This window comes from Prevotella sp. LCP21S3_D2 (assembly GCF_052118345.1).
In the GTDB taxonomy this organism is placed as follows: Bacteria; Bacteroidota; Bacteroidia; order Bacteroidales; family Bacteroidaceae; genus Prevotella.
In genome coordinates this window covers 1-230,686 of the sequence record NZ_JBQKHJ010000002.1, presented here as the reverse complement: position 1 = coordinate 230,686, position 230,686 = coordinate 1, and the positions used below count along the sequence as shown (strand labels likewise).

General features: G+C 44.1%; 171 protein-coding genes, 1 tRNA gene, 1 other RNA gene and 2 pseudogenes (1 of these 175 cut by a window edge). 99 read left to right on the top strand and 76 right to left on the bottom strand.

The window, feature by feature from the left end:
- Nucleotides 1-841, top strand: the 3' portion of a protein-coding gene (gene rsgA / locus ACTQ16_RS02860) for a ribosome small subunit-dependent GTPase A (protein ID WP_441935997.1). It extends 92 nt beyond the left edge of the window; 841 of the gene's 933 nt are visible here — the last part of the coding sequence; the start codon falls outside the window, past its left edge; it ends in the stop codon at nt 839-841.
- A 40-nt stretch (nt 842-881) separates the two neighbouring features.
- Nucleotides 882-1,793, top strand: coding sequence for a helix-turn-helix domain-containing protein (locus ACTQ16_RS02855; RefSeq protein ID WP_294970683.1), 912 nt, complete (start codon nt 882-884; stop codon nt 1,791-1,793).
- 96 nt (nt 1,794-1,889) lie between these two features.
- Here ACTQ16_RS02855 and ssrA read toward each other — a convergent pair.
- The 15 genes from ssrA to ACTQ16_RS02780 form a co-directional block, all read right to left on the bottom strand.
- Nucleotides 1,890-2,287, bottom strand: a transfer-messenger RNA (tmRNA) gene (ssrA, locus tag ACTQ16_RS02850).
- 128 nt (nt 2,288-2,415) lie between these two features.
- Nucleotides 2,416-2,883 carry a hypothetical protein gene (locus ACTQ16_RS02845; protein WP_441935995.1) on the bottom strand — a complete coding sequence of 156 codons (468 nt, stop codon included), beginning with the start codon at nt 2,881-2,883 and terminating at the stop codon, nt 2,416-2,418.
- On the bottom strand, nt 2,858-3,151 hold the full coding sequence (locus ACTQ16_RS02840; protein WP_441935993.1) for a hypothetical protein: 294 nt from the start codon (nt 3,149-3,151) through the stop codon (nt 2,858-2,860). Before ACTQ16_RS02840 ends, ACTQ16_RS02845 begins: the two co-directional genes overlap by 26 nt.
- A 70-nt stretch (nt 3,152-3,221) precedes the next feature.
- On the bottom strand, nt 3,222-3,905 hold the full coding sequence (locus ACTQ16_RS02835) for a hypothetical protein (protein ID WP_441935992.1): 684 nt from the start codon (nt 3,903-3,905) through the stop codon (nt 3,222-3,224).
- Between the two features lie 374 nt (nt 3,906-4,279).
- Nucleotides 4,280-4,615 carry an NTF2 fold immunity protein gene (locus ACTQ16_RS02830; protein ID WP_441935990.1) on the bottom strand — a complete coding sequence of 112 codons (336 nt, stop codon included), beginning with the start codon at nt 4,613-4,615 and terminating at the stop codon, nt 4,280-4,282.
- A 700-nt stretch (nt 4,616-5,315) separates the two neighbouring features.
- Nucleotides 5,316-5,795, bottom strand: coding sequence for a DUF4186 domain-containing protein (locus tag ACTQ16_RS02825; protein ID WP_441935988.1), 480 nt, complete (start codon nt 5,793-5,795; stop codon nt 5,316-5,318).
- A gap of 2 nt (nt 5,796-5,797) precedes the next feature.
- Nucleotides 5,798-7,045, bottom strand: coding sequence for an MFS transporter (locus ACTQ16_RS02820; protein WP_217762071.1), 1,248 nt, complete (start codon nt 7,043-7,045; stop codon nt 5,798-5,800).
- A gap of 30 nt (nt 7,046-7,075) precedes the next feature.
- On the bottom strand, nt 7,076-7,609 hold the full coding sequence (locus ACTQ16_RS02815; protein WP_441935985.1) for a methylated-DNA--[protein]-cysteine S-methyltransferase: 534 nt from the start codon (nt 7,607-7,609) through the stop codon (nt 7,076-7,078).
- 319 nt (nt 7,610-7,928) lie between these two features.
- Nucleotides 7,929-9,038, bottom strand: coding sequence for a transposase (locus ACTQ16_RS02810; RefSeq protein ID WP_441935984.1), 1,110 nt, complete (start codon nt 9,036-9,038; stop codon nt 7,929-7,931).
- Between the two features lie 851 nt (nt 9,039-9,889).
- Entirely contained in the window at nt 9,890-10,405 is a 516-nt protein-coding gene (locus tag ACTQ16_RS02805; protein ID WP_153090304.1) for a TlpA family protein disulfide reductase, read from the bottom strand.
- A 355-nt stretch (nt 10,406-10,760) separates the two neighbouring features.
- On the bottom strand, nt 10,761-11,219 hold the full coding sequence (gene queF, locus ACTQ16_RS02800; protein WP_441931586.1) for a preQ(1) synthase: 459 nt from the start codon (nt 11,217-11,219) through the stop codon (nt 10,761-10,763).
- Between the two features lie 54 nt (nt 11,220-11,273).
- Nucleotides 11,274-11,966: a queuosine precursor transporter gene (locus ACTQ16_RS02795; protein WP_153125355.1), complete on the bottom strand. Its 693-nt coding sequence runs from the start codon at nt 11,964-11,966 to the stop codon at nt 11,274-11,276.
- 404 nt (nt 11,967-12,370) lie between these two features.
- The gene (locus ACTQ16_RS02790) at nt 12,371-12,778 is read right to left on the bottom strand and encodes an Hsp20/alpha crystallin family protein (protein WP_295346038.1); all 408 of its coding nucleotides are present in this window, start codon (nt 12,776-12,778) and stop codon (nt 12,371-12,373) included.
- Nucleotides 12,779-13,056: 278 nt separating this feature from the next.
- Nucleotides 13,057-15,300: an anion permease gene (locus ACTQ16_RS02785; RefSeq protein ID WP_441935983.1), complete on the bottom strand. Its 2,244-nt coding sequence runs from the start codon at nt 15,298-15,300 to the stop codon at nt 13,057-13,059.
- Nucleotides 15,301-16,325: 1,025 nt separating this feature from the next.
- Complete coding sequence (locus ACTQ16_RS02780; protein WP_441931588.1) at nt 16,326-16,457, bottom strand: hypothetical protein; 132 nt, start codon at nt 16,455-16,457, stop codon at nt 16,326-16,328.
- A 126-nt stretch (nt 16,458-16,583) separates the two neighbouring features.
- Here ACTQ16_RS02780 and ACTQ16_RS02775 point away from each other — a divergent pair, with 126 nt between their 5' ends.
- Nucleotides 16,584-17,282, top strand: a complete 699-nt coding sequence (locus ACTQ16_RS02775; RefSeq protein WP_441935982.1) for an HAD family hydrolase — start codon at nt 16,584-16,586, stop codon at nt 17,280-17,282.
- Nucleotides 17,283-17,301: 19 nt separating this feature from the next.
- Here the strand turns inward: ACTQ16_RS02775 and ACTQ16_RS02770 are convergent, their stop codons facing one another.
- On the bottom strand, nt 17,302-18,591 hold the full coding sequence (locus ACTQ16_RS02770; protein ID WP_441935980.1) for a hypothetical protein: 1,290 nt from the start codon (nt 18,589-18,591) through the stop codon (nt 17,302-17,304).
- A gap of 351 nt (nt 18,592-18,942) precedes the next feature.
- Between ACTQ16_RS02770 and ACTQ16_RS02765 the strand changes: the two genes are divergently transcribed.
- The 4 genes from ACTQ16_RS02765 to ACTQ16_RS02750 all read left to right on the top strand — a co-directional run bounded on the left by ACTQ16_RS02765 (nt 18,943) and on the right by ACTQ16_RS02750 (nt 26,876).
- Nucleotides 18,943-20,718, top strand: coding sequence for an oxaloacetate decarboxylase (locus ACTQ16_RS02765; protein ID WP_294968650.1), 1,776 nt, complete (start codon nt 18,943-18,945; stop codon nt 20,716-20,718).
- A gap of 66 nt (nt 20,719-20,784) precedes the next feature.
- Nucleotides 20,785-21,327, top strand: coding sequence for an HDIG domain-containing metalloprotein (locus ACTQ16_RS02760; RefSeq protein WP_295346065.1), 543 nt, complete (start codon nt 20,785-20,787; stop codon nt 21,325-21,327).
- 37 nt (nt 21,328-21,364) lie between these two features.
- Nucleotides 21,365-24,217: a putative LPS assembly protein LptD gene (locus ACTQ16_RS02755; RefSeq protein WP_441931591.1), complete on the top strand. Its 2,853-nt coding sequence runs from the start codon at nt 21,365-21,367 to the stop codon at nt 24,215-24,217.
- A gap of 238 nt (nt 24,218-24,455) precedes the next feature.
- Nucleotides 24,456-26,876, top strand: a complete 2,421-nt coding sequence (locus ACTQ16_RS02750) for a glycoside hydrolase family 95 protein (protein WP_441936069.1) — start codon at nt 24,456-24,458, stop codon at nt 26,874-26,876.
- Nucleotides 26,877-26,938: 62 nt separating this feature from the next.
- On the opposite strand, the gene ACTQ16_RS02745 is transcribed toward ACTQ16_RS02750, so the two are convergent.
- Both ACTQ16_RS02745 and ACTQ16_RS02740 read right to left on the bottom strand, forming a co-directional pair.
- Nucleotides 26,939-28,675, bottom strand: a complete 1,737-nt coding sequence (locus ACTQ16_RS02745; protein WP_441935978.1) for an AAA family ATPase — start codon at nt 28,673-28,675, stop codon at nt 26,939-26,941.
- Between the two features lie 9 nt (nt 28,676-28,684).
- Nucleotides 28,685-31,249, bottom strand: coding sequence for a transglycosylase domain-containing protein (locus tag ACTQ16_RS02740; protein ID WP_218416496.1), 2,565 nt, complete (start codon nt 31,247-31,249; stop codon nt 28,685-28,687).
- 275 nt (nt 31,250-31,524) lie between these two features.
- On the opposite strand from ACTQ16_RS02740, the gene ACTQ16_RS02735 reads away from it, so the two are divergent.
- The 13 genes and pseudogenes from ACTQ16_RS02735 to ACTQ16_RS02675 form a co-directional block, all read left to right on the top strand.
- On the top strand, nt 31,525-33,003 hold the full coding sequence (locus ACTQ16_RS02735) for an L-fucose/L-arabinose isomerase family protein (RefSeq protein WP_441935976.1): 1,479 nt from the start codon (nt 31,525-31,527) through the stop codon (nt 33,001-33,003).
- 146 nt (nt 33,004-33,149) lie between these two features.
- A complete protein-coding gene (locus ACTQ16_RS02730; protein ID WP_441935974.1) occupies nt 33,150-33,584 on the top strand; it encodes a GNAT family N-acetyltransferase in 435 nt (144 codons plus the stop codon).
- 282 nt (nt 33,585-33,866) lie between these two features.
- On the top strand, nt 33,867-35,186 hold the full coding sequence (locus tag ACTQ16_RS02725; protein WP_294968631.1) for a TolC family protein: 1,320 nt from the start codon (nt 33,867-33,869) through the stop codon (nt 35,184-35,186).
- A 135-nt stretch (nt 35,187-35,321) separates the two neighbouring features.
- Nucleotides 35,322-36,392, top strand: a complete 1,071-nt coding sequence (locus ACTQ16_RS02720; RefSeq protein ID WP_441200155.1) for an HlyD family secretion protein — start codon at nt 35,322-35,324, stop codon at nt 36,390-36,392.
- Nucleotides 36,393-36,398: 6 nt separating this feature from the next.
- On the top strand, nt 36,399-38,093 hold the full coding sequence (locus ACTQ16_RS02715) for an MFS transporter (RefSeq protein WP_441931596.1): 1,695 nt from the start codon (nt 36,399-36,401) through the stop codon (nt 38,091-38,093).
- Between the two features lie 122 nt (nt 38,094-38,215).
- On the top strand, nt 38,216-39,043 hold the full coding sequence (locus tag ACTQ16_RS02710; RefSeq protein ID WP_441935972.1) for a helix-turn-helix domain-containing protein: 828 nt from the start codon (nt 38,216-38,218) through the stop codon (nt 39,041-39,043).
- Between the two features lie 854 nt (nt 39,044-39,897).
- Complete coding sequence (locus ACTQ16_RS02705; protein WP_295346055.1) at nt 39,898-40,176, top strand: Arc family DNA-binding protein; 279 nt, start codon at nt 39,898-39,900, stop codon at nt 40,174-40,176.
- A gap of 517 nt (nt 40,177-40,693) precedes the next feature.
- Nucleotides 40,694-42,523 carry a site-specific DNA-methyltransferase gene (locus ACTQ16_RS02700; RefSeq protein ID WP_441935970.1) on the top strand — a complete coding sequence of 610 codons (1,830 nt, stop codon included), beginning with the start codon at nt 40,694-40,696 and terminating at the stop codon, nt 42,521-42,523.
- Nucleotides 42,524-42,633: 110 nt separating this feature from the next.
- Nucleotides 42,634-45,768: a type III restriction-modification system endonuclease gene (locus ACTQ16_RS02695; RefSeq protein ID WP_441935968.1), complete on the top strand. Its 3,135-nt coding sequence runs from the start codon at nt 42,634-42,636 to the stop codon at nt 45,766-45,768.
- Nucleotides 45,769-45,812: 44 nt separating this feature from the next.
- Nucleotides 45,813-49,049, top strand: coding sequence for a helicase-related protein (locus ACTQ16_RS02690; RefSeq protein WP_441935966.1), 3,237 nt, complete (start codon nt 45,813-45,815; stop codon nt 49,047-49,049).
- Nucleotides 49,050-49,104: 55 nt separating this feature from the next.
- Nucleotides 49,105-49,767 carry a DUF4391 domain-containing protein gene (locus tag ACTQ16_RS02685; protein WP_441935964.1) on the top strand — a complete coding sequence of 221 codons (663 nt, stop codon included), beginning with the start codon at nt 49,105-49,107 and terminating at the stop codon, nt 49,765-49,767.
- A gap of 166 nt (nt 49,768-49,933) precedes the next feature.
- On the top strand, nt 49,934-50,941 hold the full coding sequence (locus ACTQ16_RS02680) for an Rpn family recombination-promoting nuclease/putative transposase (RefSeq protein ID WP_441935963.1): 1,008 nt from the start codon (nt 49,934-49,936) through the stop codon (nt 50,939-50,941).
- A gap of 58 nt (nt 50,942-50,999) precedes the next feature.
- A pseudogene (locus tag ACTQ16_RS02675) lies at nt 51,000-51,185 on the top strand (hypothetical protein); the annotation flags it as partial.
- On the opposite strand, the gene miaA reads toward ACTQ16_RS02675, so the two are convergent.
- The 12 genes from miaA to ACTQ16_RS02615 all read right to left on the bottom strand — a co-directional run bounded on the left by miaA (nt 51,134) and on the right by ACTQ16_RS02615 (nt 63,069).
- Nucleotides 51,134-52,033, bottom strand: a complete 900-nt coding sequence (miaA, locus tag ACTQ16_RS02670; RefSeq protein ID WP_441935961.1) for a tRNA (adenosine(37)-N6)-dimethylallyltransferase MiaA — start codon at nt 52,031-52,033, stop codon at nt 51,134-51,136. The pseudogene ACTQ16_RS02675 and the gene miaA sit on opposite strands and share 52 nt — an antisense overlap.
- 99 nt (nt 52,034-52,132) lie before the next feature.
- Complete coding sequence (gene lpxA, locus ACTQ16_RS02665; RefSeq protein ID WP_295346113.1) at nt 52,133-52,903, bottom strand: acyl-ACP--UDP-N-acetylglucosamine O-acyltransferase; 771 nt, start codon at nt 52,901-52,903, stop codon at nt 52,133-52,135.
- A gap of 15 nt (nt 52,904-52,918) precedes the next feature.
- Nucleotides 52,919-54,301, bottom strand: a complete 1,383-nt coding sequence (locus ACTQ16_RS02660) for a bifunctional UDP-3-O-[3-hydroxymyristoyl] N-acetylglucosamine deacetylase/3-hydroxyacyl-ACP dehydratase (RefSeq protein ID WP_153097943.1) — start codon at nt 54,299-54,301, stop codon at nt 52,919-52,921.
- A gap of 113 nt (nt 54,302-54,414) precedes the next feature.
- Nucleotides 54,415-55,449 (bottom strand): UDP-3-O-(3-hydroxymyristoyl)glucosamine N-acyltransferase, encoded by a 1,035-nt coding sequence (gene lpxD, locus ACTQ16_RS02655; protein WP_295346114.1) that lies wholly within the window; start codon nt 55,447-55,449, stop codon nt 54,415-54,417.
- Nucleotides 55,450-55,740: 291 nt separating this feature from the next.
- Nucleotides 55,741-56,586 carry an orotidine-5'-phosphate decarboxylase gene (pyrF, locus tag ACTQ16_RS02650; protein WP_153122035.1) on the bottom strand — a complete coding sequence of 282 codons (846 nt, stop codon included), beginning with the start codon at nt 56,584-56,586 and terminating at the stop codon, nt 55,741-55,743.
- Between the two features lie 55 nt (nt 56,587-56,641).
- On the bottom strand, nt 56,642-57,751 hold the full coding sequence (gene prfA, locus ACTQ16_RS02645) for a peptide chain release factor 1 (RefSeq protein ID WP_441935959.1): 1,110 nt from the start codon (nt 57,749-57,751) through the stop codon (nt 56,642-56,644).
- Nucleotides 57,752-57,781: 30 nt separating this feature from the next.
- A complete protein-coding gene (locus tag ACTQ16_RS02640) occupies nt 57,782-58,084 on the bottom strand; it encodes a GxxExxY protein (protein ID WP_441936067.1) in 303 nt (100 codons plus the stop codon).
- 169 nt (nt 58,085-58,253) lie between these two features.
- A complete protein-coding gene (locus ACTQ16_RS02635) occupies nt 58,254-59,402 on the bottom strand; it encodes an AIR synthase-related protein (protein ID WP_295408811.1) in 1,149 nt (382 codons plus the stop codon).
- Between the two features lie 134 nt (nt 59,403-59,536).
- A complete protein-coding gene (locus ACTQ16_RS02630) occupies nt 59,537-60,283 on the bottom strand; it encodes a shikimate dehydrogenase family protein (RefSeq protein WP_441935957.1) in 747 nt (248 codons plus the stop codon).
- A gap of 28 nt (nt 60,284-60,311) precedes the next feature.
- Nucleotides 60,312-61,046: a bifunctional demethylmenaquinone methyltransferase/2-methoxy-6-polyprenyl-1,4-benzoquinol methylase UbiE gene (gene ubiE, locus ACTQ16_RS02625; RefSeq protein ID WP_294968586.1), complete on the bottom strand. Its 735-nt coding sequence runs from the start codon at nt 61,044-61,046 to the stop codon at nt 60,312-60,314.
- A gap of 6 nt (nt 61,047-61,052) precedes the next feature.
- The gene (locus ACTQ16_RS02620) at nt 61,053-62,003 is read right to left on the bottom strand and encodes a phosphoribosylaminoimidazolesuccinocarboxamide synthase (RefSeq protein WP_153122031.1); all 951 of its coding nucleotides are present in this window, start codon (nt 62,001-62,003) and stop codon (nt 61,053-61,055) included.
- Nucleotides 62,004-62,082: 79 nt separating this feature from the next.
- On the bottom strand, nt 62,083-63,069 hold the full coding sequence (locus ACTQ16_RS02615) for a PhoH family protein (protein ID WP_294968583.1): 987 nt from the start codon (nt 63,067-63,069) through the stop codon (nt 62,083-62,085).
- A gap of 866 nt (nt 63,070-63,935) precedes the next feature.
- Between ACTQ16_RS02615 and ACTQ16_RS02610 the strand changes: the two genes are divergently transcribed.
- Entirely contained in the window at nt 63,936-64,874 is a 939-nt protein-coding gene (locus tag ACTQ16_RS02610; protein ID WP_441935956.1) for a DUF5715 family protein, read from the top strand.
- An 82-nt stretch (nt 64,875-64,956) separates the two neighbouring features.
- Here the strand turns inward: ACTQ16_RS02610 and ACTQ16_RS02605 are convergent, their stop codons facing one another.
- The 3 genes from ACTQ16_RS02605 to ACTQ16_RS02595 form a co-directional block, all read right to left on the bottom strand.
- Nucleotides 64,957-67,212, bottom strand: coding sequence for a cation:proton antiporter (locus ACTQ16_RS02605; RefSeq protein WP_295346122.1), 2,256 nt, complete (start codon nt 67,210-67,212; stop codon nt 64,957-64,959).
- A 91-nt stretch (nt 67,213-67,303) separates the two neighbouring features.
- Nucleotides 67,304-68,527 (bottom strand): peptidase T, encoded by a 1,224-nt coding sequence (gene pepT / locus ACTQ16_RS02600; RefSeq protein ID WP_294968575.1) that lies wholly within the window; start codon nt 68,525-68,527, stop codon nt 67,304-67,306.
- Between the two features lie 94 nt (nt 68,528-68,621).
- A tRNA-Arg gene (locus ACTQ16_RS02595) sits at nt 68,622-68,695 on the bottom strand.
- Nucleotides 68,696-68,937: 242 nt separating this feature from the next.
- Between ACTQ16_RS02595 and asnA the strand changes: the two genes are divergently transcribed.
- Nucleotides 68,938-69,975: an aspartate--ammonia ligase gene (gene asnA / locus ACTQ16_RS02590; RefSeq protein WP_295346123.1), complete on the top strand. Its 1,038-nt coding sequence runs from the start codon at nt 68,938-68,940 to the stop codon at nt 69,973-69,975.
- 135 nt (nt 69,976-70,110) lie between these two features.
- On the opposite strand, the gene ACTQ16_RS02585 is transcribed toward asnA, so the two are convergent.
- Nucleotides 70,111-71,940 carry a DNA polymerase III subunit gamma/tau gene (locus tag ACTQ16_RS02585; protein ID WP_441935955.1) on the bottom strand — a complete coding sequence of 610 codons (1,830 nt, stop codon included), beginning with the start codon at nt 71,938-71,940 and terminating at the stop codon, nt 70,111-70,113.
- A gap of 114 nt (nt 71,941-72,054) precedes the next feature.
- Between ACTQ16_RS02585 and ACTQ16_RS02580 the strand changes: the two genes are divergently transcribed.
- The 10 genes from ACTQ16_RS02580 to ACTQ16_RS02535 all read left to right on the top strand — a co-directional run bounded on the left by ACTQ16_RS02580 (nt 72,055) and on the right by ACTQ16_RS02535 (nt 84,319).
- Nucleotides 72,055-72,405: a septum formation initiator family protein gene (locus tag ACTQ16_RS02580; protein WP_294971079.1), complete on the top strand. Its 351-nt coding sequence runs from the start codon at nt 72,055-72,057 to the stop codon at nt 72,403-72,405.
- 95 nt (nt 72,406-72,500) lie between these two features.
- A complete protein-coding gene (locus ACTQ16_RS02575; RefSeq protein ID WP_294971081.1) occupies nt 72,501-72,941 on the top strand; it encodes a hypothetical protein in 441 nt (146 codons plus the stop codon).
- 129 nt (nt 72,942-73,070) lie between these two features.
- Entirely contained in the window at nt 73,071-73,901 is an 831-nt protein-coding gene (locus tag ACTQ16_RS02570; protein WP_295346126.1) for a DUF4369 domain-containing protein, read from the top strand.
- On the top strand, nt 73,901-75,232 hold the full coding sequence (locus tag ACTQ16_RS02565; RefSeq protein WP_441935954.1) for a dihydroorotase: 1,332 nt from the start codon (nt 73,901-73,903) through the stop codon (nt 75,230-75,232). Before ACTQ16_RS02570 ends, ACTQ16_RS02565 begins: the two co-directional genes overlap by 1 nt.
- Nucleotides 75,233-76,141 carry a vitamin B12 dependent-methionine synthase activation domain-containing protein gene (locus tag ACTQ16_RS02560; RefSeq protein WP_294971088.1) on the top strand — a complete coding sequence of 303 codons (909 nt, stop codon included), beginning with the start codon at nt 75,233-75,235 and terminating at the stop codon, nt 76,139-76,141.
- Between the two features lie 106 nt (nt 76,142-76,247).
- Nucleotides 76,248-77,507 carry a metallophosphoesterase gene (locus ACTQ16_RS02555; RefSeq protein ID WP_441935952.1) on the top strand — a complete coding sequence of 420 codons (1,260 nt, stop codon included), beginning with the start codon at nt 76,248-76,250 and terminating at the stop codon, nt 77,505-77,507.
- 79 nt (nt 77,508-77,586) lie between these two features.
- Nucleotides 77,587-78,345: a lysophospholipid acyltransferase family protein gene (locus tag ACTQ16_RS02550; protein ID WP_294971094.1), complete on the top strand. Its 759-nt coding sequence runs from the start codon at nt 77,587-77,589 to the stop codon at nt 78,343-78,345.
- 22 nt (nt 78,346-78,367) lie between these two features.
- Nucleotides 78,368-79,108, top strand: coding sequence for a polyprenol monophosphomannose synthase (locus tag ACTQ16_RS02545; RefSeq protein ID WP_294971096.1), 741 nt, complete (start codon nt 78,368-78,370; stop codon nt 79,106-79,108).
- Nucleotides 79,108-82,512, top strand: a complete 3,405-nt coding sequence (mfd, locus tag ACTQ16_RS02540) for a transcription-repair coupling factor (RefSeq protein WP_441935950.1) — start codon at nt 79,108-79,110, stop codon at nt 82,510-82,512. The genes ACTQ16_RS02545 and mfd overlap by 1 nt, the downstream gene beginning before the upstream one ends.
- A gap of 445 nt (nt 82,513-82,957) precedes the next feature.
- Nucleotides 82,958-84,319 carry a TrpB-like pyridoxal phosphate-dependent enzyme gene (locus tag ACTQ16_RS02535; RefSeq protein WP_441935949.1) on the top strand — a complete coding sequence of 454 codons (1,362 nt, stop codon included), beginning with the start codon at nt 82,958-82,960 and terminating at the stop codon, nt 84,317-84,319.
- 241 nt (nt 84,320-84,560) lie between these two features.
- Here ACTQ16_RS02535 and ACTQ16_RS02530 read toward each other — a convergent pair whose 3' ends face one another.
- Complete coding sequence (locus ACTQ16_RS02530) at nt 84,561-85,115, bottom strand: glutathione peroxidase (protein ID WP_153123368.1); 555 nt, start codon at nt 85,113-85,115, stop codon at nt 84,561-84,563.
- 447 nt (nt 85,116-85,562) lie between these two features.
- Nucleotides 85,563-89,528: a response regulator gene (locus ACTQ16_RS02525; protein WP_441935948.1), complete on the bottom strand. Its 3,966-nt coding sequence runs from the start codon at nt 89,526-89,528 to the stop codon at nt 85,563-85,565.
- Nucleotides 89,529-89,810: 282 nt separating this feature from the next.
- Here ACTQ16_RS02525 and ACTQ16_RS02520 point away from each other — a divergent pair, with 282 nt between their 5' ends.
- The gene (locus tag ACTQ16_RS02520; protein ID WP_441935946.1) at nt 89,811-90,530 is read left to right on the top strand and encodes a hypothetical protein; all 720 of its coding nucleotides are present in this window, start codon (nt 89,811-89,813) and stop codon (nt 90,528-90,530) included.
- A gap of 163 nt (nt 90,531-90,693) precedes the next feature.
- On the opposite strand, the gene ACTQ16_RS02515 is transcribed toward ACTQ16_RS02520, so the two are convergent.
- The 6 genes from ACTQ16_RS02515 to ACTQ16_RS02490 all read right to left on the bottom strand — a co-directional run bounded on the left by ACTQ16_RS02515 (nt 90,694) and on the right by ACTQ16_RS02490 (nt 99,548).
- Nucleotides 90,694-91,920, bottom strand: a complete 1,227-nt coding sequence (locus tag ACTQ16_RS02515; RefSeq protein ID WP_441935945.1) for a hypothetical protein — start codon at nt 91,918-91,920, stop codon at nt 90,694-90,696.
- Between the two features lie 645 nt (nt 91,921-92,565).
- Complete coding sequence (locus ACTQ16_RS02510; RefSeq protein ID WP_441935943.1) at nt 92,566-93,630, bottom strand: DNA/RNA non-specific endonuclease; 1,065 nt, start codon at nt 93,628-93,630, stop codon at nt 92,566-92,568.
- Between the two features lie 196 nt (nt 93,631-93,826).
- Complete coding sequence (locus ACTQ16_RS02505) at nt 93,827-94,078, bottom strand: type B 50S ribosomal protein L31 (RefSeq protein WP_006847266.1); 252 nt, start codon at nt 94,076-94,078, stop codon at nt 93,827-93,829.
- Nucleotides 94,079-94,268: 190 nt separating this feature from the next.
- Complete coding sequence (locus ACTQ16_RS02500) at nt 94,269-95,654, bottom strand: hypothetical protein (RefSeq protein ID WP_441935942.1); 1,386 nt, start codon at nt 95,652-95,654, stop codon at nt 94,269-94,271.
- Between the two features lie 47 nt (nt 95,655-95,701).
- Nucleotides 95,702-96,931: a DUF5689 domain-containing protein gene (locus ACTQ16_RS02495; protein WP_441935940.1), complete on the bottom strand. Its 1,230-nt coding sequence runs from the start codon at nt 96,929-96,931 to the stop codon at nt 95,702-95,704.
- Nucleotides 96,932-96,944: 13 nt separating this feature from the next.
- The gene (locus ACTQ16_RS02490; protein WP_441935938.1) at nt 96,945-99,548 is read right to left on the bottom strand and encodes a TonB-dependent receptor; all 2,604 of its coding nucleotides are present in this window, start codon (nt 99,546-99,548) and stop codon (nt 96,945-96,947) included.
- A gap of 276 nt (nt 99,549-99,824) precedes the next feature.
- Between ACTQ16_RS02490 and ACTQ16_RS02485 the strand changes: the two genes are divergently transcribed.
- Genes ACTQ16_RS02485 through udk form a run of 3 tightly spaced genes read left to right on the top strand, consistent with a single transcriptional unit; the run spans nt 99,825 to nt 102,096 of the window.
- Entirely contained in the window at nt 99,825-100,892 is a 1,068-nt protein-coding gene (locus ACTQ16_RS02485) for an endonuclease/exonuclease/phosphatase family protein (protein ID WP_295346147.1), read from the top strand.
- A gap of 1 nt (nt 100,893) precedes the next feature.
- Nucleotides 100,894-101,463 (top strand): uracil-DNA glycosylase family protein, encoded by a 570-nt coding sequence (locus ACTQ16_RS02480; protein ID WP_294971688.1) that lies wholly within the window; start codon nt 100,894-100,896, stop codon nt 101,461-101,463.
- 3 nt (nt 101,464-101,466) lie between these two features.
- Nucleotides 101,467-102,096: a uridine kinase gene (udk, locus tag ACTQ16_RS02475; protein ID WP_217761432.1), complete on the top strand. Its 630-nt coding sequence runs from the start codon at nt 101,467-101,469 to the stop codon at nt 102,094-102,096.
- Between the two features lie 49 nt (nt 102,097-102,145).
- Here udk and ACTQ16_RS02470 read toward each other — a convergent pair whose 3' ends face one another.
- Nucleotides 102,146-102,808: a DUF308 domain-containing protein gene (locus ACTQ16_RS02470; RefSeq protein ID WP_294971695.1), complete on the bottom strand. Its 663-nt coding sequence runs from the start codon at nt 102,806-102,808 to the stop codon at nt 102,146-102,148.
- A 157-nt stretch (nt 102,809-102,965) separates the two neighbouring features.
- Here ACTQ16_RS02470 and ACTQ16_RS02465 point away from each other — a divergent pair, with 157 nt between their 5' ends.
- Nucleotides 102,966-103,523, top strand: coding sequence for a histidine phosphatase family protein (locus ACTQ16_RS02465; protein ID WP_441935937.1), 558 nt, complete (start codon nt 102,966-102,968; stop codon nt 103,521-103,523).
- A gap of 143 nt (nt 103,524-103,666) precedes the next feature.
- Nucleotides 103,667-104,422, top strand: a complete 756-nt coding sequence (locus tag ACTQ16_RS02460) for an SDR family oxidoreductase (protein ID WP_217761429.1) — start codon at nt 103,667-103,669, stop codon at nt 104,420-104,422.
- A gap of 95 nt (nt 104,423-104,517) precedes the next feature.
- Here the strand turns inward: ACTQ16_RS02460 and ACTQ16_RS02455 are convergent, their stop codons facing one another.
- Nucleotides 104,518-106,155 carry a DUF6377 domain-containing protein gene (locus ACTQ16_RS02455; protein ID WP_441935935.1) on the bottom strand — a complete coding sequence of 546 codons (1,638 nt, stop codon included), beginning with the start codon at nt 106,153-106,155 and terminating at the stop codon, nt 104,518-104,520.
- 565 nt (nt 106,156-106,720) lie between these two features.
- On the opposite strand from ACTQ16_RS02455, the gene rfbD reads away from it, so the two are divergent.
- From rfbD to ACTQ16_RS02415, 8 genes are all read left to right on the top strand, one after another.
- Complete coding sequence (gene rfbD, locus ACTQ16_RS02450; protein ID WP_153123201.1) at nt 106,721-107,593, top strand: dTDP-4-dehydrorhamnose reductase; 873 nt, start codon at nt 106,721-106,723, stop codon at nt 107,591-107,593.
- Between the two features lie 82 nt (nt 107,594-107,675).
- Nucleotides 107,676-108,809, top strand: a complete 1,134-nt coding sequence (locus tag ACTQ16_RS02445; protein WP_441931626.1) for a dTDP-glucose 4,6-dehydratase — start codon at nt 107,676-107,678, stop codon at nt 108,807-108,809.
- Between the two features lie 241 nt (nt 108,810-109,050).
- On the top strand, nt 109,051-110,016 hold the full coding sequence (locus tag ACTQ16_RS02440) for a PCMD domain-containing protein (protein WP_153123199.1): 966 nt from the start codon (nt 109,051-109,053) through the stop codon (nt 110,014-110,016).
- Between the two features lie 125 nt (nt 110,017-110,141).
- Nucleotides 110,142-111,221, top strand: coding sequence for a BamA/TamA family outer membrane protein (locus tag ACTQ16_RS02435; RefSeq protein WP_441936065.1), 1,080 nt, complete (start codon nt 110,142-110,144; stop codon nt 111,219-111,221).
- Nucleotides 111,222-111,233: 12 nt separating this feature from the next.
- Nucleotides 111,234-112,958 (top strand): sulfatase-like hydrolase/transferase, encoded by a 1,725-nt coding sequence (locus ACTQ16_RS02430; RefSeq protein ID WP_441935934.1) that lies wholly within the window; start codon nt 111,234-111,236, stop codon nt 112,956-112,958.
- 144 nt (nt 112,959-113,102) lie between these two features.
- The gene (locus tag ACTQ16_RS02425) at nt 113,103-114,632 is read left to right on the top strand and encodes a bifunctional GNAT family N-acetyltransferase/carbon-nitrogen hydrolase family protein (RefSeq protein ID WP_293629499.1); all 1,530 of its coding nucleotides are present in this window, start codon (nt 113,103-113,105) and stop codon (nt 114,630-114,632) included.
- Nucleotides 114,633-114,696: 64 nt separating this feature from the next.
- Nucleotides 114,697-115,773 (top strand): o-succinylbenzoate synthase, encoded by a 1,077-nt coding sequence (locus ACTQ16_RS02420; protein WP_295023684.1) that lies wholly within the window; start codon nt 114,697-114,699, stop codon nt 115,771-115,773.
- A gap of 19 nt (nt 115,774-115,792) precedes the next feature.
- On the top strand, nt 115,793-116,815 hold the full coding sequence (locus ACTQ16_RS02415) for an AMP-binding protein (protein WP_441935931.1): 1,023 nt from the start codon (nt 115,793-115,795) through the stop codon (nt 116,813-116,815).
- A 39-nt stretch (nt 116,816-116,854) separates the two neighbouring features.
- Here the strand turns inward: ACTQ16_RS02415 and aroB are convergent, their stop codons facing one another.
- Complete coding sequence (gene aroB / locus ACTQ16_RS02410) at nt 116,855-117,901, bottom strand: 3-dehydroquinate synthase (protein WP_441935930.1); 1,047 nt, start codon at nt 117,899-117,901, stop codon at nt 116,855-116,857.
- 293 nt (nt 117,902-118,194) lie between these two features.
- Here aroB and ACTQ16_RS02405 point away from each other — a divergent pair, with 293 nt between their 5' ends.
- Nucleotides 118,195-121,128 (top strand): TonB-dependent receptor, encoded by a 2,934-nt coding sequence (locus tag ACTQ16_RS02405; protein ID WP_441935929.1) that lies wholly within the window; start codon nt 118,195-118,197, stop codon nt 121,126-121,128.
- A 91-nt stretch (nt 121,129-121,219) separates the two neighbouring features.
- Here ACTQ16_RS02405 and ACTQ16_RS02400 read toward each other — a convergent pair whose 3' ends face one another.
- A complete protein-coding gene (locus ACTQ16_RS02400; protein WP_441931632.1) occupies nt 121,220-121,771 on the bottom strand; it encodes a porin family protein in 552 nt (183 codons plus the stop codon).
- Between the two features lie 201 nt (nt 121,772-121,972).
- A complete protein-coding gene (locus ACTQ16_RS02395; protein ID WP_441935927.1) occupies nt 121,973-123,334 on the bottom strand; it encodes an MATE family efflux transporter in 1,362 nt (453 codons plus the stop codon).
- Between the two features lie 201 nt (nt 123,335-123,535).
- Here ACTQ16_RS02395 and ACTQ16_RS02390 point away from each other — a divergent pair, with 201 nt between their 5' ends.
- Nucleotides 123,536-125,740 (top strand): sodium-translocating pyrophosphatase, encoded by a 2,205-nt coding sequence (locus ACTQ16_RS02390; protein ID WP_441935925.1) that lies wholly within the window; start codon nt 123,536-123,538, stop codon nt 125,738-125,740.
- 651 nt (nt 125,741-126,391) lie between these two features.
- Here ACTQ16_RS02390 and ACTQ16_RS02385 read toward each other — a convergent pair.
- Nucleotides 126,392-127,267, bottom strand: a complete 876-nt coding sequence (locus tag ACTQ16_RS02385) for an Rpn family recombination-promoting nuclease/putative transposase (RefSeq protein ID WP_441935923.1) — start codon at nt 127,265-127,267, stop codon at nt 126,392-126,394.
- Between the two features lie 558 nt (nt 127,268-127,825).
- Between ACTQ16_RS02385 and ACTQ16_RS02380 the strand changes: the two genes are divergently transcribed.
- On the top strand, nt 127,826-130,597 hold the full coding sequence (locus tag ACTQ16_RS02380; RefSeq protein WP_441935922.1) for a DUF3427 domain-containing protein: 2,772 nt from the start codon (nt 127,826-127,828) through the stop codon (nt 130,595-130,597).
- 27 nt (nt 130,598-130,624) lie between these two features.
- Entirely contained in the window at nt 130,625-131,017 is a 393-nt protein-coding gene (locus tag ACTQ16_RS02375) for a (deoxy)nucleoside triphosphate pyrophosphohydrolase (protein ID WP_441935920.1), read from the top strand.
- Between the two features lie 4 nt (nt 131,018-131,021).
- Here the strand turns inward: ACTQ16_RS02375 and ACTQ16_RS02370 are convergent, their stop codons facing one another.
- The 5 genes from ACTQ16_RS02370 to ACTQ16_RS02350 form a co-directional block, all read right to left on the bottom strand.
- Entirely contained in the window at nt 131,022-132,761 is a 1,740-nt protein-coding gene (locus tag ACTQ16_RS02370; RefSeq protein WP_441935919.1) for an LlaJI family restriction endonuclease, read from the bottom strand.
- A gap of 7 nt (nt 132,762-132,768) precedes the next feature.
- Nucleotides 132,769-134,688, bottom strand: coding sequence for a DUF4268 domain-containing protein (locus ACTQ16_RS02365; RefSeq protein ID WP_441935917.1), 1,920 nt, complete (start codon nt 134,686-134,688; stop codon nt 132,769-132,771).
- A gap of 60 nt (nt 134,689-134,748) precedes the next feature.
- Complete coding sequence (locus ACTQ16_RS02360; RefSeq protein ID WP_295347465.1) at nt 134,749-135,153, bottom strand: HEPN domain-containing protein; 405 nt, start codon at nt 135,151-135,153, stop codon at nt 134,749-134,751.
- Nucleotides 135,144-135,470, bottom strand: coding sequence for a nucleotidyltransferase domain-containing protein (locus ACTQ16_RS02355; protein ID WP_295347463.1), 327 nt, complete (start codon nt 135,468-135,470; stop codon nt 135,144-135,146). Before ACTQ16_RS02355 ends, ACTQ16_RS02360 begins: the two co-directional genes overlap by 10 nt.
- 285 nt (nt 135,471-135,755) lie before the next feature.
- Nucleotides 135,756-135,956, bottom strand: a complete 201-nt coding sequence (locus tag ACTQ16_RS02350) for a hypothetical protein (RefSeq protein WP_441935915.1) — start codon at nt 135,954-135,956, stop codon at nt 135,756-135,758.
- 879 nt (nt 135,957-136,835) lie between these two features.
- Between ACTQ16_RS02350 and ACTQ16_RS02345 the strand changes: the two genes are divergently transcribed.
- Nucleotides 136,836-137,732 carry an Rpn family recombination-promoting nuclease/putative transposase gene (locus ACTQ16_RS02345; RefSeq protein ID WP_441935913.1) on the top strand — a complete coding sequence of 299 codons (897 nt, stop codon included), beginning with the start codon at nt 136,836-136,838 and terminating at the stop codon, nt 137,730-137,732.
- A 181-nt stretch (nt 137,733-137,913) separates the two neighbouring features.
- On the top strand, nt 137,914-138,420 hold the full coding sequence (locus ACTQ16_RS02340) for a very short patch repair endonuclease (protein ID WP_294970090.1): 507 nt from the start codon (nt 137,914-137,916) through the stop codon (nt 138,418-138,420).
- A gap of 105 nt (nt 138,421-138,525) precedes the next feature.
- On the opposite strand, the gene ACTQ16_RS02335 is transcribed toward ACTQ16_RS02340, so the two are convergent.
- Complete coding sequence (locus ACTQ16_RS02335) at nt 138,526-139,287, bottom strand: NigD-like protein (RefSeq protein WP_441935912.1); 762 nt, start codon at nt 139,285-139,287, stop codon at nt 138,526-138,528.
- A gap of 279 nt (nt 139,288-139,566) precedes the next feature.
- Between ACTQ16_RS02335 and ACTQ16_RS02330 the strand changes: the two genes are divergently transcribed.
- Nucleotides 139,567-141,456 carry a C10 family peptidase gene (locus tag ACTQ16_RS02330; protein ID WP_441935910.1) on the top strand — a complete coding sequence of 630 codons (1,890 nt, stop codon included), beginning with the start codon at nt 139,567-139,569 and terminating at the stop codon, nt 141,454-141,456.
- Between the two features lie 88 nt (nt 141,457-141,544).
- Here the strand turns inward: ACTQ16_RS02330 and ACTQ16_RS02325 are convergent, their stop codons facing one another.
- From ACTQ16_RS02325 to ACTQ16_RS02310, 4 genes are all read right to left on the bottom strand, one after another.
- Nucleotides 141,545-143,323 (bottom strand): hypothetical protein, encoded by a 1,779-nt coding sequence (locus ACTQ16_RS02325; protein WP_441935908.1) that lies wholly within the window; start codon nt 143,321-143,323, stop codon nt 141,545-141,547.
- A 99-nt stretch (nt 143,324-143,422) separates the two neighbouring features.
- Nucleotides 143,423-144,331 (bottom strand): AEC family transporter, encoded by a 909-nt coding sequence (locus tag ACTQ16_RS02320; RefSeq protein ID WP_294970102.1) that lies wholly within the window; start codon nt 144,329-144,331, stop codon nt 143,423-143,425.
- A 39-nt stretch (nt 144,332-144,370) separates the two neighbouring features.
- Entirely contained in the window at nt 144,371-145,246 is an 876-nt protein-coding gene (locus ACTQ16_RS02315; RefSeq protein WP_441931646.1) for a carbon-nitrogen hydrolase, read from the bottom strand.
- 80 nt (nt 145,247-145,326) lie between these two features.
- A complete protein-coding gene (locus ACTQ16_RS02310; protein ID WP_294970105.1) occupies nt 145,327-146,475 on the bottom strand; it encodes an agmatine deiminase family protein in 1,149 nt (382 codons plus the stop codon).
- 306 nt (nt 146,476-146,781) lie between these two features.
- Between ACTQ16_RS02310 and ACTQ16_RS02305 the strand changes: the two genes are divergently transcribed.
- Both ACTQ16_RS02305 and ACTQ16_RS02300 read left to right on the top strand, forming a co-directional pair.
- On the top strand, nt 146,782-147,639 hold the full coding sequence (locus tag ACTQ16_RS02305) for a Nif3-like dinuclear metal center hexameric protein (RefSeq protein ID WP_294970108.1): 858 nt from the start codon (nt 146,782-146,784) through the stop codon (nt 147,637-147,639).
- 31 nt (nt 147,640-147,670) lie between these two features.
- Nucleotides 147,671-148,498, top strand: coding sequence for a zinc ribbon domain-containing protein (locus ACTQ16_RS02300; RefSeq protein ID WP_153123149.1), 828 nt, complete (start codon nt 147,671-147,673; stop codon nt 148,496-148,498).
- Between the two features lie 79 nt (nt 148,499-148,577).
- Here the strand turns inward: ACTQ16_RS02300 and ACTQ16_RS02295 are convergent, their stop codons facing one another.
- The 4 genes from ACTQ16_RS02295 to ACTQ16_RS02280 form a co-directional block, all read right to left on the bottom strand.
- The gene (locus ACTQ16_RS02295) at nt 148,578-149,387 is read right to left on the bottom strand and encodes a TerB family tellurite resistance protein (RefSeq protein WP_153123147.1); all 810 of its coding nucleotides are present in this window, start codon (nt 149,385-149,387) and stop codon (nt 148,578-148,580) included.
- A gap of 136 nt (nt 149,388-149,523) precedes the next feature.
- Complete coding sequence (locus tag ACTQ16_RS02290) at nt 149,524-149,991, bottom strand: MaoC family dehydratase (protein WP_153123145.1); 468 nt, start codon at nt 149,989-149,991, stop codon at nt 149,524-149,526.
- A gap of 96 nt (nt 149,992-150,087) precedes the next feature.
- Entirely contained in the window at nt 150,088-151,344 is a 1,257-nt protein-coding gene (locus tag ACTQ16_RS02285) for a nucleotide sugar dehydrogenase (RefSeq protein ID WP_441935905.1), read from the bottom strand.
- Between the two features lie 214 nt (nt 151,345-151,558).
- Nucleotides 151,559-152,017, bottom strand: coding sequence for a type I restriction enzyme HsdR N-terminal domain-containing protein (locus ACTQ16_RS02280; RefSeq protein WP_153123141.1), 459 nt, complete (start codon nt 152,015-152,017; stop codon nt 151,559-151,561).
- A gap of 184 nt (nt 152,018-152,201) precedes the next feature.
- Between ACTQ16_RS02280 and holA the strand changes: the two genes are divergently transcribed.
- From holA to ilvC, 19 genes are all read left to right on the top strand, one after another.
- Nucleotides 152,202-153,230, top strand: a complete 1,029-nt coding sequence (gene holA / locus ACTQ16_RS02275) for a DNA polymerase III subunit delta (RefSeq protein ID WP_178403757.1) — start codon at nt 152,202-152,204, stop codon at nt 153,228-153,230.
- Between the two features lie 1,008 nt (nt 153,231-154,238).
- Entirely contained in the window at nt 154,239-154,784 is a 546-nt protein-coding gene (locus ACTQ16_RS02270; RefSeq protein ID WP_441935903.1) for a helix-turn-helix domain-containing protein, read from the top strand.
- A gap of 263 nt (nt 154,785-155,047) precedes the next feature.
- On the top strand, nt 155,048-155,824 hold the full coding sequence (locus tag ACTQ16_RS02265; protein ID WP_295346522.1) for a dihydroorotate dehydrogenase electron transfer subunit: 777 nt from the start codon (nt 155,048-155,050) through the stop codon (nt 155,822-155,824).
- Nucleotides 155,825-155,966: 142 nt separating this feature from the next.
- Nucleotides 155,967-156,875: a dihydroorotate dehydrogenase gene (locus tag ACTQ16_RS02260; protein ID WP_153123134.1), complete on the top strand. Its 909-nt coding sequence runs from the start codon at nt 155,967-155,969 to the stop codon at nt 156,873-156,875.
- 30 nt (nt 156,876-156,905) lie between these two features.
- The gene (locus ACTQ16_RS02255) at nt 156,906-157,178 is read left to right on the top strand and encodes a tetratricopeptide repeat protein (protein WP_294970130.1); all 273 of its coding nucleotides are present in this window, start codon (nt 156,906-156,908) and stop codon (nt 157,176-157,178) included.
- Nucleotides 157,179-157,590: 412 nt separating this feature from the next.
- Nucleotides 157,591-158,424: a prephenate dehydratase gene (locus ACTQ16_RS02250; RefSeq protein ID WP_295346520.1), complete on the top strand. Its 834-nt coding sequence runs from the start codon at nt 157,591-157,593 to the stop codon at nt 158,422-158,424.
- Nucleotides 158,425-158,474: 50 nt separating this feature from the next.
- A complete protein-coding gene (locus ACTQ16_RS02245) occupies nt 158,475-159,644 on the top strand; it encodes a pyridoxal phosphate-dependent aminotransferase (RefSeq protein WP_441935901.1) in 1,170 nt (389 codons plus the stop codon).
- 20 nt (nt 159,645-159,664) lie between these two features.
- Nucleotides 159,665-160,732, top strand: coding sequence for a bifunctional 3-deoxy-7-phosphoheptulonate synthase/chorismate mutase type II (locus tag ACTQ16_RS02240; RefSeq protein WP_294970136.1), 1,068 nt, complete (start codon nt 159,665-159,667; stop codon nt 160,730-160,732).
- Nucleotides 160,733-160,871: 139 nt separating this feature from the next.
- Nucleotides 160,872-161,669 (top strand): prephenate dehydrogenase/arogenate dehydrogenase family protein, encoded by a 798-nt coding sequence (locus tag ACTQ16_RS02235; RefSeq protein WP_294970139.1) that lies wholly within the window; start codon nt 160,872-160,874, stop codon nt 161,667-161,669.
- A 127-nt stretch (nt 161,670-161,796) separates the two neighbouring features.
- Complete coding sequence (locus tag ACTQ16_RS02230; RefSeq protein WP_441936064.1) at nt 161,797-163,164, top strand: NAD(P)-dependent oxidoreductase; 1,368 nt, start codon at nt 161,797-161,799, stop codon at nt 163,162-163,164.
- A gap of 719 nt (nt 163,165-163,883) precedes the next feature.
- Entirely contained in the window at nt 163,884-164,567 is a 684-nt protein-coding gene (locus ACTQ16_RS02225; protein WP_441935899.1) for a hypothetical protein, read from the top strand.
- A gap of 72 nt (nt 164,568-164,639) precedes the next feature.
- The gene (gene ffh, locus ACTQ16_RS02220) at nt 164,640-165,992 is read left to right on the top strand and encodes a signal recognition particle protein (RefSeq protein ID WP_294970144.1); all 1,353 of its coding nucleotides are present in this window, start codon (nt 164,640-164,642) and stop codon (nt 165,990-165,992) included.
- A gap of 30 nt (nt 165,993-166,022) precedes the next feature.
- The gene (gene folD / locus ACTQ16_RS02215) at nt 166,023-166,901 is read left to right on the top strand and encodes a bifunctional methylenetetrahydrofolate dehydrogenase/methenyltetrahydrofolate cyclohydrolase FolD (RefSeq protein WP_441935897.1); all 879 of its coding nucleotides are present in this window, start codon (nt 166,023-166,025) and stop codon (nt 166,899-166,901) included.
- A 106-nt stretch (nt 166,902-167,007) separates the two neighbouring features.
- A complete protein-coding gene (locus ACTQ16_RS02210) occupies nt 167,008-169,548 on the top strand; it encodes an alpha-L-arabinofuranosidase C-terminal domain-containing protein (protein WP_441935896.1) in 2,541 nt (846 codons plus the stop codon).
- Between the two features lie 286 nt (nt 169,549-169,834).
- Nucleotides 169,835-171,637, top strand: coding sequence for a dihydroxy-acid dehydratase (ilvD, locus tag ACTQ16_RS02205; protein WP_293631708.1), 1,803 nt, complete (start codon nt 169,835-169,837; stop codon nt 171,635-171,637).
- A 107-nt stretch (nt 171,638-171,744) separates the two neighbouring features.
- Nucleotides 171,745-173,460 carry a biosynthetic-type acetolactate synthase large subunit gene (gene ilvB, locus ACTQ16_RS02200; protein ID WP_294970155.1) on the top strand — a complete coding sequence of 572 codons (1,716 nt, stop codon included), beginning with the start codon at nt 171,745-171,747 and terminating at the stop codon, nt 173,458-173,460.
- Nucleotides 173,461-173,496: 36 nt separating this feature from the next.
- Nucleotides 173,497-174,042: an acetolactate synthase small subunit gene (ilvN, locus tag ACTQ16_RS02195; protein WP_441935894.1), complete on the top strand. Its 546-nt coding sequence runs from the start codon at nt 173,497-173,499 to the stop codon at nt 174,040-174,042.
- Between the two features lie 193 nt (nt 174,043-174,235).
- Nucleotides 174,236-175,048 carry an acyl-ACP thioesterase domain-containing protein gene (locus ACTQ16_RS02190; RefSeq protein ID WP_294970159.1) on the top strand — a complete coding sequence of 271 codons (813 nt, stop codon included), beginning with the start codon at nt 174,236-174,238 and terminating at the stop codon, nt 175,046-175,048.
- 199 nt (nt 175,049-175,247) lie between these two features.
- Complete coding sequence (ilvC, locus tag ACTQ16_RS02185) at nt 175,248-176,291, top strand: ketol-acid reductoisomerase (protein WP_144152272.1); 1,044 nt, start codon at nt 175,248-175,250, stop codon at nt 176,289-176,291.
- Nucleotides 176,292-176,419: 128 nt separating this feature from the next.
- Here ilvC and ACTQ16_RS02180 read toward each other — a convergent pair whose 3' ends face one another.
- From ACTQ16_RS02180 to ACTQ16_RS02165, 4 genes are all read right to left on the bottom strand, one after another.
- Entirely contained in the window at nt 176,420-178,333 is a 1,914-nt protein-coding gene (locus tag ACTQ16_RS02180) for a RecQ family ATP-dependent DNA helicase (RefSeq protein WP_294968771.1), read from the bottom strand.
- 19 nt (nt 178,334-178,352) lie between these two features.
- Complete coding sequence (recJ, locus tag ACTQ16_RS02175) at nt 178,353-180,074, bottom strand: single-stranded-DNA-specific exonuclease RecJ (protein ID WP_295346511.1); 1,722 nt, start codon at nt 180,072-180,074, stop codon at nt 178,353-178,355.
- A 147-nt stretch (nt 180,075-180,221) separates the two neighbouring features.
- Nucleotides 180,222-181,433, bottom strand: a complete 1,212-nt coding sequence (locus ACTQ16_RS02170) for a C1 family peptidase (protein ID WP_295346510.1) — start codon at nt 181,431-181,433, stop codon at nt 180,222-180,224.
- A gap of 94 nt (nt 181,434-181,527) precedes the next feature.
- Complete coding sequence (locus ACTQ16_RS02165) at nt 181,528-182,943, bottom strand: aminopeptidase P family protein (protein ID WP_441935892.1); 1,416 nt, start codon at nt 182,941-182,943, stop codon at nt 181,528-181,530.
- 201 nt (nt 182,944-183,144) lie between these two features.
- Between ACTQ16_RS02165 and ACTQ16_RS02160 the strand changes: the two genes are divergently transcribed.
- Nucleotides 183,145-183,987, top strand: a complete 843-nt coding sequence (locus tag ACTQ16_RS02160; protein WP_294968764.1) for a patatin family protein — start codon at nt 183,145-183,147, stop codon at nt 183,985-183,987.
- Nucleotides 183,988-184,156: 169 nt separating this feature from the next.
- Here ACTQ16_RS02160 and trmD read toward each other — a convergent pair whose 3' ends face one another.
- Nucleotides 184,157-184,834 carry a tRNA (guanosine(37)-N1)-methyltransferase TrmD gene (trmD, locus tag ACTQ16_RS02155; RefSeq protein ID WP_218417119.1) on the bottom strand — a complete coding sequence of 226 codons (678 nt, stop codon included), beginning with the start codon at nt 184,832-184,834 and terminating at the stop codon, nt 184,157-184,159.
- A 326-nt stretch (nt 184,835-185,160) separates the two neighbouring features.
- Here trmD and ACTQ16_RS02150 point away from each other — a divergent pair, with 326 nt between their 5' ends.
- From ACTQ16_RS02150 to ACTQ16_RS02140, 3 genes are all read left to right on the top strand, one after another.
- On the top strand, nt 185,161-187,422 hold the full coding sequence (locus ACTQ16_RS02150; protein ID WP_295346531.1) for an aconitate hydratase: 2,262 nt from the start codon (nt 185,161-185,163) through the stop codon (nt 187,420-187,422).
- A 2-nt stretch (nt 187,423-187,424) separates the two neighbouring features.
- Nucleotides 187,425-188,771, top strand: coding sequence for a citrate/2-methylcitrate synthase (locus ACTQ16_RS02145; RefSeq protein WP_153123086.1), 1,347 nt, complete (start codon nt 187,425-187,427; stop codon nt 188,769-188,771).
- A 420-nt stretch (nt 188,772-189,191) separates the two neighbouring features.
- Nucleotides 189,192-189,581, top strand: coding sequence for a hypothetical protein (locus tag ACTQ16_RS02140; RefSeq protein ID WP_441931657.1), 390 nt, complete (start codon nt 189,192-189,194; stop codon nt 189,579-189,581).
- 45 nt (nt 189,582-189,626) lie between these two features.
- Here ACTQ16_RS02140 and hemW read toward each other — a convergent pair whose 3' ends face one another.
- A complete protein-coding gene (gene hemW, locus ACTQ16_RS02135) occupies nt 189,627-190,790 on the bottom strand; it encodes a radical SAM family heme chaperone HemW (RefSeq protein ID WP_441935890.1) in 1,164 nt (387 codons plus the stop codon).
- Nucleotides 190,791-191,046: 256 nt separating this feature from the next.
- Between hemW and ACTQ16_RS02130 the strand changes: the two genes are divergently transcribed.
- The 3 genes from ACTQ16_RS02130 to rprY all read left to right on the top strand — a co-directional run bounded on the left by ACTQ16_RS02130 (nt 191,047) and on the right by rprY (nt 195,772).
- Nucleotides 191,047-193,209, top strand: a complete 2,163-nt coding sequence (locus tag ACTQ16_RS02130) for an elongation factor G (RefSeq protein WP_441935889.1) — start codon at nt 191,047-191,049, stop codon at nt 193,207-193,209.
- 256 nt (nt 193,210-193,465) lie between these two features.
- Complete coding sequence (locus ACTQ16_RS02125; protein WP_153123077.1) at nt 193,466-195,025, top strand: sensor histidine kinase; 1,560 nt, start codon at nt 193,466-193,468, stop codon at nt 195,023-195,025.
- Between the two features lie 48 nt (nt 195,026-195,073).
- Nucleotides 195,074-195,772 carry a response regulator transcription factor RprY gene (gene rprY, locus ACTQ16_RS02120; RefSeq protein WP_153123075.1) on the top strand — a complete coding sequence of 233 codons (699 nt, stop codon included), beginning with the start codon at nt 195,074-195,076 and terminating at the stop codon, nt 195,770-195,772.
- Between the two features lie 66 nt (nt 195,773-195,838).
- Here the strand turns inward: rprY and ACTQ16_RS02115 are convergent, their stop codons facing one another.
- Nucleotides 195,839-196,030 carry a hypothetical protein gene (locus ACTQ16_RS02115; RefSeq protein ID WP_153123073.1) on the bottom strand — a complete coding sequence of 64 codons (192 nt, stop codon included), beginning with the start codon at nt 196,028-196,030 and terminating at the stop codon, nt 195,839-195,841.
- Nucleotides 196,031-196,269: 239 nt separating this feature from the next.
- On the opposite strand from ACTQ16_RS02115, the gene rpsF reads away from it, so the two are divergent.
- From rpsF to ACTQ16_RS02090, 5 genes are all read left to right on the top strand, one after another.
- Nucleotides 196,270-196,614, top strand: a complete 345-nt coding sequence (gene rpsF, locus ACTQ16_RS02110) for a 30S ribosomal protein S6 (RefSeq protein WP_153123072.1) — start codon at nt 196,270-196,272, stop codon at nt 196,612-196,614.
- Between the two features lie 2 nt (nt 196,615-196,616).
- Nucleotides 196,617-196,886 (top strand): 30S ribosomal protein S18, encoded by a 270-nt coding sequence (gene rpsR, locus ACTQ16_RS02105; RefSeq protein WP_006847399.1) that lies wholly within the window; start codon nt 196,617-196,619, stop codon nt 196,884-196,886.
- Between the two features lie 19 nt (nt 196,887-196,905).
- Nucleotides 196,906-197,430 (top strand): 50S ribosomal protein L9, encoded by a 525-nt coding sequence (rplI, locus tag ACTQ16_RS02100; RefSeq protein ID WP_153123070.1) that lies wholly within the window; start codon nt 196,906-196,908, stop codon nt 197,428-197,430.
- A gap of 208 nt (nt 197,431-197,638) precedes the next feature.
- A complete protein-coding gene (fabD, locus tag ACTQ16_RS02095) occupies nt 197,639-198,526 on the top strand; it encodes an ACP S-malonyltransferase (RefSeq protein ID WP_217759918.1) in 888 nt (295 codons plus the stop codon).
- Between the two features lie 91 nt (nt 198,527-198,617).
- Nucleotides 198,618-200,810, top strand: a complete 2,193-nt coding sequence (locus ACTQ16_RS02090) for an alpha-amylase family glycosyl hydrolase (protein ID WP_441935887.1) — start codon at nt 198,618-198,620, stop codon at nt 200,808-200,810.
- A 121-nt stretch (nt 200,811-200,931) separates the two neighbouring features.
- Here the strand turns inward: ACTQ16_RS02090 and ACTQ16_RS02085 are convergent, their stop codons facing one another.
- Nucleotides 200,932-202,137 (bottom strand): IS256 family transposase, encoded by a 1,206-nt coding sequence (locus ACTQ16_RS02085; RefSeq protein ID WP_153073863.1) that lies wholly within the window; start codon nt 202,135-202,137, stop codon nt 200,932-200,934.
- 689 nt (nt 202,138-202,826) lie between these two features.
- Here ACTQ16_RS02085 and ACTQ16_RS02080 point away from each other — a divergent pair.
- From ACTQ16_RS02080 to ACTQ16_RS02065, 4 genes are all read left to right on the top strand, one after another.
- Nucleotides 202,827-203,138, top strand: a complete 312-nt coding sequence (locus ACTQ16_RS02080) for a helix-turn-helix domain-containing protein (protein WP_441935885.1) — start codon at nt 202,827-202,829, stop codon at nt 203,136-203,138.
- A 6-nt stretch (nt 203,139-203,144) separates the two neighbouring features.
- A complete protein-coding gene (locus tag ACTQ16_RS02075; RefSeq protein WP_441935883.1) occupies nt 203,145-204,635 on the top strand; it encodes a type II toxin-antitoxin system HipA family toxin in 1,491 nt (496 codons plus the stop codon).
- A 381-nt stretch (nt 204,636-205,016) separates the two neighbouring features.
- Nucleotides 205,017-208,577: a leucine-rich repeat domain-containing protein gene (locus ACTQ16_RS02070; RefSeq protein WP_441935881.1), complete on the top strand. Its 3,561-nt coding sequence runs from the start codon at nt 205,017-205,019 to the stop codon at nt 208,575-208,577.
- A gap of 315 nt (nt 208,578-208,892) precedes the next feature.
- The gene (locus tag ACTQ16_RS02065) at nt 208,893-210,455 is read left to right on the top strand and encodes an AAA family ATPase (protein ID WP_441935879.1); all 1,563 of its coding nucleotides are present in this window, start codon (nt 208,893-208,895) and stop codon (nt 210,453-210,455) included.
- Between the two features lie 722 nt (nt 210,456-211,177).
- Here the strand turns inward: ACTQ16_RS02065 and ACTQ16_RS02060 are convergent.
- The 4 genes from ACTQ16_RS02060 to ACTQ16_RS02045 all read right to left on the bottom strand — a co-directional run bounded on the left by ACTQ16_RS02060 (nt 211,178) and on the right by ACTQ16_RS02045 (nt 215,049).
- Entirely contained in the window at nt 211,178-212,212 is a 1,035-nt protein-coding gene (locus ACTQ16_RS02060; RefSeq protein WP_441935877.1) for a threonine aldolase family protein, read from the bottom strand.
- Nucleotides 212,213-212,229: 17 nt separating this feature from the next.
- Nucleotides 212,230-212,547, bottom strand: a complete 318-nt coding sequence (locus ACTQ16_RS02055) for a heavy metal-binding domain-containing protein (RefSeq protein ID WP_006847412.1) — start codon at nt 212,545-212,547, stop codon at nt 212,230-212,232.
- Nucleotides 212,548-212,843: 296 nt separating this feature from the next.
- The gene (locus ACTQ16_RS02050) at nt 212,844-214,415 is read right to left on the bottom strand and encodes an Rne/Rng family ribonuclease (RefSeq protein ID WP_218417514.1); all 1,572 of its coding nucleotides are present in this window, start codon (nt 214,413-214,415) and stop codon (nt 212,844-212,846) included.
- Between the two features lie 346 nt (nt 214,416-214,761).
- Entirely contained in the window at nt 214,762-215,049 is a 288-nt protein-coding gene (locus ACTQ16_RS02045) for an HU family DNA-binding protein (RefSeq protein WP_153123056.1), read from the bottom strand.
- 167 nt (nt 215,050-215,216) lie between these two features.
- Between ACTQ16_RS02045 and ACTQ16_RS02040 the strand changes: the two genes are divergently transcribed.
- The 8 genes from ACTQ16_RS02040 to carB all read left to right on the top strand — a co-directional run bounded on the left by ACTQ16_RS02040 (nt 215,217) and on the right by carB (nt 227,881).
- On the top strand, nt 215,217-216,050 hold the full coding sequence (locus ACTQ16_RS02040; protein WP_441935875.1) for a TPM domain-containing protein: 834 nt from the start codon (nt 215,217-215,219) through the stop codon (nt 216,048-216,050).
- Nucleotides 216,051-216,120: 70 nt separating this feature from the next.
- Nucleotides 216,121-216,702, top strand: a complete 582-nt coding sequence (locus ACTQ16_RS02035; RefSeq protein WP_441935873.1) for a LemA family protein — start codon at nt 216,121-216,123, stop codon at nt 216,700-216,702.
- A gap of 242 nt (nt 216,703-216,944) precedes the next feature.
- The gene (gene pyk, locus ACTQ16_RS02030; protein ID WP_294968708.1) at nt 216,945-218,402 is read left to right on the top strand and encodes a pyruvate kinase; all 1,458 of its coding nucleotides are present in this window, start codon (nt 216,945-216,947) and stop codon (nt 218,400-218,402) included.
- Nucleotides 218,403-218,596: 194 nt separating this feature from the next.
- Nucleotides 218,597-219,397: a polysaccharide biosynthesis/export family protein gene (locus tag ACTQ16_RS02025; protein ID WP_218417510.1), complete on the top strand. Its 801-nt coding sequence runs from the start codon at nt 218,597-218,599 to the stop codon at nt 219,395-219,397.
- Nucleotides 219,398-219,458: 61 nt separating this feature from the next.
- A complete protein-coding gene (gene glmS, locus ACTQ16_RS02020; RefSeq protein WP_295347791.1) occupies nt 219,459-221,363 on the top strand; it encodes a glutamine--fructose-6-phosphate transaminase (isomerizing) in 1,905 nt (634 codons plus the stop codon).
- A 108-nt stretch (nt 221,364-221,471) separates the two neighbouring features.
- Complete coding sequence (locus ACTQ16_RS02015; protein WP_294968702.1) at nt 221,472-223,355, top strand: amidophosphoribosyltransferase; 1,884 nt, start codon at nt 221,472-221,474, stop codon at nt 223,353-223,355.
- A 75-nt stretch (nt 223,356-223,430) separates the two neighbouring features.
- Nucleotides 223,431-224,510 (top strand): glutamine-hydrolyzing carbamoyl-phosphate synthase small subunit, encoded by a 1,080-nt coding sequence (gene carA, locus ACTQ16_RS02010; protein WP_294968774.1) that lies wholly within the window; start codon nt 223,431-223,433, stop codon nt 224,508-224,510.
- Nucleotides 224,511-224,647: 137 nt separating this feature from the next.
- Nucleotides 224,648-227,881: a carbamoyl-phosphate synthase (glutamine-hydrolyzing) large subunit gene (carB, locus tag ACTQ16_RS02005; protein WP_441935872.1), complete on the top strand. Its 3,234-nt coding sequence runs from the start codon at nt 224,648-224,650 to the stop codon at nt 227,879-227,881.
- Between the two features lie 108 nt (nt 227,882-227,989).
- On the opposite strand, the gene ACTQ16_RS02000 is transcribed toward carB, so the two are convergent.
- Nucleotides 227,990-228,424, bottom strand: coding sequence for an aspartyl protease family protein (locus ACTQ16_RS02000; RefSeq protein WP_153139882.1), 435 nt, complete (start codon nt 228,422-228,424; stop codon nt 227,990-227,992).
- A 10-nt stretch (nt 228,425-228,434) separates the two neighbouring features.
- Entirely contained in the window at nt 228,435-228,587 is a 153-nt protein-coding gene (locus tag ACTQ16_RS01995; RefSeq protein ID WP_181985913.1) for a hypothetical protein, read from the bottom strand.
- A 234-nt stretch (nt 228,588-228,821) separates the two neighbouring features.
- On the opposite strand from ACTQ16_RS01995, the pseudogene ACTQ16_RS01990 reads away from it, so the two are divergent.
- Nucleotides 228,822-230,617 (top strand): annotated as a pseudogene (locus ACTQ16_RS01990) (AAA family ATPase).
- The last annotated feature ends 69 nt before the right edge of the window (nt 230,618-230,686 follow it).

Genomic DNA, 230,686 nt, shown 5'->3' with positions numbered 1-230,686 from the left:
CCGACTGAAGGGCATCCGCACTACCAATCCGGTGGCTGTGGGCGACTATGTGCAGCTCATCACCAACCAGGAAGGTACCGCCTTCATCTCTTCCATCGAAGACCGCCGAAACTATATCATCCGTAAATCGCCTAATCTCAGCAAGCAGAGTCATATCCTGGCTGCCAATGTAGACCAGGCACTGCTTGTGGTTACGGTGAATTACCCACAGACATCTACCACTTTCATCGACCGATTCCTGGCAGGTGCCGAGGCATATAGAGTGCCAGTCATCATCATCTTCAACAAGACCGATCTTCTTACCGAAGAAGAGCTCCACTATCAGAAGATGATGCGCACACTCTATGAAACCATCGGCTACCAGTGTATTGAACTTTCGGCAGCCACAGGTGAAGGTGTTGACGAATTACGCTCTTTCATCAAGGAGAAGAAATCGCTGCTCAGCGGCAACAGTGGAGTAGGAAAGTCTACCCTCATCAACCAGCTGATTCCTGATGCCGAACAGCGTACAGCCGAAATCAGCGAGGCTCACAACTGCGGTATGCACACCACAACCTTCAGCGAAATGCTGGAGTTGCCGGAAGGTGGCTATCTCATAGATACTCCTGGTATCAAGGGTTTCGGAACCTTTGATATCGAGAAGGAAGAGCTGACCAGTTACTTTAAGGAGATATTCAAGTTCTCACAGGATTGCAAGTTCTCCGACTGCACCCATACCCACGAACCGGGTTGTGCGGTCATCAAGGCGGTAGAGGAGCATTATATCGCAGCCAGCCGCTATCAGAGCTATCTCTCTATGCTCGAGGATAAAGACGAGAATAAGTACAGGGAAGCTTTCTAGAAAGTGAAGAACGAAGAAAGAAGAATTTAAAAACGTATTAATGAAGGAACAGAAGGACGTAAGGCAGCGCATCGAGGAAGGTGAGTTTGCTCAGAGTGCCGAGATCAGTGCTAGCTATCTCGACGAGGATATCTTGATTATCGACAATCTCAAGGTTTTGCAGAATCCCGACCCCGTGAGGTTGCAGATGAACATGATTGCATCCTGTCTCAGAGGCTCTTTGAAGGCTGATCTGAACGGACGGGAAGTAGTAGTAGAGAAGGGCGATATTTTTATCAGTCCACCTAATTCCATGCTCTATATCATAGAGGTGTCGTCTGACTTTTTGGGCACTGCAATGTGCGTCAGCAATCATGGCATGATGAACATCCTTCAGTCCAATATCTCGGTATGGAACCGTGCCGTATATATCAGCAAGCTGTCGGTATTGAAGATGAACGAGACCGACCAGGTATTCTATACCAAGTTTACCGATCTGGTGCGTCTCTGTCTCGACCCTACTTTCAGCGACCGCAGTTCCTGGAAGCCATATCGTCGTGAAATCGTAGAGACGCTGCTCAAGAGTGCGCTTCTTGCCGTGAGCAATCTGCTTCTCGATGGCTTGCCTAAGGATGCTAGTGTCTCCAGCACGAGTGATCTTTTCGACAAGTTTCTGAAGATGTTGCAGCAGAGCGAAATCAAGCACCAGCCTGTAGAATATTTTGCCCAGCAACTGTGCATTACGCCCAAGTATCTCTCCATTATCAGCAAGCGCCATTCGGGTAAGACGGCGATAGAATGGATTACGGAATATACCCTTGCCGACATCACCTATTATCTCCGTTCTACCACGAAGTCGATTAAGGAAATTTCGGGCATTCTGGGCTTCTCCAACACTTCTTTCTTCGGAAAGTATGTCCGGGAGCATCTCCACATGTCGCCGCTGAAATACCGTGAAAGTTTGAGAAAATAAGAATCCTCAATAGTATATATGCAGTTTGGATATTCAATGGCGCATATATGCAAAAAAAGAAGTCGCTGATTCTTCAGCGACTTCTTTTTGTTTCTAGGGTGGAGCTGGAGGGAATCGAACCCTCGTCCGCACAAGGAAACCATATGCTTTCTACATGCTTATTCCAGACTTCAATTTTCGAGGTATGGCAAGACCTGGACCACCAACCATACCCTTATCCTCTAAAATTTCATCCGGGCAACGAGGCGTACCCGAACTATTTCCGATTTGCCTGCACCGCTTGATCAACAAGATTCGGAACTACATCTGTTGAGCGATGTCCCGTTCCAGCACCTTGTGCCGGAATTAAGTTAACCTACTGTACTTCGATTAAGCAGCGAGAGCGTAGTTATTTTCGCCAATTAATTTTTTGTTCACTATGATTTAGGAGGTAGCCAACGAGCCTCCGCATGCTTACATACCATTTCATCTCGCCGTCAAATCCAGTCAACCCCGAGATTTCTTTGATACTAGGTTGCAAAGATAAAAGGAATATTTGATATCACCAAATATTTTTGCGTTTTTTTTCAGTTTTCTTCAAAAAAATGTAAAATCCAAAATATCTGGTGATTTTGGTGGATTCTTACGTACAACATGTGCCTGATAGCTTCATTTTATTTTTTGGGCAATAAGTCCCCTTACCCTCAATCTGACAAGTCAAGGAGTCATTGAAGGAAAATGGAAACTTGAGATATTCAAAAGAATTACCAAAATCAATGTTCAGCAATGGGGTTTGCAATCGCTTCAGAAGCAAATGCTCCTTATCTTGTGAAAAATCGAGAATGGCATCCTTGTCTATCATCTTGATGCGGTTGCTATCGTTTCCAACACAGAACACCTCTTTCTCTTGTCCAAGATATTTGGAATTGGAGAAATCCCATAGTTGTTCCGAAAAACTAGAACTTTGCGGAACTGTTGCAGTTATAAAGTCATAGTATATGCTGTCACCGCCTTTTGAGAGATTGGCAGTAGCAGTAAGTTCGTGGCTTTGTGCCCCCAAGGAGGCACAATTGCTAACCATGATGCTAATGTAAATGATTATCTTCTTCATTTTTTTTCTTTTGTTGTTTTAGATATTTCACAGCAATAATTATAGTAACTATTGTGGAAAATGCCAAATAATATATATCAAATAACACCTCATTATATAGGTTGTCTACAACTTCAAAACCATTAGGAACATCAACTAATTTTAAAAATATATAGTCAAAATCTCCATAATGATAGTCTAACATCCAATATATCCATCTCATAAAAATGAGGTAGATATGCAAAGCTATTAAAATTAACACTAAAATTTTAAATGATTTTCTTTTCATTTCTTTTGTGTTATTATAAAATTCATGACTATCTTTTCATTAATATGAACTTACTCTTAAATTAAATCAACTAAGAGGCATTCGTTTTGTAAGAATATTCTTCGTAAGAAGACACTCTGCGAGTAGTACTATAAAATATTTTTTCCTTCTTTAATTTTCCATCTTGATATTCAAAGATAATATTAACATCAGTCTTCTTGCCCTTAAACAATGCTTTGGTTAAGAATCCATTATGTATATTTATATACATGCTCTCCAATGGTTCATAACGATATGTTTCTAATTCGGCAAAAAAATGAAATTTCATATTGATTTTTTTATATTTGATGCGATAACTATCCTTATTGAATACAATTGTCTGTCTTTTTTCAACAAAAGCACTATCGTCGGTTATTTCATAATCAATAGTAGCTAAAAAATACAAAATTCGTTCTTGCAATTGCTTATATTTTATCATATGATAAATATAATTATTTTGTAAAGACTCATCAAATTCACAATAATAGTATTTTATATATGGATATAATGGCATTTCTACTATACTATCCCCTTGAAGATGAAAGCACAACACGTCATTGCCATCATATACTAAAGAATCTTTAGGAGTATGCTGTTCATAGCAGACTATACTCTGTAACTTTACTTTTTCATAATTTCGTTTTTCTATCAATTCCCCATTATGAAAAGTAAAGAAACTTTGTGCAAGCATATTACAACTTACAAAAAGACATATTATAAAAACATATTTTTTCATTTTAATTCCCTCCAAAAGATAGTTAAACCATACTGGGCAACAGATTGTAATCTTATTTTGTTATTTATAAACGAAGTTGCATCCTCGCTATTTGATGTGCACTTTTTCCGAAAAGGCTTTGCCGTTCACATGGATGTAAAGTACATACTCTCCCAAAGGCAGCCCTGAGCAATCGAAATCTTGCCGATAATCGTTACCAGCTTGCTGTTGTAGGGAAGCAGACTTGAATACAATGCCTAAAGCAGCACTACAGTGGTACCAATTCGCCGATACTATCATATTATGGCAATGCAACTTTTCACAACAATGTATTATTGTCTATTTGATAGATATTTAATATTGTTATGCAAAAATGAAACAATTGTAATACCAACCTATTTTCCATGATTAATATATTGAACTTGACCATCGTCTTTCTTGATTACAATGATTGCCGTTCCTCCTGTCTCACCTTTGCTTAGGCTACCTTCTATCACCCAAAAACGATTGTTGATAAGAGTTATTTTAAGTGGGTATTCATTTTTTATTTGATTACCACCATATATGTTTGATAATATCGTATTTGCAATCGTATATGCCATATTTGCATTTTCAACAATTCCATTTTTTTTTATTATACACACCATATGGGTCCACCCCATCCCCATACTCAATATCGTTAAAATTACTCCTATAATTTTCTGAGATAAGTGAATCAACGCAATTTCCAATATAAATATATTTATTGGAAATATCAGTACCCTGTCTTGTAAAATGACAGCAAGAATAGCCTATTGCAAAAAAGAAGACTGAAGCCGAAAATAGCACTAAGTTTTTTTTCATTTTTATTAAAAAGTTTGATATAAAAAATTATTAACATCTATTTTTTGTACTATAGTTTTTTCTATAGAAATATAATTGATATTATTTTCATTAAGTCTATCAGGATCATTGCTGTCACTTGGCAGCTTGGATTATCCAGCTGTAAGCTGTCTGGCTTACTCTGAGAATATGCACTTGGCACCACCATAAGCAAAAATGCCAATAAAGAAATACTAAAATACTTACTCATAGGCGAACGGACGATAAAAGGTGATTAATGTCTATTAACTTGTGGCAAAGTTAAGGAAAAATACGCAATGTTGTTTTTCGCACAGATGTAAATTATAAAAAATTAACTGTCACCTTAAGGCTTTAACTACCAGTCATTTTGGATATAGGAATACATGACTTCAAGAGGAGGGTGTGTCTTGGCTACTTTGGGCAGGATGCAGCCCACTGGCGAAGAAGAGTTTTGGACATAAAAATAATAGTTCTTTGCAAGGTTTGCAGCAAACGTTGCAAACTTTGCAGAAACTAAGACTTGGTACGGAGAGGGTACGGAGCAGGTACGGAGCAGGTCCTGCTTTAAGCAGAAAAAGAGAAGCTTTTTCAAAGCTGTTTTTCTATCCAAGCCATCAGTACCGTTACCGCATATTGCTGCTCTTCTTCTGTCAGCTGTCTTCCGGCAGGTATATGATGCCATTTGAAGAAGCATCCACGACAGCAGCAGCCTGTAGCATGCTGGGCTATAAATACAGGATGACCTCTCATCGGCGTCTGCTTGCCGTCATTGGGAATCACGGCAGGAGCAAGGCGTTTGGCTACAAAATCCTCCGCATGTTTACGGATGGTAGCCAAGCCCTTTTCTGCAATATAATCCTTATCCCTCTTCGATAGATGGAATCGACTGCGGAAAGTTGATTTGGAAAGTCTTGCAAACAGCTCTGTCAAGTCGTACTCTTTGCCTGGAGAAGTATGGTTTACCTTGCTTTCAGAAGAGATAGAGTCTTTCTGATGATCCTCTTCCTCGGCAGAAAACAAATCCAGTTCAACATATTTTGGTTGGCTTACTGCTGAATATTTTCTCATAATTATTCTCTTTTTTCATCCGTTTTTTCAACGCTTCTCTTCTGCGTATTCGGCAAGAAGCCTGCGATGATGCCGAGCAATGGCAGGAAGGCACTCACCTGGAAGATGAATTCAATGCTTGTCTTGTCGGCCAGCCAGCCGAAGAAAGCGGAGCCCAAACCTCCCAAACCGAACATCAGTCCGAAGAAGATGCCAGCTATCAATCCCACTTTATCGGGCATCAGGTCGGTGGCATATACCACGATGGAAGAGAATGCCGAAGCGATAATCAGTCCTGACAGGAATGTACAGATGATGGCCCACGTGAAGTTGACGAAAGGCATGGCGATGGCGAAAGGTGCAGCACCCAGAATGGAGAACCAGATGACATACTTTCTGCCAAATTTATCGCCCAGCATGCCACCTGCCACTGTTCCTATGGCAAAGGCGGCAAGGAATACGAAGAGGCACAACTGTGAAGTCTGTACAGATACACCGAACTTATCTATCAGGAAGAAGGTGAAGTAGCTTGTGATGCAAGCTGTATAGAAATACTTGGAGAACACGAGCATGATGAGGATGAACAGTGCCCAATATTTCACCCTTTTAGAAATATGGGTATTGAGAAGCGGTTGTTTCTGCGGATGGTTCACTACGTAAGCTAGTCGTGCCTTGTACCAGACTCCCAATCTTACCATGATGATGGCGGCGAGCAGGGCAGCAAGGGCAAACCAGGAGATGGCATGCTGTCCGAAAGGAAGGATGATGATGGCGGCAAGCAGCGGTCCTACAGCAGAACCGCCATTGCCACCCACCTGGAAGATGGATTGAGCCAGACTCTTCTTGCCTCCCGATGCCATCTGTGCCACTCTCGAAGCTGTGGGATGAAACACAGACGAACCCAGACCTACGACGCTTACCGCCAGGAGAATCAGAAAATAATTCTCGGCGAAGGCCAGCAGGAGCAGGCCCACCAATGTGAAGCACATGCCGATGGAGAGCGCATAGGGACGGGGATGCTTGTCGGCATACAGTCCTGTGAAAGGTTGCAGGATGGAAGATGTCATCTGGAAGAACAGCGTGATGATACCTATCTGTGCAAACGAGAAGTCGAACTTATCCTTCATAATCGGATAGATGGAAGGGATAATCGACTGAATCATATCATTCAGAAAATGGGAAATGCTGCAGATGATGAGCATGGAATATACTGTGCCCTCTATCATCCTGGGATTACCCTTGATTTTGTTACCTATTGACTTAATATTCATCTCTTTTGTTGTTTGTTTTTCTTACTAATCTTATTTGAAAATCAACATTTTATGTTGTTTTTGTTCTGCTTCAAGCTCCAATAAAAATCTCTTTGTGGCCAATCCTCCGGCAAAGCCCGTCAGGGAATGGTTGCTGCCGATAACCCGGTGGCAGGGTATGAGAATGCTGATGCCATTGGATCCGATTGCTCCTGCCACGGCTCTTGTGCTATTGGGGGTACCCATACTTATGGCTATTTCCTTATAGCTTCTGGTTTCACCGTATGGTATATCGAGCAATGCGTTCCATACTTTTTTCTGAAAATCAGTTCCTACAGGATGCAACGGAATATCGAATGTCTTGCGATTGCCGGTAAAATATTCATCCAGTTGCTTTTTGGTCTGTTCCAGGATATAAGATGTTTCTATCTTGAACTCAGCCTTTATATACCTCAAAAGTCGAAGTTTATTGCGCTCAGCACATGGCATTTCATTCCAATCACATAGGCACAATTCATCACCCACCGATGCCAAGATGATTTCTCCACAAGGCGAATTGTAATATTGAATGTTTACTTGCTGCATTGTATTAAATACTATTTCATTACTTCTTGAATTTTCATACTTACGACTGAGTCATATTGTACTTTGCTGCAAAAATAACAAAAAATATTGGATTTGGCAAAAAAGTAGGATGGAATATTCTTTTTAACTCAACAGTTTGAAAACTCTAAGGGACATTATATAAATTAAAGCTGTCATAGGCATGTATCAAAAAAGAAAAAGGCAATTGTTAGCATTCTAGAAGATGCTTACAACTGCCTTTCCTTTTTATAATATATGGAAACTACTGTTTAAATTCTCTCAAATGAGAACAATAGTTCGTTAAAATTTGAGATAAAGGCTAAGCAGTTTTACGCTGCCAGCCAAAGAGTTCTTTGATAGTATGACTAATTAACTTTCGGTTCGGTATTCTCCGACACTTGTCAAAAATTAATTTAGCGATGTATGTGCATGCCATGATCTCCTTGAAAGAAGCCATGGAATACGACATCCCGTTTTCCTTCATCATCACCTTTGCTACATTCTGTGATGCGAATGATGCATTGTAGGAAAAGTCCAACTGGTTCTTGTGTCTTGCCTGGCAATGCGTAAGGCCGGTATACTGCTTTGCATCGCGAAAACAAAATTCTATTTGGAATCTTGAGCGGTATGTGCGCAGCACATCCTCACCCGACATGGATGTCTTTGTTGAGAAGAAAAGCTTGTGCTTTCCGTTGGGCATAATCCAAATGACAAGGCGCACTTTCTTCTTCAAAGCCTTTGAATAGGCAATGAGTGTGTAGGCAGTGCCCTCAAGTCCTTCAATATGCAACTCTGCCATACGAGTGAGGTCAAGTTTCTTGTAGTTGATTTTTCCGTCAAGTGTCTTGGGACGTCCAGGCTTGTGGGAACGAGGCCCCGTATACACATAGTATAGGCTCGCTGTATCCCTGAAGCGGCTGACAAGATGGAAACCGCACTCTTTGATTCCATCCACAAACGGACGGATAGAGAAGAAGGCGTCAGCGACAACAATATCGGTGACCTTCAACAATTCCTTCTTGTAACGCTTGATGACCGCTATGTAATGTTGCACGAGAGTCAGGTTGCGCAGTTTCAACTCTCCTGTAGATGGAGTCTGATGGGCGCGCAGCATCATGCAACTGTTGGCATAGACATCGACAAGAGCCAGTCCCATGATTTCAAGTCCATGCTTCATGGAACTTGCACAACCGGACCAGAAAGTACCGATATGCGGAGTCTTCTTACCAGACTTGCTGATGTAGCTCGGATCAATGGCAATAGCCAATAGACCATCCATATTCAAGTAACGTCTGCAAAGGGCAAGGTTGAACTTCACCCAGTCTATGCATTTAGCACGGCCACGGTTGAAATTCGTTCTGTAGGTCTGCTCGCAATGGGTGCCGTAGCGCTCCATTTGAGTGAAATTTATCTTTCTTTGTATCGTCATGTACAATAAGAGTATTTCCAAGAGAAGGTTTTCGAAAGTTTTGCTTACCTTTGCAGATGAACTTTTGATAGCATCTCTGCAGATTTCCGTATATTGGTTGAGTGGTTCTGATGTCATGTTACTTTAAGCTTTGATCACTATAAAGTTACTGATAATCAGCCACTTAACCAAATTTTATTAGTTATATTACGTTAATTAACTCCTTCATTTTCAAACGATTACGTTAGAATTAACAGAGTATTGATGAGAAGAAACATCGCTTTTAAGCGAAGTCCTTCATGTTTGTTCTTGCACCATACTCAGCGCAAGCTGCAACTACCAATGCAAATACAATTCCTAATACTATCATAATTTTTCCCTTTCTCTCAAAAAACTGTTAACCAAATTTTTACCTTTTAGCTGAAGCTTTATTGAAAGCATCCTGAGATGCTTCTCAAAGCTAGCTTACTTACCGAGGCTAATCTTCTTGTTGACATTTACAACCTCAGCAAAAAGGGCAGCTACAACTGCCAATGTCATTCCTAATACCATCATCATAATTGTTATCCTTTCTTTACTTTATTATTCTTTATTTTATCTTTTCGAGTGCAAAGGTAATGCCTTTTTGTGTACGCACACAATGTTTTTGGAAGAAATCACAAAAAAGGCTTCATTTCTTGATTTCTGTCAATTCTTGTCATAGAAAAAATGGCAAAATGGCATGCTTTCAGGCTATATGACATGATAAAGTCTCATCCCGGCAGGCAGTAGGTATCGCCACAGCCAAACAAACTTATTATCAGTCTATAAAAAAAAGTTTGAGGCACAGTTCTTGTGCGTCAAACTTTTGGGATATCCCGATTCTGATGCCTTTACTTCTCTGGGAAGATTTCTGCCAGCTTCTTTGCCATGCGCTCAGCGAGTACGGTGGTATAAACAACCTTGCCCTCCGGGTTGATGAGGTACATGGTAGGAAGCCAGGAAATCTTGTAATCCTTGGAAATCTGGGTTTCCTTCCACTTCTTGAACTCGCTGTACTGCTCCCATTCCACACCGTTTGCCTGAGTGTAGTTGTCGAGTTTCTGCTTGTCGGTATCCATGGATACGCCGATGAACTTGGCACGGGTGCCGTACTTCTGGAACATCTCCTTGACGGTAGGAATCTCTCTGCGGCAATCAGGGCACCAGGTAGCCCAGAAATCCAATACTGTCCATGTTCCCTTCTTGAGAGCAGGGAAGGCTGGGGCCTCTGTTCCTACAGCCAGGAGATTCTTGGCATAGAGTACGTCCACATCCTGTGGGTTCTGGGCTGTTGTTGCGCTGCCCTGAGCGTTGGCTCCGATGACAGATGCTGCCATGAGGAGCAAAGAGAATATTGCTTTTTTCATTTTTCTTTGTATTTTAAAAACTGCTGCAAAGATACGGATATTTTTTTGAAATCGCTATCGGATGAAAGAAAAAAATGCCGGGCGCATCTTCAAAAAGATGGCCCGTCATGTTTTTGGGGGAGCAGGCTTGCTGGCGTAGGCAACTTTCTAGGCAGTCCTCGTTTTTTTATCTTTGCACCCATCCAAAAGCAGTTTGGCATGAAGCCTGGTGAATTTTTGGAGCAAGGATAATGGGAGGGTAACTGAGATATAGAAGGTAAAACAGAAAAAGTCCATGACGGGGGTAAAACCTGTCATGGACTTTTCTGTTTAGCTGGTGTAAACTACATGAATTTATTATTGGTCTTTATCATATTTATTCATGGGTAGCAAAGCGCTGCTCAGCCAGCTTTTCATATTTGGTTCCCGGCTTGCCGTAGTTGGCGTATGGCCAGATGCTGATGCCGCCGCGTGGGGTAAAAATACCGGTTACTTCGATATACTTAGGATCCATCAGATTAATGAGGTCCTTCATGATGATGTTCACGCAGTCTTCGTGGAAATCGCCATGATTGCGGAAGCTGAAGAGATAAAGTTTCAAACTCTTGCTCTCTACCATCTTTACATCAGGAATATAGCTGATGCGAATCTCTGCAAAGTCAGGCTGACCTGTGATAGGGCAGAGGGAAGTGAACTCAGGGCAGTTGAAACGTACCCAGTAATCGTTGCCAGGGTGCTTGTTGACAAAGGTTTCCAATACCTCTGGTGCATAATCCATTCTGTATTCGGTCTTGGCTCCGAGAGCCTGCAAACCATCTTCTTTTCTGTCTGTCATATTGTTTTCTGTTAAATGCTTCTATGTTCTATTCTACTTAAAAAATGAAAGTGCTTAGCCGAGGCTAAACACTTTGAATACGTTGTAGGAGATGTTTTCGTCGTAGACGTCTTCTCCCTCATGCTTTTTGATGGCTTTTACTACACGGATGGTGATAGGCAATACCACAATCTCGTAAGCCGTCTTCAGGATGACCTGCCAGAGCATCAGCCAAGGCAACTCCGATGTAGGAACCACACCTCCCAAAGCCAATGGGAAGAAGATGAGGCTGTCGCAGCTTTCACCGGCAATGGTACTCAGAATGGCACGTGCCGAGAAATGCTTGCCACCATCGCGAATCTTCATCACACTCATGACGTATGCATTGGCAAACGAACCGATGATGAAGGCAACGAATGATGCTGCTGCAATGCGGGGAGCCAAACCGAAAATGGCATGGAAGCCGGCATCGTTGGTCCAGTAAGGTGCGGCAGGGATGACATCGCAGATGGCTCCGAGTGCTACGAAGAAGAAGTTCATGGCGAAGCCTGTCCATATCAGCAGACGTGCCTTTTGATAACCCCATACTTCGCATACCACATCATTGATGATGTAGCTCACTGGGAATACGATGAGACCACCGGTTAGGGAAACTGGCCCGAAGGCGATTTGCTTTGTTTCGAGTACGTTTGCTGCAATGAGACAAACGCAGAAGAGAATGCTGAAAAGCATAAACAGCACACTCACTTGAGTTTTTTTCTTGTTCATTTTCTTGTTTTTTACGAGGTTTACCAAGCACTCGAGTTAATAATTGCACGTATGGGAACTACCCATTGGTGCGAAAACGGCTGCAAAATTACAACTTTTCTTCCTATCTGCCAAATATTTATGAAAATATCTTCACTAAATGATGATAATATCTGCAAAAAAATCCCAAGTACTATCACTAGCACTTGGGACGAAATTTATTGTTAAACCAAAATTTATCAACCTAAAAACCTAATCTAACAATCTTTTTATCAACTAACAACCTATTTTATCTGAACAAACTAACAATCTGTTTTGTCTTAACTAACTAACAACTTATATAAACTTAATCTAAACCTAAAACAAACTAATGGAGTTTGGCTTAGATGGAAATCTAAGCCTAAACTGAAACCTAGCTGAGAGTGTTAGCCCACAGTAATCTGTCGAGCTACCTTCTGCTCTTCCTTCTGCATCTTAGGCAACTGGATGGTGAGCACACCGTCAGCTACGCTGGCAGAAATCTTCTCCTTGTTGACATCGTCTGGGAGAATCAGGGTCTGCTCAAACTTAGCGTAAGAGAACTCGCGACGCAAATATACGTGCTCCTCCTGCTCTGGCTGGCGCTTGTTCTCCATCTTGATATGGAGATCACCGTTCTCATTGAGATTTACCTCAAAGTCGTCCTTGCGCATTCCTGGGGCTGCAAGTTCTACTGTATATTTTGTCAAAGACTCCTTTACGTTGATGGCTGGGGCTGTAGTATTAGCCTTCTGCATATTACCCTCGTTGAAGAGTCCGTTAAATACCTCTGGTATCCAAGAATTTCTGTACATCATAATCTTAACCTCCGATTATATTTTAATTATTATTATTCGTTATTATTTAATGTTGTGTAGCGAATTATTTATCCGCTTACATTCTCTCTTTTTGCAATCCTTATACCAAAGTGGAAATTTCTGTCATTTCGGCAGAAAAGCTGAAGAAAAGCAAATAAAAACCCTCCAAACAAAATAAAAAGCCCGACATTCTGTCACGAATGCCGGGCTTCTAATTTTTAACAAGAGAGCCGCCGTTCTTCTCGGTTTCACCGAGAGTCCCCCTCGGTTCTTTATTACTCCATGAACTTCTTGGCAGCTCTGAGCTGGTGTCTCATCACGCTCAAGAATTCCTGGCTCTCCTGCAGTACATTCAGGTAGACCAGTGAAATCTGCATCAGAGAATTATCTGAAAGATGCTGGATGCGGTCAATATGCTTCTTGCGAAGTACGCTGAGCTCATCCTTGCAGGCATCTGCTTCGGCGAGAATCTCGCGGTAGTTCTCGTAGCGGTTGGTTTCAATCTGTTCGCAGCTCATACGCATCAGGTCGTTGATCTTCTGGCGTACAGGAGCAAACTCCTTGGTGTATTCTGCTGGGAGTGGGTTGAAGTTGTTGTCCACGTGCTCCTTGATTGGGTCGAGCATACGGCGCAGAGAGTAGATGAACTGCTGGTTGCTGTTGGCTCCCAGATGGAACCAGGTGTTGCGCTCGATGGCAATCTCCATTGGCGATTTCTTCAAACCGAGCATCTCCTGGCGACGGAACTTCTTCAGCATATCCTGCTCCTTCTTCAAGTCCTTGTTGGCATGACGGAGATACTTAGGATTCTCGTTGGCAAGACCATCCATAATCTGGTTGAACTCGTTGAGTGCAAAGTGGCAGACGAAGCTCTGGGTGCGGGATACCTGGCGACGAAGCAGATCCCATACTATTTCTGGATCGTGTGAGCGCATCATCAACTGGAAGGTACTGCCCTTGCTCTCTTCCTTAGCCTTCTTGTTATACTGGATATTGCTGCGGATGAGCAGGAAGATAACCAATGCCATGAAGCAGCTCTGGATACCTACACCTCCGAAGTGCATGATGAGGCAGATAATGGCACAGGCTGCGAAAGCTACACCGGCAGTGATAAACCAACCACCAATTACACTCAATACACCGGTTACACGGAACACGGCACTCTCACGGCTCCAAGCTCTATCTGCCAGTGAAGAACCCATAGCCACCATAAAGGTTACGTATGTAGTAGAGAGTGGCAACTTCAGGTTGGTACCGATGGTGATGAGCATACTTGCCAATACCAGGTTTACGGCTGCACGAACCACGTCGAAGGCTGCGCTCTCTTCCAGCTCTACATCTTTCTTGTCGAAACGGCTGTTGATCCAGTTCATCAGAGCCTTTGGCATAAACTGCTTCAACCATGAATCTGTAGCCTGGCAGTTGCGGACGATGACACGGGCTGCAGAAGAGCTGCCGAACATCTCGTCACCCTCGTCCTGACGGCTCAAATCCACAGAAGTCTTGATTACGTTCTGAGCCTTTTTGGAAGTTGCCATGGCGATGATCATCACGGCACCGGCTGCAAGAAGATATACTGGAGTGGTCTTGGCGCTGTCTATCAGAGAAGTCATCATAAACTGGTCTGGAGCAGCACCGTTGGCATTTGCCATATAGTCCTGATAAGAAGAAAGACCAGCGAGAGGCACACCGATGAAGTTCACCAGGTCGTTACCGGCGAAAGCCATCGCCAGAGCGAATGTACCCATCAACACGGTAAACTTGAAGATGTTGATGCGGCAGAGATGCAGGAACTCCATCACGATGGCAGAACTCACGAAGGTGATGCAGAGCAGCAAGCCAAGGTTCTGGTCGATATAATCGCGCCATTCTGCTGGCAGGTAAGGACTCTTGCCCAATCCCTTCATGAAGATGAAGTAAGAGAGGGCCGTGAAGGCGATACCACCGAAGATGGCGATGCTGTAGCGTGAATGCTTGCGATAGTTGAAGGTGAAGACGATACGTGAAAGCCACATTACAAAGGCACCGAATACGAAGGCGATGATGACAGATGAGAAAATACCCATGATTACCTCCAATGCCTTGTTACTGTTCAGCAAGACACCGTAGTTGAGGCTGTCGTCACCATACATCTTCAGAGTTGCGAGGATGAAGGCACCTCCCAGGAGCTCGAACACCAACGAAACGGTGGTTGAAGTAGGCATTCCCAGCGTGTTGAACACATCCAGGATGATGATATCCGTCACCATGACGGCTAGGAAGAGCGTCATCACTTCCTCGAAGGTGAAGTGGTCTGGACTCATGATGCCGTGTCGGGCAATGTCCATCATTCCCGATGACATGATGGCTCCTAGTACTACACCGCAGGATGCGATGATGAGCACCGTGCGAAACTTAGCCACCTTAGCTCCGATGGCAGATTGCAGGAAGTTGACAGCATCGTTGCTGACTCCCACGAAGAGATCAAACACTGCCAGACAGAGCAGGAAGATCACAATACAAAGATAAATCGTACTCATATATTTTATTAATGTTTATATACCTTATTATATAGGGGCTTGTCTCAACATAGCTAGATACATTTCTCCCCTTGCTTTTCCGGGTGCAAAGGTACGAGTACGATGTTACAGGTGATTTAAACAGGTGTTACAATGTTGTTAAGATGTTCTGAAACGAAAGAAAAAACTCTACTCTTAATTCTACTCTTCACTCTTCACAGATGTGGTGTAAATTATTGAATATGAGGTATTTGTGTCTGTGAAGAGTTGCGCTGACTCTTCACCACTCTTCACCACTTTTCACCCGATTGATTTTTCTGCTGTTTATAAGGGAAATTGGAGGCTCTGAAAATCGGAAAGTGGCTCAAATAAACTTTAACAAAGCCTTACGTAAACTTTATCTGAGGCTTAAACCAAGTTCAAAGGAGGCTTAAACCAAGTTCAAAGGAGGCTTAAACCAAGCTTAAAGGAGGCTTAAGCTAAGCTTAATAGAAGCCTGATGCAAGCCACAATAGAAGCCTGATGATGGTCACAATAGAAGTCTGGAACGGGTCTCTATAGAATCCCAAAAGGTGAAGACTGGTGAAGAGTTGTGAAGAGTCGGCATAACTCTTCACCGCAGTAAGTGGTTTGTATTCAGATGCTTATGCCATATATGTGAAGAGTGAAGAGTGGATTTGAAAGCAGGGCTTACGTACAGAAAAATTCCGTCAGCCTTTATGCTTTTGGCGAAACGTTTTATAGGCATGTAGAAATCTCTATCCCGACGTAGTAATATTTATCTTTAGACGGCAAAAAGTTGCCCGCCTAGGGGCAATGTTGTGCCCTAGTAAGACAATAAGTGAAATGTCCCCATTCGCATTTGAAATCTACAGGATGGCACATGAAACTTACAGACTTTCCATCCGTTCTTTAGTAAGAAAAATTATAATTATCGCTATGGTTGCTTGAAGGGTATGAAGAGAAATGATATGTAAAAAATAAAATGAAACACCGTTTGGAATCTTCATTAAACAAGAAAATTTCAAACGGTGTTTTATTTGTTCTTAAGCTTCTGAAGAAATCTGCAGCTTCCAGCCATCAATTGTACCTGTCTCAGATGAGAAGTTGCAGCCTATCTGGTATGTCTTTCTTTTGTCGGCGGCATACTCACGAGCATATCCTATAGGGTATTTCATATTGTTGCTTTATTTGAATTTTGGGCAAAGTTACGAAAAATATTGGTATATGCAAAAGAAAGCAGAATAAATTGTTTTCCTTTTCGGATAAAAACATTAACTTTGCAACTAAAAGAAATGAAAAGTATGGAAAAACTAAAGAATATCAAGGCGATAGCCTTCGATGCCGATGATACGCTCTGGGCATTACAAAACTATTTCGAGGACGTGGAGCATGAGTATTGCGAGCTGCTTGCGGAATATGGAAAGGAAAAGGATATTTCTGCTGCTCTCTTCGAGATGGAGAGTAAAAATATGGCTGATTTGGGTTATGGCTGCAAGGCTTTCACCATATCCCTGGTAGAGAATGCGGTGAAGGTGAGTCATGGTAAGGTGGAGGCGAATGTCATCGCCCAAATTGTGGACTTGGGTAAGAGCCTCCTGCATCTTGATGCCAAGCCTTTGGAAGGGGTAGAGAAAACCTTGGCTTGTTTCCGTGAGATGAAGAAATATAAGCTGGCAGTCTTCACCAAGGGTGAGTTGATGGATCAGGAGAATAAGTTGTGGCGTTCGGGACTGCAGCGGTATTTTGATGTGGTGACTATCGTGAGCGACAAGACGCCCAAGGCTTATCATCGTCTCTGCAGGGAACTGGATGTAACTCCCGACGAGCTGGTGATGGTGGGAAACAGTTTCAAGAGTGATATTGCTCCTGCATTAAAAATCGGAGCTTCGGCTGTCCATATTCCTTTTCATACCACATGGGCACATGAAAAAATAGAGGAATTTGAACATCCGAAGCTCCGACGTATCTCAAGATTCGAGGAACTCCTCGATATATTATAAAATAATCCGAGGATATATTTTAATCTTCTCCAGACTCATCATTCAATGATTCCAGCATTTCTGTGAAAGGACCGTGGAAGGTGCTGAAGAGATGGAGAATCTCCTTACGCTGTTCCTCTTCCTCTTCCCAAAGGCTGATTTCTCCCTTCTGATGAGCCTTGATGAGCTTGGCGCAACGCTTGATCTTGCGCTTGTTGTTGCGTGCCTGCAGCTGGTCGCCCTGGATTGGCTTCTGGGTGACGAACGAGAATGCTACAAGCTGGTTCATGAACATGTCGAACATCGGGTCGTCATGACTCCAGTCGCTGTCCTTCAACCAGAACCACTGGAAGGCATACTTCTGTTCCATGGCGATGAGCTGCTGTCCGAGGGTATCCATGTCGGTTCCTTTAGCCATCTGCTCCTTGATGAATGCAACGAGACTCTCTGGATTGATTTCCAATTCAACCTCCTGGGCAATGGAACTGCCAGAGATGTTCACGCGCCAACGGTAGTTCTTGTTCTTGATGAGTGCAGAATGAGCATTCATCATCAGCTGGCTCAGCTTACCTTCTGACGGAATCTGGTCTACCACGGAAAGGCGTTCGCGCTGGTCGCGTACCACCAGCTGTGCACTCTCAGGGCGCAATACGCAGATATAAATCAGTTTGTCATTGTCGAGATGCAATGAGAAACGGTCGTTGGTATCGTTGCCTACGAACTCGTAGCGGTAGTTGTCTATCTGGTCGTGTGCCACTTCTATCTCTCCATGTACTTTGTGGTCTTCAGCGTCATACAGAGAGAATCCGATGTATGGAATCTGCAGGGTGAGAGAGAACGGATTGCCGTCTTCTTCAGGGATGAGAGTCAGGCGCAGACCCTCCTCGCCGAAGTCTTCCTTCTTGCATACGAATCCTTTGTCGGTTTTTTCTGCTTTCTCTACTTTTACCTCACCGTGACGCCAGTAGAAGTCGAATGTAATAGTATTGTCATCTTCGCTAACCACATTGATAAAGTCATCAATATCCTGTCCGAGATAGATGATTTTTGCAGGTTCATATTCCTCTGTGTCGTCATCCTCCAAAGGCTTTACCCACAATTCGCCAGGAATAGGGTCGTCTTCCCATTCTGCATCTTTTGCAGCAGCGGTAGACTTAAAGACCAGGAAAATCATTCGCTGTTCCTCTCTGCTGCCGTCTTCACGACATAGGAAGACCTTCGATTCCTTTGGAATGAAGAAAGGAGTGTCAATGAACGGATTCTTACATAATGCTGTATACTCTACCTCTGTCCAGATAGGTAATTGATGATTTTTCGTATTGTTCGCCATATTCTGCTTGAATAGTCTATAAATTTTGTAACTAGATTTTTGTCTTTTTCTCTGTTATTCCAAAAACGGGTGCAAAGGTACTGAGAAAAGCAGACAAAACAAAATTTCGCAACCATTTTTTGTATTTATTCCCCTATATTTCTCATTTTTGTTCTCTCAGTTTGGCAATTAATAATTAATAATTAATAATTTCGGTGCAGAAAATGTAATAAATGAGGGGAAAAGTCTGATTTCTCGAATTTTTTGTCTAATTTTGCACCTTGGTATGGAATGCCTTGGCTTTTGCGAGCTTGAGAGCATCGGATACACATTAATTATATATAATAGAAAAAAAGAAATTTAATAATAAGAATGAAGAAGAAAATTCAGTTCAGTCTCGTATACCGAGACATGTGGCAGAGTTCTGGTAAGTTCCAGCCACGCAAGGATCAGTTGGCTAAGATTGCCCCAGTTATCATTGAAATGGGTTGCTTTAGCCGTGTAGAGACCAATGGTGGTGCTTTCGAGCAGGTTAACCTCCTCGCAGGTGAGAATCCTAATGATGCAGTTCGTGCATTCTGTAAGCCATTCAACGAGGTGGGCATCAAGACTCACATGCTCGACCGTGGATTGAACGCTCTTCGCATGTACCCTGTGCCAGACGATGTACGTGCCTTGATGTACAAGGTAAAGGCTAAGCAGGGTACCAACATCACCCGTATCTTTGATGGTTTGAACGATGTTCGTAACATCATTCCTTCTATCAAGTGGGCTAAGGAGGGTGGTATGACTCCACAGTGTGCACTCTGTATTACCAATTCTCCTGTTCATACTCTCGAATATTATATGAACATCGCCGACCAGCTCATCGCTGCAGGTGCAGAGGAAATCTGCTTGAAGGATATGGCCGGTATCGGTCAGCCTGCATTCCTCGGTAAGCTTACCAAGATGATCAAGGACAAGTATCCTGAGATCATCATCCAGTACCACGGTCACTCTGGTCCTGGTCTCTCTATGGCTTCTATCCTCGAGGTCTGCAACAATGGTGCCGACATCATCGATACAGCCATCGAGCCATTGTCATGGGGTAAGGTTCATCCAGACGTAATCTCTGTCATCAGCATGCTGAAGAACGAGGGCTTTGAGGTTCCTGAGATCAATATGAGCGCTTACATGAAGGCTCGTGCCATGACTCAGGAGTTCATCGACGAGTGGTTGGGCTACTTCATCAACCCAGGTAACAAGATTATGTCTTCATTGTTGCTCGGTTGCGGTCTCCCTGGCGGTATGATGGGTTCAATGATGGCAGACCTCGGCGGTATGCGTCAGACTATCAACAATATCCGCAAGAAGAAGGGTGAAGAAGAGTTGTCTATGGACGACCTCCTGATCAAGCTCTTCGACGAGGTAGAGTATGTATGGCCACGCGTAGGTTATCCTCCATTGGTAACACCATTCAGCCAGTATGTAAAGAACATCTCATTGATGAACCTCCTCACCATGGAGCAGGGCAAGGGCCGCTTCGTGATGATGGATGATTCTATGTGGGGTATGATTCTCGGTAAGAGTGGTAAGATTCCTGGGGAGATTGATCCAGAACTCGTAGAGCTTGCCAAGAAGCAGGGTCGTGAGTTTACAGATGTTGATGCCCACACATTGCTTACTAATGCACTCGACGACTTCAAGAAGGAGATGGACGAGAACGGTTGGGAGTATGGTCAGGACGATGAGGAACTCTTCGAGCTCGCCATGCACCCAGAGCAGTATCGCAATTACAAGAGCGGTCAGGCTAAGAAGAACTTCCTGGCTGACCTCCAGAAGGCAAAGGATGCCAAGCTCGGCAGCACCTTGACACCAGCTCAGCTCGCTGAATTCAAGCACGCCAAGGCAGATGCTATCGTAGCACCAGTTGCAGGTCAGATTTTCTGGGAGTTCCAGGGCGAAGGCGAGTGCCAGCCAGCTGTAGAGCCATTCATCGGTAAGGAGTATAAGGAAGGTGATGCCTTCTGCTACATCCTCGCTCCATGGGGTGAGTTTGAGACAGTTCCTGCTGCATTGGGTGGCAAGCTCGTAGAAATCAATGCTAAGCAGGGCAGCAAGATCCGCAAGGGTGATGTCATCGCTTACATTGAGCGCGAGAATAATTAAGAATTGATAATTAAGAATTAACAATTAGGCTGCGCCGTTGTGGACGGCTACGAATAATTATTAATTATGAATTATAAATTATTAATTGATAAGTATTATCCTGAGGATAATGAGCTTCGTCATATCCTCATTACACATAGTCAATCTGTAGCGCAAAAAGCGCTACAGATTGTTTCGTCTCATCCTGAATTGCGTTTGGATGCCCAGTTTATCGAGGAAGCAGCGATGCTTCACGATATAGGAATCTTCATGACCGATGCTCCCGGCATCATGTGTTTTGGTTCGCAGCCATATATCTGTCATGGTAGATTGGGTGCCGAACTCTTGCGCAAGGAAGGTTATGAGCGCCATGCTCGGGTATGTGAGCGCCATACAGGTGCCGGCATCACAAAAGAGCAGATCGAGAAGCAGCAACTGCCTCTGCCTCACCAGGATTTTCTGCCCGAAACAATGGAGGAAAAGGTAATCTGCTATGCTGACAAATTCTTCAGCAAGACTCATCTCGACAAGGAAAAGAGTATTGAAAAGGCAGAGAAAAGTCTCGCTAAGTTTGGCGAGGAAGGAGTAAAGCGCTTCCAGGAATGGGAGCGGATGTTTGAAATAGGATAGAAGTTCTGTTGGGTGACTTCTTAACAATAATTTCTGAATGAGAAAACAATCAACTATAGCTGCACTGATGTTTGCTGCCATCTCATGCATGATGGTGGCAAACCCGGGTATGCCTTCTAAAAAGAAAGACAAGAAGGCTCAGGTGGATTCTACTGCCGTGGCTGTGGGCGACTCCGTCTTTGTCGATTCTCTCGGCAATGAAATCATCAGTACGGAGGCCGATACCACCCAGATGGACTCGCTGCAGAAGGCTATATGGAAACATAATAAGGTAGTGGATGACAGTATCCATCAGGATAGTATCAACCGTAAGAAGTCGGGTGGTATTGATGCGCCGGTCAGTTATCAGGCAGACGACTCGCTGGTCTATGATGCTCATAACAAGGTAGCGCATCTCTTTGGTAATTCGAATGTGAAGTACCAGAACATGGATCTTTCTTCTGATCGTATATCCATGGATCTCGACAAGAGCAATGTGAAGGCAATGGGTACTCCCGATTCTTCTACTAAGGAAGGTGTCAAGGGAAAGCCAATCTTCAAGATAGGAGGTGATACCTACGATACCGACACGATTAAGTTTAATTTCAAGAGCAAGAAGGCTCTTATTAATAATGTATATACAGCGCAGGAAGATGGTTTCTTGCGAGGTATGAAATCGAAGCGAGATTCTTCTGGTACGGTTTATCTGAAACATGCCACCTATACCACCTGTGATGATCCGCATCCGGATTTCTATATCTCACTCTCACGTGCCAAGATGCGACCGAATAAGGATGTGGTCTTCGGACCTGCTCATCTCGTGGTGTGCGATGTGCCGGTTCCTATAGCCATACCATACGGTTTCTTCCCGTTCTCCAAGAGCTACAGCAGCGGTTTCATCATGCCGACATACGGTGATGAGAGTGCGCGCGGATTCTATCTCAGGGATGGTGGTTATTATTTTGCCATGAGTGACAAGTGGGACTTGAAACTCCTCGGAGAAATCTATACCAAGGGATCTTGGGGACTTTCGGCGGCAAGCAACTATCGCAAGCGATATAAGTATTCCGGTTCCTTCTTCTTCAGTTACCAGGATACGAAGAATGGAGACAAGGGTATGCCTGATTTCACAGAGCAGGAGAGCTTCAAGTTGCAGTGGAGTCATAGACAAGACTCAAAGGCTAATCCGTTCAGTTCGTTGTCGGCAAGTGTCAACTTTGCCACATCCAGCTATGAGCGGAATAATCTGAGTTCACTCTATAATCCGCAGACGATGACGCAGAGTACTCGAACCTCTTCAGTCAACTGGAGTACAACGTTCTCCAGCATCGGTATGTCGCTCAGTTCTACAGCCAATCTTTCGCAGAACATGCGTGACTCTTCGATAGCGATGACCTTGCCAGACCTCAACATCTCTATCTCCCGATTCTATCCGTTCAGAAGAAAGAAGATGGTGGGTGATGAGAAATGGTACGAGAAAATCGCCATGAGTTATACAGGACATATCTCTAACAGTATCAATACCAAGGAGGATAAGCTGATGCACAGTTCGCTTATCAAGGACTGGCGCAACGGATGGCAGCATCAGATACCAGTGAGTGCATCGTTCACTCTCTTCAAATATCTCAATGTGAGTCCTTCGTTCAACTTCACCGACCGTATGTATACCAATAAGGTGGAGAAATCATGGGATAGCGAAAAGCAGGTTGAGAAGAGTGATACCATATATGGTTTCAACAATGTTTATAACTGGAACATGAGTGTAGGTCTCTCAACCAAGCTGTATGGATTCTGGATTCCTAACCGTAAGCTCTTCGGCAATAGGATTGACAGGATTCGCCACGTTTTCACTCCGACGGTCAACTTCAGTTATGCGCCAGACTTCGGTGCTAGCCGATATGGATTCTGGGATACTTATCAGAAGACTGATGCTGACGGTAACGTATCGCTCGTCAGTTATTCACCATACCAGAATGCACTTTACGGTGTGCCGGGTAAGGGCAAGAGTGGTAACATTTCATTCACTTTGGGTAATAACCTGGAGATGAAATGGAGAGATAAGAACGACAGTCTCAAGAAGGTGAGTCTCATTGATGCGTTCGACATCAATATGAGTTACAACACCGCAGCCAAGGTTCGCCCTTGGAGCGATATGAATATCAACCTCCGTCTCAAGTGGTGGAAAAACTACACATTCAATATGAATGCTGTCTTTGCTACATACGCATATGAACTGGATGATCAGGGTAATGTGTTTGTTGGCAACCACACAGAGTGGGGCAAGGGTCGATTTGGACGATTCCAGGGAATGTCTCAGAACTTCTCATTCACGCTGAATCCGGAAAAGTTGAAGAAACTCTTCGGTGGTGGCGATGATGATGATGATAAGGACAAGAACAGGAAGAGCGATGATGACGATGAAGGTATGGATACCGACATAGAAAGCAACGTGGATGATAATATCGAGAAGGGTAAGACGGCAGCCAAGAAGAGTGGCGGTGGTAAAGCAAAGACCGACACCGACGGTTATATGGCATTCAAGATGCCTTGGTCTTTGACCTTTGGATATGGTGTTACGATGCGTGAGGATACTCGACGAGAGAAATTCAACGAGAAGTCCATGCGCTATCCATACAAGTTTACACAGACGCTTAACATGAGTGGTAATGTTCGCTTGAGTGATGGATGGAACATCAGTTTCTCTTCCGGTTACGACTTCGAGAATTCCAAGATTAGTATGACTACAGCCAGTCTGGCTCGAGATCTCCACTGCTTCAATATGAGTTGTTCAGTAGTACTTGCGCCATATACCAGTTATAACTTCACCTTCCGATGCAATGCAGCTACATTGACGGATGCGCTGAAGTATGATAAGCGTAGTGGTTATTCTAACGCCGTCAAGTGGTATTGATTTGGCTAGGGAATCAAATAGAAATCAAACGAGGATAACGGGTATTTGAAAAAAACACCGGTTATTCTCGTTTTTTTATGATATATCTTTGTTATTTCAGATATTAATCGTAAATTTGTACCGGATATGGAAAATCATATTTTGGATAATTCCCAAAATAGCAATTGAAAATAATAATTGAAAATTTAAATTTATACGCATCATGAACAAGAAAACCGTAACAATCTTTACCTTGGCTATGCTGGGAGCACTTCAGGCTTCTGCACAGCAGAAGACTCCATTGTCTTACTGGTTTGACACGCCTGTCACCTTGAAGGGACAGCAAATCTGGTATGGTGGTCATCCCGAGAAATGGACAAACAAGAAACCTATCTCTGCTGGTGATACCGCCCGCAATCCCGATCCTGATTGGGAGTCAAAGTCATTGCCTATCGGTAATGGTAGTATCGGAGCCAATATCCTGGGTTCCGTGGAGGCTGAGCGCATCACGCTGAATGAGAAGACGCTCTGGCGTGGCGGTCCGAACACCAAGAAGGGCGCTGCCTATTATTGGAATGTGAACAAGAATTCTGCCCATGTGATGCAGGAAATCAGAGATGCCTTCGCTACCAACGATTGGGAAAAGGCATCCCAGCTCACCCGCAAGAACTTCAACAGTCCTGTGCCATACGAGTCTTATGCAGAAGATCCATTCCGTTTCGGTAGCTTTACCACGATGGGTGAGGCGTATATCGAGACAGGATTGAGCACTGTGGGTATGTCCAAATATCGCCGTGCCTTGTCGCTCGATTCGGCATTGGCTACCGTTTCTTTCGTCAAGGATGGTGTAAACTATGAGCGTGAGTATTTCATTTCTTATCCAGCCAATGTGATGGCTATCCGCTATAAGGCTTCCCGTCCAAGCAAGCAGAATCTCGTATTCTCTTATGCGCCTAACCCTGTATCTACAGGCAAGATGGTGGCTGATGGCAAGAACGGGCTGCTTTGGGATGCACGTCTCGATAACAACGATATGCAGTATGCTGTCCGCATCCGTGCCATCAACAAGGGTGGTAACCTGTCGAACGAAGGTGGAAAGCTGACCGTGAAGGGTGCTGACGAGGTGGTATTCCTCATTTCTGCCGATACCGATTACAAGGCAAACGATAATCCGGATTACAATGATCCTAAAACCTATGTGGGCGAGGATCCGCTGGCTACTACTCTGGACTGGGTGAGCAAGGCCGAGGGCAAGGGTTACGCACAGTTGCTGGAGGAGCATTACAAGGATTATAGCCGTCTCTTCAATCGTGTAAGCCTGAATCTGAATGATGTGGATAACGCCAACGATATGCCAATCGATGAGCGATTGGCTAACTACCGCAAGGGGGCAAAGGATTTCTATCTGGAGCAGCTCTACTATCAGTTTGGCCGCTATCTGCTCATCGCCTCTTCGCGTCCAGGCAACATGCCTGCCAACCTGCAGGGTGTATGGCACAACAACGTGGATGGTCCTTGGCGTGTAGACTATCATAACAACATCAATCTGCAGATGAACTACTGGCCAGCCTGCACCACCAACCTGAGCGAGTGTGAGCTTCCGCTCTTCGACTTCATCCAGACACAGGTGAAGCCAGGTGAGAAGACTGCCAAGTCATATTACGGTACCCGTGGCTGGACTACATCTGTATCCAGCAACATCTTCGGTTTCACCTCTCCGCTGTCAAGCGAGGATATGTCGTGGAACTTCTCTCCATTCGCCGGTCCATGGTTGGCTACCCATCTCTGGGATTATTATGACTATACCCGCGATAAGAAGTTCCTGAGCGAGACAGCATACGATATCATCAAGGGAAGTGCCAACTTCGCAACAGATTATCTGTGGCATCGCAAGGATGGTGTTTATACAGCAGCTCCTTCCACATCTCCAGAGCACGGACCGATAGACGAAGGTGCAACCTTTGCTCATGCCGTGATTCGTGAGATTCTGCTTGATGCTGTAGAGGCCAGTAAGATTCTGGGCAAGGATGCCAAGGATCGCAAATTGTGGGAAGATGCCCTGAAGCATATTGCTCCTTATCAGATTGGTCGCTATGGACAGTTGATGGAATGGTCGAAGGATATTGATGATCCTAAGGATGAGCATCGCCATGTGAACCATCTCTTCGGTCTGCATCCTGGCCGTACCATTTCGCCTATTACTACTCCTACATTAGCAAAGGCTTCCAAGGTGGTATTGGAACATCGTGGTGATGGTGCTACCGGATGGTCTATGGGTTGGAAGTTGAACCAGTGGGCTCGTCTGCACGATGGCAACCATGCTTACAAGCTTTATGGCAACCTGTTGAAGAATGGTACATTGGACAACCTCTGGGATACGCATGCTCCATTCCAGATAGACGGTAACTTTGGCGGTACTGCGGGTATCACCGAAATGTTGATGCAGAGCCATATGGGCTTTATCCATCTCCTGCCAGCCCTGCCTGATGCATGGCAGAAGGGTTCCATCAAAGGACTCCGTGCCAAGGGTAATTTCACGGTGGATATCTATTGGGACAACGGCCGCCTTACCAAGGCAGTTATTCTCTCCGGTTCCGGTGAACCTTGCCAGGTAAGATATGGAGATAAGGTGAAGAAGATGAAGACCCAGAAGGGCAAGACCTATGAGGTTAAGTTTTAATCAATAAAAAAGTGGTTGAAAAAACGGATGTACTTTCCGTTTTTTCAACCACTTTTTTATGATTATTCCTTGAGATGCTTCAATCTTCTCTTAGCCTCTGGATGTCCTGGATAGAGGGTTAGAGCCTTCTGGTAATTGGTGATGGCCGCTTCTTTCATTCCGGCTCTCTCGCATTCCTTACCCATGATGACATATTCCGTGGCAAGGCGCTTGAGGAATTTCTCCTGTTTCTTTTTCTCTTCATCCTTCTGCCTGATTACTTCCTTTAGACGCTCGTTCTCCGCTTGCAGTTCATTCATCTTGTTGAGTTTCTTACGGATGAAACGTTTGGCAAGAGGGTGCTCGATGTCGTAACGGCTATGGATGGCTAGGAAGAAGTTATCAAGAGCTGTTTGCATGTCTCCCTTGTCGTATGCCTTGACTGCATCATGATATTGTTTGTCTGCCTTACTCTGTGTAAGAGCCGTATGGATGGTGCTCTGGTCGTTGTAATGACGGGCAAACTGCTTGACTTCGTTGCGGACGAATATCTCGCTTTGGCGAATAGGTTCCTGCAGGCTGATTCCTTCCAGACTGGTGCAACGTGATAAGGCTACGTAGGTCTGACCGCCAGCGAAAACACCGCCGGTAAAATCTATCTTTACCTGATTGAAGGTCAGTCCCTGACTCTTATGAACAGTAATCGCCCAGGCAAGTCGGATAGGGTATTGCTCATATCTTCCAATCTCCTCTTCCTCAATCTTCTTTTCCACCTCATTGAAATGGTATCGCATGTTGCTCCAGGCAGCAGGTTCAACCATCACATCTTTTCCCTCTTCTGTGCGTACATAAATTTTGGCATTCTCGTCTTCGTCAAAGCCGATGATGGTGCCCAGCGTACCGTTTACCCATTGGTGCTCGATGTCGTTCTTGATAAAGATAATCTGAGCACCCGTTTTCAGGTAAAGCTCGATAGGGGTTGGCAGACTGCTTTCTGGGAATTCTCCTTGTATACGTCCCCGGAAGAGGCAAGGTTCGCCAGGCAAAAGCTTGAGCTGACTGTCATTGATGTAATCTACTGTATCGCGACGGGTGGACAGGGTGATGGCAAGCTTGGAGTCGCCTTCATCCAATTGGGCGCCAACACGCTGGTTTAGCAACTTCAGGTCCTGCATTCTTGCCTGACTGGTCCGGATGTTGTCGAGGATACCGATAAAGACAGGGTCGCTTTGGCGGTATACTTTCTTGAGTTCGATGCTGACCAGTTGGAACTGTTGGAAAATCTTGGCATCGAAGAAGAAACTGCTGCGGTAGAAAGGATTGAGCAGTTTGCGGTCGTCTTCTCTGACAACGGGTTCCAGCTGATAGATGTCGCCCACCAGCAGAAGCTGTTTTCCACCGAACGGTTCTCTCATGTTCCGGCAATATACTCGCAATACCTTGTCGATGAAATCGATGATGTCGGCACGTACCATACTGATCTCATCTATGATGATGAGCTCTACTTCACGGATAATCTTGATTTTCTCAGAATTATACTTCAGTGTGTTTCGGATATTGCGCACCGAATACATACTGTCGTTGGGCAGCAATGGGTGGAAAGGTAACTTGAAGAAACTGTGCAAGGTGCTTCCACCGGCATTGATGGCTGCGATGCCTGTAGGTGCCAGGACGATATGTTTTTTCTTGGTATTGGCAGCGATATAACGTAGAAAAGTAGATTTACCCGTCCCCGCCTTTCCGGTAAGAAAAAGCGAACGACGGGTAAACTGTATGATTTGGAGTGCATTCTGCAACTCCGCATTGTCGAGATCAATCATATTATTCTATTAGAGGTCATCGAAGTTGATAGGCTGTTCTGTTGGCTTAGCCTTCTTCTTCTCTTTCTTTTCTTCTGTAGCAGCAGGAGTGGTAGTTGGGGTGGTTGTTGTAGCCTCTCCATCCGTCTTCACTGTCGGAATTTCCTTCTTAATAGGGTTTCCGTTTTCATCAAGGAGAATTTCTTCTGTGAAGGCAGTACTGTCCACCTGTGTTGTATCAACCTTTGGCTTTGGTGCATAGCTGGCACAGATATACATGTCTCTTGTGATGTCATCGTCCTTTGGCTTATCGAACTTGGCATGATATTCCTTGAATGCAGGATCAGCGAAGAGCGTCTGCAGGAAGTAACCGCAGATAGGCAATGCTGTTCTGGCACCCTGTCCCAAGGCTCCTGTTCGGAAGTGGAGGCATCGGTATTCTCCTCCTACCCAGGCACCAACTACCAGTTTAGGACTTACACACATGAACCATGCGTCAGAGTGATTATTGGTTGTACCGGTCTTACCGCCAAATTCTGTGTCACGGTAATTACCTACATAGCCCCAGAGACTCTGTGAGGTACCACCCGGTTCTCTCATACCACCCTGCAGGAGCTGTTGCATCAGGAAGGCACTCTTGTACGGAATAACCTGTTCCTCTGTACTTGGTCCTTCATAAACCACCTTGCCGTCATGGTCAACAATCTTGGTCACCAATACAGGATCGTGATGCTTACCGTTGTTAGAGATGGTGCTGTATGCGCAAGCCATCTCCAGCAGGTTGACATCGCTGGAACCCAAGGCGAGTGATGGAGTATCATCGAGCGGACTGTCGATACCCATTTTCTTGGCGGTTTCGATGATGCGCTTGATGCCCATTTCCTGACCCAGTCTTACGGCAATGGAGTTGATACTCTTGGCAAATGCATTCTTCAGTGGGATGCTATCGCCAGAGAATGAACCGTTGGCATTGCCAGGAGTCCAGGTTGTCATCTCGTGCTTCTTCTTATCGTATACCTGCATAGAGATATATTCATCGCGGCGCTTGTCGCAAGGAGTCAATCCCTGGTTCATGGCTTCTGTATAAACGAAGAGCTTGAAGGTAGAACCCGGCTGGCGCTCGGCTGTTACCTTGTCATACTTCCAGTGGTCGAAGTCGATGTCGCCCACCCATGCCTTCACGGCTCCTGTCTGTGGCTCCATGGCTACGAAAGCACTGTGCATGAAGGTAGTCATATACTTGATACTATCTTCAGAAGTCATGTTGATAGTGATGCTTCCCTTGTCGTAATCGAACACTTTGACAGGGTGAACCCACTCCTTATAATAATAGGTGACAGAATCTGGATTGTTTGGGAATTTGGCCAGCAGATTCTTATAGAAAGGCTGCTTTTCAGCAATGCCTTGGATAAAGTTTGGTATCACCTTGTGGTTCTCGTCCTGCCAAGGTTCTTCGCCCAGCCATTTTCCTTTACCAGCCTGAGTACGTCGGATGCTCCAGTGATTGTTGAAGTTCTGCTGTACCTGCTTCATCTGTTTGCGGGCAGCATCCTCGGCATACTTCTGCATGCGAGTATCGATGGTTGTATAAATCTTCAGACCGCTTGAGTAGAGGTCATAACCTTCCTCCTGGCACCAGTCTTTCAGATAATCGGCTACGGCTACGCGGAAGTATTTAGCCTGTCCGTCATAGTTCTCCTCTACCTTGAAGTCGAGTTTGATAGGAAGCTCTTTCAGCTCTTCATACTCGGTACGAGACAGATCGCCATGAGTCAACATGTTATATAATACGGTGTTTCTGCGCACCCGACTGTTCTCTGGATTGGTGCGCGGATTATAATAGGTAGTTGCCTTGAGCATACCTACCAGAATAGCAGCCTGATCTGCAGTCAGGTCTTTTGGATTCGTATTGAAGTAGGTCTTGGCTGCAGTCTTGATACCGTATGAATTATTTCCGAAATCTACCGTGTTGGCATACATGGTGATGATTTCCTTCTTGGAGAAAGCGGTCTCCAGCTTTACGGCAATAATCCACTCCTTGCTCTTGATGATGAGCAGTCGGAGCAAAGGCACCTTGCCCAGCAAACCGGTAGAATACTGCGAGCGTACGCGGAACATGTTCTTAGCCAACTGCTGTGTGATAGTAGACGCACCACGGGCATCATGATGCAGGAGGGCGTCTTTGGCAGCACCGAATACACCGATAGGGTCGATACCGATGTGCTTGTAGAAGCGCTCATCTTCCGTATCAATCAAAGCCTTGAAGAAGGCTGGATTCACCTCTTCATATTTTACAGGTGTACGGTTCTCGTTGAAGTATTTGCCAATCAGCTTGCCATCGGCACTATATATCTCTGATGCCTCTGAAGTCTGCGGATTCAGAATACCGGAGAAATAGCCTGGTGACTTACCGAAAAGCCACAGGAAGTTGATGTCTACTGCGCCCAGATAAATAATGAAGGCGATGATACAACTGACGAATGCGACAATGGTCTTGGTATACCAAGCCCTACCTTGATACAAACTCTTGTACCAAGCCCAGAAAGCACATAGCTTATGCCATATTCCGGCAAAGACTGTTTTGATTTTATTCATATTCACTTATCTGTTTTTATCGGTGCAAAGATACAACTTTTATTCGAAATATCATCATTCATTCAGTTTTTTATTTGTTTTGGATATCCATTAGGTGGTATAAAATGTTTCAGGAAGTTTATCAAATGTTACATTTGGGTACAAATAAACGTTTTTTTACATTTTGAACGGAAAAAAAACTCAGAATTTGCTTGCAGAAATCAAAAATATTTGTACCTTTGCCCTCATCAAAAAACAAGCATATATACAAAAACTTAAATAAAAACATAATAATTATGGTAAGCAACAACATTCCACAAGTAAAGCTCGGTATTATTGCCGTTAGCCGTGACTGTTTTCCAATCGCGCTTTCTACTCAGCGCCGTGAGAACATCGTAAAAGAGTACAAGGGTGAAATTTTCAACTGTCAGACTACAGTTGAGAACGAGAAAGATATGCTCAAGGCTGTGGCCGAAGTAAAGGAGCAGGGCTGCAACGCCTTGGTTGTATTCCTTGGTAACTTCGGTCCTGAGACCCCTGAAACTTTGATTGCAAAGAACTTCGACGGTCCTGTTATGTTCGTAGCAGCTGCTGAAGGTGACGGAGATATGATCAATGGTCGTGGTGATGCATACTGCGGTATGCTCAACTGCTCTTACAACCTCGGTATGCGTCATTTGAAGGGTTACATCCCTGAGTACCCTGTTGGTACAGCAGAGGAAGTAGCTAAGATGATTGCAGACTTCGTACCAGTAGCTCGCGTCATCCTCGGTTTGAAGGGCTTGAAGATTATCGCATTCGGTCCACGTCCTCAGGATTTCTTCGCTTGCAACGCTCCAATCAAGGGCTTGTACGAACTGGGTGTAGAGATTGAGGAGAACTCAGAGCTCGATCTCCTCGTAGCTTATAAGGAGCACGCGAACGATCCACGTATCGACGAGGTTTGCGCTGATATGGCCAAGGAGATGGGCGAAGGCTGCTACTATCCTGATCTCAGCCGTAGAATGGCACAGTTTGAGTTGACATTGCTCGATTGGGCTGAGGCTCACAAGGGTTCTCGCCAGTATGTAGCATTCGCTGACAAGTGCTGGCCTGCATTCCCAAGCCAGTTCGGTTTCGAGCCTTGCTATGTAAACAGCCGTCTCGTTAGCCGCGGTATTCCTGTAGCTTGCGAGGTTGATGTCTATGGTGCATTGTCTGAGTACATCGGTATGTGTGCTTCTGACGATACCGTTACATTGCTCGATATCAACAACTCTGTTCCTCGGTATATCTATGATGAGGACATCAAGGGCAAGTACGATTATAAGTTGACTGATACCTTCATGGGCTTCCACTGCGGTAACACTCCACAGTGCAAGATGTGCTCAAGCCGTAAGATTAAGTATCAGCTCATCCAGAACCGTTTGTTGGAGAATGGTTGTACACCAGACTTCACCCGTGGTACTTTGGAGGGTGATATCGCAGCTTCTGACATCACATTCTACCGTCTGCAGTGCGATTCAGAGGGCAACCTCCGCAGCTATATCGCAGAGGGTGAGGTTCTCGATGTTCCTACCCGTTCATTCGGTGGTATCGGTATCTTCGCCATCAACGAGATGGGCCGCTTCTATCGTCACGTATTGATTCAGAAGGGTTATCCACACCACGGAGCCGTAGCATTCTCTCATGTAGGCAAGACCTTGTTCGAGGTATTCAAGTATCTTGGCATCAAGGATATCGCTTACAACCAGCCAGCTAGCTTGCCTTACCCAACCGAGAATCCTTGGAAGTAAGATAAGATTCGTATGAAATAAAAAAGGCGATTGCTTTTCCTGCAATAGGAATGGCAATCGCCTTTTCTATTGATGTGATTATTAAAAAAGATAAAATAATAGATGCTCTTCTTGGCAATCTCCGAAATATGTGCTAAGTTTGCACCATGAATGAACCAAGATTTATAGAAATAGAAGATTTGAAGCCTGATTATCTGGAAGCGATTAACAGACTGATTGCGCAGCTGAGTACCAGTTCGCATACCTTTACTGAGGCAGAATTGAACAGTCTTATCGCCTCACCTCAAAGCCATCTCTATGCTTTGGAATATGATGAGAAAATCATCGGAATGGTAACCCTCTGTATCTATCAATGTCCTACAGGAAGGAAGGCATGGATAGAAGATGTAGTGGTTGACCAGAACCATCGCGGCAAGGGATATGGAAAACTGATGCTTAGAAAGGCGATGGAAGAATGTCAGAACAGGGGGAATGTAACCCTGATGCTTACTTCGCGCCCTTCTCGCATTGTTGCCAACCAGCTCTATCAGAGCCTGGGCTTTGAAAAACGGGAAACCAATGTCTATAAAATGAAATTCTGAAATACCATATAGCGAGGAGAGTATAAATAAGGCAAGGATTACACGGATTTATGGCGCTAATGCAATTGAAGCGATTTTTCTTCTTATAAAGAATCCGTGTAATCCGTGCCAAAAACTGCAAAGAGCCACTCTTTTTGTTTCTAAGAACTCCGCCACTAAAAGAAACGGCATTTTTGAACATATTGTGATATTTTGTGAATAGTGATTATTTGCAGAAAATTAGTACCTTTGCACCAGAATTCAATAGTATTGTATACCAGAAGAAATATATTAAAAATGAACATGAGAAAAATCATATGTTTTTGTTTGACTCTTGGGGCATTTTCTACGATGATGGCTCAGGAGACTTTATCGCTGAGCCAGTGCTTGCAGATGGCAGTAGACAATAACCTGTCGCTGCAGAAAAGTCGAAATGAGATAGCAAAGGGAAAGTATTCCATCAGCGAGAACCAGGCGAAGCTGCTGCCGCAGATCAACGCCGTGGCACAGTTGAACGATAACTTTACGCCTCCCGTTTCCGTGACTGACGGTTCTGCCTACGGCAAGCCTTACAATGTTACCAAAACCCTGCAGTATAATGCTTCAGCAGGCTTGCAACTCCAGATGCCGCTTTACAACCAGATGGTGAATACTGCCATCGACATTGCCAAGATAGCAGACCATCTCAACCAGCTCTCTTACGAGAAGGCGCGCGAAGACCTCATCGTGCAGACTGCCAAGATGTATTACATGGCGCAGAATACGGCTGAGCAGATCCGACTGGTGAATGACAACATCAAGCGCCTGGAAGAACTCTATGGCATCACCCAGGCTTTCTACGACAATCAGATGACCCTGGAAGTGGATGTGAAGCGAGTGAAACTCAACATCGAGAATCTCACCGTGCAGCGCGATAACGCCATCGCCATGCTCGACCAGCAATATACCATGCTCAAATATGTGATAGATTATCCTGCAGAAAAGCAAATCAAGGTAACGGAGGTGAATCCGGGAGAGATAGAGACGGTGAATGCCAACGGATTGAACACCAATCTCTACGAACTCCAGCTCCTGGAGAAGAGAAAGGAACTTGCCCAGAAGCAGACCAAGTTAGCCAAGGATGGCTATCTGCCTTCGGTGAGCCTTACCGGTAGCCTGATGTATTCTGCCTTCACCGATAAGATAGAACATTGGATTCATTCGGGCGAATCAAACCACTGGTATGGTTCCAACGGCATCGGCATCCAGCTGAGAGTGCCTGTCTTCGATGGCTTCGAGAAGCGTTCCAAGATAAGACGTGCCAAAGTGGAGGAGGAGAATGCCCGCATCGGATATGAGGATGCACTCAAGGGAATGCAGGCAGACTATATGAACGCCGTGAGCGAGGTGAACAACAGCCAGCGCAACTACAAGAAGCAGTTTGACAACTATACCCTGGCGCAGGATGTATATAATGTGACTGCCGACCAATACAAGGAGGGGGTAGGTTCCATGACCGCCGTTCTCCAGGATGAGATGCGCATGAGCGAGGCAATGAACAATTATCTTACCGCCTATTATAAATATAAGGTGGCAAACCTCTCGCTCCTGAAACTCACAGGACAATTGGAACAGGTAAAATAACAAAGGAATCATAAAGAAACAAATAATCAGAATAAAACAATGGAACAGAACGAAAATAACAAGATGGAAACAGCTCGTGAGGAAAATGCAGAAGCTACTCAGATGTCTTACGAGGATAATGCAGCAACCACTCAGATGTCTCACGAAGAAATGCAGAAGAAATTGAAGAAGCAGCGCATCCGCCAGATCATCGCCAGTCTCATCGGCGTAGCCATCCTCGTCTTCGGACTCTGGAAGATTGTCTGTCTCTTCCTGGATTATAATGCCAACGAAACCAGCAACGATGCCCAGGTAGAGCAGTATATCTCTCCTGTCAACCTCCGCGCATCGGGCTATATTGCCAAGGTTTGTTTCAAGGAGCACGAGGAGGTTCATAAGGGTGATACCCTTCTTATCCTTGACGACCGTGAGTATCGCATCCGCCTGATGGAGGCTGAGGCGGCTCTGAAGGATGCCAAGGCTGGAGCCAACGTCATTGATGCTACCCAGCAGACCACCCAGACTTCGGCTACCGTCTATTCTGCATCCATCGATGAAATTGAGGTGCGCCTTGCCAAACTTGCCAAAGACTGCGAGCGCTATCGTAACCTGGTAGAGAAGAAGGCTGCTACACCAATCCAGTTGGAGCAGCTCGAAGTGGAATATGCGGCTACCAAGAAGAAACTGGAGTCGGTAAAGCGACAGCAGGCTGCTGCCTATAAGGGCGTGAACGAGGTGGTTACCCGCAAGCAGAATGTGACAGCTGCCATCGAACGTGCTGAGGCTGCGGTGGAGATGGCGAAGCTGAACCTCTCTTATTGTGTGGTTGTAGCGCCATGCGATGGTAAGTTGGGTCGCCGCTCTATCGAAGAGGGACAGATGGTGAACGCTGGAACCACCATCACCTATATCCTGCCTAATGCCCAGAAGTGGGTTATCGCCAACTATAAGGAAACTCAGGTAGAGAATCTCTATGTGGGTCAAAAGGTACGCATGACGGTAGATGCCATCAGCAACAAGGAGTTTGAGGGCACCGTTACCGCTATCTCCGGAGCAACCGGTTCCAAGTATTCTCTTGTTCCTACCGATAATTCGGCTGGTAACTTCGTGAAGATTCAGCAGCGTGTGCCTGTAAGAATCGACTTCACTAACCTCAGCAAGGAAGACAATGCCCGCCTGGCAGCAGGTATGATGGTGATTGTGAAGGCGGAGAGAAAATCAAAGTAATGGAATATGGAAGAAGAATATAAGAATTATCCGTTCTATAGCTGGGTGCCGAAACCGCTGGGCATTATCTTCATGATCATCCTCTTCGTGCCGATGATTACGATGAGTGGTGTCTATTCCGCCAATAGCGGTGAGATGATGAGCGGACTGGGCATCCAGTCGGAATACATCGCCTTTGCGGGCTTCTGTACGTCGATAGGAATGGCTGCTTTCTCGCCATTCTTCTACGAACTGGTGTGCATCCGAAGAGAGAAGATGATGTGTATCGTGGGATTCTCCATTCTCTTTCTGCTCAGTTTTGTCTGCGCCCAGACCGATTCGCTGTTCATCCTAGGCTTGTGTAGCTTGCTGATGGGCTTTGTCCGACAGACGCTTCTGATGGCGCATCTCTTTGTACTCATCCGATATGGTTTCGGTATTGAGGCAACGAAGAATCTCACGCCGGGTTGCGAGCCTACCACCGAGGAGGCTTGGGATGCGATGGATTCAGAAAAAATGGTTTCCCAGCCGGTTATCTATCTTTTCTTCATGATTATCGGACAGTTGGGCACCTGGCTCACGGCTTGGCTTGCCTATGCCTACGAGTGGCAGTATGTATATCATTTCATGATGGCATTCATGTTGGCGGGCATCATCATCGTGTTCTTCACCATGCCTTATCATAAGTATCCGATGCCGAAGTTCCCGATTACGATGTCGAAGTTTGGCAATGTCACGGTGTTCAGCATCATGCTCTGTTCGTTTGCCTATGTGATGGTGTTCGGCAAGACGCTGGACTGGTTTGATGATCCTACCATCCGTATCTCTACAGTGGTCTGTCTCATCTTCACCGCCCTGTTTATCTATCTGGAGAAGACCCGCCGTTCACCTTATTTTATCATGGAGGTGTTCCAGCTCAGGGTTGTCAATTACGGCATCATGCTGTTCTTCCTTCTGATGGTCTGCAACTCCAGCGCCATGTTTGTGAACGTATTCACCAATGTGGGAATGAAGATAGACAACTGGCAGAATGCCACTCTGGGCAACTGGGTGATGGTGGGATATACCGTGGGTTTGATTTTTGCGATCATCGCCAGAGCCAAGAATATTCATCTGAAGTGGATGTACTGTCTGGGCTTCCTCTTTATCGGAGGCTACGCCCTCTTTATGTATTTCGAGGTGCAGAACGACGGTATGTATGAACGCATGAAATGGCCTATCATCATCCGTTCTACGGGAATGATGCTGCTCTATTCGCTCATCTCCACGATAGCCAATCAGCGCATGCCTTACCGCTTCATGTCCACCTGGGTCTGCATCATGCTCACCGTCCGTATGGTCATCGCCCCATGCATCGGTTCGGCGCTCTACACCAATGTGTTTCAGCATCGCCAGCAGTATTACGTTACCCGCTTTGCACAGGATTATGACCGTACCAGCTTGGAGACGGCAAAGACCTATGACCAGACGGTGATGGGCATGCAGTATCAGGGTAAGAGTGTAACTGAGGCGCAGAATATGGCTGCCATGAGTGCGAAGGGCAAGGTGCAGGTGCAAGCCACGCTGGTATCCATCAAGGAGATGGCAGGCTGGACCTTCTATGGCTGTCTGGTATGTGCCGGCTTGATGCTCGTAATACCTTGGCGCAAGCGCAACATCAAGGAATTGACCCGCGAGTATCTGTTGAAGAATGTAGATGTGAAATCCCTGGGAAGAAGGTAGGAAAGAGGATGCAGATTCTGCCGGAAGCGGCTGGATTCTGCTAAAATATCATAAATAATCAAGGTTATCATTCGAGGGGATTGATATTTTTGTTATCTTCGCATTTCAAGCAATTAGAAAAAATGGAGATAACAGATAATATCATCATATATGAGGCTCAGGAAATTCCTCATTTTCTGATGCAGCCTTTCTATTCTGATTATGTCGGAATAGTCATTTGTCATCAAGGGATGTTCCGTTTCTGTGTAGACGGAACATCCTTTGTTGCGTCTATGGGGGAGTCGGTTTTTCTCTCTCCCGGCACTCTGTTGCAGGTTCAGGAAACCTCTCCAGATTTCCGGTTTACCTTGCTTTTCTACCGTGTAGAGCAGATTCGCCACATGCTGGGCAATACCGTTGTGAGCATGCGCCTTTATTCTACGCTCTATCCTTCGGCTTGTACCGTGGCGCATACGGGTTATGAGGAGATGCTGTCGTCTTATGCCCAGATGCTTCTCAAGTTGGAGCAGAAGGAGGAGCCGGATACCTACAGCCAGCATGAGCAGAAGCTGCTTCTCATGGCGGTAACCTATCGCCTTTGCAGCATCATCTCTTCTACGTTCAAGGCGGCGGGTAAGGAGATGGAGCGCAAGGTAGAGGTCTTTGAGTCGCTGGTCAAATTGATAGAGGAACATTTCATGCGTGAGCGCAGTGTGGCTTTCTATGCCGATCAGCTCTGCATCACTCCCAAATATCTTTCCGTTATCGTGAAGTCAGTATGTGGCAAGACGGTCCAGCAATTACTTTTCAAGGCGATTATCCGTCGCAGCATTTATCTGATGAAGAATACGAACAAGACGATTCAGCAGATAGCCAGTGATCTCAGCTTCCCGAATGCCTCAGCCTTCGGCACCTTCTTCAAGAAGCATACCGGGTTGTCGCCTAAGAATTACCGGATGGGGGCAGAGTAGCGCCAAGAGAAAAACTCTACTCTCAATTCCACTCTTCACTCTTCACGTATATAGTGTAAAGCGTTGAGTATAAGATATTTATGGCTGTGAAGAGTTACGCCGACTCTTCACCACTCTTCACCACTCTTCACACGATTGATTTTTCTGCTGTTTATAAGGGAAATTAGAGGTCCAAGAAATCGGAATAAGGCTCAAGTAAACTTTAACAAAGCCTTACGTAAATTTTATCTGAGGCTTAAACCAAATTTAAAGGAGGCTTAAACCAAACTTAAAGGAGGCTTAAACCAAGCTTAATAGAAGCCTGATGCTGGTCACAATAGAGGCTTGATGCTGGTCACAATAGAGGCTTGATGCTGGTCACAATAGAAGCCTGATGCTGGTCACAATAGAAGCCCAAATGGTGAAGAGTGGTGAAGAGTTGTGAAGAGTCGGCGTAACTCTTCACCGTAGTAAGTAATTTGTATTCAGTTATTTATGCCACATGTGTGAAGAGTGAAGAGTGGATTTGAAAGTAGGGGTTACACGCAGAAGAATTCCGTCTGCCATTATGCTTTTGGTGAAGCGTTTAATAGGTATATAGAAATCTCTATCCCGACGTAGTATTTTTTATCTTTCGACGGCACAATATTGCCCGCCTAGGGGCAATATTGTGTCCTAGTAAGGCAATAAGTGAAATGTCCCCATTCGCATTTGAAATCTACAGGATTGCACATGAAACTTACAGACTTTCCATCCGTTTCTTAGTAAGAGAAATAATTATTATCGCTATTATCTGTGTTAAAAACCCAAGAATTACTTCGTTTCTCATTATTTTTTATTATCTTTGCCCCAAATAACAATTAAAAACAAAGGATATGAGCACATCACCATTACGTGTACCTACTTCATTTAGGTTACCAGCAGAGCTTCTTGAGGAGCTCAAGGAGTGTGCTAAGGCTACCAATCGTAGCCTTAACAATTATGTAGAATCCATTCTTATGGATTTTATGAGTAAGAACAAGACCATGAAGGAAAATGTGATTACTCCCGATTTGCAAGCGAAGCTTGACAAGGCGAGAGAAGAACATAAAAACGGAGAAACTCTGTGCTTTGACACAGCACAAGATGCAATCGCATGGATGGAAGCTTTATAGTGTTGCGAATTGACTCATTATGGATGAAATTCCGCTATCCATTAAAACTTGTTGGCCATCATAATGACCAACAAGGAAATTTTAATGTATAACAATTTAAAAAGGAAGAAATATAAGAAACAGAAAAGAAAGATATAACATAATAAGATTATAAACTTGCGTTTACTAATTTGTTCGGAAACACTTAAATTTTGCCAGAATTAAAGTATAGCATAAACGAATGAATAAGTTCTGTAAACGCCTGCGCTATAGCGTGGGCGGAACTTATCGTTTATGCGGGCCCGGCAAAAGCCTAAGTGTTGATAAGGGAAGCTCACGCTTCTTCTTTGTCTTCACTTCATCACGGCTTTCATTGAATGGCTTTCCAGCCAATCCTTCTGTCCGCTGCCCGTTTTACTCCGATAATGATTTAGTTCCTAACGCACCCATCAGCTATAGCAAAAGACGTTGGAGTTCGCTTCAATGTTTGTTGCTATACCTTATTATATATAGTAACTAACAATGAAAAGAGCTACGAATGGACAAATTAAGAATGCAGAGTAGTAATGGTGTCGAGGACAACATTACGAAAATTGCGCAGCTGTTTCCCGACTGCGTTACGGAGACCGTGGATGAAAGAAGCGGTCAGCCAAAGCACCTCATAGATTTCGAGAAACTCAAGCAGAATCTTTCTGATAGCGTAATATCAGAAAGAGCAGAACGCTACCAGTTTACCTGGCCCGACAAGAGCAAGGCGATTCTCCTTGCCAACTCTCCTATCAATGCCACACTTCGCCCTTGCCGTGAAGACAGCGTTGATTTCGACAACACCCAGAACCTTTATATCGAGGGAGACAACCTCGATGTTCTCAAATGTCTGAAGGAGACTTACCTCCATAAGGTGAAAATGATCTACATAGACCCACCTTACAACACCGGAAACGATTTTGTTTATGAAGATGATTTCGCTCAGTCTTCAGAAGAATACCTCGCCAACTCAGGACAGTTTGACGAGCAGGGCAACCGTATGTTTACCAATGCCGAAAGCAATGGTAGATTCCATACCGATTGGCTCAACTTATTGTATTCACGGTTGAAAATAGCAAGAGACTTACTGACTAGCGATGGATATATTTTTATATCGATAGATGAAAATGAAATTGCTAATCTTCAAAAGATTTCTAATGAAATATTTGGAGAATCAAATCATTATGCAACTTTTATCATTATACGGTCAGAAGGAGGAGGATTAGCAAAAAATGCAGTTATCGGACATGATTATCTTCTAATTTACACGAAAAATAAAGATAAAGCAATTCCTCTAGGAAGACCTAAAGATATTAGAGGGAAAGTTGTGGCTATAGATGGAGAAGACTATTGGATAGAAACAGATTGGTTTAGAGAAGTTTTTGGTAAATACGGGACATGTCATTATGAAGATATTTTAAAATTTTACGATCAGTCCAAAAAAAACGAAATTGATCAACAGCTCAAAAAGGGAACATATATATTGATAGAAAAAAATGGTAAACATATCATTGGCAGATATAGAAAAGTAGCAGATGATACTTCTAAATTTTATACCATTTTGAAGCATTTAAACAAAAAAGGAGTTGAAGATTTAAAACAAATTGGCCTGAATAAGTTTTTTGATTATCCAAAACCAGTTTCCTTACTAAAGGACTTGATTTTAGGAACAACAATAAAATCTAAAAGGGACAATAATATCATCCTCGACTTCTTCAGTGGCTCCGCCACAACTGCCCATGCTGTCATGCAGCTCAACTCCGAGGATGGCGGCAACCGCAAGTTTATCATGGTGCAGCTCCCAGAAAAGACCGAAGAGAAGAGCGAAGCTTTCAAGGCAGGCTATAAGAACATCTGTGAAATAGGCAAGGAACGAATCCGTCGTGCCGGCAAGAAAATCAAGGAGGAATCTCCTTTAACCACCCAGGACCTCGATACTGGCTTCCGTGTGTTGAAACTCGATTCCACCAATATGCAGGACATTTACTATTCTCCAAAGGATATTTCGCAAGCCGATCTCTTCTCGCAGGTGGATAATGTGAAACCGGATAGAACCGGCGAAGACCTGCTCTTCCAGGTAATGCTTGAACTCGGTGCAACCCTGGATTCGAAGATAGAAACGATAACGGTAGCTGGAAAGACCATCTATAACGTTGCCGAAGGATACCTCGTGGCTTGCTTCGACCCGGATGTTACCGACGAAGTAGTAAAAGCCATCGCCCAGATGCTGCCAGCCTACGCCGTGCTCCGTGACACCAGCATGAAGGACGATTCCACCGCCACCAACTTCGAGCAGATTTTTAAAACATATTCTCCTGACACGGTCACCAAAATCCTTTAGAAAGGGATTTTGAAAGGTAAAAAAGTAAAAAGGTAAAAAAGTAAAAAGAGCATTTTTGCTGTGTTTACTTGAAACTTGTAAAAGTAAAAAGAGCTTTACTGATTACGATTATGAAACTGAAGTTTAAGATACAACAATATCAGACCGATGCCGTGGAGAGCGTCATCAACGTCTTCAAGGGGCAGCCCAACCAAGCCAACCTGGAATACAGGATGGATAAGGGAAAACTGTATGTGGTGGACAGCAAGAAACATGACATCAAAATCGTTCAAACAGATGTCTTTGCCGATAACGATGATGCCGGCAATAACCTGGGTTATAAGAACAACCGCCTTGCTATAGATAAAGTGGCTCTCTTCGACAACATCCGACAGATTCAGACCGATAACAATATCCATCAGGATGAAGAACTCTGTCAGAAACTCGGAGCCTGCCAGCTCGACGTGGAGATGGAAACCGGTACGGGAAAGACTTACGTCTATATCAAGACCATGTTCGAACTGAACAAGCAGTATGGCTGGACCAAGTTTATCGTGGTGGTTCCAAGCATTGCTATCCGAGAGGGAGTGAAGAAAAGCTTCGACATCACGGTAGATCACTTCATGGAGCAATACGGCAAGAAGGCTCGCTACTTCATCTACGACAGCAGCAGCCTCAACGACATCGACACCTTCTCGCAGAGCAACGACATCAGCGTGATGATCATCAACACCCAAGCCTTCAACACCATGAAGGAGGGAGCCAAGAACAAAGCGGCACGCATCATCAACTCAGAACGAGATGAGTTCGGTTCCCGAAAGCCTATCGCCGTTCTTGCTGCCAACAACCCTATCATCATTCTGGATGAACCGCAGAAGATGGGAGGTGCCGCTACACAGACGGCACTCAAAGCCTTCAATCCGCTCTTCACCCTGAACTACTCAGCTACCCACAAGGAGCACCACAACACGGTGTATGTGCTCGATGCTCTAGATGCCTACAACCACAAACTGGTGAAGAAGATTGAGGTAGTAGGCTTCGAACTGAAGAACCTGAAAGGTACCGACAGCTATATCTATTTTGCAGAGCTGCTGCTCTCGAAAGACAAGGCTCCACAGGTAAGACTGGAGATAGAACAGCAGAGCACTACGGGAGCCATCAAACGAATCTACAAGAAGTTGGGCGAAGGCGATGACCTCTATAGTGCCTCCGGAAACATGCTGCAATACAAAGGGTTCATGATTACCGATATCGTGGTGGATGCCCGTCAGCCAAGCCGAAGCCAAGTAAAGTTCAGCAACGGCGAAAGTCTGATGCTGAAGGAGGTAATCGGCAACGTAACTGCCGATCACAAGGCTCGCATCCAGATAAGGGAAACCATCAAGGCGCACTTCCGCAAAGAGAGTGCGCTCTTCCATCGCGGCATCAAGTGCCTCTCGCTTTTCTTCATCGACGAGGTTGCCAAGTATCGCCAGTATGATGAAGACGGCAATGCGCTGCTGGGACGCTATGGTGAGATCTTCGAACAGGAGTACAGGGCAGAGCTGAACGAAAATCAGAATATGTATGCCCCGGAGTATATGCAGTATCTCAGCTGCATCCCTGTCAACAAGACCCATGAGGGTTATTTCTCCATCGACCCCAAGACCAAGCGCATCAAGGACAGCGATGAGAAGAAGGGAGTCGGAAGCGACGACGTATCGGCTTACGACCTGATTATGAAAGATAAAGAACGACTACTGAGTCTCGACCCAACTTACTCGCCAGTTCGCTTCATCTTCTCCCACTCTGCCTTGAGAGAAGGTTGGGACAATCCGAACATCTTCCAGATCTGTTCGCTCCGACAGGCAAACAGCATCTCGCAGAAGCGTCAGGAAGTGGGACGAGGATTGCGACTCTGCGTTGACAACAAGGGAGTACGACAGGATGCCGATACCCTGCAGGGGCAGGTGCAGCAGATTAACCGCCTTACCGTGATTGCCTCTGAGGGCTATGCTGATTTCGTAAACGACTTGCAGAAGAATATTTCGGAAGATCTCTACGACCGTCCGAAAGTTGCCGACATCGACTACTTCGACGGAAAAACCTTCACGATTGAGGATGGCAGCAAGCATAGTATCACGACGTCAGAAGCCAAGAAGATTTATTTCTATCTGGTGAAGAACAGTTATGTGGATGACGAAAGTCATGTAACCGATGCTTACCGCTCTGCCGCAACATCAGGAACACTCGCCCCATTGCCAGACGAAGTAAAGCCATACGGCAAATGGATTCACAAACTGATAGAAGGCGTTTGGAATCCTTCTGCCCTTGACAGTATGATAGAAAACGGAAGTACGCCGCAGACTCCGGAGAACAGACTGAATGAGAACTTTACGAAGAAGGAGTTCCAGGAACTCTGGAATCGCATCAACCACAAATACGCCTATACGGTGAACTTCGAAAGCAAGGAACTGATAGAGAAAGCCATTGCTTCCATCAACAAGGAACTGGTGGTTTCGAGACTGAGCTACGTGGTAACCCGAGGAGTGCAGAAGACGGAACTGAAGCACGACGATATGAAGGCGGGCAGCATGATGGTGCAGGAAGAAATGCAGCATGATGACCTGAGAACGGATGTAGTAAGCACCGTGAAGTACGACCTGCTAGGCAAGATAGCCGCCAACACCCGATTGACCCGCAAGACCATCGCCGGGATTCTATCCCAAATCATGCCAAGCAAGTTTGATATGTACAAGGTGAATCCTGAAGAGTTTATCCGTAGGGTAAGTCGTCTGATACTGGAGCAGAAAGCCACCATCATCGTAGATCATATCAGTTACAACGAGATAGAGGGAAGCTACGATTCCGCCATCTTTACGGAGGAGAAGCATACCTCGCTCGACAAGGCTTACCAGGGAAGGAAGAGCATTGTGGATTATGTGTTTACCGATGGAACGGCAAAGCAGAGTGTGGAGCGCAAGTTCGTGGAAGACCTCGATACGAGCACCGATGTTGCCGTATATGCCAAGTTGCCAAAGGGTTTCCACATTCCTACCCCTGTGGGCAATTATTCTCCCGACTGGGCGATAGCCTTCAAGGATGGTGCCGTGAAGCATGTCTATTTCGTAGCCGAAACCAAGGGCAGCATGTCAACCCTCGACTTGCGAGGCATAGAAGATGGCAAGATAGCCTGTGCCGACAGGCTATTCGAACAACTCTCAGGTTCGGGCATCTACTATCATAAGGTAACCAACTACGACGACTTGATGGAATGGGTGAAATAATTCTTAATGTTAAGTGTTGAATGTTGAATGTTAAGCAATAGGACATGGAACAGCCGAAACAGATAAACAATACCAGCGAACGATTGGTGGACGACCTGAAATCGAGGTTGTCCACCCAAAGTCGCATATCCATCGCTGCTGCCTCTTTCTCCATCTACGCCTTCGAAGCCATGAAGGCGGAACTGGAGAAGGTGGAGGAAGTGCGCTTTATCTTCACCTCGCCAACCTTTGTGGCAGACAAGACGAAGAAAGAGAAACGGGAGTTCTACATACCGAAGTTGAACCGTGAACGCAACCTCTATGGTACGGAGTTTGAAATCAAGCTCCGCAACCAGCTGTCGCAGAAAGCCATCGCCAAGGAGTGTGCAGCATGGATCCGGAAGAAAGTGAAATTCAAGTCCAATTCTTCACAGGAAGGAATGGGCGGATTCCTTCATCTCTGTGATGGTGAACCTTCTGCCTTACCTGTCTTTGATATGAATGCGCCCAGCAAGCAGCATGTTTATCTTCCTTTTGATGATTTCAGCACCACCCAACTGGGATGCGAAAAGGGCAACAATGTCTATACGATGGTCAATGTGCTGCCTTCTCCTTCTGCCGAGGCTTATCTGCAGATCTTCAACCAGCAATGGGAGAACGATGAGAAATTCAAGGACGTAACTGCCAGGGTTTTGGAATACATCGAGACGGTTTATCAGGAGAATGCGCCCGAATACATCTACTTCATCGCTCTCTACAACATCTTCCATGAATTTCTGGAAGATATTTCTGAAGATGTTCTTCCCAATGAGCGTACCGGTTTTAAGAACAGCCTCATCTGGAACAAGCTATACAACTTCCAGAAGGATGCGGCACTCGCCATCATCAACAAGCTGGAGAAATACAACGGTTGTATTCTTGCCGACAGTGTGGGATTGGGAAAGACCTTTACGGCGCTTGCCGTCATCAAGTATTACGAAAACCGCAACAAGAGTGTACTGGTGCTTTGTCCGAAAAAGCTGAATGAGAACTGGATTACCTTCCGTTCCAATTACAAGAACAATCCGATAGCTGGCGACCGTCTGCGCTACGACATCCTCTTCCATACCGACCTTTCACGAGAACATGGAAGTTCCAACGGCTTGGATCTGGACCACATCAACTGGGGCAACTACGACCTCGTGGTCATCGACGAAAGTCATAACTTCCGCAATGGAGGAAACGTGGATGAAGAGGAAGATGATGATGAGCAGCATGAGGAAAGAAAGGAAAACAGATATCAGAAACTGATGAACCGGGTGATTCGTACCGGTGTGAAAACGAAGGTACTGATGCTGAGTGCTACCCCTGTGAACAATAGATTTGGCGATTTGAAGAACCAGTTGCAGCTGGCTTACGAAGGCAGAAGCAGCTCGTTTGACGAAGCATTGGGACTAGGCAAGAACGTAGATGACATCTTTACGAATGCCCAGAAGGTATATAACCACTGGGCAAAACTGAAGGCGGAAGAACGCACAACGGAAAGGCTGCTCAACGACCTGAGCTACGATTTCTTCCAGTTGCTGGATGCCGTGACCATCGCCCGTTCGCGCAGCCACATCATGAAGTATTATGATACAAGTGCCATCGGTGAATTTCCACATCGTCTGCCTCCTATCTCCCGTCGTCCGAAACTCACCGACATCAGCAATGCCATCAACTTCAGGGACATTGCCACAGAACTGGACAATCTGAACCTGTCTATCTACACCCCATCGCTCTATCTGCACGATAGCGCCAGAAACAGCTATACCATCGACTATGAGGGAAGCGGCTTGTCTATTGACGGACGAGAGAAGGGATTGCGAAATCTGATGGCAACCAATCTACTGAAACGACTGGAAAGTTCGGTCAACTCCTTCCGCCTCACCTTGGAGCGCATCACGGCTTACATCAATGAAACCATCTCACTCATCGACCAGGAAGCTGAAGAGATAAGAGGTTTCAGACTCAGGGATATGGATTATATCAGTTGGCGAAGAGATCTGGCAGCAGATCTGGAAGTACTCAGGATGCTGCTCCTGATGCTGGAAGATATTACGCCAGCTCATGACAGCAAGTTGCAAATGCTGATAGAAGACTTGAAGGAGAAGTTTGCCCATCCTATCAACAAGGATAACCGGAAGGTGCTCATCTTCACAGCCTTTGCCGATACGGCAGACTATCTCTATCAGGAACTTGCCGAAAGAATCAAGGCAGATTGCGGACTGAACGCTGCCCTCATCACGGGTAGTACTGAGGGCAAATGCACCATTCCAAAGTTTGAGTGTACATTTAATAATGTTCTCACCTTCTTCTCGCCCATCTCCAAAGACAAAGGTGACATCTTTGATGAAAAGGACGCAGCCAAGAAACCGTGGATTCATGAAAACATCGATGTGCTCATCGCTACAGACTGTATATCGGAAGGTCAGAACCTGCAAGACTGCGACTATCTGATTAACTACGATATCCATTGGAATCCCGTACGCATCATCCAGCGTTTTGGACGTATTGACCGTATTGGCAGCCGGAACAAGGAAATACAGTTGGTAAACTACTGGCCTGATATGGAACTGGACGAATATATCCAGTTGAAAGGCAGAGTGGAGAGCCGTATGAAAGCCACCATTCTGACTTCTACTGGAGATGACAACCTACTGAGCGACAACGAAAAAGGTGACCTGGAATATCGCAGAAAGCAGTTGAAGAATCTTCAGGAAGAAGTGATTGACATCGAAGATATGGACACCGGCATCAACATCATGGATCTGGGACTGAACGAGTTTCGTCTCGACCTCCTATCATATATCAAGGAACATCCCGACATAGAGCATGCTCCTTTCGGAATGAATGCCGTGGCAGGTGCAAAGGGCGACATTAAGCCTGGCGTTATCTATGTGTTGAAGAATCGCAACAATGCCGTGAACATCGACAAGAAAAACTTGCTTCATCCTTTCTATATGGTGTATCTGTCGGATGACGGCGAGGTAATCTGTGACCATCTTCATCCCAAGAAGCTGCTGGATACCCTGCGATTGCTCTGCAAGGACAAGAAGGAATACGACAGAAACCTTTGTGCCCTGCTAAGTAAGGAAACCAGCGACGGCAGACACATGGAACATTATAGCGACCTGTTGCAGAAGGCCATCGACAGTATGGTACGCATCAAGGAAGAGAGCGACATAGACAGTCTTTTCTCGCTGGGTGAAACCACGGCTTTGACCAATGAGATCAAGGGATTGGATGATTTCGAACTCATCACCTTCCTGGTTATCAGATAAGCAATCTCTTTAATCATAAAGTTCCAAGTTCAATGTGCAAAGTAAAAAAGAACTTATGAATATATTAAATTTCCCCGACTTTACGTTGGTAAACCGAGTAGTACCCAAGGTGGCTTTTTACAGCCATCTTGAGGTAACGGCTCGCATGAAATCTGCATTTATTGAGAATGTAGAGCAGGTAGTTTGGCTCTATAAGTTGGCACCCAGCAATATGCATGTGGCAGATGGAAAGAATGTTCACGAACTCACCATCTTTCTTATTAAGCTTAAGAAAGGAATTTCAGACTGTTCAGACATCTTCCGCTATATTGATAGCAAGTTACCCCGACATACGATTTTCATCATTCAACAGGATAACCGATATCAGCTATTGGTAAACTACAAGCAATGGAAGGATGCTTCTGCTGGCACATTCGAGATCATCAAGTCATTTTCTACAGACTGGTTATCAGAAGAAATGCTATCTCTCCGTCTGGATAGTTCTTCTAATATGGATACACTCTATGAATCCTTGGTTCGGCAGATTGCATCAACCCAGATTACTTCTTCTCAGCAGAATCTGCATCAAGCTGTTTTCCAGACCATTCAAATAGAAGCAATAAAAAAGGAAATGGCTGCTATCAGAAAGAAAGAACTGAAAGAGCAGCAACCGCAAAAGAAATTTGCCTTGCATCAAAAATACATGCAGCTAAAAAAGAAGCTGGAGGAACATATTTAGTGATATGCAAAATGTAGCTATGATGGTCGCGAAGGGTTCCTAAGTCTACAACTGCATATTACTTATTTTTCCAGTTATTTATGCAAAAATCGATTAAATATTTGGAGTTTACAAAAAAACAACGTATCTTTGTCATCAGATTTAAAAATAATTAAAATCTAACAAGATGGCAAAGTACATCAACCCCTTTACCGATTGGGGCTTCAAACGTCTTTTCGGTCAAGAATTCAGCAAGGATTTGCTGATAAGCTTTCTCAACGATCTGTTGGAGGGCGAGCTCCACGTCAAGGATGTAGTGTTCAAAGACAAAGAGCAATTGCCACAGACCAAAGATCAACGAGGCATTATCTACGATGTTTTCTGCGAAACCGACACAGGCGAGCGATTCATCCTGGAAATGCAGAACAAGTGGCAACCCAATTTTCTGGATCGCTCCATCTGCTATGCCTGCAGAAGTATTCTGGAACAGGTAGATAAGGGCAAAGCAGAGAATCAGGATGCCTATAAGTTTCTGCCGATATACACAGTTTGTTTCATGAACTATATGCCAAAGGCAGGCGAAGTAAACAAGTTCAGAACAGACATCATATTGGCAGATAAGGAGAGCAAGGAGCAAGCTTCCAACAAGCTTCGCTTCATCTACTTGGCCCTGCCTCTTTTCAAAAAAGAGCCAGCGGAATGTGAGAGTGATTTTGATAAATGGATTTATGTATTGACTCATATGGAAGCATTAACAAGAATGCCTTGGACGGCACAAAAGAAGATTTTCGAGAAGCTTGAGGAATATGCCGACAGTCATAGACTCTCGAAGAAAGAATGGGAAGCCTACGAGAACAGTCTTTGGATTGCTCGCGATAATTTGGCATGTATGGCGGCCGCAGAATCAGAAGCCAGAGCTGAAGGCATGGCAAAAGGCATGGCAAAAGGTATGGCAAAAGGTATGGCTGAAGGAAGAGCTGAAGGAAGAGCTGAAGGAAGAGCTGAAGGAAGAGCTGAAGGAAGAGCTGAAGGAAGAGCTGAAGGAAGAGCTGAAGGAAGAGCTGAAGGAAGAGCTGAAGGCTCTAATGAGGCAAATATAAATGCTGCACAGCGTATGCTTGCTGATGGTATGTCGAAAGAGCTTGTCATGAAATATACAGGTCTTTCACTCGAGCAAATCAGCAATATCAAATAAATACAAGTGAATAAAAAAGGTGTATCAGAAAAACTTTATGATTTCTGATACACCCTTTTTTCTTGCCGATGAGCCTACTGGAAATCTGGATTCCAAAAATGGCAAGGAGGTGATGGAACTGCTTTCTGAGCTGCACAAGGAGGGCACCACCATCGTAATGGCACCCCACTCGTTGCATGATGCCAATTATGTCTATATCTCTTCATCAATGAATCGGATGATTTCATCCTGCTGGTCAGGATGATACCAGTGGATTTTGGTATCTCGCTTAAACCAGGTGAGCTGCTTGCGCATGTATTCACGGCTATGCGACTGTATCTGGCGGATGGCTTCATCCTTATCTATCTCGCCATCGAAATAGGCAAACATCTCTTTGTACCCCACGGTTCTCAAGGCAGTGAGACCCTTGTGCGGATATACGCTGCGGGCTTCTGCCTCCAGGCCTTCCTCCATCATCAGCAACACACGCTGGTTGATTCGGTCGTACAATTCGGCACGGTCGCGGTTCAGACCTATCTTGATGATGCGGAAAGGACGCTGCTTCTTCTCGGCTACACGGAAAGAAGTATAGGTCTTGCCAGTTTGGTGGCAGATTTCCAAGGCATGCACCACGCGGCGTGGATTCTTCTTATCTACTATCGCCCAATGCTCCGGATCCATCTTATGGAGTTCTTCTACCAGCGCTTCCAAGCCTTCTTCTTCCAGGCGCTGTTTCATCCAGGTACGGATGTCGTCCCGCACGGTAGGAATATCGTCGATACCCTTGCATACGGCATCGATATACATCATGCTGCCGCCTGTAAGCAGCGCCACATCATGATTCTTGAAGATTTCTTCTTTCAGGAGATTCATCACATCGGTCTCGTATTGGGCTGCGCTGTAATAATCTTTGATGTGATGGTTGCCTACGAAATAATGCTTCACCCGCTGCTGCTGTTCGGCAGTAGGCGCTGCGGTTCCGATAGGGAGTTCTGCGAAGATCTGGCGGGAGTCGGCATTGATAATAGGTATAGAGAGATGTTCTGCCAGCGAAAGGCAAAGCTCCGTTTTACCTACACCGGTAGGACCTAAAACCACAATCAATGTTTTCATATATCATTCTTTATATTCAAGAAAAAAGCATCCTTGCTCGTTTCATAAACCTATGCAAGAATGCTCTTTTTACCTTTTTACTTTTTTACCCTTTTACTTTTATCGGATAATGCCGCGCTGAGAACTCTCTACGAAGTCGATGATGTACTGGATTTCCTTAGTCACCTCAAGATTCTTCTTGATTTCCTCGATACCTTCCTTCAGGATACCCTTGCTGTAGAGCAGGCGATAAGCCTCGTGGATGTTCTGGATGGTCTCGTTGCTGAAACCACGGCGACGCAAACCGATGAGGTTGATGCTGCAATAGCGGGTTGGCTCCTTGCCGGCAATGATATAAGGAGGAATATCCTGAGAGAAACGGCAACCGCCCTGGATCATCACGTAGCCTGCGATGTGGCAGAACTGATGAACGAGAACGTTGGCGCTTACGATGGCGTTGTCATCTACAACCACCTCGCCGGCAAACTTGGTAGAGTTACCGATAATCAAGCCGCTGCCCAGTTCACAGTCGTGAGCCACGTGAACAGTCTCCATCAGGAGGTTGTTGCTGCCTACCACGGTCTTGCCCTTAGAGGCTGTACCACGAGAGATAGTAACGTTCTCACGGATGCTGTTGTTGTCGCCCACCTCGCAGGTTGTCTGCTCACCCTTGAACTTCAAGTCCTGAGGCTTGGTAGAGATGCTGGCGCCTGGGAAGAATTCATTATTATTGCCGATACGAGCGCCCAAGTGGATGGTAACGCTGTTCTGCAATACGTTGTTATCGCCCAAAACGGTGTCCTTGTCGATATAGCAGAAAGGACCGATAATGTTGTTGTCACCGAGTTTTGCCTCTGGATGAACAAACGCTAATGGACTAATCTGATTCATATTTCTATCTTATTATTACTTGTTCTTAACAATCTGTGCTGTGAAAGTAGCCTCAGCCACCACCTGGTCGCCTACGAACATATAGCCCTTCATAGAGCTGATGCCATGACGTACGGGTGCGAGCAACTCCACACGGAAGAGGAGGGTATCGCCTGGAACCACCTTCTTGCGGAACTTCACGTCGTCGAGCTTCATGAAGTAAGTGCTCCAGCGCTCAGGCTCTTCCAGCTGGTTCAATACGAGCAGACCGCCACACTGTGCCATCGCCTCTACCTGGAGAACGCCTGGCATTACTGGCTCCTCTGGGAAGTGACCGGTGAAGAATGGCTCGTTGCTGGTTACGTTCTTAACGCCCACGATGCTGGTAGGACCCATGGCGATGACCTTATCTACCAACTGCATTGGATAGCGATGAGGCAGGAGCTGGCGGATGCGGATGTTATCCATGATTGGCTCCTCGTTTGGATCGTAGATAGGAGCCTGAATTTCGTGCTTGCGAATCTCCTTGCGCATGAGACGGGCGAACTTGTTGTTCACGGTGTGGCCTGGTCGGGTAGCGATGATGCGACCCTTGATAGGCTTACCGATGAGCGCCATATCGCCGATGATGTCGAGCAGCTTATGGCGAGTACACTCGTTCTCCCACTGCAAAGGACGGTGCTGGATGTAACCCAACTTGCTGGCATCCATGTGAGGCACCTTGAGATGGTCGGCGAGCTGATCGAGCTGCGCCTGCTCTACCTGGCGCTCGTAGATAACGATGGCATTGTCCAAGTCGCCACCCTTGATGAGGTTAGCCTGGAGCAATGGCATGATATCGCGAACGAAAACGAAGGTACGTGCCGAAGCAATCTCGTCAACGTAGGTCTCCATCTTGTCGAGGGTAGCAAACTGGCTGTTGATGAACTTGCTCTCGAAAGAACACATCGCCGTGATGCTGAACTCCTCATCTGGAAGAATGGTGATGACAGAACCGTTATCGTCCTTCACCTCAATCTTATGACGGATGATATAATAGTCCTTCTCTGCATTCTGCTCCTGGATGCCCACGCTCTGAATCTTCTCTACATACATGGATGCAGAGCCGTCGAGGATAGGGAATTCAGGACCGTTAACCTGGATGAAACAGTTGTCGATGCCGAGGGCATAGAGTGCTGACATACCGTGCTCGATGGTAGAGATGCGGATATCGCCCTTACCGAGTACGGTGCCACGCTGGGTTTCAACGACGTTCTCAGCTACAGCCTGGATGATAGGCTCGCCTTCGAGGTCGATGCGCTGTATCTTATAACCGGTGTTCTCTGGTGCAGGATTGAAAGTCACGGTGAGGCTCAAGCCTGTGTGCAATCCTTTTCCACAAAGAGAGAAACTACCTTTCAGTGTTTTCTGTTTTGACATAATTATATTCATTTTTTAGGCACGGATTACACGGATTTTTTCTCTGCGTTTTCTTCGGAATCCTTAGTGGCATTAGCCTCCGCGTCATCCGCGTCATCCGTACCTTATTATTTTTAATTGTTTTTCTTTAATTCTTCAATCTGCTTCTTCAGGTCGTTGAGCTCCTTGTACATGTCAGGCAGGCGACGGAAGATGGCCTGTGACTTGAAGTAAGCACGCTGCTCCATAGGAGGAGTACCGATGAGCTGCTGGCCGCTCTTGAGGCTGCCTGGCACACCGCTCTGTGCTCCGAGGAACACCTTGTCGCCGATGGTGATGTGACCTGCGAGACCCACCTGTCCGCCAAACATACACCATTCGCCAACCTTGGTACTGCCGGCTACACCCACCTGAGAAGACATCACGGTGTTGGCACCGATGTCGGTGTTGTGGGCAATCTGAACCAGGTTGTCGAGCTTCACGCCCTTGCGAACGTAGGTAGAGCCCATGGTAGAGCGGTCAACGCAAGTGTTGGCACCAATCTCCACATCATCCTCGATAGTTACGATACCAATCTGAGGAATCTTGTCGTATCCATCAGGTCCTGGAGCGAAGCCGAAGCCATCTGCACCGATGACACAACCTGCATGGAGAGTCACGTTATCGCCGAGCTTACAGCCGTGATAAACGGTTACGTTAGGGTAGATGAGGGCATTCTTGCCAATCTTCACACCCTCGCCGATGTAGGCGTGAGGATAAATCTGGCTACCTTCGCCCACCTCGGCACCATCGCTGATATAAGCGAAAGCGCCAATATAGACGTTCTCTGCCACCTTAGCCTTTGGAGAAACAAAAGCCAATGGGTCGATGCCTGTCTTCTTTGGTTTCATAGACTCGTACATCTGAAGCAGTTTAGCCACACATTCGTAGGCGTTCTTCACACGGATGAGGGTAGCGCTGACTGGGTGTTCAAGTTCTACGGTCTCATCAATGAGCACGATGCTAGACTTCGTGTCGTACACGAAGTGAGTGTATTTAGGGTTAGAAAGGAACGAGATTGCACCTTTCTTGCCTTCTTCGATTTTTGCGAAGGTGTTGACTGTTGCATTCTCATCACCTTCCACACGGCCCTGAACGAACTGGGCTATTTGTTGAGCGGTAAATTCCATAATTTATCTGTCTTCTAGTTTGTTTTAATTGGTCACCCAAGGTATAAATACCTTTAGGTAAACACATTTTGTTTGCAAAAATAACAAAATAAATTTAGATTCTCGTCATTCTTTCGTAATATTTTGCTTTTTTCGCCAACAAATAGGTATTTTTAAGGCGCAAAGCGTCTTTTTCAAGATACTTTGCGCCTAAAATCTTATTTTTGGTGGGGATTGCAAATCCCCCGGTTTAATAGGTCGAACCTTTTTTTACGGCGGATTTCAAATCCGCCGGGACGCCTAGCGGGAGGCTTAGCCCAGCTTGGCAAGCTCTGCTGCCATTTCTTCCTGCAATTCCTTTGCCTTCTGGCCTGCTACCTCTGCGAAGTCCTCACCGTTGCTAGCATAGATGATGCCGCGAGATGAGTTGACGAGCAGACCGCAATCCTTGATGATACCATACTTGCAAACCTCCTGGAGGCTACCGCCCTGAGCACCAACACCTGGTACGAGGAGGAAGTGGTTAGGAGCCACCTTGCGGATGTCCTCGAACATCTGCCCCTGGGTAGCACCTACAACGTACATCATGTTCTCGTCGTTGCCCCATTCCTGGCTCTTCTTCAGAACCTTCTCGAAGAGGCGCTCGCCTTCCTTGTCCTCTGTGAGCTGGAAGTCATGGCTACCCTTGTTGCTGGTCAAAGCCAGAAGGATGACCCACTTGCCCTCATACTCGAGGAAAGGCTTGACAGAATCCTCGCCCATGTAAGGAGCTACGGTTACTGAATCGAGGTTGTACTCCTCAAAGAAAGTCTGGGCGTACATCTTTGAGGTGTTGCCGATGTCGCCACGCTTTGCGTCAGCGATGATGAAGTGGTTTGGATAGTGGCTCTTGAGATACTTGATGGTGTTCTCGAAGGCAATCATTCCGTCGATGCCACGGCTCTCGTAGAAAGCCAGGTTTGGCTTGTAAGCCACGCAGTAAGGAGCGGTAGCGTCGATGATAGCCTGGTTGAACTTAAACATCATCTCGGCTTCAGCGCCCTGGATTTCTTCATCCTCTGTGATGCACTTTGGCAACTTATTGATATCTGTGTCAAGACCTACGCACAAGAAGCTCTTCTTGGCGAAAATCTGCTCTACAAGTTCTTTTCTGTTCATAATATGGTATTTATGATGATTCATCGCTCCGGTTCTCGGAACGATGATAAGGGTTCTACAATTCTGTTTCTTTCAGTTTCTCTGCATTCTCAGCCACGGTCAGGGCATCAATCATATCCTGGATGTTACCAGCCAGGAAACCATTGAGGTCGTGGGTGGTGTAACCGATACGGTGGTCGGTAACACGGCCCTGTGGGAAGTTGTAGGTACGAATCTTCGCACTGCGGTCACCGGTAGAGACGAGGCTCTTGCGGCGGCTGGCGATATCGTCAACATACTTCTGATGCTCACGGTCGTGGATGAAGGTATAGAGGCGGCTCAAGGCACGCTCCTTGTTCTTTGGCTGGTCACGGGTCTCGGTACACTCGATAAGGATTTCCTCTACCTCGCCTGTGTTAGGGTTCTTCCAAGGATAGCGGAGGCGAACTCCAGACTCTACCTTGTTCACGTTCTGACCACCGGCACCAGAGCTTCGGAAGGTATCCCACTTGATGTCACCTTCGTTGATGTTCACCTCAAACTTATCTGCTTCTGGCAATACAGCCACGGTAGCAGCTGAGGTGTGCATACGGCCCTGAGTCTCAGTGGCAGGTACACGCTGAACACGGTGAACACCAGACTCATACTTCAATGTACCGTAAACATCTGTTCCGCTTACGGCGAAGTCGATTTCCTTGTATCCACCCACAGCGCCCTCAGAGACAGAAGTCACGCTGACTGTCCATCCCTTAGACTCACAATATTTCTTATACATAGAGAAGAGGTCACCGGCGAATAGGGCAGCCTCGTCGCCACCGGCACCGCCACGAATCTCCATCTGTACATTCTTGGCATCCTCTGGATCCTTAGGAACCAGGGCGATCTTGATTTCCTCTTCGAGCTTAGGCTGCAGCGCCTCATTCTCGTTGAGTTCCTCGCGCGCCATCTCCTTCATTTCAGGGTCGTTTTCGTTGGCGAGAATATCCTTAGCTTCCTTGATGCTGTCCAGACAGTTGATGTATCGCTTGCGTGCGTCCATGATGTCGCCAAGGTCTTTCCACTCCTTGGTCAGCTTCACGTAGCGTGGCTGGTCGGCGATGACATCTGGGTCGGTAATGAGGGTGCTTACTTCCTCGTATCGGCTCTCTAAGCCTTCAAGCTTCTGTAATATGTTATTATTATCCATCGAATTATTTTTTGGCACGGATTACACGGATTACACGGATTTTTCCCTGTGCTGTGTTCCCTTGCGCTCGTTTGTAAATATCTTTCTTTTTACTTGTAAGGATAGACCGAAATTGATGAGCAATCCTACTTCTGCCTGGCAGGCTGAGAGATAGTTTACTAACTGCCATTCATGTTCGGGATGCAAATCTTTAACGGCTTTCAATTCAATGATCACCTTATCTTCTACGACCATGTCGGGAATGTAGTGACCAACGCATTCACCTTTGTAAAAAACATCTAAGTGTTTTTGGCACTCACACTTCAAACCACGTGATTTCAATTCTTTATACAGAGCATTTCCCTATACAGCCTCTAGAAAACCAACTCCTAAGACTTTGTGTACTTCTTGAGCTGCACCAATTATCTGTTTAGTTAAATCTTCTTCTAGCATAACAATACTATAAATTAAGAAATAAAAGAATAAAAATCCGTGTAATCCGTGTAATCCGTGCCTAAAACATTTAGTATTCGAATGTTCCGAATTCGCTCTTGATGGTCAGGCTGCGCTTGCCTTCCTCGATGTGACCCACAATCTGGGCATCGATGTTGAAGCTCTTGCTGATGGCGATAACCTTCTCGGCAATCTCAGGACGTACGTAGATCTCCATGCGGTGACCCATGTTGAATACCTGGTACATCTCCTTCCAGTCTGTCTCTGAGCAGTCGTGGATTGCCTTGAAGAGAGGAGGTACTGGGAACATGTTGTCCTTCACTACCTTGCAGTTCTCGCCTACGAAGTGCAGAACCTTGGTCTGGGCACCACCTGTACAGTGAACCATACCGTGAACCTCTGGGCGAAGCTCATCCAGGATCTTCTTGATAACCGGAGCATAGGTACGGGTAGGAGAGAGTACCAGCTCACCGGCGTTGATAGGAGAACCCTCAACCTCATCGGTCAACTTATACTTGCCGCTGTAAACCAACTCATCTGGCACGGCGTGGTCGTAGCTCTCAGGATAGTTCTCAGCGAGATACTTGGCGAATACATCGTGGCGGGCAGAAGTCAAACCGTTGCTACCCATGCCGCCGTTGTACTTCTTCTCGTATGTAGCCTGACCTGTAGAAGAGAGACCTACGATAACATCGCCTGGACGGATGTTGGCATTGTCGATGACGTCGCTGCGCTTCATGCGGCAGGTTACGGTAGAGTCAACGATGATGGTACGAACCAGGTCGCCTACGTCGGCAGTCTCACCGCCGGTAGGATAGATTCCGATACCCATCTCGCGCATCTCGTGGAGCAGGTCGTCGGTACCGTTGATGATAGCCGAGATGACCTCGCCAGGGATGAGCATCTTGTTGCGGCCGATGGTAGAGCTAACGAGGATGTTGTCTACGGCGCCCACGCAGAGCAGGTCGTCGGTATTCATCACGATAGCATCCTGAGCGATACCCTTCCATACAGAGAGGTCGCCAGTCTCCTTCCAGTACATGTAAGCCAAGCTAGACTTGGTACCTGCACCGTCGGCGTGCATAATGTTGCAATACTCTGGGTCACCGCCCAGGATATCAGGTATAATCTTGCAGAAAGCCTGTGGGAAGATACCCTTGTCGATGTTCTTGATAGCGTTGTGAACATCTTCCTTTGCTGCGCTTACACCGCGCATCATATATCTATTGTTACTCATATCTAAATTGATCTCCAATTATGATTCTTATAATTTCCTTATCGTTCTTATAAATGTAGATGTTCAAGTTTACTATGCTGAATCTGTACTTGTAAACATCTACGTTTATGAAGTATTTATTTTTCTTCATGCCAGAAATCCCAGCTGGCGAATGCCTGGAGGAGCAGCATCTCCAAACCATTCTTTACTGTGGCTCCATGTTCTTTTCCCTTCTTCATGAAAAGGGTTTCGTCAGGATTGTAGATGAGATCGTAGAGCAGCGTGTGGGTGTCCATCGCCTCGTAAGGCAGCGGAGGGCACTCATCTACATGAGGATACATGCCCACTGGAGTACAGTTGACGATGACATTGTATTCCTTGATTACCTCTGGAGTAATCTTATCGTATTGAATAGTACCTGGACGTTCGTAGCGACTCACAAACAAGTTTTCCAGACCTAATGATTTCAAACCGTAGTTGATGGCTTTAGACGCACCTCCGGTACCCAGGATAAGTGCTTTCTTATGACACTTCTCCAGGAATGGCTCGATGCTCTTTGTAAAGCCAATGACGTCGCTATTATAGCCGGTGAGCACAGTTTCATTGCCCTTGTGGTCAACCTTCACCACATTGACGGCTCCGATGGCGTTGGCCTCAGGGCTTACGCTGTCGAGATAGCTGATTACTTTCTCCTTGTAAGGAATGGTTACGTTGAAACCCTTCAGTTCGGGATTGGTGTCGAGTACCTCAGCTAAACCTTCGATGCTAGGCAGCTCGAAGTTGATGTACTTGGCATTGATTCCTTCGTTCTCAAACTTCTCGTTGAAATAGCTTTTTGAGAAGGAGTGGCCCAAAGGGAAACCTATGAGTCCATACTTGTCCATACTGATATTCTTATTTAAAATTCATAATTTATTTGGTTGCAAAATAGAGTGTGCAGATGCCGAAGGTGAGTCGGGTGAACTCTGCTTTCTCGAAACCTGCCTTCTTGAATACCTCCATCATCGTCTCTCCCTGAGGGAATGCCTCGATAGTCTTGGTGAGGTAGCTGTAGGCACTCTGGTCTTTCGAAATCAGTTTGCCGTAGATAGGCAATACTGTATGCGAATAGATGTGGAACAGCTGCTTCATCGGGAAACTGACCGGAGTGGTGAGCTCTACGATGCAGAGATGTCCTCCCTTCTTCAGTACTCGGCACATTTCGCGCAGGCCCTGGTCCAGGTTCTGGAAGTTGCGGATGCCGAAGGCGGCAGTTACTGCATCAAATGTATTGTCTTCGTATGAGAGGTGGAGACAATCTTCCTTGTCGAAGCGGATCACTCCGTCAAGTCCCAGCTGCTTTACCTTCTGTCTTCCTATCTCCATCATTCCCTGCGAGATGTCTGCCCCGATGAGTTTGTCGGGATGCAGCATCCGGGCGGCAAGGATGGCGAAGTCGCCGGTGCCGGTGGCGATGTCGAGTATTTTCTTTGGAGAGAAGGGCGCAAGTCGCTTGATAGCCTTCTTGCGCCATCCCTTGTCGATATCCCACGAGAGTCGGTGGTTCAGGGTGTCGTAGGTAGGGGCGATGTTGTCAAACATCTCCTCTACCAGCTTGCCCTTATCTCCTGTGCCCTCGTAGGGCTTAATCTGTTCTTGCTTATACATTATTAATTATTTACGTGTAGCAAGCCATTCACTTACGTTCTTCTCGATACGTGCAGCGATGTCACCTTCCTCAGCAGCCTTGTCGAACTTCTCGCCTGTGATGTGCTCGTAAAGCTCGATATAGCGGTCTGATACGCTCTCTGCATACTCGTCGGTAATCTCTGGCATGGTCTGACCTGGCTCGTTCATGAAGTTGTGCTCGATGAGCCACTGGCGAACGAACTCCTTGGAAAGCTGGCGCTGAGGCTCACCCTTCTCAAACTTCTCCTCGTAGCCGTCAGCATAGAAGTAGCGGCTAGAGTCTGGAGTGTGGATCTCGTCGATGAGGTAAACCTTACCGTCGCGCTTGCCAAACTCATACTTGGTATCAACGAGAATCAAGCCCTGCTTAGCAGCGATTTCCTGACCACGAGCGAAGATCTTGCGTGTATAGTCTTCCATTACAGCGTAATCCTCTGCACTAACAATACCCTGGGCAATGATCTCTTCCTTAGAGATGTTCATGTCGTGACCCTCGTCAGCCTTGGTAGTAGGAGTAATGATTGGCTCTGGGAAACGCTCGTTCTCGCGCATTCCGTCAGGCAACTTCACACCGCAGATCTCACGGCATCCCTTCTGATAGTCGCGCCATGCGCTACCGGTGAGGATTGAGCGGATGATCATTTCTACGCGGAAACCCTCGCACTTCAAACCAATAGTTACCATAGGGTCTGGAGTAGCCAACTTCCAGTTTGGACAGATGTCTGTAGTTGTGTCCAAGAACTTAGCTGCAATCTGGTTGAGCACCTGTCCCTTGAATGGGATACCCTTAGGCAGAACAACGTCGAACGCTGAGATTCTGTCGGTAGCGACCATCACGAGGATGTCGTCGTTAATGTCATACACATCACGTACTTTACCGTGGTAAACACTCTTCTGTCCATCGAAATGGAAATCTGTCTTTGTTAATGCTTTCATTTTACTTTGAACTTTGAATTTTGAACTTTGAACTTGATGATATGCTTTGAATAATCATTCTGTTCATTCTTAATTCTGATTATTTTGAATTATCTTTTTCTGCTTTCAGCGCTTCTCGTGCTTCCGCTCTCTCCTTGTCATACTTGTCATATGCATTGACGATGCGGGTTACGAGCTTGTGTCGCACAATATCCTTCTGCCCCAGCTTCACCACTCCGATGCCTTCCACCCCGTCAAGAATCTTGAGTGCTTCCTTCAGTCCGCTTCGCTGCTCTCTAGGCAGGTCTATCTGGGTCAGGTCGCCGGTGATAATCATCTTGGTGTTCATGCCCATACGGGTAAGGAACATTCTGATCTGCTGGGAGGTTGTGTTCTGCGCCTCGTCGAGGATGACGACGGCGTCGCTGAGTGTGCGTCCACGCATAAAGGCAAGTGGCGCAATCTGGATAATGTGCTTTTCCATCATGTCTTGCAGCTTGACGGCAGGAATCATGTCTTCCAGTGCATCATACAGTGGCTGCAGGTAAGGGTCAATTTTATCTTTCATGTCGCCTGGCAGGAAACCGAGCTTTTCGCCCGCTTCTACGGCAGGTCGTGAGAGGATGATCTTTTTAATGGCTTTCTCCTTGAGTGCTTTTACGGCAAGGGCGATGCTGAGGTAGGTCTTACCGGTTCCGGCAGGCCCCACGGCAAATACCATGTCGTTCTTTTCGTAAGCTTCAATGAGTTGCTGCTGATTCTCGCTGCGGCTCTTGATAGGTCTTCCGCTGATGCTGTAAACCAGCACGCCTTTTACGGAGTCAGCTTTGGTCTGTTTGCCTTTCACAATATCAAGGATATCTTCTTCATTGAGCATGTTATATTTAGCTAAGTGCTTGCGCATCAGCTCAATGTCTTCTTCTGCTTTCGCCATTTCTTCCTCGTCGCCAAGCACACGAAGCACGTTGTCACGTGCCACGATACGCAACTTAGGATACAGTGATTTTATCATCTGTAGATGAGCATTATTCACTCCGTAGAACATCACTGGATCTACATCTTCGAGTACTATATGTTTCTCTATCAAAATTTCTAATCTTAAATCGTTTAAACCTTTATATGTTATATAACGCTGCAAAATTACAACTTTTCCTCGAAATAAGCAAATTTCTTATGCTTTTTTTGAGATTATCGGGCAAACTGTTCTGGTAAACCGTCTGTGAGACAGAGGGAACTTGTTTATATTGCTGTTAAAAAAATAACACGGACAAATTGAATTTGTCCGGCTCTTTCGTCTGGTCGCTTGTAACATCTTGATAGATAGTTCTTTATAAGCCTTCTGGTAATTTGCCCGGACAAATTCAATTTGTCCGTGTTTTTTTTAGTTTAAAACATGCCTGTTTCTGCTGTTTGTCGATGATAAAGGCTGTGATTCAAGAAGAAGTCTATTTGTTTCTTCATAGAAAACTATGAGTTAGCACCCACAAAACTATGAGTTAGGATTTTTAACAAAGGGACAAGAAGTTAACAGGTTAACAGTTAACAGCCGTTTTTTGCATCCTCCCCCTTTCCTTAATTAAATATAAATATATATATATATACTTATTTCTTGTATATGAGTGGGGGAAGTATGCATTTTTGGGCTGTTAACTGTTAACCTGTTAACCCTCATCTGAAAAATTCTCCTTGTCGAGTCCTCCTCTTATGTAAGCTAAGTGCCTTATATGATGGCTGGTAAGAGTCATCAATGATGACCGGCACGAGGCTTAAATGATGCCTGGCGATGGTGATGGATTGATAGTGTTTGGATGGTAAGAACAAAGCTTCGGAAGTTGGGAATATCGTTTTTTTCTAGTAGAACTTATTAAAAAGACATTAAAAAGTTTTGTATTATGAAATTAATGATGTACTTTTGCCATACTTTTTATAGAAAATTGATTATAACTCTTGATAATGAAATTAAAACATATTATCCTACATATAGTAAATGTTGTTCAGGCAATGTCTGGCAAGAACCGTTTCTTGCTGGGTTTTGTCGTTGTTGTGTGTGTCCTGGCTTTGGTGAGATTGATCAGTCCGGGCGTTGCTGAACCAAGGACTTCGGTTGCTGATTTGAGTGTGGCGGATAGCCTGGCTACGGATTCCGTTGATCAGCTAGCGATGGCAGAAGAAGACAAGGAAGAGGAGAATAAGGCTGCAAATGAGATAGCTGAGACATCTGATGATTTGACCCAGGAAGCTGCCGGAACAGGTTCGGAGACGGATGCTGCGGCAGATTCTTCCAATACGCCTTCTATTTTCTTCGATAAGAATGGCAAGGAGGTGAAGCATCGTATCTTCTCGGTGCCTCATTTCGGCAATACTTTCCCTGATCAGCAGGATGTGCAGATTCTGGCTGCCAACAAGCATGGCGTGAATCCGGTACAGAACCGTGAGGAGGCTGAGCATAGTAAGGGTAAGCTGGTGTATGTGGGCAGCAATCCTTTCTTTTATGTGGATAAACTGAATAGCAGTATACCTTATCTGGTACCTAGGGCTTCGGTGCTGCTGCAGGATATCGGTCGGGCTTATTTCGATTCTTTGCAAATCAAGGGCATTCCTTTGCATAAGATTATCGTTACGAGTATTCTCCGTACCAAGGATGATGTGGCGAAGCTTCGTACCCGCAATGGCAATGCTACCGAGAATTCATGCCATCTTTACGGTACTACCTTTGATGTTTGCTACAACAGATATAAGCAGATTCAGACTCGTCAGCAGCCTCGCCGACAGGTGCAGAATGACACCCTGAAATGGGTGCTCAGCGAAGTGCTGAGAGATATGAGAGACCGCAACCGGTGCCTTGTAAAATATGAGGTAAAACAGGGCTGCTTCCATATCACCGTGAAGTAGATTGCTTGTGGTGATTTCAATTGATATTATATAAAATTTGGGCGTGTCGTTCTTGACAGAATGGCACGCCCTAATCTTTTATTTAGTTTTTGATTCTTTTCAAATCGTCAGGTTCGCCTACCAGCCAGATGATATCTCCCTTTTCGAATTTTCGGGATGGTGAAATGCGGGTGAGGTTTTCCTGACCTTCTTCCAATCCTACGACCATACAGTTGTAATGGTCGCGGATGCCACTCTCGATGAGCGTCTTGCCCAGAAATTCGCTGGAAGATGAGATGATGAGCTGGCTCAGCTTCATCTCGCGCTTCTCTATCTCGGAATCTTCCGGCATCAGATCGCTCTGAAGAGCTGTGTTGAACTTCTGAAGCTGGTCGTCATTACCAATCACCTGCAACTTGTCTCCAGGAAAAATAACCATATCTCCATTTGGGATATTGAGGCGATGGGAACCACGGCGAACGCTACTCATGTCTACACCAAAACGTTCACGAAGATGCAGCTCCCTGAGTGACTTGCCCGTCCACGTACTGTCTTCCGGTACTTCGAACTCACTGATATGAATATCTCTATCCAGCAGTCTGCCCTCGTAGAGTGGGCGTTTTTCGCCATTCACCTGAGCCGCAATATCTCGTGAGCGGAGATTGTGGACGAAGACGCGCTCCATCACAATGCTGCGCTTCTTGATGCGGCGGGAGGTGATCATCAGCATCACCACAATGACTCCGATGCAGATCATCAGCGCATTGGTGAAGCGGGAGAGGAAGTTGATGATGTAGAAGATGAAAGCCAGGGCTATGACGAAGCGGACAAATACCGTAAACAGCAGAGGCACACGGTTGATGCTGCTCTCTACCCATAGGCGTTTCCACTCTGCACTGTGGTTTTTCTTCATTACGATGGCACGCAGGAATGGAGCTATCAGCAGCACCGTAAGCAAGCCGGTGATGGCGTTGGCGTACCAATGAAGATGCCAGCCTGGCAACAGATTGCGCATCAGAGGCAATACGAAGGTGAACATCAGGGCAATGGTAGCTGCTGCGAGTATCGAATAGGCTACGGTGTTGATGGTCATCTGCTTAATCAGCGATTTCCACTTGCTCTGCTGCTGGGTCTGCGGATGGCTCATCGCAAAATGGTTCAACACATGAATGAGCTTGTCGGGCAGATGCTTCTCCATCACCTGATAGGTAGGCAGCGCCAGACGGATCATGTAAGGCGTCAGGAAGGTGGTGATGACACTCACCGCTACGACTACCGGATAGAGGAAGTTGCTGATAACGCCAAGCGACAAGCCCAGCGAGGCGATGATGAATGAGAACTCGCCAATCTGAGCCATCGAGAAACCGCAGCGCATGGCCGATTTCAAAGATTCGCCTCCGAGCATGAAGCCGAAGGTGCCCAGCGTGGCCTGACCTATCAGTATCGTACCCACCAGGGCAAGGATAGGCAGGGCGTATTCTATCAGAATCTTAGGGTCTACCAGCATACCTACTGATACGAAGAAGATGGCTCCGAAAAGGTTCTTGACCGGTTCTACCAGCTTGATAATCTTCTCAGCTTCAATGGTTTCTGCCAGGATGCTACCCATGACGAAGGCTCCGAAAGCACTGCTGAAACCTACTTTGCTGCTCAGTACGGCCATGCCGCAGCATAAACCCAGCGATACGATAAGCAGGGTTTCGCCATTGATGAGCTTTCTTACCGAGCGGAGGAACCAGGGGATGGCGAAGATGCCTACGATGAACCAGACGCCAAGGAAGAAGCCTATCTTGACGATGGAGGCAAACATCTGACCGCCATCGGGATTGCTGCCGCTCGCTATCGCTGACAGCATCACCATCATGACGATGGCCAGGATGTCTTCCAGAATCAGTACGCTCATCACCATCGAGGCAAACTTCTGGGTGCGCAGCCGCATGTCGTCGAACGCCTTATATATAATAGTGGTGGAACTCATGGCAAGCATACCGCCCAGGAAGATACAGTCCATCCTTCCCCAGTCGAAACTGTGGCCCACGCTGATGCCCAGCATCATCATTGAGAAGACGATGACCACGGTAGCAATGATAGGCGATGCTCCCATCTTCACGATTTTCTTGAAAGAAAAGTCAAGACCCAGTGAGAAGAGCGTAAAGATGACACCGATGTCTGCCCAGGTCTTGATGTCCGTCTCGTCCATTACCGACATAGTGTAGGGCATGTGGGGCGAAACGAGGAAGCCTGCCACAATGTATCCCAGCACCAGCGGTTGCTTGAGCCGCTTGAAGATGAGGGTAACGATGCCGGCTACCATCAGGATGAGGGCGAGGTCTTTTACTAAAAAGGGAATTTCTGCCATAATTTTCAGTTTATGATAATCTCTCTGTAAATATTCGTATTCATTTATGAAAATGGGGAATTTAGATGTGCCTAAATTCCCCATTTTTGTATTAGTCGTTGTATTCTTCTGTGATTTCTGCAATCTTCACGATAGTATCCACCACCTTCTGCATAACCTGGATGCTCACAAACTCGTGAGGACCATGGAAGTTGACACCACCGGCAAAGATGTTAGGGCAAGGAAGACCCTTGAAACTGAGCTGTGCTCCATCGGTACCGCCACGGATAGGCTCTACGCGAGGAGGAACGCCGCTCTCCTGCATCGCCTTGAGTACGATGTCGATTACATGCATGTTGGGGTCAATCTTCTCCTTCATGTTGTAATACTGGTCGAAGATTTCGGCAGTAACCGTTCCTTCGCCATACTTCTCGTTCATCTTCTCCACACACTTCTCGATGAAGTCCTTGCGGTCTTCAAACTTTTCGCGGTCGTGGTCGCGGATGATATAGCTGAGCTTGGCTTCCTCGCAACGGCTCTCAATGCCGAGCAGGTGATAGAATCCCTCGTAACCCTCTGTCTGCTCAGGAGTCTCGGTCTCTGGTATCATATTCTGGAACTCTACAGCCAGGCGGCTTGCATTCACCATCTTGCCCTTGGCGTAACCAGTATGTACGCTTACTCCCTTGATATGAATCTTGGCAGCAGCGGCATTGAAGTTCTCGTATTCCAGGTCGCCCAGGTCGCCACCGTCAACGGTGTAAGCCCAGTCGCAACCAAACTTCTCTACATCGAAGTGATGGGCACCCATACCGATTTCCTCATCAGGATTGAAGCCCACACGGATGTCGCCATGCTTGATTTCCTTATGGTCGCGGAGGTAGCACATGGCCTGTACGATTTCAGCGATACCTGCCTTGTCATCTGCACCGAGCAGGGTAGTACCGTCTGTCACGATGATGTCCTCACCCTTGTGAGCCTTCAGCTCAGGGAATTTCTCAACGCTGCTGATGATTCCAGGGCTCAGTTCGATATCCTTGCCGTCATAGTTCTTGATGATGCGGGCCTTGATGTCCTTTCCGCTGGCGTCAGGACTGGTATCCATGTGTGAAATAAATCCGATGGTAGGGGTCTTTTTCTTGGTATTTCCCTTGAGGGTGGCGTAGACATAGCCCATGTCGTCCATTTCGACATCGGTCAAACCTTCGTCCTCAAGTTCTTTCTTGAGATACTTGGCAAATTCCAATTGTTTTGCAGTACTAGGCACACTTTGAGAATCTTCGCTCGACTGTGTGTCGAATTTTGTGTAGTTTATGAAACGTTCTACTAAATCCATGTTCTTAATTATTAATTAAAAGTAGTCAATTCTCCAAGGGGGTGCTCTTTAGAAGTAGGGGCGTTCCATGGAGCCTTGAAAATAGTATTGAAAGTGATCCCGATGGGATTCAAACCCATGACCTTCAGAACCGGAATCTGACGCTCTATTCAACTAAGCTACGGGACCGATGCTGCAAAATTACGGATTTTATTTGGAATAACCAAATATTTGCTTGATTTTTTACAATATATTATAATGTATATAGGGAAAAAGGAATAAAATGTTCGGCAAAATGTCACTAAAAGTATAAAAATAGTTATCACTTTGCAAAATAATAGAGAAAAATGCTTGCAGATTAATAATTTATTTGTACCTTTGCAACCAACAATAGAGAATAAACGATAATACAAAATAAAAACCATACGAAAATGAGCAAATTGATAAAACCTGAAGGGTACAAGGCGCTGTTGGATATGCGCCAGACCGAAATGGGTATCAAACTGATAAAGGAATTCTTTCAGCAGAATCTGAGTACAGAGCTTCGCCTTCGCCGCGTTACTGCTCCGCTCTTTGTACTGAAGGGACTTGGAATCAATGACGATTTGAACGGCGTGGAGCGCCCTGTAAGTTTTCCTATCAAGGACTTGGGGGAAGCTCAGGCTGAGGTGGTGCACTCTCTTGCCAAGTGGAAGAGACTTACCCTTGCCGAATATAATATAGAGCCTGGTTATGGCGTGTATACTGATATGAATGCAATTCGTGCCGATGAAGAACTCGACAATTTGCATTCGCTTTATGTTGACCAGTGGGACTGGGAAGCAGTGATAACCCGCAAAGACCGTACTATCGCCTTTCTGGAAGACATAGTGCGCCGCATCTATGCAGCTATTCTCCGCACGGAATATCTCACTTGCGAGCATTATCCTGAAATCAAGCCATTCCTGCCAAGAGAGATTCATTTCATTCATGCACAGGATTTGCTGGATATGTATCCTGATATGACTCCAAAGGAGCGCGAGGATGCTATCTGTGAGAAATACGGCGCTGTATTTGTTGAGGGTATTGGCGGCGAGTTGAGCAATGGCGAGAAGCATGATGGAAGAGCTCCTGACTATGATGACTGGAGTACTGTTGCTGAAAATGGGAAGGCAGGATTGAATGGTGATATTCTGATCTGGTATCCTGTTTTGGGTCGCAGCTTCGAGCTCAGTTCCATGGGTATCCGTGTAGATAAGGAGAGTCTGCTTCGTCAGCTGAAGATTGAGGGTAAGGAAGATAGAGAGAAGCTTTATTTCCACCAGCAGCTGTTAAGTGATAAGTTGCCTCTCAGCATCGGTGGCGGTATCGGTCAGAGCCGTCTCTGCATGGTGATGCTTCATAAGGCTCATATCGGAGAGATTCAGGCTAGTATCTGGCCAGATGAAATGCGTAAGGAATGTGATGAGGCAGGAATGCCACTGATTTAATGTCCCCTTTGCGTGTCTCGTTTTTCGATTATTATTTAAGATTAAATATTGAAAATCAATAGTTTATAGCTTCATAAAATGAAAGAGGTTATGTCGGTGATGGCATAACCTCTTTTTCTTATATTTGTTTTCTTGTTATGTGAGTGCCAGATTTAAGATTCTGACCATTCTCTTGAAGGCAGGATTGCTATCCATGATGTTGTCGAAGACTTCACGCTTTGAAAGAATCTTTTTGATTTCATCGGACTGGGCTAGACGATAATCTATCTGGATCTGGTCGTTGTGTAAACCCTGTACAAATGTAGGGCGAATCCTGTTCTTGATATCGAGAATGTCATTCAGCAAGAGCTGGTTGTCTACCACTACTTCTATATTCGGAAATTCGGTAATTGTCGGCGTAACTGCCTTCATGCGGTTGGCAAGACCGATAAGTTCCTTGATATTCTGCATTCTCATACACATGTTGATCCATAAACCTTCTACCTGCTCCTGGTTGAAAGAATGGTTCATCTCCTGGACTTCGTTGGCTGCCGGTTGTTCATCCTTCAGCTTGTCTATCGGATTGAATGTGCTATGCGCTCTCTCTTCGTTCTTTTTAAGATTGGAGAAAGTCATGCCTATACCTTTGAAATTCACATTCTTGACACTTGTAGCCGCTGCTTTGACAGGCTGTTCCTGCGACTGTTGGCTCTGAGAAGTCTGAGAGTTTGGGGTAGGCGATACCTTAGCGGCAGCAATAGGAGTATTGCTGCTGCCATCTTGCCCCGCACCTGCACCCTGAGCAACAGGTTTAAGCTGGGCAACAATTTTCTGAAACAGGGATTTTAATCTGTGGGGCGTGCGCCCCGCACTAGGCACATCCTGATCTTCGGGCTGGGTAATCTGGCCTACCTGGATAAGGGTAAGCTCTACCAGCAATCGCTTGTTTGAACTCTGGCGATATTGTACATCGCAGTTGTTCATGATCTTGAGAGCCTTATATAAAAAAGGAGTAGGGGCTTTCTGTGCCTGTGTCTGATATTTGGCTTTCTGCTCTTCACTGGTTTCCAGCAGTGGCAATGTCTGAGGATCCTTTGCCATCATCACATTGCGTACGTGCTGCGCCAAGCCTTGAATCATGTTTCCACCATCAAAGCCTTTGCCCAATATTCCGTCAAGAACCAGCATCATCTCGCTCACCTTGTTTTCCAAGGCAAGATCTATGATTCGGAAATAGTTGTCACTATCCAGAACGTTGAGGTCTTCTATCACCTTCTTGTAGGTGATGTCGCCCTGGCAGAAGCTGGCAGCCTGGTCGAAGATGGAGAGAGCGTCTCGCATACCTCCGTCAGCCTTTTCTGCAATGACGGCAAGTGCCTGCTCCTCATACTTGATGCCTTCCTTTTCTGCTACCATTTTCAGATGGTTGATGGTGTTAGGCACGGTCATACGCTCGAAGTCGTAAATCTGACATCGGCTGAGAATGGTAGGCAGAATCTTGTGCTTTTCGGTAGTGGCAAGGATAAAGATTACATGCGAAGGTGGCTCTTCCAGCGTTTTGAGGAAGGCGTTGAAAGCTGCGGCACTCAGCATGTGGACCTCGTCGATGATAAACACTTTGTATTTTCCTACCTGTGGCGGAATGCGGGTTTGCTCCATCAAGGTCTTGATTTGGTCAACACCGTTGTTGCTGGCAGCATCCAACTCAAAGATATTGAAGGAACGCTGTTCGTTGAACGCGCGACAGCTCTCGCATTCGTTGCATGCCTCACCGTCTTCGTTAGGGTGCTCGCAGTTGATTGCCTTGGCAAAAATTCGGGCACAAGTAGTCTTTCCCACACCTCTCGGACCGCAGAAAAGATAGGCATGAGCCAACTTGCCGCTCTTTACTGCATTTTTCAAAGTGGTGGTCAAAGCAGCCTGTCCAACTACCGAGTCAAAGGTCATTGGACGGTACTTTCTAGCAGAAACTATATATTCTTCCATTATTTTTTCTTAATTGATGATGCAAAGATAACAAAAAAATATTATCTTTGCAAACAAATTCGCAATTATGTGGATTTTCATGAGAATAAATTTGAATAATATAGTAAGAAATAAATGAGTAAACGTCTAGGAATTATATGGAATTATCTGGCTCACTACAAATATTTGATAGTGATTGTGGTGGGCGTTTTGGTGGTTGGCGTTATCGACGACAATAGCATCCGTCAGCATATCCGTTATCAGATACAGATTGCGGGTTTGCGTTCTGAAATCGAAAAATATAATGCTCAGCTGGAGAGAGATAACCGTATGTTGAAGGAAATGCGCAAGGGACCGAAAGTCTTTGGCAAGATAGCCCGTGAGCGGTATTTCATGAAGACTGACGACGAGGATATCTTCGTGCTCAGTTCTGATATTCCTGATGAACCTGCAGATGAAGAGGAAGATTTCGGAAATGCCAAGTAATGTGATTTTCACATTAATATATATAAGGGAACTTTCTTCTAGGATTTTCCTGTAGTAGAGAACATTCAAAATAAGAAACAGAAGAAAAAAGATAAATGAAACAATTAAGTAAATTTCAGAGTGCTTTATTTTTGCTGGGTGGCGTGCTGATGGTTATAGGGGCTGCTAGCTTTGCATTTGGTTTTATCAATAAGCAAATCCTACTCTATACCTGCTGGCTGTTCCTGGTGGGTAATGTGCTTTTCAGTGTAGTGCAGGCAATGCAGATATACGAAGGACCTTCGCTCGTCATCCATCGTCTGAAGCGAATGCAGTATATCGCAGACATCTTCTTTGTACTCTCGGGAATCTCGATGGTTGATACAGTGTATGCTTTCGCTCGCCACTGGTTTACCAACTACGAGACCTATATCACTTATTTCTATAACAAATGGGTGGTATTCCTGCTTATCGCGGCTTTGTTGGAACTCTACACCACTCATCGTATCTCTTACGAGTTGAAGAAGGAAGATGCTGGTAGAGGTGCTTCGGAATAAGGGGAAAGAATGGGTAAATATGCAAATAAAACATAAATACTGATAATATTCAATTAAATAGCATAAATTTATTTCCTCAGTTCGATTTAAGATTGTACTTTTGTTCACCAAAAGTGATAAACAGAGCTTATGAATAAGATATATTTAGCAATCATTGCCTTGTTGGCGCTTACATCATGTGCCAATACTTACGAAATCAAGGGTACTTCCAATGTAAGCACTCTTGATGGACGTATGTTGTACCTGAAAATCTTGAAAGACAACAATTTCAAAAGCATCGATTCATGTGATGTATTGCATGGACAATTCCATTTCCAAGGTAATCTGGACTCGGTAAAGATGGGTAATATCTTTATGGACGATGAGCCAGTATTGCCACTCGTTTTAGAAAGTGGAGACATCACTGTGAAGCTGGACGACGCGCAGCAGATTGTAAGCGGTACACCACTCAATGATAAGCTATTTGGATTTTTCAAAAAATACCAGCAGTTGCAGAATCAGCAAAGAGAACTGGTTCACAAGCACGACCAAGCCATCATGAATGGTAGCGATATGAATGTGGTAACCCAAAAGCTCAATGCCGAAGCGATACAGCTCTCGGAGCAGGAAGATAAGCTGATTACAAATTTTGTGACGGAAAACTTTGACAACGTTCTTGGAGCTGGCGTCTTCTTCCTTGTTACCATGGGAAATCAATATCCGATGCTTTCGCCTTGGATTGAAGACATCATGAGCAAGGCTACCGAACGGTTCAAGAACGATCCTTATGTAAGGGATTACTATCAGAAGGCTCAGGAGAATCAGGCTATCATGAACGGTACTCACGAGATGTCGCCTTCACAGGCTATCTCTGAGATGAATCAGCAGCTGGAGGCTCCGCAGGTTAATCCCGACGCAGCTCCGGCTCCAACTCCTAATGAGTTGGCAACACCAACAATTCCAGAAAAAACAGAAAAGTAATGAAGATATTAATAGAAAACGGTACCATAGTCAATGAGGGACGCTCTTTTCAGGGCGGTCTCATTGTTGATGGTGACGTTATTGCAGAGATATTTGAAGGAAAGGCACCCCGTGGCACCTACGAACATGTAGTGGATGCTTCGGGGTGTTTTGTTTTGCCAGGAGTCATAGATGACCATGTCCATTTCCGTGAGCCTGGACTGACACGTAAGGCTGACATCGAGAGCGAATCGAAGGCTGCTGCATACGGTGGCGTGACTTCTTATCTGGAGATGCCGAATACCGTTCCGCAGACTACGGACCTGCAGGTATGGGCTGATAAACGTCAGCTGGGAGCAGAAAAAAGCCACGTTAACTATAGCTTCTTCTATGGAGCTACCAATGACAATGTGGAGAGTTTCTGTGGGCTGGACCGGCATCATGTGCCTGGTATCAAACTCTTTATGGGTTCCAGTACCGGAAATATGCTCGTAGATAAATACGAGTCGCTGGTAAGTGTATTCAAGAAGGCAAAGGAATTGGGGTTGCCGGTGATGACCCATTGCGAGGGTACGGATATCATCAATCGCAATATGGCTGAGGCCAAGGCCAAATACGGTGATGATCCGGCTGTAGAACATCATCCGGAGATACGCAGTGAGGAGGCTTGCTACCAGAGTACGGCTTTGGCTGTAAAACTGGCAAAAGAGAGTGGAGCACATCTCCATGTGGCTCATCTTACAACGGCTAAGGAACTGGAACTGCTTCAGCCTGAGGAGCATATAACAGGAGAGGCATGTGTGGCTCATCTCTACTTCTGTGATGCTGATTATGTCAGTAAGGGAACACTCATCAAGTGCAATCCGGCTATCAAGACCGCACAGGACCGTGCTGCATTACGACAGGCATTGAATGATGGAAAGATTGCTACTATTGGTACCGATCATGCTCCTCATGAATGGAAGGATAAGCAGGGTGGCTGTGCCAAGGCGGCTTCGGGAATGCCGATGGTTCAGTTCTCGCTGGTTACCATGCTGGAACTGGTAGACGAAGGTGTGCTCAGTATTGAGCGCCTGGTAGAACTGATGGCACATCAGCCTGCCCAGCTCTTCGAAATCGAGGGGCGTGGCTTCTTGCGCAAGGGATATAAGGCTGATATCGCCATCGTACGTCCCCATAGTCCATGGACTGTAACCAAGGATGAAATTCAGAGCAAGTGTAAATGGAATCCGATGGAAGGCCATGAATACCAGTGGCGGGTAGAACAGACAATCTGTAACGGACATCTTATATATAATAAAGGTGTATTTGATGAAAATAGTCGTGGCGAAGAGCTTACATTCAGATTGTAGATGAAAAAGATTAGCTATGATATTTCAGAGGTAGTGCCGTATATTAACTGGCTGTATTTCTATCATGCCTGGGGATTGAGCGGAAAGAAGGAAGAGGTAAAACAGAAAATGCGTCAGGAGGCTGAGGAAATGCTCAGCTCGTGGGAGGGTAAATATCATACCCACGCACTTTTGAAAGTCCTGGATGCCTATAGCGAGGGTGACGACATCATCGTTGAGACAGGGAATTCTGATGAGTTGAATGGATGTGCTGATGCAGAAAAGAAGCAGGTCCGATTGCCGTTGCTCCGGCAGCAGCATCCATCTGCTCCAGGAGCTCCTAATCTCTGCCTGGCTGATTTCATCCGCCCTCGTAGTCTGCAGGTTTCGGGCGCTGAAACGAAGACGGAAAAGATGCTGCAGCAAGACATCGCAAGAAGATTAGGGGTGTTCTGCTGTACGGTAGATGCTTCTATCTTGGATGCTTATCGCAATCATGAATATCTGGGAATGATGGCACAGTTGCTTTGCGACCGGTTGGCTGAGGCTACGGCAGAACTGCTGCATGAGCAGACACGCAAGACTTATTGGGGATATGCACCTGATGAACATCTGACTCCCCAACAACTGCATCGTGAAGAATATCAGGGCATCCGTCCTGCTATCGGCTATCCGTCGCTACCTGATACGAGCTTCAATTTCATCATCGACCAACTGCTAGATATGAAGCAAGTAGGTATACGACTGACGGAAACGGGTATGATGACACCCCATTCCAGTGTGTCGGGCTTGATGTTTGCACATCCCAAGGCTCAATACTTCGAATTGGGTAAGATAGGAGAGGACCAGTTATGCGACTATGCACATCGTAGAGGTGTACCTGTAGAGTTGATGAGAAGATTTCTGCAGTCGAGTTTACTGAAGCGATAGTTTTATGGGCATATGATTCATAGGATATTTGTCTTTAAACTATCTTCAGGCTTCTCCTGCATAATAGATAAAAAGATGTCTCACAAAATATAGTAAGAAAACAAAAATGGTAGCTAGAATATTAGTGCCCGTTATCATCCTGACCATTCTGCCATATTGGTGGATAGGGAAGCAATACCTCTTCTTGAATAGGAGGAAGGGCTGTCTAGGCAAGTCTTTTTGCCATTTATCCAGACGGTGGTTACGTCTTTTGTGGTGGTCGCCGGCAATGGGAGTCATCGGGTATAGCGGTTTTCTCGCTTTGGAGCGTAATTTCCTTCCCGACAACCCTGTACTGATTGATATCTGGTTTGGAGTGATGGCGATATTTGCTGTGCCCCAATTTGTCTTTGCCTTCTGCAGCTTTATCGGCTGGCTGTGCATGTGTATCGCTAAAAGTGGTAAGTTGGGCAGATTTGGATTCCGTCCCGGCAATCAAGGCAGAAACTGGGGGAAACTCGTAGGATTGGTACTGGCGGTGTGTGCGTTTTTCACGTTCATCTACGGCTTTACCTTGGGCTTTCCAAAGATGAAAGTAAAGCAGCTTACGGTGTATGTACCAGATTTGCCAAAGAATTTTGATGGGTATCGTATCGTGCATTTCAGTGATATTCATCTTGGTTCGTACTACGGCTGGCGTCGGGGGTTGCCTCAGCGGGATGTAGACAGCATCAATGCTCAACATGCCGACCTGATATGCTTTACTGGCGATTTGCAGAATGTGCAACCTTCAGAACTGAAGCCTTATATCAAACTGATGCAGCGTCTGAAGGCTAAAGATGGTGTTCTGAGCGTATTGGGCAATCATGATTATACCTGGTATCTCAACATCGATGAGGATGACAAGGCTGAAATGGAAAAAATAGAGGCTGAAGTAAGACAGGCAGAAAAGAATATGGGCTGGCGACTGCTTAATAATGAGCATATCGTGATACACAGAGGCAACGACTCTATCTATGTGGCTGGTACCGAGAACTATGAAAAGCCTTACCGCTCTGATATTGGAAAGGCACTCTATGGTATCAAGCCTGGATCGTTTGTCATGATGTTGCAGCATATGCCGAAGCAGTGGAGCAAGACTTTGCCATCTGCCATTGCTGGAAACGATTCGGTGAAGGTGGCTCCGCAACTTACGCTCAGCGGTCATACTCATGCTGGACAGGTTTCGGTTTTGGGATTACGCCCTTCAATGTTTACCCCATTTGATTATGGGCTGTATGAGCGTGAGGGTTGCCAACTCTATACCACATCGGGCTTAGGCGGTACTGTTCCAATACGAGTGGGAGCTACAGCTGAAATTGCAGTCATCACGCTGCGCTGTAAATAAATGATTTCTTACCGTAGAATAAATAGCAGCATCTGCTAATCATAAAGTTCAAAATTCAAAGTTCAAAATTCAAAGTAAAATGAAGTACATATATCGATTATATCAATTGCTCATCTGTCTGCCGATACTTGTGGTAGCCAGCATTATAACCAGTTTGACAACCGTGATAGGCTGTATGTTGGGCAACGGACACTTCTGGGGCTATTATCCAGGAAAAATCTGGTCGCAGCTCTGGATACGTCTTCTCCTTCTGCCGGTAAAGGTAGAGGGTAAAGAGCATCTCAAGAAGAATCAGAGTTATGTGTTTGTAGCTAATCATCAGGGTGCATTCGACATATTCCTGATATATGGTTTCTTGGGGCGTAATTTCAAATGGATGATGAAGAAAGGCATCCGTAAGATTCCTTTGGTAGGTGTAGCTTGTGAATATGCTCACCATATCTTTGTTGATAAGAGCGGTCCATCCAAGATTCGTGCTTCTTACAATCGTGCCCGTGAGGTGCTCAAGGAAGGTATGTCGCTGGTGGTATTTCCTGAGGGTGCCCGTACCTTTACCGGTCACATGGGTGTATTCCGTCGTGGTGCCTTCATGCTTGCTGATGAGTTGCAGTTGCCTGTTTGCCCACTTACTATTAATGGTAGTTTTGATGTGAAGCCTCGAATGAAGGATATGTCGTGGGTATTCTGGCATCCTCTCCGTCTTACCATTCATGAGCCTATCGCTCCTATCGGTAAGGGCCCGGAGAATATCAAGAACCAGATGACCAAGAGCTATGATGTCATCATGGCGGGACTGGAAAAGGAATATCAGGGATTTGTGGAGAATCCCGACCAATAAGATAACTAACAATGAACATGATATGAAAAGTGATAGTATTGTAATTATTCCTACCTATAATGAGAAGGAAAATATAGAGAAAATCATCCGTGCCGTATTCGGCTTGGAGAAGAAGTTTGATATCCTGGTGATAGATGACGGAAGTCCTGATGGTACTGCTGCTATCGTTAAATCATTGATTGAAAATGAGTTTGGGGATAGATTACATATCCTGGAAAGATCAGGTAAGCTGGGATTGGGCACAGCCTATATCATGGGCTTCAAATGGTCGTTGCAGCAGGGCTATGACTTTATTTTCGAAATGGATGCTGATTTCAGTCACGACCCTAACGACTTGCCTCGCCTTTATGCTGCTGCCCACGATGAGGGATATGATGTGGCTGTGGGTTCACGCTATGTATCGGGTGTGAATGTAGTAAACTGGCCTATCGGGCGTGTTCTAATGAGCTATTTTGCTTCTAAGTATGTGCGTATTGTTACAGGATTCAAAGTACATGATACTACAGCCGGATTCGTTTGCTATCGTCGTAAGGTGTTGGAAACGATAGATTTAGATAAAATCCGTTTTAAGGGCTATGCTTTCCAGATAGAGATGAAGTTTACTTCTCATAAGATTGGCTTCAAAATTAAGGAAGTGCCAGTAATCTTCGTCAATCGCCGTGAGGGCGTTAGCAAGATGAATGGCGGTATCTTTGGTGAGGCTTTCTTCGGAGTGATGCGACTCAGACTGGATGGCTGGTTCAAGAAATATCCAAAGAAGTAATGACTATTCAGGAAATAGAACAATTATATGGGCGTTCGCCACAGGCGAATACCTTTTTGAGTTTATTGGAAGAAAAGCCGGTTCGTTCGGTTTTTCTCCAGGGCTTATTGGGTTCGTCGGTCCCTATGTTTTTTGCTCCTTTGCAGGAAAAGATGGATCGAACCGTACTGTTTGTGCTCAATGATGCAGATGAAGCCGGATATTTTTATCACGATCTTACGCAGATGATGGGGCAGGAAAATGCGTTCTTCTTTCCATCCAGCTATCGCCGTGCCATCAAGTATGGACAGCGGGATGCAGCTAGTGAAATCCTGCGAACAGAAGTACTTGCCAGATTGTCATCGGAATCATCTTCTGCTTCTGGCGGTATTTATATCGTTTCTTATCCTGCAGCACTTGCGGAAATGGTAGTTGGTAAGCAGCAGCTTGATGATCGTATCCTTAGATTGCAGGTAGGGCAGCAGGTCTCGCTTACAGACGTGGTTCATACCTTGCGTGATTTCGAACTCGTAGAGACCGATTATGTCTATGAACCGGGTCAGTTTGCCGTTCGTGGTAGTATCCTCGATGTCTATTCGTACAGTTGCGAATATCCATTCCGTGTAGACTTCTTCGGAGATGAAATAGACACCATCCGTACGTTCGATGTTGAAAATCAGTTGTCTAAAGACAAGCGGGAGCGTATTGAGATTGTGCCGGAGTTGGCGAGTGTTCAGTCTGTGAAACAGTCTTTCCTCAGTTTCCTTCCTTCTGATGCTCTTGTGGTGATGAAGGATTATACTTTTGTGCATGACAGTATCGAAAAGATCTATGAGGATGGCTTCTCTGCCCAAATCATGCAGGAACGGCTAGAGGGAGCCAACGAGATGGAAGCTGAGAAAATCATGCATGAGATGAAGAAGGAATTCAATCTCGTAACTTCTCTGGAATTCCAGAAAGGAGTGGCTGAGCACCAAAGAGTAGTGTTATCCGGTAGTGCAGATTCTTCTATCAGCTTTCAGATTGCACCACAGCCGCTCTTTCATAAGAATTTTGAACTTTTGACCAAGACTTTGGAGGATTATCAGCTTCAGGGGTACACCTTATTTATATTAGCTGATAGCCAGAAACAGCAACAGCGACTCAAGGATATCTTCAGCAGTGAGGAACTGAAGCGTTACAACATCAGTTTTACATCTGTGGACAAGACTATCCACGAGGGGTTTATCGATCATGACAAGAAATGCTGTTTCTTTACCGATCATCAGATTTTCGACCGATTCCATAAGTATAACCTCCGTTCGGATAAGGCAAGGGCAGGAAAGATGGCACTTACCATGAAGGAACTGCAGGAAATGGAACCGGGGGATTTTATCGTGCATGTGGACTTTGGTATCGGTAAGTTTGGCGGACTGGTACGTGTTCCTACTGGCAATAGTTATCAGGAAGTAATCCGCATTATCTATAAGAATAATGATAAGGTGGATGTCTCAATCCATTCGCTTTATAAGATAAGCAAGTATCGTAGAAGTGATACGGGTGAACCGCCTCGTCTGTCTACGCTGGGTACTGGTGCCTGGGACAGACTGAAGGAAAAGGCAAAGAAGAAGATTAAGGATATAGCCCGAGATCTGATAAAGCTCTATGCGCAGCGCAGGAGAGAAAAGGGCTTTGCCTATAGTGCCGACAGTTATCTACAGCATGAATTGGAAGCGTCTTTCCTTTATGAGGATACCCCCGATCAGGGAAAGGCTACAGCTGAGGTGAAGAAAGACATGGAGAGTGGCAGACCTATGGATCGTCTGGTTTGTGGCGATGTTGGCTTCGGAAAGACGGAGGTTGCCATACGAGCAGCTTTTAAGGCGGCTTGCGACAGTAAGCAGGTGGCTGTACTGGTGCCTACCACCGTGTTGGCTTATCAGCATTACCAAACCTTTAAAAGTCGATTGGAAGGTCTTCCGGTACGTGTAGATTACCTCTCTCGTGCCCGTTCTGCCAAGGATACCAGACTGATTATCGAAGATTTGAAGGCTGGCAAGATAGATATTCTTGTAGGAACCCATAAATTGATATCCAAAACGGTAAAATGGCACGACTTGGGGCTGCTGATCATTGACGAAGAGCAGAAGTTTGGTGTTTCAACCAAAGAAAAGCTGCGCCAGCTCAAGGTGAATGTTGATACGTTGACCATGAGTGCTACTCCAATACCTCGTACCTTGCAGTTCTCGCTGATGGGAGCGCGTGATATGAGTATCATGCGTACACCGCCACCTAACCGTTATCCTATCCATACCGAGTTGATTACTTTTAACCGTGAGGCGATTATTGATGCAGTCAACTTTGAAATGAGCCGTAATGGACAGGTATATTTCGTTTGCAATCGTATATTCAAGTTGGAGGAACTGAAACTCTTCCTGGAGAAACATATTCCAGATTGTCGTGTGGTCATCGGCCATGGTCAGATGGCACCAGAGCAATTGGAGAAAGTTATAATGGGATTCATCAATTATGATTATGACGTATTGCTTTCTACTACTATTGTAGAAAACGGAATAGATGTGGGTAATGCCAATACTATCATCATAGAAGATGCTCATAAGTTCGGACTGAGTGATTTGCATCAGATGCGTGGACGTGTAGGACGTAGCAATAAAAAGGCATTTTGCTATCTTATTGCTCCTCCAAAGAGTGCGCTTACTCCAGAGGCACGTCGCAGACTGGAGGCGCTGGAAACTTTCAGTGAGCTGGGAAGTGGTTTTAATCTGGCTATGCAGGATCTGGATATTCGTGGTGCAGGTAATCTGTTGGGTTCGGAACAGAGTGGATTTATGGAAGATCTGGGTTATGAAACCTATCAGAAGATTCTTTCGCAGGCTGTAACAGAATTGAAGAACGAAGAGTTCTCTGACCTCTATCAGCAGGAAATGGAGGCTGGTGAGCAATTTACAGGAGATGATTTTGTAGACGACTGTGCGATAGAAAGTGATTTGGAGACCTATTTCCCTGATACCTATGTACCGGGCAGCAGTGAACGTATGCTTCTGTATCGTGAGTTAGATCATCTGCAGAGTGATGATGAGTTGAAGGCTTACCGACAGCGTTTGATAGACCGCTTTGGTCCGGTTCCGAAAGAAGGCGAAGAATTGATGCATGTTGTAACTCTTCGTCGTCTTGGAAAGCGTTTGGGAGCAGAGAAGATAATGCTCAAGACAGGAAGTATGCAGATGCAATTTGTGAGCAATGTTAACAGTCCTTTTTATAAGAGCCAAATGTTCTCTCGTGTGATTAATTATGTTACAACCCATGTTCGGGAGTGCGCATTGAAGGAGAAAAATAACAAGCGTTATCTGCGCATTAAGGATGTAACAAGCGTAGAACAAGCTGTAGAGCTATTGCGGAAAATATCATCCTTGGAATTGAAATAAGGAAAAAACTCATATACCTCGTTACCTTGGATGGTATATAAAATGAAAAAACAATGAAAGATTAGATACCCCTATCTGCTTTCATTGTTTTTTCTTTATGTATAAGTAAAAGATGATGAATGGCGTTTCACAACGCCTGTTTGTTTTAACTGTTGCAAAGATAGTAATTTATCTTAATACATAGGGGTAATATTTGATTTTATAGGAGTAAAAAATGTTTTATTGTTATATTTTGAATAGAATTTATTGCTTTTCTTGATATATTGCCGTCATTTTAAGATAAAAATAGGAAATAGAAGAGAAAAAGATGAGTAATTTTTTTCTTAATTGAAATATTATTTGTACTTTTGTCGTGGAATAATAGATAATGTTTCATTTGGAAAGCAAAATCTTTTCTGGAAAAACAAAATGAAAGCGAATTTTCTAATAATTTAAACATAATATTATGAGACAGAAAAAGTATTTACTGCAAGAGCAGGATATTCCTACTCAGTGGTACAACATTCAGGCAGACATGCCTAACAAGCCATTGCCACCATTGAATCCACAGACTCACAAGCCGCTCAATGCTGACGACTTGTCTCACATCTTTAATAAGGAGTGTTCTAAGCAGGAGCTCGATGTAGAGCATGCTTGGATTGATATTCCAGAAGACGTAAGAGAGAAGTATACTTATTATCGCTCAACTCCTTTGGTGAGAGCTTATGCTCTAGAAGAGGCCTTGGGTACTCCGGCTCACATCTACTTCAAGAACGAGAGTACTAACCCATTGGGCTCTCACAAAATCAATTCTGCCATTCCACAGTGCTATTATTGCAAGCAAGAGGGTGATTCTAATGTTACCACAGAGACCGGTGCTGGTCAGTGGGGCGCTGCTCTTTCATATGCTGCTAAATTATACGGACTGGAGGCTGCTGTATATCAGGTTAAGATTACTATGCAGCAGAAGCCTTATCGCTCCAGCATCATGCGTACCTTCGGAGCCACTGTAGAGGGTTCTCCTTCCATGAGTACTCGTGCGGGTAAGAACATTATTACTCGCGATCCTCATCATCCTGGTTCTCTCGGTACTGCTATCAGTGAGGCAGTAGAGTTGGCTACAACAACTCCGGGATGTAAGTATACTTTGGGTTCTGTACTCAATCATGTGGCTCTTCATCAGACTGTAATTGGTCTTGAAGCAGAGAAGCAGATGCAGATGGCTGGTGAGTATCCTGATACCATTATTGCTTGTTTCGGTGGTGGTAGCAACTTTGGTGGTCTTGCCTTCCCATTCATGCGCCATAATTTGAGCGGTGAGAAGAATACTGAGTTTATCGCTGCAGAGCCAGATAGCTGTCCTAAGTTGACCCGCGGTAAGTTTGAGTACGACTTTGGTGATGAGGCAGGTTATACTCCATTGTTGCCAATGTACACTTTGGGACATGACTTCAAGCCTGCCAATATCCATGCTGGTGGTCTTCGTTATCATGGTGCAGGTATGATAATCTCACAGCTTATCAAGGATGGTTATATGCACGGTGTAGATATCCCTCAGTTGGAGTCGTTCAAGGCTGGTATGCTCTTTGCACGTACCGAGGGTATTATCCCTGCTCCTGAAAGTTGTCATGCTATTGCAGCTACTGTACGTGAGGCCATGAAGGCAAAGGAAGAAGGTAAGGAGAAGGTTATTCTCTTCTGTCTCTCTGGTCATGGTCTTATTGATATGCCTTCATACGAGAGCTATCTCAATGGTGATTTGCAGGATTATAGGGTAAGTGATGAGGAAATCAATAAGTTCCTTTCTACAGTGCCAAAGGTGGATTAATGAATGGATTGTTATTTTGGAATTAATGGATTCCATCATATAAATACAACAAAGAGGGTGCAACATAATTTTATGATGCACCCTCTTGTTTTGGGTATATTATTGATATGTTTTTGGAAACGACAGTATACATCCTTGAGATATTTAGTATCTCTAGCCGCACAACAGCTGTTGTGCGCTTGCATATCAGCTGCTATGCGCTCGCACAACAGGTGATGTGCATGCGGTGCTCAACTGTTGTTTAAGCTTTGAGCCATTCCTCAATAGCTTTGGCAATTACATCAAAACTTGTTGTAGGTTCAAAACGTGCTACTACCTGTCCCTTCTTGTTGATAAGGAACTTGGTAAAGTTCCACTTGATGTCGGCACTCTCCTTGTAGTTAGGATCAGCTTCACTTAACATTTTGTCGAGTACAGGATAAAGAGGATGTGATTCATCCCAGCCAGCAAAACCCTTTACTTCCTTGAGGAATTTGAAGAGAGGAGCAGCATCATCACCATTCACTTTTATCTTCTTATATCTTTGAAATTCTGTACCGTATGTAAGTTTACAGAATTGATGGATGCTTTCATCGGTTCCCGGTGCTTGCTGACCAAACTGGTTGCAAGGGAAATCGAGAATTTCGAAACCTTGTGAGTGATATGTTTCATAGAGCTTTTCTAATTCCTCATACTGAGGTGTAAACCCACACTTGGTGGCTGTGTTGACGATGAGTAATACCTCGTTAGCGTACTCTTTGAGGGAAACATCTTTTCCCTTTCTGTCCTTGACAGAGAATTCGTAAACAGTTCTCATTTTTTTTTATATTTTATGTATCAAATTTGCTTGTAATACGATTTGTATTTACGTTACGAGTGCAAAGATACTATTTTTCTTTTAGACAGAATAATAAGTTTACATAATTTATCTAAAATGTTGGGGAATATGCTGGAAGATTGTTGAATAGAGAGAGATTCTCTTGGAAAAAGAGAAAAAAAAGTCCGGGAATTTCACAATCCCCGGAATACTTCCAACTTTCTTCCACTCTAAAATTTGTAGTCGAAGAAAGTTTTGATTAATCTATCATTTAACTTTTCTAAGAACTTGCTGCAAAGGTAATACTTTTTCTTGAAATTATATCATCTTTTTCTCACTTTTTTCTTTTAATAAGTTTAAAAAATGCAAAATATCGAAGAAAAGTATGTTTTTGTTGTCTTTTTACACCCTACGCAGTACTTCTTTATTGTCTTTTCACACGTATCCTCATACTTTTCTTGTTCGTTCCCGATATTCAGTTGGAACCACGCCCATTTCTTTCTTGAATACTTTCGAGAAGTATTTTGGATCGCTGAAGCCCAGATTGAATGCTATGGCTGTGAGTGTATCATCTGTATCTCGTAATAATTCTGATGCTTTCATAATGCGGATATGGCGCACAAAGTCTACAGGAGTCATGCCTACAGACGTTTTGATGCGGTTATAGAGAACGCTGCGACTCATGCCCATGGCATCTGCGATGTCGTCAATCTTCATTTCTGGTGAACTGATATTATCTAATACATAGTTTAGAATATTCTCAATCAGTGCATCATTGATTTGTACCGACATGAATGCCTTGTCTCTTTCCTTTACTTCTTCCGCATTGACTGGAGCTGTAGCCTGTTCCTTGTTTGCCGATGTAGGAAGAATGCGTAGGGCAGCAATAGCGTCTTGGTCGCCTGCGGCTTTCAGTCTCTGCAAAATGTCGGTTTGGATGGCACGACGCTTGTTGAGAACCGCCTCAATGCGGCCTAGCAGATAATTGACAGAGAATGGTTTGGTGAGATAACCATCAATACCTTCCTCAAATCCCTTCAGCTGGTCTTCTGCACTGGCTTTTGCTGATAGCACCACAATAGGTATGTTTTTGAGTGCTAAGTCTTGCTTCAGATGATGTATCATCGTGATACCGTCCATTACTGGCATGGTTACGTCGGTCAGGATGAAGTCTGGAGTATTCTTTCGTGCAACTACCAAACCTGCCTTGCCATTTTCGGCAAGTAATACATTATAAGAATCGTTCAATATTGTATAAAGGTACTTGCGAAGGTCATTGTTGTCTTCTACCACCAGGATGGTTATTTCCTTCTGCATGTCTCCTTTTTCTATCTGATGCTCTTCTATACGATTTTCTTCTATCTGCTGTTCTTTCTGTTTTTCTTCAAGATAGCGCAGTACGTTCTGGTCATCAATCTGACCTTCTAACAATTCGTTTTCCTGCTCATCGTTAGGATTTACCTCATCGAATCCGCCATTGACGTAGAAATTGCTGTTGTTGTCAAATTTCAGCATCTTGTTGATCATTTCCAGCATTTCCTTTGCATTGCGTTCTACTATCTGCAGCAGCTCGCGGCTCTGCTTGGTAAGACCGGGCTCATTGGCAAGTACTTGAGATACTGGGCCTCCGATGAGCGTAAGAGGGGTGCGGAGACGGTGAGAGGCATCGCTGAAAAATTCATTTTTCATCACACTGATGTCATGGCTCAAATTCTCACGTTGACGCTGGTTGTATGTATAGAAAATAGCACCGACAATAGCCATGAGAATAAGCATAAGTGCAATTCTTCCCCAGATACTTTCCCAGAAAGTAGGACGTACCTCAATAGGTAGTTCTGCAATGTATTTACTCCAGATACCATGCGAGTTGGTCGCCTTTACCTTGAGGATGTATTTGCCGTGTCTGATATGGTTGAAACCGATGATGTTGCTGCTTCCATTGCTAATCCATTCGCCTTCTGGGGTGAATCCATCCAGGCGATATAGATATTTGGTCTGGTATTTGCGGGTATAGTCTAATGAAGCAAAACTGATAGTCAGGTTTCGCTTGTTGGCTGGGATTACTACCTTTTCGCTGTGCAGGATTGGGTACTGTTCTGGTTCTCCATTATAGTGGAGTGTCGTAAAGATGATACGTGGCTGATAGGTGCTCTTCTTCAATATTCCTGGATTGAAGGTAAGTGCACCCATTGGAGTTCCTACTGTGATGTTGTTGGTTGCAGGGTCATGATAAGGGCGTGCCTCGGTAAACGACATATTGTAGTCGAAGTCGTTGGGACCGAATGCAGCTATCTGCCCGGTTTTTGCATCAAACTTATCAATACTGGATTCTCTTATTACCCAAATATAGCCTTGGTTATCTTCTATCATACTTTGAACCAGTCCCTCGTTGAGGGAATAATTCTTCATATAAGATACCTTGAGGTTGTCTTGCAGCAGATTAGTGCTTTTTATCTGTTCGAAAACACCACCAAGCTCACAGATGAATATCTTTCCGCTAGAGTGCTCTAACATGAAGTTTACGTCATTGGCCTCAAGGCTGGTTGAATCGTTTTCTATAAAAGTCGTCTTATAGTATTTTATCTTTCTTGGGTCCTTGAAGTTGTCGCTGAAGGTAACAAGACCATCTGTAGTTCCTACTAATATGACACCATCATTGGTACAGGTGATACGGCGTGTCTTATGGAAGAGATGCTTATCCCAAGCGAGACCGTTCTTGAAGCTTGTAAAGTGGATACTGTTGTCTTCCTGAATGTTTGCAAGAGCGATTCCACCACCGTATGTCGCTATCCAAATGCGGCCCTGACGGTCTGACTTCACATCGTAGATATTATTGCTTGGAAGTGAAGCCGGATTGTTCGGATCGCTGAGGAAATGGTAATATTTGCCTCCTGTGAGCAGGTAGAGTCCATCGCCATGAGTACCAATCCAAAGACGGTTGTTGTTATCTGTGAACAGGCAATAGATACCCGCAGGCGAGAAGGGAACCTGCTCGCTAGTAATGTTGCCGCTTGGGGTAAAATATCCTAATTTGTTATGATGTACATCGGCCACCATGATGCAGCCGTTCTTGTGACCATATAGCTGGTTACCGTTGGCTAAGGCTGTAATGGCACGAACCTCCGACTCTCCTTTGTTTAGTTTGTTGAGGGTATATTGATGGTTCTTGAAGTCAATCAATGTGAGGTCATGAATTCCTGTTATCCAAAGTACTGCCTGGTCTGTGATACTGAATTTCTCAATCATAGGGATTCGGTAATTGCCTGATGAGTTACTGCGCAGCAGGTATGGCACAAGTTGTCCTGTCTTGCGGTCGTAATAACTGAAGGTACCTTGGTTAGGTACCACCCATACAGTATGATTCTCATCCTGAGTGATGAAGAGTTTCGAGCTGGATGTGCGGTCTACAGGATCCGGTTGGTCTGCGAAAAGCCATCGCTTCTCGGATGTTTTAGGATTAACAATAGTTACACCCATGCCGTTAGTGAACGTCCAAACCGTTCCATAATCATCTACATATAGTTTCTTCACTTCTGCTAGAGGCTGTGAAGGACTTTGTATATTGATGATTTCTGATTTGAAAGTTCTCGGATTATAGATGACTACGCCAAGATTGGTGGCAAGAAGAAGCTGATAACCCGTATTCTTTAATTCGTTGATGTGGGTTATACCTTCAGGAAGGGGAACATTGGTAGCTCGATTTTTTTCATCTACAACGATAACCTTTCCGTTCTCTGTAGCCAGGAAGACATATTCTCCTACTTCTCTAATCCACTTATAAGGTACGTTAGTACTGAATTTCTTGCCATAGATGGTTGTACCCTTATCTGTAAGGATCCACTCTCTGTGTTTCTTGTCGCCATAGATAAAGTAAACTTTACCGCTTTTCAATCCTTTTTGACCTACATGTATCAATTCAAAATCGAGTACATCTGTATCATTGGTGCGTAGCAGATAATCGGCATTGGCGGATGTGACCCAGGTGTTCCCTCCATTAATATCATAGATATTGTCTGCCCTGAAATCAACCTTGAATTTCTCATTAATCTGATTGCTGGTTTTTAAAAACTGGCAGAGATGGGTGTCATAGAGATAAAGTTTGTGGTCTTGGGTTATACACCATACGTTGTTTGCTGCAGTTGGCTGTATGTTCAATATGCGGTTGGTTGACAGAACGCTTACACCGTCTGGTTCATCGCGGAAAGTATGGAAGCTATATCCGTCATAATAAGACAAGCCGTTCCATGTGGCAAACCACATCAGCTTGTCTTTTCCTTGTTTTATGTCAGAAATAGTATTTGCTGCAAGTCCGTCAGCTATGGAAAACTTTCGGATGTCACAATAGGGGGTAGCTATGGCTGTGATAGCCGAAAGCAGTCCCAGGAGTGTTATATATAGATGTTTTTTTATCATAATTATTTGTCTTGTTGGCATGTATTTTTATTAATTAATTCGACACAAAGATAACAAAAATAATTGTAAATTGGAAGAAAAATGGTGGATTTTTTGTTGAGATAGGGAAATTTTCCTTTATCATAGGGAAATTCCCCTAAAAACTTCCCTTTTTCCTTTTGAATGGTGTAAAAAATGCTTTATCTTTGCACCAAGTTCTACAGAAGGTGTCTTTTTGATAGATTGATACTTAGTAGCAAAATAGTTTGTTGAATTTTTTAAAAGAAGAAAGGATATAAGACGATGAAAAAGATGAAGAAACTTTTGATGTTGATGGCAGTAGCTGTCACTTCATTCACTTTTACTGCTTGTGACGATGATCCATGGGATGATTCTTGGCATGATGATTATTACTGGTATGATGACTATAATCATGGTGGCTGGGGATGGGACCAGGGGGACTGGAACCAAGGTTCGCAGGGTTCGCAAACCCAATGGTTGCTTGATGAAGCTCAGACTTTGGTAGGTGATTGGTATGGAAATGTCCAGCTTTCGGAGTTGGCATCCGATGGTAATTCTCGAAATAACTACCAGTTTGAAGCTAATATGATATTCTATCAGGACAAGAATAACCGCAACTCGCTTAGTGGAAGCGGCATAGAGATAGATTATGCTACAGACGGAAGTAATGACCAACAGACCTTGAAGTTCTCTTGGTATATTGATAATAATGGAGATATTTACATCAAGTATGCTTCTGGTGCTACTTATGTCATGGATGCCAACGCCAGCCAATACGGTTTCCATTTGGGAGCAGAGCAAGGTAAGAGATATGATACATTCTTTGGTTATATGATAGGTACCGGTATGGCGAAGGGCGATATCATATATATTGATTTGGAACGTAACTCTTCGAATGGTGCTAGGGTTTCCAGAAGCAGTACTTCTACAGGTTCTTCATTTGGTAAGGGAACCGGTCGTACTCCAATTAAGGGAACTGTCAAGGGGTTGCCGAAGAGATAGAAAATGAAACTTGTTTTTAGTGCTATATATACAACTTTCTCTTGAAAGTTCATTCGTTATTAAAAAGAAACCGCTCCCTCAGTATTCTCGCTGAAGGAGCGGTTTTATTAGTTTATGGATGTAAGGAAAAGCCCCATCTGGTATCTTTTCCTTTAATACTTCTTTACTTCTTAATCATCTTCTTGCCGTTCTTGATTACAATACCCTTGTAAGCTGCGTTAACCTTCTGACCTGCAAGGTTGTAAGCCGGAGCATTGTCCGCTGTTGTTACTGTGATGTTAGAAATGCCGGTAGATGTTGGTACAACAGCTTGAGTAGGGATAATCTCTGGAGTGCCCTTGAAGATAGCACCATAGAGACCTACTACGTTATATTTCTCACCTTCAGTGAGTTCTGCAACACCACCAACTTTGTTGAACTTGTCGTAAATCATAATCTTCTGCTCGCCATCATTAGCGTAGTAGTTGAATCTGCCTTCCTGATACTCTTCCTTGCTGAATGTGAAGCCTTTGATTGTTACAAGGTCGTTCAAATACTTGTTAGCGATGATGTCTGCTACTGTAGCCTCGATAGGTTGTGCTGCTTCAGTGCTTTCTGTAACGGTGATAGACTCATCGTTTGTACCAGCGTTAGCAACTAGATAAGGAACGCCATAGTAGAAGGTGAGATCTACCTTTACCTTACCAGTCAAAATGCTGTTTACTGGCATGTTGAAGCCGAGTGTACGAAGCTCGATAGCTGCATCGCCCTCACGAACGTAAGTATTGATTGTACCGTTGTACTCGTTTACATAAGTAACCTTAGCGTTGGTAAGAGTAAGGTTAAGGTTTTTGGTATCTTCTGTATAGTTAGCCAAGAGATCCTTTACGCTTGCTACGTCTGTGTAGGTTATCTCTACTGGTGGCTGTGGAGTGCCGCCTTCGCCGAGAGTAACGGTCATGGTCTTAATCTGAGTATTACCAGCGATGCTGTAAACTACCTTATTAGCAGAGCCTGTCCAATTGCCCTTGTTGTCGAGGGTACCGTTATCTACTTTAGTATTAGCATTCCATTTCTTCTGAGCAATCTCAATCTTAGAAATCTGCTTTCCTTCAGGAGCTTGGATAGTAAGAGTTCCTGAGTACATTCTCAAACGCGCGGAACTGGTCCAAATTCTGTTGGCGTGAGGATTTCCTTCTTCCTTTGCAGAAACTGTAACTGCAATGCCATCTACAGTACAAGTGGTAGCCTCGTTGAAATCTCCTTCGTTAGATTCCTCAGATGAAACACCTGGCAGACCTGGGAACAATGTCTTGTAGTCTTTGTCGAAATCAAATGTGGTTTGTGCGAAACTCACGCTCGCTACGAAAGCAAAGATTACTGATAATGAATAGCGTAGTAACTTTTTCATAAGCTAAAAATAATTTAAGTTGTTAATAATAAGTTTTTTCATGTTACCATGATTATGTTGCAAAGATACAAAAAATAATTAGATGTCTTGTTAAGATAGTGTTAAATTGTTGAGTTTGTGGCTATTTTAGTAGATTTTAACGAGAAAAAGATGGAAAAATCAGGCGGCGGTGGATAGAAAGCTACTTTCAAAAACACTCTTCACTCTTCACAAATACACTGTAAACGGCTATTGTACAGTTGTTTAGGTGTGTGAAGAGTGGTAGCCTGCTCTTCACCACTCTTCACCACTTTTCACCCCTCATCTACAGTATCTTATGCTGGTGGAAATTTTGAGTACGTGTGAAGAGTTGTGAAGAGTTGTGAAGAGTGGACTACCACTCTTCACCTCTCGCAACCCCTGTGTTTATCGGGGTTTCAGGCTAATCTGTGAAGAGTGAAGAGTAAAAACGAAAGTAAGGTTTTTCACGAGCTAAACCACGCTTCCTGCAGCCGGAAAGCATATTCCGAATGGCGATGGTAGACCTCCCGAAATTTTTCTCCCGACGCATCACTTTGCGCCCGGCAATGGCAAAAAGTTGCCCCAGTAGAGGGCAATATTGTGCCATAGTCAGGCAAAAAGTGGAATAAGCCTCTTTTCTTGCCCTTACTTAAATCCCCAGATATTCTTTATAGCTTGTACGTCTATTTCTTCAACCTGCTTCTCTATGTCATCAGGCAAATTGCAGAAGAAATCGATGCCTGTTCGCTCCTCCAGGGTCTTGATGTTGACTACATAATTGCCTAACTTGTCGTTCTTGGAATCGAAACTCTTGTTTTCATGTTTAAACCAATAACCGAAAGCGCTATAGCCGTAACTCTGAGTTTTTGTATTGAATTCTTTTTTCAGTACTGCAACGAAGAAATATTTTGGCACAGGGATGTAGCCTGGTAACTTTACGTCGCTGGATGCACCGTTCTTCTTCCATCCCAGGAGGTTGCTTTCGCTTCCTACGGCATCAATAGTGCCACCCTTTACGATAAAAAGAGTATCGCTGTCAATCTTTGGAGCCAACTTGCGGAGCTCTTCCTCCATCTTATACCAGGTACCCTTCTGATTGAAGTTGCTATACTGTGGCTGCATGTTGGTCATGAAGAAAGTCTGCTTCTGTTGGGTAAGGTTCAGCTTGCGGTCGGCAGAAGGGCAGATATGTCCATGGTCGAATCCCTGCTTGGTTGGGGTAGGGTCTTCGGTGAAATCGGTGATGCCCCACTGCTCCTGCAGGTCGGTATCCCATGGATACTGACGCTCACCCTGAGCAGGTTTCCATCTATCTACGTTAGATGCCGTGTTTGAGGTGTTGAAAGTATAGCAGCTCCAACGCTGGCTTTTCATGTCGTCATCCCATTCGGTAGAGAAGTTCACCATGCCCGTGGTATTATCCATGTGCACGATGGCGTAGCTAGTTCCGTTGCTCTTGAGCTTTGGGAACTCCAGGCCGTTGATGGCGTTCTTTACCACGGTTGGCATCTTATCTGTTGCCACATTCTTGTTGGTGTTATTCTTATCGGTAGATTCTCCAGTGCTGCCGCCAGTATTTCCACCACCATTGTTTCCTCCGCCGTTATTTTCTTTGTCAGGAAAGTTAAACTGAAGAGTATCATCAGTACCGCAGGCTGAGAAGGTCATCACCGCGAAGAGTGAGAGGATAAGTAACTTAGTATGTTTCATTTCTCGTAATTGTTTTAAGTTATAGATTACTTTCTTTATAATAATAGGAGATTACTTTTCAGAGAATAAGAAGTTAAAAAGTGATTTCCTGTATGTATAAGAAGAGAAAAAGTGCATTCCTACGTATATGCAACTACGTTGGAACGCACTTTGTATCTTTCGATAATAATATATCCTTATGAAAAAGGTATATATATTACTTCTTCAACTTACCGTAACGGTTCATGAAGCGGTCTACGCGACCAGCTGTATCAACGAGCTTGCTCTTACCTGTATAGAATGGGTGAGAAGTGCTAGAGATTTCAATCTTTACAACTGGATAAGTTTCGCCCTCGAATTCTACTGTGTCGTTTGTCTTGCATGTAGACTGTGAGAGGAACATATCGCCATTAGACATATCCTTAAATACTACAGGACGATAGTTCTCTGGATGAATACCTTTTTTCATTTTTTCTTTTTTATTTTTATTTGGTTATTAAAAATAGACGTCATGGGGATGCTTTCGCATCATTTCGTGTCCCTCATCGGGGCATGCCCATTATAGCCTGTTGACAATTTCAGGGTGCAAAGTTACACTTTTTTCTTGAATCTACCAAATAATTCTCCTTCTTTTTAAGAAATATTTGAGAATTAGCGCTTTACTCCGCATAAATAATCTTAATGGTCTTCACGCGAAGTTGAACACCACCACCAGTGGACTCTGTATAGAGATTGGTATAGGTAGCAGTCTTGTCAGAGAACTCGATGGTGGCTGTGGCATTGCCCACGTAGTTGATGCCGTTGTAGCTGTCGCAGGTCATTACAATCTGCTTAATCTTCTTGATGCCCTTGAAGATGAGCTTGTTGTTGGCATATACGCGAACGCCCTTGGTGTTGGTGTAGAACTTAGGACCGTTCTCTTGACCATTGGCATCGAAGGTTACAGTGGAACCATCTGAGAACTTCACGGTTTCTACGGCTGCCTGGTTGGCCAAACCTAATGTATTGAGATTCAGCTCTACGCTGGTACCTGTGGTTGTAGCTGCCGCATTGCTCAGTGTAACGGTGGTGCCATCGATGGTCAAGCCTTCGCCTGTGGCTGGAGTATCTGGCTTGGATGGGGTATCTGGAGTGCCGCCGCCCTCACCGCTGGTCTTGCCGTTCACGGAGATGAGCTTACCGCCCTGGTTGGTCTCAGGGGTGTTGCCCATGTAGTTGATGAGCTTAGCGCAAACCACAATCTCATCGCCTTCCTTCAGCGTCATATCGCCCTCTTTCCACTTTTCGCCACCGAAGTAGTAGATGCGGAAGATATAGAACTGGGTGCTGTTGGCATCATCGGCAATATAGAATGAGCCGTTGCCGAAGTCTGCAGAGAACTGATTCTTGATGCTCTGAACCTTACCCTTGATGTAGAATTCCTTGTCTGAAACGACGCCAGCTTCCAAAGCTGCTGTATATTTCTGAGCAGCAACGCTATTGAATGGATTGGCTGCGGTACCATCACCCTTAGCCACGCCGTTAATATCGCCACTGCTTTCTCCGCCTGCTGTCTTGCCATTCAAAGATACGAGATAAGTCTTGTTGGCTACAGTCTCCGGTGTATTGCCCATATAGTTCATTACTTTGGCGCATACAACAACCTCGTCGCCTTCTTTAAGCTCAGGATCGTTGGTTGTCCACTTCTTGTTGCCTAGATAGAGTGAGCGGAAAATGTAGAACTTTTCGCTGGTCTCATCATCGGCAATATAGAAGGAACCATTACCGAAGTTAGTAGAGAACTGCTCCTTGATACTCACTACCTTACCCTTGATATAGACCTCCTTGTCAGACTCTACGCCTGCCTCCAGGGTCTTGCAATAATTGATTACAGCCACACTGTTGTATGGATCTGCTGCGGTACCGGTACCCTTAGCCACACCTTCTGTGGTGCCACCAGTCTCCGGTTTGGTTGGCATGGTGTAAGGTTCTGGTACATCCTCACAACTGCTGAATGTGAAGGCAGCCATCGCCGCCATCAAAACTGAAAATATATACTTTTTCATATTGTTGTCTTTTTTATTGATGTTACTATATATAATTAAGGTGTAATTTACTTGATGCTGATGAGCTGGTTGCCCGAGTTAATCTCTGCTACGCCGTTGTAGAGTGTCAGGGCTCCCAAAATCACTACCTTCTTGCCTACGGCGAGAGTACCCTTGGTTTCTTCGGTCCACTTCTCACCACCGATATTGTAGCCACGGAACACCTTTAGTGTCTTGCCTTCTGCTACCTTGCCATCCACAGAGATGGAGTAGGTGGCGTTGCCGTAGGTGCCAGTGTCGATGTCGTTTACCTCGCAGATGATACCAGTGGTATAAACTTTATCTGTTGTAAAGGTACCGGCATTGATGATTTCAAGAGCCTTGGTTACCGTATAAGGATCTTCCAACGTTCCGCTCTTGTCGAGTACAACAGGGGTAAGATCATCTGTGTTGCGGATGATGATCTGCCATACATTATTATATCTGGTGAAGATACCGGTGATGTCGAAAGCACCATCAGGCAGGATGGCATTGGCGAATCTGGCATAACCGGATGTTCTTACTACTACTGTGTTTGAACTGATCCACTGACCTGACTCTGCATCCTTCAGGTTTTGGTTGGTTGTTTCGTCATTAGCTGCCCAAACAGTCTTTCCGTTTGCACTGCTGAACTTCACGCCTTTGATGGTCATCAGCTTGCCTGCATTCTCTTCAAGGTAAGTAGCATCAGTAGCCTTGGTGAGATCAAAAATCTCGGCCTTCACATTGCTGGCATCAGCTTCATCAAGAAGCTTGAAATGCTTCTGCCAGGTAGGGCGATCCATCTTACCTACGGATGTAGCCCCCGTCTTCAGGTTGGTATAGATACCGCCAATTTTTGCCTGCTTGCCATAGCCACCGATGTAAAGACCGTTGAGGTCGATGAGAATCTCCTGTCCTACAGGAAGATAACCATGCAGTCCGCCTGCGTTGATATCAACGAGGATAGCCCCCGTTTCGTCTTGAAGAGCAACTTCTTGATAGAGGTTGCCGCTGATGTCATTGCCTGTGATGTAACCTTTGATCATCATCGGCTTATCAATAAGCTTGTAGCCACCACCATTGATGGTAGTCTTATAATCGCTCTTGAGCTGTGCAATGGAAACTACGTTTTTCTCCCTAAGCAGGTTGTTACCGTATGGCGCAGCAGGGATAGTCTCGACCATATCTGGGTCAGCGTAGCTGTCACCCATACATGATGCCAGCATCATTCCCGTCATTGCCATTAGGGCCATTGCTATGAATTTTATCTTTTTCATTGTCATATTGTTTTTAGAATCGGTATCCTATCTGGAACATACCATTGGTACCAAATGCGTAATACTTCTTAGGATTCTTTGAGAACTGATAAATACGAACATTGTTGACCTCTCCGTCTGTGGTGAGCGTATAGCCTGAACGTGAATTCTGTTCGTAGCCACCAGTAACCATCTTCTGGTTGTTGAAGAGGTTGGTAATCATGAGGTTGAAGTTGAGTGAGCCCTTCTTCAATCTTACGCTCTTGCCGATGCTCATATCTACCATCCAACCGCCATGCCCCTTAGCCTGTGCTACAGCTTCTGGCAACCAGCTGTTTCCATCTTCTGTAACTACTGCCGGGAATATCTCTGGATACTTCTGGTGAGCCGACTGACGGTTCTTGAGCACTTTCTCGTAGCGGTAGCTAGGAGAATAAGAGAGGTAGATACGGTCATAGTAGTTGGCATTCACATCGATGAACCATCCGTTCAGATGTGTGCTCAGACCGATGCTTCCCACTGTGAGTGGAGTTCCGCTCTCTCGCATGTCAAGAACGTAAGCCTTGTCGGTATAAACCTCAGCACTCTTAGAGAGCATATAGTTGGCTGTTACATTGTTGATGTTCTTTGCCTCGCTGATAGCTCCCAAGGTCTTGAGGTCGAGCCATGAAGTGAGTTTGAACTTCAAGCCAGCTTCCAAGCCATAGTATTCCTTCTTCAGACCGGTCATACTTACGTATGTAAATGAGTTCTCATCATCGTTGTAGAAGTTCTGCCACTCTGTAACATGTTCCAGACGGCTATAGTAACCGCTTAAGTTGGCATGCAGCCATGCATTGCGATACTGGTAGCTGAATTCTGAGCTGAAGATGCGTTCGTTCTTGAGATTGGTTACGAAATCATTGTTGATTTCTGGTGCAATAAATGCAGTATTAGCCATAGGGGCACGCCATTCGTAGCCAGCGCCAATGCTGAAAGCATGACCTCTGCCTAAGTCTACATTCAGGCTTCCCTTCATACCTCCATCCAGGAAGTTGGCTGTCTCGCTGTTGCCGTAACTGTTGTTGGCTGCCATACCATTGCGCATATATCCATGACGCTTCATGCCTGTATAACCGATACGGCCACTCAACATTGCCTTCATGCGGTAGAATTCGCTGGTATAGGTGCTCCAGAGGTTCGCCTTGTTTACATCGATACGATAGTCGTAACCGAATTTGTCACCCTCATAGACAAGTTTACCAGTGTTGTTTGGACCAGCTGTGTTAAGGTCATACTGTACACGTGGGTCTGTGATAGGATAATCACCGATAGCATAAGAGTTTACGTTGTGGAATATAGTTCCGCCGAGCATATCCTCCATGGTCTGATAATGGCGATTGCTATTGGTGCCAAGCATGAGACCTGTAGCCAGGCTAGACTTCTTGGTCAACTTGGTGTTCAGGGTTGATGACAAACTTACATTGAGGTTGTCATTATGCTTTGCCTGCAGATAGTACATGGTTTCCTGACCATTCTTTGCAGCCTGCTGGTTAGAATAGTAGAGACGGTCCCAATCAATCTGTCTGTTCGCCTTGCTTGCTGTCCAGTAGTTTACAGCGTTGTTCCAGCTGTCCCAGTTATAAGCATTGTTACCGTTCTTGAAGTCGCCCCATACGTAGAAGTTAGCCGATGGCATGTTCTTCCAATAGTCTGGCTGAGGGTTCTCGGCGTTGTTGTAGTTGAGTTTGGTGCTCTTGTACATCGAGTATTTGCCAAACAGTGAGGTAGTGAGCTTCATCTTGTCATTGATGTCCCAATCCCATGTAGCGATAGCAGAAGGTGCAAAGTCGTTCACTACGCGTGAGTTTCTCTTGTGCCCGTTCTGATACCCCCAGTATGGGTTGTAATAGTAGTCGTTGGCAAGCCAGTAAGCCTCATCTGTAGATGCTCCCTGAGTACTTCTTTCGGTAGGGTTACCCCAGGTAGAGAAGCTCAGTGAGTGACCGTTCATCCATTTCTTCTGTACTCCGAAGAAATAGGAGAGAGCATTGTAGAAGGTTCCCTCTACATATCCACGGTTTGCCCAGCGATAGGTCAATCCGGCAGTGATAGCCCAACCTTTCTCATTGAAACCGCTGGCATAGGTGTATAATCCACGAAGTGTGTAGTTGCGGTTGGCAGCAGCCACGCTGGCATACTGACCTTCCTGCATGCTTCCTGCACGGAAATCGTAGTTGTTTGAACCCGCCATACCTGTCATTGAGTAATTGTTGGCTTCAAAAGGTAAAGAAAAGTCTACATTTCTGGAGAAACGGTTCAAACCACCGATGTTGGAAAATCTGAACTGTCCCGTCTCCATATCGTTCATGGCTGTTCCATTAATATAGACATCATTGTACTTCTGGTTGAAGGCACGATAGCGGAAACGGACGGGCGAGAACAGGTAACCTGCCTTGCTGGCGAAAACGTTGCTGGTTGAATTGAGGATGGTGACATTTGAAGACATGTCATCGTCCTCACCCAACTGTGCCTCGGAGAAGGTAAAAGCATTCTCGTCAAGACCCTGTGCTATGTTTTGCTCTGTTTTTTCATTTTGAGCCATAGCAAGCGTACAGGAAAAGAGTGCTAACGTTGCTAAGTTTACTTTCTTTTGCATAGTTTATCGTTATTAAGAATTAATAATTACTTATAGACGGTACCTTTATAAGGTTCTTGCCTCAAGATAATTATAAATTTGTTTTTAATGCTGCAAAGTAACAAATAATTTTTTGAAAAAGAAAGTCTTTTTAGTTAAAAATGAATGAATTCTGAAAAAATATTCATTTTTATGGGGAAATCTGCGGTTTTTGTACTATCTTTGCCCAACAAAATCGCACAGTTATGTGCTGTGTGCATACTAAAAAGTATATAACTTTAATATTAAATAGGTGGTATGAGAAAACAAATGCTTTTTTTGGCAGCCTTGCTTTTTATAAGTTTGGGTGCTATTGCCCAGAAGAAATCAAAGGCTTCTAGTGGTAAACAGTTTCAGGTATATGCTGTTGGATTCTACAATCAGGAGAATCTCTTTGATACCTGTCATGATGCGGGTAAGAATGATTATGAATATTTGCCTGCCAAGGGATGGAATGGTATGAAGTATACCAACAAATTGAAGAATATGTCCAGAGCCCTTGCTGATATGGGTACTGATGTGCTGCCTAACGTGGGATGTGCATTTATTGGTCTTGCCGAGGTGGAGAATGCCAACGTCTTGAAAGATCTTACAGCTCAGCCTCCTTTGAAGGCTCGCAATATGCAATTCTGTCATGTTGAGGGTCCTGATAAGCGTGGTATTGACTGTGCTTTAATTTATAATCCAGCACTTTTCACTGTCAAGAATGTAAAGTTGGTTCCTTACGTCCAGGAATTGGAAAAGGATTCGGCTTTCATGACTCGCGGATTCCTTACCGTACGTGGTGAAATGGGAGGTGATGATGTGGCTGTCATTGTATGTCACTGGCCTAGCCGTTTCTCTGGACCGTTCTATCGCGAGAGTGGTGCTCGTCAAACGAAAGTTGTGAAAGATTCTCTGCTCCGCCTAAATCCTGGGATGAAGGTCTTTGTGATGGGTGATATGAATGATGATCCTACCAATGAGAGTATGCACAAGGTATTGAAAGCAAAGGCAGAAATCTCTGAGGTTGGTCCTGATGATATGTATAATCCATGGTATAATATCCTGGCTAAGGAGGGTAAGGGTACTTTGTTCTATAATGGCTCCTGGAACCTTTTCGATCAGATTGTGCTTTCGCCTAGTCTTTTGAATAAGGATTCTAAGAACAAGGATTACAGCAGCTTGAAGTATTGGAAGCACCACGTATTCCGCAGAGATTATCTGATTCAGCAGGAAGGACAGTACAAGGGAGCTCCTTTGCGTACCAAAGCGGGTGGCAGATGGCTCAACGGTTACAGTGATCACTTGCCTGTAGTTTTATATTTGGTGAAGGAGAAAAAATAAAATGGTTGAAGAACATCCTTTTGAACCATGGTTACCGGGCAATGCCAAGTTGCTGATGCTCGGTACCTTTCCACCCGCAGAGAAGCGATGGTGCATGCCCTGGTATTATCCTAACTTCCAGAACGACATGTGGAGAATATTCGGACTGATTTACTTCGGAGATAAATTCCATTTCGTAGATGTGGAACATAAGACTTATAGGCTGGATGCCATCAAGGATTTTCTGAAAGAAAAAGGAGTTGCTATCTATGATACCGCCCAACAGGTGGTTCGAACCAAGAATACGGCTTCTGATAAAGACTTGCAAATAGTGCAGCCTTCTGATCTGGATGGTATGCTTGCCAGATTACCCGAATGTAAGGCGGTTCTTACGGCAGGACAGCTTGCCACCAAGGTCTTTTCTGACCATTTTGGCATTCGTTCGCTTCCCAAGATGGGAGAATTTGTAGAGTTTACTGTCGGAACTCGTCAGCTTAGGCTTTACCGCATGCCGTCCAGTTCCAGGGCTTATCCGATGGCGGTGGAGAAAAAGGCTGAGTATTATCGCAAAATGTTTGAAGAAATCTTATAGAAAATGGAAAAGATAGATAAGGTAACGGTGATAGGTATTGCTGGAGGTACAGGTTCTGGCAAGACAACAGTAGTAAAGAAACTCGTAGAAGTGCTGCCGCCGCATTATGTAGCAGTGGTGCCGCTCGACTCTTATTATAATGACACCTCGCATATGACGGAAGAGGAACGCCATCAAATTAATTTCGACCATCCGTCGGCTTTCGACTGGAAACTCTTGCATCAGCAGCTGGCTGATTTGCGTGCAGGCAAGGCAATAGAGCAGCCTACTTACAGTTATCTCAAATGCAATCGTGAACCGGAGACGATTCATGTAGAGCCAAAGCCGGTAGTGATTATTGAGGGTATCATGACCTTGGTGGATAAGAAATTGCGCAGCTTGATGGACCTGAAGGTATTTGTAGATACCGATGCTGATGAACGCTTGATTCGTAATATTCAGCGTGATACGATAGACAGAGGTAGAACGGTATCAATGGTCGTAGACCGTTATCTCAAGGTTCTTAAGCCTATGCACGAGCAGTTTATCGAGCCAACCAAGCGTTATGCAGATATCATCATTCCGCAGGGAGGTGAGAATGAAAAGGGTATTAGTATCCTTTGTCGCTATGTAGAGGGACTCGTAGAAAAATAATAAAAATAGCCTCGCAAGTTTGAAGATACTTGTGAGGCTATTTTGTTTTCTATTCAATAAAAGTAACTTCTTCGTTTTGGGTACTGGTAGAATCTGAGTCTACTACGATGTTGTTCTTTTGGTTGTTCTTTCTCTGCCAGTTACGTCGGTTGTTGGAAATCTTGAAGGCATTGGCACATTCTACTACACCGTATACCAACATGGCCCAACCGATGATAAGCAATGGGGCTGAGGCTAAGGCAGAAGGCTTGATGACTGCCAGTATACCCAAGAGCAGAAGGGCTGAAGGCATAAGCCAGTAGATGATGCCCACACGCCCCATCTTGGCAGCTGTTACCAGATTTGCCATTTGAGTGATGGCACCCAAGATCAGGATTGCCGAAAGGATAAACATCAGCCATGCGATGAATACATTTGGCATCAATGCCAGAATCATGCCGAGAATCAGACTGCCCAAACCAACGATAGGGAAGTTGGGCTTGATTCCGATAATCTGTTTGCCGTTGGCGTCAGAAAGCATCTGGCCTTGCATCTTCTCTGCAGTTCTCTTAGCGCTGAAGTAGGAGATGAGGGAGATGGCTCCTGAAAGGAAAAACAACACACCGATAGCGATGGTAATCCATGTGACTGTCTGTTCGCGGTATTGGATGAGTAAAACACCAATGATGATGGCGCAGACGGCACGAAACAAAGAACTATGTACTACTTTCATACTTATCTTTTTTAAAACGATTTTGCAATGTTATATTAATCTTTATGCAAAAATACGAAAGAAAATTGAGAAAGCATGATTTTTATGATTTATTTAACGCAAATTATTCCTTATTTTCGCCAATTATGAGTAATTTTGTAAGCAAAAACTATAAGCTATGACAAAGTTATATCTTGTGCGCCATGGTGAGACCGTGGATAATGCTGCTCAGATCATGCAGGGGCAGACACCGGGCAAGCTGAATGCGAAAGGTCTTGAGCAAGCTGGGGAGGTTGCCAGGAAGATGGTAAACGAACCTATTGATGCCTTCGTTTCCAGTGATCTGTATCGCAGTATTCAGACTTGTAAGATTATTGCCCGTCCTCATATAGAAGCTCTCTCTCTGACTGGTAATCTGACAGATGAGGAGCTTGATGCTCATATCGTTACCACTCCATTGCTGAGAGAGCGGGATTGGGGTGACTTTACGGGTAAGTTCATTCCTTCCTTGCCTAAGGATCCAAAGGATTGGCCTGATAATATAGAAACTTTGGAAAGGATGAAGTCCAGAGCTCAGAATTTTCTTACCTGGCTCAAGGTTGCTTATCCCGATAAGACTATTCTGGCAGTGGGACATGGCATCATCAATAAGGCGATTCAGAGTGTCTATTTCAAACGCCCGATGAATCAGATAGAGAAAATGACAAATGCAGAAGTGAGGGTTCTGATACTTTAAGTGAAGAATGAAGAACGAAGAGTGAAGAAACAACGTTCGGCGGCCGAAGGGAAAGCCAAATCATATGCTTTACTAATCATAAAGCTCAAAGTTCAAAGCTCAAAGTTCAAAGTAACAAGTTAAAAAATCAAAGTTCAAAGCAAATGAATAAAATAGCTCTTATCACAGGTGCAACAAGCGGAATAGGCGAAGGTTGCGCTCGCCGCTTTGCAAGAGGTGGTTACAATCTTATTATCACTGGTAGAAATACTGGCAAGTTGGAAATCCTGAAAAAGGAATTAGAGGCAGAAGGCACTGAAGTCTTGGCTTTAGCTTTCGATGTCCGTAATCGTGAGGCAGCAAAGAAGGCTGTAGATTATATTCCTGATGCATGGCGCAATATTGATGTGCTGATCAATAATGCCGGATTGGCTCGTGGTCTGGAACCGGAGTATGAAGGTGATTTTGAGGATTGGGATCAGATGATTGATACCAATATCAAGGGACTTCTTACCATGACTCGCCTGATTGTGCCTGGCATGATTAAACGTAATCATGGTCATATTATCAATATTGGTAGTGTGGCAGGAGATGCTGCTTACGCCGGAGGCAATGTTTATTGTGCCACCAAGGCTGCCGTTAAAGCTATCTCTGATGGGTTGCGTATTGATGTGGCACATACCAAGGTGCGTGTAACCAATGTGAAACCTGGATTGGTAGAAACCAATTTCTCTAATGTCCGTTTCCATGGTGATAATGCGCGAGCTGACCAGGTTTATCGTGGTATCACTCCTTTGAATGGTGATGATGTGGCTGACGTGGCTTACTATGCAGCTTCTGCTCCTGAACATGTGCAGATAGCAGAGGTGCTGGTTCTTGCTACGCATCAGGCAAACGGAACGGTTATCCATCGCGATTAGTCGCATATTATAGGAGTTAAAGGAGTTAAGACGTATGTCTTGCTGCTTAAAATCTACGCCAAAAAGACTGTTGTCTAAACTCCTTTAACTTCTTATTATATAATATGGCAGAGACGGTTGATGTCGCTCTCAAAAGTCTCGCGATTCTTTGCCTTTGCTCTCATGCCCGATTTATAGTTGTAGATGGTCTGGGTGGAATAATGCAGCAGGGTGGCTATCTCCTGACTGTCGGTTATGCCTAGTCGCATCAATGTATAGATACGGATTTCCGTGGTCAGGGTGTGGGCAGTAGGAAGTTCCAGCTGGCATTCTGGCAGCAGGAGCTTGTTCAACTCTGTCACGAAACCGGGATACAGTTCCATGAACGCCTTGTCGAAGCGGTTGTAGAACATCTGTGACTCCTCCTCTTCCATCTTGTGGGTGTTGAGGGTTTTCAGCAGGTCGGCAGTCTGGTTAGCCTTGATCTTTCGGTTCACCAGTTTGCGGTAATCTGACAATTTTCTGATATATGCCGCACTGATGTCCATGAAGAGTCGCATGTAGGTCTCTCGCTTGATGTTTGTTTCTATCAGCTGCTGGTTCAGCTTGGTGAGCTGTGCGTTCATTTCTTTCTGTTTCTCGTTCTGCTCTTCTATTTCCTGCTTGTTTTTCTTCAGCTTGTTCTTCTGTCGGTTGTTGACGAAGGAGAGAATGAGGATGATGATGAGTGCTACGCTAACACCGATGAAGCCGAAGAGGAAACGGGTACGTGATTTCTCGGCAGCCTGCTGGTTGGCAGAAGCGATGACAGGGAGGATATTGGAAATTTCCATCATGCGCAGTCGGTTGTTGAAGAACTGGGCGTCTTCCATCGTGTGCTGGATGTATTTGGCTGCTCTCTTACTGTTGCTTGCATCCTTTTTAAAAAGAAAGTAGGCAAGTTTCTGCAGGGCTACTGTCTCCTTGAGTTGGCATAGACCGTCGGTGACAGATGCTTCTACGAGATATTCCTCGTAGAGATCGAAGTTACCTGTAAGTTTGTAATATCTGGCGGCACCGTATGCCGACATGGCATGGATGCGTGATTTGGCTGGAGACATCTTCACTGCCTTCATGAAATGGTAGAGCGACTGCTTGCTGGTAGGCTCATCCAAATAGATGTTTTCGCCCATGAGATAATGATAGTAGCTGGTATGCTTGCTGTCTTCGTTGAAATTCTGGAGCAATAGACCCATGAAATGCTTTTTCTGGTCACGGAATTCTTTTGCGTAATCAGAGTTTTGGGCGTATGATTCCCAGTAATTATAGATCCAGGCGAAGGTAAAGTAATAGTATAACTTCTGTTTGTAGGGCATTGTTTCTGGGTTGAGTGTCTGGAGCAGAGCTTCGGCTTTGCCATAGAATCCCCTTACCGAGAGTACTGACGCCCGGTTAATTTGGTTGAGAGTTATATAATAGGTATCGTTGACCTTCTTTGCCAACTCCAGTCCACGCTGCATGTAAGCGTATGCCGAGTCGTAGCGGTAGGCGCTGTAGGCACGGTATATGCTGTCAAGGAAAAGGAGACGGGTCTTGTCATCTTCTGCATCAAAGGCTAGCTGTTTCAGATGTTTGAGCTCGTTTTCCTTGATATCTTGATAATGCTTGTCGTTATCAATCATGTAGTCGATACGCTCCAGGAGCTTTTTCTCGTCGGTTTTGCTTTGAGCGAGCAGTGGCATCATAAGCATAAGAAGTATTAGTAATAGTCTCATCTTCTGTTTATGTTTTGTAAATGACATAATTGTAGTCTGAAAAGGATAAAATTAGTCTATTTGTCGTTTTTGTGTTGCAAAGATACAAATAAAAAATGGTATTATAGTATTTACTTTGATAAAAATGGTTAATTTTGTAAGTTTTTGATTTAAAACAAGTTAGAAAGGTGGAATTTTACTTTCCATTTACTTTTCTGCTACTTAGGGATACAACTGTAGATTTTTTGTAGTATCTTTGCAATCGAAAAAAGAAAAAAGTAGTTATTATACTACCACTTCAAGTCTTCTAAGGTACATATTCCTTTTGTTGATTTAGTATGTTGATTTAAATAAAAAACAGGTTTTAGTTTATCTAAGGGAAAAGAAAATTAGTGTATTAGGTTAAACCCGTCAGGCTCTTGTGAAAGATTCTGGCGGTTTTTTTGTCTTCTTCATTTTCCATTTTTAGGGTTTACACCTTATTTATATATTATTAATACAAATTCCTCTGCTATTTTTTGGGAATCTCAGAAATAATCTGTACTTTTGCCACATAGTTTTATTAAAAGGTAATATTTAACGACCAATGAATATTTTAGTAACAGGCGCTAATGGCCAGTTGGGTCATGAAATGCAGATTTGCGCCAAAAGAAGCAATCACAAGTTTGTCTTCACCGATGTGGCTGAAGGCTATGAGAAATTGGATATCACTAATCTTGACGCTATCCGTGCCAGCGTAAAGGAGAATGATATTCAGGTTATCGTTAATTGTGCAGCTTATACCAACGTGGATAAGGCTGAGAGTGATTTTGATTTAGCCAATTTACTTAATAATACTGCGGCTGGCAATTTGGCTCAGGCAATGAAGGAAGTAGATGGTACCCTCATTCATGTTAGTACCGACTATGTGTTCCAAGGCGATAAGAATATTCCTTGTAAGGAAGATTGGGAAACCAATCCGCTTGGTGTATATGGTAAGACCAAATTGGCGGGTGAAAAGAGTATCGAGGCTACGGGCTGCAAGCATATCATTATTCGCACTGCTTGGCTCTACTCTCAGTGGGGAAAGAATTTCGTGAAGACCATGCAGAGTCTCACGGCTAGCCACGACACCCTGAAGGTGGTATTCGATCAGGTGGGTACTCCTACTTATGCCGGTGACCTTGCTGCTGTCATCTCTCACATCATCGAGACCAACCAACTTGACAAGACCGGCATCTATCACTTCTCTAACGAGGGTGTATGCTCCTGGTTTGACTTTGCCAAGATTATCTGCGAACTCAGCGGCAACACCTGCGATATTCAACCATGCTACAGCGAGGAGTTCCCAAGCCCAGTGAAGCGTCCTCACTTCTCTGTGCTCGACAAGAGCAAGCTGAAGCAGACCTTCGGTTTTAAGGTGCCATACTGGACTGACAGTTTGAAGAAGTGTATCGCCGAATTGGCGGAAGCAAAATAATAAAGAGTTAGAAGCTTTTGTAGCTTCTGCTCAAAAAAACGAATCATAAAGTTCAAAGTTCAATTTTCAAAGTTCAAAGTAAATGAAGAATATCATTATCACGGGCGGTGCTGGTTTCATCGGCTCACACGTTGTAAGACTTTTCGTGAACAAATATCCTGAGTATCACATCATCAACCTCGACAAGTTGACTTACGCAGGTAACCTGGCTAACCTCAAAGACATTGAGGACAAGCCTAACTATACTTTCGTTAAGGGCGATATCTGCGATTTCGACCAGATGTTGAAGCTGATGCAGGACTACAAGGTGGATGGCATCATTCATCTCGCTGCCGAGAGTCATGTAGATAGAAGTATCAAGGATCCTTTCACCTTCGCTCAGACCAACGTGATGGGTACCCTGTCTCTGCTCCAGGCGGCAAAGATTTACTGGGAGAGCCTTCCAGAGGGTTACGAGGGCAAGCGTTTCTACCACATCTCTACCGATGAGGTGTATGGTGCCTTGCAGATGACTCATCCTGAGGGCGTTCCTGCTCCTTTCACTACCAAGGCATCCAGCGGTAAGAACCACGAGGCTTACGGCGAGGAGTTCTTCCTGGAGACTACCAAGTACAATCCTCACTCTCCATACTCAGCATCCAAGGCAAGCTCAGACCACTTCGTCCGTGCTTTCCACGATACATACGGTATGCCAACCATCGTGACCAACTGCTCTAACAACTACGGTCCATACCAGTTCCCAGAGAAGTTGATTCCGCTGTTCATCAACAACATCCGTCATCGCAAGCCATTGCCAGTATATGGTAAGGGTGAGAACGTGCGCGACTGGTTGTATGTAGTGGATCATGCCCGTGCCATCGATATGATTTTCCATAAGGGCAAGATTGCCGAGACTTACAACATCGGCGGTTTCAACGAGTGGAAGAACATCGATATCATCAAGGTGGTTATCAAGACCGTTGATAGATTGCTCGGTAGAAAGGAAGGCGAGGATATGGATCTTATCACCTACGTAACAGACAGAAAGGGTCACGATATGCGTTATGCCATCGACTCTAGAAAGTTGCAGAAGGAATTGGGTTGGGAGCCATCTCTCCAGTTTGAGGAGGGTATCGAGGAAACTGTAAAATGGTATCTTGATAACCAGGAATGGATGGACAACGTAACCTCTGGTGATTACCAAAAGTACTACGACAACATGTATTCCAATCGATAATTGATACATATTATTATACATAAAGTCCTGCATTTGCCACTCAGTCAAATGCAGGATTTTTTGTTTTATACGATAAAAAACGACTAAATCTATTATTATTTCTTAATTTTCAATCATTATTTTCCGGAAAACTGAAAAGTACAGAATATTTTTCTATCTTTGCAAATCCTATCATTGAAGTCTTGTGAATTTCTCTTAGATTGAATAGGAATAAAACAGAAATGAAATAAAAGAAACTGGTATGGAAAAAAAAATAGTATTTAGCTTGGCAATAGCTTTGGCATCCTTATCTAGCCTTCCTGTACAAGGACAGAAAAAGGTAGTTCCATTAAAATATGGAAACATGGATCACTGGGTGATTAGAAACATCAAGGAGTCGGCTATCATTGGTGGAAATCAGAAAACCATCTATGCCGTAGGACCTAATATGACCCTCAATGGTAATACTCCTTATACCAACAAGGGTGGTTCCCCCTGGGGATCATCCAATGTTCTGGCACATGTTTCGGGTATCTACAAAACCAATAACTCGGTTTATCGTGACAAGCGTGGCAATGGATATTGCGCTAAATTGGAAACCCATATAGAGAAAGTGAAGGTGCTTGGACTTATCAATATCAAGGTTCTGGCAGCAGGTTCCCTTTTCCTGGGTGATGTACGTGAACCGATTACGAGTACCAAAGATGGTCCGAAAGCCATCAATTGGGGTATTCCGTTCACTGCACGTCCTAAGGCAGTACAATTTGACTATAAAACATATATGCCTCAATCAGCTAACCGTATCAAGCAGAATGGATTCAGTGGAGCATCCACTGTAGCAGGTCGCGACTATGCCATTGCCGTACTCTATTTGCAGAAGCGCCATGAAGATGCTCAGGGAAACATCACAGCCAAACGAGTGGGCACGATGGTAGTAAAGTATGGAAAAAGTACCAACGGATGGGTGAATGATGCTACTTATACCATTCATTATGGCGATATCCGTCACATGGCTGGTTATGATGCTGCTACGATGGGACTTCGCTCTACCGACTATGCCCGCAACAGCAAGGGAAAAAGTGTGCCGGTAAGGGAAACCGGATGGGCGGGCAATCATGAGACGCCTACGCATCTTATCCTGCAGTTCTCTTCATCCCATGGTGGAGCCTATATCGGTACACCGGGTAATACATTGTGGATAGATAATGTGGCATTGGTTTACGAGTAAAAATCACATGTAGAATCAAGATTATAGACATTATGAAGCATATTCTGACAATACTAGTCATGATGATGGCATTGGGCTGTTATGCCTTTGAGCCATTTTCACAAGATACAATCCCCTCACAGCAGATGGCGGATACAATCCGGCATGCCAGAAAATCATGGATGACACGATTTCTTGACTATTTTAATGATGCCAACAAAAACAAGGAGCATAAGCGGTTTGACTTCAGTATCATCGGAGGTCCTCACTATGCTTCTGATACGAAGTTTGGCTTAGGAATGGTAGCGGCAGGTCTTTATCGTTCAGACGCCAATGATACCCTACTTCCTCCTTCCAATGTTTCGCTTTTCGGTGATGTGAGCACGGTAGGTTTCTATATGTTGGGTGTTCGTGGAAATCATATAGCACCTCGTGGTCGTTATCGCATAGATTATCGTCTTTATTTCTATTCTTTCCCTTCTGATTTCTGGGGAATAGGTTATGAGATGGGTGATAACGATGACAATAAGAGCGACATGAAACGATGGCAGGCACAGGCTGAGGCTGCTTTCCTGTTCCGGGTGGCAGACAATTTCTATGTTGGTCCGATGGCTAGTTATGATTATGTAATTGGTAAGCACATTGAGCGTCCGGAGTTACTGAATGGAATGGATCACCATACATGGAATGTGGGAGCCGGTGTATCGCTGGTATATGATAATCGTGATAATCTTACCAATCCACATCGGGGCATCTATCTCAATCTGAAGCAGATGTTCCGCCCTCGATTTATGGGAAATGATTATGCCTTCAGTACCACAAAATTCCGCTTTGACAGCTATCAGCAGTTGGGAGAGGGTACGGTTCTTGCCGAAGATTTAGGAGCAAATTTCAATTTCGGCAATCCTTCATGGGGTATGATGGCCAATTTAGGTGGTACCAGCTCTATGCGTGGTTATTACGAGGGTCGTTACCGTGACAAGCATTCCTTGGAGGCTACGGTGGAGTTGCGCCAACATGTTTGGAAACGGAATGGCATCGTGGTTTGGGCTGGAGCTGGAACCGTTTTTCCTAAATTCTCTGAATTGCGCAGTAATCGGATTTTGCCTAATGTTGGTGTGGGTTACCGATGGGAGTTTAAGAAGAATGTCAATGTGCGTTTGGATTATGGATTTGGTAAGTCGGGACAGTCTGGCTTTCTGTTTAATATCAATGAGGCATTTTAATACAAGAGAAGAATGAATCGTTTATCCTATATATATAATAAGGTGTCATCGGGGCAATTTCTGTATACTTATGCCGTGGTGGCATTGTTGTTGCCTAATATTGCCTTGTGTTATACCGAGTGTTTGACTCCGTGGGCATGTGGTGTCAATGTGTTGCTGCCTTTGTCGCTGTATATGTTGTTCTTTTCTGCGGCTAAGCGTCCTGGTAAGATGATATGGTGGGCATTTATCTTTGTCTTTTTCGCTGCGTTCCAGCTGGTATTGCTTTATCTTTTCGGAACGGGAGTGATAGCGGTAGATATGTTTTTGAATCTCGTAACTACCAATCCCGGTGAGGCGATGGAGCTGCTCGATAATCTGGCTCCTGCCGTGGTTGGTGTCTTCGTGGTTTATTTGCCCTTGCTTATCCTGGGGGGTGTCATTATCAGAAGAGATAGCCGGTTGTCGGTTTCTTTCCAGCAGAGAGTCCGCCATTGGGCAATGCAGATTGGGGCTATAGGACTGTTCTGTCTGCTGGCAAGCTATCTGATGGTGGATGATTACCGTATGCGCAATCAGCTTTATCCCGTCAATATCTGTTACAACCTTTATCTGGCTTTTGAGCGCAATGCTGCTTCAGAGAATTATAAGGAGGCAAGCCGTAATTTTAAGTTTGAGGCTAAAAGTGAGCGCTCGCTCTATGCACCTGAGGTGTATGTAATGGTGGTAGGAGAGACGGCTCGTGCCCATAACTTCAGTCTTTATGGGTATCCTCGTGATACCAATCCACTGCTCTCCAAAACGCAGGGTATCAAAGCTTTCCCGAATGTGACAACTCAGAGCAATACTACTCATAAGAGTGTTCCGATGCTTCTGTCTGCTGCATCGGCAGAGGATTTTGAGCGCCTTTTTCATGAGAAAGGCATCCTGGCGGCCTTTAAGGAAGCCGGATTCCATACTGTGTTTATCAGCAACCAGTTGCCAAATCATTCGTTTATCGATTTTTTGGGAGAACAGGCTGATGAACATTATTTTCTGAAGAAAGAGGATGCTTTGCAAGGTAATCATTATGATGAGGATTTGTTGCAGAAACTGGATGAGATATTGCCCAAGGCTGATGCTTCCTCGTCTGCCCATTACCGTTATCGCAAGCTCTTCGTGGTTCTTCATACCTATGGTTCTCACTTCAATTATCAGGAGCGTTATCCCCGTAGTTTCGCTTATTTCAAGCCCGATAGCAGAAGTGAGGCAAAGTCGGAGAATCGGCGTGACCTCTTGAATGCCTATGATAATACCATCCGATATACCGATTATATCCTGCATGGTATCATTGAACGTCTGCAGAAATGGGAGGGGATACAGACTAAGACGGATGGGGTATATGGTCAGCCTATATCAGCGATGCTCTATACCAGCGATCATGGAGAGAATATCTTCGATGATGATCGCCACCTCTTCCTTCATGCTGCCCCGAAGGCTTCGGATTACGAACTGCATGTGCCTTTCATCATCTGGACTTCTGAAGGATTCAGTAAACAATATCCGGATATATTGAAGGCATTGGGAGAAAATCGGTCAAAACAGGTACAGAGCAGTCTTTCGGCTTTTCATACCATGTTGGGCATCGGTGGCATTCAGACCCATTATCGTCAGGATGAATACTCGGTGGCAAGTGATAAATATCATCCGGTAAAGTTGCTCTATCTCGATGATCATGACGAGGCAATACCGCAGGAAGATGCCAAGTTTTTGCGTTAAATTCTAAGCCAAAAGGCTTTCTTACAGCAAAATATATGAAAAGAGTTTTCGTAAATATCAATTATTTACGAAAACTCTTTGTCGTATCTATAAATTGCTGTAACTTTGCACCCGGATTTAGATAATAATAAAAATACAGTTGTTATGGAACCAACTCGAAAAATCGAAAAGGTGAGCATGCGCAATCTCCGCATGGAGGATTATGACCAGCTTGCCAAGTCATTTAAGCGTATTTACGCAGACTCAGATGTATTCTGGACAAAAGAACAAATTAAGAAACTCATTACAATCTTCCCTGAGGGACAGGTGGTTATTATCGTTGACGATAAGATTGTGGGCTGTGCGCTCTCCATCATTGTCAACTATAATATGGTGAAAGGCGACCATACCTATGCTCAGGTGACAGGCAATGAAACCTTCAATACCCACCAGCCAAACGGCAATATCCTTTATGGTATTGAGGTATTTATCCACCCAGATTATCGTGGCTTGCGATTGGCTCGTCGTATGTATGAGTATCGCAAGGAACTCTGCGAGAAGCTCAACTTGAAGGCTATCATGTTTGGTGGTCGTATTCCAAACTATCATAAGTATGCCGACAAGATGCGCCCTAAGGAGTATATCGAACACGTAAGAAACCGTGAGATTTACGACCCGGTTCTTACTTTCCAACTCTCCAACGATTTCCACGTACGCCGTGTGATTCGCAACTATCTTCCTAGTGATGAGGAGAGCGAACACTGTGCAACCCTCTTGCAGTGGGATAATATCTACTATCAGCCACCTACGGATTCCTACGTAGACCGCAAGCCAACCGTAAGAATCGGATTGGTACAGTGGCAGATGCGCCCATACGCTTCGGTAGATGACCTCTTTGAACAGGTTGAGTTCTTTGTGGATTCCGTAAGCGACTACAAGAGCGATTTCATTCTCTTCCCTGAGTATTTCAATGCGCCGTTGATGGCACGTTTCAATGATTTGGGTGAGGCACAGAGCATCCGCAAGATGGCTCAATATACAGAAGAAATCCGTGACCGTTTCCGTGAACTGGCCATCAGCTACAACATCAATATCATTACCGGTAGTATGCCTTATCTCAAGGACGATTCCCTCTATAACGTCGGTTTCCTTTGCCGTAGAGATGGTAGCGTGGATATGTATGAGAAGATTCACGTAACTCCAGATGAGCAGAAGTGCTGGGGATTGAGTGGCGGTAGCCATATCCAGACTTTCGATACCGATTGTGGTAAGATTGGTATCGTCATCTGCTATGATGTGGAGTTCCCTGAACTTTCCCGTCTGATGGCAGAGGATGGTATGCAGATTCTCTTCGTTCCATTCATGACCGATACGCAGAATGCTTATTCTAGAGTAAGAGTCTGTGCACAGGCTCGTGCCATCGAGAATGAGTGCTATGTAGCCATTGCAGGTAGTGTGGGCAACTTGCCTCGTGTTCACAACATGGATATCCAGTATGCCCAGAGTGCTGTATTCACCCCTTGCGACTTCGCCTTCCCTAACGATGGCAAGCGTTCGGAGGCAACACCTAATACTGAGATGATTCTCGTATCAGATGTAGATTTGAACCTCTTGAACGAGCTTCATACCTACGGTGCCGTTCGAAATCTTCGTGATCGCCGCAAGGATCTGTATGACTTGAAGCAGAAGAAGTAAGTTAAGTGAAGAGTGAAGAACGAAGAGTGAAGAATTCAATTGTATTGATATATAGATATAAAGAATGTATAAGATAGAAATCTCGGAGCGCACGCTCCACTTTAAGCAGCCAGCAGGCACGTCTCGTGGAGTTTATACCACGAGACACAGTTATTATCTGACTCTTACTTCGGATGAAATGCCGGGGATAGAAGGAGTGGGAGAGTGTGCTACGCTCCCTGATTTGAGTTGCGATGCCAAACCGGAATATGCTGTTACCCTTCGACAGGTGTGCCAGATGGTGGAACAGATGGGACGCATCCCTTACGATATGATTCGTGCCTATCCTAGCATCACCTTCGGACTGGAAACAGCCTTTGCTTCGTTCTTCGATGCAGCGAAGAAGCAGGGAGTAAGTGTCTCTGTTCCAGCTGGAATGGAGAACCTGGCCAATCTCTTCGACTCTCCTTTCGGACGAGGAGAAGAGGGCATTACCATCAACGGACTGGTATGGATGGGCACCTATGAGGAGATGCTGGCTCGGTTGGAGGAGAAGCTCCAGGCAGGTTTCCATTGTGTGAAACTGAAGATTGGTGCCATCGATTTCTTTAAGGAACTCGATCTTATCAAGCGTATTCGTGATGTCTATACCCGTGATCAGGTAGAACTCAGAGTAGATGCCAATGGTGGATTCCTGCCGGAGAATGCGATGAGTCAGCTGGAGGCTTTGGCTAAGTATGATATCCATTCCATTGAGCAGCCTATCAAGCAGCATCAGTGGTCTAAAATGGCTCAGCTCTGTCGCGAAACACCGCTTCCTATCGCCCTGGACGAGGAACTGATTGGTGTGAATGTCCGTAGTATGAAGCAGGCTTTGCTCGATACCGTCCGCCCTCAGTATATCATCCTGAAGCCTTCGCTTCATGGTGGAATCTATGGATGTAACGAGTGGATTGAGTTGGCTAACCAGCGTGGCATCGGCAGTTGGATTACCTCGGCTTTGGAGAGCAATATCGGTCTCCATGCTATTGCCCATTATGCTGCCAAGGTATATGGTCCGAATGTCCAGATGCCGCAAGGTCTGGGCACCGGTCAGCTCTTTACCGATAACATCCCAATGCCTTTGGAGATTCGGGGTGATCAATTATTTGTCGTAAAATAACTTAGGAAGAATTCTGAAAATGACATTAGAAGATTTCCTTTCCGAATGGAATAACGATAGCGACCGGGTGCTTGTACATACCAGTGGTTCCACAGGAAAACCCAAACCGATGATGGTAGAGAAGAAGCGAATGCTCAACTCAGCCCGCATCACTTGTGATTTCCTTGGATTGAAGCCAGGTGATAGCGCTCTGCTCTGTATGTCGCTTGATTATATTGCCGGTAAGATGGTGGTGGTACGAAGCATTGAGCGCCATCTCCATCTTATTTCTGTCTCTCCAAGTGGGCAACCTTTGAAAGATGTAAATGAAGAGATTACTTTCGCAGCCATGGTTCCGATGCAGGTATATAATACCCTGCAGGTTCCTGAGGAGCGGGAACGGCTCTGCCATATCCGTCATCTGATTATCGGTGGTGGTGCCATTGATGCAGCTTTAGAGAAGGAACTGAAGTCATTTCCCGGCAATATCGCCATCTGGAGCACTTACGGCATGACCGAAACCTTGTCTCATATTGCTCTGAGGCGAATCAATGGTGATGAGGCAAGCGAATGGTATCAGCCTTTCGATAGCGTTCATATCAGTCAGACCGAAGAAGGCTGTCTTGTCATTGATGCCCCTCAGGTTTGTGCTGAAACCTTGGTAACGAATGATATCGTGGAGATAGAACCCTATATATATAATAAGGTGGAAAAACTCCGTTTCCGCATCAAGGGCAGAAAAGACAATGTCATCTGTAGTGGTGGCATCAAGATACAGATAGAAGAAGTGGAGGCTTTTCTGAAACCTCATTTGGAAAAACCTTTCATGATAGCCAAGAAGAAAGACGGGAAGTTTGGAGAAATCGCAGTCCTCCTGACAGAGGATGAGGATATAAAAAAAGTAGAGGCGACTGTCCGCCGCCTCTTATCAGGTAAATCAGATGATTCAAATAAATCATCTGAATCTAAAAGTCATAAATATTGGATTCCAAGGGAATTCCGATATGTAGAGCATGTTCCGCTTACCGAAACCGGAAAGCCAAAGCGATGCTGTTTGGCATAAGGATACAATAATGGCGGGTTGATAGCCCGCCATATTATATTATCCTTCTCTAAAGAAGTCGAGTGCTTCTTTGATTTCTTCTGTAGTAGCTGTCTGGTTGATACGGATATCCCCTATACCGCCAAGCATGGTGAAGTTGATGATGCCATTCTGATTCTTCTTGTCGTGCTGCATCAGCTCGATGAGCTCATCATAGTCATCACAGGTAATATCCAGTGTTCCGTAGTTTTCCTTGATGAAAGTAACGGTCTGGCGCATCTTGTCTGTAGGGAATCCTGTCTTAGCCACGCTGAGATAAAGCTCAGGGATGAGACCGAATGCTACGGCATAGCCATGCAGGATAGGCTTGCGCTTCAAAGCCCAGCTCTCGAAGGCATGACCGAAGGTATGACCCAGGTTCAAAGCCTTGCGGATGCCCTTCTCATGAGGATCCAGCTCTACGATGCGCTCCTTTACCTTCACGCTGTCGCCCACCATGCGCTGCAACAGCTTCAGGTCTGGGTTGGCAAGGTCGAAGCTTACCAGTTCTTCCCACATCGCCTCGGTAGAAATCAAGCCGTGCTTCAGCATTTCTGCATAGCCCGAACAGATGTTCTCGGCATCCAGAGTCTTCAGAAATTCTGTGTCGAGAATCACGTATTTAGAGTCGTTGAATACGCCCACTTCGTTCTTCAAACCACCGAAGTTGATACCGGTCTTTCCGCCTACCGATGCATCTACCATGGCAAGCAGGGTAGTAGGGATATTGATGAAGTTGATGCCACGCTTAAAGGTGCTGGCCGCAAAACCACCCAGGTCGGTTACCATACCGCCTCCCAGGTTAATCATGCATGAATGGCGTGAAGCGCCACCCTCCTGCAGTCCCTTCCATACCATCATCAGACTTTCGATGTCCTTATGGCTGTCGCTTGCAGGAATAGTGATTACCTGTATGTGCTTCAGGCTATAGAAGTTCTTGATGACTGGCAGACACAGCTCTTGGGTCGTGGTATCGGTAAGCACAAACAGCTTGTCGTGCTCGCACTCAGCGAGAGCGGTTACCAGTTCGCTCTCCAGATGGGTTGATATGATTACTCTTTGACTCATAACTTACTAACGTTTTTAAAAAAGACGAATTTATATAGGGCCGTTGGGAAGTCCCGAAAGGACAACGCCACGGCTATTTTGGCTGCAAAGGTACGTTAAAATGAAGACAAAACAAAATAAATAAGTACTTTTTTATCAATAAAAGTTTAAACCTTGATACTTTTCGTTCGTCAAATGAAGCAAAATGCCCCAAAAAGTGCATCTGTTTTTTACAATTGCGCTCTAATCGGGTCTAATCATATAAAAGCAAGTCTATATACAATTTAGAAATAATAAATAACATTCAACAAATAATGAAAAGATCAATTCTATCGATGCTGTTGATGCTCGTTGCAATAGCATCCTTAGCTCAAGAGCGTTTGATTAGCGGTAAGATAACAGACCGCGATACCAAGGACCCTGTTGAGCAAGTAACGATTCAACTACTCAAAACCGACAGTACATACGTGTCGGGTGCCATTTCTAATGAGCGGGGACTCTTCCATGTCAATGCCCCGGCTAATGGCAAGTATCTCCTCAAGATTACCAGTGTAGGTTACAAGCCTACCGTTAAGCGAATCCAGATTTCTGAAGACAAGAATCTGGCAATGGGGAATGTGGTCATTGGTGCTGATGCTATCATGCTGAAAGGTGCCGTGGTAACCGCCATGGCTCAGAAGGTGAGTCTGAAGGAGGATACCTTCGTCTATAATTCGGCAGCCTACCGCACACCGGAAGGTTCGGTGGTTGAGGAACTCGTGAAGCGTCTGCCGGGTGCAGAGGTCAGCGATGACGGTACCATCAAGATCAACGGTAAGGAAGTGAAGAAAATCCTGGTAGACGGCAAGGAGTTTATGACGGGCGATACCAAGACTGCTCTGAAGAACTTGCCTACCAGCATCATTGATAAGATCAAGGCATACGACGAGAAGAGCGATCTCTCCAAGGTGACTGGTATTGATGACGGTGAGGAACAGACCGTGCTCGACTTCGGTGTGAAGAAGGGGATGAATAAGGGTGTGATTTCCAATATCGACCTGGGTGTGGGTAACAAGAACCGCTATAATATGCGTGGTATGGGTGGCTATTTCGCCAACAACAACCGATTTATGCTCTTTGCCAATGCCAATAATACCAGTGACCGTGGATTCGGCGGTGGTCCTGGCAGAGGATTCTGGGGCGGTGCCAACGGTTTGAATGCCAGCAAGATGATAGGCGCCAACTACAACTATGAGTTGAAAGACAAGTTCAAGTTCAATACCTCTCTCCGCTGGAACCACAGCGATGGCGATGTATGGAGCAGCCGTTCCAGCGAGAACTTTATGGGTACCAGCAGTTCCTTCAGTAACAGCTTGAGTCAGAGCTATTCCCGCAGCAACAGCTGGAATGGTAACATCCGTCTGGAGTGGATGCCTGATTCCATGACCAATATCCTCTTCCGTCCTTCCATCTCCTGGAGTTCCAGCGATGGCTTGAGTGGTAGCCAGTCGGCTTCCTATAACAAGGATCCTTATACCATCACCACCAAAGATCCTCTTTCTGAAGAAGGTATCGAAGAGATGGAGAAGGCTGAGGCTATGGTAAACAGCCAGTTGACCAACGGCATCACCTACTCTGATAATAACAATATCAATGGTATGCTGCAGGTAAACCGCAAGTTGGGCAACAAGGGACGTAACATCACCTTCCGTGTGGATGCCAAATATACTGATAATGACAGCAAAAGCATCTCGCTCAACAATGCAAAACTCTATCTCGTGCAGACAGCGGAGGGTAAGGATTCTACTTATCAGACCAACCGCTATAACCTGACTCCTTCGAAGAATTACAGTTATGCGGGACAGTTGACCTATAGTGAGCCGCTCTGGAAGGCTACCTTCCTGCAGTTCAGCTATAAGTTTACTTACAGCTACTCCAAGAGCGACCGCAGCACCTACGATTTCAGTAAGTATGCGATGAGTGGTGATCATGAATATCGCGGTTGGGACAGCTACTTGAATCCGTTTGCCGGTCATCTCAATGACTATAGGGATGATAATTTGAGTCGCTTCTCAGAGTATCGCAACTATAACCATGATATCCAGGTGATGATGCGATTCATCCGTCAGAAGTATAACCTGAACTTCGGTGTGATGGTTCAGCCACAGCAGTCTAAGTATATCCAGGATTATCAGGGCGTGCATGTAGATACCGTTCGCAATGTGGTGAATGTGAGTCCAACCCTCGATTTCCGTTATCGCTTCTCAAAGATGAGTAACCTGCGAATCAACTATCGTGGTACAACCTCTCAGCCAAGCATCTCTCAGTTGCTCGACATCACGGATAACAGCGATCCGTTGAACATTTCGATGGGTAACCCAGGCTTGAAGCCATCGTTCACTCAGAACTTCCGATTGTTCTACAACAATTTCGTGCAGAACCATAATAAGGGTATCATGACTTTCGTCAACTTCTCTACCACCAACAATAGCATCAGCAATAAGGTGACATACGATGAGACGACTGGTGGAAGAATCACCCGACCAGAGAATATCAATGGAAACTGGAATGCGATGGGAGCCTTCATGTTCAACTGCTCTATCGATAGTGCAGGTGTATGGAACATCAATACTGGAGCCCATGCCAATTACAATAACTATGTAAGTTATCTGAGTCTTGACAAGAAATCAGACTCTCAGAAGAATACTACCCGCAGTATCACCTGGCGTCAGAATCTTTCTTTCAGCTATCGTAATGACTGGGCTGAGTTCTCGCTCGATGGTACGCTTACTTACAATAAGGCAAAGAACAAGCTTCAGCCTACCAGCAACCTCGAGACCTGGCAGTTCTCTTATGGTCCAAGCATGACGCTTACAGCTCCTTGGGGAACCAGCCTGAACTCAAGTCTCTCTATCAACAGTCGCCGTGGCTATAACGACAGTAGTATGAACACCGATGAGTTTGTATGGAATGCGCAGCTCTCTCAGGGCTTCCTGAAGGGCAAGCCTCTTACCATCATGCTTCAGTTCTACGATCTTCTTCGTCAGCAGAGCACCTTCTCTCGTGCTATCTCGGCTACATCCCGTATGGATACCGAGTATAATGCCATCAACAGCTATGCGATGCTCCATGTGGTTTATCGCTTGAATCTCTTTGGAGGCAAGGAGGCACGCAAGGGTGGATTTGATGGCCCTGGAGGTCCTGGCGGTCGTCCTAACTTCCATGGTCGCCCATTCGGTGGTGGCCATCCAGGAGGAAGAATGTTCTAAGTGAAGTTTAAATAGATATGCCAAAAAAAATCCCCGCTCTTCATGATGAGGAGCGGGGATTTTTTTTGTCTTATTTTAAAGTCGCTGCTTTTTAGAGAGCGAACTTGTAACCGATAGTAATCTGGATTACGTTGTTGTAGTGATCGACGTCTTCAAAAACCTTAGTTACACCGATGTTGTAACGAGCATCGAAAACAAGGTTCTGGTATTCGTAAGAGAGGCCTACAGGGATAGAGAGATCTACTGTCTTAACGTCTTCAGCATCGTCCTTGTTTACCAGGAAACCTGGCTGCAAACCTGCCTTGAGAGCAAGACCAGCTACAGGATAGTAGTTCAAAGTGATAGGCACATTGATATAGCCAGGGTTCCACTTTCCACCTTCAAAAGTCATACCTGCAATTTTTACGTCCTCTGCCTTGAAGCCCTGTACAGAATAGAGAGCACCTACAGCAATACCGAAGTTGCTTGTAGACTGATACTGCAACTCAGCACCAGCAGCGAAACCTGCCTTCCAGTCGTTATCACCTATTGTAGCAACGTTCAAACCAATCTTAGGCTGAATAGTTGTTGTACCAGCAGCCTGCTGTGCGAAAGCACCTACTGAAGACAGCACCATGGCTGCCATAACCAATAATTTCTTCATAATCTCTAATTTTCTAATTGTTAATACTGTTGTTTGTTGATAAGCCTTCATCTCTGTTGATTCAGAGTATTAGGTATTTTTTCATATCTAACTGGGAGCAAAGATATATGAAAAAAATATATAAAGCAAGCTTTTTACAATAAAAAATGTACTTTTGAACCGAAAAATCTCATTTTCGTGGTAAAATCGTATATTCTTATCCTATCTTTGCTCTATTTTCTTCAGTTCTTTCTCAAATCGGCAACGATACATTTCGCCTGCTATCGTCAAGCCGAACGGGAAGGCAATCCAGATGCCCAGTATGCCCATGCCGCAAGGAAAACCGAGGGTATAGCCCAATGGAAGTGAGATGACGAAGTAGGCGATGAAGGCATAGAGCACCATAGGTTTTACACAGGCGATACCTCGAAGGGCATTGGCAAAGGTATATTGCAAACCATCGCCAAACTGATATACCATCATCAGGATTATCAATACCGACACATACGCCTGTACCTCGGCATTGTCATTAAACCAACCGCCTATCTGGTGGCGAAGCAGAAATACCGGAATTCCCATGCAGAGAGAGAACAGCAGGTTCAGACGGAAGCCATCGTAGGCGTTGCGGCGTACGGCAGCATAGTCTTTCTGACCCATAAAGTGACTCACGCGGATTGCCAGCGCTGCTGCCATACCCGAAAGTACGAGATAGAAGAGCTGGGAGAGGGTAATCATTACCTGATGAGCTGCCAACGGGATAGTACCCAGCCAGCCTACCATCACGCAACTCAGCGTAAAGGCTGCCGATTCCATTCCCAACTGTAAGGCTACCGGCCAGCCCAGACGGTTCATCTCCTTGAAGTCTGCCTTATTAAGTGAACTATGGATGAGGTCGTGTCTGTATTCTCTGAATCCCTTGCCGGCAATCACAATGCTCACCATTGCCAGAGCCATGAGGATGCGGCTTGCCAAGGTTGAGATTCCGGCTCCGAGCAAACCCAGTTCCGGAAAACCAGCCACACCGTAAATCAATACCCAGTTGCCGAGGATATTGACCACATTTCCGCCTATCATCGCCCACATCGCCACCTTGGTTTTTCCGATACCATCCAGGAATTGCTTCATCGTAAAGAAGATACCCATGAAGAGAACCGAGGCAAGGTTCACCAGGAAGTAGGGACGGATGAGCGATAGCAGTTCTTCCGGCTGTCCGATATGTGCCAGATTGAGATAGAGCAGGATGAGAGCAGCCGTAAAAATGGCTCCCGTCAGCATATTGGCAATGAAGGAGTTGCGAACCTTCTGTCCGATGCTGTCGGTGCGTTCCTCGCCGTAAAGCTTGCCGATGATAGGAGTGAGTCCGTAGGTGAATCCCATATAGGATACAAAGACGAGACCGAAGATATTGTTCACCAATCCTGCTGCTGCCAGTTCAGGTGTACTGTGATGACCAATCATCAGCGTATCTGCAAATCCCAGAATGATGGTTCCTAGTTGTCCGATAATAATAGGAAATCCTATCGAAAGCAGTTCCCGGTAATGATGTTTCTTATTCGTTGCAATGGATGTTGTATGATTATTCATATTGCTTTTAATTACTAATCTATTTCTTGTATTTTGTCATTGAGGAATGCAAAGTTACGGCTTTATTCAGTAACTACCAAATTTTTCTTTCAGAAAAAGATTTTTTCCTCTGTTTTATTTGGAGTTATCGGATTAAAAAACTATATTTGCAGAATCAAAACAACTGACAATCAGATTTACAAACCAAATAAACATACCATTATGAACAACATTCCATTAGTATTTTGGCTCATCCCGATAGCCAGCGTTGTTGCATTGGGAATGGCATGGTTCTTCTTCCGTTCGATGATGAAAGAGGACGAGGGAACCGAGAGAATGAAAGAGATTGCAGCACATGTTAGAAAAGGTGCAATGGCCTACCTCAAGCAGCAGTACAAGGTGGTGATCATTGTCTTCGTAGTGCTTGCCATTGTTTTCGCTTTTATGGCTTATGTGTTGAAAGTGCAGAATCCGTGGGTTCCGTTCGCTTTCCTTACCGGTGGACTCTTCTCCGGACTGGCGGGATTCTTTGGTATGAAGACGGCTACCTATGCTTCGGCACGTACAGCCCATGGAGCTCGTACCGGTCTCGATAAGGGACTGAAGATTGCTTTCCGCAGCGGTGCCGTGATGGGACTCGTTGTGGTTGGGCTCGGATTGCTCGATATTGCCATCTGGTTTATTGTTCTTAATGCGGTGTATGCCGGTGAGTCTACTGCCCTCATCACCATCACTACCACCATGCTTACCTTTGGTATGGGTGCTTCTACCCAGGCTCTCTTTGCCCGTGTAGGTGGAGGTATCTATACCAAGGCTGCCGATGTGGGAGCTGACCTGGTGGGCAAGGTAGAGGCTAATATTCCAGAGGATGATCCCCGGAATCCTGCAACCATTGCCGATAATGTGGGTGATAATGTAGGCGACGTAGCCGGAATGGGTGCCGACCTCTATGAGAGCTATTGCGGTTCTATTCTCTCTACCGCTGCTCTGGGTGCCACCGCCTTTGCCATGAATAGCGACATGCAGCTCCGTGCCGTTATCGCACCTATGATCATTGCAGCCATCGGCATCTTCCTCTCGCTTATCGGCATCTATCTGGTCCGTACCAAGGAAGGCGCATCCATGAAGAATCTGCTCCATTCCCTGGGCTTGGGAACCAATGTAAGTGCCGGTCTTATCGCCGTTGCCACCTTTATTATATTATATCTCCTGGGCATCGAGAACTGGCTCGGACTCTCATTCTCTGTTATCAGCGGTCTGGTGGCTGGTGTCATCATCGGTCAGGCTACGGAGTATTATACTTCCCAGAGCTACAAGCCAACACAGAAGATAGCTGAGGCTTCGCAGACAGGTCCTGCCACGGTGATTATCAAGGGTATCGGAACGGGAATGATTTCCACCATGGTTCCTGTGGTAACCATCTCTGTTGCCATCATGTTGAGTTTCCTCTGTGCCAATGGTTTTGACATATCGATGTCTGCTAAGTCTATCAGTACCGGTCTTTATGGCATCGGTATCGCAGCCGTAGGTATGTTGTCAACGCTCGGCATCACCCTTGCTACCGATGCCTATGGTCCTATTGCCGACAATGCCGGAGGTAATGCAGAGATGAGCGGACTGGGTAAGGAGGTGCGTGAACGTACCGATGCCCTCGATGCACTTGGCAATACCACAGCAGCTACCGGTAAGGGCTTTGCCATCGGTTCAGCAGCCCTTACAGCTTTGGCGCTTCTTGCATCTTACATTGAGGAGATCAAGATAGCCATGATTCGTGCCGTAGAGAATGGCAAGCAGTATGTGGATGCTGCCGGCAATCTCTTCGACCCATCGAATGCAAGCACCATCGATTTCATCAATTTCTTCCAGGTTAACCTGATTAATCCTAAGGTTCTGGTAGGCGCTTTTCTCGGTGCGATGGCTGCCTTCCTGTTCTGCGGACTGACGATGGGTGCTGTGGGACGTGCTGCTGAGTCAATGGTTCAGGAAGTTCGTCGCCAGTTCCGTGAGATTCAGGGAATCCTTGAAGGAAAGGCAACTCCGGATTACGGTCGTTGTGTAGAAATCAGTACCCGCAGTGCTCAGCGTGAGATGATAATCCCGTCTCTTCTTGCCATCATCATTCCTATCGTAGTAGGTCTGGTTTTGGGAGTTGCCGGTGTGCTCGGTCTTCTTACCGGTGGTCTTGCAGCCGGCTTCACGCTTGCCGTCTTCATGTCTAATTCAGGTGGTGCATGGGACAATGCCAAGAAGATGATAGAGGAGGGCAACTTCGGAGGCAAGGGTAGTGAGAATCATAAGGCAACGATTGTAGGCGATACCGTAGGCGACCCATTCAAGGATACCTCTGGTCCATCGCTCAATATCCTCATCAAGTTGATGTCGATGGTAAGTATCGTGATGGCTGGTTTGACCATTGCGTTCTTGTAAAAATCTGATAGCACCCTTAGAAAAATAGCCCCCGATGCAAGAAACGCATCAGGGGCTATTTTTTTCTATATATTAATGCCATATTTGCCACGCTGCGCGTTAACTATTTGATTTACAGGAAATAAAGCGTGGCAATAAGCGTGTTTTTTATTGCCACTTATTGCCACCTAATGCCACGTGTGCGAACACAAAAGCTTTTCTAGTATACATGAGAAGCAATTTTCCTGCAAAAAAAGGCATTTTTATCGAATACTGCAAGTTTTGCGGAGATTATTTGGCTTATTCTCCGCAAATTTGCGGAGAATAGACACAGAAAGATAGGAAAGAAAGGAACGGAATGAATTATGTGGCATAAATTAGGAACCCACAAAAAGAAGTGACTACCTTTTTAGTATATCAAGTAAAGAAGTGACTACTAAATCAGGAAAAGTCACGCTGTACATACCTGGAAAATAATCTGCGTATGAGAAATTTGCCCTGAAGCCTTGCCCAACTTTGCCCGAAGCCTTGGGCAAAGTTGCCCGACGGCCTCGGTCACATTTGTTCATCGTTTCGGTCATGCTTACTCATGTACATGGGTATGGATGCTCATGTACATGAGTAAGCATGCTCATGAACGTGGGCAGATTTTTATAAGAATGATAGCATTCACTACGACTGAAGTTGCTTCAGCTGTTCTTCTGTTAATCCAGTTAACTGCACGATTTGAGACCAAGGCATACCCATTGCCATCATGTTACGGGCTACTTCCGCTTTACCTTCCGCTTTACCTTTAGCTATTCCTTTTTCTTCGCCTTCAACATAAGAGCCATAAAGACCGGAGTAGTAATCGTCAACAGCCTTAATACTTTCATCGTATTTTTCCTGTTCCTCACTACTCAAGCAACGAACATCTGCCAATTTAGCAAGATGATCGAATATCTTCTTCTGTGCCGTAAACGGCAATCTTTCCAATACTTCCATATACTTCAATACATAAATCCATTTTTCAAAACCTGTCTCGCATTCTTCCTCACTCTTATCAAAGAAGGGAAGAGAAAGATAGATGAAACGAAGCTTATCAGAAAACATAGAGTTGCTGGACTTTTCTCTTAAAGCCACGTCTGTCCTAAACTTTGTCACCTCGTGCCCCCTTGGCATAAAATTCATGATGCAAACCACATAAACCGGCACAAACTGGTATAAAACAGGAGTGCGCTCACCTGCTTCATCAAACCTCTTGCGCTGGGCGACAAAAGCCTTACTAGCATAATAGATGGAACGATTCACAAAGAAAGGTACCCATCTGTTCTGCATCTCAACGATGAAATGCTTGCCATCGTCGGTTACACAATAGATATCAAAGATGCAGCCACGGAGATCATTCGTTTCTCCAAGCTGTTCCTTATCCTTGAATGTTACGTCCTTGATTTGAAACTCGCCTTCAAACAAGTCGTTCAAAAAATTAATCAGCAAGTCCTTGCTGAACTCTTGACCGAAGAGACGCTTGAAGCCCCAATCGGTAAAAGGGTTGATGTATCTACCCATAATTAATTATTTTAGATTCTATAAATCTGCTGCGAAGATACGCATTTTTATTGAATCTGCCAAGAAATTCCAGAATTTTCTTTCTAAAAGAGGGTAAGGAAAAGGTTAGGGGAAAAAAAGTGAAGAACTGAGTCCACTAGAAAAAGTCCCCAATTATATTTTTTGTCTTTGTAACTTATTGACAATCAACAAACGTTTTAGATAGAATTGCTTCTCTAGTATGTTAGAAAAGCTTTTGTGTTCGTGCACGTGGCATTAGGTGGCAATAAGTGGCAATAAAAAATGCTCTTATTGCCACGCTTTATTTTCTGTAAATCAGATAGTTAATGTGCAGTGTGGCAAATGTGGCATTAATATGGAAAAAACTTTTTCATGTATATTGCGAAACTTATATTGTCTTTTAATATTATGGTAAGAAGTCGGATTCTTGCATTGTAAGAAAGAAGATGTTGATTGAAATTCTAGAAAAATGAACATAATATGTGAGAAAACATAAGAAAAAGGAACGTGCATGAATTCTTTTTTGTACTTTTGCATTTGAAATAAAATACAAGGCTTATGAAATCGAGATTCTTAACAAATTATACAGAGACAACCTTCCTGTCAACCATTCAGATGAACTTGCGTCGCTGCAAGGCATTTGATTTCTCGGTCAGCTTTATCAAGAAAGCCGGCTTGGTACTCCTGTCTAAAGATATCAAAGCAGCTGTAGAGCGTGGAGCCAAAGGAAGAATCATCACTTCTACCTATCAGAACTTCACGGATGTAGAATCCTTGAATTTTTTTATGAGCCTAACTCGATATCCCAATTTTGAATGCCATCTGGATGATGAATGCTTCCACGATGAGAAAAACTATTCTACCAATGGATTCCACTCCAAGGGCTATCTCTTCGAGATGGAAGATGGAATCGAGATGGTTGTTGGGTCATCTAATATCACTCGCTATGCTTTGTTGAAAAACATAGAGTGGGATTTGGTTGTAAACTGCGACCGTGATACCGAGGCTTATCTTGATGCAATGAATGAGTTTGAAAATCTTTGGAACCAGACTTATGAATTATCACAGGATAGAATCAAGGATTACTCTACAAAACTCTGTTTTGCTATAGAGCGTTGGGATATGGATTACGATATGGCGAATTCCGATATCAAGCCTAATTATATGCAGCGCAAAGCGCTTCGAGAATTGAATCGTTACCGTGCCATCGGACAGGAGAGGGCTTTGGTGATTTCTGCTACAGGTTCCGGAAAGACATATCTGGCAGCATTTGATGCGCTCAATTTCAACCCAGACAGATTACTCTATATTGTGCACGAGGGTTCTATCTTGAAGAAATCCTTAGAGACATTCCAAAAGGTATTTGGTGGCTCTAAAACTTGCGGCTTGTATAATGCGGAAGCAAAGGAAACAGAAGAAGATTTTCTGTTTTCTACCAATGTATCTATGTGCCGCTCACTCGAACTCTTTGATAAGAAGGAATTCGATTATATCATCATCGATGAGTGTCATCATGCTGTTGCGGACAGTTATCGGAAAATCATCGACTATTTTGAGCCAGAGTTCCTGTTGGGCTTGACAGCTACCGAGAACCGAATGGATAATCAGGATGTAGTAGAGATTTTCGGCAATAATATCCCATACGAGTTGCGGCTTCGTGATGCCATCATCAATGATCTGATTGTGCCATTCCATTATTTCGGCATTCGTGACGAACTGGTTGATTATGGCTTGACTGCTTCAGGAGAACGCCGTATGATATCACAGATTTCTACACCAGAGAACTGTGAGTTTATCCATCAACAGATAGAGAAACATCGTATGAAAGGACAGAAACTGAAAGCTCTGGCTTTCTGTAGAAACATCCAGCATGCTAGAATGATGGCTGATAATCTGGGTGATTATTATCATACAGCTTTCTTGAGTGGTAAGAGCAAGACCGGTGAACGTATTCGTGCCTACAATGATTTGCAAGATGAAAACCGGGATTTGGAAATCCTGTTTGCTGTAGATATTCTGAACGAGGGTGTGGATATTCCTGGTGTCAACATGGTGCTTTTCCTGCGCCCAACGGAATCGAGTACCATCTTCTTACAGCAATTGGGTCGAGGACTTCGTAAGTATGCCAACAAGCCTTATGTTACGATACTCGATTTCATCGGCAACAGCTATAAGCGTAGCGTTCATATAGCCTTGGCACTTGGTAGTCTTTCCCGAAATTCCATCTTGGAAAAGAAACTTTTGAAGTTTATGGTAAGGAATGATTTCAAAAGTTTAGGTCTGGACAATTATGGTGTTGAGATACATATCGACGATCTTTCTAAAGAAGAAATCATTGACAAGATAGAGAGCGAGAATTTCAATCGCGTCAACTATCTGAAGATGGATTATCAGAATTTCAAGGCATATTTGAAGACTCCGTCTTATCCATCGCACATGGATTATATGAATAGTGATTATGCTCCTAATCTCTTGAAATTCATGAAGATAAAGATTGGTTCCAAGAAAACCAATTCTTATTATGGCTTCTTGAAGGGCATAGAGGAAGAGGATTTGCCTGTATTCTCAGAAGAGCAGATTGCTTGCATCAACTATCTTTCAAGTCTTTTGCCTTTGGTAAGAGAACACGAGTATCTAGTAATCAGAAATTTACTGGAGGGAGAGACTTCTTTATCTCGCATAGAAGCCAATATCCAGGAGGAGATTCCTGGCTTCAGGCATGAGCAACTGGAGCACGCTTTGCGATTCCTGGAAGAGGGATTTGCTGTGAAGATAGAAGCGGATGAAGTGCATTTATGTGGCGAAAGAGAAGATGAATATGATGCGTATCTGCAAGATTTGCTCAACTATGGCTTGACGCAATATGAGGCAAGATATGCTGAAACGAAAGAAGATTTCCTGTTGTGGCAGGATTATCGTCAGGACCAGGTGCTCTTGAAAATACTGGAAAATCCGAAGCACAATCAGTATGGCACTTATTATAAAAATGGCAATATGTATATCTTTGCGGGTTTAAAGAAGGATGCCTCGCTGTATGAACATTTGAAGTATAATGACAAGTTCTTGTCGCCAGATGTTTTCCAGTGGGAAAGTATTGCCCGTATTTCTGCCAAGGATGAGGCTTTGCAGCGGGCAGCCAAAAGGGTATTGGTATTTGTGAGAAAGGTGAGTGCCGAGAATGGCATTACTCTGCCATATACTTATATTGGAACAGGGTATTTGGAGAATCCAAGAAAGGGTGCCACGACGAATGGTTCCATATTGTATGATATTCACATGGATAATCCGTTGCCGCAGGAATTGCAGGAGGATTTCCAATGGATGGAGTAAATGAAATTTTAAATAGGAGATAAGACAATGAAACATTATAATGTGGTTGCAGCCGTGGTTTGCTATGAAGGCAAGTTTCTCTGCATGCAGAAAGGCAAGACGAAGTTTGAATATACCAGCTATAAATGGGAGTTCCCTGGGGGCAAGATAGAACCAGGTGAAACTCCTCAACAGGCGTTGGCTCGTGAGTTGCTGGAGGAGATGGAATATCCAGTAGAAGTAGGAGAGAAGTTGGTGACCGTGAATCACGAATATCCCGATTTCTCGATAACTATGACAGCCTATCTATGTACTCCAAAAGCTGAGGTTGATGGGTTCAGGAGAAGGGAGCATGCTGATAGCAAGTGGTGCAGCAAAGAAGAACTGAAGGGGCTCGACTGGGCTGCAGCGGATGTTGGGGTAGTGGAAAGTATCTTATAATACGCTAGTCAATCTTGCCGTTAGTTGATAAGGCAAATTCCTCTAGATGAAATTTCTCCTTGGTAGCCTCTATTATCTCTTCTTTTTGCTTCTCATCAGAATTGTTTTTTTCGAGTGCAAGTATCAGATAATCATTGCCTTTTGATGGAGAGAAGATTTTGCCGATAAGCATTCTGAAATGCCTGTTGACGAATTCTTCTACTTGAGTACCTTCTTTCGGTGTAAGGCGATAGAACTCATATCTTTCATCCAGCATTTTCTGGATTTCATCCCGGAACATCTTGCGGACTCTGTTCTTCCAGGAAAATTTCTGGTGCTCATTATGACGGGCATACAGAGATACGACATAGAGGAAGTTTACATCGTAATGGAAGACTAGGAGGGTGTCTCGATCGAACAGGCGGTTATTGAAATGCTGGGTATTGAAGCACTTATGTTCCCTGTCGGTTGACGATACCTGGTCTGAGAAAGATAGATTCTCTGCCATCTTTGCGCTAATGAAGAAGTTCGGAATGATGTTGTATCCTTCCGTCAAATCATCACGGAGCTTTGGTACGTTGCCAAAGTTACGCTTGTCGTATTGGAGCTCTTCATCGTCCTTGTCGTCATTCATAAAGAGGTTCAGGTTCCACTGGATGATATTTCTGGCGTACGTAAACTGCTTATATACAGATTCTTTTCCGATGGCATGACCAAGCTTATAATATTTGCTATCACCGATGTAATAAACAGGCTCTGGATCTTTGCTTGTAATCAGGTTCTGGTAGGTGTACAAATGGTCTATGCGTTTGCCATCAGCCTGTTCTTTCAGACCAGCTGGGATGTTCTTTTCTCCCAGAAGTTCATCAATAATGGCTTCGAAAACGATATTGAAACTCTTAACCAGAAGATACTCTTTGCGTTCCTTCTGGGTGTTCATGCGCTTGGCGTTGTCAAAGAAGTCATAGCATAACTTCCAGAGATATAATGCTTTATCAGAAAAGTACTTGTATTTAATCTGGAGGAGTCTGGTCTTTCCTAGTCCATCTAGATAAGTCTTGAAACGATAACCTGTGATTAACTGGAAATTGCAGTTGATATGATTGGTGAAACCATATCTTTCGCTGATATAGTTCAGGATGGAAAAGAAAATAATCAGTAATTCTTCATCGAAGTTTATCTGTTTCTTCCTGTTAACAGGATTGGTATAAACAGGACTGTTTTTGCAGACAATGGCTCTTGTGGTGGATATGGTCTTAGACCAATGAATGCGGTTGTAACCGGAATGGATGTTCTTCAGGATGAAGAAGATGAAATCCTGGTTATGCTTGTTGAAGTCGATGAGAGCCAGCAGAATATCGAGGAATGTGTTGTTGATTTGTCTGTTACTTTTACCGAGGCACGCTATTTTCTGGTGATAGACAATGCCGTTTCTGGTGGTATTGTTGTAAACCTCGATAGTGCGGTAAATCCAGACAGAGAACTCATAGATGAAGTCTTTCTCCTGTTGAGAGAGTGGGTTGTTCTGGTTCAGGTTGACGATGGTTTCCGGGGCGTATTTGCTGAATACTTTTTCGCCCTCTGAGGTGTCTTCGAGCAGTACTTTCGGCAAAATAAAGACGCAATCGTTGAGCTGGATATTGTAGTAATACCCAACGTAGTTGATGCTGACGTTGCCATCAATGTCCTGCATGGCGTCGATGCCGTGCAGAACATCCATAATCTGTTCAGCCTGATACTGATGTTCTTCTATGAGGATTCTCATAATGTCTTTATTTTATTGTTTCTACAGTCCAGCCTTGTTCTTTTGCGAATTTGATAATCGAATCAATGTTTGTTATATTCCACCAATTGCTTACATAGAACTCGACTCCATCAGACGAATAGAATTTTCTATCTTTTTTATAAAAGCCATAGGCTTTTTTCTTGTAACTTTCTACAGAGTTTTCTATTTCTTGACGAGTGACGATTAATCCAATGAGTTTCAAGTCCTTTCCAAGCATAGTATCTGGGAAGGTTTCTTTGATTTCTGAATATTTCATCTCGTGATGTTCATTCAGATATTGTTTAATGATGGAAATACCTAATTCACCTTTGCCAAGCGGGTTAGAGCCATTTAATTTGTACTTTGTATTATCGTTGCCTTTAGTTTCGTTGTTGCTTGGGGCAGCATCAATATTTTCCTCTTCTTCTCCTTTTTCAGGGATGAATTCATCTACTCCCAAATTCTCCAAGAACTGCTCAACGATAGCTATATCAACGTAGGTTGTGCCGTTCTTATCCTCATAGAATCTATCGAAAGACAGAATCTTGCCTTCTTCATCCTGAAAGTCCTTATCATCGAAACCATAGTCCTTGAATACATCATTCCAGAGATAGAAGATAACCTTGCTTACGAATAAATCGGCATCGATTTCGCCATCCTTTGCCTTGCAGAAGAAATAGCCGAGTTTCTTGTCTTCTGAATTGGTAAGTGAACCAATCAGGTTGTTAACCTTGCTGATAAATGACCACCATTTGTACTGCTTATCTCCCGTGTTGATGTACCAGTTGAGAGGAGCGTTGGTTTCTTTGTCACGACCTTCGCGAATAGGCACATACTTCCAATCCCAGCGGCGCTTAAAGGCAGAGTCGATAGGGAAGAGGCTCTGGTCGCTGGTGTTCATTGTTGCCCAAATATAAAGATTGGAAGGCAGAACAAGTCGTTCTCCCCTCATGATGAGGCTTACCATATTGGCTTCGCCATAGAGCTGATTGATTTTGTCTTTATTCGTAATCTCCCATCCTTCAAATTCCTTTTCAAGATATTTCTGCATATCCTTGTCTGCTACGATAGGATAATCAGAAAAGCCATATTCGTTGCGATCAAGCAATTGGAATAGGTCACCAAAGATCTGGGCGCAATTACCTCTGTTTATTTCTTCGATAATAAGATATTGCTTTTTTGATGCCTTATTCTTAGTGAAAATATCTGGAGTATCGAGAAGTGCTGGGTGGATCCTATTATAGCTTTTGTCGCTCTTTTCACTCTTTTTGCTACCAAGTTTCTTCCACGCTTCAACATAGGCTTCGAGAAAAGCCTGAGGAATGAACTTATAGGCAATTCTGTCTTCCTTTACAACCTTTCCGGTTTCCTCATCAATAACCTTTTTGCCATTACAATCTCGGAGTACAACTTCTTCTGTAATAGGTTTATAAGTACCTACAAAAGAGGCGTAATCTGAGTCTGGATGGAATGTAGTTCGAATAACGTCTTCACTAAAGGTCAAATCCTTGATTGCCTTTGATTTACCTGTGCCTGGAGCACCATAGTAGATCTGTTGAAGTCCTGCCGCTTTAAGTAAAGAACTTTCTGTAGAAAAAGAATCTGTAGAGATACCCTTTCTTATAAGCTCGTTCTTTGGGTCAAGAACCATCTTTGCCATAGCTGTCAACGTTGCGCTGTAGCCATATTCAAATTTATCAATATTAGATAATTCTTTGAGTTCTACTCTGGCATCCTCAGCCTTTTTGTTGGGATTCTTTTTATAGTAGTCTATAAATTCTCTCAGTAATTGCTTGGATATGGTACGCATGCTAAAAGCACCTTTGCTTTCTAATTTTACTTGATAGCAAAGTCTGTCTTTGTCTGCAATTATAATGCGCCCGTCAGTAGATTGGTCGCCAACCATAAGTTTATCGTAATCTTCCATGTTGTTCTTTAATGATGTTTCGGCAAAAGTACGACTCTCGGGTGAAAGTTGTATTGCACATTATTGTTTTTCGTTGATAAGTTTGATGATGCTATTTAAAAAGTCATGAGCTGGTTGCTGCATATTCTCGACATCTGAATTACTTACATCATATTCGCAGTTATAATCAGCTTTCATTCTTAATTGCTCCATTCTGGAGAAAAATGCACCAAGTTCTTTGTCAATTTTACCTGTCTTAACGAAATTCATGCCAAATACGCCTAAAGTACCAGCATGAGTATGTGCCGAAAGCCCATAATGTATTAATAGTGCCTGAGCAGCATGGAAACAAGAATAGTAAAACCTATTAGCTGCCAAATCCCATAATCCCATAGAAAGCATTTGCTCTGCTTCTGCTATAAATCTTTTTGCTTTTTCCAGACGAAGTTCTACTAAAGAACTTCTTTCATCGTTTGTTAGCCCCATAATCTTACTCCTTCCTTTTCTACGTTTTTATAAAATGGTGTAATTTTATATTTCTGCCACTCCTTAGCGGAATACATTACAGGATTTATTTCTTTGCCTAAATCCCAACCTAGCTCGGTAAGAGGATAGGTAACATTGTCATAATCAGAAGGAAGAAGCTGTTCCTTGTCTAAGATAACAAGAATGTCCCAGTCGCTATCATCCCTTGCGGTACCTCTAGCTTGTGAGCCAAAAAGTATCGCTTTTCCGTATGGTGGCATATTCTTAGCCAGGCATTCACGGATAGCAGTCAATGTATGTTCTTGTTCCTTCTTCATATTGCAAAGATAAGATAAAAAGTTGAATTAGACAAGCAAAAGTCTTCTTTTTTATGAATTATTACATGATTTACAAGGTATATGGTAGAATGATTCCTGAACATTGTGGAATATTCTTCAGATTTTCATGTATTTGTTCTCTTCTAGTTTAAATGTTCAGATGAATCACTTCAATCCCCTCTCTTTCAACTTCCTTGAGAAGGAAGGGATTGAGGTGGTGATGCTTTCTGATAATATCAACAGGGCAGCCCAGAAGGGCTTCAAGGTATGCTTTCAGACGGACTATCAGAAAAAACTTAGGGGCATTTCTACATAGATATCTACATCGCTGCCTCCTGTGTTCTCACTGCCACCAGTAGCAGAACCGCCACCGCTGGTTCCGTCATCGCCTTCCTCCGGAGTGGTTGGAGCATTGAGGTCAATGATGGTCTTACCTTCCTTCTTTGCCTGGTTGATAGCCAGGAGATTTGCGTTCACGCTACGCATTATGATGCTGTAATTAATTATAGTCGTTTGTGTTAAAAGGTTCATTTTTCTCATCTCCCCGGAAGCCCCGTTTCCTTTCCTTTTCGGGGGCATCATTGATGAGTGGCGCCTGTCATCATTTATCCCCCGCCCCGGTCATCATAGATAACCGTTTTCAGGCATATAAGGCGTTTTCTTAGATTGCTGGTGCAAAGATACGAAGAATTTCGGTATCTGCCAAATTTTGGCATGTGATAAGAATCGATTTTCTGCAGCTTACGATTTGAAACTAAGTTAAAAAGACTAACTCTATGTTTTATGGGGCACATCTCTATGTTTTGCGGTATAGAAAACTATGTTTTGCGGTATAAATCATAATATTACAAAGTAATACCCGATTACGGGAAACGTGTTCAGTATTCAGTATTCAGTTTTTTTCGCTGTTGTTTTCACCCTCTCTATAGATAGTATATTATATATTATTATATATAATAATATATAATATAAAATAATTACTTACAGATTATAACCATAGGAAGGCTAACTATCGCGAAAAAAACTGAATACTGAATACTGAATACCCTCTTAGGCACCACATGCCCTGGGTTAGGAGCTTCTGGTCCTTCAGGGTGTGTGGGGCAAGGTATCTAAAGTACTGCTGCGCAGACCTTGCGAAACCAGTCGAGTTTCTTACTGCTCATTTCTGCTATGGATAAGTTCTCCTTGTTTACATCTTCTGGCTCAAATTCATAATTAATGGGCATTTATGCCGCAGACATTATCAAGCTGCTAGTATCTTTTTTAGTCAAGAATTAGAATTAGAGAACTTTTTTAGTTAATTTCTTGGAAGTTACGAAAGAAAAGTGTATCTTTGCAGCGAGAACATAAAATCGCAAAGATATGGCAAGATACATCAATCCATTCTCAGACTGGTCGTTCAAACGAATCTTCGGCCAGGAGTACAGCAAAGACTTGCTGATTGAGTTCTTGAACCAGTTGCTCCTGGGAGAGCAGCATATCACGGATGTGAAGTTTAAGGACAAGGAGATGTTGCCAGAAACAAAAGACCAGAGAGGTATCATCTACGACGTCTTTTGCGAAACTGACACAGGTGAGCACATTATCGTTGAAATGCAAAACAGGAGCCAGACCTATTTCATCGACCGGTCTCTCTACTATGCATCGAAGACGATAGTAGACCAAGGCATAAGAGGACAATGGGATTATCATCTCACACCCGTTTATGTTATCTGTTTCATGAACTTTGATGTAGATGAAAATACACCCAAGAATTTCAGAACAGACGTTGTGCTGGCAGACAAGGATAGCGGAGAGGTTTACTCTAACAAGATCCGCTTAATCTATTTGGTAATGCCTCTTTTCAAGAAGAAAGAGGAAGAGTGTACTACGTTCTTAGATTGTTGGATTTATAATTTGAAGCATATGGAGACTTTGGAACAAATGCCTTTTGAGGCTCAGCATAAGATATTCAAGAGACTGGCAGAAATAGCCGACTCCAAGACTCTGACCAAAGAGGAACAGGAGAAATACGATAACAGCATGATGGTCATGTGGGACAATTATGCGGTATATAAGCATGCTGAGGAGAAAGGAATGAAAAAAGGTATAGAAAAAGGTATAGAGAAAGGTATAGAAAAAGGTATAGAAAAAGGAGAAAAAAAGAGAAATAAAGAGATTGCTTTGAACCTATTGACATACAATACTCCAATAGACGTCATTGCAAAATCCACCGGCTTATCTATCGAAGAGATTAAGAATTTGGAACAACATAATTAACAAAGCTTTCGCAAGTGGTTCAAGAGTTAGGAACCAATAATTTGAAATCTTCAACAGCCTGCTGACGATTTTGGGTTTTACAATGAATCTGAGAAAAGTTCCGCAAACTGCGGAATTTTTTCATATAGAGGAGCATATAGCTTGAAAAAACAGAAGTAAGAAGTCTTTGTAAATAAAGCGTATGCCAGATAGAATGACCATAGAACAGCGCCACAATAATATGGCGGCAATCAAGGGCAAGGATACCAAACCGGAGATTCTTGTCAGGAAGTTCCTGTGGGCTAGGGGATTCAGGTATCGGCTCAATCATCCACGGTTGCCGGGAAAGCCGGATATCGTGCTCAGGAAGTATCGTACCTGCATTCTAGTGAATGGGTGCTTCTGGCATGGACATGAAGGGTGCAAATATTATGTGGTGCCGAAATCGAACACAGAGTTCTGGATGGAGAAGATCAGGAGGAACCGGGAGAGGGACCATGAAGTGCTGCATCGGCTGGCTGAAATGGGATGGCATACCATCGTGATATGGGAATGCGAACTGAAGCCGGCTGTCAGGGAGAAGACCCTGGAATCCCTGGCCTTTACGCTAAACCATATCTTCCTGGAAGATCATCATATCAGGAGGTATGAATTGCCGGAAGAAAAGCCGGCAATGGTAGCGGAACCGGATCCAAGGCATCGTGATTAATAATGAAACATATCCAAGTGGTTGTCCGGACAAATTCAATTTGTCCGTGTTAAAAAAATCCCCTGATGAAGTCCGGAATTGGAATCATCAGGGGATTTTTCTCTTTTATCTGATTTCTCTGTTGATTTCGCCTGCTTCGCTATAGCCTTCCAGCATCTTGGCGCTGGTGATAGGTTTGCGGGAACAGTAGTCGAAATCTACCTTCTTATAGCCTTGGCTTGAGCGCCAGCGGATGGTGAGCTTCACCGTCTTGCCGTTGGTATCTGGCAGGGCATCGTTGAGATTGAAGGCTACCAGGGCATCACGCCAGTAATTCTGTGGGTCACCATTTACGTTGTGACGAAGCTCTACCTCGTATGGATTCTCTGGGTTTACACCGGTAAGGAGATTGATGTAATGTGTACTCATGCCACCCCAAAGAGCACGGAAGCGGAGGGTGAGATAGCCATCCTCGGCTACGGTTACCCAATCGCGGACGATATCTACGATGTTGTTGCCGTATTTCTCGCTGTTTTCTGCATCAGAAGCGAGTGATGGTACCGGTTTCTTGGTCAGGATGCTGTCTATCCAGTTGACATGCACTACCTGATTGTACTGGTCGCTCTTCTCATTGGTTGAAGAGTAGTTGACGAGTGCACGTACCTCCTTGCCGCCGAAAACGGTAGACTTGAGGTTCTGGGCGAGCAGGGTGGTGTTGTCATCGAGCTGCAGGTAGCAGGCGTCGCCATTCTGCTTGACTGTGACCAGGGCATTTGGTAATACCTGGCTCCAATCGGTATCGTCATCGTCATTGCATGACTGGAAGGTGAAGGCTGACAGCAGCATGGCTACAGCCAATCCGATTTTCTTGAAATTAATTTTTCTCATACTTATTGTTCCTTTCTTGTTTTATTTATCTTTTCTGATGATAAAATGAGAAGTGAACGGAAATCTTGCTTCTGATTTAGAAAAAGATTGTTAAAAGTAATAGGTGCAGCCGATTGTTGCAGTATAGTAGACAGTGGCTCTTTACGGAAAAAGTTTCTTTTGCGTTAAAAAACTTGCATTATTTCTTGCTTTGTATTACTTTTTTTTTATATATTTGCAATCGAAAGTAATTCTAAGACCAAATAGAAGAAAAGTAATAACCTTTTAATATTTAAGCGTATGAAGCGACTGATACAATTTCAATTCATGCTTGTTTTGTTGCTCGTGTGTGGACAGGCAACTATTCAAGCTAAGCGAATCAGCCAATGGCAGGCTCAACAGCAAGCCTACAGTTTCTGGGGAAAGCAGATGCCTATGAAGGCAAAGGCTAAGAGCAGAGTGGTCTCTACAGCATCTCTCTCTACTCTGGGAAATGATTCCTACTATGTTTTTAATAATGATGCCGGTGGATTTGTCATCATTGCCGGCGATGATGCGGTGGCACCTGTTTTGGGTTATACCTCAACGGGGGCGTTTGATGCTAACAACTTGCCTGAGGGTTTGAAAGATTTGCTGAAGAGCTATGAGCAGCAGATTGCTGCATTGGGTAAAAACTATAAGGCAAATACTACTTCGACAAGAGCCGAATTTACTGGAGAAAAACTGCTGAATACGGCGAAATGGAACCAGGGGGCTCCATTCAACAAGTATACTCCGAATAATTATGTAACGGGATGTGTGGCTACAGCGGGTGCTATTGTGATGAAACATCATGGCTATCCTGCAAAGGGCGTTGGGTCTCATTCCTATACCTGGAATGGTCAGAACCTTACCGCAAGTTTTGAGCATGATTATGACTGGGCTAATATGCCTGTCAGGTATACTGGTGATAATGATGCGGCATTTGATGGTGTTGCCAGACTGATGTCTGACCTGGGTATTGCTGTGAATATGCAATATGCCAATGGAGGAAGTGCATCTGCTTTGGAAGACCTGGTAACTGCTCTGAAAAAGTATTTCGGTTACAGTAAGTATGCTAGACATCTGAAAATAGAGGATTTGGGTGCTGAAGCCTGGAACGGCAGATTGCGTGCTGAGATTGATGCCAACCGTCCGGTTCTGTATGCAGCCTCTGATGCCAATGTAGGAGGTCACTCCTTTGTGATTGATGGCTATAAGGATGAAAGTTTCAGAGTAAATTGGGGTTGGGGTGGATATTGTGATGGATTCTATCGCGTCGGTGCCCTCAATCCTGAAGTTGACGGAACGCCACAGGGAGACCAGTACAATTCATCTCAAGCTGCTGTATTTGCGCTTCAGCCTTCTGACGGTAAGGAAGTCCTTTCTAATCTGAGATTTATCAAGGTTGATGGTTATCTGGAAACGATGAATATGAACGTTACTGATGTAAAGGCTGGTAAGAACCTGACTCTGTATCTTTTACCGGTTCAGTGTCAGGGGGAGAATTCGTATACCGGAAAAATAGCAATAGCTTTGAAGAATGCCAAGGGAGAAATCCGTGAAGTCTTTGGGGCAAAACCAATTAAGGCCTTAAAACCTGGATATTATTACCCCGAATTTCCATTAGGTGAAGCTTGTCCGGTGGATGCACAGGATGGTGACTACCTGGCTATTGTATCTAAGGAAGAGGGAACTGACGAATATGTAGAAATCTTCGGACCTGATATGACGGAAGTACATTTGCCTGCTACGGGATTCCAGCCTCGTACATTCGAAGTGAAGGCGGAATTAGGCAAAGGGGCTGAGTTTATTGAGGCACCTTCAACTTATAATTGGGTTAGCAGATTCTACAATGGCAAGCCATTGCAGGGCTGTCCTTATTATTTCGACGTAAAGATGGATGAGAGTGTTACAGAGAGCAGTCTTGAACTGGATGGTGGAGAGGTTCTTGCTTATCAATTCAGTGATGGTGCTAAATTCTATGGTATATCTGTTGGTATAAAACCTGTTTATAATCTTGTTGTTAAAACCACTACCGGCATCCGTTCGGTAACAGTAGATAATAAGACAAGGAAGTCTGCATTGTATGACCTCAACGGTCGCAGAATACCAAATGTTCCATCTAAGGGCATTTATATCCAGAATGGAAAGAAGATGATTAGAAAATAATCATTTGCTGACGATAAATCAATTAAACAATAGAAAAGTCCCCTGGTGCTGCAAAGCATCAGGGGACTTTTTTTATCACTACTCACTTTTAAAAGTAATAGGTGCAGCCGATTGTAGCGGCACGGTTGCCAAAGTGCTGACTGGCAATATCATGGAATCTGCCTTCCAGGGTAAGGTGCTTGCCGATATTCTTGTAGACTCCTACTTCCGCATAGAGATTGGCAGGGGTATAGGCAGGAGTAGCAGTATGACGGTAAGTACACCAGATGAGATTAGAGGTGAGACGCCAGCCATCTGCCAGGGTAAGCTGAGGAGCCAACTTGAAGACGGCAAAATTGTGATAGCTGGTATCTCTTAATGATGTCTCTTCCACTGGTGTTTCTGCCCGCTCCCAGAAGTAGTTGAAGCCAGCGGTAAGGCGAAGGATGCCGGTATGCCAGAAGGCGGTGGTTCCGATGCCTAATGTGTTGTCGTGGTTGTTGTCTATCAGATGCTGGTGAATGTTCTTCACCGAGGTGCTGACCACGAGATTCGGCTTGCTGTAGGTATACTTCAATTCCATAACATTGGCAAGACTATTCCTGATATCGGTGGTATAGGTTGGCTTCCATGCGCCCTCCATATCTCCCGCAGTCACAAAGTCGCCAAATTCCGGATTGAAGATGCGGCGGCAAAAGGTGCCTTGCAGGGTATGACCCGGAGTGAAGGTATAGTATGTACTGAATGAGTAGATGTGGTTGTGGGTGGTATGCTTCCAGTTGCTGACAGAACTGATCTGTTTAGGGCGGAAATTGATGATGCGGTATCGCTCACCAGCCATGAATCCCCACTTGCCGATATTGTAATCCAGCTGGACATAGAAATCCTCGTAGTTGGAATGGTTGATGTAATCAGCAATGCAATTCTTCTCGATGGACAAACCGCCCTCAAAACCTGCCGTAATCCAAAGGTCTTTGGTGAAGACCGGAGTGGCATATTCTACCACCGCAAACGGATAGGTGGAGTGGTTCTGATAAGGGAAGGTTTGGCTTTCTTCCTGGGTTCTGCCATTGTCGCTGATATGTTCTGCACCCAAGGTGAAGAGGATGCTGGAACTATTCTCGCCTAGTGTCCGCGTATAGTCTGCCTGCAGATGATAGGCACGTACATATTCGGCTGGTGAATGGGTGAAATGATTGCGGGTATAGGTCTGCATCGCATCCACTTCGAGTATGTCTTTGCTGGTTGGAGTCCAGAGAACATTGAGCTTGGCTCCCTCATGCGAGTAATGGTTGATGGTATTGGAACTCTGATTCTGATAAGCATCCTTATCGCTATTGGAGGTGCGTTGGAAGTTGCCTTCTACGTGGCTGAGGATGCGCAGGTCATCCTGCTGGCTCAGAACGCTGACGATACCCTTGCCACCGCCGTAGGTATCACCAAAGAGTCCCGCTCTTCCGCTCACACCGTTTTCGCCCTTGCGGAGAGTGATGTCGATTACTTTCTTCAGACTGCTGCAGCCCTTCATCACTTCTGCATTCTGGCAAACTTTGATGCTTTCAATCTCACAAGCCTTGAAATGGTGGAGCAGGGTAGCATAGTCGAGTCCGTATTCCTGATTGTCGATACGGATGACGAACTTTCCATATTGATTGGCAAAGGGATCACCGCCGATGATGTTGTTGCCATCGAGGCTGATTACCTCAGGACACATCATCAGAACATCGAGGAGAGATTCTTCACCGGTAAGTTCCATTTCTGAAACATGCATGATGTATCTGTCGCCAATATGTTCTATCGGGGCCGCGGTCATCTGGGGCAATGTAATGCCGAGAAAACCAGCCAGACACATCAGACGGGTATTTTTAAGAAGACTGTTTAATATCATATATAATAACCATTTAAGTTTTTTCGACTTGCAAAGATAGAGCAAAAATAGGAAATAGTGAAATTTTTCCCTAACTTTATGGTTCTTATCATGAAAAAATCAAGAAAACAGCAGTGTAATCAGAGGAATGGTGATGATGCTGCCCAGGGTGGTGATGAAAGTCATCTCAGTGATGAGCGATGGATTGCGACCGTATTTCAGGCAGAACATGGTGCCGAAGCTGGCTACAGGCATCGCTATGACTACCGTATTGATATTGTTTACCAAATCGTTGACGCCACACGCCTTGAACAGGAAGTAGATGCTCAGTGGAACCACTGCTAGGCGGAGAACAGAAGAAATGTATACCTTCGGACTTCCGATAATCTCTCTGACTGGAAGCTTTGCCATGGAAGAACCGATAATCATAAGGGCTGCTGGAACCGTAACGTTTCCTACCATCGTCACAGGGCGGGCAATGATGTCGGGGGTATGGATGCCGAAAGCAACCAGAAGGGCGGCAAGGAAAGCTGCCAGCAAGGCTGGACTCACCAATACCTTAGGATTGAACTGCTTGATGCTGTATTCACCCTTGATGAGCATCACACCTGCCGTAAAGATAAAGAAGGTGTTGGGCATATTGAGCAAGGCTGCATAAAAGATGGCCTTCGGACCGAAGATGCTCGATACGATAGGGTATCCGATAAAGCCCACGTTGGCAAACATCAAGGCGAAGCCTATCATGCCCTGGTCGTCATGGTTCTTGGTGATGAGGCGTGGAACCCAGAAGCCAAATACCAATAATAATATATAGGTAAGGAAACCGACTCCTAAAAGTGGGAGGATGAGCGTGCGGTCGGGCAACTCATCCCCCATTACCGATGACAGCACCAGCAGTGGACAGGTTATGTCCACTACGATGCTGGATAGTTTCTTGTCAAATTTGTCGCCCATATAGCCTAACTTGCAGGCGACATAGCCTAAAATTACGATGATGAACAATACCACCATCACTTCTAAATTCTGCATTATCCTGAAAATCTATACCTTAATTTATCTATAATCTCTTTAATCTATGAATCTCTTGGTGATGTCTCCATAGTTTTCTATACGGCGGTCGCGGAGGAATGGCCACCAACGGCGTACATCCTCACTGTGCTTGAGGTCGATGTCAACAACCAGGCTTTCTTCTTCCTGATCGCTTGCACGGTAATGGAGTTCGCCCTGAGAACCTGCAACAAAGCTGCTGCCCCAGAACTGGATGCCTCCAGTCTGTTCGCTAGGATCAGGTTCAAAGCCTACTCGGTTTACGGCGACAACAGGCAGACCATTGGCTACCGCATGACCACGCATCACGGTGGTCCAGGCTTCGCGCTGTCGTTGCTGCTCTTCCGGTGTATCATAGGTTGCATAACCAATGGCTGTAGGATAGATGAGCATTTCTGCTCCCTGCAATGCCATGAGTCGGGCTGCTTCCGGATACCACTGGTCCCAGCAAACCAAAACACCCAGTTTGCCTACTGAAGTCTGGATAGGACGGAAACCGAGGTCGCCAGGGGTGAAGTAGAACTTTTCGTAATAGGCAGGATCGTCTGGGATATGCATCTTGCGATATTTGCCTGCGATACTGCCATCTTTTTCTATGACGACAGCTGTGTTGTGATAAAGTCCTGGGGCTCTGCGTTCAAAGAGTGAGGTTACGATAACCACACCGAGATCTTTCGCCAGTTTGCCATAGAATTCTGTTGACGGACCAGGGATTGGCTCTGCGAGATTGAAGAGCTCAACATCTTCTACCTGACAAAAGTAGAGGGAATTGTGAAGCTCTTGAAGAACGATGAGCTCCGCACCGCGGTGGGCAAGGTCGATAATGCCCTCAGCGAGGCGGGTTTTGTTGTTGGCTATATCTGCCGTATTATGTTGTTGTAAAATACCGAGTTTCATTTACTTTTTTTGCTTTATTTACTTTGAACTTCTTTACTTTGGACTTTAGATTTCGAACATCTAACTTTATGCCCAACCCTTTATGTCTGCCACTGGGCAGCCTCCGGATAATCATTTCTATCTCCTTTCAGGGCTCCTTCTGGCAATTGCATGGTGAGGCAGTGGATGCTGCCATGCTGGCGAATGATGGTTCGGGAATCTACACCGATGATGTCTCTGTCTGGGAAGGCAAGTTGGATCTGCTTGCGTGCCTCCTCGTCCTTCGCTGGCTGATTATAGGTTGGATATATCACAGCCTTGTTCAGAATCAGGAAGTTGGCATAAGTGGCAGGCAGGCGGTCGCCCTTGCTGTCTTTGTCTGTAGTCAGGCGGTCACCCTCATCAAAGATTGGGTCTGGCATCGGGAGCTTGAGCAGTCGATACGGGTATCCTTCCCAGGTGAAAAGCGACTGAAGCTGCTTTTCAAGTGCCTGGAAGTCTTCATATTGCTCATCTTCCGGGTCATCACACCCTACATATAATAAGGTGTCGTGAGGAGCCACTCTGACGATGGTATCAATGTGACCATCTGTATCATCACCGATGAGATTGCCATGATCCAGCCATACCACTCTCTTGAGATGGAAGAAAGTCTTGAGCAGATGATCGATGCTGTCATGGTCGAGCGGCTGGTTGCGATGAGGAGCCAGCAGACACTGTGAGGTGGTAAAGAGAGTGCCTTTACCGTCACTTTCTATGCTGCCACCTTCCAGTACAAACCCCTGATGGTTTTCCATGTCGGCATTGAAGGCTGCCATATAGTATAGCTTCAGATTGATGGCATTGTCTTTTTCCCATCTGAACTTCTCTCCCCAACCGTTGAATTTGAAGTCGAGCATACGGATTGGCACCATCCATGTGTTTTGCTTTTTCCGCAAAACCATCGTGATAGGGCCGTGGTCACGTGCCCAGGTATCATTACTCTCTACCTCGTAGAGATGTATACGGTTCATTTGCTCCTGATTCAGATGGTTTTCCAGCAGGAGCTGGATACCAGTCACGTCGGGTGTAGCTACAAGCAGATGCTCATAGCGGGTAATAATGTCTGCCAATTCCAGATAAGTCTGGCTTATCTCTGGCAGGTAGGGCTTCCAATCGGTGCCCGCATGTGGCCATGTCAGCATGATGGCACTTTGTGGCTCCCATTCTGCTGGGAGTGCGAAATCGCAAGGCAATGTGGATTGATACATAAGCTGTATTTTTTAGTCAAATTCCAAGCTCGGCTTTTTGGGCTCGGCTTTTTATCTGTTTTTTTTGTTATTTCTAATATGTTTGCAAAATTAATAAAAAATCTACAACTTCCGAGTATTTTTGTGGAATATTTTATGCAAAAGCAAAAGTTTTTATTAAAAAAGATTAAAGGGAGAGCGGAATAAGGATAAAATCAAGGAAAAATGCTTAACTTTGCAATCTAAAAAGATAAAAACAGGCGAAATCTATGTCCGCAGGAATGATGAGCGGGCAGGATGAGTCTTTTAAAACATAATAATAGGAGCGTGAAAATAAAACAGGTAGTTGATGCCCTTGAACATTACGCGCCTCTGCCCTTGCAGGAAGGATATGATAATGCCGGCTTGCAAGTTGGATTGACAGAGGCGGTAGAAATGTCAGGGGCATTGTTGTGTCTTGACGTCACTGAAGAGGTGGTGGAGGAGGCTGTTCAAAAGGGATGTAATCTCATCGTTAGCCATCATCCGCTGATATTTCGCAAGTTGGCGAGAATATCAGATGAAAACTACGTTCAACGTACTGTGCGCAAGGCGATTAAGAACGATATTTCTATCGTGTCGATGCATACCAATATGGATGCTGCGACGGGGGGCGTGAACTTCAAGATTGCTGAGAAACTGGGACTGGAAAATGTCAGGTTCTTCGGTGGTGAAAAGGAAGTGGACGGAGTGAAAGGCGGAAATGGAGTTATCGGAGAAATCTCGGATGAGGATATTCGGCAAGCTGCTGAGGCTGGCAAACTTTCTGAAGAGGTGAAGAATCACTTTGCTGAAGGAATTGCTGCTGATGACCTGGTGCTGCTGCTTCGTGAAAGATTCGGTGTAGAGTGCGTGCAGTGTAATCAGCTTCTGCGCCGACCAATCCGCAAGGTGGCGCTTTGTGGCGGTTCGGGCTCCTTCCTGCTGGAAGAGGCTATCCAGGCTGGAGCTGATGCCTTTATCACGGGCGAGATGAGCTATCATGAGTATTTCGGTCATGAACAGGAAATACAGATTTGTGTCATCGGACATTATCAGAGCGAGCAGTTCACCAGCGAAATCTTCCGTAGCATTATCCAGGAACAGTTCCCGGAAGCAAAATGCTATATCTCGGAAATTAATACGAATCCAATTATATATTTATAAAATAAGGTTTAAAAATTAGATATACAGAATTATGGCAAAGAAAGATCCTACAGATTTGACAGTGGAAGAGAAGTTGAAGACTCTCTATCAGCTTCAGGTTACCTTATCTGGCATTGATCAGAATCGTGAGTTAAGAGGTGAGTTGCCTCTCGAAGTTGAGGATTTGGAAGACGAGATTGCTGGTTTGACAACTCGTATTGAGAATATTCAGCGCGAGATGGAGCAGTTTGACCGTGCAGTATCTCAGAAGCAGCAGGAAATTGCTGATGCGCAGGCTAGCGTAGAGCGCTATCATGCTCAGCTCGAGACTGTAAGCAACAATCGTGAGTATGATACTTTGAGTAAGGAAATCGAGTTCCAGGAGTTGGAAATCGAGCTTTGCAATAAGAAGATTCGCGAGGGATTGCAGCAGATTCGTGAGCGTGAGTTCGACTTGCACAAGGCTGAGGAGCAGAAGGCTGACCGCGAGAAGGGCTTGGTAGAGAAGCGTTCTGAACTGGAAGACATCATGGCTGAAACCCGTGAGGAAGAGGAGCGTTTGAAGGAGAAGGCTCTGGAGCTTGAAAAGAAGATTGAGCCACGTTTGCTCGCTAGCTTCAAGCGTATCCGTAAGGGTGCTCGCAATGGTCTCGGTATCGTATACGTACAGCGTGATGCTTGTGGTGGTTGCTTCAACAAGATTCCACCTCAGCGCCAGTTGGATATCAAGATGCACAAGAAGATTATCCCTTGTGAGTACTGTGGACGTATTCTCATCGACCCGGAATTGGCTGGTATCAAGGTAGCTTCTCCTGCTACTGAAGAGAAGCCAAAGCGCAAGCGCGCTATCCGTAAGAAGAAGGCTGAAGACGGAGAATAAAAAATAGTAAAATAAAAATCGCCCTGAAAGAGTAAAAGCAGCATTTTTCTGGCTTTTACTTTTTCAGGGCGTTTTTTGGTTAGATTCCTCTTGCTTTAAAGATGCGTTCCTTGGCATCGTTTATTTCCTGGAATTTCTTTTCTGCTGCACGGCGTACGTCTTCGCCCAATGCTGCCACCTTGTCGGGATGATGCTTGAGCGCCATCTTGCGATAGGCTGCTTTTACTTCATCATTGGAGGCTTCCGGACTGATGCCGAGAATACGGTAAGCGTCAGCAAGACTGTCTGATGATGAGCCGCTCGCAAGATTGAGCATCTGATCAACGTCTTCTGCTGATAATCCCATGTGGATGGCTACTTCCTTGAGAGCCTGTATCTCAGCTTGGGACACAACACCATCGGCTTGGGCTATCATAACCAGGAAGTTGAGCAACTGAAGACGTTGTTCGTACATCATATTGGAACGTATCTGATGACAGCTGTCTTGAATGACGCTGCGATACTGTTGCATGCCAATACGTTTCTGCTGTTCAAAGAGTTTGAGGAGGATTTCTTCTCCCTGCTGTTTGGCTGCTTCGCCAAAATTCTGTCGGAGGAAGTTGCGTACCAGCTCCATCTCTGAATGCATAATCTTGCCATCAGCATTGATGATGTATGAGGAGAGTACGAGGAGCGAGAACATGAATGAGTTTCGCTCGCCTTCATAGTTTCGGCGCTGCCCGCTGTAGGCTTCATAGGCATTGCTATATTCCCGGTTGTTGTATCCCTCCTTGTTTACCTCGTCCAGTCCGTGGTCGAAAAGAGAGCCTAGGGCAAAGCCAGCCAGGGCTCCAAGAGGGCCGGCGGTGATGAAACCGAGAAATCCGCCTATCCATTTTCCTGCTGCCATAAAAATATCGGTATTTATGAAAGGAATTCTCTTTCTGAATAGAGAAACCGTTCTGTTAATTGAAAAGAAAATGTCCTTCTCTCGTGTCGTCTTGAGCAGAAGGACAATTTTCTGTATCTTTTATGAATATTCCTCTTTAGTTGTTGAAATAATAGAGGAATGATGCGATTCCTGAGAGGGCAGGCTTGCGCTGACCTTCAATCTCAATGCTGAACTTGATGCTGGTCTTACAGATGCCACGAAGGTTCTGGATGTCGTGGAGGGTAGCAACAAGGCGAACACGTGAACCAGTGATGACTGGCTGGCCGAAACGCATCTGGTCCATACCGTAGTTAACGAGCATCTTAAGGTTGTTTACCTCCAGAATCTGCTGCCAGAGATAAGGCAATACTGAGAGGGTAAGATAACCATGAGCGATTGTGCTGTGGTAAGGGCTCTCTACCTTGGCACGCTCTACGTCTACATGGATCCACTGTGGATCGAGAGTTGCATCTGCAAACTTGTTGATACGTTCCTGGTCAATCTGCAACCAGTCTGATTCTCCTAACTTCTCACCGAGGTGAGATGCAAATTCCTCATAGGAATTGATTACTAATTTTGCCATTTTTATCTATTTTGATGTTTATTATTTAATATCTAACATTTAAATAGGCTTGCGCTTTATAAGCTTTGAAGTCTTCACTCTTCATTCTTCACTCTCTTAGTCTCTTCTGAAAATATCGCGAGTATAAACTTTCTCTTCTACATCATCCAGACATTTATCGTATCTGTTGGCGATGATAGCCTGACTCTGCAGCTTGAATGCATCGAGATCATTCACCACCCGGCTGCCGAAGAAGGTGCTTCCGTCTTTCAAGGTTGGCTCATAGATGATGACTTGTGCGCCTTTAGCCTTGATGCGTTTCATCACGCCCTGTATGCTGCTTTGACGGAAGTTGTCGCTGTTACTCTTCATGGTGAGTCGGTATACACCGATGACGCATGATTTCTCTTCTTCCTCGTTATAATTGTTCTGGTTGGCATAGTCATAATAGCCTGCCTTATTGAGCACACGGTCTGCAATGAAATCCTTTCGGGTGCGATTGCTCTCTACAATGGCCTGGATCAGGTTCTCTGGTACGTCTGCGTAGTTTGCCAGCAACTGTTTGGTATCTTTTGGAAGGCAGTAGCCGCCATATCCGAACGAAGGGTTGTTGTAGAATGTGCCGATGCGGGGATCCAACCCTACACCGTCTATGATGGCTTTGGTATCAAGTCCCTTCATCTCGGCATAGGTATCCAACTCGTTGAAGTAGCTTACGCGGAGAGCCAGATAGGTATTGGCGAAGAGTTTTACGGCTTCTGCCTCGGTTAGTCCCATATATAGGGTTTCGATATTTTCCTTGATGGCACCTTCTTGCAAAAGAGCAGCAAAGGTATGGGCAGCCTTGTCTAGTCGTTCATTGTCTTTTGGACGACCAATGATTATGCGGCTAGGGTAGAGGTTGTCGTAAAGTGCCTTGCTCTCCCGTAGAAATTCTGGGGCAAAGAGGATGTTGTTGCAATCCATTTTTTTGCAAATGTTTTCTGTATATCCTACGGGGATGGTACTTTTAATTACCATGATGGCTTCTGGGTTAACCTCTTTTACCAACTGAATGACTTCTTCTACATGGGATGTATCAAAGTAGTTTTTGACAGGGTCATAGTTGGTTGGGGTAGCTATTACAACGAAGTCTGCATCTTTGTAAGCTGCAGCCCCATTGGTTGTTGCTTTGAGATTCAGCTCTTTCTCGGATAAGTACTTTTCTATGTACTCGTCCTGAATTGGAGAGTGGCGGTTATTGATGAGATCCACTTTTTCTTGAATCACGTCTACTGCCACGACTTCGTGGTGCTGACTCAGGAGTGTTGCTATACTCAGACCAACATAGCCAGTACCTGCCACAGCTATCTTTTTTATATTGTCGTTTGCCATTTTGCTTTATAACCTATATATTTAGGTACCTTCAATAATGATGAGTACCCATACATTATTAACTATATTTTTTGCAAAGATAGTATAAAAGAGGGAGACTACAAAAAGAAATGGGATTTTTTATCATAAAATAACCCTCTCAAAATTTGCGAATTTTAGAACGGCTGATTAATTGGCCGTAAATTCGCAAATTTTGAAAGGAGATAATATGTGGCTAAAGTGTCAATAAATCCGAATAGTTAGGGATATCTTCAAGAAATAAATATTTTTTACCGTCATAATCCATCTTACAAATATAGTGCTCCAGACCGTTGCTGACGACCAGAAAGTCAACATGAAGTAGGAGATTGTAGGTCGAGACTTGGTCGAAAACTTTTTGAGTGATGGGAATGTGCGGAGCCTTGTATTCTATAATCATTCTGGGTTGAAGTTCCCGGGAGTAGAGAACACTGTCAGCACGCAAAACTTTATCGCCACATTGCAGCTGGATCTCATTGGCGAGTAGGGCAGCAGGGTATCCTTTATGCTCGATAAGAAAGTGGATGAAGTGCTGTCGCACCCATTCTTCTGGAGTGAGTGCGATATATTTTCTTCGTAGAATATCGAGGATTTTTGGTTGCTGCTTAGTACCAGAAATCTTCATTTCGAAAGGTGGTAAATTTAAGCGAATCATTTTTTCTATACCTTATTATATATTATATACTTTTATTTTCTCTACCTTATTATATATGTAGTTCGAATAATTTTTGTATCTTTGCATGCAGAAATGCAGGCTGTAATAACTGGCAAAAAGCGAGAATGGAATGCCTGCATGATTGCAGCAAGATTGCTTGTGCAAAAGTACAAAAAATAATTCAATGGCAGAAAAGAAAAGTGGAATAAGTTACGAGCAAATCATAAAAGATTTGAAAGCTCGGAAGTTTGCGCCTGTCTATGTTTTGATGGGTGATGAATCTTTTTATATAGATAAGATCTGTGATTTTATCAGTGAAAATGTGCTTAAACCGGAAGAGCAGGATTTCAATCAAACCGTAGTTTTTGGCGCTGATGTCAATGCAATGCAGGTGGTTGATATGTGCAAAGGCTATCCGATGATGGCTGAATATAGGGTGGTGGTAGTGAAGGAAGCTCAGAATTTGCGGAATTTGGAACCGCTGGAAAAGTATCTCCTGAATCCGGTAAAAACAACAATTCTTGTTTTGTGTCATAAAAACGGAAGTATTGACCGACGGAAGAAGTTTATTCCGCAAGCTGAAAAGGTGGGAGTGGTCTTTGAAAGCAAGAAGCTTTATGACCGTCAGCTACCTGGTTTTATTGAAACGTACCTCAAGAGTAGGAAATCTACAATAGAACCCAAGGCTACTCAGATGATAGCGGATCATATTGGTGCTGATTTGCATCGTCTTACTTCGGAGCTTGATAAGTTGCTCATTTCTCTTCCTGAGAAAGATCGACGTGTCACTCCTGAGTTGGTGGAGAAGGAAATAGGGGTAAGTAAGGATTTCAATGCGTTCGAACTTCGGAGTGCTATTATAAACCGAGATGTTTATAAGGCAAATCTGATAATAAAATATTTTGACGGAAATCCAAAGAGTGGTTCGCTCTATGCGTTACTCCCAATACTCTTCAGTTATTTCCAAAACTTGATGATAGCTTATTATGCACCTAATAAACAGAATGAAAATGAACTCGCAAAATTCTTGGATTTGCGTGGAACTTGGGCAGTGCGTGATTATATCACAGGAATGAGAAACTATTCTGGCATGAAGGTGATGGGAATTATTGATAAGTTTAAGGAGGTAGATGCGAAGAGCAAAGGTCTCGATAATCCATTTACTTCGGCAGGCGAATTAATGAAAGAACTTATATTTTTTATTCTTCACTAGTTGTGGGGTAGAGTAGGCGAGCTTCTGCTGGGAGTTTTCTCTCGACAGAAGCTCGCTTGCGTTTTCTCTCTATTGAACCAGGGTAAGCTGAGTAGCTTCCAACTAGCGTTTAGCTTTGTAAATTCTTGCTGAAAGGGGTGTTTTGAGCAGTAAAAATGAGATTTTTCAGGGTTCTGAAAACGTGTTTTTGGGCTCAAAAATGATAAAAAAGGTGATTTCCTAAGCTAGATGGCTATTTTTGGGATTTAGCTCAAATAGTACATAATATATGTGATTATCAGATATTTATGTAAAATAACCCCTTCCATTACTCGCATATTTTCGTTCATCCCCTCCTATGGGCTAGAATACGACGAAAATGGAAAAATTTACCATTTTCAGTTGCCTGATAATTGACGTTTGTATTTTTTAAGGTTTATGTTTTGAGAGTTTATTAATGTGAATTTATAAAATACAATCCTGTATTTTGGTTTATAAATATAAATACTAGAAAACTAAATTCTTTATAGAGGAATTCATGTTTATAAATATAAATATGAATTTTCGGTTTTATATTGATAAATGTATAAATATTCGTGATAAATGTATATCTTGCATCTTATTGTAACTCAGTTGTTTATGAGATTGTATTACTCTATAAACCTAGTTTAATATGTTAGGTAATAGGAAAATAACGTATAAAACGTTATATTAATAATGGTTTGTGTTAGTTATTGATTCATAAATCAGTGAGTTAGGCGAAAATATTAAAGAAATGAATTGTTAAATGTTTTGTTTTTGAAGTTGATATTTATAAATATAAACCTAAAAACCGAAGTAAGGTTGAATAGAATTTTAGATTCTCAAATATAAAGATAAAGTTTAAAAAACTAAAATCTATTGCAAATGTTTGGATATTTCGATTTTTTGTTTTACCTTTGTAAAATCAAACGAAAATGGCGTTAAAAAACGCCTGTTCGGAAATTAAACATAGAAATTAGACATAAGTAAACGATAAAATTTTAGAGTATGAAAGATAGAATCAAACAGCTGATGGATGACCAGCATCTTACTCAGCAAAGCTTTGCTCAGTTGATAGGTAGCACACCTGCAACATTGAGTAATATTTTCAATGGAAAAACCAATCCGTCACTCAGTATTGTGGATGGGATTCATAAGAGTTTTCCTCAAGTAAATGTGTATTGGATACTCTATGGTACTCCTCCTATGTATAATAGTCAGGAGGCTCAGGAGGATGGAAATGAAAGGCTGGCTAATGGTTTAGATCCTATGAATGAAAGCTTAGCGGCGAAAGCAGGAAGCATGACGGGTAGTTCCACCAGACCTGTAGGTTCTTCTGTAGAAGCTACTCTTGATTTTGGTACGGCTAGTAGTACAGGCTCCCCTACTTCCCCATCGTTTTTTGAGCAGCCTCAAATGCAAGGTGTAAACCGTACACCTAAAAATATTGCTCAAACGGCGGTAAAGTATGTGGACAAACAACAGAGAAAGATTACTGAGATTCGTATTTTCTATGATGATCAGACTTGGGAGACCTTTGTTCCTAAAAAGTAAAAGTCAGAACTTTCGAATGTGGTTCAAGTACGGCTTGATGATTTAAAAACTTCTTGCTCATGGTTGTGCCCAAGTTATAATTGAAGTCGTCAAGGCGTCCTGGGTGGTTAGAAAATCTGAAAAAAAACTTAGTTTCTTTTCGTTAAGTCAGATTTTTGGTGTACCTTTGCATTTAGAAGTCACGTGTGCATGGTTTGTTTGAAAGAATGCAATAGCGTGCATATACATATTATATATAATAAGCATATAAAATTAGCATTAAGATGAAAAAATATGTTCTCGACCTAAAGGTAGTTTCTGTTGAAGCGCTCAGCGATAAGCACGTTTTGATAAAGCTTACCGATGAAAAGCCTTTGCCGGAAATTTTGCCTGGCCAATTTGTAGAAGTAAAGGTAGAGCATTCGTCTACCACAATGCTTCGTCGTCCTATCTCCATTAATTATGTGGATCGTGAAAATAATCAGCTTTGGTTGCTTGTGGCAATGGTTGGAGATGGCACTCGTCAGCTCGGACAGTTGAAGGCCGGTGATTCTCTCAACTGTATGTTGCCTCTTGGTAATGGCTTTACAATGCCTTCTGAAAAGAGTCAGAAATTTCTGCTTGTTGGTGGTGGCGTAGGTGTAGCTCCACTTCTATATTTTGGTAAACTTATCAAGGATTTTGGAGCTGAGGTTGTGTTCCTGTTGGGAGCACGTTCTGCAAAAGATTTGCTTGAACTGAATGAATTTGCTAAGATAGGTAAGGTTTGTATTACTACCGAAGATGGTTCTGCGGGCGAAATAGGCTTTGTGACCAATCACTCCGTTTTAGAGAATGAGAAGTTTGATATGATTTCTACTTGTGGTCCTAAGCCGATGATGGTAAGCGTGGCTCGCTTTGCAAAGAAGGCAGATGTAGAATGTGAGGTCTCTCTGGAGAATAAGATGGCTTGCGGTGTTGGTGCTTGCCTCTGTTGTGTAGAGAAAACTACTGAAGGAAATCAGTGTGTTTGTAAGGATGGTCCTGTCATCAATATCAAAAAACTCACTTGGGATATTTAGTGAAGCAGGAAAATAAAGAATGAAGTTGCCTCTTGCTCTAACGGTGGGTGGGAAAAGTGAAGAAACTTTTTACATTAGAGTGGGAAACGGTATCGGAAAATCTTTGTTTTGTAAAAACATTTTTAATGATTATTAAAAGATTATGGCTGATTTAAGTGTAAATATAAAGGATTTGAAATTGAAGAATCCTGTGATGACTGCATCGGGTACTTTCGGCTACGGCTTGGAGTTTGCTGATTTTGTTCCATTAGAGGAAATCGGTGGTATTATCGTTAAAGGTACAACTCTGGAACCTCGTGAGGGAAATGACTATCCACGTATGGCTGAAACACCTCAGGGAATGCTTAATTGCGTGGGACTTCAGAATAAGGGCGTAGATTATTTCTGCGAACATATCTATCCTCAGATAAAAGATATTGATACCAATATGATTGTGAATGTGAGTGGGCATTCGCCTGAAAGCTATGCAGAGTGTGCTGCGCGCATCAATGAACTGGAGAAGATTCCTGCTATCGAGCTGAATATCTCTTGTCCAAACGTGAAAGATGGCGGTATGGCATTCGGTGTTACTTGTGAAGGTGCCGCAAGCGTTGTGAAAGCTGTTAGAAAGGCATATCATAAGACGCTTATCGTGAAGCTTTCTCCTAACGTAACCAATATTGCTGATATTGCCCGTGCTGTAGAGGCAGAGGGCGCAGACTCTGTTTCACTTATCAATACTTTGATGGGTATGGCTGTTGATATTGAGAAGCGTCAGCCTTTGTTGAGTATTCGTACAGGCGGCTTGAGCGGTCCTTGCGTGAAACCTGTGGCTTTGCGTATGGTTTGGGATGTTGCGCATGCTGTGAAGATTCCTGTAGTTGGTTTGGGTGGTATACAGAATGCCAAGGATGCTATCGAATTCCTGATGTGTGGAGCAACGGCTATTGAGATTGGTACTGCCAATTTTGTTGATCCTGCGGTTACGAAGAAGGTAAAGGATGGCATTAATGAATGGCTTGATGCACACGGATGTGCTTCTGTTACCGAAATCATTGGTGCCATCTCGTAGTTTTTCACATTAATTATATAGAAGGATAATATGGATTTAAATGAGATGAATCCTGTGCTCTTGATTGCTACCCTGACTCAACAGATTGTGGAGCAGGAGAAGATAGCTGAGGCTGAAGTCGGAAATGCAGAAAACAAGACTGCCCTGAGTGAAAATCTTCTGAAGCGTGGGCGGCTGTTGATGCAGATGGGTGACAAGGAAGGAGCACAGAAGGATATGCAGCGATATCTGCAACTGAATCCTGAAAAGATAGAAGAGTTGACAGGTGAGTTTAAGGCAGAAGGTAGAGAACACTGTCATTAGACTCAGTTTCCGTCAGAAATGAGTAGCAGGAATCTATTTTCTTCTGATAAAAATCTGCAAGCAATCAGTTTTTTCTGATAAAAATCTGCTAAAAAAATGCTTTAGAACAGAAAATATAAGCAAAATTCAGAAAAAAGTGACAAATTGTTTGGTGGTGTCAGATAAAAGTGTTACTTTTGCAGTCGTAATATTAACAATTAAAATAATAAGACAATGAAGAAGTTGAACGCATACTTTTTTAGCTATTACTTTTACTTTGCAAGCGATTGTAAAGCGGGAAGTTGCGTGTAAATTTCAACTTAGGATATTAGATTCTTTGAAATCATCGAAACGGTCCCGCTCTATACAGAGTTGGACCGTTTTTCGTAAACGTTCTTAAGTAAACATTGGGTTAGAGATAAGAAACAAGGCAATGAAGAGAATAGCAATACAAGGAGAGTTGGGATCTTTCCACGACATCGCTGCCCATCAGTATTTCGAGGGTGAGCAGATAGAGCTGATATGTTGCGCCACTTTCGAAGGGGTGTTTGAGAATATCAAGCGCGATCCAACCGTGGTTGGTATCTGTGCCATAGAGAATACGATTGCGGGAAGTTTGCTTCACAACTATGAGTTGTTGCGGGAGAGCGGCACGACTGTTGTGGGAGAACATAAACTTCATATAGAGCATAGCATCTGCTGCTTGCCTGATGATGACTGGAGTTCCCTCCAGGAAGTTCATTCTCATCCTGTGGCTTTGATGCAGTGCGGTAAGTTTCTTGCCAATCATCCGGACTTAAAGGCTGTGGAAGCAGAAGATACAGCCGGTTCTGCAGCTTATATAGCTCAGCATAAGGTGCATGGATGGGCTGCTATCTGTTCTGCCTATGCTGCTCACATGTATGGTATGAAGGTATTACAGGAGGAAATCCACGATAATCCGCACAACTATACCCGGTTCCTCGTGGTCTGCAATCCGCAGAAGGCGGCCCTGCTTCGTCCTGTCGAGAAAGCAAACAAGGCTAGTATCGTCTTCAGCTTACCTCATACTGAAGGATCGCTCTCCAAGGTACTCACCATTCTTAGTTTCTATGACATCAATCTGACGAAGATTCAGTCGTTGCCGAACATCGGACATGAATGGGAATATCTCTTCTATGTGGATCTTACCTATGATAATTTGACACGTTATCGCCAAAGTATTGATGCCATCACACCACTGGTAAAGGAAATCAAGGTCCTTGGTGAATACGAGGAGAAGGAATAGATTGAAATGAATAGTTAATAGTTGACAGTTAAGAATTAAAAATAAGAATTATGATACAACCAGCCAATAGAGTAACGGAAATACAGGAATACTACTTCAGTCGCAAGCTGAAGGAAGTGGCTAAGTTAAATGCCGAGGGCATGGACATTATCAGCCTTGCCATTGGAAGTCCAGACATGCCGCCTTCTAAGCAGACTATCGATAAGCTCTGCGAGGTAGCCAATAATCCTAACGCACATGGTTATCAGCCTACAGTGGGCATACCGGAATTGCGTAAGGCTATGGCTGGATTTTATAAGCGTTGGTATGATGTAGACCTTGACTGGGCTACGGAAATCCAGCCGCTTATCGGTAGCAAAGAGGGTATTCTGCACGTAACGCTTGCATTCTGCAATCCTGGTGATGAGGTACTCATTCCTAATCCAGGTTATCCAACCTATACAGCCATCAACAAGATTCTTGGAACCAAGATTACCTATTACGACCTGAGAGAGGACAACGGATGGCAGCCTGATTTCGATGCCCTGGAGAAGATGGACCTGAGCCACGTAAAGCTGATGTGGACCAACTATCCTAACATGCCGACAGGCGGTGTGGCGAAGCGCGAAACCTACGAAAAGCTGGTGGCATTCGCCCAGAAGCACAACATAGTGGTGGTGAACGACAACCCATATTCGCTCATCCTCAACGAGCACCCAATGAGCATCATGCAGGTGCCGGGAGCCAAGGACTGCTGCATCGAGTTCAATTCCCTGAGCAAGAGCCACAACATGCCAGGCTGGCGTGTGGCGATGATTTCGAGCAATAAGACATTTATTTCTTGGATTCTGAAAGTGAAGAGCAATATCGATAACGGATCCTTCCGTGGTATCCAACTTGCTGCAGCTGAAGCTATGCTCAATAATACTGATGAGTGGCATCGTGCGAATAATATTGCTAATTATCGCCGTCGCCGTGATATTGCAGAAGAAATCATGAAGGTGCTCGATTGCAAGTTTGATCCTAATCAGGTGGGAATGTTCCTCTGGGGTAAGATACCCGAGAAGTATACAGAGGTCGAAGATCTCACTGAGAAGATTCTCCATGAGGCTCGTGTGTTTATCACACCAGGATTTATCTTCGGAAGTAATGGCAAGCGATATATCCGTATCAGCCTCTGTGCCAAGGATGAAAAAATGAAGGAGGCATTGGAAAGAATTAAAAAAGTATTTGAATCATAAGAACATAAAAATATACGACTATGGAATTAGAATTAGAACCATTGAATTTTCCTAGTGACCAGGAACGCCCTTGTATCATTGCAGGTCCATGCTCTGCAGAGACAGAAGAGCAAGTGATGACTACCGCAAAACAGTTGGCAGCTAAGGGTTGCCACATGTTCCGCGCAGGTGTTTGGAAGCCACGTACCAAACCAGGAGGTTTCGAGGGAAATGGCGAGGTTGCTTTACCTTGGATGAAGCAGGTAAAGGAGGAGACTGGTATGTTCACAGCTACTGAGGTGGCTACTCCTGAGCATGTAGAGCTCGCCTTGAAATATGGAATCGACATTCTCTGGGTAGGTGCACGTACATCTGCCAACCCATTTGCCATGCAGGCTCTTGCTGATAGCTTGAAGGGCGTGGATGTACCGGTATTGGTAAAGAATCCTGTTAATCCAGACCTCGAACTTTGGATTGGTGCTCTCCAGCGTATTAATCAGGCTGGCATCAAGAAGCTTGGTGCTATCCACCGTGGTTTCTCAAGTTTCGATAAGAAAATTTATCGTAATCTTCCAATGTGGCAGATTCCAATAGAATTGCACCGTCGCCTGCCTCAGTTGCCTATCATTTGTGATCCTAGCCATATCGGTGGTCGTCGCGATTTGATAGCTCCTCTTTGCCAGCAGGCAATGGACTTAGGTTTTGATGGTCTTATCGTTGAAAGCCATTGCAATCCTGACGATGCATGGAGTGATGCTAAGCAGCAGGTTACTCCAGAAATCCTGGATTACATTTTGAGTCTGCTCGTTGTTCGTGATGAGCATTACTCTACTGAGGGCTTACATCAGTTGCGTGGCCAGATTGATGAGTGTGACAACCAGTTGATGGATCTCTTGGCTAAGCGTATGCGTATATGCCGTGAGATTGGTACTTACAAGAAGGAGCATAATATGACTATCGTTCAGACTAATCGTTATAATGAGATTCTGGATAAGAGAGGTGCTCAGGCTTCTCTCTGTGGTATGAGTCCTGAGTTTGCTGCTCAGATTTTTGAGCACATTCACGAAGAGAGTGTTCGTCAGCAGTTGGAAATTTTGAATCAGAAGTAAATTAAGTGAAGAGTGAAGAACGAAGAGTGGAGAATCCAAATGCTTTGAGGGCTTGGGTTCTTTGCTGTAGTTTTTTCGTTTAAACAAATGATGCTGTAGAATTCTTTGTTCATCACTCTTCACTCTTCACTTGAAAAATATGAGAATATTAATCATGGGAGCAGGAAAGATGGGAAGTTTCTTCATCGACCTGCTCAGCTTTGATCACGAGGTGGCAGTTTTCGAGAAGGATGCCAAGCGTCTGCGTTTCACATATAACTGCTACCGCTTTACTAAAATGGAGGAGATAGAGATGTTCCGTCCTGAGCTTGTCATCAATGCTGTGACGGTAAGATACACTCTTTCTGCCTTTGAAGAGGTGTTGCCACATCTCTCTCACGACTGTATAATTTCGGATATTGCATCTGTAAAGACTGGTTTGCAGGAATTCTATGAAAAGAGTGGTTTCCGATTTGTGAGTACGCACCCGATGTTTGGTCCTACTTTCGCCAATTTGAATCAGCTTTCTGAAGAGAATGCCGTTATTATCAAAGAGGGTGACTATATGGGTAAAATCTTCTTTAAGGATCTGTATCAGAAGTTGGGATTGAGTCTTCATGAATATACTTTTGATGAGCATGACCAGACGGTGGCTTATTCGTTGAGTATTCCTTTTGTAAGTACTTTCGTATTTGCTGCGGTTATGAAACATCAGGATGCACCTGGTACAACCTTCAAGCGTCACATGCAGATTGCCAAGGGGGTATTGAACGAGGATGATTATCTGTTGCAGGAAATTCTCTTTAACCCATATACTAGTGGTCAGGTAGCACAGATTCGCGAGGAGCTCGCTGAATTGATTGATATCATCGATCATAAGGATGCCAAACGCATGAAGGTATTCCTCACAAAGATTAGAAATCATGTGAAGGAAGATATTGAAATCAAGAAATCATAATAGTTAATTATAATTATAGGGAGTCTTGTATGGGAATATTGGACTCTCTTTTTTTTTAAAAAAAAAGATTGTAAAACATTAAAGAAGAGTAGTAATGGACGAACAGACAAGTCAGAAAGGAATAGATATGAATGAGCAGCAAACTCAGGTTGATACCTCTGCCGCTTTTCAGGTTGTAAACGAGGGCTTCTCTACCCGTGAGGCGATAGAGGAAGCCAAACGTTGCCTTCACTGCAAGATTCCGCAGTGTAAGAAGGGATGTCCTATTGAAAACGACATTCCTGACTTTGTGCATGAACTCTCTATGGGTAACATGGGTGCTGCAATGAGTATCCTCAATGCAAAAACAAATCTGCCTGCTATCTGCGGACGTGTATGCCCTCATGAGAAGCAGTGCCAAGGTCATTGTGTGCTGGGAAAGAAGGGTAAGCCTGTACAGATAGGAAAACTGGAACAGTTTGTTGCTGATTTTGATACGAAGATGAAACTTTCCCGTGAACGCTTGCCACAGAAGCCCCGTGGTCGTATAGCTGTCATTGGTTCTGGTCCTGCAGGTTTGACTGTTGCGGGCGATTTGGCTCGTCAGGGTTTTAATGTTACTATTTTTGAGGGACAGGCAGAGCCGGGAGGAGTCTTGATGTATGGTATTCCTGAGTATCGTTTGCCTAAGAGCGTTGTACGTGATGAGATCAGTAAGATTGAGGCATTGGGTGTTCAGTTTATTACCAACTGTATGGTAGGTGAGAACAATGTTACGATAGACAGTCTTTTCCGTGCAGGCTATGATGCCATCTTTATGGGAACAGGTACCAGTGTACCTCAAAATATGGATTCCACTCCAGGTTCAAACCTTCACGGTGTCAGCCAGAGTACATATTTCCTGCACAATGTAAATGCCTATAACGAAGGAGCTTTGACTCGTGATATGGTGCCTTTGCGTGATGGAGAAAGGGTTGGTGTGATTGGTGGTGGTAATGTGGCTATGGATGCTGCTCGTACTGCCATTCGTCTCGGTGCTGATGTAACCGTGCTTTATCGTAAGACGCAGGAAGAGATGCCTGCCATCAAAAGTGAGTATGAGGAAGCGCTCAAGGAAGGGGTGAAATTTGAGTGGAAGACCACCGTTGAAGCTTTCCTCAAAGGTAAAAATGGCCGTCTTGGAAGTTGTGTATTGAATACTCCTGAGGGCGAAAGAGTTGAAAAGTTCGATCGTATTTATCTGGCCATTGGTTCGAGACCTGCCAACCGTATTGTGTCTACTACCGAGGGTATAGAGGTAGATGAGAAGGGATACGTAAAGGTGGTGGAGCGTCCTTTCGGTATGACAACCCGTCGCGGTGTTTTTGCCGGAGGTGATGTGGTCCACCGTCCTCAGACTGTTGTCTTGGCAATGAAAGCAGCCAAGGAAGTGGCACAGGGTATCGCTCAGTATGTGGATGCCATCAAGTTGCTTGAAGAGGCTAAGCGTATTGAGAAGCAGGGTATTGCAGAATAAATCCCTTATTTGCAGACTGGCGACTCTGGTATATTTTATAGGGGCACCTTTGTTTCTTTGATAGAGACTGAGATGTCCCTATATTTTTTATAGTTCTCATCAATTTGCTAGCATTACTTCCCTCCCCGTTGGGATAGGAATATCATTCTCTTTGAATGACGCTGCAAAGATACGAAATCTGAAAACGCTACTTCATACTTCCTCATACTTTCTCACACTTAGATTATGGTTCACCGAGAAAAAAGAGCAGGACGCTTCCTGTTTGGTATTACTTCTTATCTCCATGCTGCTTTTGAAGTATAAGTATCATACTTATGAGGTGAAAGTGACATACTTATGGGATGAAAGTATCATACTTAGTCCTCGACAGTAACCGCAGGGCGTTTTTTGCAAATCTGAACTCTGAATGCTGAATACTGAAAAAAAACTGCGTTAAATATGTGTTAAATATATAGTGTAACTATTTATATATCATTTCTTTATATTCTTTCTTGCTCGCGCTGTATATCAAAGATGTAAAACCGATAAGTTCAGCTTCAGATGTTCAGAAATCTGTTACGAAAATAAAAAAAAGAGGATTTACTCTTTAAATGAACTTAAACTTCTTAAGGAAATCTAAGGAGTATCAGATTTTATCATTACTTTTGTATTTAAAAGAACAAAATAAAGCAAAGATATTTGCTACGAACAATGAAAAGATAAAAACTGAGGAAATAAACATGAAACGAATGATATTGATTTTTGTAGTATTGCTTGCTATGATAGGGCAGGTTGCCTATGCGCAGAAGACATGTGTCATCGCATCGGCAGAAGATCATGTGCCTATCCGTGAAGCACTTATCCATACCAACAACAATCATTGGGCGAGAACCGATTATCGGGGCTATTGGACGATGCGCTACCAGTTTGACTCTGCAACAGTATCTAAACCTGGTTATGTGAAGGCAACTATTCGATACAAGGAATTGCCTGATACAGTGTTTCTCTTACCGGAAGCCAAGCAGTTGGGTGAGGTAACCGTTTGGGGCAAGAACCAGGAAAACGTCGGCAAGGTGAAGAGCCAGGCCTGCCAGGAAGCTGTGGAGGCAGGCAGAAATGCCGCACTGGGACATACCCGTCTGGTAGGCTTCGACCTGGGCAACATGATGGACAGTCAGGGGCGTCGCGACCAGAAACATCTGAAGGAGGCCAGGAAGGTGTTCTCGAAGATGGAAAACAAGGATCCGCTCATCAATGCCTACGAAAAAGCTACGGGAAAGAAGTATGAACTGAATAATCCTATCAATCTGAGCGCTAACAAGAAAGAAACTTTGGAAAAGCAGGGTGAGACCAAGCAGGAATCATCAGAGAAAATGCTTCCAAATGTTCAAAATGATGCAAAAGAGCAAGAAAATGAAAAATAATTGAGATTGAGTTGGCTTTCTCGGAAAAAGTTCGTAACTTTGTGCCCGAAATAAAAAAGTACAATTAAGAACATGTTTGAAAATTTAAGTGATAGATTAGAACGTTCCTTCAAAATCTTGAAGGGTGAAGGTAAGATTACCGAAATCAATGTAGCTGAGACTATGAAGGATGTGCGCCGCGCACTCCTCGATGCCGATGTCAACTATAAAGTGGCAAAGGAATTTACCAACAAGGTGAAGGAAAAGGCGCTCGGTATGAATGTGTTGACAGCAGTGAAGCCTGGTCAGTTGATGGTGAAGCTGGTTCATGATGAACTTGCAGAACTCATGGGTGGAGAAGAGGCTCCATTGAAGCTCGAAGGTCATCCTGCCATCATCCTCATGAGCGGTCTTCAGGGTTCTGGTAAAACTACATTCAGCGGCAAGCTTGCCAATATGCTTAAGACAAAGAAAGGTAAGAAGCCATTGCTCGTTGCCTGCGACGTTTACCGTCCTGCTGCTATCCAGCAGCTCCATGTTGTGGGTGAACAGGTTGGTGTTCCTGTATATAGTGAGTCTGATAATAAGGATGTATGTATTATTGCCGACCATGCTATCCAGCAGGCAAAGACCAATGGCAATGACGTGGTTATCGTCGATACTGCCGGTCGTCTTGCCATCGATGAGCAGATGATGAATGAGATCAGTAATCTCAAGAATCATCTTCATCCTGATGAAACTCTCTTTGTCGTTGACTCAATGACTGGTCAGGATGCTGTCAATACAGCCAAGGAGTTTAATGACCGTCTTGATTTCAATGGTGTTGTATTGACCAAGCTTGATGGTGATACCCGTGGTGGTGCTGCCCTCAGTATCCGTACAGTAGTTACCAAGCCTATCAAGTTTATCGGTACCGGTGAGAAGATGGAGGCTATTGATGTGTTCCATCCTGCCCGTATGGCAGACCGTATTCTCGGAATGGGTGACGTTGTATCTCTCGTAGAGCGTGCGCAGGAGCAGTTCGACTTGGAAGAGGCAAAGAAGTTGGAGAAGAAGATTCGCAAGAATCAGTTTGATTTCAACGACTTCTACAATCAGATTCAGCAGATCAAGAAGATGGGTAACATCAAGGACTTGGCAGCCATGATTCCTGGTGTGGGCAAGGCTATCCGCGATGTTGATATTCCTGAAGATGCTTTTAAGGGCATCGAGGCTATCATTCTGAGTATGACTCCTAAGGAGCGTACCAATCCAGCTATCCTCAATACCTCTCGTCGTCAGCGTATTGCAAAGGGTTCGGGTACTAATATCCAGGAAGTGAACAAGCTTATCAAGCAGTTCGATCAGACTCGCAAGATGATGCAGATGATGACAGGCAACAAGATGGCTCAGATGATGAGCCGTATGAAGGGTATGCCAGGTATGCCTAAGATGCCAGGAATGTAAGAGTAAGTACAATCATAATCATAATTTCAAATGCAGCTAATAGACGGAAAGGCGACAGCAGCCGCCATTAAAGAACAGATAGCCCAGGAGGTAGCCCAGATTGTGGCTAACGGAGGAAAGCAGCCACATCTGGCTGCAATTCTTGTGGGCCATGACGGAGGTAGCGAGACCTATGTGAAGAACAAGGTCTTGGCGTGTGAAAAATGTGGATTTAAGTCGACCCTTATCCGCTATGAAAAAGATGTAACTGAGGAGGAGTTGCTGGCTTGTGTAGACAACCTGAATCATGATGACGACGTTGATGGTTTCATCGTGCAGTTGCCTCTGCCTAAGCACATTGATGAGCAGAAGGTTACGATGGCAATAGATTACCGCAAGGATGTGGATGGTTTCCATCCGGTCAATGTGGGAAGAATGGCTATTGGTTTGCCTTGCTTTATCTCTGCTACGCCACTTGGCATTCTCACTTTGCTGCAGCATTATCAGATAGAAACAAGTGGCAAGAAGTGTGTCATCCTAGGCAGAAGCAACATCGTGGGCAAACCAATGGCTCAGTTGATGATGCAGAAGCAATATGGTGATTCTACAGTTACTGTATGTCACTCTCATTCAGCTCATTTGAAAGAGGAGTGCCTTGAGGCTGATATCATTATTGCTGCTATTGGCAGACCGGATTTTGTTACGGCAGATATGGTCAAGCCAGGAGCTGTTGTGATAGATGTGGGTACAACTCGTGTGCCTGATGCTACACGTAAGAGCGGTTTCCGCTTGAATGGTGATGTGAAATTTGATGAGGTGGCAGAGAAATGTTCGTTCATTACTCCTGTACCAGGTGGCGTAGGACCGATGACGATTTGTTCTTTGATGAAGAATACGCTCGCTGCCGGCAAGAAGGAATATTACCAATAATCAATTATTGATAAGATATTGGATTAGTAAATATCTCGATTTTATGAGGCAGGGCGCAGGAATGTATCCTGCCTTTTTTGCATGCAAAAATAATTAATAACAAAAAATGAAGAAAACAAAGTATTTGCTTTTTTCTGCGGTTTTGCTTGCCTCGATGCAATCTGTTGCGCAGAATCCAATCAATGATAATCCTGCTTATTCTATAGTAGGCAAGGACTCAACATGTCAAGTTTTCATATATTCACCTGCTGAGAATCAGGGACTGCATCTTGCTTATTTCACAGATGATGAGCGCTGGGTAGATGTAGGACAGTTATGCGCCAGTGATTTTGGCCCATGGGGGAGCGAGAAGAAAATGTATCGTCCTTTTGTGATGAAGGCAAATGATGGAACCTGGCGTGCACTTTGGAGCGTCAATAGCCGTTCGCCTCAATTTGCTGTAGCATATTCGGAAGATCTGGTTACTTGGCGTCCACAGGATTATCCTATCATGAAAGAGAAGGGTATCACGGATGTAGCTGCTTATCAGATGGATGATGGTACTTTTGATATCTATCTGAAGACTGCTAAGGGGAAACGATATGTTCATGCCGATAGGAATTTCCGTACTTTTGAGGAGGATTCGCTCGAAGCTGCTGCAGATGATATTCTCTGGCAGCGGGATACTGCAACCATCAATGGAAAACGATATGAAGGCAACGACTTTGAGATTCCGGCTGTTCATCTTGATTATATCCGTTCCTGGCATAAGGCTCTCGCTGAAGAGAATCGGGAGAACAGCCGGAAGTTGCCCCACAATGAGGCTGAGCTTCAGGCATATCTGAAGGAAAAGGGTACTGAGTTGGGAAGTGGTAGTGAAGTGACCGCTCAGCTTCATGTCAAGCCTCAGAAGTCGTATCGTATCTCTGATAAACTGATAGGTATCTTCTTTGAAGACATCAGTAGGGCTGCCGATGGTGGTCTATGTGCTGAGCTGCTGCAGAATGGTGATTTCGAATATAATGGTGAGAAAAAAGGGTGGAATGCCACTACTGCCTGGATGGGTGTTGAACTTTCGCCTTCTACCGGTGATAAGAATGCTCCTGCCCGAATTTTTACGGAAAATGGCGTGAGCAAGAATAATTCTCATTTTGTCATGGTGGGTTCTACTCCTATATATAATATAGGTTGGGAAGGTATTCCTATCAAGCGTGGTGCTGCTTACAATGTGGGGCTGTATGCCCGATGTGTCGATGGAAAGAAAAAGCAGCTTACCGTGGCGCTTGTCGATAAGGAAGGACTTCCTATGGCTCAGGCTAAGATGAAGATACAAGGTACTGAATGGGGAGAATATAAAGCCCAACTCATCGTCACAGACAAATATAAAGGTGATTTAGGTGATGGCAAGGATATCCGGTTTGCCATTATCCCGAAGGGTGAGGAAAAGGTGGCCGTTGACCTTGTGAGTCTGATGCCGCAAGATACCTATAAAGGGCATGGATTGAGAAAAGACTTAGCTGAGACCATCGCAGAATTGAATCCACGCTTTGTCCGTTTTCCAGGCGGATGTATGCTTCACGGACAGGGCTTGGAGAATATTTATCATTGGAAGGAAAGCGTAGGTCCGCAGAAAGACCGTAAGCCTGCACGCAATATATGGAATTATCATCAGACTCGTAAGCTGGGATTTTTCGAGTATTTTCAGTGGTGTGAAGATATGGGCGCAGAGCCTCTGCCTGTATTAGCTGCAGGCGTACCTTGTCAGAATTCTCAGCCTAATACTGATGGAATCTGTGGTCAGCAGGGAGGAATCCCAATGTCGGAGATGCCGCAGTATGTTCAGGATGTGCTCGACTTGGTGGAGTGGGCGAATGGCGACCCTGCTACATCAAAGTGGGCTAAGATGAGAGCCGATGCAGGTCATCCTGCTTCTTTCAATCTGAAGATGGTGGGAATCGGTAATGAGGATTTGATTTCAACAGATTTCGAGAAGCGCTATTTGATGATATGTAAAGCTTTGAAGGAGAAGCATCCTGAGATAGAAGTTATAGGTACGGTAGGTCCATTCCATTACCCATCTTCTGATTATATTGAGGGGTGGAAGATTGCTAAGGAGAATAAGCAATGGATTGATGCGGTGGATGAACATTACTACGAGAAGCCGGGATGGTTCATCAATCATCAGGACTACTACGATAACTACGACCGCAAGGCACCGAAGGTTTATTTGGGCGAATATGCTGCCAATGGTAATAATGAGTTAGACCGGGCTTTGGCAGAGGGCATCCATCTCTGCAATGTAGAGCGCAATGCCGATGTGGTAGAGATGACCTCTTATGCACCATTGCTTTGCAAGAACGGTTACAGCAATTGGAATCCGGACATGATTTACTTCGACAACTCTGAGAAGATTCGTTTTACCGAAAGCTATAAGATGCAGAAAATGTTTGGCCAGCATGCAGGTGATACCTATGTTGTTTCTGAACTGAATTTGTCTGCAGCCTTGAATCGTTATGTAGGTACCAGCGTGGTAAAGGATTCTAAAACCGGTAAGACCTGGCTCAAGGTGGTGAATGCATTGCCACGTACACTCAAGCTTCAGATCAGTGGTCTTGGTGACAAGGTAGTAGAAGTTAAGGGACGTTCTGCCCAGGTTTTTGAATTATAGTTTTTTATCAGATAACAAAAAGTATCCGCGGAATGCATGAATATTGCAGGATTTCATGTATTCCGTGGATTTTTGATTGCACAATTCTATATAAATGTGCTATTCTATAATAAATCGTAAGCAATTTATTGTATTTTCTAACAAAAAATAGCGTTATTTTGAAAGTTTATGCGAAATTAGTTGGTTATTACATAAATTCTCTGTATCTTTGCACTCAATTATAGAATCTGGAGCATTTTGAAGGCTCTTTTTTATGATATTGAATAGAAATTTAGATAAGAAAGATATGAAACATCCATTAAGAAGTAGCGTCTGTACTGAAGGCAGAAGAATGGCGGGTGCCCGAGCTCTTTGGGTAGCTGCAGGTATGAAACACGAGCAGTTTGGTAAACCAATTATTGCTATCGTGAACAGCTTTACACAGTTTGTTCCTGGTCATACTCATCTTCATGAAATTGGTCAGATTGTCAAGAAGGAAATTGAGGCAATGGGTTGCTATGCAGCCGAATTCAATACCATCGCTGTAGACGACGGTATCGCTATGGGTCACGACGGAATGCTCTATTCCCTCCCAAGTCGCGATATCATTGCTGATTCTGTGGAATATATGGTGAATGCTCACAAGGCTGATGCTATGATTTGCATCTCTAACTGTGATAAGGTAACTCCAGGTATGTTGATGGCTTCTATGCGTCTGAACATCCCTACCGTATTCTGTTCTGGAGGTCCGATGGAAGCCGGTCGCTGGAAGGGGGAGAATGCCGACTTGATTACAGCTATGATTAAGGGTGCTGATACCAGCGTGAGTGATGAGGAGATGAAGCAGATTGAGCAGTGCGCTTGCCCTGGTTGCGGTAGTTGTTCTGGTATGTTTACTGCCAATTCCATGAACTCTCTTACTGAGGCTATCGGCTTGAGTCTTCCTGGCAATGGTACTATTCTCGCTACTCACAAGAACCGCATAGAACTCTTCAAGGCTGCGGCCCGTCAGGTTGTGAAGAATGCCTATGCTTATTATGAGGATGGTGATGAGAGTGTATTGCCACGTAATATTGCTACCCGTGATGCATTCCTCAATGCCATGACTCTTGATATTGCTATGGGTGGTAGTACCAATACCGTGCTCCATCTTCTGGCTGTAGCTCAGGAAGCTGGTGCTGACTTCAAGATGGAAGATATCGACCAATTGAGCCGTAAGGTGCCTTGCCTCTGTAAGTTGTCGCCTAATACTCAGAAGTATAGTGTGCAGGAATGCAACCGTGCCGGTGGTATCTTGGGTATCCTGAACGAACTTAACAAGGGCGGTTTGATTAATGGTGCTGTAAAGCGCGTGGATGGTAAGACACTCGATGAACAGATGAAGAAGTATGATATTACTGGTGCTGAGATTGATCCAGAGGCAGACCGCATCTATCATTCTGCTCCTGGCAGAAAATTCTCTACTCAGATGGGAAGTCAGGATGCACAGTGGGAAAGTCTTGATACAGATAGAGAGAATGGTTGTATCCGTGATCTCGAACATGCTTATACCAAGGATGGTGGTCTTGCTGTTCTCTTTGGTAATATCGCACAGAATGGTTGTGTTGTGAAGACTGCTGGTGTAGATCCTGTGCTTTGGCATTTCGAGGGTCCAGCAGTATGCTTCGATTCTCAGGAAGATGCCTGCGAGGGTATCCTTGGTGGTAAGGTGAACTCTGGTGATTGTGTGGTCATCACACACGAAGGTCCTAAGGGTGGACCAGGTATGCAGGAGATGCTTTACCCTACCTCTTATATCAAGAGCCGTCATCTCGGAAAGGAATGTGCCCTTATTACTGATGGTCGTTTCTCTGGTGGTACATCTGGTTTAAGTATTGGTCACATCAGTCCAGAGGCAGCTGCCGGTGGAAACATCGGTAAGATTAAGGATGGTGATATCATCGTCATTGATATTCCTAGCCGTTCTATTAATGTGAAGCTCTCTGAAGAGGAATTGGCAGCTCGCCCTCAGCAGCCTCTGAAGCGTAATCGCGTGGTAAGCAAGGCTTTGCGTGCATACGCACAGAGCGTAAGTTCGGCTGATAAGGGTGGTGTAAGAATCATCGATTAATTTTTTAAGCTGAAAAATAAAAAAGATAGTTTGAATTATTCTGAGAGAATTTTGGGATTTCTTTCACGGAAATTCCTGTTCTCTTATCATTTTTATATATTAGATAAATGGCAAAAGAAGTAATAACAGGAGCTGAAGCCTTGATGCGCTCACTGCATAACGAAGGGGTTAAGACCATCTTCGGTTATCCTGGTGGCAGCATCATGCCAGTGTTTGATGCACTGTATGGTTACACGAGAGGAGAGAAGAAGATGTTTGATCACATCTTGGTACGTCATGAGCAGGCTGCTGCTCACGCTGCACAGGGCTATGCCCGAGTCAGTGGCGAAGTGGGCGTGACTCTCGTGACCAGTGGTCCTGGAGCAACTAATACTCTTACCGGTATTGCTGATGCCATGATGGATTCTACACCAATCGTGGTTATTGCCGGACAGGTAGGTGTAGGGGCTTTGGGTACCGATGCCTTCCAGGAGGTAGACTTAGTGGGTGTTACCCAGCCAATCTCTAAATGGGCTTATCAGATTCGTCGTCCAGAGGATGTTGCCTGGGCTATAAGTCGTGCGTTTTATATCGCTCGCAGTGGTCGTCCTGGTCCTGTAGTGCTCGATTTTACTAAGAATGCTCAGGTTGCAACCTGTGAGTGGGAGCCAGTAAAATGTGAAAAGGTTACATCTTATAATCCATATCCAAAGATTGATGAGAAGTCTGTAGCTGAGGCTGCAGAACTTATCAATCAGGCAAAGAAGCCTTTTGCTCTTGTAGGACATGGTGTTGAATTGGGTGGTGCACATAATGAATTGGTTGAGTTTTTGGAGAAAGCTGATATTCCGGCAGGCCGCACCTTGCTCGGTCTCTCTGCTCTTCCTAGCAATCACCCCCTCAATATGGGTATGCTTGGTATGCATGGTTCTTATGCTACCAACATGAAGACCCAGGAATGCGATGTGCTCATTGCTATCGGTATGCGTTTTAGTGATCGTATTACCGGTGTTCCTTCCAAGTATGCCAAGCAGGCTAAAATCATCCATCTGGATATTGATAAGGCTGAAATCGACAAGGTAATCAAAACCGATGTTGCTGTTGTTGGTGACTGTAAGCAGACCTTGCCAGCTATCACTCGTCTTTTGAATAAGAATGTTCATCGTGAATGGAGAGATTCTTTTGAGGAATATCGTCAGCAGGAACAGGAAAAGGTGATAGAGAAGGATATTCATCCTACAGAGGGACCTCTCTTGATGGGTGAGGTTACCAATGTGGTGACAGAAGCTACTCATAATGAGGCTGTTCTCGTAAATGATGTAGGTCAGAACCAGATGATTTCCAGCCGTTACTTCAAGTTTACAAAGAAGTTGAGTATTGTAACCAGTGGCGGTTTCGGAACCATGGGCTTCGGCCTTCCTGCTGCTATCGGTGCTACTTTCGGTGCTCCAGATAGAACAATCTGCTGTTTCTTTGGTGATGGTGGATTCCAGATGAATATTCAGGAGTTGGGTACTATCATGGAACAGCAGGCTCCTGTAAAGATGATTCTCTTGAACAACAATTACTTGGGTAATGTCCGACAGTGGCAAGACTTGATGTTTGAGGGGCGCCATTCTTTCACCCGTATGCTGAATCCTCATTATGAGGAGATAGCCAAGGCTTATGGTATCCCTTATGATGTAGTTATCGACCGTAAGGATCTCAAGGCAAAGGTAGAGAAGATGATAGCCACCAAGGGACCATACCTTTTGGAGTGTGCCATCAAGGAGAATGAGGACATCGTACCGATGACCCTACCTGGTAAGAGTGTAGAAGAAATGCAGCTTGAACTTAACTATTAAGATGTAGCTTAGCTTCACTATTAAAAGAAAAGGACAATGGAGAATAATAACGAAAAGAAATTATATACACTGCTCGTTTACTCAGAAAATATTGCGGGTATTCTGAATCAGATTACCGCAGTATTTACTCGTAGACAGGTTAATATTGAGAGCTTGAATGTTTCAGCCAGTAGCATTAAGAACATTCATAAGTATACTATTACCGTATGGAGTGATCCTGAGCAGATAGAGAAGATCAACAAGGCCATTGAGAAGAAAATCGATGTTGTGAAGAGTAATTACTATATCGATGATCAGATTTTCATTCATGAGGTGGCTCTCTTCAAGATCTCTACTCCTATTTTGTTAGAGAACCCAGAGGTTTCGCGTACCATTCGTAAGCATGATGCGCGTATGATGGAGGTTAATCCTACTTACAGTACTGTGCTCTTGGCGGGATTGACAGAGGATATTACCGATCTTTTCCATCAGCTTAATAGTTATGATTGCCTGTTGCAGTATACTCGTAGCGGACGAATTGCTGTAACAAGAAGTTTTGATGAGCCAATTTCTGACTATTTGAAGCAGAATGCAGAAGATTAAATGATAAGAATTGGGTCCTTTGTTTTCCTGCAAGTAAAATGTAGGGAAACAAGGGACTTTTCTTATTATAAGTATAGTTTTTAGCAAGCTGTTTTCTTCTTAATATATAATATAAGGTGTACTTTATATATAATAAGGTGTAAAATAGCTTGAAATTTTTAGTACGGGAAAATTAATTTAAAGATCTAGTAAAATGAAACCAGAATTATTAAGTAAAGTAGGACGATACGAGTTTTTGGCAGAACCATTCCATTGTGATTTTTCCAGCCATCTTTTTATGGGACATTTGGGCAATCATCTGCTCAATGCAGCCGATTTTCATAGTAATGACCGTGGGTATGGAATGAATTATCTGATGTCTCGTCACAAAACATGGGTGCTTAGCCGTCTGGCTGTAGAAATGACAGAGATGCCAAAGTCTTATGATAAGTTTTTCGTAGAGACTTGGGTTGAGAATGCTATGAAGTATTTCACTGCCCGTGATTTCAAAATCTGTGGAAAGGTAGATGCTTCTTCTGCGGATATAGAAGAAAAAATCTATGGTTATGGTAAGAGTGTCTGGGCAATGATAGATACTGATACCCGACAGCCTGTTGATATTTTCAGCATCAATGATGGACTCATCAAAGAATATATTGATGAAGAAACGCTATGTCCAATAGATGCCAGCTCAAGAGTTAAGATGAGTAAGGATGCGAAATTGGTGCGCACAATCAATACTTATTACAATGATGTAGACGTGAATGGACACATCAATTCGGTGAAATATATAGAACATATCCTCGATCTCTTTGATTTGGATTATTACAGAACTCACTTTTTGCAACGATTCGAGGTTGCTTATGTGGCAGAAAGTCATCAAGGTGACCAACTTAATTTCTATTTGGAAAAAACAAATGAGGAGGAAAAATGCGAAGAATATTGCATAAAAATAACAAAAATAAGTAAAAATAGCTCAGAAGAGGTGGAAATCGTAAGAAGTAAAGTAAAATTTGCAAAAAAATGAAAGAAAAATTTGGTGATTTCATGAGAATTTCTTACCTTTGCAGTCGAAAATAAAAAATAACCCCAGAGCCGCTACCTTGGATAGGTGGTGGACGGATCAAACAGGCTCTCTTTGGATAAGAATACAGCTCGCATCCGTATGGACAAGTATAACCCGCGGCTCCACAAATGGCAAGCCGCACAAAAAGTAAATTACAATTATGGCAGAAATGAATTTCGGTGGCGTAATGGAAACAGTTGTCACCAGTCATGAATTTTCATTGGAGAAAGCACGTGAAGTATTGAAGAACGAAACTATCGCAGTTATCGGTTATGGTATCCAGGGTCCTGGTCAGGCATGTAACCTTCGCGATAATGGTTTCAACGTCATCGTCGGACAGCGTCAGGGTAAGACCTACGAGAAGTGTTTGAAGGACGGTTGGGTACCTGGCAAGACTTTGTTCTCTATCGAGGAGGCAGCAGAGAAGGGTACTATTATCTGTATGTTGCTTTCTGATGCCGGTCAGATTGCTTGCTGGCCAAAGATTAAGCCATACCTCACACCAGGTAAGACTTTGTATTATTCACATGGTTTCGCTATCAACTGGAGCGATCGCACAGGCGTTGTTCCACCTAAGGATATTGATGTAATCATGGTTGCTCCTAAGGGTTCTGGTACTTCTCTCCGCACTATGTTCTGCGAAGGTCGTGGTTTGAACTGCTCTTACGCTGTATACCAGGATGCATCTGGCAAGGCAGAGGATAAGACTATTGCATTCGGTATCGGTATCGGTGCTGGTTATTTGTTTAAGACTACATTCCAGCGTGAGGCTACTTCTGACCTTACTGGTGAGCGTGGCTCTTTGATGGGTGCTATCGAGGGTCTCTTGGAGGCTCAGTATGATGTTCTCCGTGAGAATGGTCACTCTCCATCTGAGGCATTCAACGAGACAGTTGAGGAGTTGACTCAGAGCCTTGGCCCTCTCTTCGGTGCTAAGGGTATGGATTGGATGTATGCTAACTGTTCTACAACAGCTCAGCGTGGTGCTCTTGATTGGGCTCCTCGTTTCCGTGAGGCCATCAAGCCTGTTATGGAGTGGTTGTATTACTCTGTTAAGACTGGTAATGAGGCTCAGATTTCTATTGACAAGAACTCTCAGGCTGATTACCGTGAGAAGTTGAACGCAGAACTTGAGGCTATGCGCAACAAGGAAATGTGGCAGGCTGGTGTTACTGTACGTAAACTTCGCCCTGAGAACAACTAATTTTTTTCTCGTACATAATGTTTAAAAGGGAACGGTCCGTGATGGGTCGTTCCCTTTTTTATTGTTTTTAAATGTTTTCTCAATCTTTCAAATTTGCTCTTGTTGTTTTTTCTGATTTAGAATCTCAATTAATTCTTTCCTAACCAAAAGTCGAATTTGTCTGTTATGACGATATTTTCTGCTATTAATGATCTCACAGCCTTGTTGATCATCTGAGTTGGAGCTTTGATTAGTCTTAACTCTTGTATATCATGTATTTGTTTATCTGAAAGCATATTCAGTATCTGTTCTGATATGTTGTTTAATTCGTCATCTATATTGCGGGATTTACTGTTTTCCTGGCAAACATCACAATGTCCACAGTCTTTTCGGGTTTCTTCACCGAAGTAGCGTAGAAGTTGTCTGGAGCGGCAAACAATATCATTATTGGCATAAGTGATAACGCTTTTAATGCGTTTGGTATATTGTTCTTTTCTATCTTCCCATACAGATTTCGGTATGATGATGCGGTTGCCATCTTCTCTTTGTCTAGTATAGGTGATATACGGTGTCTTGCGTTGTGGTATGAAATCTACGATATGGCGTGAAGAAAGATTCTTTAGAGTCATGTAAACCTGCTGTACGCTGATATTGCACATTTGTGCTATCAGGTTTTCGCTGATATATACGTAGTCGGTAAATAGTCCGCCATAGGTGCGTAGCAATGCCGTGATAATCATTTCTTGGTTGCTTGGCAAGTTCTCTAAGAGATATAATTCATTGCGGTTCAAGGTAAACTTGAGCCGGGCTTTCCCATCAGGGTTATCTTCGTAATGAATGTAACCCGAATTCTCCAGAATGCGTAGGGCAGAGTCTACCTGGGTTGGGAAGAATTTATATGTGAAGCAAAACGTTTCTATATCAAAGATAAATGTCTTACCGCATCCGCTTCCTACACCGATTTGGAAGAAATAGGCAAGATGTTCGTATACATCTTTGATGAAGTCCTTTTCTGGGAAGGTATCGTTGATTCGTTTTTTAAGTTTAACTTCATCGTGTCCATTGTATAGTAAGACAGCGTAGGCACGTTGACCGTCTCGGCCGGCTCTTCCTGCTTCCTGAAAATAGGCTTCTAGCGAATCTGGACAGTCTATATGTATTACTAAGCGTACGTCAGGTTTGTCTATACCCATACCAAAGGCATTGGTTGCCACCATGATGCGTGCTTCATCAGATTGCCATGCTTTTTGGCGTTCGTCCTTTTCACTGCTGTCAAGTCCGGCATGATAGAAAAGAGCAGTTTCACCTTTATTATTGAGTATTTCTGCTATTTCCTTGGTACGTTTTCTACTTCTAGCATAGACGATGGCAGATCCGTCTACACAATGTAAGATGTGGAGCATTTCGCCAATTTTATCCCCACAAGGCTGTACAATATATGATAAGTTTTTGCGTTCAAAGCTCATCTTGAAAAGATTGGGCTTCTTAAACTTCAGTTTATCCATGATGTCGTTTATGACATCAGGAGTAGCTGTTGCGGTAAGAGCCAGTATGGGGGCCTCGGGTTTCATCTTTCTGATATCTGCGATGCTGAGATAAGATGGACGGAAATCATAGCCCCATTGGCTTATGCAATGGGCTTCGTCGATGGTGATAAAGCTAACGTGGATGTGGCGTAGCTTTACTTGGAATATTTCTGAAGCTAGTCGTTCTGGTGAAACATAGAGAAATTTTGTCTCGCCAAAGATGCAGTTTTCCAGTATTTGTATAATTTCACTTCGGGAAAGTCCGGTATATATAGCTTCAGCCAGGATGCCACGTTCACGAAGGTGCTGTACTTGGTCCTTCATCAAGGCAATGAGTGGAGTTACTACGATACACACACCCTTCATGGCAAGGGCAGGAACCTGGAAGGTGATAGACTTTCCGCCTCCTGTAGGCATAAGACCGAGGGTATCCTCTCCGTTGGCGATACTTTCAATAATTTCTTTCTGTATGCCACGAAAATCAGGGTACCCCCAGTATTTATGTAATATCTCTAGATATTGATCTGTCACTTTCATTAAGTTGATTTTATTATTATTATCCTTCGTTTGGTCGGATATCTTCTATTTGTAATTGAACTTGCGTCTTCTTGAAAATATTATCCTCTATGGTGTAGGCGATGTCAAAGCTACGCTTACTCTTGATATATCGTGAAGCAGCGCTCTGACCAAAGGCTATTCCGTTCATTACATTGCTTGATTTTGAGTCTACCAGCTCAAGTTTGATATGTTCCTGCTCTCTGCCCACTACCTTGCTCGTTCCGTAGTCATATACCTGACGAGTGCAGAAGATTGGCTTTGGGTTAGACGGACCAAAAGGAGAGAATTTCTTGAGATCAGCGTGCAGATGCTTGGTGATGTCGCGGAAGTCTATCTGTGCATCAATGTTGAGTATCGCTTCTGTCTGTTCTGGTGAAATATGCTCTTCTACATACTTTTGGAATCGGTCTCTGAACTCCTTCACATTTTCCCATTTCATCGTTAAGCCTGCGGCATAGGTATGGCCGCCAAAGTTGATGAGAAGGTCTTCGCAGCTTTTGATAGCTGAATAAACATCAAAGCCCGTTACGCTGCGTGCAGACCCTGTAGCCAATTCTCCTTCTCGGGTAAGAACTACGGTAGGGCGGAAATAAATTTCCGTGAGTCGTGATGCTACGATACCGATTACGCCTTTCTTCCAGTCTTCGTCATAGAGTACGATACTGGAGTTGTGTTTCATCGATTCCAGTCTGTATACGATTCCGTTGGCTTCCTCGGTCATCTGCTTGTCTATATCCTTGCGTTGTTCGTTGTATTCATTGATGTGGCGAGCCATGCGCAAAGCTACTCCAAGATCTCTTTCTACCAACAGGTCAACACTAAGCTTGCCGTTTTCCATTCTTCCTGAGGCATTGATGCGTGGACCTATCTTGAATACGATATCGCTCATGGAGATTTCCCGTCCGTTGAGTCCGCAGATATCAATGATTGATTTCAAACCGATGTTGGGGTTGGTATTCAATTGTTTCAGACCATGAAAAGCGAGAATTCGATTTTCATCTATCACAGGTACGATATCTGCTGCAATACTTACTGCGCAGAAGTCGAGTAATGGGATGAGTCTTGAGAAAGGGATGTTGTTGTTTTTAGCGAAAGCTTGCATGAATTTGAAGCCTACGCCACATCCGCAAAGATGCTTGAAAGGGAAGGAATCATCTGGTCGCTTAGGATTCAGTATGGCCACAGCTGGTGGCATCACGTCGTCTGGGACATGATGATCACAAATGATAAAATCTATGCCAAGGCTCTTGGCATATTCTATCTCCTTGATTGCTTTGATGCCGCAATCAAGGATAATAATAAGTTTTACACCTGTTTCGTGGGCAAAGTCTATTCCTTTCAGACTAACACCATATCCTTCATCGTAGCGATCTGGTATGTAGTAGTCGATGTTAGAATAGAATTGCTGCAGAAACTTGTACACCAATGCGACAGCTGTGCATCCGTCTACATCGTAATCTCCGTATATGAGAATACGCTCCTTGCGTCCCATTGCATCGTTAAGGCGGTCTACGGCTATATCCATGTCTTTCATCAAGAATGGGTTGATGAGGTCGGAAAGCTGTGGCCGGAAAAAGCGTTTGGCTGCCGACTCTGTCGTAATGCCCCGATGGATGAGAAGCTGTGCCAGAATAGGACTCATGCTCAGCTTATCTGCCAGTTCTTTAGCTGATTTCTGCTGTTCTGGTGTAGGTTCTTCGTAATTCCATTTAAAATGCATTTTAATTATTTTTTATTTCTGCCCCAAAGTTACAAAAATAAAATGACAAACGAGAAAAATTGCCATGGAATTTAACATAATTACAAAGAAATAATCCAAAAAAGGCAGCAAATCCAAGTTTGCTGCCTTTAAATATAATTGTTTTTATTAGATGCCGAGCTTCTTGCGGATATCCTTAGGGATGGCATTCTTGTTAACCATGAAGTCCATAGTCTTGTAAGCTACGAAAGCCTTGGTCATGTACCATGTTCCCTTGTAGTCACCATACTCACCCCAAGAGTTCTTTACCATGTAGTACTCCTTGCCGTTCTGGTCCTTAGCGATACCGTAGATGTGCATACCGTGGTCATCGGTAGTCTCCCAGTTATCGAAAGCTTCCTGGCGCATAGCCTGTGTAGGAACTACCTCAGGAGCGTTTACGCCGAGAGAATCAAACTTCTCCTTCTTTTCGTTCTTTGAGAGCTTGAACCAGTGGTCAGCGTCTGTACCTGCCATCGAACGTACCTTCTTCACGTCGTAAGCGATACCGAGACCCTTGCGTGTGAAACCGTCTTCTGTTACGTCACCGCCCCAAGCTACAGTATAACCGTTGTTTACTGCGTTGTCGATGATCTTGCAGAGATCATCCATAGGAACGTTGTAGCTCAAAGGCCAACGCCAGTTGTCCTGTACCTCTACAGCAAACTTGCTCCACATTGGATGATGGGTGTAGCTAGTGATAGTTACGTAATCATCGAGATTCAAACCGAGACTCTTGCAGAATGTCTCTGGAGTATATTGCTTGCCCTGATAAGTGAATTTCTCAGGAATTTTACCGATGTAAGAGTCGATGATGCCCTGAAGACCGTTCTTCCAAGCTGGAGAAAGCTTCTTGGCTGTACTCTTTGCTACTGCCTCTACGTATGGAGTCATTACGTCAAAGAACTCACCGAAGTTAGCCAATGAGTCGCCTGTCAGTGTACCTGGAGCTGGCATTGCATCCTCTGGTACGATGCCATAGTGCTGCAAAGCATAAAGTACATCGTATGCGCTACCACCCTGAGAGAAGCTTACGTCGCCGTGCATTCTCACAGCCATTGTGGCGCGATCCATGTAAGTCTTGTTGGCAACGAACATTTCGCTGAGATTGAATGTCTTGCCTGTGTTCTTCAAAATCTCGCTTTCGAAGAAACTGAGAGTAGAGTAAGCCCAGCATGTACCGCTACGGTTCTGGTCCTTGATACTTGTGATTGGATTCTCCTTAACTACAGTAAATACTGGCTTGTTTTTTGCAATTGCAGCAGAATCAGCAGCTGTCTTTGCATTTGCACCTGTAGCAGCCAAAGCAAGCATGGCTGCAAAGATCATTGATTTCTTCATGAAATTTTTTCTCTTTTATTAATAATGTTTTTACTCTTATATTCTCTCTCTTGGAGAATCCTCAAGTTCTTCTCCTTGAGGATTCTTTGTTTGCCTAAAGAATTTCTTCTCTATGTGCTGCCATATATTCCTCTACGTCTTTTGGATGATAAGGAATGCGGTCTTTGCCAATGAATCTGCAACCATCTTTGGTGATGAGTACATCGTCTTCGATGCGGATTCCACCAAAGTCCTTGTAGGTCTCAATCTTATCAAAATTGAGGAATTCTGCACAGTGACCTGATGCCTTCCAGTCATCGATAAGAGCAGGGATGAAATATATACCTGGCTCATCAGTTACAACGAATCCTTCCTGTAGGCGACGGCCCATACGCAGGCAATTTGTTCCAAATTGCTCCAGGTTAGGACGAACTTCCTCGTCGAATCCTACGTTTATCTGGTCGAGGTTCTCCATGTCGTGTACATCCATACCCATCATGTGACCTAATCCGTGAGGCAGGAACATGGCATGAGCACCAGCCTTGACAGCCTCTTCTGTATCACCCTTGGCAAGTCCTAACTCCTTGAGCTTGTCAAACATCAGACGGCATACTGCAAAGTGAACATCTGCGTATTTCACACCAGGCTTGGCAACTTCGAGTGCATAGTCGTGGCAAGCCTCTACGATTGAGTAGATTTCCAACTGGCGCTGGGTAAACTTACCGCTTACTGGCATGGTACGTGTATTGTCAGAGCAATAGTTGTTGATGGTCTCGGCACCGGCATCGCAAAGAGCCAGTCTGCCAGCTTCCAGAATGCTCATGGAAGGATTGCCGTGCATAATCTCACCATGCTGACTGAAGATAGTAGGGAAACTGACCATTGCTCCATAAGAGTTGGCAATTCCGTCAACTTGTCCGCCTACAAATTTCTCTGTTACTCCTGGACGAGTCAACTTCATGGCAGTGGTATGCATCTTGTAACCAATAACTGCAGCACGTTCCAGTTCCTCGATTTCTTCAGGAGTCTTGGTAGAGCGCATGTTTACCACAGCCTTGATGAGATCCATAGAGGCCTCTTCCTTTTGCTGGTTAGGATGGATGCCGAGGAGATCGAATATCTGGAGCTTGATGTCAAAGCGGTAAGGAGGCAGGAAATGAATCTTGCGCTTCTTAGACATGGCATCATTGCAGATAGTCTTCAGAGATTTCATAGGTGCAGAGTTGTGGACACCAACCTGTTCTGCCAAGTCGTGTACGCTTTCCACGCTGCCATACCATACGATATCTTCTATATCTATATCGTCACCGATCAATGTCTCGATGTCGTTGTCAATGTCGATTACACCAACCAGTCCGTCACGCTGCTGTCCGAAATAGTACAGGAAAGTAGAGTCCTGACGGAATGGATAATATCCGTTGTTTGGGAAATTACAAGGTGAATTGTTGTTTCCGAAGAGTATAACTATACCGCTGTTTACGAGTTTCTTGAGCTCCTGGCGGCGACTGATATATGTATCTTTACTAAACATATTTTTAGATTTTTACTATATTTTGCTGCAAAGTTAGTAATTATTTCCCAAAAAAGTGTTATCTTTGCAAGCAAAATTTAATAAATCTCTAGGATTTATAAATAATTAATATAAAAATGCACTTTTCGGGGTAAAATGTGTCAGGAATTTGTTCCGGATTAGAGCAAAATGATAACTTAAGGAAAGTTTGTTGTAGTTGTTATGAAAATGAATAAGAATACAGGATTGGTGCTGGAAGGTGGTGGAATGCGAGGTGTTTTCACCAGCGGAGTACTGGATGCTTTTATGAAGTACGATTTGTACTTCCCTTATGTGGTAGCTGTTTCGGCAGGTGCTTGTAATGGCATGTCGTATATGAGTCGGCAGCCTCGTCGTGCTCGTATCTCTAATATTGATTACTTGGCGCGTTATCAATATATAGGTATCCATCATCTTGTTACTCAAGGCTGTATCTTTGACCGGGAGTTGCTTTACGACAAGTTTCCAAACCAGTTGCTTCCTTTCGATTTTGATACTTATTTTAAATATGCCGATAGGTTTGAGATGGTTACCACCAATTGTCTGACGGGGCAGCCGATGTATCTTTCAGAGACTAATCATGAACGTCAGCGTGCGCTTGATATCGTAAGAGCTTCCAGCAGTTTGCCGTTTGTGAGCAAAATCGTCAATGTGGATGGTATTCCGATGCTGGATGGAGGAATTGTTGATAGTATTCCTGTGCAACATGCATTCGATAAGGGATTTGAACATAATGTGGTGGTTCTTACAAGAAATAAAGGCTGGCGGGATACAAGCAAGGATCGTAAGCTACCTTATTTATATAAGAACTATCCTCGTCTTCGTGTGGCTTTGAGCCATCGCCATAAAGTTTACAATGAACAGATTCAGCTGGTGGATGATTTGGAGGCTGCGGGCAAGATAACCTGCATTCGTCCTATCCGCCCACTGGAAGTGGGGCGCATTGAGAAGGATACTGCTAAGTTGGAACGACTCTATGAAGAGGGATTTATGTTGGGAGAAAAGTTTTGTGAGAAATTCCTTTGATGAAGTTTACGTCATGGGTTCCAGGTGTGAATTTCCCATTATAAAACAGCCTGTTCTCAAAACAGAAAATCATGTTTTGAGAACAGGCTATTCTTTATATAAATATTCAACTTATATATATATGTTACCTTAATATATATATAAGTCTTGCTGATTTCTTTCCTGTCGATTATCCTTTAAGCAAATCGGGTCTTAATCGTTGGGTCCTCTCCATGGCTTGGTCAAATTCCCACTGACGGATTTTGGCTTCATTACCGCTCAGTAATATTTCTGGTACTTTCCATCCCTTGTAATCGGCAGGGCGGGTATAGATAGGAGCAGCAAGAATGTCATCTTGGAAGCAGTCGGAAAGGGCACTCTGTTCATCGCTGATGACGCCTGGTACCAGCCTGATTACCGCATCTGAGATGATGGCAGCAGCCAATTCACCACCAGTTAACACATAGTCGCCTACGCTGATTTCTCTTGTGATGAGATGGTCGCGTACACGTTGGTCTATTCCCTTGTAGTGACCACACAGAATAATGAGGTTGCCCAGCATGGACATCTCGTTGGCAATCTTCTGGTTGAAAGTTTCGCCGTCGGGTGAAACGTATATGACATCGTCATAGTCGCGTTCGGCTTTTAGTGCAGCAATGCATCGGTCGATAGGTTCGCATTGCATTACCATGCCAGCACTTCCGCCGTAAGGATAGTCATCTACTCGTTTCCATTTATCTAATGTATAGTCGCGCAGGTTATGAAGATGAATCTCTGCAAGACCCTTCTTCTGCGCACGTGCCAGGATTGATTCGCCGAAGAATCCTTCCAGCATCTCTGGTAATACTGTTATAATGTCTATTCTCATATTACGTGCAAAAGTAATAAATAAAGTGGAATACTCCAAATATTTTTTGCTTTTTCTTTTTCTTTTCTTACTATTTTTTGTTTTTCCTTATTTTTCTCTTAGAATTTGTTGTTTTGAAGTGGATTGTTGATGAAAATGGCATAAATATGCAACAAATATATCAAAAAACAAGAAATGCGGAATCAAAATGCTAAATTTTTAATAAAAAGTGCTACTAATTGCAGAAAAAATTGTAATTTTGCAAACAAATAATTCGATGTAATGCATATTCTTGTAGAAAAGATTGCATTCATGAATGTGGTAATAAATAATAATTAGTGAATAAGATGATACTGGACATTGAAATGCTGAGAAGCTTTTATGCTTCGTATTCGGAGAGTGTAGCCCAAGCAAAGGCTACAGTGAAACGACCTCTTACTTATGCCGAGAAGGTGCTTTTTGCGCATCTTTTCGACCCGACTCAGTTGCGACCATATAAAAGAGGTGTAGAATATGTTGACTTCCGACCTAATCGCGTGGCGATGCAGGATGCTACGGCGCAGATGGCACTCTTGCAGTTCATGAATGCGGGTAAGGATAAGGTAGCTGTGCCTGCTTCCGTACATTGTGATCATTTGATTCGCGCTGATGTGGGTGCTAACATCGATCTTCCTGAGGCTTGCAAGACAAATAAAGAGGTCTACGATTTCTTGAAGTCCGTATCTCAGAAATATCATATCGGTTTTTGGGGACCTGGTGCTGGTATCATTCATCAGGTAGTACTCGAAAACTACGCCTTCCCAGGAGGTATGATGGTGGGTACCGATTCCCATACTCCTAATGCCGGTGGCTTAGGAATGGTAGCTGTTGGTGTAGGTGGTGCTGATGCTGTGGATGTGTTGACCGGTCAGCCTTGGGAACTCAAGATGCCTCGTCTTATCGGTGTTCATCTGACCGGTAAGCTTTCAGGATGGGCAACTCCTAAGGATGTGATTCTTGAAATTCTTGGTATTCTTACCGTAAAGGGAGGTACCAATGCTATTCTCGAATACTTTGGTGAGGGATTGGATAGTATCTCTACTACAGGTAAGGCAACTATCTGTAACATGGGTGCTGAGTTGGGTGCTACTTGCTCTATCTTCCCATTCGACCAGAATGCCGGTGAATATCTGCGTAAGACGGGTCGTGAGGAAATTGCATCTCTCGCACAGCAGAATGCGGAAGAACTCCGTGCAGATGATGAAGTTTTGGCTAATCCTTCTGCTTTCTATGACCAGATTGTAGAAATAGACCTTTCTAAGGTGGAGCCTCATTTGAATGGTCCGTTCACTCCAGATGCAGCAACTCCAATATCTCACATGAAGGCTAAAGGTCCTGCCAATGATTATCCTATGGTGGTAGAAGTAGGTTTGGTAGGTAGTTGTACCAACTCTTCTTATCAGGATCTTGCCCGTGCGGCTAGCGTGGCTCGTCAGGCTTATGAGAAGGGGATTGAAGTGAAAGGTCAGCTAATCATTAATCCTGGTTCTGAGCAGATTCGCTATACTGCCGAGCGTGATGGCATCCTTGATGACTTTAAGAAGATTGGAGCTCTTATCATGACCAATGCCTGCGGTCCTTGCATCGGACAGTGGAAGCGTCATACAGAAGACAATACTCGCAAGAATGCTATTGTTACCTCTTTTAATAGAAACTTCCGCCGTCGTGCTGATGGTAACCCTAATACGTTTGCCTTCATTGGAAGTCCTGAACTTACGGTGGCTCTGACCATTGCTGGCAGATTGGATTTCAATCCTGCTACCGATACTTTGCTGGACAAGGATGGCAATAGCGTGAAGCTCGATGCTCCTACAGGCTTTACTTTCCCTCCAAAGGGATTTGCCGTAGAAGACAAGGGATTCATTGCTCCAAGTGAAGAAAATGCAAATGTAGAGGTAGTTATTGCTCCAGACAGCAATCGTCTTCAGAAACTGGCTCCTTTTGCTCCTTGGGATGGTAAGGATTTGGTAGACATGCCTTTACTTATCAAGACGGAAGGAAAGTGTACCACAGACCATATTTCTATGGCTGGACCTTGGTTGAAGTTCCGTGGACATCTGCAGAATATTTCAGACAACCTTCTGATGGGAGCCGTGAATGCCTTCAACGGTGAAAGTAATAAGGTGAAGAACCAGTTGGATGGCAATTATGTTGAGGTTTCTACAGCAGCTAAGGCTTACAAGGCACAGGGAATCAGCAGCATCGTAGTGGCAGAGGATAATTACGGCGAGGGATCTTCTCGTGAACATGCCGCTATGGAGCCTCGTTTCCTGAACGTAAAGGTGATTTTGGCTAAGAGTTTTGCTAGAATTCATGAGACAAACTTGAAGAAGCAGGGTATGCTTGCTCTAACATTCTGCAACAAGGACGATTATAACAAGGTACAGGAAGACGACCGTATCTCGTTGACTGGTTTGAAGGAGTTTGCTCCTGGCTCTAAACTCACCGTTACTTTAAAGCATAAAGATGGTTCTGAGGATAGTTTTGAGGTAGAACATACCTATAATGATACACAGATAGCATGGTTCAAGGCTGGTTCTGCATTGAATTTTGCTGCAAAAAACAAGTAGTCATGAACAAAGAATATTTAATATATAAGCTGAGTGATGAGGTTAAAAACTCATGCAAGATTGATAAAGAGGCATTCAAGAAGTTTAATGTAAAGCGTGGACTTCGTAATGAGGATGGTTCTGGCGTATTGGTTGGATTGACCAATATAGGTAATGTCGTGGGTTATGAGCGCGATGCAGATGGCAAGTTGACCCCTACAGAGGGTAAACTTTACTATCGTGGCTATGAGCTGGATGATCTGGTAAGCCCACTTCTGAAGGAAAAGCGCTTCGGTTTTGAGGAGGTTGCCTTCCTCCTGCTCTCAGGTCAGTTGCCTGATAAGGAGGAACTGGAGGCATTTAAGGAACTTCTGAACGACAATATGCCGCTCGATCACCGTACAATTACCCACATTATTGAGTTGGAGGGTAGCAATATTATGAATATTTTGGCTCGTTGTGTGCTCGAAATGTACACTTTTGATCCAAATCCTGATGATATCAGTCGTGATAACTTGATGCGCCAAAGCATTGAGCTGATAGCAAAGTTCCCTACGATTATTGCCTATGCATACAATATTTACCGTCATTCAGTGCAGGGTAGAAGTCTTCATATTCGTCATCCTCGTGAGAATCTCTCTATTGCAGAGAACTTTCTTTACATGATGAAGCATGAGAACTATTCTGAGCTGGATGCGCGTATGCTCGATCTTCTCTTGATTATTCAGGCAGAGCATGGTGGAGGTAATAACTCAACCTTTACAGTGCGTGTTACATCTTCTACTCGTACAGATACCTACAGCTCTATCGCAGCAGGTATCGGAAGTTTGAAAGGTCCTTTGCATGGTGGTGCCAATATCAAGGTTATCAATATGTTCCACCACTTAAAAGAGGCAATCAAGGATTGGACCAATGTAAACGAATTGGATATTTATCTCAAGCGTATGCTCAATAAGGAGGCTTATGATAAGACGGGACTTATCTATGGTATCGGTCATGCCGTTTACACATTGAGCGATCCTCGTGCTGTAGAATTGAAGCGCTTGGCTGGTGAACTTGCCAAGGAAAAAGGTAGAGAAGATGAGTACAATTTCTTGAAATTGATAGAGCAGGAGGGAATCAAATGTTTGCAGGAGCATCGTGGAGGAAGTAAGCCTGCGTGTGCAAACCTCGATTTTTATAGTGGCTTTATCTATGAAATGATAGGTCTGCCACAAGAGATTTATACTCCAATCTTCGCAATGGCTCGTATTGTGGGCTGGACAGCACATCGTATCGAGGAACTCAACTTTGAGGGTCGTCGTATCATTCGTCCAGCTTATAAGAACATTCTTGGTGAGCTTGATTATCAGCCGCTTGATGAAAGATAAAACGGTGATTCCTTTTATTGAAATATATAAAAGCTGGCAATACTCGTAGTGGGTATTGCCAGCTTTTTTCTGATAAAAAGCCAATAAAGGATGGTAATGGCGTTTCTGCTATCTTTTTGGGGACTGTTGTAGTCAAGGTGCTTGTATTTTGTTGCTTTTTGAATGTGTTTATTGAGAGTCTACACTTTTGGTGCATAAAAAACGTTAATAATTCATGAAAATAGGGGCGTTTATTTGCTGTTCTCAAAATAATGTGATAATTTTGCATATTGAAATTACGTTTTCAGGTAAAAGATGAAAGTTGAGGTCTAGCTATAGTAAATGTTTTAAACTTAGATCTCACCGTAAGTTTAAATTAGTATTAATCAAAATGGATTGCGTTATGAGTTCCGTTTTTTATCAATTGAATTTCTTTTGGTGATGAGCGGAACAGTAAATGAAAAAATTATGGAAAAAGAGTTTGAAGATTATTGGCTAAAGCATCAAAAAAGGTTAATTTTGAAATCGCCAAAGAACTTGAGAGAAGAGTATCTTGAGTCTACGCGCTTAGATACCCCGATGGATTGGGTATGCTTTGTATTGCCGATAGCTGTTGGCATCATACTTCAGCCTAGATTGAATTTTGAAAGTGAAATTCTGTCATGGGGCGTGGTTTTGCTTGTTGTGGTTGTGCTTTTTGCGCTACTTCAGATGTTCAAGCCTTATCTGCAAAAGAAAAAGACTACGATTCAGGCATTGGATGCTATTAAGAATTTCTATTATGAACGTTATAAGAAATATGGTCTAGACAAAATTGAGTCTTGGTCATAATATAAGTTGCGACATATTCTGGATTAGAATATGTCGCAACTTTTTTTACACTATCATGAAGTCGCTCATGATATCATCAGAAACATAGAGTCCTTTAGGAGTGAGCGAGAGGTGGTCGTTCTCTATCTTCATCAGGCCGCGGGCAATATGTTTTTGAGCTTCCGAAGTTAGTTGACGGGTTAGCTCTTCTCCAAATTCTTCTGCTACATGTTTTATACTGATGCCATCGGAAGTACGTAGGGCAGTAGCGATGAGGTCGTTGTATCGGGTATTGATGTCAAGTTCTTCTTTTTCTGATGGCAATGTGCCTTGTTCTATCTTTTCGATATATTGTGCCAGTTGAGCTATGTTCCAGCTTCTTGTGGCAAAAAGTTGCCCTCCTTTATGGATGCGTTTATATGAATGGGCTGCGGCTCCGATACCTATGTATGGAGTTTCGTGCCAATAGCTGCTGTTGTGGCGTGAACGATAGCCTGGGCGGGCAAAGTTGCTGATTTCGTAATGTTCGTAGCCGGTCTTGGTAAGAAGTTGTATCAGTGTATCGTACATGTTCCGGCTCATCTCTTCATCAATTTCTTCAATTTTCCCCTGTTCTAATAAACGATAGAGTGAGGTCCCCTCTTCGTACATCAAGCTATATGCTGAGATATGTTCCACATTCAGACTGATGACCTCTTGGATGTCGCTTGTCCATTGCTCGATATTTTCGCCGGGAAAGTCGAACATGAGGTCGATACTGATATTGTTGATGCCAATGTTGCGCAGACGTTCTACGGCTATTCTGACTTCTTGAGCGTTGTGGCGACGGTGTAAAAAGCGCAAACGCTCATTGCTGAAAGTTTGGGCACCCATGCTGATGCGGTTGACCGGGAGCTGTTTGAGGGTTTGGCAAAACTCTTCTGTAATATCATCAGGATTGCATTCCATCGTGATTTCCATATCGCGAGTGAAATGTCCTAGATATTTATTGATTCCATCGAATAATTTGATGAGTTGTTCGCCCGTAAGTTGACTGGGCGTACCACCTCCTAAATATACAGTTTCTATCTTTTCTCCTTCTTCCAATTCTTGATGAATAGGGCGTAGAGACATTTCTTTGATGAGTGCGTCTACGTATGCATCCCTTAGTTTGAGGGATGTAGTGCTGTAAAAACCGCAATAAATGCAGCGGCTTTCACAAAATGGGATATGTATGTATAATCCAGCCATATTTTTTTACTTCCAGTTATTCCTTCTAGCTTACCCTTATCTTCTTATATATAATAAGGTGTAAGGAGGATTTCTATATTTAACAAAATGCAAAATTACTAATATGTTTTAAAAATAGGCAACTTTTTCGATAAAACTTTTGGAAGTATCAGAAAAAAAACGTAATTTAGTACCATGAAACGGAAAAACCGCATGGTTGGACTGTTGAAAACAACTAGCAAATTTAATGTATAACCCTTAAAAATCTATAAGCGTCATGAGAGTATATCAGACAAATGAGATTAAGAACATTGCATTGCTGGGCAGTGCGGGTAGCGGCAAGACTACACTTGCCGAAAGTATGTTATTTGAAGCAGGCGTTATCAAGCGTAGAGGCTCTGTAGAAGCGAAGAATACGGTGAGCGACTACTTCCCAGTTGAGCTGGAGTATGGTTACTCTGTGTTCCCTACCGTTTTTCACGTGGAGTGGAACAACAAGAAGTTGAATATCATCGACTGCCCTGGTAGCGACGATTTCGTTGGTGGTGCAATTACATCCCTCAACGTAACCGATCAGGCAGTTATCCTTATCAATGGTCAATATGGTCCAGAGGTAGGCACCCAGAACAATTTCCGTTATACCGAGAAGTTGAGCAAGCCTGTCATCTTCCTCGTCAACCAGCTTGACTCTGACAAATGTGATTTCGATAACCTCATTGCAACTATGAAGGATATATATGGTCCTAAGTGTGTGCAGATACAATATCCTATCGAGACCGGTCCTGGCTTCAATGCTCTCATTGACGTCTTATTGATGAAAAAATATTCCTGGAAACCAGAAGGCGGTGCTCCTATCATCGAGGATATTCCTGAGGAGGAAATGGACAAGGCAATGGAACTTCATGCAGCACTCGTTGAGGCTGCTGCCGAAAACGATGAGGGCTTGATGGAGAAATTCTTCGAGAGCGAAAGCTTGACAGAGGATGAACTCCGCGAGGGAATCCGTAAGGGATTGGTTACCCGTAGTATCTTCCCAGTATTCTGTGTTTGTGCAGGTAAGTCTATGGGTGTTCATCGTTTGATGGAGTTCTTGGGCAACGTGGTGCCTTTCGTAAGCGAGATGCCTAAGTTGCACAATACCCGTGGTGAGGAAATTGCTCCTGATACCAATGGCCCTGAGAGTGTTTACTTCTTCAAGACAGGTTTGGAGCCACACATCGGTGAGGTTAGCTACTTTAAGGTGATGAGTGGCTCTATTAAGAGTGGTGATGACCTGACCAATGCCGACCGTGGTTCTAAGGAACGTATCGGACAGATTTATGCCTGCGCTGGTGCCAACCGTGTACCTGTGGATCAGTTGAACGCTGGTGATATCGGTTGTACCGTGAAGATGAAGGACGTGAAGACTGGCAATACCTTGAATGGAAAGGGTGCTGAGTGGCGTTTCGATTTCATCAAGTATCCTAATCCTAAGTATTCTCGTGCTATCAAGGCTGCTAATGCCCAAGATACAGAGAAGCTGATGGCTGCCCTTATCAAAATGCGTCAGGAAGACCCTACATGGATTGTTGATCAGAGCAAGGAGTTGCGTCAGATTATCGTTCGTGGTCAGGGTGAGTTCCACCTCCGTACATTGAAGTGGCGTTTGGAAAACAACGAGAAACTCAACGTTACATTCGAGGAGCCTCGTATTCCATATCGTGAGACTATTACCAAGAAGGCTCGTGCAGACTATCGTCATAAGAAGCAGAGTGGTGGTGCTGGTCAGTTTGGTGAGGTGCACCTCATTGTTGAGCCTTATGCAGAAGGTATGCCAGATCCAACATCATTCACTTTCAACGGCCAGGAGTTCAAGATGAATATCAAGAGCCGTGAAGAGGTTTCTTTGGAGTGGGGTGGCAAGTTGGTATTCCTCAATTCTGTTGTAGGTGGTGCCATTGATGCCCGATTCATGCCTGCCATTCTTAAGGGTATTATGGACTGTATGGAACATGGTCCTTTGACTGGTTCTTATGCTCGTGACGTTCGTGTAATCGTATATGACGGAAAGATGCACCCTGTAGACAGCAACGAGTTGTCGTTCATGTTGGCTGCACGTCATGCCTTCAGCGATGCGTTCAAGCAGGCTGGTCCTAAGATTCTTGAACCTATCTATGATTTGGAAGTTTATGTTCCTGCCGACTATATGGGTGATGTAATGAGTGATCTTCAGGGACGTCGTGCTCTTATCATGGGTATGGATTCTGAGGCAGGTTATCAGAAGCTCTGTGCTAAGATACCTCTCAAGGAACTTGCAAATTACTCTATTTCTCTCAGTTCGATTACTGGTGGTCGTGCTTCGTTTACAACCAAGTTTGCCAGCTACGAGTTGGTTCCTACCGACATTCAGGGCAAGTTGATTGCTGAGCACGAGGCTGAGTTGGCAAAGGAAGATGAATAATTGAATTATTCATTTGAAATATATAAGAATACATTAGTTTGAGAATTATCTCTCTTATATAAATTAAAATTTTATGTTGATATGACCAATGAGGGGGCGTGCATGTGATATGTACGCTCCTTTTTCGTCTTTTTATGTCTGTGTTAGTTTTGTATATGAAACTAAATGATTTATTTTTAGTTAATTTGCTTAAAAACCGATTAAATAATTAACTGTTTTGTGTTAACCAATTAAGAAAATTCCTATCTTTGCCCCCATGAAGAAGAAAACGATTTGGACCATAGCCATTATTATGGGCTTTTCGTTCCTTGCTCTGCTCTTTTTGCAGTTGAGTTACATCCAGGAGATGGTTAACATGAAGAAGGAACAGTTTGATGAATCTGTCAACAGAGCCCTATATCAAGCTTCAAGAAATCTGGAGCTGAATGAAACCTTGCGCTATCTTGAAAAAGATGTCAATGAGACAGAGCGGAAGGCGGCCAAGAAGGATTCTGCGGGTACTCGTAGCGGGATGCCTGATGGTACAGTGCAGCAATCGCATCAGTACTCGGTAGTAGGAAAGGATGGTACGGTTTATTCATCCTTTGAACTGAAAACCATCGCCATTAGTCCAGGCAATATGCCTAAGGCAATGATTTTGAGAAGCGATAAGAATTCGATCAACGAAACTCAGAAGTCGTTGCAGGAAATCGTCAAGAATCGCTATGTATATCAGAAAGCGTTGTTGGACGAGGTGGTTTATTCCATTCTCTATTCTGCATCTGATAAGCCTTTGAAGGAGCGTATCAACTTCAAGCAGCTGGATCAGGACTTGAAGGCAGAGATGATGAACAATGGTATTAACATACCATATCATTTCACCGTAACTACACAGGATGGACGTGAGGTGTATCGCTGTCCAGACTATAGCGATGAGGGCGAGGAATACAGCTATTCGCAGGTACTTTTCCGTAACGACCCGCAGTCGAAGATGGGAGTTGTGAAGATTCATTTCCCTGATATGAATAGTTACATCTTCTCCAGTGTGCGCTTCATGATACCAAGTATCATCTTTACTCTGGTATTGCTGATTACCTTCATCTTTACCATTGTGGTTATCTTCCGACAGAAGAGATATACGGAAATCAAGAACGATTTCATCAACAATATGACCCATGAGCTGAAGACGCCTATTGCCAGTATCAGTCTGGCAGCACAGATGCTAAATGATTCCTCTGTTTCCAAGAGTGAACAGATGCAGAAACATTTGGGTGGGGTGATAAACGATGAGTCTAAACGACTTCGCTTCCTTGTAGAGAAAGTGCTGCAGATGAGTATGTTCGACCGTAAGAAGGCGGTATTCAAGAAGAAAGAACTCGATCTCAATGAGATGGTGGAAAACATTGCTCATTCATTTGCACTCCGTGTTGAGCATACGGGGGGTAAGGTATATACCGATATTGAAGCGATTGATTCGGGGCTCTATGTAGATGAGGTACATTTCCAGAATGTAATCTTCAATCTGATGGATAATGCGGTGAAATATCGCAAACCGGATGAGCCACTCAACATTACGATGAAAACCTGGAATGATGAAGAACATCTTTATCTCTCTATAACTGATACCGGATTGGGTATGAAGAAGGAGAATCTGAAGAAAATCTTCGATAAGTTCTATCGTGTTCATACTGGTAATGTGCATGATGTGAAGGGATTCGGTCTCGGATTGGCCTATGTGAAGAAAATCGTGGATTTGCATGATGGCGAAATCAAGGTAGAAAGTGAATTCGGCAAGGGTACTACTTTCACCATAAAACTGCCGGTAATACATAGTTAAAAAGGAAATAAATAATAGGAATATTAACAAATTAAAATGGATTAAGATATGGAAGAGACAATTAAAATCTTGCTTTGTGAGGATGATGAGAACCTGGGTATGTTGCTTCGCGAATATTTGCAGGCAAAGGGTTATTCTACAGTGTTGTGTCCTGACGGTGAGCAGGGATTCAAGGAATTTACAAAGAATAAGTATGATATAGCTGTTCTTGACGTGATGATGCCGAAGAAAGACGGTTTCACCCTGGCACAGGATATTCGACAGGCTAATGCGGATCTGCCTATCATCTTCTTGACAGCCAAGACATTGAAGGAGGATATCCTCGAAGGTTTCAAGATTGGTGCTGATGATTATATCACCAAGCCATTCTCTATGGAGGAGCTGGTATTCCGTGTAGAGGCTATCTTGCGCCGTGTACGTGGCAAGAAGACCAAGGAGAGCACTCTGTATCACATCGGCAAGTTCGTATTTGATACACAGAAGCAGCTCCTTACTATTGGTGATCAACAGACTAAGTTGACAACCAAGGAGAATGAGTTGTTGGCTCTTCTCTGTTCACATGCCAATGAAATCCTGCAGCGTGATTTTGCCCTCAAGACAATCTGGATTGATGACAACTACTTCAATGCTCGCTCTATGGATGTGTATATCACCAAACTTCGTAAGCACCTGAAGGATGATGATCAGATTGAAATCATCAATATCCATGGCAAGGGTTACAAGTTGATTGTGCCAAACCAGGATTAATAAGCCGGAAAGACAAGCAAAGTATTCTGCTGATTAAAAAGATAAGGATGAGTCGAAGCAGTCGGCTCATCCTTTTTTGATAGTATAAATATATCCCGCTACCCCAGCAAGGATAAAAAACAAACCAGCGTAGAGCATGCTGTTGTTCTTGATGTTCATCGCAAAGCTGGCAGCAAGTAGCAATACGCCCAACACAATGAAAGCCATGCCCATGGTAGGGAGAGCACGGAATGATTTCTTTAATTTCTGATTCTTCATAATCTTTACTTCTTATTTTATTTTATATATTTAATAAGGTGTAACCCTTCAAAAAGTCTTCGAAAAACTTCATAAAAGCTAAAAAGAACAAATGTTTTCTGCAAAAGTACAAAAAATATTTGGTTAATTCAAGAAAAAGTCGTACTTTTGCACCGCAATTCGTGAAAAGGATGTTTTATGGCATCTTTTACGAAGCGCAAAATATTTATTAATAACAAATTTTAATTATCAAAAGTAGTATGAATCAATACGAAACCGTTTTCATTTTGACTCCCGTTTTGTCTGATGAACAGATGAAGGAAACGGTCGCTAAGTTCGAGAAGGTACTCACCGATAATGGTGCTGAGATTCTGAACAAAGAGGCTTGGGGTTTGAAGAAGTTGGCTTACAACATCGAGAAGAAGACATCAGGCTTCTACAGCCTGGTTGAGTTCAAGGCTGAGCCAACTGTTATCGCTAAGCTCGAAACAGCTTATCGCCGCGACGAGAAAGTAATTCGTTACATGACTGTTAAACTTGACAAGTATGCTGTCGCTTACGCAGAGAAGCGTCGTGCAAAGCTTGGTAAAAAAGAGGAGGCTTAATCATGGCAGATCAGAAATCAGAAATCCGTTATTTGACCGCTCCTTCTATCGACACAAAGAAGAAGAAGTATTGCCGTTTCAAGAAGAGCGGTATTAAGTACATCGACTACAAGGATCCAGAGTTCTTGAAGAAGTTCTTGAACGAGCAGGGTAAAATCCTTCCACGTCGTATCACAGGTACATCTTTGAAGTATCAGCGCCGTGTAGCACAGGCTGTAAAGCGTGCTCGCCAGATCGCTTTGCTTCCTTACGTAACCGATTTGATGAAGTAATTTAAGGAGGAGAAGAAGAATGGAAATTATTTTGAAGCAAGATATTATCGGTCTTGGATACAAGAACGATATCGTTAATGTAAAGAGTGGTTATGGTCGTAACTTCCTTATCCCTACAGGTAAGGCTGTTATCGCTTCTCCATCTGCTAAGAAGCAGTTGGCTGAGGATTTGAAGCAGCAGGCTCACAAGCTTGAGGCTATCAAGGCTGAGGCTGTTAAGAAGGGCGAGGCTCTCAATGGCGTTGTTCTTACTATTACTGCTAAGGTTAGTGCTACTGGTCAGCTCTACGGTTCAGTTAACGCTGCAACTGTTGCTGAGGAGCTCGCTAAGAAGGGCATCGAGGTTGATCGCAAGATCGTTACTATGAAGGATGCTAAGAAGGTTGGTGAGTACGAGGCTACAGTACACTATCACAAGGAGGTTGAGGTTAAGGTTCCTGTTATCGTTGTTGCTGAGAATGCTCCTGTAGCTGCTCCAGCTGAGGCTCCTGTAGAGGCTCCTGCTGCTGAGGTTGCTGAGGAAGAGGCTCCTGCAGCTGAGTAATCCTTAATCAATCAATTTGTCATTAGTACGATAATTTTCGCACTGTAAAGCAAATTAATATAAAGAATCCCTTTTGCCGGAAGGCATTAGGGATTTTTTTTGTTTTTCTCTCCCGATTCTCAGAAAAAAATTGTATCTTTGCACCCGAATTGGAAGTATTTATAGTAAAATAGTATATTAATAATAAACTTTTAAAATAAGGATAAAAATGAAAGCATTTGTTTTCCCTGGTCAGGGTTCTCAGTTCGTAGGTATGGGTAAGGACCTCTACGACAACAACGCATTGGCAAAAGAACTTTTCGATAAGGCCGACGAGATTCTCGGCTTCAAGATTACTGATATTATGTTTGCTGGTACTGATGAGCAGTTGAAGGAAACCAAGGTTACGCAGCCTGCTGTGTTCCTCCACTCTGTTATCTCTGCTCTCTGCTTGGGTGAGGAGTTCCAGCCTGCAATGGTTGCTGGTCACTCTCTCGGTGAGTTCTCTGCATTGGTAGCTGCTGGTGCAATGGCTTTCGAGGATGGTTTGAAGCTTGTTGCTGCACGTGCTAATGCTATGCAGAAGGCTTGCGAGGCTAATCCTGGTACTATGGCTGCTATCATCGGTTTGCCTGATGAGAAGGTTGAGGAAATCTGCGCTCAGGTAAGCACAGAGGGCAACGTAGTTGTTGCTGCTAACTATAACTGCCCTGGTCAGCTCGTTATTTCTGGTAATGTTGATGCTATCAATGCTGCTTGTGAGCAGTTGAAGGCTGCTGGTGCTAAGCGTGCTTTGCCTTTGAAGGTGGGCGGTGCTTTCCACTCTCCATTGATGCAGCCTGCTAAGGATGAGCTTCAGGCAGCTATCGAGAAGACTACTTTCTCTGCTCCTAAGTGCCCTGTTTATCAGAATGTAGACGGTAAGCCTCATACTGATCCTGCTGAGATTCAGCAGAACCTCATCGCTCAGCTCACAAGTTCTGTACGTTGGACTTCATCTGTTCAGGCTATGATTGCTGATGGTGCTGATGATTTCACAGAGTGTGGTCCAGGCAAGGCTTTGCAGGGTATGATTGGCCGCATCGACAAGAATGTAGCTGCTCACGGCATTGCTTAATTGAGATTTAATTATAGTCAGCGCTTTATTTTCTCAGCAAAGGCGTTGTTGGGAAGATAAAGCGTTTCATTCTTTACGTATAGACCGCTAAATGAAGGAAAAAATTATTATTTACCAGGTTCTCCCTCGACTCTTTGGCAATCAGAATACCAATTGCAAGGAGAATGGTACAATAGAAGAAAACGGTTGCGGAAAGCTTAATAACTTTACTGATGAGGTTCTGGCCCGTATTCATGACATGGGCTTTACACATATTTGGTATACAGGTGTGATTCGTCATGCCACACAGACAAACTACTCATCTTATGGAATTCCTACCCAACATGCTGAGGTGGTAAAGGGCAAGGCAGGTTCGCCATACGCCATCACCGATTATTATGACATCGATCCGGATTTGGCGGAGAATGTCAGTTTAAGAATGAAGGAGTGGGAAATGCTTATTGAGCGCACGCATAAGGCTGGTATGAAAGTTGTGATGGACTTTGTGCCAAATCATGTGGCTCGTGAGTATCATTCCATTTGCAAACCGGCAGGTGTACGAGATTTGGGAGAAGATGATGATCCTAACATGCATTTTTCTACCAAGAATAATTTCTATTATGCTTGGGGCGATTTAGATTTGAACGATGTTCGCCACTCTAAGCCGGAGTTCAAGGCTTTTCATGCCAAGGATGCCAAGATATATGAACAATATAAGGAGAGTCCTGCTAAGGCAACGGGTAACGACCGCTTTGACAACCGTCCTGGCTGCAACGACTGGTATGAGACCGTGAAACTCAACTATGGTGTAGATTATTGTGATGCGGGAGGCAGAAGCTATCATTATGAGCCTGTGCCAAATACATGGGGCAAGATGACGGATATCCTGCTTTATTGGGCAAGCAAGGGTGTAGATGGTTTCCGCTGCGATATGGCAGAGATGGTGCCTACTGCATTCTGGTCTTATGCCACACAGATATTGAAATCGAAGTATCCTCACATTGTTGTAATAGGTGAGGTATATGATCCTAACCAGTACCGCAACTATGTGAAGGCAGGTTTCGATTATCTTTATGATAAGGTGGGAATGTATGATTGCCTGCGTGGTGTGGTTCGGGGTGAGCGCCCTGCTGCCAGTATCACTCATGAATGGCAGGTGGTGGATGATATCCGCCAGCACATGCTCTATTTCCTGGAAAACCATGATGAGCAGCGCATCGCCAGCGATTTCTTCTGCGGCAATGCCATGAAGGCAATTCCTGCAGCAGCCATGAGCCTCTTCTTCCAGAAGAATCCTTTCATGCTTTATAGCGGACAGGAGTTTGGCGAGAAGGGTATGGACAAGGAGGGATTCAGCGGAAGAGATGGTCGTACCACAATATTCGACTACTGGAGTCCTTCAACTTTGGCACATGCTTATCAGGATTCTGCCGATGAGACTTTGACAGCTGAGCAGAAGTATCTGGCAGCTACCTATCGCCAGCTTCTTCGTCTTGCCAATGAAGAGAAGGCGCTTCGAGAAGGTGATACTTTCGACCTGATGTATGTGAATCCTGGTTCAGAGGGCTTTGATCCACGTACCAATTTTGCCTTCCTTCGCAAGAAGGATAATGAGGTGATGCTCATCGTGCTCAACTTTGCCCAGGAGGCTCGCCAGCTTCAGGTATGTATCCCTGGTCATGCTTTCGATTTCTTCCAGATCACTGAAGAGGAGGTTCTCGTTACCGAACTGTTCTCGGGAGGCAAGAAGAAGGTTGAACTGAAAAAGGATGGCGTATTCCCGATATCCATGGATGCTAACGGAGTAAGAATCTATAAATTCAATGTCAAGATGGAGGAAAGTGATATTATATTGAACGAGCATCATAAGGAGGAGTTCCCTCCTGCTCATACGGCTGAGCATCTGCTCAACCAGTTGATGGTTCGTATGTTTGGTTGCGAGCGTAGCAAGAATGCCCATGTCGAGCGCAAGAAGAGTAAGATGACCTTCGTAGTCGATCACAAGCCTACCCGCCAGGAGGAAAAGGAGATTGAGACGGAGATGAATCGCCTGATAGAGCTTGATATGCCAGTAACTTACGAGTTCGTAGATCGTGATCACATTCCAGCAGAGGTGAAACTCGATCGTTTGCCTGATGATGCTAGTGATACCTTGCGTCTGGTTCGTATCGGTGATTATGATGTTTGTCCATGTATTGGCAAGCATGTCCGTTCAACAGCTCAGATTGGCAAGTTCGTATTGCTTGGTACCAATTGGGATGAGCATGCGCATTCATTGCGTATTCGCTTCAAGATCGTGCAGTAGTGATAAAATATAGTAACGATAGGGGGTGTAATTTAAACTGTGTCAAGGCTTGTTCTTAACTTTCATTCCCACTCCCTGCTGGGGGCATGCCCCCAGCAGGGAAGCCTTTTCGGCTGCAAAGTTACATAATTTTAAATCTATCTCCAAATTTTATTGCCAATTGTTGAGAAATTTGTCCCCAATTTGCCAGTGGCATAGTCCATTTCTTACGGATGTTGCGGTAAGCTAAGTACACAAGCTTCTCCAAAGAATTATCCGTAGGAAAGACCCCTTTAGTCTTTGTGACCTTTCTTACCTGTCTGTGATACCCCTCAACCGTATTGGTCGTATAAATGAGTTTACGGATGGCTGGGGTATATTGGAAATACTCTGTCAGACGTTCCCAATTGTCACGCCATGACTTGATGACAATTGGGTACATCTCTCCCCACTTAGACTCTAACAGGTCTAAATTAGCAGCAGCGGAGTCTTTGTTTACTGCACCATATACTGTTCTTAAATCCTTGATAAACTCCTTTTGATGCTTACTGCCAACATACTTGATAGAATTGCGTATCTGATGGACAATACAGAGCTGCACAGAACTCTCAGGAAATACGCTTTGGATGGCATCTGGGAAGCCTTTGAGACCATCAATACAACAAATCAAGAGGTCTCGAACACCACGGTTCTGAAGATCCGTAAGAACTTCTAGCCAGAAGTTAGCTCCTTCACTCTTAGACACATACATACCTAACAGTTCTTTTTGGCCTTCCTTGTTGATACCAAGAATGTTGTAAATGGCTCGTGTGACAGCTCTGCCATTCTCATCCTTTACCTTATAATGGATAGCATCAAGCCAGCAAATGGCATATACAGGATCGAGCATGCGAGACTTCCAGGCGGTGATTTCGGGTAATACACGGTCTGTTATAGAGCTGATAGTATCGGCTGATAGAGTTGTGTTGAACTCACGCTCAAAGTAGCTGCTGATGTCACGTGTGCTGGTGCCCATGGCATACATCTCAATAATCTGGTCAGCCATGCCATTGGCAAGAATAGTCTCACGCTTCTTTACGGTCTCAGGTTGGAAAGTTCCGTCTCGGTCACGAGGAGTCTCTATAGTGACCTCACCATATTTTGTTTGAACCTTCTTACTCATCTTACCATTACGACGGTTGCCGGAAGAGCGTTCCTCTTCACTTAAATGAGCGTCCATCTCACCTTCGAGAGCTGAGTTGAGAATACGTTCTAACAATGGAGCTAATGCTCCGTCCTTGCCAAATAAGGCTTCACCACTACGCAACTGCTGAGCTGCTTTCTTGTAATCAATTTCTAAGTTGTCCATAATATAAAAACTGTGTTAAACTACTTTTATTGTAGCTTGACACAGTTTAGTTTACACTCTCTAACGATATAAAAAAAGCAGCAATGGCTATACTTTTCAGTAGTAGCTATTGCTGTTTTTTTTTCTTATATAGCAAGATGTGATTTTTTCTCCTGATATAAATTGTTTATGCACCAGGGAGAATTCTTCGTTCAGCGTCTTTGAATGTCGGTTCAGCGTCTTTGAATGTCGGTTCAACGTCTTTGAATGACGGTTCAACGTCTTTGAATAGAAATTTATCCTATAAGAGAGAAACATTTATTGAGGTATAGATGCTTTTCTATGCCTTTTGACATCTTTGTTAGTGTCAGTCTTATCCTATAAATACGTTTCTTTGTCTGTGCTCGTCTGATGGGCACATACGGACCAACTGATGGGCATCGATGGATCAACAGACGAGCACTCACTGCTCATCACGTGAGCATTGAGTGCCCATAGTATAGAGTGATTTTTGGGCACTTTGTGCAAAAAGAGCATCAAAAGTACGTCATTTATCAGAAAAAATAGAAAGGAAAAAAATAATCTCTTGAAAGCTTGCCAGTCTCATTCCTTTTTATTATTTTTGCAACCATAAATATCAGTATATTGAAGATAAAGGCTGATATAAAGGGTAAATATCATTATAATGATAGATAAATAGATGAAAGATTATGGCAGATTTATATGAATATTCTACTCCAGAGTTGGTACGCTTGCTGGGAGTGAGATTCAAGGAATATAGAATGAGATGCAATCTCACCCAGAAAGAGGTTGCCGAGCTTACTGGGCTTGGCTTGACCACCATCCACAAGTTTGAGAATGGAACAGCGGGCAATCTTTCGCTTGCCACTTTTCTTCTCTTGCTGAAGGTGGTGGGGCAGATTGATGCCATCAATGATGTGCTTCCCGAACTTCCTCCATCACCTTATCTGATGAGAAAGGATGAGAAGAAGGCACAGAGAATTCGTCATACTAAATTATAACTGGCTATGGTAAATACGTTGAGAGTAATGCTTTGGGGCGAAGAGATTGGTCGCTTGGCATGGGATGATCGCCGCAGGTTATCGTACTTCACATACAATCCTGAGTTCTTGAAGAAGGGAATTGATATTTCTCCTCTTCAAGCTCCTGTGCGTGGTATTCGTGCAATGACACCCGTGTGGGGAGAGGATGCCAGAATGTACCAGAAACTTCCTGCATTTCTGGCAGATTCGTTGCCGGATGCCTGGGGTAATCAGCTTTTCGAGCTTTGGCGAATTCAAAATCATATTCCTAATGCTGATATAACTCCGTTGGATAAACTTTCCTTTATCGGTAAGCGAGGCATGGGGGCATTGGAATTCTTACCAGAGGTGGCAAAGGCGGATAAGGCAGAAATGATAGATGTCAAGTCGTTGGCAGACTTGGCTGAGCGCATTTTCATCGAACGTGAAAATGCCCACATCATGCCAGAGGAATCTATCACGATGCAGTCCTTGCTTACGGTGGGAACATCGGCTGGTGGACGCCAGCCTAAGGCAATTATTGCCATCAATAAAGCTACGGGGGAAATACGAAGCGGTCAAGTGGCTGGGCTTCAGGATTATGATTACTACATATTGAAATTTGGTGATACGAAATACAGTTCTGCAGAGATAGAGATGACATACTATGAGATGGCAGTCAAGGCAGGAATAGATATGATGCCATCCAGACTATATGAGATAGAGGGAAACCGGAATTTCATAACGAAGCGTTTCGACCGTGATGGTGAGCGGAAATTGCATACACAGACCCTTGCAGCGATTTCTCCGGAAACCGATAGCTATGAGGGACTTATTGCTGTCTGCAGAAAATTACATTTGCCGGAGACTGATTGTCAGGAAGTATTTCGCAGACTTGTGTTCAATGTCCTTTCCAACAATACGGATGACCATACAAAGAATTTCTCTTTTGTGATGGATGAGGCGGGTCTTTGGCGTTTGTCGCCAGCCTATGACCTCACTTATATTATAGATACAGGAGGCTATTTACCCAATACGGGTCATTGTATGTATGTAAGGTCTAAGCTGCATCATATTTCTTACGATGATGCCATTCAGTTTGCCAAGGACAGTGGCATTCGTCGTGCTGATGCAATTATCAGGGAAGTGGCTGATTCACTGCGGCAATTCCGTGAAATTGCCAAGCGGTATGAGGTTCAAGACAGATGGATCTGTTCCATTGAGTCAGCGATAAATGCTCATCTCGTATCATGGGGGTTGGAGGATAAAGACAACAGTTCTGCTTCTTTTGAGATAGATGGCAAAAGTTGTACTGATGTTCGCATAGAGCAGGCTTACAAAGGCAACTTCCATTTGTATGCAAGTATAGATGGGAGAGAGTATAAGTTTGTTATCGGAAAGAACAAGCCAGAATATGCTTTGATTCAAGAGTTGGGAGTATCCAATCTTCCGGAGTCGATGCTTAGAGATTTGGTCGCGAAATATCTGGTGAGATAGAAGAGTAGTGATTAAAAAAACAGGAAAATGTAAAGAATATCAAAGAAAGAGAGGCTTTTATGCAAGTTTTTCCCAAAAAACATGGCTATGTCGAGAAAGTTTTGTAATTTTGGGGCGGATTTGGTGTATACCATCTCCAAGACATATTAGAATATAAAGAGGCGTTATGCTTATCTTGTAAATTGAAAACGTAGGAAACTTTCAAATGCATACAAGGAGGGCATAGTGGTTCTCACGCTATAGCGTGGGCTGCTATTTCCATATCTGTATGCATGGGCTTTTCCTACGGCCTTCAATTTGCGGTGTGGCATAGTCAGCGCCACGCTTCTTTCATAAATAGAATGTCCTTTGGAGGCGACGGAAGGCAAACAAGAGAAGAGTATGAAGGTAAAAAGTTTACTTCTTGCATTAGGTCTTTCCCTCGTTGTAGGAAAGTCATTCGCAATCTCTTTTAAGGTAGATGGTATTAGTTATGTTGCAAATGCAGATACCGCCATCATTAAAGGATATAGCGAAATTCCTGAAAATGGAGAATTAACATTGGCATCCATTGTGTCTTATGGTGGAAAGGATTATCGTGTAACAACGGTTCAAGGTTCAGCATTCTTATCTTGCACAGACATTAAGAAATTAATAGTACCTGCTAATATCAAGTACATTCAGTCTGGTGCATTTGAGAATTGTGTCAACATGAATAAACTTGTGTTGGCAGAAGGTGAGGACAGATTGGATGCAGAAAGTGATGCCTTTAAAAATTGTGGTATTGAGAAAGTTACAATCGGGAGAAATTTGAAGGTCAGTATATTTGTGAGAAATGCAATCTTGGCTAAAGTCTTGTTTGGCAGCAATATAAAGAATATACCTGATGACGCATTCTATGGCTGCTCGAATTTGAGTAGTGTTGATTTATCTAACGTTGAATCAATAGGAAATGGTGCTTTTGCTTCTACCAAACTTGAGAATGTTGAAATTCCTGCACAGTTATCTTATTTGGGTACTTCTGTTTTCTCTGATTGTACATCTCTAACAAGAGTTTCTATTAAAGCGAACATAACAAGTATTCCAAATGGTTGTTTTCAGGGTTGTTCTTCTCTGTCATCCGTAGAGTACCCTGCATCAGTGACTGTTATTGGTGAAAGTGCTTTTTCTGGCTGCGGTTTTACTTCATTCAAATTAAATGGAAATGTAACCGAAATTCAGAGAGAAGCTTTCAGTTCTTGTAAAAATTTGGAGAACATGGAGTGGGGAAACGTATCTTTGATTGGGTTTAATGCTTTTGAAGATTGTGGCTTTAAAGAATTAAGTTTACCAGCTTCACTGTGTGATATTTACATGAATGCATTTGCTTATTGTAAGAATTTGGTAAAAGTAGATTTGAGCAAAACGAACGTTAAGGAAATTGGTTGCTTTGCAAATTGTTATGCTTTGGAAGAAGTGCGTTTCCCTCAGAATTTAACAGGAATAGGCTATGAATGTTTTAAGGGATGTTCCTCTATTGTAACTTTAAACTTACCTTCTTCTTTATTAACTCTTTCAGGTAAAGATTTTCTGGGTATGTCATCTTTGACAGAAATAGATTTGTCCAATACTAAAATTAAGGGAATATCAGATGCTTGTTTTAAGGATTGCAGCTCTTTACAAAAAGTAGTTTTTCCAAAATCTTTGGAAAGTATAAATAATTCTGCTTTTGAAAATGCAACAGCATTGAAGCAAGTGGATTTATCAAATACCACTGTACATAATATTTCTACTTCAAGTTTTGCGGGTTGTAGATCTTTGGAGCAAGTATCGTTGGCGGAAAATACTGATACGATAGGTAATCTGGCTTTTTCTGGCTGCTCAAATTTGGCAGAAGTTAGAAATACTAATCATGTAAAGATAGTGTTTGATGGTGCTTTTGAAGGTACTAAGTTGTTTGATGCTGTACAAAACGGACCTGTTATGATAGGTTCTGTACTCTATCAATATAAGGGAACCATTGAAGATAAGGAATATAGTGTTCCTGAGACCGTAACTTGTATTGCTGCAAAAGCTTTGGCTAATCAGAATATCCAATCTATTAAGCTGAATAAAGAGTTAATGTATATTGGAAAGGGAGCATTTGATAATTGTACAAACCTTTTATCTTTAACCGTTCCAAGTTCTGTTGATTACATAGGTTCTAGTACAGGCTGTTCTTCCTTGGCTTCTTTAATTTTGAAAGAAGGCGATAAGAAGCTAGAACTAGGCACACTTTCGGACAATAAAATAAAGAAATTCTATATGGGAAGAAATGTTTCGTCTCAATTGGATTGGATGCCTGAGTTGGAGAATTTGACAATTGGAAAGTATGTAAAATATATAGGATCAGATTTCTCCTCAAGCGAGAAACTTACTAATCTCGAACTAGAGGATGCTGATGATGTGTTGGATTTTGGTAATAATCCTATGGTCGGCAGGGTTACTAGCTTGTATATGGGAAGAAATGTAAAAGTTGGTACTTATGAAGGGCAAGACGAGTTGTATGGTTGGGAGAAAATTGTGACTAAAGGTAACGGATTTTCCTCTGTTGAGGATTTAACTATAGGTGATAAGGTTACTGAAATTTGTGATTATTTCTGTTATGGTAATCTAAAACTCGTTTCTTTGTATTTTCCTAAGAACCTAAAGAGAATTGGCAATTATGCTTTTTATCGTAATGCAAAGATTAGTAGAGTGGTATTTAATGATGGTTTAAAAAACATAGGCGACTTTGCTTTTGGTTTTGTTGATGATGGATTTAAATTGAGTGATTGTAACAGTTATTATAATTATATAGGTATTCAGAAAGCAAATTATGTTGAATTGAATATTCCCGCAACGGTAGGTTCTATAGGACAGTATGCTCTTTCAGGTAAAAATGCCCACAGAATCATTTTGCATGAGGGAGTAGGACTGTTGGGGTATATGGCCTTCATGGGATGCTCTGCAGATTCTGTGTATTTGCCAAGTACAGCTGTTTTTGACGGATCTTGTTTTAATTATGCTGATTACAAAGTTTTTGATGCTCACGCCCATAGTGGTGAAGGCCTTAGTTTTGGTTATGGTGGAGTTGGTACATTTGTGTTCCCAAAAGCTATGACTGATGTTACTCCTTTTGGGTGGTTTAGTATTAATAATTTAACAATTCCAGAAAGTGTTTCATCTGTTCAAGGTGATATACTCACATCATATTATGGGAATTTTCCTGATCAAGGAATAACTACTACAGGAAATGTGATTTTGGAAGGTAGTGACGGGGCTAGTAAAATCTATTTGTTTAAAGCATTTGATGCTTCGCAAGATTTTGACCATCATAAGGTACAGCTTAATAAATTGACAGTTAATCGGTCTGTTGTATATGATTTTGGTAATGACCAGTATAGAGGAACTATTAATATAGGTATGGATTCTCTTATTTTAGGTAATATCAAGGAATTTGATATTCAAAGTTCTGATGGAAAGCGTTTTGTACCAACCATTGCCATATGTCTTTCTCATTACCTTACATCTTGTGATATGTGGAAGCCAACAAATGGTAAAATCTTTGTTCTTCCTGGGTCTCAGCTCCCTGCAGAAGATGTGACTTATATGTACACTGTAAATAAGTTGAACTATGAACCGTCTGCTGATGGTAAAGTTCTCTTTGATGGAGTCAACAATATGCCTTACGATATTACTCCTATCTTCTATCAGAATGGCGAAGAGGTTGAGTTGAAAGAGGCTGGAGTCTACGATTTGAGTATGAAGATTTCGGGAACTACCTATGATGGTATTTATCCTACAGGATTAAAAGTAAACGTAGCTTTTTCTACAGGAATCAATAATGTCACTCTGGATTCAGATGCAAGCAATTGTCCTATTTATAATATGAACGGACAGAGAGTTGACGGTAGTTATAAGGGCGTAGTAATCCAGAATGGAAAAAAGAGATTAGCCAAGTAAAAACTTGCAGGAAACATTATAAATGAAAAACAGCCAACTTTCAAATATGCTATTGAAAGTTGGCTGTTTTTTTCTTGCTCAAAAGTTTGTATTATCAATAATTATTTGTATCTTTACAGCAACAGAATCCGCCAAGCCTCTCAACGATGCTCAAATGTGCGGGTCGTTTTTTAAGGCAGTTACCGCCCCAGTTAAAGCATGTTTTGTTGAATTGCGGTTCTATTTTTGCAGTGATATATTGTTAATAATCAGAAAAACGCTTGTTTTCTGAAATATTATCTGTATCTTTGTACATTAATTATTAAGAGTAAGATTATGGCTTCAAAGAGATATCCTTTGGGAATACAAACGTTCTCCGAAATCGTGAAGGGGAATTACTTCTATGCTGACAAGACGGCTATCGTCTATCAGTTGGCTCATTATGCCAAGTTTCATTTTCTGAGTCGCCCACGTCGATTCGGAAAATCCTTGTTTGTATCTACTCTCAAGGCCTACTTTGAAGGTAAGAAAGAACTGTTCAAGGGACTTGCCATCGAACAGATGGAGAAGGAGTGGACGGCATATCCCGTCATCCACTTGGATCTGAGCTGCGGTAAGTATTATAGTTTGGAGAATACATATTCAATTCTAAACGGAATACTAGAAATAGAAGAGAAAAAATATGGTTTAAAGGTTAATCCGATAGATGAGAAGTCTTTTGGCGCACGTCTCAAGAATATCTTGCTGGCTGCCACGGCTCAAACCGGTAAACAAGTTGTCGTTCTCATCGATGAGTATGATGCCCCGATGCATGATTCTGTAAGTGACGAAGACTTGCAGAAGACCATCCGCAACATCATGCGAGATTTCTTCAGTCCCTTGAAGCAGCAAGAGGGAAACATTCGCTTTGTATTCATCACAGGCATCTCTAAGTTTAGTCAGCTCAGCATCTTCAGCGAGTTGAATAATCTCAAGATTCTCACGTTGAAGGATGAATACAGCAGCTGTTGTGGTATTACCAAGAGTGAATTGTCTCAGTATTTCCGTGAGGGTATCGAGGAGATGGCTGAACATAATGGGCTTACTTATGAGGAGACCTTAGAACAACTCAAGCTGCATTATGATGGCTACCACTTCAGTATCAATAGCGAGGATATCTTCAATCCTTACAGCATTATCAATGCTCTGGACGATAAGGAGTTTAATAGCTATTGGTTTACATCCGGTACGCCTACGTTCCTGGTAGAGTTGTTGCAGCAGAAAAATTTGGACATGCTCAATCTGGACGACCTTTGGGTTAATGACGATCGTTTTGATACCCCTACAGAAAAGCTTACAGACCCGATTCCAGTTCTTTTCCAAAGTGGTTATCTTACCATTAAAGGATATGAGCGAAGGGGAAAATTGTATCATCTCTGTTTTCCAAATCAAGAAGTAAGACAAGGCTTCTCGAAAAGTCTCGTCAGGTATTATACTGCGCAAGACATGAACAGATATGATGCCATCGTGTATGCTTATTCCAAGAATGTGCTCATCAATGATGACATGGAAGCTTTTATGCCTCACTTGAAGGCATTCTATGATAAGTTCCCATATACGATTATCAACAATAATGAGCGTCACTATCAAGCCGTGATATTCACCATCTTCACCATGCTTGGCGAAGATGTGAAGGTGGAGCATACCACTTCTCATGGAAGAATAGACCTTGTGCTCAAGACGGATAAAAGTATCTTTATCTTTGCGTTGAAATATAAGAAGTCTGCCGACAGCGCCATGGCGCAAATCAGCGACAAGGACTATGCCAAGGCTTTTGCTGATGATGGGCGGAAGGTTGTGAAAGTGGGTATTAACTTCTCTGAAAACCAGCGAAGTATTGAGGATTGGGTGATAGAATAAATGAAATAGAAGAAAGTTGGTGGCCTTCATCTGATGAAGGTCACCACACTAGTTTCCTCTTGTCATTTTTCGGAAAAAACAGAAAGATAGAAAATAATCTCTTGAAGGCTTGCCAGTCTCATTTCTTTTTATTATTTTATGCAACCATAAATATCACTACCACGCAATATGTATTGATAGTCAATAAGTTGGAATGGAATCACTTATTGCTTAAACAAATCATTCATTGTAATCTCGCTCTGTATCATACTCCAAAGTCATCTTGAAGCCTGTCTCCTAAAGAGCGAAGAACTGCCATGAAAAGAGAGTATCAACGAGGAGAGAAGCTATTTGATAAGCCAAATTCTCCATTCACAATCGGGATTGAATTATGACCAAGTAAGAAAAACATGGCAAGTCATTTCAGAAGTGTTTCGCTCTGCTACAGAAGAAAGAAATTTATAATGATAGATATAAAATATTGTAGTTAAAAAGGCTAAATTCAATTATAAATGAAGACCAATTACCAAGGTTTATCTAAATGAAAAACAGCCAACTTTCAAATATTTTATTGAAGGTTGGCTGTTTTTTTCTTGCTCAAAAGTTTGTATTATCAAATATTATTCGTATCTTTGCAGCACGAGAACCCGCCAAGCCTCTCAACGATGCTCAAATGTGCGGGTCGTTTTTGTATATATACTTTTCTTCTCAAAACACGCTAATGGAAAGATAGCTCTCTCCGGCTATAGAGTCTGAAGAATATGTTCCAGTTCATCAAGTTCTTCCTCCTTTGTTGCCCAACTCGTTACAAATCGGCAAATGATTTCGGTATCGCTCTTTCTTTCCCATATTTCGAATGCAACTTTCTTGGAAAGAGCATCGTAGAGTGAAGGTGAAAGTACGACAAACTGCTGATTGGTTGGAGAATCGTAGGCGATAGCGATGCCATGCTTCTGGAAGATGCTGCGGATACGGGTAGCCATGGCGATGGCGTGGCGCGATATCTTGAAATAGAGGTTATCCGTAAACAGCGTGTCAAACTGGATGCCTAGCATTCTGCCCTTGGCAAGCAAGGCTCCATGACGTTTTATGTTAGTGAAGAAATACTTTGGTGCCTTCATGCCTGAGAATACAACAGCTTCGCCCATCATGGCGCCCACCTTGGTTCCACCTATATAGAATACATCACAATGCTTGGCAAGGAATGGCAAGTCATAGTCGCATGCCTCTGAAACCAGACCGTATCCCAGTCGTGCACCATCGATGAAGAGGCGGAGGTTATATTTCTGGCAGGTTGCATATAGCGCAGTCAATTCTTCCCTGGTGTAGACCATTCCGAACTCTGTCGGCATTGAGATATAAACCATGCCTGGCTGCACCATGTGAGGATGCGTTTCATCGGCAAGGAAAGTATCCATATATGCAGACAGGGTGCTGGATGTTAGCTTGCTGTTCTCTCCCGGTAGCGTAATGACCTTATGACCAAATGCTTCTACTGCTCCAGATTCATGTACCTCGATATGACCGGTCTCCACACAGATAACTCCTTCGCATCCCATGAGCACGGAGTCGATAACGGTGGTGTTGGTCTGTGTACCGCCTATCAGGAAGAACACTTCAGCATTCTCATTGTCCACGGCTTTACGGATTTTCTCTTTTGCAGATTCTGAGTATGGATCAAAACCATAACCGGATGTTTTCTCACTGTTTGTCTTGCCAAGAGCCTCTAGAATCTCTGGCAGCATACCATTGTTGTAATCACTTTCGAATGAAATCATATGATATAATGATAATATTAGATAATCACCGCCGTTCCGCTGCATGTTACCATCAGCATGGAGCCGCTGTTGCCTACAGTTTCGTAATCCAGGTCGATGCCCACGATGGCGTTGCAGCCCAGGGATGCAGCACGGTCGGCCATCTCTCTGAGGGCTGTATCCTTGGCCTCGCGGAGTGTACTTTCGTAAGAACCGCTTCTGCCACCGATTACGTCACGAACGCTGGCAAAGAAATCCTTCACAAAGTTGGTACCGATGATGGTTTCGCCAGTTACTACGCCACGATATTCACGGATAGGGTGGCCTTCTATGGTTGGAGTTGTACTTAAAATCATAATTTTTTCCTTTCTTTTTATGTTATTATCAATGTTATTTATAGCTTAGACGATAAAAGATAGCAAAAGGTTGCAGAAAATCAAAAAATATTTGTTACTTTTGCATCTAAAGATAAATATTTATGGGTTATATGAACAAGAGATTGATGTTTTCGGCAGCACTCATGATGGTGCTGCTTTCGGCAAACGCTCAGAAAAGAGCGTTAAACTGTCTTATATATAATAAAGTATAAGCAAGAAAAAAAGCTCCATTCGTATCTGATTGCGAATGGAGCTTTTTTCTTAGAATTAAAAATTTACTTTGTTTCCTGTTCTTCCTGCATATCCAGATACTGGTTATCCTGATCGTAGAACTCATACTGGAGGAATGCCAGTTTCTGAGATGGAATCACATTGAAGCCGAAACCATACTTAAACTGCCATCTCCGTTTCAGGGAAATGAAGCCCTTATTGATGAAGGCAGCTACGTAAGGATTTACGTACAAAGTGAATTTCTTGACGCCAATCTTGTTGACTAGGCGGTCGATTTTTCTTTCCAACTGGTCGGTGAAGAGAATGCTCGATTTGATTTTGCCCGTGCCGAAGCAGGTTGGGCAGGTTTCTTCTACGTTTACGTCCATCGCAGGGCGAACACGCTGGCGGGTAATCTGCATCAGTCCGAACTTGCTCAAAGGAAGGATGTTGTGCTTGGCACGGTCCTTCTGCATATTCTTGCACATGCGTTCATAGAGCAACTGTCGGTCTTCTGCAAGATTCATGTCGATAAAGTCGACAACGATGATGCCTCCCATATCTCGGAGACGCAACTGTCTTGCCAACTCATCGGCAGCGCCGAGGTTTACATCGAGAGCATTTGCTTCCTGACCTTTCTCACGAGTACGATTGCCGCTGTTTACATCGACAACATGCAAAGCTTCGGTGTGCTCAATGATGAGATATGCACCATGCTTGTAGTTGACAACACGACCAAATCCAGCTTTAATCTGCTTGGTGATGCTGAAGTTGTCGAAGATAGGCACCTTACCAGTGTAGAGCTTGACTATGCCCGCCTTTTCAGGGGCTATTAGAGAAACATAGTCTTTTACATCGTTCATTACTTCTTCATCGTTGACGAAGATGTTCTCGTAAGATGGGTTAAACAAGTCACGCAAGAGAGCGACGGCTCTTCCGGTCTCCTCGAATGCGAGTTGCGGGCGCTGCTGGGTCTTCTGTACCTTGGCGATAGCATCCTCCCATCGCTTCACCAGGACTTTCAGCTCAGCATCGAGTTCAGCGACTCTCTTACCTTCAGCCACAGTGCGGACGATAACACCGCAATTCTTTGGTTTGATGCTGTGCATGAGTTGCTTGAGTCGGGAACGTTCTTCACCGCTTTTGATTTTCGACGAGACAGAAACTTTATCACCGAATGGCATGAGTACCAAGTATCGACCAGCGAATGAAATTTCGCCTGTGAGTCGAGGACCCTTGGTAGAAATTGGTTCCTTAACGATTTGTACCAGCACTTCCTGTCCTGTTTTCAAGACATTCTGAATGCTTCCGTCCTTTTCCAGTTCTGGCTGCTTGCTGGCTTTAGAGAATGGGAAAAGTTTCTTTCTGTCGCTCTGTACTTGTTTAAGGTACTTCTGGTAGGAATTGAAATGACTTCCTAGGTCAAGATAATGAAGAAAGGCGTCGCGTTCATAACCTACATCTACGAAGCAAGCGTTAAGACCTGGCATCAGTTTCTTAACTTTTGCGATATAGATGTTTCCCACAGAGAACGAGGCCTCACGAGGTTCATTCTGATATTCTACCAGCTGTTTATCCTCCATGAGTGCGATAGAGATGTCCTTCTGTTGGACGTCAATTACAACTTCGCTTGTCATAGTCTTCAATTAATCTTTTTACACATTAAACTTATTGGTTACTAGAAGAAAGTCTTAGTAATCAATTTAGTAGTTACTAAAAAGGGGCATGCCTATCCCTTTTGATACGACACGCCCCCTCAGTCGACGAACTGACTGAGAGCAAATCAGCTTAAAAAAGCTTACTTGCTCTTATGTCTGTTCTTACGTAATCTTTTTTTACGCTTGTGAGTAGCCATCTTGTGGCCCTTCTTTTTCTTTCCGTTTGGCATGATTTTAAAATTTTAAAATATTGTTATTATAATAAATGATATCTCGCTAAAGAAATATTCTCTAAATTATAGCTAAAGTAAATCGACCTCTGCGATTACTTAGCTGCGTTCTGCATCTCCTCGATGAAACTCTTAGAAGGCTTGAAACTTGGCAAGTCGTGAGCTGGGATGGTGATGGTAGTATTCTTAGAGATGTTACGAGCAGTCTTTGCTGCACGATGCTTGATGTTGAAGCTACCGAAACCGCGCATAAATACGCTATCCTTCTTCTCGATCAGGCACTTCTTGACTTCGTCCATGAATGCCTCTACCACAGTGCTAACCTCTTTCTTAGGAATACCTGTGTTCATCGATACTTCGTTGATGATATCTGCTTTTGTCATTTCTTGTATATTTTGTTTATTTTACTTATTTATCTTAAATCGGTGTGCAAAGATACAAGTTTTTTATGATATAACAAAATAGTTAAGGTTTTTTTTGCAAAAAAAATGCTCTAAGTATTTGCATATTAGGTTTTTATTCTGTATTTTTGCATCAAAAATGAGAAAATATGGCTTTTAAGAGATATTTTACACTGATTGTGTTTGTGGCATTCGGCATCTTGTCGTTGGCTGCCAAGAGGGAATGGAAAGCGGATGATGTGCCGATTCCTTTCCTGCAGGATTCTACGCAATATGTTTCCGATCCTGATGGCTATTTAGATAAGGCGCAGAAGGATTCTGCCAATTTCTATCTGCAGAAGTTGAAGTTGGAATGTGGTGTGCAGAATGTGCTTATCATTGTGGGCAAGGTGGATAATCAGGATGCTTTCCGGATGGCACAGGATGTGGGCAATAAATATGGTATCGGATATAAGAAAAGCCGAAGAGGATTGGTCGTCGTCATCGCTGTAGAAGACCATAAGTATTTTATCGCTCCCGGTAGTGGACTGGAGGGCGAGTTGACGGATGTAGACTGTGATGATATCGCTAGGGCTTGCATCGTGAAGAACATGCGGGAAGACAAACCTGGAGAGGCGGTTGCCTCCGTGAGTCGTGCTATATATAATAAGGTGAAAAGCGGACGCACCGGAATTGAGTCGGTAGACGAGGGGACTGTGAATGATGAAGAGGATTGGGCACTAGTTGTTATCCTGTTCCTTCTCTTTTTCGGAATCCCGATTTATTACCTCATCCGTTACATCCTGGAGCAGGTAGGTTTGGTAAAGCCAAGACCGAAGGGCAAGGGGAGAAACCAGTCGCGGAGAAGAAAAGATGATGACGACTGGTTGCCGCCGTTCTTCATGGGCGGCGGAGGATTCTCTGGCGGTGGAGGAGGCGGCTTCTCTGGCGGATCCTTTGGCGGCGGAACTTTTTCAGGAGGTGGCTCCGGAGGAAGCTGGTGATAGTTAGTAGTTTACGCAGGTAATCAATAGTCAATAATATAACAATGTATAATTAATAAATAAAAGGATTATGAAGAAAACAGGATGGATTATCTTAGGCGTCATCGTTGTGTTGGTGCTATGGGTATTCAGTGGTTATAATGGTTTGGTAGAGAAGCAGGAGCAGGCTACCACCGAGTTGGCAAACGTACAGACTCAGTATCAGCGTCGTGCCGACATGATGCCACAGTTGGCTAAGATCGTGAAGGCGTATGCCAAGCATGAAAAGGAGACTTTCGAAGCTGTAACCAAGGCTCGTGCAGCTGTTGGTCAGGTTAAGCTGGATGCTAGCAATCTGACAGAAGCTAAGTTGAAGGAATATACGGCTGCTCAAGGAGAATTGGCGAATGCATTCTCCAAGTTGATGGTTGTTGCGGAAAAATATCCGGAGTTGAAGGCTAGTGAGAATTTCAAGTCTTTGCAGATTCAGGAAGAGGGTACAGAGAATCGTATCAGTGAAGCCCGTCGCAAATATAATGATGCTGTTCAGGCTTATAATCAGACAGCTAGAAAAATGCCAACTGCCCTTATTGCTGGTATTTTCAATTTCCAGACCATGCCGAAATTCGAGGCATCTGCAGGAGCAGAGAAGGCTCCAGTTTTGGATATCTGATTCTGATAAAAATGATATGGAATTGTTTGTAGAATGATAGTCTAGCCAATGAAGGAATTCCTTCTTGGCTAGATTTTTTTGTTGTAATCTTCTTTCAAACTGAAAGTATCGCAATATTTTATATATATTTTGTAATTAAGATGATATGTTTTTCAGAAATTCTTTGTACCTTTGCACAAAATTTGGGAAATGTGATTGAAAAGTCACGATAACATTGATATTTCAACAAGGTAATTACAAATATGAAACAAACAAAGATTGTTGCTTCCATCAGTGATCGCAGATGCGATCAAGATTTTATCCGAAAACTGTTTTTTGCGGGTATGAACGTGGTTCGTATGAACACCGCACATGCTACAGAAGATGGAATCCGTACCATTGTCAAGAATGTTAGAGCCGTGTCTCCACATATTGGTATCATGATTGATACTAAGGGACCTGAGGTGCGTACTACTGACGTCAAGGAACCTATACATTATAATATAGGTGACGTGGTGAAAATCTTCGGTCGTCCGGAAATGGAGTCTTCTCACGATATCGTGAACTTAAGCTATCCAGATATTGCTGCTGACGTAAAGGTGGGTGATGACATATTGTTTGATGATGGCGAACTCGACATGAAGGTGATGGAGGTTCAAGGACCTATGCTTGTGGCAGAAGTTCAGAACGAGGGTATGCTGGGTGCTCATAAGAGCGTGAATGTACCAGGTGAGCATATCGATTTGCCTGCACTTACGGAGAAAGACCGTAAGAATATTGAGTTGGCTATCGAATTGGATATTGATTTCATTGCTCACTCATTTGTGCGTAGTGCAGCAGATGTAAAGGCTGTTCAGGACATCTTGGATGCTCACAACAGTGATATCAAGATTATTTCTAAGATTGAAAACCAGGAGGGTGTAGATAATATTGATGAAATCATTGATGCTTGCTACGGCATCATGGTTGCCCGTGGAGATTTGGGTATTGAGGTGCCTATAGAGAAGATTCCGGGTATCCAGCGCCGAATCATCGCCAAGTGTGTGAAGGCTCAAAAGCCAGTTATTGTGGCTACCCAGATGCTTCATACCATGATTAAGAATCCGCGTCCTACCCGAGCAGAGGTAACTGATATTGCCAATGCTATCTTCTATCGTACAGATGCCTTGATGCTTTCTGGAGAAACTGCTAGCGGTAAATATCCAGTAGAGGCAGTTCAGACTATGGCTCGTATTGCCGAGCAGGCAGAGAAGGATAAGTCACCTCTTAACGACATCAATCCTATGGATGGCGGTAAAATAGACCAGAAACTCTTTTTGGCTCACGCTGCTATTGAAGCTACCAAGCAGTTGGGCGTGGCTGGTATCATCACTGATGGTGAAACCGGTCAGACTGCACGCGACTTGGCTGCCTTCCGTGGCCCAAATCCTGTACTTGCCATCTGCTATAAGGAGAAGCTTCAGCGCTGGTTGAACCTGAGCTATGGCATCATTCCTATTCATCAGAAAGATCATGTTTCTTCTAAGGATATGTTCACAGCAGCTGTGCGTATGCTTCGTCAGAAAGGATATCTGCAGGAAGAGAATAAGATAGCATACTTGAGTGGTAGCTTTGGCGAGGGTGGTGGCACTACCTTTGTTGAAATCAATAAGGTAAAGAAGATCTTCGACAATAGCTATACTTTCAATCTGCCATCAAATGGAATAGAAGACAAGAAATAAAAAGCCGTCAGGTTTTCGCTTCAGGAATGCAATTTGGGGTGAATTATAGTACTCTTTTCTTTGCGTGTGAAGCCAAAAAGGCTACATATTTCATAAAAAATAAATATTTCTGAAATTATTGGTGCAAAATATTTGCAGCATTCAAAAAAATGCTGTATTTTTGCACCAATAATGTATAACGAAATTTGTTTGTGATGAAAAAAATCATTCTTTCAGCGCTTGTCGCTTTAACTATGGTCTTGATGCTCGGCAGTTGCGGTAGCACCAAGAGCGTGGCTTATTTTCAAAACATTGATTCTATCAGTTTAGCGGGTTCTAGAATTCTTTATGAGGCAAAGATTATGCCTAAGGATGAACTGACCATTACCGTGATTACCACAGATCCAAAGGCTGCGATGCCTTTCAACTTGTCTGTTTCTAATACAATTGGTACTGGTGGACAGTTGAGTACTTCTGGCGGAACATTGCAGGGCTACCTGGTAGATAATCATGGTAATATCGAGTTTCCTGTTGTTGGGACACTGCACGTAGGAGGCATGACCAAGAAAGAGGCCGAGGATCTTGTAAAGAGCAAGGTAAAACCTTATTTGGCAGAAACGGAAAATCCTATCGTCACTGTTCGTATGGCTAGCTATCATGTCTCGATATTGGGTGAGGTTACCAAGCCTGGTATAATTTCTGTACCACAGGAGAAGATGAGTATCCTTGAGGCTTTGGCGCAGGCTGGTGACTTGACAATCTACGGTAGACGTGATAATGTGATTCTGATTCGTCAGGATGCACAGGGTGAGAAACATTATCATCGTTTGAATCTTAATGATGCTAATGTCATCAGTTCGCCATTCTATTATCTTCAGCAGAATGATATTATCTATGTTGAGCCTAACAAGGTAAAGGCACAGAATTCTGCTATCGGTTCTTCCACTACATTGGTTATGTCGGGATTGAGCATTTTGACATCTATAGCCTCTTTGGTGGTCAATATCTTGCGATAAGTGAAAGAGAGAAAAGGTCAGGAATAATAAACAGATTTACAACATATAAAGATATATAAGTATGTGTGGCATAGTAGGATATTTAGGTAAGGGAGATGCTTATCCAGCTCTCATCAAGGGGTTGAAGCGTTTGGAATACCGCGGGTATGACTCTGCGGGTGTAGCCCTTATTAGCAATGATGGCTCTTTGAACGTATATAAGTCAAAGGGCAAGGTGGCAGATCTTGAAGCGTTCTGCTCAGACAAGGATATTTCTGGACATGTGGGTATCGCTCATACTCGTTGGGCTACACACGGAGAGCCTTCAGCTGTGAATGCTCATCCTCATTATTCTTCCAGCAAGAATCTTGCCATGATTCATAATGGTATTATCGAGAACTATGCCGACATCAAGAAAAACCTGATTGCCAAGGGTGTGGAGTTCAAGAGCGAGACCGATACAGAGGTCCTCGTACAGCTCATCGAATACATTCAGGTGAAGAAGGATCTTGATCTGTTGACTGCCGTTCAGGTAGCGCTCCGTCAGGTGATTGGCGCTTATGCCATCGCTATTCTTGACAAGCGTCACCCTGACCAGATTATTGCTGCCCGCAAGCAGAGTCCATTGGTTGTAGGTATCGGTGAGGACGGAGAGTTTTATCTCGGTTCTGATGCCAGTCCTATCATCGAATATACTGATAAGGTGGTTTATCTGGAGGATGGCAACATCGCTGTGATGCGTCTCGGTCAGGAATTGCAGGTCGTAAACATCCAGAACGTAAAGCTCAACCCTGAGGTGCAGACCGTGGACATTGACCTTGGTCAGATAGAGAAGGGCGGTTTCCCTCACTTCATGCTGAAGGAAATCTTCGAACAGCCTGAGTGCCTGCGCAACTGTATGCGTGGCCGTGTGGTAAGTCGCACCGTGGAAACCCGTGTGATGACAGATGGCGACGATACAACCTGCAAGACGGAGACAGAGATGGGCGTAGTGCTCAGCTCCATCACCGACCATCGCCAGCAGCTCCTCAATGCCAAGCGAATCATCATCGTGGCTTGTGGAACATCATGGCACGCTGGACTCATCGGCAAGCAGATGATAGAGAATTACTGTCGCATCCCAGTGGAAGTGGAATATGCATCAGAATTCCGTTACCGCAATCCTGTGGTAACGAAGGATGATGTCGTCATCGCCATTTCCCAGAGTGGTGAAACCGCTGATACCCTGGCTGCCATCAAGCTTGCCAAGGAGAGCGGTGCGTTTATCTATGGTATCTGTAACTCTATCGGTTCTTCCATCGCACGAGAGACAGATACGGGTACCTATATTCATGTAGGTCCGGAGATTGGTGTTGCCTCTACCAAGGCGTTCACCGGTCAGGTTACCGTTCTTATCCTCCTGGCACTTGCCATCGGTAAGGAGAGGGGAACCATCAGTGAAAACGAATATCAGAAGATTACAGAGCAGCTTTGGAACATTCCTGCCAAGATGAAGGAAGTGTTGAAGCTGAACAATAAGATAGCTGACTTGAGCCGTACCTTTACGTATGCGCGCAATTTCATCTATCTGGGTCGCGGATTCCAGTATCCTGTAGCCCTTGAAGGTGCATTGAAGTTGAAGGAGATTAGCTACATCCACGCTGAAGGTTATCCTGCAGCGGAGATGAAACATGGTCCTATCGCATTGATAGACAGCGATATGCCAGTGGTAGTTATCGCTACCCACAACTTCATGTACGAGAAGGTCTTGTCTAATATCCAGGAAATCAAGGCCCGTCAGGGTCGTGTCATTGCCATTGTGAGCAAGGGTGATGAAACTATTTCCAAGATTGCCGACGAAGTGATTGAACTCCCTGAGACCTTGGAGTGCCTGGAGCCATTATTGGCTACCATTCCTTTGCAGCTTCTGGCTTATCATGTAGCTGTATGTAAGGGCAAGGATGTTGACCAACCTAGAAATTTGGCCAAGTCAGTTACTGTCGAATAAAAAATAAAGGGAATCGTCGTTTCTTGACGTTTCCCTTTTTTTGGAGGGGTATCCCTTCGCAGTAGGTATATTCAAATTTAACTAAATAAGATAAAGGATAATTGAGAGATGGAACCATTGAAACATGAATGTGGCGTAGCAATGATCAGATTGCTCAAGCCATTAGAGTATTACCAGCAGAAGTACGGCACCTGGATGTACGCACTCAACAAACTCTATCTGATGATGGAGAAACAGCACAACCGTGGACAGGAGGGTGCTGGTATGGCTTGTGTCAAACTGGGCGGAAAGCCTGGTCATGAGTATATGTTTCGTGAGCGTGCAGAGGGTAAGAACGCCGTGACGGAGATATTCGGCAAGGCGAATGCCAACTTCAAGAACCTGACTCCCGAGCAGCTTGCTGATGCTAAGTTTGCCAAAGAGGAACTGCCTTTCGCAGGCGAACTCTACATGGGACACCTGCGCTACAGTACCACCGGAAAGAGTGGCATCCAGTATGTGCACCCATTCCTGCGCCGCAACAATTGGAAGGCGAAGAACCTCTGCCTTTGCGGCAACTTCAACATGACCAACGTAGATGAAATCTTCCAGGAGCTGACCAAGCAGGGCCAGAGCCCACGCATCTACAGCGACACCTACATCATGCTCGAACTGATGGGCCACCGACTTGACAGAGAGGTGGAGCGAAACTTCGTGGCAGCAAAGGCGATGGAGATGGAGAACACCGACATCACCAACTACATCGAAGACCACGTGAAGATGAGCAATGTGCTCAAGACCACGATGAAGAACTTCGACGGCGGTTATGTGGTCTGTGGAATCACCGGTTCGGGAGAGATGTTCTCCATGCGCGACCCTTGGGGCATTCGTCCTGCTTTCTACTACAAGAACGATGAAATCGTAGTAGTAGCCAGCGAGCGCCCTGTGCTTCAGACCACCTTCGACCTGGAGGCAGAGGATGTGCAGGAGCTGATGCCGGGCACGGCACTTCTCGTGAAGAAGAACGGCGAGTGCAGCATCGAACGCATCATGGAGCAGAAGGGTGATTCTGCCTGCTCATTCGAGCGCATCTACTTCAGCCGTGGTTCCGACAAGGATATCTACCAGGAGCGTAAGCAGTTGGGCGAGCAGTTGACCCAGCCTATCCTGAAGGCAGTGGATTACGATGTAGATCACACCGTGTTCAGCTACATCCCGAACACAGCCGAGGTGGCTTACTATGGCATGTTGAGCGGTTTCAAGAAGTATCTCAACGAAAGCAAGATAGAACAGATTGCCAACCTCGACCATATTCCATCTAAGGAAGAATTATACGATATTCTCGGCGATTTCGTCCGTTCGGAGAAGATTGCATGGAAGGATATCAAGCTCCGTACCTTCATCACCGAGGGCAACAGCCGCAACGACCTGGCGAGCCACGTGTATGATGTAACCTACGGAAGCATCGAGCCGAATGTGGATAATCTCGTTATCATCGACGACAGTATTGTGCGCGGTACTACCCTGAAGGAGAGTATCCTCCGCATCCTCGACCGTCTGCATCCTAAGAAGATTGTAGTCGTATCCAGTGCCCCTCAGATCCGCTATCCGGATTATTACGGCATCGATATGGCAAGACTGGAAGAGTTCTGCGTGTTCCGTGCGGCCATCCAGCTTTTGAAAGAGCGCAAGATGGAGGACTTCATCGAGCAGACCTACGAGGCATGCAAGGCAGAACTTGCCAAGCCGAAGGAGGAGCAGGTGAACCCGGTGCGTGCCATCTACAAGCCATTCACCATCGAGGAAATCAACGAGAAGATAGTAGAGATGCTTCGCCCGGAGGGCATGACCACTCCTATCCAGCTCGTATTCCAGAGTATCGAGGGCTTGCGCGAGGCGATTCCAAACCACAAGGGCGACTGGTATTTCACCGGTCATTATCCAACCCCAGGCGGCACGAAGCTCTGCAACCAGTCGTTTGTGAACTATATCGAAAACGTTTATCATAAATAAGTGAAGAGAGAAGAACGAAGAGTGAAGAATTCATTTGCTCTTATAAGTATGAAATAAAAGAATCAAATGTCAGATATGAAAAAAGTAACCTTAGTTTTGAGTGATGGAACCAAGTTCCATGGCAAATCTTTTGGATATGATGCTCCTGTAGCGGGCGAGGTTGTGTTCAACACAGCCATGATGGGATATCCAGAGAGTTTGACCGACCCTTCTTACGCCGGTCAGTTGATGACACTTACATTCCCTCTCGTGGGCAACTATGGTGTGCCACCATTTACTTTCGAGGAGAACGGTTTGCCAACCTTCATGGAGAGTGACAAGATTTATGCTTCTGCCATCATCGTGAATGATTACAGCGAGCAGTACAGCCACTGGAATGCAGTGGAGAGTCTTGCCGACTGGTTGAAGCGCGAAAAGGTGCCAGGAATCACAGGCATCGATACCCGTGAGTTGACTAAGGTGCTTCGTGAGCATGGTGTGATGATGGGTAAGATTCTCTTTGATGATGAACCAGACAACATCCCTGAGGCTAACTACGAGGGTGTAAACTTCGTTGACCAGGTGAGCTGCAAGGAGATTATCCGTTACAACGAGGGTGCCGGCAAGAAGGTGGTTCTCGTTGACTGCGGTGTGAAGGCAAACATCATCCGTTGCCTCATCAACAGAGGCGTTGAGGTGATTCGTGTGCCTTGGAATTACGATTACACCGATATGGATTTCGACGGACTGTTCCTTGCCAATGGTCCTGGCGACCCAGATATGTGTGAGGATGCTGTTAATATTATTCGCAAGCAGATCAGCCAGAGCCGCAAGCCTATCTGCGGTATCTGCATGGGTAACCAGTTGCTTTCCAAGGCTGCCGGTGCTACTATCTACAAGTTGAAGTATGGTCACCGTTCACACAACCAGCCAGTGCGCATGGTAGGAACCAACAATTGCTACATCACCTCTCAGAACCACGGTTATGCCGTTGATGCCAAGACATTGGGCAACGACTGGGAGGAACTCTTTGTAAATATGAATGATGGCTCTAACGAGGGTATCCGCCACAAGGTGAACCCTTGGTTCTCAAGCCAGTTCCACCCAGAGGCTTGCTCAGGCCCTGTGGATACAGAGTTCATGTTTGATAAGTTTGTAGAAACACTCAAACATTGAACTTTGAGATTTGAATATTGAACTTTATGATTAGCTTACTGTGCTTGCAAGTAAAAAGTAATCAAACAGTTCAAAGTTCAAAGTTCAAAGGAAAAGTAATCAAACAGTTCAAAGTTCAAAATTCAAAGTAAATAAAGATGAAAGACGAAAATATAAAGAAGGTGCTCCTCTTAGGTTCTGGAGCCTTGAAGATCGGTGAAGCAGGTGAGTTCGACTACTCAGGTTCGCAGGCCCTGAAGGCATTGCGCGAAGAAGGTGTCGAGACTGTGCTCATCAACCCGAATATCGCAACCGTACAGACATCAGAAGGTGTTGCCGACCAGATTTACTTCCTGCCAGTGCAGCCATACTTCGTAGAGCGTGTCATCCAGAAGGAGAAGCCAGACGGTATCCTCCTCAGTTTCGGTGGCCAGACTGCCCTCAACTGTGGTGTGGAACTCTATCGCCAGGGCATCCTGGAGAAATATAATGTCAAGGTATTGGGTACTCCAGTACAGGCTATCATGGATACTGAGGACCGTGAGCTCTTCGTAGAGAAGCTGGATGAAATCAACGTGAAGACCATCAAGAGCGAGGCTTGCGAGAACATAGAGCAGACTCGCAAGGCTGCTGCTGAGCTCGGCTATCCTGTCATCATCCGTGCTGCTTACGCCTTGGGTGGACTCGGTTCAGGTTTCGCAGACAACGAGGAGGAGCTGAACAAACTCGCAGAGAAGGCTTTCTCTTTCTCTCCACAGGTATTGGTAGAGAAGAGCTTGAAGGGCTGGAAGGAGATTGAGTATGAGGTGGTTCGCGACCGTTACGACAACTGTATCACAGTTTGTAACATGGAGAACTTCGACCCATTGGGCATCCATACCGGTGAGAGTATCGTCATCGCTCCATCTCAGACCCTGAGCAATGCAGAGTATCATAAGCTCCGTGCCCTCGCCATCAAGATTATTCGTCACATCGGAATCGTGGGTGAGTGTAACGTGCAGTATGCCTTCGACCCTAAGAGCGAGGACTATCGCGTAATCGAGGTGAATGCCCGCTTGAGCCGTTCATCTGCCTTGGCATCTAAGGCTACCGGTTATCCTCTTGCCTTCGTTGCAGCCAAGCTCGGTATGGGTTACGGTCTGTTTGAGTTGAAGAACTCTGTAACCAAGACCACATCTGCCTTCTTTGAGCCAGCATTGGACTACGTAGTTTGTAAGATTCCTCGTTGGGACTTGTCTAAGTTCCGTGGCGTAGATAAGGAGTTGGGTTCATCTATGAAGTCAGTAGGTGAGGTAATGGCCATCGGACGCAACTTCGAGGAGGCCATCCAGAAGGGTCTTCGTATGATTGGTCAGGGCATGCACGGTTTCGTAGAGAACAAGGAACTTGAAATCGACGATATTGATGCAGCTTTGCGCGAGCCAACAGATAAGCGTGTGTTCGTGATTTCAAAGGCAATGCACAAGGGCTATACCGTAGATCAGATTCACGACTTGACCAAGATTGACAAGTGGTTCCTTGAGAAGTTGAAGCACATCATCGACATCGACGAGGCGATGAAGAAGTGCAACATCAATACTCTTGACCAGGATTTGCTCCGCACCGCCAAGGTTTACGGTTTTACCGACTTCCAGGTAGCCCGTGCCGTTGGCTTGGAGCAGGAGTTGGGCAACATGCACAAGGCAGCCCTCCTGGTTCGCAACAAGCGCAAGAGCTATGGCATCCTGCCTGTAGTGAAGCAGATTGATACCCTGGCAGCAGAGTATCCTGCTCAGACCAACTACCTCTATGTAACTTACGCTGGCGTGAAGAGCGACATCACCTTCGAGAACGATCACCGTTCTATCATCGTACTCGGTTCAGGTGCTTACCGCATCGGTTCTTCAGTAGAGTTCGACTGGTGTGGCGTTCAGGCATTGAACACCATCCGCAAGGAAGGCTGGCGTTCTGTGATGATCAACTACAACCCAGAGACCGTTTCTACCGACTACGATATGTGCGACCGTCTCTACTTCGACGAGTTGACCTTCGAGCGTGTGATGGATATCATCGAGATGGAGCAGCCTCATGGCGTCATCGTATCTACAGGTGGTCAGATTCCAAACAACCTGGCTATGCACCTCGATGCACAGAACGTGCCAATCCTGGGTACTGCTGCCAAGGACATCGATAACGCTGAGGACCGTGCCAAGTTCTCTCAGATGTTGACCAACAATGGCATCAACCAGCCAGAGTGGAGCGCCCTGACCTCTATGGAGGACATTGACAACTTCATCGAGCGGGTAGGCTTCCCTGTATTGGTTCGTCCTAGCTACGTGCTTTCTGGTGCTGCGATGAACGTATGTTCTAACGAGGAAGAACTGAAGCGATTCCTGCAGTTGGCAGCCAATGTAAGTGAGGATCACCCAGTGGTAGTTAGTAAGTTTATCGAACATGCCAAGGAGATTGAGATGGATGCTGTGGCAAAGAATGGCGAGGTGATTGCCTATGCGATTTCCGAGCACATCGAGTTTGCCGGTGTTCACTCAGGCGATGCTACCATCCAGTTCCCTCCTCAGAAGTTGTATGTTGAGACAGTTCGTCGTGTGAAGCGAGTAGGTCGTCAGATTGCCAAGGAGTTGCACATCAACGGTCCGTTCAACATCCAGTTCATGGCTCGTGACAATGATATTCTCGTTATCGAGTGTAACTTGCGTGCCAGCCGTTCTTTCCCATTCGTGAGCAAGGTATTGAAGATCAACCTCATCGAGTTGGCTACCCGTGTGATGCTCGGTTTGCCAGTAGAAAAGCCACACAAGAACCTCTTCGATCTCGACTATGTAGGTATCAAGGCATCCCAGTTCAGCTTCAACCGTTTGCAGAAGGCAGACCCAGTATTGGGTGTGGATATGAGCAGTACGGGTGAGGTAGGTTGCTTGGGCGACGATACATCTACCGCTCTTCTGAAGAGTATGCTTTCTGTGGGTCATCGCATTCCAGCCAAGAACATCCTGCTTTCTACAGGTTCTGCCAAGCAGAAGGTAGATTTGCTCGATGCTGCCCAGATGCTGGTTAAGCATGGTTACAAGCTGTATGCAACCGGTGGTAGTAGCAAGTTCCTCACCGAGAACGGCATTGAGAACACCCGTGTGCTCTGGCCATCAGAGGAGGAAGAAGGCGGTGCGCCTAAGGCTTTGGAGATGCTCCACAACCACGAGATTGATATGGTAGTGAATATTCCGAAGAACTTGACCAGCAGCGAGTTGAGCAATGGCTATAAGATTCGCCGTGCCGCCATCGACCTGAACGTGCCATTGATTACCAACAGCCGTCTGGCGAGTGCCTTCATCTATGCATTCTGCACCACCAAGCTCGAGGATATCGATATCAAGGCTTGGGGAGAGTATAAATAGTTAGTAGTTAAGAATTGACAGTTAAGTCATTCTTGATGATTCCCAATAGAAAAATCCCTGCTGTAGGAAAGGCTTCCTATGGCAGGGATTTTTTAGATAATAAACGTCTTACTCAAATTCAATATGCTCTTGTGAAGGAATACGGAAAGAGAACCATGTTTCTCCATTTTTGTTGGTGATAGCTAAGTCTCCTCGTGTAATGGTGTCCATGCCAATGATAATGTCATTGTCTTCTAAATCACAAGCAAGAACTTCCAAATCTTTTATCCAAGCACCTTCTTTGGCAAAATATAGGCTGATTTTATAAGTGTAAGCCTCTACATTTCCGCCAATTCCTGCAATCATGGCTTTTTGGATAGGTTCCAACCCTAAAGCATCTGCTATGTTTCTGGATATAATAGTGTTTGTAGCACCTGTATCCCAAAGGACATCCTTGGCTTCGCAATATTCAAGTTTATTGTTAGTTGCAGGTTTTATCACAAAACAACTTGACAGAATGCTTTCAGCCTTTGCAGGATATTTTTGTGTAATAGACTTTTTCATCTTGAAGTTTTTATTGAGCCTTAACCTTGTGGATGGTAGCAAGTCGTGCTATGTGTCCTTTCGGAAGTGGAGACATAGTAATCTCGCTATGAGCAGGGAAAAACTTGTCGATGTCTTTGTAGTCTATGGTATGAACTTGTATTTTCTTGTCTTTTGTTTCCATATAGCTTTCCTTTCTTTTATTATTGTTGCAAAGATACGCTGAATAATCGAAACAGCCAAACTTTTCTTGTAATTTTAGAGATTTATAATCAAATGTTAAGGGTGTATCAGTTAAATCCTGTGTTTATAATGTGGGATTGTATACTTGTGCGACCAAAAAAGCAGTGAAAACTTTGGTTGTTTCAAAATAAAGCCGTAACTTTGCATATGTAAACTGGTTAAATTTCATAGCATGATGAAACAGCAAGTAAAACAAGTACCATACGGAGTATCTGATTTTGCCACGGTGATGAGTCAGAATCTATATTATGTCGATAAGACGATGTTTTTGCCAGAGCTGGAGAAGCTGCCTCGCAATCTCTTCTTCGTCCGTCCCCGTCGTTTTGGAAAGAGCCTGTTTCTCAGTATGCTCTACTCTTACTATGACTGTAATCAGAAGGAGAGTTTCGAAAAACTCTTCGGTAGTTTGTGGATAGGGCAGCATCCTACATCCCTGCAAGGAATATACCAGGTACTGTTCCTGGATTTTTCTCAGATTACAGGTAAGATTGAAATTTTGGAGGAAAGATTCAATGCCTACCTCTGTATCAAGTTGGATAGTTTTGCAGAGCAGTATCCGCATATTATGGTGATAAGAAGGTTCAGGAAATCAAGGCGAAGACACAGTATGCTGATAAAATGCAGATAATCTTTGATGCAGCCAAGGCAAATCATTTTCAGCTTTATCTTATCATCGACGAGTATGATAATTTTACTAATGTAGTGCTCAATGAACATGGTGAGAAAGTATATCATGCCATTACTCATGCTGATGGTTTCTATCGTGATGTCTTCAAGAAGTTCAAGGGAAATTTTGAGCGCATCTTCATGATGGGTGTCAGTCCTGTAACCCTGGATGATGTAACAAGTGGGTATAATGTGGGATGGAATATCTCTGTAAAACCAGAGTTCGACGAGATGCTGGGCTTCTCTACCAAGGACGTAGTCGAGATGTTCACTTATTATAAGGAGATGGGAAGCATTCCTGCAGATAGCGATGTGGAAGCCATCGTCAACGATATGAAGCCTTGGTACGACAACTATTGCTTTGCAGAAGAAGCATTGAATAAGAGTGTCAGAATGTTTAATTGCGACATGGTGCTCTACTATCTCCGCAACTACATGGATTACGGACGCTCTCCTCGGCAGATGATAGACCCGAATACCAAGACCGATTATGGCAAGATGAAGAAACTCTTGCAATTCGATAAGTTGGATGGCGAGCGCAAGGGTATCATCCGCAAGATAGCGGAAGAGGGACAGATTGTTGCCCAACTGGAGGAGCAGTTCGCTGCCTATCAGATACCGAAGGCTGAAATCTTCCCAAGTTTGCTTTTTTATTATGGTATGTTGACCATCAAGGGTACACGTGGTTCTAAGTTGATTTTGGGCATTCCTAATAATAATGTTCGCAAGCAGTATTACGGATATTTGGAAGAAGAGTATCAGGCAAAGTCGTATGTGGATACCAACAGATTGACGGATTACTATTATGATATGGCTTATGATGGTGTATGGGAGGAAGGACTGCGTTTCATGGCTGAAGCCTACGCTAAGGTTTCTTCTGTGCGTGACGGAATAGAATCGGAGCGAAATCTGCAAGGTTTCTTTATGGCATACTTGAACCTCAACGATTATTACATCACGGCTCCCGAATTGGAGTTGAATCATGGCTATTGTGATTTCTTCCTGTTGCCTGATCATACCCATTATGCCAGTCAGCACAGCTATATCCTTGAACTCAAGGTTCTTTCTAAAAAGGAGTTTGATGAAGAGTTGAAGGATGTCTTGAAGGAAGATGGTAGCCCTATGAAAAAGTCGGAGAAGCAATGGTTGGATGCTGTGGAACAGATTAGGCGATATGCCGATGCTCCAAGGGTTGAGGCTCTTCGCCAGGGCACAACTCTTCACAAGATTATCATGCAGTTCAAGGGCTGGGAGTTGGCAAGGTGCTGCCCCTCAAAAAGTAGACACAGAAAGGTGGAAAACTGATGGAAAATGATTACCTTTGCAAGCAGATAGAGTTGTGTGCCCTGTAGAGAGGGCGTAGCCCGAACGTAA

Bases quoted from the DNA above. Each gene is read 5' to 3' on its own strand.
- ACTQ16_RS02210 (WP_441935896.1), top strand. From the start codon at position 167,008: ATGAAGAAAACAAAGTATTTGCTTTTTTCTGCGGTTTTGCTTGCCTCG.
- ACTQ16_RS02235 (WP_294970139.1), top strand. From the start codon at position 160,872: ATGAGAATATTAATCATGGGAGCAGGAAAGATGGGAAGTTTCTTCATC.
- ACTQ16_RS02700 (WP_441935970.1), top strand. From the start codon at position 40,694: ATGGACAAATTAAGAATGCAGAGTAGTAATGGTGTCGAGGACAACATT.
- aroB (WP_441935930.1), bottom strand. From the start codon at position 117,901: ATGAGTCAAAGAGTAATCATATCAACCCATCTGGAGAGCGAACTGGTA.
- lpxA (WP_295346113.1), bottom strand. From the start codon at position 52,903: ATGAATCAGATTAGTCCATTAGCGTTTGTTCATCCAGAGGCAAAACTC.
- ilvC (WP_144152272.1), top strand. From the start codon at position 175,248: ATGGCAGAAATGAATTTCGGTGGCGTAATGGAAACAGTTGTCACCAGT.
- fabD (WP_217759918.1), top strand. From the start codon at position 197,639: ATGAAAGCATTTGTTTTCCCTGGTCAGGGTTCTCAGTTCGTAGGTATG.
- ACTQ16_RS02575 (WP_294971081.1), top strand. From the start codon at position 72,501: ATGAAACAATTAAGTAAATTTCAGAGTGCTTTATTTTTGCTGGGTGGC.
- ACTQ16_RS02485 (WP_295346147.1), top strand. From the start codon at position 99,825: ATGAGAAAACAAATGCTTTTTTTGGCAGCCTTGCTTTTTATAAGTTTG.
- ACTQ16_RS02285 (WP_441935905.1), bottom strand. From the start codon at position 151,344: ATGGCAAACGACAATATAAAAAAGATAGCTGTGGCAGGTACTGGCTAT.
- ACTQ16_RS02565 (WP_441935954.1), top strand. From the start codon at position 73,901: ATGAAGATATTAATAGAAAACGGTACCATAGTCAATGAGGGACGCTCT.
- ACTQ16_RS02375 (WP_441935920.1), top strand. From the start codon at position 130,625: ATGAAACATTATAATGTGGTTGCAGCCGTGGTTTGCTATGAAGGCAAG.
- ACTQ16_RS02245 (WP_441935901.1), top strand. From the start codon at position 158,475: ATGATACAACCAGCCAATAGAGTAACGGAAATACAGGAATACTACTTC.
- ubiE (WP_294968586.1), bottom strand. From the start codon at position 61,046: ATGTATAAGCAAGAACAGATTAAGCCCTACGAGGGCACAGGAGATAAG.
- rpsF (WP_153123072.1), top strand. From the start codon at position 196,270: ATGAATCAATACGAAACCGTTTTCATTTTGACTCCCGTTTTGTCTGAT.
- ACTQ16_RS02770 (WP_441935980.1), bottom strand. From the start codon at position 18,591: ATGGCGAACAATACGAAAAATCATCAATTACCTATCTGGACAGAGGTA.
- ACTQ16_RS02280 (WP_153123141.1), bottom strand. From the start codon at position 152,017: ATGATTCGCTTAAATTTACCACCTTTCGAAATGAAGATTTCTGGTACT.
- ACTQ16_RS02845 (WP_441935995.1), bottom strand. From the start codon at position 2,883: ATGAAGAAGATAATCATTTACATTAGCATCATGGTTAGCAATTGTGCC.
- ACTQ16_RS02050 (WP_218417514.1), bottom strand. From the start codon at position 214,415: ATGACAAGCGAAGTTGTAATTGACGTCCAACAGAAGGACATCTCTATC.
- ACTQ16_RS02555 (WP_441935952.1), top strand. From the start codon at position 76,248: ATGGTAGCTAGAATATTAGTGCCCGTTATCATCCTGACCATTCTGCCA.
- ilvB (WP_294970155.1), top strand. From the start codon at position 171,745: ATGGCAAAAGAAGTAATAACAGGAGCTGAAGCCTTGATGCGCTCACTG.
- ACTQ16_RS02250 (WP_295346520.1), top strand. From the start codon at position 157,591: ATGAAGAGAATAGCAATACAAGGAGAGTTGGGATCTTTCCACGACATC.
- recJ (WP_295346511.1), bottom strand. From the start codon at position 180,074: ATGCATTTTAAATGGAATTACGAAGAACCTACACCAGAACAGCAGAAA.
- ACTQ16_RS02725 (WP_294968631.1), top strand. From the start codon at position 33,867: ATGAGAAAAATCATATGTTTTTGTTTGACTCTTGGGGCATTTTCTACG.
- rplI (WP_153123070.1), top strand. From the start codon at position 196,906: ATGGAAATTATTTTGAAGCAAGATATTATCGGTCTTGGATACAAGAAC.
- queF (WP_441931586.1), bottom strand. From the start codon at position 11,219: ATGACAGACAGAAAAGAAGATGGTTTGCAGGCTCTCGGAGCCAAGACC.
- ACTQ16_RS02505 (WP_006847266.1), bottom strand. From the start codon at position 94,078: ATGAAAAAAGGTATTCATCCAGAGAACTATCGTCCTGTAGTATTTAAG.
- ACTQ16_RS02530 (WP_153123368.1), bottom strand. From the start codon at position 85,115: ATGAGAACTGTTTACGAATTCTCTGTCAAGGACAGAAAGGGAAAAGAT.
- ACTQ16_RS02430 (WP_441935934.1), top strand. From the start codon at position 111,234: ATGAATCGTTTATCCTATATATATAATAAGGTGTCATCGGGGCAATTT.
- ACTQ16_RS02065 (WP_441935879.1), top strand. From the start codon at position 208,893: ATGGCTTCAAAGAGATATCCTTTGGGAATACAAACGTTCTCCGAAATC.
- prfA (WP_441935959.1), bottom strand. From the start codon at position 57,751: ATGGATAATAATAACATATTACAGAAGCTTGAAGGCTTAGAGAGCCGA.
- ACTQ16_RS02775 (WP_441935982.1), top strand. From the start codon at position 16,584: ATGGAAAAACTAAAGAATATCAAGGCGATAGCCTTCGATGCCGATGAT.
- pyrF (WP_153122035.1), bottom strand. From the start codon at position 56,586: ATGAACAGAAAAGAACTTGTAGAGCAGATTTTCGCCAAGAAGAGCTTC.
- ilvN (WP_441935894.1), top strand. From the start codon at position 173,497: ATGGAGAATAATAACGAAAAGAAATTATATACACTGCTCGTTTACTCA.
- ACTQ16_RS02225 (WP_441935899.1), top strand. From the start codon at position 163,884: ATGAAACGAATGATATTGATTTTTGTAGTATTGCTTGCTATGATAGGG.
- ACTQ16_RS02085 (WP_153073863.1), bottom strand. From the start codon at position 202,137: ATGGACAACTTAGAAATTGATTACAAGAAAGCAGCTCAGCAGTTGCGT.
- ACTQ16_RS02345 (WP_441935913.1), top strand. From the start codon at position 136,836: ATGGCAAGATACATCAATCCATTCTCAGACTGGTCGTTCAAACGAATC.
- ACTQ16_RS02515 (WP_441935945.1), bottom strand. From the start codon at position 91,920: ATGAAAAAGTTACTACGCTATTCATTATCAGTAATCTTTGCTTTCGTA.
- ACTQ16_RS02720 (WP_441200155.1), top strand. From the start codon at position 35,322: ATGTCTCACGAAGAAATGCAGAAGAAATTGAAGAAGCAGCGCATCCGC.
- ACTQ16_RS02610 (WP_441935956.1), top strand. From the start codon at position 63,936: ATGAAATTAAAACATATTATCCTACATATAGTAAATGTTGTTCAGGCA.
- ACTQ16_RS02445 (WP_441931626.1), top strand. From the start codon at position 107,676: ATGAAGAATATCATTATCACGGGCGGTGCTGGTTTCATCGGCTCACAC.
- ACTQ16_RS02350 (WP_441935915.1), bottom strand. From the start codon at position 135,956: ATGCGTAGCGTGAACGCAAATCTCCTGGCTATCAACCAGGCAAAGAAG.
- ACTQ16_RS02320 (WP_294970102.1), bottom strand. From the start codon at position 144,331: ATGCAGAATTTAGAAGTGATGGTGGTATTGTTCATCATCGTAATTTTA.
- ACTQ16_RS02015 (WP_294968702.1), top strand. From the start codon at position 221,472: ATGGAACCATTGAAACATGAATGTGGCGTAGCAATGATCAGATTGCTC.
- ACTQ16_RS02510 (WP_441935943.1), bottom strand. From the start codon at position 93,630: ATGAAACATACTAAGTTACTTATCCTCTCACTCTTCGCGGTGATGACC.
- ACTQ16_RS02060 (WP_441935877.1), bottom strand. From the start codon at position 212,212: ATGATTTCATTCGAAAGTGATTACAACAATGGTATGCTGCCAGAGATT.
- ACTQ16_RS02415 (WP_441935931.1), top strand. From the start codon at position 115,793: ATGACATTAGAAGATTTCCTTTCCGAATGGAATAACGATAGCGACCGG.
- ACTQ16_RS02360 (WP_295347465.1), bottom strand. From the start codon at position 135,153: ATGGGGCTAACAAACGATGAAAGAAGTTCTTTAGTAGAACTTCGTCTG.
- ACTQ16_RS02520 (WP_441935946.1), top strand. From the start codon at position 89,811: ATGAAAAAGATGAAGAAACTTTTGATGTTGATGGCAGTAGCTGTCACT.
- ACTQ16_RS02355 (WP_295347463.1), bottom strand. From the start codon at position 135,470: ATGAAGAAGGAACAAGAACATACATTGACTGCTATCCGTGAATGCCTG.
- ACTQ16_RS02480 (WP_294971688.1), top strand. From the start codon at position 100,894: ATGGTTGAAGAACATCCTTTTGAACCATGGTTACCGGGCAATGCCAAG.
- ACTQ16_RS02390 (WP_441935925.1), top strand. From the start codon at position 123,536: ATGAACAACATTCCATTAGTATTTTGGCTCATCCCGATAGCCAGCGTT.
- ACTQ16_RS02055 (WP_006847412.1), bottom strand. From the start codon at position 212,547: ATGATTTTAAGTACAACTCCAACCATAGAAGGCCACCCTATCCGTGAA.
- ACTQ16_RS02825 (WP_441935988.1), bottom strand. From the start codon at position 5,795: ATGAGAAAATATTCAGCAGTAAGCCAACCAAAATATGTTGAACTGGAT.
- ACTQ16_RS02585 (WP_441935955.1), bottom strand. From the start codon at position 71,940: ATGGAAGAATATATAGTTTCTGCTAGAAAGTACCGTCCAATGACCTTT.
- ACTQ16_RS02840 (WP_441935993.1), bottom strand. From the start codon at position 3,151: ATGAAAAGAAAATCATTTAAAATTTTAGTGTTAATTTTAATAGCTTTG.
- ACTQ16_RS02790 (WP_295346038.1), bottom strand. From the start codon at position 12,778: ATGTACAGAAATTCTTGGATACCAGAGGTATTTAACGGACTCTTCAAC.
- ACTQ16_RS02325 (WP_441935908.1), bottom strand. From the start codon at position 143,323: ATGATATTAAACAGTCTTCTTAAAAATACCCGTCTGATGTGTCTGGCT.
- ACTQ16_RS02300 (WP_153123149.1), top strand. From the start codon at position 147,671: ATGGCAAAGAAAGATCCTACAGATTTGACAGTGGAAGAGAAGTTGAAG.
- ACTQ16_RS02735 (WP_441935976.1), top strand. From the start codon at position 31,525: ATGGTAAGCAACAACATTCCACAAGTAAAGCTCGGTATTATTGCCGTT.
- glmS (WP_295347791.1), top strand. From the start codon at position 219,459: ATGTGTGGCATAGTAGGATATTTAGGTAAGGGAGATGCTTATCCAGCT.
- ACTQ16_RS02180 (WP_294968771.1), bottom strand. From the start codon at position 178,333: ATGAAAGTGACAGATCAATATCTAGAGATATTACATAAATACTGGGGG.
- asnA (WP_295346123.1), top strand. From the start codon at position 68,938: ATGAGCAAATTGATAAAACCTGAAGGGTACAAGGCGCTGTTGGATATG.
- ACTQ16_RS02330 (WP_441935910.1), top strand. From the start codon at position 139,567: ATGAAGCGACTGATACAATTTCAATTCATGCTTGTTTTGTTGCTCGTG.
- ACTQ16_RS02365 (WP_441935917.1), bottom strand. From the start codon at position 134,688: ATGGAAGATTACGATAAACTTATGGTTGGCGACCAATCTACTGACGGG.
- carB (WP_441935872.1), top strand. From the start codon at position 224,648: ATGAAAGACGAAAATATAAAGAAGGTGCTCCTCTTAGGTTCTGGAGCC.
- ACTQ16_RS02760 (WP_295346065.1), top strand. From the start codon at position 20,785: ATGAATTATAAATTATTAATTGATAAGTATTATCCTGAGGATAATGAG.
- hemW (WP_441935890.1), bottom strand. From the start codon at position 190,790: ATGGCTGGATTATACATACATATCCCATTTTGTGAAAGCCGCTGCATT.
- ACTQ16_RS02500 (WP_441935942.1), bottom strand. From the start codon at position 95,654: ATGAAAAAGTATATATTTTCAGTTTTGATGGCGGCGATGGCTGCCTTC.
- ACTQ16_RS02040 (WP_441935875.1), top strand. From the start codon at position 215,217: ATGGCTTTTAAGAGATATTTTACACTGATTGTGTTTGTGGCATTCGGC.
- ffh (WP_294970144.1), top strand. From the start codon at position 164,640: ATGTTTGAAAATTTAAGTGATAGATTAGAACGTTCCTTCAAAATCTTG.
- holA (WP_178403757.1), top strand. From the start codon at position 152,202: ATGGCAGAAAAGAAAAGTGGAATAAGTTACGAGCAAATCATAAAAGAT.
- ACTQ16_RS02265 (WP_295346522.1), top strand. From the start codon at position 155,048: ATGAAAAAATATGTTCTCGACCTAAAGGTAGTTTCTGTTGAAGCGCTC.
- ACTQ16_RS02140 (WP_441931657.1), top strand. From the start codon at position 189,192: ATGAGCGGAACAGTAAATGAAAAAATTATGGAAAAAGAGTTTGAAGAT.
- rfbD (WP_153123201.1), top strand. From the start codon at position 106,721: ATGAATATTTTAGTAACAGGCGCTAATGGCCAGTTGGGTCATGAAATG.
- ACTQ16_RS02425 (WP_293629499.1), top strand. From the start codon at position 113,103: ATGGAACCAACTCGAAAAATCGAAAAGGTGAGCATGCGCAATCTCCGC.
- ACTQ16_RS02470 (WP_294971695.1), bottom strand. From the start codon at position 102,808: ATGAAAGTAGTACATAGTTCTTTGTTTCGTGCCGTCTGCGCCATCATC.
- ACTQ16_RS02605 (WP_295346122.1), bottom strand. From the start codon at position 67,212: ATGGCAGAAATTCCCTTTTTAGTAAAAGACCTCGCCCTCATCCTGATG.
- ACTQ16_RS02420 (WP_295023684.1), top strand. From the start codon at position 114,697: ATGTATAAGATAGAAATCTCGGAGCGCACGCTCCACTTTAAGCAGCCA.
- carA (WP_294968774.1), top strand. From the start codon at position 223,431: ATGAAAAAAGTAACCTTAGTTTTGAGTGATGGAACCAAGTTCCATGGC.
- miaA (WP_441935961.1), bottom strand. From the start codon at position 52,033: ATGAAAACATTGATTGTGGTTTTAGGTCCTACCGGTGTAGGTAAAACG.
- ACTQ16_RS02855 (WP_294970683.1), top strand. From the start codon at position 882: ATGAAGGAACAGAAGGACGTAAGGCAGCGCATCGAGGAAGGTGAGTTT.
- ACTQ16_RS02765 (WP_294968650.1), top strand. From the start codon at position 18,943: ATGAAGAAGAAAATTCAGTTCAGTCTCGTATACCGAGACATGTGGCAG.
- ACTQ16_RS02730 (WP_441935974.1), top strand. From the start codon at position 33,150: ATGAATGAACCAAGATTTATAGAAATAGAAGATTTGAAGCCTGATTAT.
- ACTQ16_RS02690 (WP_441935966.1), top strand. From the start codon at position 45,813: ATGGAACAGCCGAAACAGATAAACAATACCAGCGAACGATTGGTGGAC.
- ACTQ16_RS02400 (WP_441931632.1), bottom strand. From the start codon at position 121,771: ATGAAGAAATTATTGGTTATGGCAGCCATGGTGCTGTCTTCAGTAGGT.
- ACTQ16_RS02145 (WP_153123086.1), top strand. From the start codon at position 187,425: ATGAACAAAGAATATTTAATATATAAGCTGAGTGATGAGGTTAAAAAC.
- ACTQ16_RS02160 (WP_294968764.1), top strand. From the start codon at position 183,145: ATGAAAATGAATAAGAATACAGGATTGGTGCTGGAAGGTGGTGGAATG.
- trmD (WP_218417119.1), bottom strand. From the start codon at position 184,834: ATGAGAATAGACATTATAACAGTATTACCAGAGATGCTGGAAGGATTC.
- ACTQ16_RS02750 (WP_441936069.1), top strand. From the start codon at position 24,456: ATGCTGGGAGCACTTCAGGCTTCTGCACAGCAGAAGACTCCATTGTCT.
- ACTQ16_RS02115 (WP_153123073.1), bottom strand. From the start codon at position 196,030: ATGAAGAATCAGAAATTAAAGAAATCATTCCGTGCTCTCCCTACCATG.
- ACTQ16_RS02835 (WP_441935992.1), bottom strand. From the start codon at position 3,905: ATGAAAAAATATGTTTTTATAATATGTCTTTTTGTAAGTTGTAATATG.
- ACTQ16_RS02525 (WP_441935948.1), bottom strand. From the start codon at position 89,528: ATGATAAAAAAACATCTATATATAACACTCCTGGGACTGCTTTCGGCT.
- ACTQ16_RS02620 (WP_153122031.1), bottom strand. From the start codon at position 62,003: ATGAAAGCATTAACAAAGACAGATTTCCATTTCGATGGACAGAAGAGT.
- ACTQ16_RS02685 (WP_441935964.1), top strand. From the start codon at position 49,105: ATGAATATATTAAATTTCCCCGACTTTACGTTGGTAAACCGAGTAGTA.
- ACTQ16_RS02240 (WP_294970136.1), top strand. From the start codon at position 159,665: ATGGAATTAGAATTAGAACCATTGAATTTTCCTAGTGACCAGGAACGC.
- ACTQ16_RS02680 (WP_441935963.1), top strand. From the start codon at position 49,934: ATGGCAAAGTACATCAACCCCTTTACCGATTGGGGCTTCAAACGTCTT.
- ACTQ16_RS02815 (WP_441935985.1), bottom strand. From the start codon at position 7,609: ATGCAGCAAGTAAACATTCAATATTACAATTCGCCTTGTGGAGAAATC.
- ACTQ16_RS02025 (WP_218417510.1), top strand. From the start codon at position 218,597: ATGAAAAAAATCATTCTTTCAGCGCTTGTCGCTTTAACTATGGTCTTG.
- ACTQ16_RS02630 (WP_441935957.1), bottom strand. From the start codon at position 60,283: ATGGACAAGTATGGACTCATAGGTTTCCCTTTGGGCCACTCCTTCTCA.
- ACTQ16_RS02090 (WP_441935887.1), top strand. From the start codon at position 198,618: ATGAAGGAAAAAATTATTATTTACCAGGTTCTCCCTCGACTCTTTGGC.
- ACTQ16_RS02045 (WP_153123056.1), bottom strand. From the start codon at position 215,049: ATGACAAAAGCAGATATCATCAACGAAGTATCGATGAACACAGGTATT.
- ACTQ16_RS02165 (WP_441935892.1), bottom strand. From the start codon at position 182,943: ATGTTTAGTAAAGATACATATATCAGTCGCCGCCAGGAGCTCAAGAAA.
- ACTQ16_RS02370 (WP_441935919.1), bottom strand. From the start codon at position 132,761: ATGAGAATCCTCATAGAAGAACATCAGTATCAGGCTGAACAGATTATG.
- ACTQ16_RS02260 (WP_153123134.1), top strand. From the start codon at position 155,967: ATGGCTGATTTAAGTGTAAATATAAAGGATTTGAAATTGAAGAATCCT.
- ACTQ16_RS02295 (WP_153123147.1), bottom strand. From the start codon at position 149,387: ATGGCAGCAGGAAAATGGATAGGCGGATTTCTCGGTTTCATCACCGCC.
- ACTQ16_RS02080 (WP_441935885.1), top strand. From the start codon at position 202,827: ATGGCAGATTTATATGAATATTCTACTCCAGAGTTGGTACGCTTGCTG.
- folD (WP_441935897.1), top strand. From the start codon at position 166,023: ATGCAGCTAATAGACGGAAAGGCGACAGCAGCCGCCATTAAAGAACAG.
- ACTQ16_RS02335 (WP_441935912.1), bottom strand. From the start codon at position 139,287: ATGAGAAAAATTAATTTCAAGAAAATCGGATTGGCTGTAGCCATGCTG.
- ACTQ16_RS02380 (WP_441935922.1), top strand. From the start codon at position 127,826: ATGAAATCGAGATTCTTAACAAATTATACAGAGACAACCTTCCTGTCA.
- ACTQ16_RS02545 (WP_294971096.1), top strand. From the start codon at position 78,368: ATGAAAAGTGATAGTATTGTAATTATTCCTACCTATAATGAGAAGGAA.
- lpxD (WP_295346114.1), bottom strand. From the start codon at position 55,449: ATGGAATTTACCGCTCAACAAATAGCCCAGTTCGTTCAGGGCCGTGTG.
- ACTQ16_RS02580 (WP_294971079.1), top strand. From the start codon at position 72,055: ATGAGTAAACGTCTAGGAATTATATGGAATTATCTGGCTCACTACAAA.
- rpsR (WP_006847399.1), top strand. From the start codon at position 196,617: ATGGCAGATCAGAAATCAGAAATCCGTTATTTGACCGCTCCTTCTATC.
- ACTQ16_RS02560 (WP_294971088.1), top strand. From the start codon at position 75,233: ATGAAAAAGATTAGCTATGATATTTCAGAGGTAGTGCCGTATATTAAC.
- ACTQ16_RS02495 (WP_441935940.1), bottom strand. From the start codon at position 96,931: ATGAAAAAGATAAAATTCATAGCAATGGCCCTAATGGCAATGACGGGA.
- ACTQ16_RS02550 (WP_294971094.1), top strand. From the start codon at position 77,587: ATGAAGTACATATATCGATTATATCAATTGCTCATCTGTCTGCCGATA.
- ACTQ16_RS02035 (WP_441935873.1), top strand. From the start codon at position 216,121: ATGAAGAAAACAGGATGGATTATCTTAGGCGTCATCGTTGTGTTGGTG.
- ACTQ16_RS02795 (WP_153125355.1), bottom strand. From the start codon at position 11,966: ATGAACAAGAAAAAAACTCAAGTGAGTGTGCTGTTTATGCTTTTCAGC.
- ACTQ16_RS02000 (WP_153139882.1), bottom strand. From the start codon at position 228,424: ATGAAAAAGTCTATTACACAAAAATATCCTGCAAAGGCTGAAAGCATT.
- ACTQ16_RS01995 (WP_181985913.1), bottom strand. From the start codon at position 228,587: ATGGAAACAAAAGACAAGAAAATACAAGTTCATACCATAGACTACAAA.
- ACTQ16_RS02740 (WP_218416496.1), bottom strand. From the start codon at position 31,249: ATGAATAAAATCAAAACAGTCTTTGCCGGAATATGGCATAAGCTATGT.
- rprY (WP_153123075.1), top strand. From the start codon at position 195,074: ATGGAAGAGACAATTAAAATCTTGCTTTGTGAGGATGATGAGAACCTG.
- ACTQ16_RS02395 (WP_441935927.1), bottom strand. From the start codon at position 123,334: ATGAATAATCATACAACATCCATTGCAACGAATAAGAAACATCATTAC.
- ACTQ16_RS02230 (WP_441936064.1), top strand. From the start codon at position 161,797: ATGAATGAGCAGCAAACTCAGGTTGATACCTCTGCCGCTTTTCAGGTT.
- ACTQ16_RS02810 (WP_441935984.1), bottom strand. From the start codon at position 9,038: ATGACGATACAAAGAAAGATAAATTTCACTCAAATGGAGCGCTACGGC.
- ACTQ16_RS02570 (WP_295346126.1), top strand. From the start codon at position 73,071: ATGAATAAGATATATTTAGCAATCATTGCCTTGTTGGCGCTTACATCA.
- pepT (WP_294968575.1), bottom strand. From the start codon at position 68,527: ATGGATTTAGTAGAACGTTTCATAAACTACACAAAATTCGACACACAG.
- udk (WP_217761432.1), top strand. From the start codon at position 101,467: ATGGAAAAGATAGATAAGGTAACGGTGATAGGTATTGCTGGAGGTACA.
- ACTQ16_RS02150 (WP_295346531.1), top strand. From the start codon at position 185,161: ATGATACTGGACATTGAAATGCTGAGAAGCTTTTATGCTTCGTATTCG.
- ACTQ16_RS02405 (WP_441935929.1), top strand. From the start codon at position 118,195: ATGAAAAGATCAATTCTATCGATGCTGTTGATGCTCGTTGCAATAGCA.
- pyk (WP_294968708.1), top strand. From the start codon at position 216,945: ATGAAACAAACAAAGATTGTTGCTTCCATCAGTGATCGCAGATGCGAT.
- ACTQ16_RS02170 (WP_295346510.1), bottom strand. From the start codon at position 181,433: ATGAAGAAATCAATGATCTTTGCAGCCATGCTTGCTTTGGCTGCTACA.
- ACTQ16_RS02340 (WP_294970090.1), top strand. From the start codon at position 137,914: ATGCCAGATAGAATGACCATAGAACAGCGCCACAATAATATGGCGGCA.
- ACTQ16_RS02460 (WP_217761429.1), top strand. From the start codon at position 103,667: ATGAATAAAATAGCTCTTATCACAGGTGCAACAAGCGGAATAGGCGAA.
- ACTQ16_RS02755 (WP_441931591.1), top strand. From the start codon at position 21,365: ATGAGAAAACAATCAACTATAGCTGCACTGATGTTTGCTGCCATCTCA.
- ACTQ16_RS02820 (WP_217762071.1), bottom strand. From the start codon at position 7,045: ATGAATATTAAGTCAATAGGTAACAAAATCAAGGGTAATCCCAGGATG.
- ACTQ16_RS02385 (WP_441935923.1), bottom strand. From the start codon at position 127,267: ATGGGTAGATACATCAACCCTTTTACCGATTGGGGCTTCAAGCGTCTC.
- ACTQ16_RS02435 (WP_441936065.1), top strand. From the start codon at position 110,142: ATGGCGGATACAATCCGGCATGCCAGAAAATCATGGATGACACGATTT.
- ACTQ16_RS02710 (WP_441935972.1), top strand. From the start codon at position 38,216: ATGGAGATAACAGATAATATCATCATATATGAGGCTCAGGAAATTCCT.
- ACTQ16_RS02440 (WP_153123199.1), top strand. From the start codon at position 109,051: ATGGAAAAAAAAATAGTATTTAGCTTGGCAATAGCTTTGGCATCCTTA.
- ACTQ16_RS02270 (WP_441935903.1), top strand. From the start codon at position 154,239: ATGAAAGATAGAATCAAACAGCTGATGGATGACCAGCATCTTACTCAG.
- ACTQ16_RS02315 (WP_441931646.1), bottom strand. From the start codon at position 145,246: ATGAAACTCGGTATTTTACAACAACATAATACGGCAGATATAGCCAAC.
- ilvD (WP_293631708.1), top strand. From the start codon at position 169,835: ATGAAACATCCATTAAGAAGTAGCGTCTGTACTGAAGGCAGAAGAATG.
- ACTQ16_RS02465 (WP_441935937.1), top strand. From the start codon at position 102,966: ATGACAAAGTTATATCTTGTGCGCCATGGTGAGACCGTGGATAATGCT.
- ACTQ16_RS02075 (WP_441935883.1), top strand. From the start codon at position 203,145: ATGGTAAATACGTTGAGAGTAATGCTTTGGGGCGAAGAGATTGGTCGC.
- ACTQ16_RS02190 (WP_294970159.1), top strand. From the start codon at position 174,236: ATGAAACCAGAATTATTAAGTAAAGTAGGACGATACGAGTTTTTGGCA.
- ACTQ16_RS02310 (WP_294970105.1), bottom strand. From the start codon at position 146,475: ATGTATCAATCCACATTGCCTTGCGATTTCGCACTCCCAGCAGAATGG.
- ACTQ16_RS02780 (WP_441931588.1), bottom strand. From the start codon at position 16,457: ATGAAATACCCTATAGGATATGCTCGTGAGTATGCCGCCGACAAAAGA.
- ACTQ16_RS02125 (WP_153123077.1), top strand. From the start codon at position 193,466: ATGAAGAAGAAAACGATTTGGACCATAGCCATTATTATGGGCTTTTCG.
- ACTQ16_RS02255 (WP_294970130.1), top strand. From the start codon at position 156,906: ATGGATTTAAATGAGATGAATCCTGTGCTCTTGATTGCTACCCTGACT.
- ACTQ16_RS02785 (WP_441935983.1), bottom strand. From the start codon at position 15,300: ATGAGTACGATTTATCTTTGTATTGTGATCTTCCTGCTCTGTCTGGCA.
- ACTQ16_RS02635 (WP_295408811.1), bottom strand. From the start codon at position 59,402: ATGATGCGCGGTGTAAGCGCAGCAAAGGAAGATGTTCACAACGCTATC.
- ACTQ16_RS02705 (WP_295346055.1), top strand. From the start codon at position 39,898: ATGAGCACATCACCATTACGTGTACCTACTTCATTTAGGTTACCAGCA.
- ACTQ16_RS02805 (WP_153090304.1), bottom strand. From the start codon at position 10,405: ATGAAAAAAGCAATATTCTCTTTGCTCCTCATGGCAGCATCTGTCATC.
- ACTQ16_RS02715 (WP_441931596.1), top strand. From the start codon at position 36,399: ATGGAAGAAGAATATAAGAATTATCCGTTCTATAGCTGGGTGCCGAAA.
- ACTQ16_RS02660 (WP_153097943.1), bottom strand. From the start codon at position 54,301: ATGTCAAAACAGAAAACACTGAAAGGTAGTTTCTCTCTTTGTGGAAAA.
- ACTQ16_RS02535 (WP_441935949.1), top strand. From the start codon at position 82,958: ATGAGACAGAAAAAGTATTTACTGCAAGAGCAGGATATTCCTACTCAG.
- ACTQ16_RS02455 (WP_441935935.1), bottom strand. From the start codon at position 106,155: ATGAGACTATTACTAATACTTCTTATGCTTATGATGCCACTGCTCGCT.
- ACTQ16_RS02070 (WP_441935881.1), top strand. From the start codon at position 205,017: ATGAAGGTAAAAAGTTTACTTCTTGCATTAGGTCTTTCCCTCGTTGTA.
- mfd (WP_441935950.1), top strand. From the start codon at position 79,108: ATGACTATTCAGGAAATAGAACAATTATATGGGCGTTCGCCACAGGCG.
- ACTQ16_RS02290 (WP_153123145.1), bottom strand. From the start codon at position 149,991: ATGGCAAAATTAGTAATCAATTCCTATGAGGAATTTGCATCTCACCTC.
- ACTQ16_RS02490 (WP_441935938.1), bottom strand. From the start codon at position 99,548: ATGCAAAAGAAAGTAAACTTAGCAACGTTAGCACTCTTTTCCTGTACG.
- ACTQ16_RS02745 (WP_441935978.1), bottom strand. From the start codon at position 28,675: ATGATTGATCTCGACAATGCGGAGTTGCAGAATGCACTCCAAATCATA.
- ACTQ16_RS02695 (WP_441935968.1), top strand. From the start codon at position 42,634: ATGAAACTGAAGTTTAAGATACAACAATATCAGACCGATGCCGTGGAG.
- ACTQ16_RS02130 (WP_441935889.1), top strand. From the start codon at position 191,047: ATGAGAGTATATCAGACAAATGAGATTAAGAACATTGCATTGCTGGGC.